The organism is Novosphingobium sp. 1529, from assembly GCF_040544855.1.
GTDB lineage: Bacteria > Pseudomonadota > Alphaproteobacteria > Sphingomonadales > Sphingomonadaceae > Novosphingobium > Novosphingobium capsulatum.
In genome coordinates this window covers 56,424-283,127 of sequence record NZ_JBEPKW010000001.1, presented here as the reverse complement: position 1 = coordinate 283,127, position 226,704 = coordinate 56,424, and the positions used below count along the sequence as shown (strand labels likewise).

At 67.1% G+C, this 226,704-nt stretch carries 211 protein-coding genes and 3 tRNA genes (2 of these 214 running past the window's edge); 101 read left to right on the top strand and 113 right to left on the bottom strand.

Annotation, left to right across the window (positions count from 1 at the left end; translation table 11 throughout):
• The 3 genes from ABIC78_RS01325 to ABIC78_RS01315 form a co-directional block, all read right to left on the bottom strand.
• Nucleotides 1-154 carry the start of an efflux RND transporter periplasmic adaptor subunit gene (locus tag ABIC78_RS01325; protein WP_107716434.1) on the bottom strand. It extends 998 nt beyond the left edge of the window, so the window shows 154 of its 1,152 coding nt (coding positions 1-154); it begins with the start codon at nt 152-154; its stop codon lies beyond the left edge, outside the window.
• A 532-nt stretch (nt 155-686) separates the two neighbouring features.
• On the bottom strand, nt 687-986 hold the full coding sequence (gene sciP / locus ABIC78_RS01320; protein ID WP_022677617.1) for a CtrA inhibitor SciP: 300 nt from the start codon (nt 984-986) through the stop codon (nt 687-689).
• Complete coding sequence (locus ABIC78_RS01315; protein WP_133726783.1) at nt 983-1,333, bottom strand: hypothetical protein; 351 nt, start codon at nt 1,331-1,333, stop codon at nt 983-985. Before ABIC78_RS01315 ends, sciP begins: the two co-directional genes overlap by 4 nt.
• A 139-nt stretch (nt 1,334-1,472) precedes the next feature.
• Here ABIC78_RS01315 and mnmA point away from each other — a divergent pair, with 139 nt between their 5' ends.
• A complete protein-coding gene (mnmA, locus tag ABIC78_RS01310; RefSeq protein WP_354487378.1) occupies nt 1,473-2,678 on the top strand; it encodes a tRNA 2-thiouridine(34) synthase MnmA in 1,206 nt (401 codons plus the stop codon).
• Nucleotides 2,679-2,714: 36 nt separating this feature from the next.
• Here mnmA and ABIC78_RS01305 read toward each other — a convergent pair whose 3' ends face one another.
• Nucleotides 2,715-3,134 carry a hypothetical protein gene (locus tag ABIC78_RS01305; RefSeq protein WP_354487376.1) on the bottom strand — a complete coding sequence of 140 codons (420 nt, stop codon included), beginning with the start codon at nt 3,132-3,134 and terminating at the stop codon, nt 2,715-2,717.
• Between the two features lie 90 nt (nt 3,135-3,224).
• Here ABIC78_RS01305 and ABIC78_RS01300 point away from each other — a divergent pair, with 90 nt between their 5' ends.
• Nucleotides 3,225-4,313 (top strand): serine hydrolase domain-containing protein, encoded by a 1,089-nt coding sequence (locus tag ABIC78_RS01300; RefSeq protein ID WP_354487375.1) that lies wholly within the window; start codon nt 3,225-3,227, stop codon nt 4,311-4,313.
• 30 nt (nt 4,314-4,343) lie between these two features.
• On the opposite strand, the gene ABIC78_RS01295 is transcribed toward ABIC78_RS01300, so the two are convergent.
• Together ABIC78_RS01295 and ABIC78_RS01290 are read right to left on the bottom strand one after the other, a co-directional pair.
• Complete coding sequence (locus ABIC78_RS01295; RefSeq protein ID WP_354487373.1) at nt 4,344-4,763, bottom strand: bactofilin family protein; 420 nt, start codon at nt 4,761-4,763, stop codon at nt 4,344-4,346.
• The gene (locus tag ABIC78_RS01290) at nt 4,729-5,931 is read right to left on the bottom strand and encodes a M23 family metallopeptidase (RefSeq protein ID WP_354487371.1); all 1,203 of its coding nucleotides are present in this window, start codon (nt 5,929-5,931) and stop codon (nt 4,729-4,731) included. The genes ABIC78_RS01295 and ABIC78_RS01290 overlap by 35 nt, the downstream gene beginning before the upstream one ends.
• Before the next feature lie 192 nt (nt 5,932-6,123).
• Here ABIC78_RS01290 and ABIC78_RS01285 point away from each other — a divergent pair, with 192 nt between their 5' ends.
• The 9 genes from ABIC78_RS01285 (at nt 6,124) to ABIC78_RS01245 (ending at nt 13,770) form a co-directional block, all read left to right on the top strand.
• Nucleotides 6,124-7,404, top strand: a complete 1,281-nt coding sequence (locus ABIC78_RS01285; RefSeq protein WP_354487369.1) for a glutamate-5-semialdehyde dehydrogenase — start codon at nt 6,124-6,126, stop codon at nt 7,402-7,404.
• On the top strand, nt 7,368-8,135 hold the full coding sequence (locus ABIC78_RS01280; protein WP_354487367.1) for a nicotinate-nucleotide adenylyltransferase: 768 nt from the start codon (nt 7,368-7,370) through the stop codon (nt 8,133-8,135). Before ABIC78_RS01285 ends, ABIC78_RS01280 begins: the two co-directional genes overlap by 37 nt.
• 157 nt (nt 8,136-8,292) lie before the next feature.
• On the top strand, nt 8,293-8,691 hold the full coding sequence (gene rsfS, locus ABIC78_RS01275) for a ribosome silencing factor (RefSeq protein WP_022675756.1): 399 nt from the start codon (nt 8,293-8,295) through the stop codon (nt 8,689-8,691).
• An 81-nt stretch (nt 8,692-8,772) separates the two neighbouring features.
• Nucleotides 8,773-9,198, top strand: a complete 426-nt coding sequence (locus ABIC78_RS01270) for a 23S rRNA (pseudouridine(1915)-N(3))-methyltransferase RlmH (protein ID WP_054131744.1) — start codon at nt 8,773-8,775, stop codon at nt 9,196-9,198.
• The gene (locus ABIC78_RS01265; RefSeq protein ID WP_233252668.1) at nt 9,198-10,412 is read left to right on the top strand and encodes a murein hydrolase activator EnvC family protein; all 1,215 of its coding nucleotides are present in this window, start codon (nt 9,198-9,200) and stop codon (nt 10,410-10,412) included. Before ABIC78_RS01270 ends, ABIC78_RS01265 begins: the two co-directional genes overlap by 1 nt.
• A 157-nt stretch (nt 10,413-10,569) precedes the next feature.
• Nucleotides 10,570-11,904, top strand: a complete 1,335-nt coding sequence (locus ABIC78_RS01260) for a S41 family peptidase (protein WP_043609469.1) — start codon at nt 10,570-10,572, stop codon at nt 11,902-11,904.
• Nucleotides 11,905-11,926: 22 nt separating this feature from the next.
• On the top strand, nt 11,927-12,424 hold the full coding sequence (locus tag ABIC78_RS01255; RefSeq protein ID WP_022676694.1) for a disulfide bond formation protein B: 498 nt from the start codon (nt 11,927-11,929) through the stop codon (nt 12,422-12,424).
• A 4-nt stretch (nt 12,425-12,428) separates the two neighbouring features.
• Entirely contained in the window at nt 12,429-12,959 is a 531-nt protein-coding gene (locus ABIC78_RS01250; RefSeq protein ID WP_054131742.1) for a demethoxyubiquinone hydroxylase family protein, read from the top strand.
• Nucleotides 12,960-13,131: 172 nt separating this feature from the next.
• Nucleotides 13,132-13,770, top strand: a complete 639-nt coding sequence (locus tag ABIC78_RS01245) for a hypothetical protein (protein ID WP_309804819.1) — start codon at nt 13,132-13,134, stop codon at nt 13,768-13,770.
• A 107-nt stretch (nt 13,771-13,877) separates the two neighbouring features.
• Here ABIC78_RS01245 and fabI read toward each other — a convergent pair whose 3' ends face one another.
• From fabI to ABIC78_RS01230, 3 genes are all read right to left on the bottom strand, one after another.
• Nucleotides 13,878-14,681 carry an enoyl-ACP reductase FabI gene (gene fabI, locus ABIC78_RS01240; RefSeq protein ID WP_022676699.1) on the bottom strand — a complete coding sequence of 268 codons (804 nt, stop codon included), beginning with the start codon at nt 14,679-14,681 and terminating at the stop codon, nt 13,878-13,880.
• Between the two features lie 91 nt (nt 14,682-14,772).
• Nucleotides 14,773-15,828, bottom strand: a complete 1,056-nt coding sequence (locus ABIC78_RS01235) for a YihY/virulence factor BrkB family protein (RefSeq protein ID WP_354487362.1) — start codon at nt 15,826-15,828, stop codon at nt 14,773-14,775.
• 68 nt (nt 15,829-15,896) lie between these two features.
• Nucleotides 15,897-16,856: a DnaJ C-terminal domain-containing protein gene (locus ABIC78_RS01230; RefSeq protein ID WP_062783450.1), complete on the bottom strand. Its 960-nt coding sequence runs from the start codon at nt 16,854-16,856 to the stop codon at nt 15,897-15,899.
• Between the two features lie 153 nt (nt 16,857-17,009).
• On the opposite strand from ABIC78_RS01230, the gene pdxH reads away from it, so the two are divergent.
• The 4 genes from pdxH (at nt 17,010) to thrS (ending at nt 22,366) form a co-directional block, all read left to right on the top strand.
• Nucleotides 17,010-17,660, top strand: a complete 651-nt coding sequence (gene pdxH / locus ABIC78_RS01225) for a pyridoxamine 5'-phosphate oxidase (RefSeq protein ID WP_022676702.1) — start codon at nt 17,010-17,012, stop codon at nt 17,658-17,660.
• A gap of 9 nt (nt 17,661-17,669) precedes the next feature.
• Entirely contained in the window at nt 17,670-18,680 is a 1,011-nt protein-coding gene (locus ABIC78_RS01220; protein WP_171797179.1) for a cation diffusion facilitator family transporter, read from the top strand.
• 168 nt (nt 18,681-18,848) lie between these two features.
• On the top strand, nt 18,849-20,144 hold the full coding sequence (locus ABIC78_RS01215; RefSeq protein WP_354487360.1) for an ArnT family glycosyltransferase: 1,296 nt from the start codon (nt 18,849-18,851) through the stop codon (nt 20,142-20,144).
• A gap of 230 nt (nt 20,145-20,374) precedes the next feature.
• On the top strand, nt 20,375-22,366 hold the full coding sequence (gene thrS / locus ABIC78_RS01210; protein WP_062783435.1) for a threonine--tRNA ligase: 1,992 nt from the start codon (nt 20,375-20,377) through the stop codon (nt 22,364-22,366).
• A gap of 84 nt (nt 22,367-22,450) precedes the next feature.
• Here thrS and ABIC78_RS01205 read toward each other — a convergent pair whose 3' ends face one another.
• Nucleotides 22,451-23,077 carry an LON peptidase substrate-binding domain-containing protein gene (locus ABIC78_RS01205; RefSeq protein WP_028657962.1) on the bottom strand — a complete coding sequence of 209 codons (627 nt, stop codon included), beginning with the start codon at nt 23,075-23,077 and terminating at the stop codon, nt 22,451-22,453.
• Between the two features lie 5 nt (nt 23,078-23,082).
• Complete coding sequence (locus ABIC78_RS01200; RefSeq protein ID WP_084390773.1) at nt 23,083-24,000, bottom strand: tetratricopeptide repeat protein; 918 nt, start codon at nt 23,998-24,000, stop codon at nt 23,083-23,085.
• 284 nt (nt 24,001-24,284) lie between these two features.
• On the opposite strand from ABIC78_RS01200, the gene ABIC78_RS01195 reads away from it, so the two are divergent.
• From ABIC78_RS01195 to ABIC78_RS01145, 11 genes are all read left to right on the top strand, one after another.
• Nucleotides 24,285-24,359: transfer RNA gene (locus tag ABIC78_RS01195), tRNA-Gly, on the top strand.
• 46 nt (nt 24,360-24,405) lie between these two features.
• A tRNA-Gly gene (locus ABIC78_RS01190) sits at nt 24,406-24,480 on the top strand.
• A 345-nt stretch (nt 24,481-24,825) separates the two neighbouring features.
• The gene (locus tag ABIC78_RS01185) at nt 24,826-25,743 is read left to right on the top strand and encodes a LysR family transcriptional regulator (protein ID WP_168351979.1); all 918 of its coding nucleotides are present in this window, start codon (nt 24,826-24,828) and stop codon (nt 25,741-25,743) included.
• 103 nt (nt 25,744-25,846) lie between these two features.
• Nucleotides 25,847-27,079: an amidohydrolase family protein gene (locus ABIC78_RS01180; protein WP_354487357.1), complete on the top strand. Its 1,233-nt coding sequence runs from the start codon at nt 25,847-25,849 to the stop codon at nt 27,077-27,079.
• Nucleotides 27,080-28,606 carry a bifunctional 3-(3-hydroxy-phenyl)propionate/3-hydroxycinnamic acid hydroxylase gene (locus tag ABIC78_RS01175; RefSeq protein WP_354487355.1) on the top strand — a complete coding sequence of 509 codons (1,527 nt, stop codon included), beginning with the start codon at nt 27,080-27,082 and terminating at the stop codon, nt 28,604-28,606.
• Complete coding sequence (locus ABIC78_RS01170) at nt 28,606-29,040, top strand: GlcG/HbpS family heme-binding protein (protein WP_354488100.1); 435 nt, start codon at nt 28,606-28,608, stop codon at nt 29,038-29,040. Before ABIC78_RS01175 ends, ABIC78_RS01170 begins: the two co-directional genes overlap by 1 nt.
• On the top strand, nt 29,037-29,930 hold the full coding sequence (locus tag ABIC78_RS01165; RefSeq protein ID WP_168351982.1) for a VOC family protein: 894 nt from the start codon (nt 29,037-29,039) through the stop codon (nt 29,928-29,930). Before ABIC78_RS01170 ends, ABIC78_RS01165 begins: the two co-directional genes overlap by 4 nt.
• Nucleotides 29,931-29,965: 35 nt before the next feature.
• Entirely contained in the window at nt 29,966-30,799 is an 834-nt protein-coding gene (locus ABIC78_RS01160) for a fumarylacetoacetate hydrolase family protein (protein ID WP_354487353.1), read from the top strand.
• 89 nt (nt 30,800-30,888) lie between these two features.
• Nucleotides 30,889-33,162: a TonB-dependent receptor gene (locus ABIC78_RS01155; RefSeq protein WP_354487351.1), complete on the top strand. Its 2,274-nt coding sequence runs from the start codon at nt 30,889-30,891 to the stop codon at nt 33,160-33,162.
• 81 nt (nt 33,163-33,243) lie between these two features.
• Complete coding sequence (locus ABIC78_RS01150) at nt 33,244-34,104, top strand: alpha/beta hydrolase (RefSeq protein WP_354487349.1); 861 nt, start codon at nt 33,244-33,246, stop codon at nt 34,102-34,104.
• A gap of 28 nt (nt 34,105-34,132) precedes the next feature.
• Nucleotides 34,133-35,452: a family 1 glycosylhydrolase gene (locus tag ABIC78_RS01145; protein WP_354487347.1), complete on the top strand. Its 1,320-nt coding sequence runs from the start codon at nt 34,133-34,135 to the stop codon at nt 35,450-35,452.
• On the opposite strand, the gene ABIC78_RS01140 is transcribed toward ABIC78_RS01145, so the two are convergent.
• A complete protein-coding gene (locus ABIC78_RS01140; RefSeq protein ID WP_211183233.1) occupies nt 35,453-35,911 on the bottom strand; it encodes a nucleoside deaminase in 459 nt (152 codons plus the stop codon).
• A 132-nt stretch (nt 35,912-36,043) separates the two neighbouring features.
• Between ABIC78_RS01140 and rpmB the strand changes: the two genes are divergently transcribed.
• The gene (gene rpmB / locus ABIC78_RS01135; RefSeq protein ID WP_022676718.1) at nt 36,044-36,334 is read left to right on the top strand and encodes a 50S ribosomal protein L28; all 291 of its coding nucleotides are present in this window, start codon (nt 36,044-36,046) and stop codon (nt 36,332-36,334) included.
• A gap of 96 nt (nt 36,335-36,430) precedes the next feature.
• Here the strand turns inward: rpmB and ABIC78_RS01130 are convergent, their stop codons facing one another.
• The 4 genes from ABIC78_RS01130 to ABIC78_RS01115 all read right to left on the bottom strand — a co-directional run bounded on the left by ABIC78_RS01130 (nt 36,431) and on the right by ABIC78_RS01115 (nt 40,336).
• Complete coding sequence (locus tag ABIC78_RS01130; protein WP_354487345.1) at nt 36,431-37,417, bottom strand: esterase-like activity of phytase family protein; 987 nt, start codon at nt 37,415-37,417, stop codon at nt 36,431-36,433.
• A 49-nt stretch (nt 37,418-37,466) separates the two neighbouring features.
• Nucleotides 37,467-37,982 carry a peptide-methionine (R)-S-oxide reductase MsrB gene (gene msrB / locus ABIC78_RS01125; protein ID WP_082209159.1) on the bottom strand — a complete coding sequence of 172 codons (516 nt, stop codon included), beginning with the start codon at nt 37,980-37,982 and terminating at the stop codon, nt 37,467-37,469.
• 105 nt (nt 37,983-38,087) lie between these two features.
• Nucleotides 38,088-39,380 (bottom strand): ABC transporter permease, encoded by a 1,293-nt coding sequence (locus ABIC78_RS01120; protein WP_107716415.1) that lies wholly within the window; start codon nt 39,378-39,380, stop codon nt 38,088-38,090.
• Nucleotides 39,377-40,336 (bottom strand): ABC transporter ATP-binding protein, encoded by a 960-nt coding sequence (locus ABIC78_RS01115; RefSeq protein WP_043609486.1) that lies wholly within the window; start codon nt 40,334-40,336, stop codon nt 39,377-39,379. Before ABIC78_RS01115 ends, ABIC78_RS01120 begins: the two co-directional genes overlap by 4 nt.
• Before the next feature lie 61 nt (nt 40,337-40,397).
• On the opposite strand from ABIC78_RS01115, the gene queG reads away from it, so the two are divergent.
• Entirely contained in the window at nt 40,398-41,459 is a 1,062-nt protein-coding gene (gene queG, locus ABIC78_RS01110; RefSeq protein ID WP_354487342.1) for a tRNA epoxyqueuosine(34) reductase QueG, read from the top strand.
• On the opposite strand, the gene ABIC78_RS01105 is transcribed toward queG, so the two are convergent.
• Genes ABIC78_RS01105 through ABIC78_RS01070 form a run of 8 tightly spaced genes read right to left on the bottom strand, consistent with a single transcriptional unit; the run spans nt 41,449 to nt 47,360 of the window.
• On the bottom strand, nt 41,449-41,811 hold the full coding sequence (locus ABIC78_RS01105; protein ID WP_354487340.1) for a HesB/IscA family protein: 363 nt from the start codon (nt 41,809-41,811) through the stop codon (nt 41,449-41,451). The two genes, queG and ABIC78_RS01105, sit on opposite strands and share 11 nt — an antisense overlap.
• A gap of 3 nt (nt 41,812-41,814) precedes the next feature.
• A complete protein-coding gene (locus ABIC78_RS01100) occupies nt 41,815-42,312 on the bottom strand; it encodes an SUF system Fe-S cluster assembly protein (protein ID WP_022676725.1) in 498 nt (165 codons plus the stop codon).
• On the bottom strand, nt 42,309-43,529 hold the full coding sequence (locus ABIC78_RS01095; protein WP_354487338.1) for a cysteine desulfurase: 1,221 nt from the start codon (nt 43,527-43,529) through the stop codon (nt 42,309-42,311). The genes ABIC78_RS01100 and ABIC78_RS01095 overlap by 4 nt, the downstream gene beginning before the upstream one ends.
• Entirely contained in the window at nt 43,526-44,263 is a 738-nt protein-coding gene (locus tag ABIC78_RS01090) for a SufD family Fe-S cluster assembly protein (RefSeq protein WP_354487336.1), read from the bottom strand. The genes ABIC78_RS01095 and ABIC78_RS01090 overlap by 4 nt, the downstream gene beginning before the upstream one ends.
• Nucleotides 44,260-45,000 (bottom strand): Fe-S cluster assembly ATPase SufC, encoded by a 741-nt coding sequence (gene sufC / locus ABIC78_RS01085; protein WP_054131721.1) that lies wholly within the window; start codon nt 44,998-45,000, stop codon nt 44,260-44,262. Before sufC ends, ABIC78_RS01090 begins: the two co-directional genes overlap by 4 nt.
• The gene (locus ABIC78_RS01080) at nt 44,984-45,376 is read right to left on the bottom strand and encodes a hypothetical protein (protein WP_022676728.1); all 393 of its coding nucleotides are present in this window, start codon (nt 45,374-45,376) and stop codon (nt 44,984-44,986) included. The genes sufC and ABIC78_RS01080 overlap by 17 nt, the downstream gene beginning before the upstream one ends.
• Nucleotides 45,373-46,866 carry a Fe-S cluster assembly protein SufB gene (sufB, locus tag ABIC78_RS01075; protein ID WP_354487334.1) on the bottom strand — a complete coding sequence of 498 codons (1,494 nt, stop codon included), beginning with the start codon at nt 46,864-46,866 and terminating at the stop codon, nt 45,373-45,375. The genes ABIC78_RS01080 and sufB overlap by 4 nt, the downstream gene beginning before the upstream one ends.
• Nucleotides 46,863-47,360, bottom strand: coding sequence for an RrF2 family transcriptional regulator (locus tag ABIC78_RS01070; protein WP_354487332.1), 498 nt, complete (start codon nt 47,358-47,360; stop codon nt 46,863-46,865). Before ABIC78_RS01070 ends, sufB begins: the two co-directional genes overlap by 4 nt.
• Nucleotides 47,361-47,575: 215 nt before the next feature.
• Here ABIC78_RS01070 and ABIC78_RS01065 point away from each other — a divergent pair, with 215 nt between their 5' ends.
• From ABIC78_RS01065 to ABIC78_RS01045, 5 genes are all read left to right on the top strand, one after another.
• Complete coding sequence (locus ABIC78_RS01065; protein WP_022676216.1) at nt 47,576-48,319, top strand: sterol desaturase family protein; 744 nt, start codon at nt 47,576-47,578, stop codon at nt 48,317-48,319.
• Nucleotides 48,316-48,777 (top strand): DUF2141 domain-containing protein, encoded by a 462-nt coding sequence (locus tag ABIC78_RS01060; protein ID WP_354487330.1) that lies wholly within the window; start codon nt 48,316-48,318, stop codon nt 48,775-48,777. The genes ABIC78_RS01065 and ABIC78_RS01060 overlap by 4 nt, the downstream gene beginning before the upstream one ends.
• On the top strand, nt 48,774-50,078 hold the full coding sequence (locus ABIC78_RS01055) for an MFS transporter (protein ID WP_354487328.1): 1,305 nt from the start codon (nt 48,774-48,776) through the stop codon (nt 50,076-50,078). The genes ABIC78_RS01060 and ABIC78_RS01055 overlap by 4 nt, the downstream gene beginning before the upstream one ends.
• 4 nt (nt 50,079-50,082) lie before the next feature.
• The gene (locus ABIC78_RS01050; RefSeq protein WP_354487326.1) at nt 50,083-50,958 is read left to right on the top strand and encodes an HpcH/HpaI aldolase/citrate lyase family protein; all 876 of its coding nucleotides are present in this window, start codon (nt 50,083-50,085) and stop codon (nt 50,956-50,958) included.
• Nucleotides 50,959-51,071: 113 nt separating this feature from the next.
• On the top strand, nt 51,072-52,640 hold the full coding sequence (locus ABIC78_RS01045; protein ID WP_354487324.1) for a hypothetical protein: 1,569 nt from the start codon (nt 51,072-51,074) through the stop codon (nt 52,638-52,640).
• A 36-nt stretch (nt 52,641-52,676) separates the two neighbouring features.
• Here ABIC78_RS01045 and metK read toward each other — a convergent pair whose 3' ends face one another.
• From metK to hisS, 6 genes are all read right to left on the bottom strand, one after another.
• On the bottom strand, nt 52,677-53,894 hold the full coding sequence (gene metK, locus ABIC78_RS01040; RefSeq protein ID WP_062783381.1) for a methionine adenosyltransferase: 1,218 nt from the start codon (nt 53,892-53,894) through the stop codon (nt 52,677-52,679).
• Between the two features lie 41 nt (nt 53,895-53,935).
• Nucleotides 53,936-55,570 (bottom strand): apolipoprotein N-acyltransferase, encoded by a 1,635-nt coding sequence (gene lnt, locus ABIC78_RS01035; protein ID WP_354487321.1) that lies wholly within the window; start codon nt 55,568-55,570, stop codon nt 53,936-53,938.
• 130 nt (nt 55,571-55,700) lie between these two features.
• Nucleotides 55,701-56,705, bottom strand: coding sequence for a DUF4167 domain-containing protein (locus ABIC78_RS01030; RefSeq protein WP_502915601.1), 1,005 nt, complete (start codon nt 56,703-56,705; stop codon nt 55,701-55,703).
• A 200-nt stretch (nt 56,706-56,905) separates the two neighbouring features.
• Nucleotides 56,906-57,757: a peptide chain release factor N(5)-glutamine methyltransferase gene (prmC, locus tag ABIC78_RS01025; RefSeq protein WP_354488097.1), complete on the bottom strand. Its 852-nt coding sequence runs from the start codon at nt 57,755-57,757 to the stop codon at nt 56,906-56,908.
• A gap of 136 nt (nt 57,758-57,893) precedes the next feature.
• Nucleotides 57,894-58,964: a peptide chain release factor 1 gene (gene prfA, locus ABIC78_RS01020; RefSeq protein ID WP_107716406.1), complete on the bottom strand. Its 1,071-nt coding sequence runs from the start codon at nt 58,962-58,964 to the stop codon at nt 57,894-57,896.
• Nucleotides 58,964-60,226, bottom strand: a complete 1,263-nt coding sequence (gene hisS / locus ABIC78_RS01015) for a histidine--tRNA ligase (protein ID WP_354487317.1) — start codon at nt 60,224-60,226, stop codon at nt 58,964-58,966. Before hisS ends, prfA begins: the two co-directional genes overlap by 1 nt.
• Nucleotides 60,227-60,340: 114 nt before the next feature.
• Here hisS and ABIC78_RS01010 point away from each other — a divergent pair, with 114 nt between their 5' ends.
• From ABIC78_RS01010 to ppa, 3 genes are all read left to right on the top strand, one after another.
• Nucleotides 60,341-62,371, top strand: a complete 2,031-nt coding sequence (locus ABIC78_RS01010) for a M61 family metallopeptidase (RefSeq protein ID WP_354487315.1) — start codon at nt 60,341-60,343, stop codon at nt 62,369-62,371.
• Nucleotides 62,371-63,048, top strand: coding sequence for a DUF1345 domain-containing protein (locus ABIC78_RS01005; protein WP_354487313.1), 678 nt, complete (start codon nt 62,371-62,373; stop codon nt 63,046-63,048). Before ABIC78_RS01010 ends, ABIC78_RS01005 begins: the two co-directional genes overlap by 1 nt.
• A gap of 121 nt (nt 63,049-63,169) precedes the next feature.
• Entirely contained in the window at nt 63,170-63,724 is a 555-nt protein-coding gene (gene ppa, locus ABIC78_RS01000) for an inorganic diphosphatase (RefSeq protein WP_062783366.1), read from the top strand.
• 207 nt (nt 63,725-63,931) lie between these two features.
• Here the strand turns inward: ppa and ABIC78_RS00995 are convergent, their stop codons facing one another.
• The 5 genes from ABIC78_RS00995 to erpA all read right to left on the bottom strand — a co-directional run bounded on the left by ABIC78_RS00995 (nt 63,932) and on the right by erpA (nt 66,576).
• Nucleotides 63,932-64,396 carry a Fur family transcriptional regulator gene (locus ABIC78_RS00995; protein ID WP_022674521.1) on the bottom strand — a complete coding sequence of 155 codons (465 nt, stop codon included), beginning with the start codon at nt 64,394-64,396 and terminating at the stop codon, nt 63,932-63,934.
• Between the two features lie 36 nt (nt 64,397-64,432).
• Complete coding sequence (gene msrA, locus ABIC78_RS00990; protein ID WP_233250985.1) at nt 64,433-65,128, bottom strand: peptide-methionine (S)-S-oxide reductase MsrA; 696 nt, start codon at nt 65,126-65,128, stop codon at nt 64,433-64,435.
• Nucleotides 65,125-65,277: a hypothetical protein gene (locus tag ABIC78_RS00985; RefSeq protein WP_022674523.1), complete on the bottom strand. Its 153-nt coding sequence runs from the start codon at nt 65,275-65,277 to the stop codon at nt 65,125-65,127. Before ABIC78_RS00985 ends, msrA begins: the two co-directional genes overlap by 4 nt.
• 142 nt (nt 65,278-65,419) lie before the next feature.
• Nucleotides 65,420-66,220, bottom strand: a complete 801-nt coding sequence (gene xth / locus ABIC78_RS00980; protein WP_062783363.1) for an exodeoxyribonuclease III — start codon at nt 66,218-66,220, stop codon at nt 65,420-65,422.
• The gene (erpA, locus tag ABIC78_RS00975) at nt 66,217-66,576 is read right to left on the bottom strand and encodes a HesB/IscA family protein (protein ID WP_502915598.1); all 360 of its coding nucleotides are present in this window, start codon (nt 66,574-66,576) and stop codon (nt 66,217-66,219) included. Before erpA ends, xth begins: the two co-directional genes overlap by 4 nt.
• A 53-nt stretch (nt 66,577-66,629) precedes the next feature.
• Between erpA and ABIC78_RS00970 the strand changes: the two genes are divergently transcribed.
• The 5 genes from ABIC78_RS00970 to ABIC78_RS00950 all read left to right on the top strand — a co-directional run bounded on the left by ABIC78_RS00970 (nt 66,630) and on the right by ABIC78_RS00950 (nt 75,530).
• Nucleotides 66,630-67,376 (top strand): alpha/beta fold hydrolase, encoded by a 747-nt coding sequence (locus tag ABIC78_RS00970; protein ID WP_169041528.1) that lies wholly within the window; start codon nt 66,630-66,632, stop codon nt 67,374-67,376.
• A 16-nt stretch (nt 67,377-67,392) separates the two neighbouring features.
• Complete coding sequence (locus ABIC78_RS00965) at nt 67,393-68,307, top strand: tetratricopeptide repeat protein (protein ID WP_169049339.1); 915 nt, start codon at nt 67,393-67,395, stop codon at nt 68,305-68,307.
• On the top strand, nt 68,304-69,299 hold the full coding sequence (locus ABIC78_RS00960; protein ID WP_168351994.1) for an LLM class flavin-dependent oxidoreductase: 996 nt from the start codon (nt 68,304-68,306) through the stop codon (nt 69,297-69,299). The genes ABIC78_RS00965 and ABIC78_RS00960 overlap by 4 nt, the downstream gene beginning before the upstream one ends.
• Before the next feature lie 172 nt (nt 69,300-69,471).
• Nucleotides 69,472-74,205: an NAD-glutamate dehydrogenase domain-containing protein gene (locus ABIC78_RS00955; RefSeq protein WP_354487308.1), complete on the top strand. Its 4,734-nt coding sequence runs from the start codon at nt 69,472-69,474 to the stop codon at nt 74,203-74,205.
• An 83-nt stretch (nt 74,206-74,288) separates the two neighbouring features.
• Nucleotides 74,289-75,530, top strand: a complete 1,242-nt coding sequence (locus ABIC78_RS00950; RefSeq protein ID WP_354487306.1) for an NAD(P)/FAD-dependent oxidoreductase — start codon at nt 74,289-74,291, stop codon at nt 75,528-75,530.
• An 88-nt stretch (nt 75,531-75,618) separates the two neighbouring features.
• On the opposite strand, the gene ABIC78_RS00945 is transcribed toward ABIC78_RS00950, so the two are convergent.
• Nucleotides 75,619-76,635 (bottom strand): adenosine kinase, encoded by a 1,017-nt coding sequence (locus ABIC78_RS00945; protein WP_022674531.1) that lies wholly within the window; start codon nt 76,633-76,635, stop codon nt 75,619-75,621.
• A 197-nt stretch (nt 76,636-76,832) separates the two neighbouring features.
• Here ABIC78_RS00945 and ABIC78_RS00940 point away from each other — a divergent pair, with 197 nt between their 5' ends.
• A complete protein-coding gene (locus ABIC78_RS00940; RefSeq protein ID WP_062783348.1) occupies nt 76,833-77,249 on the top strand; it encodes a hypothetical protein in 417 nt (138 codons plus the stop codon).
• Nucleotides 77,250-77,306: 57 nt separating this feature from the next.
• Here ABIC78_RS00940 and ABIC78_RS00935 read toward each other — a convergent pair whose 3' ends face one another.
• Both ABIC78_RS00935 and ABIC78_RS00930 read right to left on the bottom strand, forming a co-directional pair.
• The gene (locus ABIC78_RS00935) at nt 77,307-77,867 is read right to left on the bottom strand and encodes a DoxX family protein (protein WP_354487304.1); all 561 of its coding nucleotides are present in this window, start codon (nt 77,865-77,867) and stop codon (nt 77,307-77,309) included.
• 93 nt (nt 77,868-77,960) lie between these two features.
• Entirely contained in the window at nt 77,961-78,434 is a 474-nt protein-coding gene (locus tag ABIC78_RS00930; protein ID WP_354487302.1) for an Rrf2 family transcriptional regulator, read from the bottom strand.
• An 82-nt stretch (nt 78,435-78,516) separates the two neighbouring features.
• On the opposite strand from ABIC78_RS00930, the gene ABIC78_RS00925 reads away from it, so the two are divergent.
• Nucleotides 78,517-78,957, top strand: a complete 441-nt coding sequence (locus ABIC78_RS00925; protein WP_054131704.1) for a globin domain-containing protein — start codon at nt 78,517-78,519, stop codon at nt 78,955-78,957.
• Between the two features lie 22 nt (nt 78,958-78,979).
• Here ABIC78_RS00925 and dcd read toward each other — a convergent pair whose 3' ends face one another.
• From dcd to ABIC78_RS00905, 4 genes are all read right to left on the bottom strand, one after another.
• Entirely contained in the window at nt 78,980-79,534 is a 555-nt protein-coding gene (gene dcd, locus ABIC78_RS00920) for a dCTP deaminase (RefSeq protein WP_022677659.1), read from the bottom strand.
• 34 nt (nt 79,535-79,568) lie between these two features.
• Nucleotides 79,569-80,015, bottom strand: a complete 447-nt coding sequence (locus ABIC78_RS00915; RefSeq protein WP_054131852.1) for a cytidine deaminase — start codon at nt 80,013-80,015, stop codon at nt 79,569-79,571.
• Nucleotides 80,016-80,026: 11 nt separating this feature from the next.
• On the bottom strand, nt 80,027-80,722 hold the full coding sequence (locus ABIC78_RS00910) for a glycoside hydrolase family 25 protein (RefSeq protein ID WP_054131703.1): 696 nt from the start codon (nt 80,720-80,722) through the stop codon (nt 80,027-80,029).
• 209 nt (nt 80,723-80,931) lie between these two features.
• Entirely contained in the window at nt 80,932-81,414 is a 483-nt protein-coding gene (locus ABIC78_RS00905; RefSeq protein ID WP_022677662.1) for a UPF0262 family protein, read from the bottom strand.
• 175 nt (nt 81,415-81,589) lie between these two features.
• Here ABIC78_RS00905 and ABIC78_RS00900 point away from each other — a divergent pair, with 175 nt between their 5' ends.
• Both ABIC78_RS00900 and ABIC78_RS00895 read left to right on the top strand, forming a co-directional pair.
• Entirely contained in the window at nt 81,590-83,095 is a 1,506-nt protein-coding gene (locus ABIC78_RS00900; protein ID WP_054131702.1) for a replicative DNA helicase, read from the top strand.
• A 219-nt stretch (nt 83,096-83,314) separates the two neighbouring features.
• Entirely contained in the window at nt 83,315-84,277 is a 963-nt protein-coding gene (locus ABIC78_RS00895) for a class A beta-lactamase (protein WP_022677664.1), read from the top strand.
• A gap of 324 nt (nt 84,278-84,601) precedes the next feature.
• Here ABIC78_RS00895 and ABIC78_RS00890 read toward each other — a convergent pair whose 3' ends face one another.
• Nucleotides 84,602-84,799 (bottom strand): hypothetical protein, encoded by a 198-nt coding sequence (locus tag ABIC78_RS00890; RefSeq protein ID WP_022677666.1) that lies wholly within the window; start codon nt 84,797-84,799, stop codon nt 84,602-84,604.
• 441 nt (nt 84,800-85,240) lie between these two features.
• On the opposite strand from ABIC78_RS00890, the gene polA reads away from it, so the two are divergent.
• Together polA and ABIC78_RS00880 are read left to right on the top strand one after the other, a co-directional pair.
• Nucleotides 85,241-88,081, top strand: a complete 2,841-nt coding sequence (gene polA / locus ABIC78_RS00885; protein WP_354487299.1) for a DNA polymerase I — start codon at nt 85,241-85,243, stop codon at nt 88,079-88,081.
• Nucleotides 88,082-88,300: 219 nt separating this feature from the next.
• A complete protein-coding gene (locus tag ABIC78_RS00880; protein ID WP_169041519.1) occupies nt 88,301-89,809 on the top strand; it encodes a YifB family Mg chelatase-like AAA ATPase in 1,509 nt (502 codons plus the stop codon).
• Between the two features lie 4 nt (nt 89,810-89,813).
• Here ABIC78_RS00880 and ABIC78_RS00875 read toward each other — a convergent pair whose 3' ends face one another.
• From ABIC78_RS00875 to ABIC78_RS00865, 3 genes are all read right to left on the bottom strand, one after another.
• Entirely contained in the window at nt 89,814-90,590 is a 777-nt protein-coding gene (locus ABIC78_RS00875) for a LytR/AlgR family response regulator transcription factor (protein ID WP_054131699.1), read from the bottom strand.
• Between the two features lie 7 nt (nt 90,591-90,597).
• Nucleotides 90,598-92,073 (bottom strand): sensor histidine kinase, encoded by a 1,476-nt coding sequence (locus ABIC78_RS00870; protein WP_354487296.1) that lies wholly within the window; start codon nt 92,071-92,073, stop codon nt 90,598-90,600.
• A gap of 210 nt (nt 92,074-92,283) precedes the next feature.
• Nucleotides 92,284-93,807, bottom strand: coding sequence for a fumarate hydratase (locus ABIC78_RS00865; RefSeq protein WP_354487294.1), 1,524 nt, complete (start codon nt 93,805-93,807; stop codon nt 92,284-92,286).
• A 167-nt stretch (nt 93,808-93,974) separates the two neighbouring features.
• On the opposite strand from ABIC78_RS00865, the gene ABIC78_RS00860 reads away from it, so the two are divergent.
• From ABIC78_RS00860 to ABIC78_RS00845, 4 genes are all read left to right on the top strand, one after another.
• Nucleotides 93,975-94,574 carry a protein-L-isoaspartate O-methyltransferase family protein gene (locus ABIC78_RS00860; RefSeq protein ID WP_062783328.1) on the top strand — a complete coding sequence of 200 codons (600 nt, stop codon included), beginning with the start codon at nt 93,975-93,977 and terminating at the stop codon, nt 94,572-94,574.
• Between the two features lie 5 nt (nt 94,575-94,579).
• Entirely contained in the window at nt 94,580-96,046 is a 1,467-nt protein-coding gene (locus tag ABIC78_RS00855; RefSeq protein WP_354487291.1) for a TolC family outer membrane protein, read from the top strand.
• Nucleotides 96,047-96,120: 74 nt separating this feature from the next.
• Nucleotides 96,121-96,711, top strand: coding sequence for a DUF2497 domain-containing protein (locus ABIC78_RS00850; protein WP_354487288.1), 591 nt, complete (start codon nt 96,121-96,123; stop codon nt 96,709-96,711).
• Entirely contained in the window at nt 96,711-97,088 is a 378-nt protein-coding gene (locus ABIC78_RS00845; RefSeq protein WP_354487286.1) for a (2Fe-2S) ferredoxin domain-containing protein, read from the top strand. Before ABIC78_RS00850 ends, ABIC78_RS00845 begins: the two co-directional genes overlap by 1 nt.
• 97 nt (nt 97,089-97,185) lie before the next feature.
• Here the strand turns inward: ABIC78_RS00845 and ABIC78_RS00840 are convergent, their stop codons facing one another.
• The 4 genes from ABIC78_RS00840 to ABIC78_RS00825 form a co-directional block, all read right to left on the bottom strand.
• Nucleotides 97,186-98,571: a sodium:solute symporter family protein gene (locus tag ABIC78_RS00840; protein WP_354487284.1), complete on the bottom strand. Its 1,386-nt coding sequence runs from the start codon at nt 98,569-98,571 to the stop codon at nt 97,186-97,188.
• Nucleotides 98,568-98,756, bottom strand: coding sequence for a hypothetical protein (locus tag ABIC78_RS00835; RefSeq protein WP_062783313.1), 189 nt, complete (start codon nt 98,754-98,756; stop codon nt 98,568-98,570). The genes ABIC78_RS00840 and ABIC78_RS00835 overlap by 4 nt, the downstream gene beginning before the upstream one ends.
• Nucleotides 98,753-99,883 (bottom strand): P1 family peptidase, encoded by a 1,131-nt coding sequence (locus ABIC78_RS00830; protein ID WP_169049349.1) that lies wholly within the window; start codon nt 99,881-99,883, stop codon nt 98,753-98,755. Before ABIC78_RS00830 ends, ABIC78_RS00835 begins: the two co-directional genes overlap by 4 nt.
• Before the next feature lie 67 nt (nt 99,884-99,950).
• Entirely contained in the window at nt 99,951-100,250 is a 300-nt protein-coding gene (locus tag ABIC78_RS00825) for a hypothetical protein (RefSeq protein WP_028657579.1), read from the bottom strand.
• A gap of 113 nt (nt 100,251-100,363) precedes the next feature.
• Here ABIC78_RS00825 and ABIC78_RS00820 point away from each other — a divergent pair, with 113 nt between their 5' ends.
• Entirely contained in the window at nt 100,364-100,795 is a 432-nt protein-coding gene (locus ABIC78_RS00820; protein WP_022675247.1) for a CBS domain-containing protein, read from the top strand.
• Nucleotides 100,796-100,941: 146 nt separating this feature from the next.
• On the opposite strand, the gene ABIC78_RS00815 is transcribed toward ABIC78_RS00820, so the two are convergent.
• Both ABIC78_RS00815 and ABIC78_RS00810 read right to left on the bottom strand, forming a co-directional pair.
• Nucleotides 100,942-101,652, bottom strand: coding sequence for a DUF1013 domain-containing protein (locus tag ABIC78_RS00815; protein ID WP_022675246.1), 711 nt, complete (start codon nt 101,650-101,652; stop codon nt 100,942-100,944).
• A gap of 183 nt (nt 101,653-101,835) precedes the next feature.
• The gene (locus tag ABIC78_RS00810) at nt 101,836-102,837 is read right to left on the bottom strand and encodes an NAD(P)H-quinone oxidoreductase (RefSeq protein WP_169041513.1); all 1,002 of its coding nucleotides are present in this window, start codon (nt 102,835-102,837) and stop codon (nt 101,836-101,838) included.
• A 100-nt stretch (nt 102,838-102,937) separates the two neighbouring features.
• On the opposite strand from ABIC78_RS00810, the gene ABIC78_RS00805 reads away from it, so the two are divergent.
• Both ABIC78_RS00805 and clpA read left to right on the top strand, forming a co-directional pair.
• On the top strand, nt 102,938-103,177 hold the full coding sequence (locus ABIC78_RS00805) for a DUF1192 family protein (protein ID WP_354487280.1): 240 nt from the start codon (nt 102,938-102,940) through the stop codon (nt 103,175-103,177).
• Between the two features lie 266 nt (nt 103,178-103,443).
• A complete protein-coding gene (gene clpA, locus ABIC78_RS00800) occupies nt 103,444-105,801 on the top strand; it encodes an ATP-dependent Clp protease ATP-binding subunit ClpA (RefSeq protein WP_354487278.1) in 2,358 nt (785 codons plus the stop codon).
• Nucleotides 105,802-105,889: 88 nt separating this feature from the next.
• Here clpA and ABIC78_RS00795 read toward each other — a convergent pair whose 3' ends face one another.
• From ABIC78_RS00795 to ABIC78_RS00775, 5 genes are all read right to left on the bottom strand, one after another.
• Nucleotides 105,890-106,222 carry a hypothetical protein gene (locus ABIC78_RS00795; protein ID WP_354487276.1) on the bottom strand — a complete coding sequence of 111 codons (333 nt, stop codon included), beginning with the start codon at nt 106,220-106,222 and terminating at the stop codon, nt 105,890-105,892.
• A gap of 10 nt (nt 106,223-106,232) precedes the next feature.
• Entirely contained in the window at nt 106,233-107,609 is a 1,377-nt protein-coding gene (locus tag ABIC78_RS00790) for an MBOAT family O-acyltransferase (protein WP_179562082.1), read from the bottom strand.
• Nucleotides 107,610-107,625: 16 nt separating this feature from the next.
• Nucleotides 107,626-108,963, bottom strand: a complete 1,338-nt coding sequence (locus tag ABIC78_RS00785; protein WP_354487273.1) for a GDSL-type esterase/lipase family protein — start codon at nt 108,961-108,963, stop codon at nt 107,626-107,628.
• Nucleotides 108,960-110,192, bottom strand: coding sequence for a DUF459 domain-containing protein (locus ABIC78_RS00780; protein ID WP_354487271.1), 1,233 nt, complete (start codon nt 110,190-110,192; stop codon nt 108,960-108,962). Before ABIC78_RS00780 ends, ABIC78_RS00785 begins: the two co-directional genes overlap by 4 nt.
• A 91-nt stretch (nt 110,193-110,283) precedes the next feature.
• Nucleotides 110,284-111,933 (bottom strand): peptidoglycan DD-metalloendopeptidase family protein, encoded by a 1,650-nt coding sequence (locus tag ABIC78_RS00775; protein WP_354487269.1) that lies wholly within the window; start codon nt 111,931-111,933, stop codon nt 110,284-110,286.
• A gap of 152 nt (nt 111,934-112,085) precedes the next feature.
• Between ABIC78_RS00775 and ABIC78_RS00770 the strand changes: the two genes are divergently transcribed.
• From ABIC78_RS00770 to ABIC78_RS00760, 3 genes are read left to right on the top strand one after another with little or no spacing between them, the layout of a single operon-like run.
• Nucleotides 112,086-113,078, top strand: coding sequence for a DUF3667 domain-containing protein (locus ABIC78_RS00770; RefSeq protein ID WP_354487267.1), 993 nt, complete (start codon nt 112,086-112,088; stop codon nt 113,076-113,078).
• A 39-nt stretch (nt 113,079-113,117) separates the two neighbouring features.
• On the top strand, nt 113,118-114,077 hold the full coding sequence (locus ABIC78_RS00765; protein ID WP_354487265.1) for a 2-hydroxyacid dehydrogenase: 960 nt from the start codon (nt 113,118-113,120) through the stop codon (nt 114,075-114,077).
• Nucleotides 114,078-114,090: 13 nt separating this feature from the next.
• Nucleotides 114,091-114,732: a YoaK family protein gene (locus tag ABIC78_RS00760; RefSeq protein WP_054131682.1), complete on the top strand. Its 642-nt coding sequence runs from the start codon at nt 114,091-114,093 to the stop codon at nt 114,730-114,732.
• Here the strand turns inward: ABIC78_RS00760 and ABIC78_RS00755 are convergent.
• The 4 genes from ABIC78_RS00755 to ABIC78_RS00740 are packed head-to-tail and all read right to left on the bottom strand — an operon-like array spanning nt 114,710 to nt 117,155.
• Nucleotides 114,710-114,997, bottom strand: coding sequence for a DUF167 domain-containing protein (locus ABIC78_RS00755; RefSeq protein WP_054131681.1), 288 nt, complete (start codon nt 114,995-114,997; stop codon nt 114,710-114,712). The genes ABIC78_RS00760 and ABIC78_RS00755 overlap by 23 nt on opposite strands.
• Nucleotides 114,978-115,559 carry a gamma carbonic anhydrase family protein gene (locus ABIC78_RS00750; protein WP_171797457.1) on the bottom strand — a complete coding sequence of 194 codons (582 nt, stop codon included), beginning with the start codon at nt 115,557-115,559 and terminating at the stop codon, nt 114,978-114,980. The genes ABIC78_RS00755 and ABIC78_RS00750 overlap by 20 nt, the downstream gene beginning before the upstream one ends.
• A 5-nt stretch (nt 115,560-115,564) precedes the next feature.
• Entirely contained in the window at nt 115,565-116,560 is a 996-nt protein-coding gene (gene hemB, locus ABIC78_RS00745) for a porphobilinogen synthase (RefSeq protein ID WP_107716381.1), read from the bottom strand.
• Between the two features lie 55 nt (nt 116,561-116,615).
• Complete coding sequence (locus ABIC78_RS00740; protein WP_354487261.1) at nt 116,616-117,155, bottom strand: TIGR02594 family protein; 540 nt, start codon at nt 117,153-117,155, stop codon at nt 116,616-116,618.
• Nucleotides 117,156-117,542: 387 nt separating this feature from the next.
• Between ABIC78_RS00740 and ABIC78_RS00735 the strand changes: the two genes are divergently transcribed.
• Nucleotides 117,543-118,064 carry a cell wall hydrolase gene (locus ABIC78_RS00735; RefSeq protein WP_354487259.1) on the top strand — a complete coding sequence of 174 codons (522 nt, stop codon included), beginning with the start codon at nt 117,543-117,545 and terminating at the stop codon, nt 118,062-118,064.
• A gap of 75 nt (nt 118,065-118,139) precedes the next feature.
• Here the strand turns inward: ABIC78_RS00735 and ABIC78_RS00730 are convergent, their stop codons facing one another.
• From ABIC78_RS00730 to xseA, 8 genes are all read right to left on the bottom strand, one after another.
• Nucleotides 118,140-118,457: a hypothetical protein gene (locus tag ABIC78_RS00730; RefSeq protein WP_022678449.1), complete on the bottom strand. Its 318-nt coding sequence runs from the start codon at nt 118,455-118,457 to the stop codon at nt 118,140-118,142.
• A 106-nt stretch (nt 118,458-118,563) separates the two neighbouring features.
• Nucleotides 118,564-119,604, bottom strand: a complete 1,041-nt coding sequence (locus tag ABIC78_RS00725; protein ID WP_354487256.1) for an aspartyl/asparaginyl beta-hydroxylase domain-containing protein — start codon at nt 119,602-119,604, stop codon at nt 118,564-118,566.
• Nucleotides 119,605-119,773: 169 nt separating this feature from the next.
• A complete protein-coding gene (locus ABIC78_RS00720) occupies nt 119,774-121,810 on the bottom strand; it encodes a tetratricopeptide repeat-containing sulfotransferase family protein (RefSeq protein WP_354487254.1) in 2,037 nt (678 codons plus the stop codon).
• 133 nt (nt 121,811-121,943) lie between these two features.
• Nucleotides 121,944-125,018, bottom strand: a complete 3,075-nt coding sequence (locus ABIC78_RS00715) for a TonB-dependent receptor domain-containing protein (protein WP_354487252.1) — start codon at nt 125,016-125,018, stop codon at nt 121,944-121,946.
• Between the two features lie 457 nt (nt 125,019-125,475).
• Nucleotides 125,476-128,328: a TonB-dependent receptor domain-containing protein gene (locus ABIC78_RS00710; protein ID WP_354487250.1), complete on the bottom strand. Its 2,853-nt coding sequence runs from the start codon at nt 128,326-128,328 to the stop codon at nt 125,476-125,478.
• A 357-nt stretch (nt 128,329-128,685) separates the two neighbouring features.
• Nucleotides 128,686-129,552 carry a M23 family metallopeptidase gene (locus ABIC78_RS00705; protein ID WP_354487248.1) on the bottom strand — a complete coding sequence of 289 codons (867 nt, stop codon included), beginning with the start codon at nt 129,550-129,552 and terminating at the stop codon, nt 128,686-128,688.
• A gap of 1 nt (nt 129,553) precedes the next feature.
• Nucleotides 129,554-129,760 carry a DUF2093 domain-containing protein gene (locus ABIC78_RS00700; RefSeq protein WP_107716377.1) on the bottom strand — a complete coding sequence of 69 codons (207 nt, stop codon included), beginning with the start codon at nt 129,758-129,760 and terminating at the stop codon, nt 129,554-129,556.
• Nucleotides 129,761-129,797: 37 nt separating this feature from the next.
• Nucleotides 129,798-131,285: an exodeoxyribonuclease VII large subunit gene (gene xseA / locus ABIC78_RS00695; protein ID WP_354487245.1), complete on the bottom strand. Its 1,488-nt coding sequence runs from the start codon at nt 131,283-131,285 to the stop codon at nt 129,798-129,800.
• On the opposite strand from xseA, the gene purD reads away from it, so the two are divergent.
• Nucleotides 131,284-132,564, top strand: a complete 1,281-nt coding sequence (gene purD / locus ABIC78_RS00690; RefSeq protein ID WP_054131672.1) for a phosphoribosylamine--glycine ligase — start codon at nt 131,284-131,286, stop codon at nt 132,562-132,564. The genes xseA and purD overlap by 2 nt on opposite strands.
• 29 nt (nt 132,565-132,593) lie before the next feature.
• Here purD and ABIC78_RS00685 read toward each other — a convergent pair whose 3' ends face one another.
• The 4 genes from ABIC78_RS00685 to ABIC78_RS00670 form a co-directional block, all read right to left on the bottom strand.
• A complete protein-coding gene (locus tag ABIC78_RS00685; protein WP_054131671.1) occupies nt 132,594-134,465 on the bottom strand; it encodes a hypothetical protein in 1,872 nt (623 codons plus the stop codon).
• Nucleotides 134,465-134,878: a GtrA family protein gene (locus ABIC78_RS00680; protein WP_171793173.1), complete on the bottom strand. Its 414-nt coding sequence runs from the start codon at nt 134,876-134,878 to the stop codon at nt 134,465-134,467. The genes ABIC78_RS00685 and ABIC78_RS00680 overlap by 1 nt, the downstream gene beginning before the upstream one ends.
• 53 nt (nt 134,879-134,931) lie before the next feature.
• The gene (locus ABIC78_RS00675; RefSeq protein WP_062783259.1) at nt 134,932-136,530 is read right to left on the bottom strand and encodes an NAD(P)/FAD-dependent oxidoreductase; all 1,599 of its coding nucleotides are present in this window, start codon (nt 136,528-136,530) and stop codon (nt 134,932-134,934) included.
• Between the two features lie 144 nt (nt 136,531-136,674).
• Nucleotides 136,675-137,361: a PilZ domain-containing protein gene (locus ABIC78_RS00670; protein ID WP_309804876.1), complete on the bottom strand. Its 687-nt coding sequence runs from the start codon at nt 137,359-137,361 to the stop codon at nt 136,675-136,677.
• Nucleotides 137,362-137,618: 257 nt separating this feature from the next.
• Here ABIC78_RS00670 and rpoZ point away from each other — a divergent pair, with 257 nt between their 5' ends.
• The 6 genes from rpoZ to ABIC78_RS00640 all read left to right on the top strand — a co-directional run bounded on the left by rpoZ (nt 137,619) and on the right by ABIC78_RS00640 (nt 142,749).
• Complete coding sequence (gene rpoZ, locus ABIC78_RS00665; protein WP_022677787.1) at nt 137,619-137,963, top strand: DNA-directed RNA polymerase subunit omega; 345 nt, start codon at nt 137,619-137,621, stop codon at nt 137,961-137,963.
• A 111-nt stretch (nt 137,964-138,074) separates the two neighbouring features.
• Nucleotides 138,075-140,669: a helicase-related protein gene (locus ABIC78_RS00660; protein WP_354487241.1), complete on the top strand. Its 2,595-nt coding sequence runs from the start codon at nt 138,075-138,077 to the stop codon at nt 140,667-140,669.
• Between the two features lie 27 nt (nt 140,670-140,696).
• The gene (locus ABIC78_RS00655; RefSeq protein ID WP_022675319.1) at nt 140,697-140,987 is read left to right on the top strand and encodes an RNA-binding S4 domain-containing protein; all 291 of its coding nucleotides are present in this window, start codon (nt 140,697-140,699) and stop codon (nt 140,985-140,987) included.
• 15 nt (nt 140,988-141,002) lie between these two features.
• Entirely contained in the window at nt 141,003-141,341 is a 339-nt protein-coding gene (gene fdxA / locus ABIC78_RS00650; protein WP_022675318.1) for a ferredoxin FdxA, read from the top strand.
• 494 nt (nt 141,342-141,835) lie between these two features.
• Nucleotides 141,836-142,360 carry a CarD family transcriptional regulator gene (locus tag ABIC78_RS00645; protein WP_022675317.1) on the top strand — a complete coding sequence of 175 codons (525 nt, stop codon included), beginning with the start codon at nt 141,836-141,838 and terminating at the stop codon, nt 142,358-142,360.
• Nucleotides 142,361-142,491: 131 nt separating this feature from the next.
• Nucleotides 142,492-142,749 (top strand): hypothetical protein, encoded by a 258-nt coding sequence (locus tag ABIC78_RS00640; protein ID WP_169049364.1) that lies wholly within the window; start codon nt 142,492-142,494, stop codon nt 142,747-142,749.
• A 5-nt stretch (nt 142,750-142,754) separates the two neighbouring features.
• On the opposite strand, the gene ABIC78_RS00635 is transcribed toward ABIC78_RS00640, so the two are convergent.
• Entirely contained in the window at nt 142,755-143,717 is a 963-nt protein-coding gene (locus tag ABIC78_RS00635; protein WP_354487237.1) for an L-threonylcarbamoyladenylate synthase, read from the bottom strand.
• Nucleotides 143,718-143,786: 69 nt separating this feature from the next.
• Here ABIC78_RS00635 and ABIC78_RS00630 point away from each other — a divergent pair, with 69 nt between their 5' ends.
• Nucleotides 143,787-144,623, top strand: a complete 837-nt coding sequence (locus ABIC78_RS00630) for a DUF815 domain-containing protein (RefSeq protein WP_169049366.1) — start codon at nt 143,787-143,789, stop codon at nt 144,621-144,623.
• A gap of 19 nt (nt 144,624-144,642) precedes the next feature.
• On the opposite strand, the gene ABIC78_RS00625 is transcribed toward ABIC78_RS00630, so the two are convergent.
• The 9 genes from ABIC78_RS00625 to ABIC78_RS00585 all read right to left on the bottom strand — a co-directional run bounded on the left by ABIC78_RS00625 (nt 144,643) and on the right by ABIC78_RS00585 (nt 150,851).
• Nucleotides 144,643-145,335: a cell wall hydrolase gene (locus ABIC78_RS00625; RefSeq protein WP_354487235.1), complete on the bottom strand. Its 693-nt coding sequence runs from the start codon at nt 145,333-145,335 to the stop codon at nt 144,643-144,645.
• 193 nt (nt 145,336-145,528) lie between these two features.
• Complete coding sequence (locus tag ABIC78_RS00620) at nt 145,529-145,882, bottom strand: DUF1491 family protein (RefSeq protein ID WP_107716511.1); 354 nt, start codon at nt 145,880-145,882, stop codon at nt 145,529-145,531.
• 19 nt (nt 145,883-145,901) lie between these two features.
• Nucleotides 145,902-146,363 (bottom strand): PTS sugar transporter subunit IIA, encoded by a 462-nt coding sequence (locus ABIC78_RS00615; protein ID WP_354487232.1) that lies wholly within the window; start codon nt 146,361-146,363, stop codon nt 145,902-145,904.
• A gap of 166 nt (nt 146,364-146,529) precedes the next feature.
• Complete coding sequence (gene hpf / locus ABIC78_RS00610) at nt 146,530-147,111, bottom strand: ribosome hibernation-promoting factor, HPF/YfiA family (RefSeq protein ID WP_107716368.1); 582 nt, start codon at nt 147,109-147,111, stop codon at nt 146,530-146,532.
• 75 nt (nt 147,112-147,186) lie between these two features.
• Nucleotides 147,187-147,903 carry a DNA polymerase III subunit epsilon gene (gene dnaQ, locus ABIC78_RS00605; RefSeq protein ID WP_168352023.1) on the bottom strand — a complete coding sequence of 239 codons (717 nt, stop codon included), beginning with the start codon at nt 147,901-147,903 and terminating at the stop codon, nt 147,187-147,189.
• A gap of 47 nt (nt 147,904-147,950) precedes the next feature.
• Nucleotides 147,951-148,556: a dephospho-CoA kinase gene (gene coaE, locus ABIC78_RS00600; RefSeq protein ID WP_354487230.1), complete on the bottom strand. Its 606-nt coding sequence runs from the start codon at nt 148,554-148,556 to the stop codon at nt 147,951-147,953.
• Nucleotides 148,553-149,431: a shikimate dehydrogenase family protein gene (locus ABIC78_RS00595; protein ID WP_354487228.1), complete on the bottom strand. Its 879-nt coding sequence runs from the start codon at nt 149,429-149,431 to the stop codon at nt 148,553-148,555. The genes coaE and ABIC78_RS00595 overlap by 4 nt, the downstream gene beginning before the upstream one ends.
• On the bottom strand, nt 149,428-150,012 hold the full coding sequence (locus ABIC78_RS00590) for a nucleoside triphosphate pyrophosphatase (protein ID WP_107716364.1): 585 nt from the start codon (nt 150,010-150,012) through the stop codon (nt 149,428-149,430). Before ABIC78_RS00590 ends, ABIC78_RS00595 begins: the two co-directional genes overlap by 4 nt.
• Complete coding sequence (locus ABIC78_RS00585) at nt 150,009-150,851, bottom strand: pyruvate, water dikinase regulatory protein (RefSeq protein WP_354487225.1); 843 nt, start codon at nt 150,849-150,851, stop codon at nt 150,009-150,011. The genes ABIC78_RS00590 and ABIC78_RS00585 overlap by 4 nt, the downstream gene beginning before the upstream one ends.
• 366 nt (nt 150,852-151,217) lie before the next feature.
• On the opposite strand from ABIC78_RS00585, the gene hemE reads away from it, so the two are divergent.
• The 3 genes from hemE to ABIC78_RS00570 all read left to right on the top strand — a co-directional run bounded on the left by hemE (nt 151,218) and on the right by ABIC78_RS00570 (nt 154,975).
• A complete protein-coding gene (gene hemE, locus ABIC78_RS00580) occupies nt 151,218-152,246 on the top strand; it encodes a uroporphyrinogen decarboxylase (protein ID WP_054131659.1) in 1,029 nt (342 codons plus the stop codon).
• Nucleotides 152,243-152,740: a TlpA family protein disulfide reductase gene (locus ABIC78_RS00575; protein WP_354487223.1), complete on the top strand. Its 498-nt coding sequence runs from the start codon at nt 152,243-152,245 to the stop codon at nt 152,738-152,740. The genes hemE and ABIC78_RS00575 overlap by 4 nt, the downstream gene beginning before the upstream one ends.
• A gap of 72 nt (nt 152,741-152,812) precedes the next feature.
• A complete protein-coding gene (locus tag ABIC78_RS00570) occupies nt 152,813-154,975 on the top strand; it encodes a S9 family peptidase (RefSeq protein ID WP_354487221.1) in 2,163 nt (720 codons plus the stop codon).
• 46 nt (nt 154,976-155,021) lie between these two features.
• Here the strand turns inward: ABIC78_RS00570 and ABIC78_RS00565 are convergent, their stop codons facing one another.
• From ABIC78_RS00565 to ABIC78_RS00555, 3 genes are all read right to left on the bottom strand, one after another.
• Nucleotides 155,022-155,450, bottom strand: a complete 429-nt coding sequence (locus ABIC78_RS00565) for a hypothetical protein (RefSeq protein WP_354487219.1) — start codon at nt 155,448-155,450, stop codon at nt 155,022-155,024.
• Between the two features lie 63 nt (nt 155,451-155,513).
• A complete protein-coding gene (locus ABIC78_RS00560) occupies nt 155,514-155,987 on the bottom strand; it encodes a hypothetical protein (protein ID WP_354487217.1) in 474 nt (157 codons plus the stop codon).
• Nucleotides 155,988-156,065: 78 nt separating this feature from the next.
• Nucleotides 156,066-156,497, bottom strand: coding sequence for a hypothetical protein (locus tag ABIC78_RS00555; protein WP_354487215.1), 432 nt, complete (start codon nt 156,495-156,497; stop codon nt 156,066-156,068).
• A 170-nt stretch (nt 156,498-156,667) separates the two neighbouring features.
• Between ABIC78_RS00555 and ABIC78_RS00550 the strand changes: the two genes are divergently transcribed.
• Nucleotides 156,668-157,111 (top strand): CopD family protein, encoded by a 444-nt coding sequence (locus ABIC78_RS00550; RefSeq protein ID WP_107716358.1) that lies wholly within the window; start codon nt 156,668-156,670, stop codon nt 157,109-157,111.
• Between the two features lie 215 nt (nt 157,112-157,326).
• Entirely contained in the window at nt 157,327-158,583 is a 1,257-nt protein-coding gene (gene rho / locus ABIC78_RS00545; protein ID WP_022676461.1) for a transcription termination factor Rho, read from the top strand.
• 193 nt (nt 158,584-158,776) lie between these two features.
• Here rho and ABIC78_RS00540 read toward each other — a convergent pair whose 3' ends face one another.
• Nucleotides 158,777-159,163, bottom strand: a complete 387-nt coding sequence (locus ABIC78_RS00540) for a nuclear transport factor 2 family protein (RefSeq protein WP_354487212.1) — start codon at nt 159,161-159,163, stop codon at nt 158,777-158,779.
• A gap of 221 nt (nt 159,164-159,384) precedes the next feature.
• Here ABIC78_RS00540 and ABIC78_RS00535 point away from each other — a divergent pair, with 221 nt between their 5' ends.
• The 6 genes from ABIC78_RS00535 to ABIC78_RS00510 all read left to right on the top strand — a co-directional run bounded on the left by ABIC78_RS00535 (nt 159,385) and on the right by ABIC78_RS00510 (nt 165,390).
• Nucleotides 159,385-159,654: a DUF6489 family protein gene (locus tag ABIC78_RS00535; RefSeq protein ID WP_022676459.1), complete on the top strand. Its 270-nt coding sequence runs from the start codon at nt 159,385-159,387 to the stop codon at nt 159,652-159,654.
• Nucleotides 159,655-159,704: 50 nt separating this feature from the next.
• Nucleotides 159,705-161,015, top strand: coding sequence for a tRNA uridine-5-carboxymethylaminomethyl(34) synthesis GTPase MnmE (gene mnmE / locus ABIC78_RS00530; protein ID WP_354487210.1), 1,311 nt, complete (start codon nt 159,705-159,707; stop codon nt 161,013-161,015).
• 97 nt (nt 161,016-161,112) lie between these two features.
• Nucleotides 161,113-162,966 carry a tRNA uridine-5-carboxymethylaminomethyl(34) synthesis enzyme MnmG gene (gene mnmG, locus ABIC78_RS00525; RefSeq protein WP_354487208.1) on the top strand — a complete coding sequence of 618 codons (1,854 nt, stop codon included), beginning with the start codon at nt 161,113-161,115 and terminating at the stop codon, nt 162,964-162,966.
• The gene (rsmG, locus tag ABIC78_RS00520) at nt 162,963-163,661 is read left to right on the top strand and encodes a 16S rRNA (guanine(527)-N(7))-methyltransferase RsmG (protein ID WP_354487206.1); all 699 of its coding nucleotides are present in this window, start codon (nt 162,963-162,965) and stop codon (nt 163,659-163,661) included. Before mnmG ends, rsmG begins: the two co-directional genes overlap by 4 nt.
• Nucleotides 163,658-164,434, top strand: a complete 777-nt coding sequence (locus tag ABIC78_RS00515; protein WP_022676455.1) for a ParA family protein — start codon at nt 163,658-163,660, stop codon at nt 164,432-164,434. Before rsmG ends, ABIC78_RS00515 begins: the two co-directional genes overlap by 4 nt.
• Nucleotides 164,431-165,390 (top strand): ParB/RepB/Spo0J family partition protein, encoded by a 960-nt coding sequence (locus ABIC78_RS00510; RefSeq protein WP_062783219.1) that lies wholly within the window; start codon nt 164,431-164,433, stop codon nt 165,388-165,390. The genes ABIC78_RS00515 and ABIC78_RS00510 overlap by 4 nt, the downstream gene beginning before the upstream one ends.
• Here ABIC78_RS00510 and msrC read toward each other — a convergent pair.
• Nucleotides 165,387-165,866 carry a free L-methionine (R)-S-oxide reductase MsrC gene (gene msrC / locus ABIC78_RS00505; RefSeq protein WP_169041485.1) on the bottom strand — a complete coding sequence of 160 codons (480 nt, stop codon included), beginning with the start codon at nt 165,864-165,866 and terminating at the stop codon, nt 165,387-165,389. The two genes, ABIC78_RS00510 and msrC, sit on opposite strands and share 4 nt — an antisense overlap.
• 72 nt (nt 165,867-165,938) lie before the next feature.
• Between msrC and ABIC78_RS00500 the strand changes: the two genes are divergently transcribed.
• Nucleotides 165,939-167,399 carry a PQQ-dependent sugar dehydrogenase gene (locus tag ABIC78_RS00500; RefSeq protein WP_354487202.1) on the top strand — a complete coding sequence of 487 codons (1,461 nt, stop codon included), beginning with the start codon at nt 165,939-165,941 and terminating at the stop codon, nt 167,397-167,399.
• A gap of 180 nt (nt 167,400-167,579) precedes the next feature.
• On the opposite strand, the gene purH is transcribed toward ABIC78_RS00500, so the two are convergent.
• Genes purH through rpe form a run of 3 tightly spaced genes read right to left on the bottom strand, consistent with a single transcriptional unit; the run spans nt 167,580 to nt 171,791 of the window.
• Nucleotides 167,580-169,169: a bifunctional phosphoribosylaminoimidazolecarboxamide formyltransferase/IMP cyclohydrolase gene (gene purH, locus ABIC78_RS00495; protein ID WP_354487200.1), complete on the bottom strand. Its 1,590-nt coding sequence runs from the start codon at nt 169,167-169,169 to the stop codon at nt 167,580-167,582.
• A gap of 11 nt (nt 169,170-169,180) precedes the next feature.
• Nucleotides 169,181-171,121: a heparinase II/III family protein gene (locus tag ABIC78_RS00490; protein ID WP_354487198.1), complete on the bottom strand. Its 1,941-nt coding sequence runs from the start codon at nt 171,119-171,121 to the stop codon at nt 169,181-169,183.
• A 4-nt stretch (nt 171,122-171,125) separates the two neighbouring features.
• Nucleotides 171,126-171,791 (bottom strand): ribulose-phosphate 3-epimerase, encoded by a 666-nt coding sequence (gene rpe, locus ABIC78_RS00485; RefSeq protein WP_022676450.1) that lies wholly within the window; start codon nt 171,789-171,791, stop codon nt 171,126-171,128.
• A gap of 296 nt (nt 171,792-172,087) precedes the next feature.
• Between rpe and ABIC78_RS00480 the strand changes: the two genes are divergently transcribed.
• From ABIC78_RS00480 to ABIC78_RS00470, 3 genes are all read left to right on the top strand, one after another.
• Nucleotides 172,088-172,603, top strand: a complete 516-nt coding sequence (locus ABIC78_RS00480) for a DUF2141 domain-containing protein (RefSeq protein ID WP_233250975.1) — start codon at nt 172,088-172,090, stop codon at nt 172,601-172,603.
• 57 nt (nt 172,604-172,660) lie between these two features.
• Complete coding sequence (locus ABIC78_RS00475) at nt 172,661-173,611, top strand: 2-hydroxyacid dehydrogenase (protein ID WP_354487195.1); 951 nt, start codon at nt 172,661-172,663, stop codon at nt 173,609-173,611.
• 135 nt (nt 173,612-173,746) lie between these two features.
• A complete protein-coding gene (locus tag ABIC78_RS00470) occupies nt 173,747-174,373 on the top strand; it encodes a class I SAM-dependent methyltransferase (protein WP_022676447.1) in 627 nt (208 codons plus the stop codon).
• A 51-nt stretch (nt 174,374-174,424) separates the two neighbouring features.
• Here ABIC78_RS00470 and ABIC78_RS00465 read toward each other — a convergent pair whose 3' ends face one another.
• The gene (locus ABIC78_RS00465) at nt 174,425-175,246 is read right to left on the bottom strand and encodes a hypothetical protein (protein WP_133726781.1); all 822 of its coding nucleotides are present in this window, start codon (nt 175,244-175,246) and stop codon (nt 174,425-174,427) included.
• 121 nt (nt 175,247-175,367) lie between these two features.
• Between ABIC78_RS00465 and lipB the strand changes: the two genes are divergently transcribed.
• Nucleotides 175,368-176,042: a lipoyl(octanoyl) transferase LipB gene (lipB, locus tag ABIC78_RS00460; protein WP_022676445.1), complete on the top strand. Its 675-nt coding sequence runs from the start codon at nt 175,368-175,370 to the stop codon at nt 176,040-176,042.
• A complete protein-coding gene (locus ABIC78_RS00455; RefSeq protein ID WP_354487192.1) occupies nt 176,039-176,371 on the top strand; it encodes a hypothetical protein in 333 nt (110 codons plus the stop codon). The genes lipB and ABIC78_RS00455 overlap by 4 nt, the downstream gene beginning before the upstream one ends.
• Before the next feature lie 33 nt (nt 176,372-176,404).
• Here ABIC78_RS00455 and ABIC78_RS00450 read toward each other — a convergent pair whose 3' ends face one another.
• The 6 genes from ABIC78_RS00450 to ABIC78_RS00425 all read right to left on the bottom strand — a co-directional run bounded on the left by ABIC78_RS00450 (nt 176,405) and on the right by ABIC78_RS00425 (nt 181,455).
• Entirely contained in the window at nt 176,405-177,526 is a 1,122-nt protein-coding gene (locus tag ABIC78_RS00450) for an alkene reductase (protein ID WP_354487190.1), read from the bottom strand.
• Nucleotides 177,527-177,730: 204 nt separating this feature from the next.
• The gene (gene nadA / locus ABIC78_RS00445) at nt 177,731-178,717 is read right to left on the bottom strand and encodes a quinolinate synthase NadA (protein WP_354487188.1); all 987 of its coding nucleotides are present in this window, start codon (nt 178,715-178,717) and stop codon (nt 177,731-177,733) included.
• Nucleotides 178,718-178,881: 164 nt separating this feature from the next.
• On the bottom strand, nt 178,882-179,559 hold the full coding sequence (locus tag ABIC78_RS00440) for a DUF4230 domain-containing protein (RefSeq protein WP_028657897.1): 678 nt from the start codon (nt 179,557-179,559) through the stop codon (nt 178,882-178,884).
• Nucleotides 179,541-180,461, bottom strand: coding sequence for an MBL fold metallo-hydrolase (locus ABIC78_RS00435; RefSeq protein WP_043609201.1), 921 nt, complete (start codon nt 180,459-180,461; stop codon nt 179,541-179,543). The genes ABIC78_RS00440 and ABIC78_RS00435 overlap by 19 nt, the downstream gene beginning before the upstream one ends.
• A gap of 57 nt (nt 180,462-180,518) precedes the next feature.
• Nucleotides 180,519-181,052 (bottom strand): DUF1465 family protein, encoded by a 534-nt coding sequence (locus ABIC78_RS00430; protein ID WP_062783652.1) that lies wholly within the window; start codon nt 181,050-181,052, stop codon nt 180,519-180,521.
• Between the two features lie 205 nt (nt 181,053-181,257).
• Nucleotides 181,258-181,455, bottom strand: coding sequence for a YdcH family protein (locus tag ABIC78_RS00425; protein ID WP_022676439.1), 198 nt, complete (start codon nt 181,453-181,455; stop codon nt 181,258-181,260).
• A gap of 389 nt (nt 181,456-181,844) precedes the next feature.
• Here ABIC78_RS00425 and ABIC78_RS00420 point away from each other — a divergent pair, with 389 nt between their 5' ends.
• The 9 genes from ABIC78_RS00420 to ABIC78_RS00380 all read left to right on the top strand — a co-directional run bounded on the left by ABIC78_RS00420 (nt 181,845) and on the right by ABIC78_RS00380 (nt 193,277).
• On the top strand, nt 181,845-182,003 hold the full coding sequence (locus ABIC78_RS00420; RefSeq protein ID WP_022676438.1) for a YdcH family protein: 159 nt from the start codon (nt 181,845-181,847) through the stop codon (nt 182,001-182,003).
• A 246-nt stretch (nt 182,004-182,249) separates the two neighbouring features.
• Nucleotides 182,250-184,523, top strand: a complete 2,274-nt coding sequence (gene ptsP / locus ABIC78_RS00415; RefSeq protein ID WP_253941799.1) for a phosphoenolpyruvate--protein phosphotransferase — start codon at nt 182,250-182,252, stop codon at nt 184,521-184,523.
• A gap of 137 nt (nt 184,524-184,660) precedes the next feature.
• Nucleotides 184,661-185,668 carry a helix-turn-helix domain-containing protein gene (locus ABIC78_RS00410; protein ID WP_354487184.1) on the top strand — a complete coding sequence of 336 codons (1,008 nt, stop codon included), beginning with the start codon at nt 184,661-184,663 and terminating at the stop codon, nt 185,666-185,668.
• A 175-nt stretch (nt 185,669-185,843) separates the two neighbouring features.
• Nucleotides 185,844-186,890, top strand: coding sequence for a tetratricopeptide repeat protein (locus ABIC78_RS00405; protein WP_354487182.1), 1,047 nt, complete (start codon nt 185,844-185,846; stop codon nt 186,888-186,890).
• Nucleotides 186,886-187,863 carry a tRNA lysidine(34) synthetase TilS gene (gene tilS, locus ABIC78_RS00400; RefSeq protein ID WP_502915632.1) on the top strand — a complete coding sequence of 326 codons (978 nt, stop codon included), beginning with the start codon at nt 186,886-186,888 and terminating at the stop codon, nt 187,861-187,863. Before ABIC78_RS00405 ends, tilS begins: the two co-directional genes overlap by 5 nt.
• Nucleotides 187,864-187,978: 115 nt before the next feature.
• Nucleotides 187,979-189,931, top strand: a complete 1,953-nt coding sequence (gene ftsH, locus ABIC78_RS00395) for an ATP-dependent zinc metalloprotease FtsH (RefSeq protein WP_354487178.1) — start codon at nt 187,979-187,981, stop codon at nt 189,929-189,931.
• Nucleotides 189,932-190,200: 269 nt separating this feature from the next.
• Nucleotides 190,201-191,208, top strand: coding sequence for a ligase-associated DNA damage response exonuclease (locus ABIC78_RS00390; RefSeq protein WP_054131640.1), 1,008 nt, complete (start codon nt 190,201-190,203; stop codon nt 191,206-191,208).
• 3 nt (nt 191,209-191,211) lie between these two features.
• On the top strand, nt 191,212-192,807 hold the full coding sequence (locus ABIC78_RS00385; RefSeq protein WP_354487175.1) for a cisplatin damage response ATP-dependent DNA ligase: 1,596 nt from the start codon (nt 191,212-191,214) through the stop codon (nt 192,805-192,807).
• 71 nt (nt 192,808-192,878) lie between these two features.
• Entirely contained in the window at nt 192,879-193,277 is a 399-nt protein-coding gene (locus ABIC78_RS00380) for a group II truncated hemoglobin (RefSeq protein WP_309804903.1), read from the top strand.
• A gap of 98 nt (nt 193,278-193,375) precedes the next feature.
• Here ABIC78_RS00380 and ABIC78_RS00375 read toward each other — a convergent pair whose 3' ends face one another.
• Nucleotides 193,376-194,722: a TldD/PmbA family protein gene (locus ABIC78_RS00375; RefSeq protein WP_354487173.1), complete on the bottom strand. Its 1,347-nt coding sequence runs from the start codon at nt 194,720-194,722 to the stop codon at nt 193,376-193,378.
• A gap of 112 nt (nt 194,723-194,834) precedes the next feature.
• Nucleotides 194,835-195,230 (bottom strand): hypothetical protein, encoded by a 396-nt coding sequence (locus tag ABIC78_RS00370; protein ID WP_133726780.1) that lies wholly within the window; start codon nt 195,228-195,230, stop codon nt 194,835-194,837.
• Between the two features lie 151 nt (nt 195,231-195,381).
• Here ABIC78_RS00370 and lptB point away from each other — a divergent pair, with 151 nt between their 5' ends.
• The 4 genes from lptB to ctrA all read left to right on the top strand — a co-directional run bounded on the left by lptB (nt 195,382) and on the right by ctrA (nt 200,068).
• Nucleotides 195,382-196,167, top strand: coding sequence for an LPS export ABC transporter ATP-binding protein (gene lptB / locus ABIC78_RS00365; RefSeq protein WP_022675897.1), 786 nt, complete (start codon nt 195,382-195,384; stop codon nt 196,165-196,167).
• 52 nt (nt 196,168-196,219) lie between these two features.
• Entirely contained in the window at nt 196,220-197,785 is a 1,566-nt protein-coding gene (gene rpoN, locus ABIC78_RS00360) for an RNA polymerase factor sigma-54 (RefSeq protein ID WP_354487170.1), read from the top strand.
• 86 nt (nt 197,786-197,871) lie between these two features.
• Complete coding sequence (locus ABIC78_RS00355) at nt 197,872-199,050, top strand: tetratricopeptide repeat protein (RefSeq protein ID WP_354487168.1); 1,179 nt, start codon at nt 197,872-197,874, stop codon at nt 199,048-199,050.
• Nucleotides 199,051-199,366: 316 nt separating this feature from the next.
• Entirely contained in the window at nt 199,367-200,068 is a 702-nt protein-coding gene (gene ctrA, locus ABIC78_RS00350; RefSeq protein WP_022675302.1) for a response regulator transcription factor CtrA, read from the top strand.
• 410 nt (nt 200,069-200,478) lie between these two features.
• Here ctrA and ABIC78_RS00345 read toward each other — a convergent pair whose 3' ends face one another.
• Nucleotides 200,479-201,777: an NAD(P)/FAD-dependent oxidoreductase gene (locus tag ABIC78_RS00345; protein WP_354487166.1), complete on the bottom strand. Its 1,299-nt coding sequence runs from the start codon at nt 201,775-201,777 to the stop codon at nt 200,479-200,481.
• Between the two features lie 100 nt (nt 201,778-201,877).
• Between ABIC78_RS00345 and trmB the strand changes: the two genes are divergently transcribed.
• On the top strand, nt 201,878-202,591 hold the full coding sequence (gene trmB, locus ABIC78_RS00340) for a tRNA (guanine(46)-N(7))-methyltransferase TrmB (protein ID WP_054131631.1): 714 nt from the start codon (nt 201,878-201,880) through the stop codon (nt 202,589-202,591).
• Nucleotides 202,592-202,747: 156 nt separating this feature from the next.
• On the top strand, nt 202,748-203,278 hold the full coding sequence (locus ABIC78_RS00335) for a hypothetical protein (RefSeq protein ID WP_022675298.1): 531 nt from the start codon (nt 202,748-202,750) through the stop codon (nt 203,276-203,278).
• On the opposite strand, the gene ABIC78_RS00330 is transcribed toward ABIC78_RS00335, so the two are convergent.
• The 4 genes from ABIC78_RS00330 to ABIC78_RS00315 all read right to left on the bottom strand — a co-directional run bounded on the left by ABIC78_RS00330 (nt 203,242) and on the right by ABIC78_RS00315 (nt 208,976).
• A complete protein-coding gene (locus ABIC78_RS00330) occupies nt 203,242-204,147 on the bottom strand; it encodes an EamA family transporter (RefSeq protein WP_062783160.1) in 906 nt (301 codons plus the stop codon). The two genes, ABIC78_RS00335 and ABIC78_RS00330, sit on opposite strands and share 37 nt — an antisense overlap.
• A 37-nt stretch (nt 204,148-204,184) precedes the next feature.
• Nucleotides 204,185-205,966, bottom strand: coding sequence for an AMP-dependent synthetase/ligase (locus tag ABIC78_RS00325; protein WP_107716506.1), 1,782 nt, complete (start codon nt 205,964-205,966; stop codon nt 204,185-204,187).
• A gap of 182 nt (nt 205,967-206,148) precedes the next feature.
• Entirely contained in the window at nt 206,149-207,930 is a 1,782-nt protein-coding gene (gene ggt, locus ABIC78_RS00320) for a gamma-glutamyltransferase (protein ID WP_354487163.1), read from the bottom strand.
• 11 nt (nt 207,931-207,941) lie between these two features.
• Entirely contained in the window at nt 207,942-208,976 is a 1,035-nt protein-coding gene (locus ABIC78_RS00315) for a quinone-dependent dihydroorotate dehydrogenase (protein WP_022677612.1), read from the bottom strand.
• A gap of 396 nt (nt 208,977-209,372) precedes the next feature.
• Between ABIC78_RS00315 and ABIC78_RS00310 the strand changes: the two genes are divergently transcribed.
• Nucleotides 209,373-210,353: a helix-turn-helix domain-containing protein gene (locus ABIC78_RS00310; RefSeq protein ID WP_354487160.1), complete on the top strand. Its 981-nt coding sequence runs from the start codon at nt 209,373-209,375 to the stop codon at nt 210,351-210,353.
• A gap of 25 nt (nt 210,354-210,378) precedes the next feature.
• Here the strand turns inward: ABIC78_RS00310 and lldD are convergent, their stop codons facing one another.
• The 3 genes from lldD to ABIC78_RS00295 all read right to left on the bottom strand — a co-directional run bounded on the left by lldD (nt 210,379) and on the right by ABIC78_RS00295 (nt 220,493).
• On the bottom strand, nt 210,379-211,512 hold the full coding sequence (lldD, locus tag ABIC78_RS00305; protein ID WP_354487158.1) for an FMN-dependent L-lactate dehydrogenase LldD: 1,134 nt from the start codon (nt 211,510-211,512) through the stop codon (nt 210,379-210,381).
• Between the two features lie 188 nt (nt 211,513-211,700).
• Nucleotides 211,701-220,037, bottom strand: a complete 8,337-nt coding sequence (locus tag ABIC78_RS00300; RefSeq protein WP_354487156.1) for a beta strand repeat-containing protein — start codon at nt 220,035-220,037, stop codon at nt 211,701-211,703.
• A 379-nt stretch (nt 220,038-220,416) separates the two neighbouring features.
• A tRNA-Arg gene (locus ABIC78_RS00295) sits at nt 220,417-220,493 on the bottom strand.
• A 124-nt stretch (nt 220,494-220,617) separates the two neighbouring features.
• On the opposite strand from ABIC78_RS00295, the gene ABIC78_RS00290 reads away from it, so the two are divergent.
• Entirely contained in the window at nt 220,618-221,136 is a 519-nt protein-coding gene (locus ABIC78_RS00290; RefSeq protein WP_082350073.1) for a hypothetical protein, read from the top strand.
• A 70-nt stretch (nt 221,137-221,206) separates the two neighbouring features.
• Nucleotides 221,207-221,707, top strand: a complete 501-nt coding sequence (locus ABIC78_RS00285; RefSeq protein ID WP_062783146.1) for an MmcB family DNA repair protein — start codon at nt 221,207-221,209, stop codon at nt 221,705-221,707.
• Between the two features lie 7 nt (nt 221,708-221,714).
• Here the strand turns inward: ABIC78_RS00285 and ABIC78_RS00280 are convergent, their stop codons facing one another.
• From ABIC78_RS00280 to ABIC78_RS00260, 5 genes are all read right to left on the bottom strand, one after another.
• A complete protein-coding gene (locus ABIC78_RS00280; protein ID WP_054131623.1) occupies nt 221,715-222,146 on the bottom strand; it encodes a hypothetical protein in 432 nt (143 codons plus the stop codon).
• Nucleotides 222,147-222,230: 84 nt separating this feature from the next.
• The gene (locus ABIC78_RS00275) at nt 222,231-223,316 is read right to left on the bottom strand and encodes a sensor histidine kinase (RefSeq protein WP_255352196.1); all 1,086 of its coding nucleotides are present in this window, start codon (nt 223,314-223,316) and stop codon (nt 222,231-222,233) included.
• 26 nt (nt 223,317-223,342) lie between these two features.
• Entirely contained in the window at nt 223,343-223,789 is a 447-nt protein-coding gene (locus ABIC78_RS00270) for a response regulator (RefSeq protein ID WP_062783143.1), read from the bottom strand.
• Complete coding sequence (locus tag ABIC78_RS00265; protein WP_354487153.1) at nt 223,782-225,287, bottom strand: sensor histidine kinase; 1,506 nt, start codon at nt 225,285-225,287, stop codon at nt 223,782-223,784. The genes ABIC78_RS00270 and ABIC78_RS00265 overlap by 8 nt, the downstream gene beginning before the upstream one ends.
• Before the next feature lie 218 nt (nt 225,288-225,505).
• Nucleotides 225,506-226,704, bottom strand: the 3' portion of a protein-coding gene (locus ABIC78_RS00260; protein ID WP_062783137.1) for a DEAD/DEAH box helicase. It continues 367 nt past the right edge of the window; only the last 1,199 of its 1,566 coding nucleotides appear in the window; its start codon lies beyond the right edge, outside the window — the gene reads right to left on this strand; it ends in the stop codon at nt 225,506-225,508.

Genomic DNA, 226,704 nt, shown 5'->3' with positions numbered 1-226,704 from the left:
GAGCCTGGGTGGCGGCATCGGGCGCCTTGGGCCCGCCGGCATCGCGGTGCATCAGCCACCAGGCGAGAGCCAGCAGCACGACCAGCCCCGCGCCGATGGCAAAGGCACGCCGCCGATTGCCACCGGTTGCCGGCACATCGGCCAGGCTGCTCATGTCTTGCGTCTTGTCCAGCAGAATTGCCTCCCCAGCCCAACCGGCAAACGCGTGCCATACGGCACCACGCAGCCCGGGCCACGATCCCCTTTGCCCGCCCCATCCTTGCGCCATGCGCAGCGACAGGCCGGGCGATGTGTTCCCAACGTCGGTCTAACGTAGCGGCCGGTTGCCCGGCTGCCTGTCATCGCGGCCGGCCACCGGCATGGGCCAGCCGCCGGCAACGCCGGTCGCCGGCATGGCCCCCGCCTTCGCCAAGCGCCGCGCATCAAGCGCCACGTTCCGAAGGTTCCTTACCTTGCCAGCATTTACGCAGCTTTTAGCGGGCGCAACGACCAGTTGCAATCACGGCTCGACAAACAACGTCATAACCGAAGTATTTGCGTTTCGCCTCGGCAACGAACCCACCGCTGCGGGGCCGAGACGCCAAAACGGCCGCCCGGGTTGCCCCGGACGGCCGCACCGTGGATGGCGGTGTGGCGCGGGCTGCCAGCCCCGGCGCAAAGCACCGGGCCGGCAAGCCAGCGCGTGATCAATACTTGAGCTGGCGCTCGTAAAGGTCGCGATAGTGCTGGATACGCGTGACCCGCAGGCCCTGCATCCCCGAGCGATCCACCGCGCGTTGCCACGAGGCGAATTCTTCGAGGGTGAGGCCATAGCGTTCGCACGCCTCGTCAATGGTCAGCAACCCACCGTTGACCGCCGCGACCACTTCGGCCTTGCGGCGCACCACCCAGCGGGTGGTGTTGGCGGGGGGCAGGTTATCCAGCGTCAGCGGTTCACCCAAGGGACCAATAACCTGCGCCGGCCTGATTTTCTGATTTTCGATCATGGCACTTCTCGTCGGTCAGCTGAGCCTTTCGGCGGGGGGGACGGCCTGTTTGGCTTCATCACCGTTGTGCTTCCCTCCATTTTGCCATTCACTGAAGAGTTTGGGTTAACGAGATCTTCATGACCTGCCGTGTGTTCACCTGCCTTGTGCAACATCCAGGCTGCGACCCGATGGAAGCTGCCAAGGCCCGTTCCGCCCGGCATCGCCAGTACGGAATCCTGCGACACCCGCCGCAGGTCCTGTGCGGCTTCCAGCCGGGCACAGAATTCGGCCCAGTGCAGCTGGCGCAGCACTCCTGCCGATTCGGCGCCCACCAGGCCGCGCAGATCTTCAAAACCCAAATCCATGGGGCTGACAGTAGCCCGATAGGGATAAGGGAGTGTAAAACCGCCCTTTACAAAAAATTAACCACATGGCCAGCGCACGCCGCCCGTTCCGTGCCATTTTTGCGCTGAAAACCGTGGGAAAAGCGCCTATGGGCGGGCCATGTCGCATTGCATCCCCCCTTCCGCGATCCCCAAACTGGTGCCTGATTTTACCGGCCTGGCCGATCCATTGCCCCTGTTCGATCTGGCCGCCCCGGCCAGCGCGCGGCGCATCGTGGTGGCCATGTCGGGCGGGGTGGACAGCTCGGTAGTGGCCGGGCTGGCGGCTGCCAGCGGCGCCGAAGTCATTGGTATCACGCTGCAACTTTACGATTACGGCGCCGCCACTGGGCGCAAGGGCGCCTGTTGCGCCGGCGATGATATCCGCGATGCCCGCGCCGTGGCCGATCGCCTGGGTATTGCCCACTATGTGTTCGATCACGAATCGCGTTTCCGCGAAGACGTGGTCGAGCGCTTTGCCGACGATTACCTCGCCGGCCGCACGCCGATCCCGTGTATCCGCTGCAACATGGGGCCCAAGTTCACCGATCTTCTGGACATGGCGCGCGAACTGGGCGCCGATTGCCTGGCGACCGGGCACTATGTTCGCCGAGTGGCGACGCCCGATGGTGCGCAGTTGCACCGCGCCGCCGATCCCGCTCGCGACCAGAGCTATTTTCTTTATGGCACGACGCAGGAACAGCTCGATTTCCTGCGCTTTCCGCTGGGCGGCCTGCCCAAGCCGCAGGTGCGCGCCCTGGCCCAGGCGATGGGCCTGGCGGTTGCCGCCAAGCCCGACAGCCAGGACATCTGCTTCGTGCCCGATGGCGATTACGCCAAGATCGTGCGCAGCGTTCGCCCCGAAGGCGGGCGCCCCGGCACGATCGTCCATGCCCAGAGCGGCGCCGTGCTGGGCCAGCACCAGGGCGTGATCCACTATACCGTGGGCCAGCGGCGTGGCCTGGAAATCGGTGGCCAGCCTGAGCCGCTCTATGTCGTGGGGCTGGACGCGGCCAACGCCCGCGTGCTGGTGGGGCCGCGCCAGTTGCTGGGCGTGGCCGCGGCGCGCGTCATTGAAACCAACCGCATCGGCGCCCTGCCGACCCATGGCACGCCGCTGACCGCCAAGGTGCGCTCGCTGGCCAAGCCGGTGCCGGTCACGCTGGACGGCCCGTTCGGCGATGGCGCCGCCACGACCTTGCGCTTTGCCACACCCGAATATGGCGTGGCGCCGGGCCAGGCGGCGGTGCTCTATGCCGGGGAACGGGTGATCGGCGGCGGCTGGATCGACGGCACCGAAGCGGCCGAGCCGCTGGCTGCGCTGTAACCACGACGGTGCAGGGGTGATCCCCCTGCCCGCGCCTCAATCGCGCCAAGCCTGCAACTGGCAGCCCCAGCCTTCGCGATAGGTGGCGGTCTGCGCGGCGGCGAGCGGAACCGTAGCGGTCACGCTGTGGGTAGTGGCATCCTCCGCCAGCGAGACCGGGAAGCGGCCCTTGGGATTGTCCTTTTCGCAGTCCCCCAGCGCCCTGCCGCCAATATAGCGGCACGAGCAGGCCAGGCGAGCCGCGCGCGCCGCCTCGATTCGCGCGTTGTCGTGCGCCGGGCGCCAGACAAAGGCGACGAATACCGCGCCCACGACAAGGCCGATGATGACGATTGCTGCCAGCCCGCGCCAGGCCCAATGCCCCGCCCGGCGTGGCCCTGGAGACGGAGACGCAGGCGGTTGGCCACCAAAACGGAGCGGATCATTCGGGGATGAAGAAGGCTTGGTGGTTGCCATGTGCATTCGATCTGGTGGAAAGACCGGGCAACCATGCAGAGCGCCCCGCGATTCCGTTTACCCTGTGCCCGCCGGTGGCTGGCCCTTATCGTGCCGGCGGCGCTTGCACCAGTCCTGTTCGCCTGCTCGGCCAGCCAGCCGGCGCAGCAGCCGCTCTCGCCCCAGGCGCTGGCAGCGGTGATCGATGACCCGGGGGTGGAACGCGAAGGCCTGGCCCGCGCGATCGACGCGCTGTTCACCGCCGATGATAGTGCCGGCGCCCAGGGCGCGGGGGAAACCCGCGCGGTGATCGTGATGCGCGCCGGACGCATCGTGGCCGAACGCTATGGCCCCGGCTATCATGAGAATACGCGCTTTGCCGGGGGCGGCATCGCCCGTTCGATCACCGCAGTGATGGTCGGCATGCTGGTTTCCGACGGGCGGCTGCGCCTCAATGAGACGGCGCCGGTGCCGGCCTGGCAGCGGCCGGGCGATCCACGCGGCGAAATCACCCTGCGCCACCTGTTGCAGATGCGATCGGGCCTGCGCGAGGAACCGGGTGACGAGGCCCGCATGCTGTTCGGCCCCGGCCGCGATGACATGGCCGGCGCGGCCGAGGACCAGCCCCTGGCCGCAGAACCGGGCGCGCGGTTCCAGGACGATGCCGCCAGCGGAATCATCCTGGCTGATCTGGCCGCACGCGTCCTTGCCCCGGGTGGAGACGCCGATGCCCGGCGCCGGGCCGTGGCCGATTACCTGCGCACCCGCCTGTTCGAACCGGTGCAGATGCGCGGCATCGTGCCTTCGTACGACGCGCATGGCACGATGAACGGCGGCGCGATGATCGATGCCACGGCACGCGATTTCGCCCGGTTTGGCGAGTTCCTGCGCAACCGTGGCGCGGTGCACGGGGCGCAACTGGTGCCCCGGCAATGGATCGAGTTCATGGCCAGCCCCTCCCCTCGCGAAAAGCAGTATGGGGCCGGAGTCTGGCTCAACCGCACGCCCACCGACAGCGAGCCGCGCCTGTTTCCCGCGCGTGGCCCGCGCGACATGATGGCCGCGCTGGGCGATGGCGGCCAGGCGGTGCTGGTGTCACCCGCGCGCAAGCTGGTGGTGGTGCGGCTGGGCGCCACGCCACGCGACGGCGATGCCGCGCTGATGGGCAAGCTGGGCGATATCGTCGCCCTGTTCCGCTAACGCCCGCCGAGGCCCACCAATTGGCGCGCGTCAGACCCTGGTGCTGATCGCGATCAGGCTGTCTGGCACAGCCGCGGCGGCATTGGCGCCGCGCGGGGTGAAGCGCCCTTGCACCTGGGCGCCCTGCTCGATGGTCAGCGTGTCATAGGTCACATCGCCGTCGATGCGCGCGGTCTTGCCCACGACCAGGTCGGCCACGGTGACCGCACCGTTGACCGTGCCAGCAAGGCGCGCGCTGCGGGCGGTGATCGCGCCGGTGATCACGCTGCTTTCACCCTGGACCAGCGCGGCGCAGGCCACATCGCCATCGACGCGGCCTTCCACATGCAGATCGGCCGCTGCGGTGATATCGCCCCGCACCGCCACGTCTGCACCCAGCACGGAAAACGTGGCTGCACCGAGCGGTGCAGCGCGTTCAGTGCCCACCGTGGCCAGCTTCTTTGAAAACATCGGGCAGGGTCTCCAGGAACGGGCGCGGATCGACCGGGCGATCGTTGATCCGCACTTCGAAGTGCAGGTGCGGGCCGGTGGAGCGGCCCGTGCTGCCGATCCGGCCGATTTCCACGCCGGGCGCCACTCGCTCGCCGGGCCGTGCCTCGATCCGCGACATATGGGCATAGCGGGTGACCAGGCCATGGCCATGATCGACTTCCACGCAATTGCCATAGCCCGAGCGCACCCCGGCAAAGCTGACCACGCCTTGGGCAGCAGCAAAGATCGGCGCGCCGGTCGGGCCCTTGAAATCGAGGCCGGGATGGAAGGCGCCACCGCCGGTGAACGGATCGGCGCGATAGCCAAACCCGCTGGAAATGAAATCGGCGCTGGCCGGCAGGGCATGGGGCAGGCGCGCCAGGCCCTGTTCCAGCGCGGTAAGCCGCGCCATGCTCTGCCCCAGGCGCGCCAGCGCGGGATCGTTGCCGCCCAGCGCGATCAGCGGACCACCCATGGCGCGCCGGCTGGCCGCTGTTCCGCGCAGCGGCGCCACTTGCGCGGGATTGAGGCCGACCCGGCGGATCGCCGTTTCGGCCTGCATCGCGCGCGCATCGGCATACTGCGTGAGCCTGGCCACGAAGGCCGCCTGGCGCATCGCCAGGCGATCGATGCCGGCTGCCATCGGATTGCCCGCCGGCGGCATGTTGAACGACAGCGGCTTGGCCTCCGGCGCAGCAGAAGCATCAGCAGCAGGCAGATCGCCCAACTGGCCCTTGACCAGCGTTTCGATCATCTCTTGCCGGCGTTCCAGATCCTGCAGCGTGCCAGCCACGCCATTGCGCGTGGCAGTGATATGGCGTTCGGCCTCGCTCACGGCCATTTCGCGCTGGCGCAAGGCAGCGGCATGACGCGCGGCGAGGATTTGCCCGGTCAGCATCGTGGCCATCGCCGCCAGCCACAGCAGCAGCGCCAGCACCACCACGCCGGCCACGCCCATCTGCACGCGGCCCGATACGCGGATGAAGCGCACCTGCCCCTGCGCCCGCATGAAGAATTCGCGATCGGGAAACCAGCCGCGCACCCGCGCCGGCAGTACGGTCAGCCAGGCGGTGGCACGGCGCCAGGGTGCGCGCGGCGCAGGCGGCGTGGCCGTGGCGCGCACGGTGTGAATCTCAGCAGGCGGCAAGATGTGTGATTATCCCAAGGCAAGACAGGTGATGAACGATCCTTGGGGCCGGGCGCTTATCGGCGGGAACCGCAGGAGTCGAATCCGGGGGCCGCAGCACGGGGCGGGCCGTGGCGCAAGGACGATGAATCGATTGCAGCCCCTCTCGCGCCCGTGACAGCGCCTGTCACCGATGGTAAGCCCCGCGCCACTATGTCGACCAAGCCCCAGGAAATCGCCATCGAGTCCCCCCAGTTGCTGGTAGAGCAACTGGCCCGGGCCGGCCGTGCCGCGCAAGCCGAACTCGCGCGCATGCCGGCGCCGGCCAAGGAAGCCGCGCTCAAGCTGGCTGCCGCCGCCCTGCGCCGTGCTGCGCCGGAAATCCTGGCGGCCAATGCGATCGACATGGCCAATGGCGCCGCGCGCGGGCTGACCCCGGCGCTGCTCGACCGCCTGCGGCTGGACGAAGCGCGCGTTGCCGGCATTGCCGATGCCGTGGAACAGGTGGCCAGCCTGGCCGATCCGGTCGGGCAGGAGATCGATTCCGCCACGCGCCCCAACGGCATGGTCCTGCGCCGCGTGCGCGTGCCGATCGGCCTCATCGGCATCATCTATGAAAGCCGCCCCAATGTGACGGCCGATGCCGCCGCGCTGTGCGTGCGCTCGGGCAATGCCGCCCTGCTGCGCGGGGGGAGCGAGGCGGTGCATTCCAACCGCGCGATCCACGCCGCATTGGTGGCCGGCCTGGTGGAAGGCGGCGTGCCGGCAGCGGCGGTGCAACTGATGCCCACCCAAGACCGCGCCGCCGTGGGCGCGATGCTTACGGCGGCCGGCCTGATCGACATGATCGTGCCGCGCGGCGGCAAGAGCCTGGTCGCCCGCGTCCAGGCCGATGCCCGCGTGCCGGTGCTGGCCCACCTCGATGGCATCTGCCACACCTTTGTTCACGCGGCAGCCGATCCGGCCATGGCCCAGGCCATCGTGCTCAACGCCAAAATGCGCCGCACCGGCATCTGCGGGGCGATGGAAACCCTGCTGATCGATGCCACCTATCCGGCGGCAGCGGCGCTGATCACCCCGCTGATCGAAGCCGGCTGCGAAGTGCGCGGCGATGCCCGCGCCCGCGCCATCGATCCGCGTATCGTGCCGGCGGCCGACAACGATTGGGATACCGAATACCTCGATGCCGTGCTCTCGGTGGCGGTGGTTGACGGGCTCGACGCGGCGCTCGCGCATATCGCGCGGCATTCCTCGGGCCATACCGATGCGATCATCACTGCCGATGCCGCAGCCGCCGCGCAGTTCCTGGCCCAGGTCGACAGCGCGATCGTCATGCACAATGCCTCCAGCCAGTTTGCCGATGGCGGCGAATTTGGCCTGGGCGCGGAAATCGGCATTGCCACCGGCCGCCTGCACGCGCGCGGCCCGGTCGCGCTGGAAGGGCTGACCACCTACAAGTGGCTGGTCCACGGCAGCGGGCAGGTTCGCCCCTGACACGCGGCGCTCCCCGGCTGACCGGCCTTCTGGGCGGCAGCTTCAATCCGGCACACGGCGGGCACCGCCGGGTGAGCCTGTTTGCGCAGGCCGCATTGGGCCTGGACGAGGTGTGGTGGCTGGTTTCGCCGGGCAATGTCCTCAAGCCTGCCAAGGGCATGGCACCGCTGCCCGCACGCCTTGCCTCGGCGCGGGCAATGGCCCGCCGCGCCCCGATTCGAGTGACCGCGATCGAGCGCGAACTGGGCACCCGTTTTACCATCGACAGCCTGCGCGCCCTGGTGCGGCGATACCCACGCCGGCGCTTTATCTGGTTGATGGGAAGCGATAATCTGGCCCAGTTCCACCGCTGGAAAGACTGGCGCGGCATTGCCCGCACCATGCCGATTGCGGTTATCGCCCGTCCGGGCTATGATGCAGCTGCGATGGCGAGCCCCGCCATGGTATGGCTGCGCCGATGGCGCCGGCGGTGCAGGCAGGAATGTGATGGCGCTCTTTGGTCCGATACGGGGCCAACCGGGGGTGCCGCCCTGATCGCCAGTTTCCCGCATGATCCGATGCAGGGCGTCCCAGCGCTCTCCATCCTGCGGTTCGATCCCGATCGCCGTTCCGCCACGGCCCAGCGCCTGGCAGAGCCTGATTGGGCGGACCGTATTTCCGTGACCGGCCTGCGCGATGGTGTCACCCACCGCCGCATTGTACCGGACCTGCGCGGAAGGAGCGGACGCTGAGCGTCTTGGCCGCCATCCCTGCTTCCCGGCACGCTTTTCCGGTTTTTCGGCTCTCCCGCCGTGCGCCCTGGCGCAAGGCGGCTTTGCCGTTGGATCGGGATGCGCGACCGGGCGTTGCGACCTTAGCCATCTTTCGATCGGAGTTTACCGCAAGCCAATGACCAGTGCCCAACCCCAGCCGGCAGATGCCGGCGCCGCTACCCCGGCCCCTTCTGCCGGCGCTCCTGCCAGCCTGTTCGAACTCGTCCTGCAATCGCTCGATGATGACCAGGCCCAGGACGTGGTGTCGATCCCCCTGGAAGGCAAAAGCTCGATCGCCGATTACATGGTGATCGGCTCGGGCCGCTCCACCCGCCAGGTCGCTGCCATGGCGCAGAAGCTGGCCGAGCGCGTCAAGCAGGCCGGTTATGGCCATGTGCGCATCGAAGGCCTGCCCGCGGCCGACTGGGTGCTGATCGATGCCGGCGACGTGGTCGTCCATCTGTTCCGCCCGGAAGTGCGCAGCTTCTACAACCTGGAACGCATGTGGGGCTTCGGCGACGCCGGCTCTGCCTGACATCGTCCTTCCCCTCCTCTCCAGAGGAGGGGTGAGGAGGGTGGCGGACGCCACCACCACCAACGCCTGAACCGGACGCTCATGCTCCTCCACATCATCGCCCGGGGAAAGATCGGCCGCTCGCCCGAGGCAGAGCTGGTCGATCGCTATGGCAAGCGGGTGACGTGGGGTTTCAAGGTGACCGAGCTTCCCGATCGGGGCGGCGCCTTGCCGCCGGTCACGGCCAATCCCACCCGCACCGTGGTCATGGACGAGCGCGGCAAGCAGCTGACCTCGGCCGAATTTGCCAAGGTGCTGGGCCGCTGGCGCGACGATGGCGTGCGCGAGGCACGCTTCCTGATCGGCGCGGCCGATGGCCATGACGATAGCCTGCGCGACGGGGCCGATCTGCTGATCGCCTTTGGCGCGGCCACCTGGCCACACATGATGGCCCGCGCCATGCTGGCCGAACAGCTGTGGCGCGCCACCAGCATCATTGCCGGCCACCCCTATCACCGCGAGGGATGATGGACGCGCGCCGCTCCCTGCTGCTGGCCACCGCCTTGCTGCTGCCGCTGGCTGCCTGGCAGATCGCCGGGGCCGGCGCCGCGCCCACCTATCAGACCGCCGGCGAAGCCGCTGCCGCCCTCGCCCAGGCGCAGACCGCCCTGGCCCAGGCCCGTGCCCGCGGTGAAAAGCTCGAAGCCCAGGCCCAGGCCGCCACGGCCGCTGCCGACAAGACCGCGCAGGAAGCCGCCGCGATCGCCGCGCGCATCCAGCAATCCGAGGCCGAGATCCGCATCGGCGAGGCGCGCATCGCCCTGATCGACAAGGAACGCGCCGACTTGCGCCTGCGCATGGCCGCGCGGCAGGAGCCGCTAGTGCGGCTGACCGCCGCGCTGCAGTTGTTTGCCCGCCGGCCGCTGGCCTTCAGCCTGCTGCGCGCCGAATCCCTGCGCGATACGGTCTATCTGCGCGCCGTGCTGGAAACCATGGTGCCCGAAGTGCGCCGCCGCACCGCCAGCCTGCGCAGCGCGATCGTGCGTGGCCGGCTGTTGCAGGAACAAGCACGCAGCGAGGCCGCCCGCCTGCGCGCCAGCCAATCGGGCCTGGCCGAGCGGCGCCAGCAACTGGCCGCGCTGGAAAGCCGCCAGCGCATTGCCAGCCGCGCCGCCAACGGCACCGCCGGGCGCGAGGCCGACCATGCCTTGGCCCTGGCCGAACAGACGCGTGACCTTGCCGCCCTGATGCAGCAACTGGGCCGCGACGGGCAGATGCGCGATGTCCTGGCCGGGCTGCCCGGCCCGCTGCAACGCCCCGATCGCCCCGGCGCCGTGCTGATGGTCGAAGATGTCGACCCGCTGCTGCGCACCAGCAGCACGCTGATGTGGATCATGCCCGTTTCCGGGCGGGTGGTCTCGGGCTTTGGCGAAGCGGGGCAGACCGGGCCCAACCAGGGGCTGACCATCGCGCCCGTTCCCTCGGCCCAGATCGTGGCGCCGGCAGCCGGGCGCGTGGCCTTTGCCGGTTCCTATCGCGGCTATGGCCAGATCGTGATCGTCGAGCACGCTGGCGGGTGGACCTCGCTGATCACCGGCCTGGGCCGGATCGACGCGGCCGTGGGCGATCGCGTGGTGCAGGGTTCGCCGCTGGGCATCGCTGCCCCGGCCAGCCCGGTGGTGAGCGTGGAACTGCGCAAGGACGGCGTGCCGGTCAACCCCTTGGCGGCCTTGCGCAATTGATCGCTTGGTGCGGCCCACGCGGCCTGTAACACGCCGCCCACGCACAAACGGGAATCGGGTGCGCTCCATCTGGCATTCAGGCTTGCGGGGCTATACAAGCGGGCGGTCCGGCCCGCGCCGCGGCGCTTGGTTCTTTATCGAAGGTTCGATTGCAAACATGGCAAAACCGCTTGCTTCCCTGCTGCGTGCAACGGCCCTGGTCACGGCCGTAGCGGTTCTGCCCGTGGCCACGGCCGGCCTGGCAGCGGTGGATTCCCGCACCGCGCCGCAGTTCCAGAAGCTCGAGATGATCTATGCCAAGATCAAGGAGAACTATGTCGAGCCGGTGAACGACGACACGCTGATCAAGGGCGCGATCGACGGCATGCTGGCCACGCTCGATCCGCACAGCGCCTATCTCGAAGCGCGCGATTTCGAAAATCTGCGCACCCAGACCGAAGGCGCCTATGGCGGCCTGGGCCTGTCGGTCACGCTCGATGATGGCGCGGTCAAGGTGATCGCCCCGATGAAGGGCACGCCGGGCGACCTCGGCGGGATCAAGGCCGGCGACTATATCACCCACCTCGATGGCAAGCTGATCTATGGCGGCTCGCTTGACGATGCCGTGGACCAGATGCGCGGCGCACCAGGCACCAAGATCAAGCTTACCGTCTATCGCCCCGGCCGCGACGAGCCGCTGGACTTCACGCTGACCCGCGAGGTGATCAAGCTGCGTCCGGTGGAATGGAAGGTAAAGGACAACATCGGCGTCATCGCCGTGTCGAGCTTCAGCGAAAACGTCGGCAGCGAAGTGGCCCAGGCGGTTCAGTCGATTCGCGCCCAGCTGGGCAACAACCTGGCGGGCATCGTGCTCGATCTGCGCGGCAATCCGGGCGGCCTGCTCAACGAAGCGGTCTCGCTGTCGGACGATTTCCTCGACAAGGGCACGATCGTGTCGCAGCGCGGGCGCGATCCGCAGGACAACGACATCTATTCCGCCCATCCCGGCGACGTGGCGCGCGGCCTGCCGATGATCGTGCTGATCGACGAAGGCTCGGCGTCGGCCTCGGAAATCGTGGCAGGCGCGATGCAGGACCAGCACCGCGCGCTGATCATGGGCCAGCGCAGCTTTGGCAAGGGCAGCGTGCAGACGCTGATCCCGCTGGGCAAGGATTCCGCGCTCAAGCTGACCACCGCGCGCTATTACACGCCATCGGGCCGGTCGGTGCAGGAAGGCGGGATCGAGCCGGATATCACCGTGCCGCAGATTTCCGATCCCGACCTGCGCAAGCGCGCGCTGCGGTCCTATCGCGAAAGCGACCTGCGCCGTCACCTGATCAACGAGATCAAGGAAGACAAGGATCTCGAAAAGGACAAGATCGACGATCCGCGCTTCAAGATGACGCCCGAGGAGTTGAAGGCCAAGGGCATCGACGATTTCCAGCTCTATTATGCCGTCCAGACGCTCAAGCGCACCGCGCCCGGCGCGCTGGCTGCGCTGCGCAAGCGCTGATCCGGCCAGGAACCGCGCCATCATGACGATCGACCGCCGCTTTTCCGATGATCTTGCCCTGGCCCATGGCCTGGCCCTGGGCGTGCCGCTGGTCGCCATGGCCACGGCACTGGTGGCCCAATACGGTTTCGGCCTGCCGCCGTGCGAGATGTGCTGGTGGCAACGCTATGGCCACCTGGCGGCGATCGCGCTGGCTATCCTCGCGCTGTTGCGCCGGGGCCGCCCCGAGGCGCGCTGGCTGGTCCTGCTGGCCGCACTCGGCATCCTGTCGAGCGGCCTGATCGGCGCCTTTCACGCCGGTGTGGAATACCACTGGTGGGAAGGCCTCACCACCTGCTCGTCCAGCCATATCGAGGGCGATCCGCTGGCCGCGATCATGGCCGCGCCCCTGGTGCGCTGCGACACCCCGGCCTGGACGCTGATGGGCGTGAGCATGGCCGGTTTCAATTTCCTGTTTTCCACTCCGGCTGCGCTGGCAATCCTGGGATTGCTGGCCAAGGGCCGCGGCAAGGGAGCCTGAAGCGATGTCCCGCCCCGATATTGGTCATCCCGATACTTCCCGCATGATCCGCGTGGACCAGGCCGGCGAATTTGGCGCCACCCGCATCTATGCCGGCCAACTGGCGGTGATGGGCGATCGTGGCCCGGATTCGGCCGAGATCGTCGAAATGGCCCGGCAGGAGGAAGACCACCGCGCCAAGTTCGACGCGATGATCGCCGAGCGCGGCGTGCGCCCCACGGCGCTGCAGCCGGTGTGGTCGGTCGCGGGTTTTGCCCTGGGCGCGGCCACCGCGCTGCTCGGCCCCAAGGCAGCGATGGCCTGCACCGCCGCGATCGAGACCGAGATCGACCGCCACTATACCGAACAGTTGGAGGAACTGGGCGACAGCGATCCCGAACTGGCCGACACCATCCGCCAGTTCCGCGATGATGAGCGTGCCCATCGCGATGCCGCGCTGGCCGCTGGCGCCGAACAGACCCCGGCCTATCCGCTATTGTTCAACGCCATTCGCCTGGGCTGCCGCGCGGCGATCAAGCTATCGGAACGCATCTGACGGAAAGCTGGTGAAAATCCGCGCCTTGCCCGGTGGTGGCACAGGCGCCGGAGACCTTTTCACCGGTCTGCGCGTTGCCCCTTCATCTATCATTCACCGCCCCGTCAGCTTATGATGAGGCGACATTGGGGGCGGCCCGCCCGCCTTTCCACGCGCTGGAGACGAACCGACAATGCGCCTTGCTGCCCACCCCCTGCGCCTGCTGGCCCCGGCCCTGCTGCTGTTTCCCGCGGTCATGCTGGGCGCCACCCCGGCCCAGGCCGCCCGCGCCCGCACGGCCGTGCCCGATGCCCAGCCGGCGGACGATGGCCCGCAGCAGGGCGACGAAAAGGTCAACCAGCTGATCATTTATGGCGATGACCCCTGCCCGGTTTCCACGGCCGAGCAGATCACCGTCTGCGCCCGCAAGGACGAGGCAGAACGCTTCCGCATTCCTGCCCCACTGCGCGACAATCCCAACGATCCCAAGAACCAGACCTGGACCGACCGGGTGAAGGCCTATGAAACCGTGGGCGCGGCCGGGATCAATTCCTGTTCGCCGGTCGGCTCGGGCGGGGCCACCGGCTGCACCGCGCGCCTGATCCACGATGCCTATGCCGAAAAGAAGCAGAGCAGCGACGTGCAGTTCGGCAAGCTGATCGAGGAAGAACGCCAGCGCCGCCTGTCGACGATCGACAAGGACGCGGCCGAGGAACAGGCCCGCGTCGAAACGCTGGAAAAGGAATACGAGGCGCGCCTGGCCCGCGAACGCGATGGCACCCCGGCGCCCACCGCGCCGAAGCCGGGCGAGACCGCTCCCACACAGAACTGATCGCGGGGCAGCGCGGTTCACGCGCTGACCTGGCCTCGAAACGAAAACACCCCAGGCCTTGGCCCGGGGTGTTTTTGCAGGTGGCAGTGGCCGCCGCGAGCGGTTGATCAGCTCAGCGCGATATCGGGCGCGTCTTCCTGCTTCATGCCGACCAGGTGATAGCCGGCGTCGACATGGTGCACTTCACCGGTGACGCCGGCCGAAAGGTCCGACAGGAAATAGAGGCCTGAGCCGCCCACGTCCTCGATCGTGGAGTTGCGGCGCAGCGGCGCGTTCAACTCGTTCCACTTGAGGATATAGCGGAAATCGCCGATGCCGCTGGCAGCCAGGGTCTTGATCGGGCCGGCCGAGATGGCATTGACGCGGATGCCTTGCGGGCCGCAGTCGTTGGCGAGATAGCGCACGCTGGCTTCCAGCGCGGCCTTGGCCACGCCCATCACGTTGTAATGCGGCACGACCTTTTCCGCGCCGTAATAGGTCAGCGTGAGGATCGAGCCGCCGTTGGGCATCATTTCGACCGCGCGCTTGGTCACGGCGACCAGGCTGTAGGCCGAAATGTTCATGGTCATCAGGAAGTTGTCGAGCGTGGTATCGTAATAGCGTCCGCGCAGCTGGCTCTTGTCGGAATAGCCGATCGCGTGGACGACGAAATCGATCGTGTCCCAGCGCGCCTTGAGTTCATCGAACGCCGCATCGAGCGCGGCCATGTCCGACACGTCGCAATCGATCAGGAAATCGCTGTCCAGGCTTGCCGCCAGCGGCCGCACGCGCTTGGCCAGCGCCTCGCCCTGGTACGAGAAGGCGAGTTCGGCCCCCTGTTCGTGCAACTGGCGGGCAATGCCCCAGGCCAGAGACTTGTCATTGGCGAGGCCCATGATCAGGCCGCGCTTTCCCTTCATCAATCCGGTCATGCGCCCTCGTACGCTCCTGCACCTTCGGGCCATGATCTGTTCAGGCGTTCCATCAGGAATGGCGCTGAACGGACCTTGGCCAACCGGGTCTTCATTCTGGTTTGGTCGCGCCAGCCTGGCGAATGGCCCGCGCGCGATTATCTACCTGGCCCAGCATGTCTTGCTCCTCCGGTGTTTCGGCGAGCGCGGCATTGAGTTCGGCACCTATTACCATCCCTATGCCGACCAGCCAGAAAAAGAAAAGAGCGATCATCACCCCGGCGAGGCTGCCATAGGTCAGATCATACGAGAAAACCGAAGCGAGGAGTTTGGGCAACAGGATGGAAACGCCCAGCCACCACGAGGAGACGAACAGCGCGCCGGGCCACTTGGGATAGCGATTCGAACGATAGGCGCTGGGCGTAAGCGACAGGAACAGCAGCCACAGCGCGCCGAACAGCACCAGCGTGGGCAGGAAGCGCCCGGCTGCCAGTCCATCGACCCAGGCGCCGAACTGCGGCAGGCGCGCCACGATCACTTCCTGCGCGGCGCCGATCGCCACCTGCGCCAGGATCGAGACGAGAATCAGCACGACCGAGGCGATGATCAACCCGGTGGACATCAGGCGATAGCGCCAGAACGCATGCTCCCACTGCGTGCCATAGGCGCGGCGCAGGATATCACGGATGGTTTCGACCAGGCTGCTGACCGTCCACAGCCCGACCAGGCCGCCGATCCACAGCAGATGCCCGGTGCGCGCCTCTACGGCGGCACGGGCCACCGGTTCGATCGTGGTTGCCACCACGCGCGGCAGGGCCATCAGCACGGTGTTGATCGCGGCCGTGCGCTGGCTCGTCTCACCGATCAGCGAAAACAGCGCCGCCCCGGTGATGAAGAACGGAAACAGCGCGATCAGCACCATGTAGGCGAAATTGCCGGCATGGATGAAACCGTCGTTGATCACCCCGGTCCACACCCGCTTGAGCAGTTCATAGGCGCGGGCACCGGGGCGCAACTCGTCGCGCACCTCGTTGAATTCTGCGCGGAGGCGGTGGTGCAGGGCGGCGCGGCGCCGCGCCTCGGGCGAAAGATCGGGCACGAGCGGCTTGGCGCCCTGCGGCATGCCGGGCACCTGATCGGCGTAATCAGGATCGATTTCGTTGTTCATCAAGTGCGTAATGCACAAAGGCGCTGCCTGGCTCCCGCCCTTGGGGCCGGCAGCGCCCGCACCAGCGGTCAGACGCCCAGGCGGGCGCGGGGATTGCGCGTATCGTGCCAGCCGGCCAGCCGCGCCTTGAGATCGGCATCATCGGCCGGCAGATCGATCTGCAAGGTCACCAGTTGGTCACCCCGCTCGCCGTCCTTGCGCGAGAATCCCTTGCCCTTGAGCCGCAGGGTGCGACCGCTGCTGCTGCCCGGCGCCACGGTGAGCATGACCGCACCATCGACGGTGGGCACCTTCACCTTGGCCCCGCCAACCGCCTCTTCCAGGGTGATCGGCAGATCGAGGCGGATGTTGTCGCCATCGCGCACGAAGAACGGATGGGGCGCGATCTCGATCGTGACCAGTGCATCGCCCGCGCCGCCCGGGCCGGGTTCGCCCTTGCCGGCCAGCCGCATCTGCTGCCCGGATTCGACGCCGGCAGGCAGCTTCAGCTCGATCGTGCTGCCCGAAGACAACGTGACCCGCTGCGCCGCGCGCGCTGCCGCTTCCACGAAAGGCACCTGCAGGCGATAGCTGACATTGGCGCCCTTTGGCGGGGGAGGCCGCCGGCCCCCGCCAAACCCGCCGAAGCCGCCGCCTGCGCTGCCACCGCCCATGCCGCCGCGCCCACCGAACAGGCCCTCGAACAGGTCCGAGAGGTCTGGCCCGTCGCCGCTTTCAAAGCCGCCATCGTGGCGAAAGCCGCCTTGCCCGCCGCGAAAACCGCCCGCGCCGCCGCCGAACCCGCCGCCAAAGGGCATGGCCGGGTTGCCATCGGCATCGATCTCGCCACGGTCGAACTTGGCCCGCTTGTCCTTGTCGGACAGCAGGTCATAGGCGCGCGTCACTTCGGCAAAGCGCTCGGACGCCTTGGGATTGTCCTTGTTGTGATCGGGGTGCAGCTCCTTGGCGAGCTTGCGATAGGCCGATTTCACGTCCTTTTCGCTCGCACTGCGCGCCACACCGAGAATGGAATAAGGGTCTGCTGCCATGGTGACCTAGCTAGGGATAGGGGCGCTTGCCCGCAAGGCTCGCTTTCAAGATGATAGCTTGGCGGTTACACGGCATTGACCCAAGTCATCGCGGGAATGGATGCATGGCTTCCATACTGCCCGCCTCCGATGCCGCAGACAGGACCATTGCCCGTGACCGAACAGACCGCCTTTGAACCGGGCCAGGACGCCATTCCCCACGGCGATCCCTTTGCCATCTTCGAAGACTGGTTCGCCGCCGCCAAGGCCAGCGAACCCAACGATCCCAATGCCATGGCCCTGGCCACGGCCACGCCCGACGGCGCGCCATCGCTGCGCATGGTGCTGCTCAAGGGCCATGGCGCCGATCTGGGACCAGCCTTCGGCGGGGCCGGCGGCTTTGTGTTCTATACCAATTTCCACAGCCGCAAGGGTGGCGAACTGGCCGCCAATCGCCAGGTCGCACTGCTGTTCCACTGGAAAAGCCTGCGCCGCCAGGTGCGCATTGAAGGGCCGGTGGTGGAAGTGAGCCCGCAGGCCGCCGATGCCTATTTCGCCAGCCGCCATCCCGAATCGCGCCTGGGCTCGGCCGCGTCGGACCAGTCGCGCGTGCTGCCCTCGCGCCAGGTCTATCTCGATCGCGTGGCCGCCTTGCGGGCGCAATATCCCGACGGGAACGTGCCCCGTCCGGCGCACTGGTCGGGCTATCGGGTAGAGCCGCGCGCCATCGAGTTCTGGCAGGACCGCGATTATCGCCTGCACGAACGCCGCCGCTTCGTGGCCGATGGAAACGGCGGCTGGACCAGCAACCTGCTTTATCCGTAAAGGGGCGGGATGACCCAGACTGCCCCCGCCCCTGCCCCTACCCCTGGCCCCGCCACCGCCACCCACGCAGACCTCAATCGCCGCGCGGCCATGGCCAGCAGTGCGGTGGCGCTCCTGCTGCTCGGGCTCAAGGGCTGGGCGGTGGTGCAATCGGGCTCGCTCGCCATGCTGGGCAGCCTGGCCGATACCGCGCTCGATCTGGTGGCGAGCCTGGCCACGCTGCTGGGCGTGTGGATCGCGGCCATGCCCGACGATCACAACCACCGCTTCGGCCATGGCAAGGCCGAGGCACTGGCGGCGCTGTTCCAGGTCATCCTGATCTCGTTTTCGGCGCTCGGCCTCGCGTGGCGCGCGGTGACGCAGTTCCTGGCCGGCGCCCCGGCGATCGAGGCCGAATCGGGCATCGTCGTCTCGGTGATCGCGATGGGCGCAACGATCGCCCTGCTCGCCTACCAGCGCATGGTCATCGCGCGCACCGGCAGCCTGGCGATCAGCACCGACAACGTACACTACAAGTCAGACCTGCTGCTCAACCTGGCGGTGATCGCCGCGCTGGTGATCGAGCATTACCTGCATCTTGCCGGCACCGACGCGGTCTTTGCCTTTGGCATCGCGCTCTGGCTGGCGTGGGGTGCCTGGAACGCCTCGCAAGAGGCCGTCGATCAGCTGATGGACCACGAATGGCCGATCGAAAAGCGCGAGCGCTTTCTCGAAGTGGTTGCCCAGCATCCCGAGCTCAAGGGCCTGCACGACCTACGCACCCGCACCAGCGGCAACCGCGATTTCGTGCAGTTCCACGTCTGGGTCGATGGCACGATGACCGTGGCCCAGGCCCACCGCGTGATGGACGAGATCGAGGCGCAGCTGATGGCCGAATTCCCCGGCGTGGAAGTGCTGATCCATCCCGATCCCGAAGGCCACGTCGATGAAGCGGGTCTGGGTGCAACTGATCTGCTGGCGCCCGGTCCCAACGGCGAAAGCCCCGCCCTGGCGGTTCAAGGTGGGCCAACCGAGGGATGACGCGCTTCTCCCCCTCCTCTTCAGAGGAGGGGGCCGGGGGGTGGTGGAAATCTGGCACGGTATTTTTCGTAAAATCAAATGTTTGCCCTGTTCCTCGCACCACCCCCAACCCCCTCCTCTGAAGAGGAGGGGGCTTTTCTTTAACCATGCCGTGGTATGGCGCTTGGCATGGGGCAGACATTGCATCGGGCTTGGGCTTGGCTGGCGGAGGGGCGCCGCACGGTGATCGTGCTGTTTGCGCTGGCGCTGGGCTTGCGCGCATTGGCGATTCTGGCGGCGGTGGAGCCGACATCGGACGCCGCCTGGTATTTTTCGCGCGCGGCGATGCTGGCGCAGGGCCGTGGCTATCTGGGCGATCATGGCGCGCCCACCGCCTATTGGCCGCCGGGCTGGCCGCTGGCGCTCAGCCTGGTCTTGCGCATCTCCGGCCCGTCGATCTGGGCGGTCGGCCTATTCAATTTGGCGCTCTCGGCGGCAGCGGGCTGGTTCACGCTCGATCTCGGGCGGCGGCTGGGTGGCAGCGAGGCGGCGGGGCGCATCGCGCTGCTGCTCTGGGCGGTCTATCCCAACGCCGTGCTCTATGTGCCGCTGGCGCTGACCGAGGTGTTCTATACCACGCTGCTGCTGGCGCTGTGCTGGATCGTGGTGGCGCGCAGCGGGTGGGGCTGGACGATCCTCGCGGGTATGGTGCTGGGCCTCGCCACGCTGGTCAAGGCACAAAGCCTGATCCTGGCGCCGCTGCTGCTGGGTATCGCCTGGCTGCGCGCGCCGGCCTTGCGGCAGCGGCTGCCCGGCATTGTCGGCCAGGGCCTGGTGATCGGCGCCGCCGCCCTGCTGGTGATCACGCCATGGACCGTGCGCAACCATCGCGCGCTGGGCGCCTGGGTGTTTGTTTCCACCAACGGCGGCATCACCCTGCTGACCGGCAACAACGATAGCGCGCGCGGCACGTTCACCCCCGATGACGCGGTGGTCAAGGCGCTCGACGCCCGTACCGACCTGTCGGAACTGGCCTATGATGCGCAGGCCAAGGCACTGGGCATGGCCTGGATCAAGGCCCACCCGGCGCGCTTCATCGCGCTGATGCCGGCCAAGTTCGTGCGCCTGTGGGGCCCGGATGGCGAAGGGCAGTGGGCCTATGAAACCGGCTCCTGGGCCTTTGCCGCTGCGCCGCACGCTTTCTTGGCGCTGCGCCTGGCCAACCAGGCCTGGTACTGGGCGCTGCTCGCGCTGTTCGTGGCGGCTTTTCCGGTGATGATCCGCGCCCGCCGCCGCGCCGGCCTTGGCCTGGTCGACTGGTGGCTGCTGCCCTATGGCATTGCCGCCTATCCCAGCCTGATCGCCGTGGTCTTTTCCGGGCAATCGCGCTTTCACTATCCGGCGATGCCGTTCGTGTGCATCATGGCCGCCTGGCTGATCGCGCGCCTGCTGCTGGCGCGTGACAGAGCCGCCGCGCTGCGCTAAAGGCGCTGGCCATGCACCCGGCGGTTTGCCTTTGCACGCTCACTACCACCACCCCGGCTTGCCGGGGGTGGAATCGCCTGCGCGCCTGACCGGCGCCCGCGCGAAGCCACCGCCCCGGTTCGGGCGGAATGGCATCTTCCTCCCGGATCACGCGAAACCCCAGATGCCGCCCCTTTTTCCGCCGCGGCACTTGTGCCATGGCCCGCGCCATATCCCGTAAGAGAGATCCGATGTCAGACCTGCTCAAGATCACCCTGCCCGATGGCTCGCTGCGCGAAGTGGCGCCGGGCACCACGCCGGCCGATATTGCCGCCGCGATCGGCCCCGGCCTGGCCAAGGCCGCGATCGGTGCGCGCGTGAACGGCGAGCTGTTCGACATCACCCGCCCGTTCGAAGGCGACGCACAGCTGGCACTGGTCACCGCGCGCGACGAGGCCGACGCGCTGGAACTGGTGCGGCACGACTATGCCCACGTCCTGGCTGAAGCGGTGCAGGCGCTGTTCCCCGGCACCCAGATCACCTTCGGCCCGGCCACGGACGATGGGTTCTATTACGATTTCGCGCCGGTCCGCCCGTTCACCGAGGAAGACCTGCCGGCGATCGAGGCGCAGATGCGCAAGATCATCGCCGCCGACAAGCCGCTGCGCCGCGAGGCCTGGAGCCGCGCAGACCTGATCGCCCGCTGGACCGAGCAGGGCGAAACGTTCAAGGCGCAATGGGCCGCCGAACTGCCTGAGGGCGAGGAACTGACGGTCTACTGGTCTGGCAACGACTGGCTCGATATGTGCCGTGGCCCGCACCTGGCCTCCACCGGCAAGCTCGATCCCAATGCTTTCAAGCTGACGCGGGTTTCGGGCGCCTATTGGCGCGGCGACCAGAAGAACGCGATGCTCAGCCGCATCTATGGCACCGGCTGGCTCAACAAGAAGCAGCTTGATGCGCATCTGCATCGCCTGGAGGAAGCCGCCAAGCGCGACCACCGCAAGCTGGGCGCGGAGATGGACCTGTTCCACCTTCAGGCCGAAGCGCACGGCTCGGTGTTCTGGCACCCCAAGGGCTATCGCATCTGGCGCGAGCTGGAAGCCTATATGCGCCGCGCGATCGACGGTGCCGGCTATCGCGAGGTCAAGACCCCGCAGGTGATGGACGCGCGCCAGTGGGAACAGTCCGGCCACTGGGGCAAATATCGCGAAAACATGTTCGTGATCCCCGACGAGGTGCCCAACACCGACGATGAGGGCCCGGTGATCAGCGGCGAGGCCGACTGGATGGCCCTCAAGCCGATGAACTGCCCGGCGCACGTGCTGATCTTCCGCCAGGGCCTCAAGTCCTATCGCGAGCTGCCGCTGCGCCTTTATGAAAACGGCTGCTGCCACCGCAACGAGCCGCATGGCGCGCTGCACGGGCTGATGCGCGTGCGCCAGTTCACCCAGGACGACGCGCATATCTTCTGCCGCGAAGACCAGATCGTGGACGAAGTGCGTGCGTTCTGCGAACTGGCCGACCGCATCTACAAGGACTTCGGCTTTACTTATTCGATCAAGCTCGCCCTGCGCCCGGAAAAGCGCTTTGGCAGCGAAGAGATGTGGGACAAGGCCGAGGCCGAACTGCGCGATGCGGTCGCCACCGCCGGCCTCGCCACGCCCGAATATGGCTGGGAAGAACTACCCGGTGAAGGCGCGTTCTATGCGCCCAAGCTGGAATGGCACCTGACCGACGCGATCGGCCGCACCTGGCAGGTCGGCACGATCCAGTCTGACCGCGTGCTGCCCGAACGGCTCGACGCCGGCTACATCGCCGAAGATGGCGAGCGCCATCGCCCGGTCATGCTGCACCGCGCGATCTTCGGTTCGTATGAACGCTTCATCGGCATCTTGATCGAGCATTTCGCCGGCAAGCTGCCCACCTGGCTGGCGCCGACGCAGGCGGTGGTCGCCACCATCGTGTCGGACGCCGATGGTTATGCCGTGGAAGCGACCGAGGCGCTGCGCGCCGCCGGCATCCGCGTGGAGAGCGACACCCGCAACGAAAAGATCAACTACAAGGTGCGTGAGCACTCGCTGCAAAAGGTGCCGTACCTGCTGGTGGTGGGCAAGCGCGAGGCCGAGGAAGGCACCGTGGCAATCCGCCGCCTGGGCGAACAGGCACAGCAGGTCTTGCCGCTGGCCGAGGCCATCGCCCTGATCAAGCAGGATGCCCTGGCGCCCGACCTGCGCGGCTGACGCGCCAGCCAGGCACCAAACATAACGGAAAAAGGGCGCGTCGGCTTGGCCGGCGCGCCCTTTTTCATGGGCATGGCCAGAGCCTTATTGCAGGGTTACCGCGCCATCATCGGAATCGCGGCGGCCAAAGAACTGCATCAGCTGGATCAGCAGTTCGCACCGCGTCGCCAGGTTTGGCGCTTCGAGCAGGGCCTGCTTGGCCGCCACGTCGAACGGGGCGATCTGCGACACGCCGTTGATCAGCGACTGGTCATCCAGCCGCGCCACCGAATCCCAATCCACGGCATAGCCCTGGGCATCGGCAAACGTGCGCGCCTCGCGCTCGAAGCCGGCGCGCTCCACCGCGCTCAGCGCTTCGCCCAGGTCATCGCTGAGGAGTTCGGCCTCCACCTGGCGGAACGGGGTTTTGGCATCGAGTTCGCGCAGCACGCGAAAGCGCGCGATGCCCGAGAGGACGATGTTGTAGCGTCCGTCTTCCAGCGCCTCGACATCCTCGATCTTGCCCACGCAGCCCACCTGAAACAGCGGCGCGCCATCGTTCGCCGACTGGGGCTGGATCATGGCGATGCGGCGATCACGCGCCAGGGCATCAGACACCATGGCGCGATAGCGCGGCTCGAAGATGTGCAGCGGCAGTTGCAGGCCGGGAAAGAGCAGCGCGCCCGACAGCGGGAAGATCGAAAGCCTGACCGTGCCGATCGCGCCGCCCATCGCCATCACCCGAACAGCACGGTGGACAGCTTGCGGCGGGTGCGTGCCACCCACGGGTCTTCCAGGCCGATCGCCTCGAAGATCTGCAGCAGGCGGGCGCGCGCGGCGCCATCGTTCCAGGCGCGATCGGCCGCCACCATGGCCAGCAGCGTATCGGCCGCGCCATCGCGGTCACCAGCGGCAAACAGGCCATTGGCCAGCGCCAGTCGCGCGTCCATGTCATCAGGCGCGGCGGCCACGGCGGCACGCAGGGTGGCCAGTTCGCCTTCCTCGGGCGCGTCTTCGGCCAGGGCCAAGGCCGCGCGGGCCTGGTCCAGCGCATGATCGGCCGCCAGCGCGGGATCGAGCGATTCGAGCACCTGCACGGCTTCGTCCTTGTGCCCGGCGAGCAGCAGGGCGCGGATCAGGCCGGCGTGGGCCGCGGCATTGTCGGGCGCGATTTCCACGATCTGGGCAAACACGCTGGCGGCACGCTCACCATCACCTTCGCCCAGGATTTCCTCGCCCATCGCCAAAAGCGGCGTCACGTCCTGCGGCGCTTCCTCGCCCAGGGCGCCGGGCTGCACCGGCAGCTGCGCCAGGATCTGGTCGAGATACTGCTTGAGCTGCGATTCGCCGCGCGCCTGGGTAAGGTCGGCCACCGGCTGCCCCTGGAACATGGCATAGACCGTGGGGATCGAGCGCACCTGGAACTGGGCCGCGATGAACTGCTCTTCATCGACATTGACCTTGGCCAGCACCACCCCCTTGTCGGCATATTCGGCCGCCACCTTTTCCAGCACCGGGGTGAGCGCTTTGCACGGGCCGCACCATTCCGCCCAGAAATCGAGGATGACGAGCTTGGTCATCGAAGGTTCGACGACAGTCTTGCGGAAGCGGTCCACCGCCTTCTGTTCGTCGAGGTTGAGGCCCAGGCTTGCCACTATGCGTCTCCACTTCCATGCGGTCCGGTGCAGCGCCGCGCGGGCACTGCTGCGGTCACCATGTGGGAAAGCCTGGCGGTTCGGCAAGGGGCAGTGCAGCAAGAGCTGCGAATCTGCACCAAGGCCAGCCAGTGTAGCATCGCCATCCACAGCTGCATCCACAGGGCGCGCCGGGTTTGTCTGGAAAAATGCAACTTTGCTGTTGCGCCGCCCCCAATCCCCCGTTATTGGCCCGCCTCACCCCAGCGGGATGGCCCTTGCGGCCCCCCACTGAAAACGCCAGAGCGGGCGTAGCTCAGGGGTAGAGCACAACCTTGCCAAGGTTGGGGTCGAGGGTTCGAATCCCTTCGCCCGCTCCAGTTTTCAAGACCTGCACGGCCGGCTTCCGGCCCGCGCAAACGCCGAGCGGGCGTAGCTCAGGGGTAGAGCACAACCTTGCCAAGGTTGGGGTCGAGGGTTCGAATCCCTTCGCCCGCTCCAGTTTGCCCATGCGTGGCATATTCCAACAGCGATGGCCCAAGATTTCGGGGAACCCTCGAGTCTTCTTGTTGGCCCTACGCGCAACAGCGCTTCGGGCGGGGTTCGAATCCCTTCGCCTGCTCCAGTTTGCCTTTTCCACCACAGCATTGGCCGCCGCGCTTTGGTCGCGGTTCCCGCGCCGGCCATCAAGCGGGACCCCGGGTCGAGCCCGGGGTGACGATGTGCTGGAATGTCCTAACCCAGCGCCACCCACCACTTATTCGTCACCCCGGGCTTGACCCGGGGTCCCGCTGCCTTTGAGGCACCTCTTGCCGGTCCAGGCGATCGCGCCCATAGCTTGGCGCTATGGACAAGCGCCCCAGCATCGATCCGCGTGCCTTGCTCACATTTCGCACGGTATGCCGCGAAGGCTCGATCTCGGCAGCGGCGCGCGTGCTCAACATTGCCCAGCCGTCGGTATCGGCCGCCATCGCCCAGTTGGAAGCGCGGCTGGGGGTGCAATTGTTCGAACGCCGCCAGACGGGGGTGCGCCCCACCGCGCAAGGTGCCCTGCTGGCCGAGCGGGCCGAGGCGATGCACCATGTGCTGATCGGCGCACAGGAGGAACTGGACAATCTGTCGCGCGGGCTGGCTGGCCCCTTGCGCATCGGCGGCACGCCCGGCGCGCTGGTCAGCCTGCTGCCCTTCGTGATCGGCCGGCTGGAAGCGCGCATCGGCCCTTGCGCGCTGAGCGTGGTGGAACGGCCTGACGGCGTGCTGATCGACCTATTGCGCCAGCGCCAGATCGATCTGGCCTTCGTCACCACCGAGATGGAGGCCCCGCCACCCGACATTGCCGAGCGCACCTTTGCCCGTGATCCCTTTGCCCTGATCGTCGGGCGACGCCACGACGCCCTGCCCTCGGCCGTGTCGCTGCGCGAGGTGGCCGGCCTGCCCTGGGTGCTGCCGGAGGCACAAGGCGCGTTCCGCCGCCAGGTCGATGCCCTGTTCATCGCCGCGCAGGCGCCAGTACCCGCCAACGTGGTGCGCTGCGATTCGCTGCTGACCACCAAGGCGATCGTGCGGATGAGCGACCGCATCACCGTGCTGCCGCGCCAAGTGGCCGCTTCAGAGCTGTCGATCGGGGTGCTACGTGGCATCGAGATTCGCGAGGCAGCGTTCCAGCGCAGCATCGGCGTGCGCCTGCGCCAGGGTGAGCAACCTTCCATCGCCGCCCAGGCCCTGCTCGACGTAATGGCATCCAAGTATAGTCCTGAGCTATAGCAGGATAGAGAGATAGTATTTTCCACCGATAGGCATCGCGCGCACATAGGCGTCCAGCGTGCCCAGGCCACCCCGGAGCCAGGCCAGCGCGGGAGAGCAAGCGATGCGGACCCTTATCCGCGATGTCAGGATTTTCGATGGGAGTGGCAGCGCTCCTTATGCCGGCAGCGTGCTGGTGGATGGCGAACACATCGCCCACGTGGCCCAAGGTGCCGATGCGCTGGATGGCGCAGCCCATGACCAGCGGATCGAGGGCGCTGGCCGCACGCTGATGCCCGGCATGGTCGACGCGCATACCCATCTGACCTGGGGCTCCTCGATCGAGAAGATCTATCACCAGTTCATCCTGCCGCCCGAGGAACTGAAAGTGGCAGCCTGGCGCAACGCGCGCGTGCTGCTCGACCAGGGCTTTACCAGCCTCTATTCGGCCGGCGCGCTGGTCGACGGGATCGAGCCGGAACTGGCCGCGGCCATCGCCGCGGGGGAAACCCCTGGCCCGCGCTATGTGCCCTCCACCATCGAGCGCAGCCCCGAAGGCGACGAAGGCGTCGACACCGGCAACGTGTTCAACGGCCGCGGCCCCGACGCGATGCGCGCCTTCGTGGCCTATTGCGCTGACCAAGGCGTCAAGTCGATCAAGCTGGTGGTGTCGGGCGAAGACGCGCTCAAGCCGGGCACCGCGCAACACGTGCTCTATACCGAAGCGGAAATGGTCGCCGCTGGCGAGGCCTGCCGCGAAGCCGGCCTGTGGATCGCAGCCCATGCCTATTATCCCGAGGCGATCGGCCTGGCGCTCGATGCCGGGGCGCGGGTGATCTATCACGCCTCTTACGCCGATGACGCAGCCGTGGCGCGCATGATCGCGGCCAAGGACACCACGTTCTATGCCCCGGGTCCGGGTGTTTCGGTGGGTGCGCTGGAAGCCAGCCCGCCCCCGCATATCGACATGAGCGCGATGAAAGCCAGCGCTGCCGAGCGGCTGGAGCGTGAACGGGCCCTGGTGCCCGCGCTCAAGGCGGCAGGGGTCAAGGTGCTGATCGGCGGGGACTATGGCTTCCCGTTCAATCCCAACGGCCGCAATGCCCGCGATCTGGCGCATTTCGTGGAATACTATGGCTATACCCCGGCCGAGGCGCTGGTGGCAGCCACGCGTCTGGGTGGTGAGCTGATGGGCCTGGCCGTGGGCGAGGTGCGCGAAGGCTTTCTGGCCGATCTGCTGCTGGTCGATGGCGATCCCACGCAGGACGTGGCGATCATGCAGGACGCCGCCCGCCTGGCCATGATCATGAAGGGCGGCGCCGTGTACAAGGCGCCCGCCGCTGCCGAGGCCGCGTAAATGACCGAGCGTTGCGATGTGGCGGTGATCGGCTGCGGACCGGTGGGGGCACTCGCGGCCAACCTGCTGGGCCGCGCGGGGCTGCGCGTGGTGGTTCTGGAAAAGGAACTGGACCACTATCCGCTGCCGCGCGCGGTGCATCTCGACCACGAGATGATGCGCCTGTTCCAGACCGCCGGGGTGATCGATCGGGTGCTGCCCGACATGGTCGCCACCGATGGCCACCTGCACGTGGGCGCCGATCACGGCGTGATCCGCTACATGGGCACGGTGGGCAAGCCCAAGCCGTTTGGCTGGTCCAACGACTATTTCTTCTATCAGCCCGAACTGGAAGCGCACCTGCGCGCCGCCTTTGCCGAAAACGGCGCGATCACACTGCGCCTGGGCGCCACGTTCACCGCGCTGGACCAGCACGATGACAGCGTGACCGTGCAGTTCGAAACCGATGGCGCCCCGCAGGCGCTGACTGCGCGCTGGGTCATCGCCGCCGATGGCGCGCGCAGCCCGGTGCGCAAGGCGCTGCGCATCGCGCTGGATGATCTTCAGTTCGAGGAGCCCTGGCTCGTCGTCGATGCCGAGGTCGAAGGCCCGGTCACGTTCCCGGCGATCAGCGGGGTGCCGGCCGATGCCGATCTGCAGCGCCTGTCGGTGATGATGTGCGATCCGGCGCGCCCCGCCACGGTGGTGCCCGGCCGCGGCAACCACCGCCGCTGGGAATTCATGCTGCTGCCCGGCGAAGACGACCAGGCAATGATGCAGCCCGAACAGGTTGGCGCGCTGGTCGGCGCGTGGATGAAGGACGTGCCGCACACCATCGTGCGCGCCGCCACCTATCGCTTTCATGGCCTGGTGGCCGAGCGCTGGCAGGCCGGCAACGTGTTCCTGGCAGGTGATGCCGCGCACCAGACGCCGCCGTTCTTTGGCCAGGGCATGTGCCATGGCCTGCGCGATGTGGCCAATCTGGCGTGGAAGATGGACGCGATCGTCAACCATGGTGCCGATCCCGCGATCCTGGCCAGCTATCAGCCCGAACGCGATCCCCACGTACGCGGGGTGATCGGCGCGGCCGTGGCGGCCGGCCGCTATATCTGCGAACTGGATCCGGCCAAGGCGGCCGCGCGCGATGCCGACATCCGTACCGCCGCCGCGCAAAAGGCGGGCGAAACCGCGCACGACCTGATCCCCGCGATTTCCGCCGGTATCGTGCTGGCCGGCACGGCCGGCGCCGGCATCCGCTTCATCCAGCCGATCCTGGCCGATGGGCGCAAGCTGGATGACGCGGTTGGCCAGGGTTGGCGTCTGTTCGTGCGGGATGACAGCGTGACGGGATCCTCTCCCCGCGTCACGCGCACGGTGGCCGCGTCGCTTGACGATGCCGGCGCGGTCACCGCCTGGCTCGATGATCACGGCGTCGATGCCGTGCTGCTGCGCCCCGATCACTGTGTGTTCGGCACGGCCAGTGGCACCGCCATCGACCTGATCGAGGCCCGCGCCCGCGCGCTGGGCCTGGCCCTGGAGACCGCATGATGACCACACTCGATCTGACCGCGGCCCAGGCCGTGATCGCCGCCGCGCTGGCCAGCGCCCGCGCCCGCGCGGCCCAGCCGCTGGCGGTGATCGTACTCGATGCCGGCGGCCATCCCATCGCCTTTGCCCGCGAAGACGGCGCCACCTTTGCCCGGCTGGAGATTGCCCGGGCCAAGGCCAAGGGCGCGCTGGGCATGGGCGCCGATACGCGCATCCTGGCCGAGCGTGCCAAGGGCAACCCGGTATTCTTTCAAAGCGTGGCCGTGGCGCTGGGGGGCGACATGGCCTTTTCGCCCGGCGGTGTGCTGGTGCGTGGTCCGCAGGGTCTGGTGCTGGGATCGGTGGGCGCCAGTGGCGATACCGGCGATTGCGACGAGGAATGCGTGACTGCCGGCCTGCACGCCGCCGGCTTCAACCAGGAGCAAACCCGATGAAACTGCGCAGTATCGAACTGGCGCTGCCCGATCCGGCCGCCGCGGCCCGCTTCATGCTCGATATCTGGGGCATGGCGCCTGGCGAGGTGCGCGGCGATACCCATTACCTGCGCGGCTCCGGCTCCTATCCCTACCTCGTTGCCTTCGAAAAGGCCGACGCGGAATTCGTGCGGTCCACTACGTTTGTCTGCACCGCGGCCGAGCTTGCCGACATCCGCAGCCGTGCCGCCGCGCGCGGCTGGCCGCTGATCGATACGGTTTCGGCCGATCCGGGCGCAGGCGAAGGCGTGATCGTGGAACTGCCCGAGGGCGAGCTGCTGCGCTTTCTGGTCAACACGACCGAGGTGGAACCGATCACCGGGCGCGACCTGCCGGTCAAGCTGACGCACATCGTGTTCAATTCCGCCGATGCCGAAGCGTCGGGCCATGCCGTGGAAGACGTGCTGGGCTTTCGCGTGTCGGACCGCACCAAGGGCATGGTCTTCGTGCGCTGCAACGACAGCCACCATTCGACCGCCTTTGCGCGTGCCGGCTTTTCCAGCCTCAACCACATCGCGTTCGAGATGGAAGACCTCGACGCGGTGATGCGCGGCATCGGCCGCATGCGCGACCACGGCTTTGCCCCGGCCTGGGGGCCGGGCCGCCATGGGCCGGGTGCCAATGTCTATGCCTATTACATCGCGCCGTTCGGCCCGGTGATCGAATATTCCACTGCCGTCGAAAAGGTGCCCGAGGATTATCAGGCGGGTAGTCCCGAAGACTGGACCTGGCCGCCAAACCGCATCGACCAGTGGGGCATTTCCGACAAGGATTTCGACGGCTTGCGCCAGGCCGAAGAGCGCTTCCGCTTTCGCCGCGCCTGGCAGCCGGCCGATCCCGCCCAGGCCTGAACGCCCCGCTTTCGTTTTTCGGAGTTTTCGATCCCATGACCCGTCTCATCAGCTTCCGCCGCCCAGATGGCCTGCCCAGCTTTGGCCGTCTCGATGGCGATACCGTGCACGACCTCGGCACGGCTGGCAGCGCCGCCTTTCTCAAGGACGTGGCCGACCAGGGTCTGGCTGCGCTGCCTGCCACGGGCCAGTTTGCCCTGGCCGATGTGCGCCTGCTGCCGGTCGTGCCCAATCCCGGCAAGATCCTGTGCGTCGGCCTCAACTATGCCACGCACGTGGCCGAGACCGGGCGCGAGCAGAAGGAATTTCCGGCGATCTTTACCCGCTGGGCCGATACCCTGATCGCCGCTGACGAGCCGCTGGTGCGCCCGCGCGAGACCGAACGGTTCGACTATGAAGGCGAACTGGCGGTGGTGATCGGCAAGGGCGGACGCCGCATCGCCCGCGCCGATGCCATGGCCCATGTCGCCGGTTTCTCCATCTTCAACGACGGTTCGGCGCGCGATTGGCAGCGCCACAATATCCAGTTCACCCCGGGCAAGAACTATCCGGCCACCGGCGCGTTCGGCCCGGCGCTGGTCCTGCCCGATGAAGTGGCGGACCTTGGCAGCCAGCGCGTGCAGACGCGTCTCAATGGCGAACTGGTCCAGGACCAGCCGATCAGCGACATGATCTGGGATATCCCGTTCGTGATCGAATATTGCAGCACCTTCACCCCGCTCGCCCCTGGTGACGTGATCGTCACCGGCACGCCGGGCGGTGTGGGCGATAAGCGCAAGCCGCCGCTCTACATGAAGGCCGGCGATGTCTGCGAAATTTCCATCGGCGTGATCGGCACGCTGACCAACCCGGTCATCGACGAAATCTGACTCGCCGTTTCATTCCAATCCAGCCCACCGCGCCCGCATAACGGCGGGCGCGGACCGATAAACGCACGATTTTTGGGGAGAGAACCATCATGATCTGCCACACCCGCACCGCGCTGCTTGCCGGTCTTTCGCTTTCCGTCCTGGCCACGCCAGCCCTGGCGCAATCAGCCCCGGCCGCCGCGCCGCAGGCTGTCGACAACGGCCCCGACGCCGCCATCGTGGTGACTGCGCAGCGCCGCGTGGAAAAGGTGACGGAAGTTCCGATCTCGATCACCGTGGCCGATGCTGGCCAGCTGGAGCGGCAGCAGGTCAACACCGTCAACGATCTCAACCGCATCGCCCCAAGCCTGGAAATCCAGTCGGCACCCGGCCAGAACACCGGCGGCGGCGGCGCGATCCGCGGCATCGGCACGCAGACCTTCTCGGCCGGCGCGGTGGCATCGGTGGGCGTGGTGGTTGACCAGGTCAGCCAGGGCAACGCCAACATTTCCGATCTGTTCGACGTGGCCCGGATCGAAGTGCTCAAGGGCCCGCAGGGCACGCTATTCGGCCTCACCACCTCGGCCGGCGTGATCAACATCACCACCAACAAGCCCGAATTCGACAAGGTATCGGTGCGCGTGCGCAGCGAGCTTTCTGCCGCCGGCTTTGCCGGTTCCAAGTCTGGCAACCAGATCCTGCAGGGCGTGGCCAACGTGCCGATCGCCAGCAATGCCGCGATCCGCGTGGCCGCCTATGGCAACATGCGCCAGGGGCCGGACTACAACGTGACCACCGGCCAGTATGACAAGAACGAAACCATGGGCGGCCGCGCGCGCCTGCTGTGGGAGCCGACCGACAAGCTGACGGTCAACCTGATCGGTGACTATACCGACACCCGCACCACCAACGGCGGCAACTTCTTCACATTCGTGAAGACCAGCGGCGCTGGCATCCTGCCGCTGCCCACGCCCTTCCCGATCCCCGACAACGTCACCGCCAACCTGGCAAGCTGCGGCGTGACGGCGGGCGAAGGCAACCGCAACTATTGCACCAGCGAGCAGTACACCGACCGCATCAAGACCGGCGGCGCCTCGCTCCAGCTGGATTACCAGTTCGCGCCCTTCACGCTCACCTCGATCACCGCCTACCGCAGTACCCATGAAAAGGGCTATGGCGCGGCATCCAACGTGTTCCGCGCCGATCCGCTGGAACTGCAGGTGCACAATTCGCCGGTCGATCGCCCGATCGACCTGTTCACCCAGGAAGTGCGACTGTCGTCGCCGGCCAACCAGACCGTGGAATACACGTTGGGCGGGTTCTATTCGCGCCAGGTGATGACGCGCACGCCCGAAACCGTGTCGGTCGCCATCCACCCGGCACCGGGCGTCTACATCCCGGCCTTCTCCAGCACGGTGAACGCCTATCGCGTGGTCGACGAATCGATCGCCGCGTTCGGGCAGATGACGATCCACGCCGGCGACAAGCTGCGCCTGATCGCGGGCGGCCGCTATACTGATGATGTGCTCTCGCTCGGCATGCAGAACGCGGCCGGCACGGCGCTGGACAGCTTTACCCGCCTGCACGTCGGCAAGGTTTCGTGGAAGGGTGGCCTGCAGTATGACGTCGATCCGCGCACGATGGCCTATGCCACCGTGGCACGCGGCTTCAAGGGTGGCCAGATCGCCACGCCGTCGGGCGCAGCGCCCTATGTCGTCCTGCCCGAAGTGCCGACCTCGTACGAAGTGGGCTTCAAGACCACGCTGCTGCGCAGCTGGGTGCTCGATGCCAACCTGTTCTACCAGAAGATCGAGAACTTCCAGGCGCAGCAGTGCACGGTCGACCAGAACGCGGTGATCTCGTGCGTGCAGACCAACATCAACGGGGTCAAGTCGCGCGGGGCGGAAATCAACCTGTTCGGCAAGGTGACGCGCAATCTCTCGCTCAACACCGGGTTCATCTATGCCAAGGCCACCTATCCCAAGGGCTTCCTCGGCACCGATGGCAGCGATATCGGCAATACCCAGCTGGCTTATGCGCCGAAGTACAAGTTCACCGTCTCGGGTGAATATGCCCATGACCTGGGCGAAAACCTCAAGGGCTTCCTCGCGGCCGACGCGGTGTGGAAATCGCGCATCCGCTATGAAGCCAATTCGGTGGCCGATACCACGTTCCGTCCGCACTGGACGGTGGGTGGCCGCATCGGCGTGCGCACGGCCGATGAGCGCTTCACCCTGGCCGTATTTGCCCGCAACCTGTTCAACGTGAACGAACCCTCGCTCTATCAGTCGAGCTTCCCCTATGGCGGTGCGGCCAACATCGGCGCCATCTATGGCCCGCAGTCGTTCCGCACGGTTGGGCTGTCGCTCGACGGCAAGTTCTGATCCGATACCCGCCGCCCCTGTCTCACGATGGGGGCGGCCAACACGTTCTCAGGCGATCCGCTCCCTTGAAGGAAAGCATCGATGCCGTTTGACGCCACCCGCGCCGCAATCGCCGCCATGGGCACCACGCTGACGCCCGATCTGCTAGGCCAGGTGCGCGCCCTGTTCGATGCCGAGCAGGCGGCGCTGACCCAAGCGGTTCCGGCTGCAGCGGTGGACCTCGCCTATGGCCCGCACGAACGCCACCGGCTCGATCTTTATGGCACGCCCGGCGATGCGCCCAAGCCGGTGCTGGTCTTCGTGCATGGCGGCGGCTTCCTGCGCGGTGACAAGGGTGGCAGCGGGGCAGAAACCTGGCCCAACGCTGCGGTGGGCCGGATGGCGGCGCAGGCCGGTATGATCGGCGCCGTGATCAACTATCGCCTGGCGCCCGATCATATATGGCCCGCCGGATCGCAAGATGTGCTGGCCGCGCTCTACTGGCTGGTGGCCCATGTCGCCGATCATGGCGGCGATCCGCAGCGCATCGTGCTGGTCGGCACGTCTGCCGGCGCCGTGCATGTGGCCGGCGCGATCCGCCTGCGTCCCGATCTGGCGGCGCGCGGCGCGGTGCTGCTGTCGGGCCTCTATGGCCATACCCCGCTCGATGAACGCGACCAGCTCTATTACGGCAACGCGCAGGACTATGCCGGGCGTGCCCCGCGCGAGGCGATGGCCGCAACCACGCTGCCGCTGCTGGTAGCGATTGCCGAATTCGATCCGCCGCGCTTCCAGGCAGAGTTCCTGGGCCTGATGGCCGATCGGCTGGCGCGCCACGGCACCATGCCGCGTGGATACATCGCCTCGGGCCACAATCACTATTCCATGGCCATGCACCTGGGCACGTCAGACCGCCGCCTGGCGGATGAGATCATCGCCTTCGTGCACGCCATCTGCGCCTGACATTTCGATCTACCTGAAAGGCAGTTCCATGCTCGATCGCCGTACCATGCTCGCGGCCGGCGCCGCGCTGGCCGCGAGTGCCACGCCCGCCCTGGCCAAGGCCGCCAAGGCCGCCGTTTCGTCGCAGTTTCCCCAGGGCTTCCTGTGGGGCGCATCCACTGCGCCGCACCAGATCGAAGGGAACAATACCAGCAGCGACCTGTGGTTTCTGGAAAACCAGCAGCCCACGGTCTTTGCCGCGCCATCGGGCGATGCCGCCAACAGTTTCCTGCTGTGGGAACAGGATCTCGACCTGGCCAAGGCGATCGGCCTCAATACCTATCGCTTTGGCATCGAATGGGCGCGGATCGAGCCGGAAAAGGGCCTGTTTTCGCAGGCGATGCTCGATCACTATGCCCGCGTGATCGATGGCTGCCGCGCCCGTGGCCTGGCGCCGGTCGTCACGTTCAGCCACTTTACCGCGCCACGTTGGTTTTCCGCGCAGGGCGGCTGGGCCAACCCGGAAAGCGCTGCGCTGTTTGCCCGCTTTGCCGACAAGGCCACGCGCCACTTTGGCGATCGCATCCATGCCGCGATCACTTTCAACGAGCCCAATATCCTGTTGCTGCTGCAAAATGCCAATGTGCCGCCAGAACTGTGGGCGATCCAGAAGCTGACGCTGGAAACCGCGGCCAAGCGGCTGGGCGTGCCGCGCTTCCTCTGCGCCAATGTGGCCGGCCTGGCCGATCTGCCCGATCTGCAGGCTGGCCTGCTGGCCGCGCACAAGGCGGGCAAGGCAGCGATCAAGGCTGCCGCGCCGCGCCTGCCGGTGGGGCTTTCGCTGGCGATGATGGACGATCAGGCGGTGGGCAAGGGCTCGCTGCGCGATGCCAAGCGCCACGAGATGTACGGCACATGGCTCGACGTGGCCAAGGCCGACGATTTCCTGGGCGTGCAGAACTATGAACGCGCGCTGTGGGGGCCGCAGGGCCGCCTGCCGGCACCGGCCGATGCGGTACGCAACTGGTCAGGCAGCGAAGTCTGGGCGCCGTCCCTGGCGGGCGCGGTTCGCTATGCCCACCAGGCCACCGGCGTGCCGATCCTGGTATCGGAACATGGCGTGGGCACCGATGACGATACCATCCGCGCCGCCTTCATCCCGGCCGCGCTCACCCACTTGAAGGCCGCGATCGACGATGGCGTGCCGGTGCTGGGCTATTGCCACTGGAGCCTGATCGACAATTTCGAATGGGTCTTTGGCTACAAGCCCAAGTTCGGCCTGGCCAGCTATGACCCGGTCACGTTTGCCCGCACGGCCAAGCCCAGTGCCGCCGTGCTGGGCGCGATCGCCCGCGCCAACCGGGTCTGATCACCCCCGGCGGGCGCGGAAGAAGTCGCGCAGCAGCGCGGCGCTTTCCGCTTCGCCCAGGCCGGCATAGACTTCGGGGCGGTGGAGGCAGGTGGGCTGGTCGAACAGGCGCCCACCGTGCTCCACCGCGCCGCCCTTGGGATCGGGCGCGGCGTAATAGACCCGCGCCAGCCGGGCGTGGGCAATCGCCCCGGCACACATCGGGCAGGGTTCCAGCGTGACCCACAGGTCGCACCCCTCCAGCCGTTCCTGGCCCAGGGCAGCGGCAGCGGCGCGAATCGCCAGCACTTCGGCGTGGGCGGTGGGATCGCACAGCGCACGCGGCCGATTGTGCGCAGCGGCAATCACCTGCCCCCCCTTGACGATCACCGCGCCGATCGGCACTTCGCCCGCAGCAGCGGCGTCATGCGCCTGTTGCAGCGCCAGTTTCATCGGTTCGGGCAGGGGCCAGCGGGTCATCTCTCCTGCCGGTAACACAGAATCGGCAGGCAGCAAGGCATTCGGGCAAGCGAATCCTTGACTTCCCCGGTTGATTCGATCATGGCGCCACCTTCCAGATAGATCATCAGAACACGAAGCGAGTTTTTAGCCATGTCGCGCATTTGCGAACTGACCGGTAAGGGCCGCCAGATCGGTCACAACGTGAGCCACGCCAACAACAAGACCAAGCGCGTGTTCCTCCCCAACCTGCAGAACGTCACCCTGATGTCGGAGAAGCTCGATCGCAGCTTCAAGTTCCGCGTCTCGACGCACGGCCTGCGCTCGGTGGAGCACAACGGCGGTCTCGACAACTGGCTGCTCAAGCAGGACAACACCAAGCTCAGCACGCGCGCCCTGAAGGTCAAGCGTGAACTGGTCAAGGCTGTCGCCACCGCCGCCTGAACGGCTGCGGCACGCTGATGCCTACAAAGAGGCCGGGGTTCTCCCCCGGCCTTTTTTGTTGCCTGCCATCCGCGCGCATAGCGCAGGACTGGCGGATCAGGCGCCGCGCGCCAGCCGCAGTTTGAGCAGCAGCGTGCGCTGCAGCCAGACCATCTCGTTGCTGTCGGAAATCAGCCAGATCGCGGTGCTACCATCGGCCTCGGGCGTGGCGACCATGCCTTCATAGTTATCGCGAATGCGCGGATCGGCGATCCACGCGATCGGGCGCGGCTCCACCTGCGCACCGGGGCGAATCGCCGCCGGATCGTCGATCATGGTGACCACGGTGCGAAACCCGCCCAGCGTGAACTTGCGCCCCAGCACCAGCAGGCGGCCATCGGGCGCCTGGGCCAGCTCCACCGGGCGATAGCCTTCGGGCATGACCAGCTCGAACCGCGCCGGCGCCTGGCCACTACGCGGCAGGCCCGGCCAGATCAGCCCAGGATGGCGGCGGCGCGACCACCAGTGGGCAAAGACTTCGCCGATTACCACGGTGCGCCCGTCGGCCAGCTGGCGCATCGCCTCCGGCCCCTGGTTGTTGGGCCATTCCAGCAGCACGGGCGCGGCGATCGAGCGATCGCGGCTGAAATCCGGGCTGAACAGGTGGAACTCGCCCGCCCCTTCATAGCCGATCAGCACCTGGCCATTGCGCGGATCGACCGAGACCGATTCGCTGTCGGTGTCGATTTCCTGGCCCGACCATGCCGGATGAATGGTTTCGCGCTGCCAGGTGCGCCAGGGCAGCGGCTGATCGGGCCGGGTGAACACCATCACCGCATTACGATCGCTCACCGCCAGCAGATCATGCGTGTTGCGCACCGCCAGTGCCGAAAAATTGCCGAATTCGCGATCGGGGCTTGTCAGTTGCCACGCCCCCACCAGCGTCAGGGCGCCATAGCGCGGCGGTGCGCCACCGGCGCGCAGGCCGGGCAGCAGATCGTGATAGAATACCCGGTCGTCGGGATTGGGCGGGGGAAACGGCTGGCGCACATAGATCGTGGGCACCAGGGCCAGCACGAGCAGGAAAAGGGCGATACGGCGCATCGCCTGCGGCCTTGGCACGGATGGCCGGGGCGGGAAAGCCCTGCGGCGCTCAGGCCGGCAGGAAAATCATGCCCTTGCCGTTCATGCAATAACGCTTGCCGGTGGGCGGCGGGCCATCATCAAAGACATGGCCAAGATGCCCACCACAGCGGCGGCAATAGACCTCGGTGCGGTCCATGCCGAACGAGCTGTCGCTGCGCAGGCCCACGGCATTGGGCAAAGGTTTCCAGAAGCTGGGCCAGCCCGTGCCGCTGTCAAACTTGGTGGTTGAGGAAAACAGCAGCTGGCGATCAGCCGCGCAGGCAAAAGTGCCCTTGCGATGCTCGTTCAGCAGGGGTGAGCTGAACGGACGCTCGGTGCCCGCCTCGCGCAGGATGAAGAACTGTTCGGGGGTGAGCAGGCGGCGCCATTCCGCCTCGCTGTGCTGCACCGGAAAGACTTCCTTGGGGGCAGCCGGGCGGGCGCGGCAGGCGCTGGCCATGGGCAAGGCAAGCCCGGCGCCCAGCCAGCCCAACAGGCGGCGGCGCGACGGATGGGCGGAAGGGGGGGCTGAGCCGTTCGTCATCACCATGAACGCCTTGTCGGGCTGGCAGGCAGCCGGGGCAAGATGGCCTCGCGGGCAGGGCGGGGGGGCGTGCCATGATGGCAACCTGCCCGCGAGACTTGATCGTCATGCTTCACCCTGGCTGAACCGATCCTGAGCGGTGCGGTCAGGCTTCAGCAAGCCAAGCAGCCCGCCCTTGCGCACCTTGCGCCCCCTGGCCGGGCCAGACTTCATCACAGTGCGGCGGAACAGCTGTGCGCCGGTGCGCACGATCAGCATCACGCACAATGCCTGCCAGCCCAGCGCCAGCAGGTGCGGCCAAATCACCGGATCGCGCGCCGCGCGCGCCAGCATGGCAAAGGGCGAGGACAGCGGAAACACCCGCGCTGCCCAATCCACCCAGCTGCCCGGCCGCGCCAGGGCATAGCTGGCAAAGAAGAACACCATCAGCTGCAGCATGGTGACCGGCATCGACAGCGTCTGCACCTCGCGCACGGTGGTGGCCATGCCGCCGATCGACAGGAACAGCGAACCCAGCAGCAGATAGGCCATGGCGAAATAGAGGAAGCCCAGCAGGATGAACACCGGCCAGCCCACCGCCGGCGCGGCCAGCAGCGGCAGCGATTTCATGCCCATGACCATCAGCCCGCCCCAGGCCGCGCCCCACACCGCCATACCCACCAGGCTCACGCCGAGCATGGCAAAGAGCTTGCCCAGGAACAACGCGTCCATCGGGATCGAGGCAGCCAAGACCTCGATGATCTTGTTGGCCTTTTCCTCCACCAGGTTGGACAGCACCATGCCCGCCAGCAGCATGGTGAGCAGGAACAGCGCCACCTGCCCCGCCTGCGCGGTGCTGACCTGGCCGGTCTGTACCGAGGCGACGCTGCTGGCCACCTCATCCACCGCCACGGGTGGCAGGGCGGCCGGCGCCACGCTTTGCGCATGGGCGGCAAACAGCGCGATCATGCCCTGCCACATCCGCGCCCGCTCGGGCGTGGCAGTCAAGACCGGGTGGGCGAGACTGCCCGACACCACGGCGGCCAGCTGGCCCACTGGCCGGTCATGCTCGGCAGTGCCGGCGCGATGGCTGCCGGCAAGCGCGGCACGCGCATCATAGGTGCGCCCACCCCATGGCGCATCGAGCACGACGAAATCGGGCACATCGCCGGGCATGGCATCGGCCAGGGCGCGATGCGCCGCCATCATCCGCGCCGCCTCGTCTGCCGGCAGGGCAATGCCGATCTGCGGGTTGTCCAGATCGCGCTGCACCTTGGCGCCGATCGCGCCGGCCATGCCGCCCACGATGATCGGAAACAGCGGCCCGAGCAGGAAGAAGACAAAGCTCTTGGAAAAGATCACCGCAACGAAATCGCGGCGGGCAATCACCCAGGCGGCGCGCAGTTTTTCAGGGATCATGCCGCTTTCTCCTGGCCGGATGCGTTTTCTTCCAGCGCACGCGCGGCGGCCTCCCCGGCGATGGCCACGAAGGCGTCATGCAGGCCGGGCCGCTCGATCGACAGCGAAAGAATGCCCGCATCCCCTTCGATCAGGGCGCGCAGCAGGGGCTCAACCCCGCTTTCGGGCAGGGTGAAATGCCAGAAGGCGCCCTCGCCCCGCGCATCGGCCGGCAGCGCCGCGCGCCAGGCGCCATCGCGCGCGCGGGTTTCCAGCCGCACCTGCGGGCGCAACCGGTCGCGGGCATCGTCCACCAGCCCGGCAAACGGCACCTTGCCCCCCGCGATGATCGCCACCTGGTCGCACAGGCGTTCGGCATGGGCGATGACATGGGTGGAAAAGATCACCGTGGTGCCACCTTGCGCCAGGGCGCGGATCATCTTTTCCAGCTTGCCCTGGTTGAGCGCGTCGAGCCCTGAAAACGGTTCATCGAACACCACCAGCTCAGGCTGATGAACCAGCGTGCCGAGCAGTTGCACCTGCTGCGCCATGCCCTTGGACAGCTGGCGGATCTGGCGATCGGCGGCATAGCCCAGGCCATGCTCTTCCAGCAGTTCGCGCGCCCGCGCCCGCCCGGTCTTGAGCGGCACCCCGCGCAGCGCGGCTAGAAACGCGATCGCCTCGGTCGCTTTCATCGCCGGATAGAGCCCGCGCTCTTCGGGCAGATAGCCGATTCGCCGCGCCACGTCGGTCGGGCGTTCATGGCCTAGCACCCGGCGCATGCCCGCATCGGGATCGATAATGCCCAGCAGCATGCGCAGCGTGGTGGTCTTGCCTGCGCCGTTGGGGCCAAGAATGCCGTAGATGGCGCCGCGCGGCACGCGGATGTCCACCCCGTCCACGGCGGTGAAACCATCGAACCGCTTGACCAGCCCGCGGGCCTCGATCGCCCAATCGCCGTCTTGCCCAATCGTCATCGCCACGCCATGCCCCTTTTGATTGGTCCACATAGCCCCATGAACGCAAGAGACGGAAGACTTGGTTAAAACCCCGCCCGCCCCCCTGGAACAACGTCTGCGCGAAGAGGCGCTGCGCCTGGGCTTTGCTACTTGCGGCATTGCCCCGGCCGCAGACGATCCGCAGCGCAGCGCGCACCTGCACCAGTGGCTGGCCGATGGGCGCCATGGCAGCATGGAATGGATGGAAACCCGCAAGGAACAGCGCCAGGGGCCGCAATCACTGTGGCCGCAGGCGCAAAGCGTGATCGCCCTGGGCATGAGCTATGCCCCGGCGCACGATCCACTGGCCCTGGCCGAGGTGCCGACCCTCGGCCGGATTTCCGTCTATGCCCAGGGCGTGGATTATCACGACGTGATCAAGCGCGCGCTAAAGGCGCTGGCCCGCTGGCTGGTGGCGACCGAACCGGGCGCCGAGGTCAAGGTCTTCGTCGATACCGCGCCAGTGATGGAAAAGCCGCTGGGCCAGGCCGCCGGGCTGGGCTGGCAGGGCAAGCACACCAACCTGGTCAGCCGCCGCCACGGTTCATGGCTGTTCCTGGGCGCGATCTATACCACGCTGCGCCTCACGCCCGATGCGCCCCATGCCGATCGCTGCGGCAGTTGCACCGCCTGCCAGGATGCCTGCCCCACCGGCGCCTTTCCCGCGCCCTATCAACTCGATGCGCGGGCGTGCGTGTCGTATCTCACCATCGAGCACAAGGGGCCGGTGGACGAACGCTATCGCGCCGCGCTGGGCAACCGCATCTATGGCTGTGATGATTGCCTGGCGGTGTGCCCGTGGAACCGCTTTGCCCAGGCGGCGGCCGACAACCGCGCGTTCCTGCCCCGCGCCGAACTGGTGGCGCCGCGCCTCGCTGAACTGCTCGCGCTGGACGATGCCACGTTCCGCCAGGTCTTTGCCGGCTCTCCGATCAAGCGGATCGGGCGCGATCGCATGGTGCGCAACTGCCTCTATGCCGCAGGCAACAGCGGCGATCCGGCACTGGTGGCGCCGGTGCGCGCGCTATTGGACGATCCCGATCCGGCCGTGACCGATGCCGCGCGCTGGGCCCTCGCGCGGCTCGCCCCTATCAGATCGTGAAGCTTTCCCCGCAGCCGCAGGTGCCCTTGGCGTTGGGATTGGCAAAGACGAAGCCGGCCTGGAAATCGTCTTCGACCCAATCCATCGTGCTGCCGATCAGGTAGAGCACCGAGGCGCCATCGATGAACAAGGTGCCGCCGGGCGTATCGATGCGCTCGTCCATCGGGTTGGCGACGTTCACATAGTCCACCGAATAGGCGAGGCCCGAACAGCCCCGGCGCGGGGTGGACAGCTTGACGCCAATGGCATCGGCCGGCGCGCTGGCCATCAAGGTGGCGATGCGGGCATGGGCAGACGGGGTCAGATTGACCGCCGCAGGGCGCTGGCGGGTGCGGGTGGGGGCATCGGTCATGGCTTAGAGCATCCCGAGTTCGAGCTTGGCATCATCGCTCATCTTCTGCGGGTCCCACGGCGGATCCCACACCAGGTTCACTTCGGCATCGCGCACGCCGGGCACCGCGCTGACGCGCAGTTCCACTTCGCCGGGCATCGATTCGGCCACCGGGCAATGCGGCGTGGTCAGCGTCATGGTCACGGCCACGTGCCCGTCTTCGGCCACGTCCACGCCATAGATCAGCCCCAGGTCATAGATATTGACCGGGATTTCCGGGTCGAAGATGTCGCGCAGCGCGGCAACCACGCCTTCATAGATCTCGCCGCCCGGCTCGCCAGGGTTCACCCCTTGCGGCTTTTCCGCCAGGAAGCCCGACAGATAGTCGCGCTTGCGCTCGCCGGCCGTTTCAACCGGGGCAGCTTCTGGTGCCGGCTCGGGGATATCGTCCACATGGGCCCGGCGCGGCGGGTTCACCGCATCGACTTCCTCGACCGTGAAGCGGGGGGTATCGGCGCTCATCCGAAGATCCTCAAGGTTCGCGCAATGCCGCGCACGAGCGCTGCGACATCGCTTTCGTCGTTATAGACGCCAAAGCTGGCGCGGGCCGTGGCCGGCACGCCCAGATGCTCCATCAGCGGCTGGGCGCAGTGGTGGCCGGCGCGGATCGCCACGCCTTCCTCGTCCAATATGGTGCCAAGGTCGTGCGGATGCACCCCCTCGATCATGAAACTGACGATCCCAGCGGCATCATCCGGGCCAAACAGGCGCACGGCGTTGAATTCGCGCAGCGCCTCGCGCGCGGTGCGCACCAGCGCGGTTTCGTGGGCATGGATGGCATCCAGCCCCAGTCCCTGGACGAAATCGACCGCCACGCCCAGGCCAATCGCCTCGACGATGGCAGGCGTGCCCGCCTCGAACCGCTGCGGCGCCGGGGCAAACGTGGTACCGGCAAACGACACGCGATCAATCATCGCCCCGCCGCCCTGCCACGGCGGCATGGCATCGAGCAGCTCGGCCTTGGCATAGAGTGCGCCGATGCCGGTCGGGCCATAGAGCTTGTGCCCGGAAAACACATAGAAATCGACGTCGAGCGCCTTCACGTCCACGGTCAGGCGCGGCACTGCCTGGCAGCCGTCGATCAGGATCTTCGCGCCCACGCCGTGGGCCAGCGCCACCGCGCGTGGCACATCGAGCACACTGCCCAGCACGTTGGACACATGGCCCAGCGCCACCAGCTTGTGCGCGCCGGTCAGCATGCGTTCGGCCGCGTCCAGATCGATCTGGCCATCGGCGGTTAGCGGGCAGACATCGATGGCAATGCCGGTGCGCTGCGCCAGCAATTGCCAGGGCACGATGTTGGAATGGTGCTCCAGCATCGACAGCAGCACGCGGTCCCCGGCCTTGAGATTGGCCAGGCCCCAGGTCTGCGCCACCAGGTTGATCGCCTCGGTCGCGCCGCGCGTGAACACGATCTCGCCCTCGTGCGCGCCGAGCAGGCCTGCCACCTTGCGCCGCGCCGCTTCAAAGCCCAGCGTCATCTCGGCCGAGCGGGTATAGACCCCGCGATGCACCGTGGCATAGTCCACGCCGATGGCGCGGGTTACCGCATCGATCACCACCTGCGGCTTTTGCGCGGTGGCGCCGGTATCGAGATAGTGCCAGCGCGTGCCATCGGGATTGGTCAGGCCCGGCCAATCGGACGCCTGCGTCAGCGTGGTGGCGGCAAGCGTGGTCATAGCAACCCTCCCAGCGCGGCGAGTGCGGCCTGCGTCAGCACCTCTTCTTCGGGCGCATCGACAAAGGCTTCGGCGATGAAGGCCTGCAGCATCAGCTTCTTGGCCTCTGCCGGCGGCAGCCCGCGCGATTGCAGGTAGAACAGGCCCTGCGCATCCAGTTCGCCCACGGCGCAGCCGTGCGCGCACTTCACGTCGTCGGCATAGATTTCCAGTTCCGGCCGGGCATTGGCCGTGGCGGTGCGATCAAGCAGCATGGCGCGGATCGACTGTTCGCCATCGGTGCCCACCGCCCCACGATCGACGACTACGCGGCCGAGATAGGTGCCGGTCGCGTGGCCCGCCAGAACGGAGCGAACGACCTGGCTCGACACGGCGTCAGGCTCGGCGTGGACCACCTCGGTAACGATTTCCACCGTCTGGTTGCCACCGCCCAGCTGCGCCGCGCCCAGGTGGAACCGCGCGCCCTTGGCCAGGCGCACTTTCACCGCGATGCGGCCATAGGCGCTGCCGGCATTGAGCAGGCGCAGATCGTATTGTGCGCCCTCGCCCAGGGTGATCACCAGATCGCGCGCCTCGGGCGCGCGGCCGGCCAGGACCACCGACAGGCTGCCGCTTTCACCTGCCGCCACGTCCACCGCCTGCGTCGGCAGCGGCCACAGCGTGGCGAGCGCCGCTAGATCGGCATAGCGGAATGCCTCGTCCGCCCGGGTTGGCACAAGCGTGGCGGTGGTCACGCCACCGCCTCGTAACCGTGCTGTTCCAGTTCCAGCGCGAGTTCGGCCCCGCCCGAGCGCACGATGCGACCGCCGGCCAGGACGTGGACGAAATCGGGCTTCACATAGTCGAGCAGGCGCTGATAGTGCGTGATCAGCAGCACGGCCTTGTCGGCCTTGCGCATGATCGCGTTGATGCCTTCGCCGCAGATGCGCAGCGCATCGATGTCCAGGCCCGAATCGGTTTCATCCAGGATCGCCAGCTTGGGATCGAGAATGCCCATCTGGACCATCTCGGCGCGCTTCTTCTCGCCGCCGGAAAAGCCCACGTTCACCGGGCGCTTGAGCATGTCCATGTCCATGCGCAGCAGGTCGGCCTTTTCGCGCGCCAGCTTGAGGAAGGCGCCGCCCGACAGCGGCTCTTCCCCACGCTGCTTGCGCTGCGCATTGAGCGCCTCGCGCAGGAACTGCACGTTGGAAACGCCGGGGATTTCCACCGGATATTGGAAGCCCAGGAACAGCCCGGCCGCGGCGCGCTCGTGCGGGTCCATGGCAAGCAGGTCCTGGCCCTCGAAATCCACGCTGCCGCCGGTCACGTCATAGCCGGGGCGGCCGCCCAGGGTATAGGCCAGCGTCGATTTGCCCGCGCCGTTGGGGCCCATGATCGCGTGGATCTCGCCCGCCTTGATGGTGAGCGAAAGCCCCTTGAGAATGGCCTTGCCGGCGATTTCGTTGGAGAGGTCACTTATCGTCAGCATTGCGTTTTCCGCTCGAGCAATTGGCTAGGAAGTCGGCGCGAACCTCGTCGAACAGGTCGCGCCACGATTTTTCGATGGCTTTCACGTCGTCCAGCTCCTTCTGCCGGGCGTCGATCTGGCCAAGGGCAGTGGCCGCCGTGGCCGCGCCGCTGGGGCTGGGCGTGCCAGCGATCTGCGCATCGAGCAGCGCGGCGCGTTCCTGCGCGATCGCGCGCTGCTCGGCATAGACGGCCGCGGCAAATTCGGTGCGGCGGTGCGGCTCGCCCGTGGCCATGGCGCGCATGGCCTGCTTGTCGCACTTCTGCACCGCTGCCAGCGCCGGGGCGCTGTCAGGCGCGGTGACCGTGGCCAGCGCCATGATCAAAAGCGCGCTCATCCCACGCTGCCTTCCAGGCTGATGCCCAGAAGCTTTTGCGCTTCCACGGCAAATTCCATCGGCAGCTGCTGCAGGACTTCCTTGGCAAAGCCGTTGACGATCAGTGCCACGGCCTGTTCCTGGTCCAGCCCGCGCTGCATCGCGTAGAACAGCTGGTCATCACTGATCTTGCTGGTCGTCGCCTCGTGCTCGATCGTGGCCGAAGGGTTCTTCACCTCGATATAGGGCACAGTATGCGCGCCGCATTCCGCCCCCAGCAAAAGGCTGTCGCACTGGGTGAAGTTGCGCACGCCCTCGGCCTGCGGCGCCACGCGCACCAACCCGCGATAGGTGTTGTTGGATTTGCCCGCGCTGATCCCCTTGGACACGATGGTCGAGCGGCTGCGCTTGCCGTTGTGGATCATCTTGGTGCCGGTATCGGCCTGCTGATAGTTGTTGGTGACCGCAACCGAATAGAATTCGCCGACCGAATCCTCGCCGTTCAAGACGCAGCTGGGATACTTCCACGTGACGGCCGAGCCGGTTTCCACCTGGGTCCATGAGACCTTGGACCGCGCGCCCTGGCACAGCGCGCGCTTGGTCACGAAGTTGTAGATGCCGCCCTTGCCTTGGGCGTCGCCGGGATACCAGTTCTGCACCGTGGAATACTTGATCTCGGCATCGTCGAGCGCGACGAGTTCGACCACCGCAGCATGCAGCTGGTTCTCGTCACGCTGGGGGGCGGTGCAGCCTTCCAGGTACGAGACATAGGCGCCCTTGTCGGCCACGATCAGGGTGCGTTCGAACTGCCCGGTGTTTTCCGCATTGATGCGGAAATAGGTCGACAGCTCCATCGGGCAGCGCACGCCTTCGGGAATGTAGACGAAAGTGCCATCGGAAAAGACCGCGCAGTTCAAGGCCGCAAAATAGTTGTCGTGCATCGGCACGACCTTGCCCAGCCAGCGGCGCACCAGATCGGGAAACTCGCGGATCGCCTCGCTGATCGAGCGGAAGATGACGCCGGCCGCTTCCAGCTCCTTGCGGAACGTGGTCGCCACCGAGACGCTGTCGAACACCGCGTCCACGGCGATCTTGCGCGCGCCTTCCACGCCGGCGAGCACTTCCTGCTCGGCCAGCGGGATGCCCAGCTTTTCATAGACCCGCAGGATTTCGGGATCGACCTCGTCCAGGGACTTGGGGCCGTCCTTCTTCTTGGGCGCGGCCCAGTAATAGGCTTCCTGATAATCGATCGGCGGAATGTTCAGCTTGGCCCAGTCGGGCATCGGCATGGTCAGCCAGTGGCGATAGGCCTTGAGCCGCCATTCCAGCATCCACTCCGGCTCGTCCTTCTTGGCCGAGATGAAGCGCACGGTGTCTTCCGACAGGCCCTTGGGGCCATATTCCTGCTCGATGTCCGAAGCCCAGCCGTGCTCGTATTCCGCCACGCGGGCGGCCGCGTCGCGCGCGGCCTGGTCCTTAACCGGCGTGTCGTTCAGGGTTTCTTCGGTCATGCGGGCAACTCGGCAGGAATGGGGGATGCGGCAGACATCATGGCCGCCGCAGGGGTGGCCAGATGGCCGGTTTGGGCCGGGCGGGCAAGCTGCACCAGCGACACACTCGAAAGCGCGGCGCGCAGCGCAGCATCCACCGCCGGCCAGTGCGGGCGCACCATGCAGGCGCCTTCCAGCGTGCAATCGCCGCGCCCATGCCCGCTGCACGCAGCCATGGCAATCGGCCCTTCGACCGCCTCGATCACATCGGCCAGGCTGATCGCCGCGGCCGGGCGCGCCAGCTTGAGCCCGCCGCGCGCGCCCCGCACCGACTTGAGCAGGCCGGCTGCCGACATCTTGCTGACCAGCTTCTGCACGGTGGGCGCGGGCAAGCCGGTTTCGGCAGCGAGCTGCTGGGCCGAGAGCAGGGGGCGATCGGCCGCGTGGCAGCCGCAATGGCGCGCGGCAGCGCACATCATGACAACGGCATAGTCAGCCATGCTCGACAATCGCATCGCACCTGCTCGCAACCGTGGGTGGGGTCGGCCCGATTCCGCCGTTTCGACAGGCGTGCGCAAATCAGACCGAATCGCTCCGGTTATCTAGGCGCGCCGCCCCGCGCTGGCAAGGGCACCTTGTCTATGCTGCATGGGCGAAAATCGGGCTGGGCAGCGCCGGCCCGGCTTGGCATAGGGGCAGCCAGGCGCATCGTGCGCCGATCAGGAAAAGCATGACCAGTCCAACGCTTGCCGCGCTGCTGCTGTCGGCGCTCGCCATGACCGCGATCGTCGCGGTGCGCTATGTGGCGGCCAGTGGGCTGTTTGCCTGGCTTACCCAGCGGCGCCTGCCTGGCCATTATGCCGGGCTCGAGGCGCAGATCCGCCGCGAGATCGGCTGGAGCCTGGCCTCTGCGGCGATCTATGGCGTGCCTGCCGGAATCATCGCCTGGGGCTGGCAGCAGCACGGGTGGACCCGCATCTATGCCGATCCCCACGCCTATCCGCTGTGGTGGATGCCGGTGTCGCTGCTGGTCTATCTGTTTGCCCACGATACCTGGTTCTATTGGACGCACCGCTGGATGCACCGGCCGCGCGTATTTCGCAGCGTGCATGCCATCCACCATGCCAGCCGCCCGCCCACCGCCTGGGCGGCGATGAATTTCCACCCGATCGAGGCCGCCGTGGTCGGCCTGTTCATCCCCGCGCTGGTCTTCGTGGTGCCGATCCAGGCCGGGGTACTGGCCTGCGTTCTGGTGGTGATGACGGTGATGGGCGTGACCAACCACATGGGCTGGGAGATCTTTCCGGCCGGGCTGGTTCATTCCCGGGCAGGGAAGTGGCTGATAACGGCCAGCCATCATCATCAGCATCACGAGCGGTATCGGTGCAACTACGGCCTCTATTTTCGCGTATGGGATCGCCTTTGCGGCACGGACGCCGGCCTGGCCGGCTGGCAGGAAAGGAAAGTTCGGTGAAGGCACAGGCGATTCGCCGGGCCACGACACGCGGCCTGGTGCTGGGCGCACTCGCGCTCAGCCAGGGCGGCGCCGTGCTGCCCGATCGCACCACGGTGCTGGTCGATGTGGTCGGTCTGCGCTCGCACAAGGGGCTGATCCAGGCCTGCCTCACCGCCGATCCGGGCACCTTTCCCGATTGCGAAAAAGACCCGCAGGCGCTGCACCAGACCGTGCCCGCCGCCGGAAACGATGTGATCGCGTTCCAGCACGTGCTGCCCGGCCGCTATGCCGTGGCGCTGTTCCACGATGAAAACGCCAATGGCCGGCTCGACAAGATGTTCATGATGCCGCGCGAAGGCTTTGGCTTTTCGCGCGATGCGCCGATCCGGTTTGGCCCGCCGCGCTTTTCCGCCGCCGCCTTTACCCTGGGCGAAGCGCAGATGACCACGTCGATCCGCATGCGCTATCTGCTTTGACCCAGGGCGATTCTTCTTCCCATCTGCAACCGGGTGAGGCCCAGCCCGGCGGCGCCTTGGCGCCGTTTCGCTATCCCGCGTTTCGCGCGATCTGGACGGCCAACCTGGTCTCCAACCTGGGATCGATGATCCAGTCGGCCGCGGCCGCCTGGCTGATGACCGAGTTGACGCGCAGCCATGTGCTGATCGCCCTGGTGCAGTCATCGTCCAGCCTGCCGATCCTGCTGCTGGGCCTGTTCGCCGGGGCGATTGCCGACAACTTTGACCGCCGCCGCGTGATGATCTGGGCACAGACCGCCATGCTGGTGGTTTCCGCCGTGCTGGCGGTGCTGGGCTATCGCGGCGCGCTGGGGCCGCTGTCGCTGCTGCTGCTTACCCTGATGGTCGGCATGGGCACCGCGATCAACCAGCCGGCCTGGCAGGCTTCGGTGCGGTTGCAGGTGGGCAAGGCCGATCTGCCCCAGGCGATCGCGCTCAATTCCATGTCCAACAATCTGGCGCGCAGCGTCGGCCCGGCGCTGGGCGGGGTGCTGATCTCGATCCTGAGCGTGAGCGCGGCCTTCGCCGCCAATGCGATCAGCTATGTCGGGATGCTGGTGGTGCTGGCGCGCTGGCGGCCAGAGGCGCGCGCGCCGCAGCGCCAGCCCATGCTGCAATCGATCAAGGTGGGCCTGGTGTTCTGCGCCGGCTCCGTCCCGATCCGCAAGGTGCTGTTGCGCGGGGCGGCCTTCGGCTTTGGGGCCAGCGCTTTCCAGGCGTTGATCCCCGCCGTGGCGCACGATACCCTGGCCGGGACCGAGTTGGACTATGGCCTGATTCTCGGATCGTTCGGCGTGGGGTCGATCGTCAACGCGCTGTGGATCACCAAGGCGCGCCGCCGCTTTGGCGCAGAAGTGATCATCACCGGCGCGACGGTCGGCTTCATCGGCGCGCTGCTCCTGCTGGCCCAGGCCCACAGCCTGCCAATCGCCATGGTCGCCGGCTTTGTCGGCGGATCGGGCTGGGTCGCGGCGCTCACCAGCCTCAACGTGGCCATGCAGTTGCGCTCGCCCGAGGCCATCCTGGGGCGCTGCCTGTCGCTCTACCAGGCGATCACGTTCGGCTCGATGGCGGTCGGCGCGTGGGTCTGGGGCTGGGTCGCCGATCAGCGTGGCCTGACCTTCGCACTCCATGCCGCCGCGCTGTGGCTGGTCGGCAATCTCGTGCTGCGCCTGTTCGTGCCGATGCCCGCGCGCGAGGAAGGCCGCGTCGATACCGTCAAGGAACCCGCGCCGCGTGGCGCCGCCCCCCGCAAAGGTTGATGCCGTGACCGATACCCGCCCCTTGCGCTCTGCGCTCTATATGCCCGCCAGCAATGCCCGTGCCCTCGCCAAGGCGCGCAGCCTCGATTGCGATGCGGTGGTGCTCGATCTGGAAGACGCGGTCGCGCCCGATCACAAGGCGCAGGCCCGTGCCGCCCTGGTGGCCGAGGCGCAGGCCGGCGGCTTTGGCCATCGCCGCCTGATCGCGCGGTGCAACGGGCTCAATGGCCCATGGGGACACGATGACCTCGCCGCCCTCGCCGCCGCGCCGCTTGAGGCCGTGCTGGCACCCAAGGTGGCAGACGCTGCCGATATCGTGACGCTGTCGGCAGCGATGGACCGCGCCGGCTTTGCCGCCGAGGTGCGGCTGTGGGTGATGATCGAAACCCCGCGCGCCGCCCTGGCGCTGGAACGGATCGCCGATTGCGCCGCCACCACGCGCCTGGCTGGCCTGGTGCTGGGCCTCAACGATCTGGCCAAGGACACCGGCATGGCCCAGGCGCCGGGCCGCGCCGCGTTCGTGCCGCTACTGGCGCAGGCCGTGCTGGCCGCCCGCGCCAATGGCCTGATCGTGCTGGATGGGGTGTGCAACGCGATCGATGATCTTGCCCTGCTTGAGGCCGAATGCACCCAGGCACGCGCCTTTGGCTTTGACGGCAAGACCCTAATCCATCCCGCGCAACTGCCCGTGGCCAACCGCGTGTTCGCGCCGGGCGAAGCCGAACTGGCCGAGGCAGAAGCGATCGTCGCGGCCTTTGCCGATCCCGCCAATGCCGGCCTTGGCGCGCTGCGAGTCAACGGCAAGATGGCCGAACTGCTGCACCGTGACATGGCCGAGCGGCTGCTGGCCAAGGCCCGCGCCATCGCCGCGCGGGGTTAGGCCAAGCCCCGGCAACACCTTCCAAACACCCGGAAATCCCATCGGCGCAACTTAATCGCTTCTTCACCATGTTGCGCCAGACTGGGGCAAGGAGCGTGACGAAGGGCTTGGTAATGGACAGCATGCGCGGATTTGCCGACGAACCCGGCCCCTTGGGCCTGTTTGCCGGCAGCGATCCGGACGATGACCTGCTCGACGGCGATCTGGTCGATCAGCCGCTGCCGCCGCTGATGGGCGCGGACGAGCGGCGCATGCAGGTGCGCGCCTACAATTTCTGGGCCGGGATGCTGGGCGACAGCCGCCTGCCGCTGGTCGGCCCGCTGCTGGCCGGGCAATGGCCTGACTTTGCCGATCATGCAGTGCTGCTGCAGTTCGACGCCGGGCTTGATGATCCCGCCATCGCCTATGTCGGGGATGCCTTGCTGGCCGATTGCGCGGGCGAAGGCCCACTGGCGCGGTTGAGCCAGGTGCCGGGCCGCTCGATCCTGTCGCGCATCACCGATCACTACATGCAGATCGTGGCCAACGAGGCGCCGATCGGCTTCGAGGCGGAATTTGCCAACCAGCGCGGGCGCACGATCCTCTATCGCGGCATCCTGCTGCCGTTCTCGTCCAGCGGTGACACGCTCGACTACATCTTTGGCGTGATCAACTGGAAGGAACTGGCCGACCAGGCGACCACCAACGAGCTGATGGCCGAAATCGGCCTGGTGCTGGGCGAGAAGAAGCCGCGCCGCAAGGCAGTGACCGCTTTGCGCGGGGGCGATGGCGCAGACAGTGCCGCCACGCACGCCCGCCCCGATCTGCCGCTACCCGCCTTTGCCGATCCCGCCCCGGCCGGTGCCGAACCGGGCGAGCCCTGGGGCAGCCTGGCCGATTCGCTGGGCCAGTGGGCCGATGGCCCCGTGCGCCCGCGCGATCCGCGCAACCTGGCGCCGCAAGACGCCGGGCCAGACGCCGATGAACTCGATCTCGGCAAAGTGGCGCTGGAAATCCTGCCCGCGCTTGATCTGGCCCCGCTCGATCCCTTTGCGCAAGACGCGTTTCCAACGGCCGCCTTTGCCGAAGGGCTGGACCAGCCCGAGCCCGACAGCCTGGCCGATTGGCTGGCCAGCGCCCGCGCCATGGCCGCACTCGCCCTGGGCAGCGAGGACCGCACCCGTCACGCGCTCTATGCCGCGATCGGCCGCGCCTGGGACTTTGCCCTGGCGGCAGAGGCGGAACCCGATGATCTGGCCGCGCTGATGGCCGATGCCGGGCTGACGATGCAGGCGCGCGCCCCGCTGATCCCGGTGGTCAAGCTGGTGTTTGGCGCGCAGTACGACAAAACGCGGCTGACCGAATATGCCACGGCCTTGGCCCATGCCCATCGCCTGGGCCTGTCACGCGGGGAACTGGCCGGGTTCCTGGCCAATACGCCGGGCGGCCTCAAGGGCGTGGTCGCGGCCGAGCGCCGCCTGCGCCGCAGCGAGGAAGGCCAGGCGCGCAGCGATCCGCGTGCCGCGCTCGAAGCCTCGCTGCGCACCCTGCTGGCACGCAGCCTGGCCGACATTCCTGCCGATGGCCGCGAATTTTCACTGGTGATGGTGCGGCGCATGCCCGACGGTACGCTGGCCGTGCTGGGCGAAGTGCTGGACGATGAACCGCTGCTGGAGCGTGCTGCCCGCCGCCTGATGAACTGACGGCTATCGAACTGACGGCGGGCGCAGTGCTCGGTATCAGGCCAGTGCGGCCTTGAGATCGTCCACCAGGTCGGTGCGTTCCCACGGGAACAGGTCGCCTTCGGGCGTGCGGCCAAAGTGGCCATAGGCCGCCGTCACGCCATAGATCGGCTTGTTGAGCGACAGGCCCACGCGAATGCCGCGCGGCGTCAAGCCGCCCAGGCGCTGCTTGGCGACGAGTTCCACCGCGCGTTCCAGCGTGGCATCGTCCACCGTGCCGGTGCCGTGGGTATCGACATAGAGCGACAGCGGCTGCGACACGCCGATGGCATAGGCCACCTGGATCGTGCAGCGCTTGGCCAGGCCCGCCGCCACGATGTTCTTGGCGATATAGCGCGTGACATAGGCGGCCGAACGGTCAACCTTGGTCGGGTCCTTGCCCGAAAACGCGCCGCCGCCATGGGGCGCTGCGCCGCCATAGGTATCGACGATGATCTTGCGCCCGGTCAGGCCAGCATCGCCATCGGGGCCACCGATTTCAAAGCTGCCGGTGGGGTTGATGTGATAGACCGTCTGGTCAGACAGCAGCTCGGCCGGGATTACCGCGGCCACGGCCTGCTTCACCCAGGCTTTGAGTTCGGCATCCTTGGCGCCTTCGTCATAACCCGGCTTGTGCTGGGTGGAGACGACGATCGCGGTGCAGGCCGCCGGGCTGCCGTCCTTGAAGCGCAGGGTCACCTGGCTCTTGGCATCGGGCTCCAGGAACGGTGCGGCGCCGGAATGGCGATCGGCGGCCAGGCGCTGCAGGATCTTGTGGCTGTAATCCAGCGTCGCCGGCATGAGATCGGGCGTCTCGTCGCAGGCAAAGCCGAACATGATACCCTGGTCGCCAGCGCCTTCGTCCTTGTTCTCGCCAGCATCCACGCCTTGGGCAATGTGCGCCGACTGGGCGTGAAGGTTGTTTTCAAAGCGGAAGTTTTCCCAATGGAAACCGTCCTGCTCATAGCCGATGCGCCGCACGGTGGCACGCACCACGGCTTCCACTTCCTCGCGCACGCCGGGCGCCCATTCGCCCTTGGCATCCATGATGCCGCGCCCGCGAATTTCGCCGGCCAGCACCACCAGATTGGTCGTCGTCAAGGTTTCGCAGGCAATGCGCGCCTCGGGATCCTTGCTCAGGAACAGGTCGACGATGGCGTCGCTGATCTGGTCCGCCACCTTGTCGGGATGGCCTTCGGAGACGCTTTCGGAAGTGAACAGGTAATCGCTGCGCATGGGCAAATGGTCCGATATAAAGCAATCTTTATGTGCCGCCTCTAGCGCGGGCGACGGCGGGAGGCAACCAGCGCGGCCAAAAGAAGCGCTGCAGCCCACAAAAGCGGCAATATGTTGCCCATTCGCGCAAACGGCGTAGGGGGCAGCGCGGGTGGCACCAGCCCTTCGATGCGGCTCGCCACGTGCTGCGGGGCAAAGGCGCGCACGCCGCCACGGGCATCGATCACGGCCGAAATGCCGTTGGTGGTGGAGCGCAGCACCGGCAGCCCTTCCTCGATCGCGCGCAGCCGGGCCTGGGCCAGATGCTGCGGCGGGCCCCAGGCACCGAACCAGCCATCGTTGGTCGGGTTGAACAGCACATCCGGGCGGTGGGCGCGGTCGATCACCTGGCCCGAAAAGATGATTTCATAGCACACCTGCACGCCCACGCGCGGCAGGCCCAGCGCCGAAAAATCCAGCGTGCGCGGCCCTGGCCCCGACCAGTAATCGAAATCGCCCGCCACCAGGCGCGACAGACCCAGCGGCGTGAGCAGCCCGCGCATCGGCAGGTATTCGCCATAAGGCACAAGGTGCGCCTTGGCATAATGGCCCTGGATCACGCCCTGGCTGTCGATCGCGGTCACCACGTTCCACGCGCCGACCGGCATGGCGGCCGGGGCCGGATTGGGCGGAAACACCAGGTCGACCGCGCCGGTCAGCAGCAGCGCGCCTGGCCCGATCACGCGGCCCATGCGCGCCCGCGCCAGCAGCGGATCGCCGCCATAGGTGGTGCCGGCATACCAGGCGCGGGGATAGCCTTCCTGCAGATAATCGGGCACGCCGCTTTCGGGCCACAGCACCAGGCGCCGCTGCCCCGGCTGGCGCGGCAGGCTGAGCGCGGCGGCCCGCTGGAACTGTTCCTCATACCGGCTGGCGTCGTTGATCTCGTCCTGGCCGATGTTGGGCTGGACCAGGGTGAACGGCACGCTGCCAGTGGCCTTTTGCCCGCCCAGCGGCAGCAGGAACAGAGCGGCCGGCAGCGCAAAGTGGGCCGCCGCCAGGCCCCAGCGGCGCTGCGCCCCGGCGCGCAGGGCAAACAGCCATTGCCCGGCAAGCAGCACGACCAGGCCCGACAGTGCATAAGTGCCCAGCCACGGCAGCACGCGCGCCAGGCCGGGTCGATCGAACCCGCCCAGCGCGGTGGCGGCCAGCGGGTTCCACGGGAAACCGGTGCAGACCCAGCCGCGCGCCCATTCGGTCACGATCCACAGCGCGGCCAGCGCCGGCACCGGCGCCAGACGCCAGCGCCGCCCCAGCCACCATGCCGCCAACGTGGCCACGGCGGGAAACAGCGCAAGATAGACCGCCAGCAGCAGCACCGCGATCCAGCCCAGCCAGGCCGGCATCTGCGCCTGATAGGTAAAGGCCGTGGCGATCCAGCCATTGCCCACCGAAAAATGGCCCCAGCCCCACAGCTCGCCCACCAGCAGGGCATGAACGGGAACGCGCGCCCGCTGCATCCGCGCCGCCAGCACGGCCAGCGCCAGCAGCGTCAGCGGCCACCAGTTGAGCGGGGCGAAGCCCAGCGCCCCCAGGCCGCCGGCCATGATGAGCACGGCCGCTTCGCTGCGGCGGGACAAACGATCATCGCCCAGCGCAACCAGCGCGGCGAAACGGGAACGGAGCCAGGCCTTCATTGCCCGGTTCTATGCGGCGGCGGCCCAGCGAGGGCAAGCGCGGTTGCGCCAGGGCGTGTGCCGCAACGAAAAAGGCGCCCGGAATGCGGGCGCCTTTATCATATTACCAGGCCTGGATTGGCCAAAGGGTTCAGCCTTCGGCGCTTTCGGGCAAGGGGTTCTTGCGCGGGCGGCCACGGCGCTTGGGCGCCGGTGCGGCTTCGGCCGAAGCGTCGCTCGCCGGCTCGGCCGCAGGGGCAGGCGCCGGAGTAACGGCCGGAGCGGGCGCGGGCGCCGGGGCTTCGGCGGCCGGCTCGCTGCGCACGCCGATCGCGGGCGGCAGGCTGGCCGGATCGAGCCCTTCGGAGGCTACTGCGCTGCGGCGCGGGCGGCGTTCGGTGCGCTGCGGACGCGGCCCACGCGGGCTGCGGCTTTCGCGGATGAACGGGTTGTCGCTCACATCGGTGACCGGCTCGCCTTCATCGGCCCGCACGCCTTCGAGCGGCACGGGCTGATCGGCATCAGCGGCGTTGGCAACAGCGGCCGAGGGGCGGCGATCTTCAAAGCGGCGACGGCTGCCCGAGCGGTCCGAAGCGCGATCAGAACCACGGTCGGAACCGCGATCGTTGCCGGTTTCACCCTGGCGTTCGGTGCGGTCTGCCCGCTCCTGGCGTTCCGGGCGATCCTGGCGGTCAGACCGTTCGGGTCGCTCCTGGCGATCCTGACGGTCTTGGCGTTCGGGCCGATCCTGACGATCGGCGGTGCGCACTTCGCGTTCCTCGCGGCGGACATAAGGACGATCGAACGCGGGGAAATCCCCTTCGATCGAGAAGTCCATGCCGTCGTCTTCGGGCTCGCCCTCGCTCCAGCGCTCGCCATTGCCGCTGTGGCGCTGGCGGGCTTCTTCCTGGCGCAGCCGGGTATCGGCGATCACGCGGAAATAATGATCGGCAAATTGCAGATAGTATTCGGCCTGGACACGATCCCCGTTGAGGTGGGCATCCTGCGCCATCTTGCGATACTTTTCGAGCAGCTGGGGGGCATTGCCCCGCGCGCGGCTGTCGATGCGATTGAGCTGCTGGCCGCCACCTTGCGGACGATTGTTACCGCGGCCGCGCCGGCGGTTGTTCCCACGATTGTTGTTCAACTCAGGCACGTCCTTGTTTGGGGCGGCTGTCGGTAGCTTTTGCCGATCCTGTCGCCGCGCAACCCTCCGCCACGCGCCCGCAACGCGCGGGTGCGCAGATTCCCAGCATCTGCCAGCCGAAAGCCCCTGGTGAGAGGCCGATGCGGGCGCAAATGGTGGAGTTGGCCGGGACGGGAAGCCTTCATCCGTCGCCCTGCCAGATGGGACAATTAGTGATCGCCGGGCAGCTTGCCAAGCGAAATATTGTGGCAAAGCGTCATTTCCACAGCCCTGTCGCGCCCGGCGAGATCGGGATGGACGCGCGCCACCATGCCATGGTCCTGCGCCAGGGCCATCACGGCGTCGCCCTGCTGCCAACCGATTTCGACCACGGCCATGCCGCCCGGCGCCAGCAGATCAGGCAGTTGCGGCACCAGCACGGCATAATCGGCCATGCCGTCTGCCCCGGCAAACAGCGCGCTGGCCGGCTCGAAATCGCGCACGCCGGGATCGAGTGCGGCATCGCTTTCCACATAGGGCGGGTTGGCCAGGATCAGGTCGAACCGCCCCAGCGCGGCGGCCCAGTTGGGCTTGGTCCAATCGCCCGGCTGCATGCGCGCCCGCGCATCCAGGCCAAGCCGCAAGGCATTGCCCGCCGCCACCACCCGCGCCGCATCCGACCGTTCGATGCCGGTGCCCATTGCCTGCGGCCAGATCGACAGCGCCGCCAGCAGCAGCGCGCCCGAACCCGTGCCCAGATCGAGAATGCGCGCCGGCGGCCGCCCGGCCAGGGCCTGCCGCGCCACCTCGATCAGCGTCTCGCTATCCCCGCGCGGGATCAGCACCGCCGGGCTCACCGCCAGGTCCAGCCCATAGAACTCCTGGCTGCCAACGATATACGCCACCGGCTCATGCCCCTGCCGGCGCGCCACCAGCCGGGCAAATCCGCCCGGCACCGGCGCGTCCATGTGGCGCAGCAGCACATCGGTGCGCGTGCAGCCCAGCGCATGAGCCATCAAGACCTCGGCATCGAGCCGCGCGGTATCGCTGGTGGGGGCGAGCATCTGCGCCGCCTGGAACAGCGCCTGGCGGACGGTTTGCGCGTGGTTTCCACCACCCCCAACCCTCTCCTCTAAAGAGGATGGGGCTTTGCCGTTGTTCTCCCCCTCCTCTTCAGAGGAGGGGGTCGGGGGGTGGTGGCGGCCTGAACCGCGCTTCTCAGTCATCCATCGCGGCCAGGCGCTTGGCCTGGTCTTCGGCGGTGAGCGCGTCGATCAGTTCGCCCAGCCCCGGCCCGGCCAGCACTTCGGGCAGGCGGTGGAGCGTCAGGTTGATGCGGTGGTCGGTCACCCGGCCTTGCGGGAAGTTGTAGGTGCGGATGCGTTCCGAGCGGTCGCCCGAGCCGACCAGGGCGCGGCGGGCCTCGGCCTCGGCGCCCTGGGCCTGTTCGCGGCGCAGGTCATAGAGCCGCGTGCGCAGCACCTGCATCGCCTTGGCGCGGTTCTTGTGCTGGCTGCGTTCGTCCTGCTGGGTCACCACCAGGCCGGTGGGCAGGTGGGTGATGCGCACGGCCGAATCCGTGGTGTTGACGTGCTGGCCGCCAGCGCCGCTGGCGCGATAGATGTCGATCTTGAGGTCCTTGTCCTCGATCGCCACGTCCACTTCGTCTGCCTCGGGCAGCACCGCCACGGTGGCGGCGCTGGTATGGATGCGGCCGCCGCTTTCCGTCACGGGCACGCGCTGCACGCGGTGCACCCCGCTTTCGAACTTCAGCCGCGCGAACACGCCCTGGCCGGCGACATGGGCGATCACTTCCTTGAAGCCGCCCAGCTCGCTGGCGTTGGCGCTGATAACCTCGACCTTCCAGCCCTGTTCGGCGGCAAAGCGTTCGTACATGCGAAACAGGTCGGCGGCGAACAGCGCGGCTTCATCGCCACCGGTGCCGGCGCGGATTTCCAGCATGGCCGGGCGCACGTCGGCCGAATCGCGTGGCAGCATGGCGATGGCCAGCGCGCGTTCGGCCTCGGGCAAGGCGCCGCGCAGCTGCTGCATTTCCTCTTCGGCCAGGGCGCGCATCTCGGCATCGGGTTCGTTGAGCGCGGCCAGGCTGGCCAGCTCGTCGCGCATCACCTGCACCGCGCGGGCGGCGCGGGCGACCGGCTCCAGCTCGGCATAATCGCGGCTGGCGGCCACGAATGCCTCCCCTTCCAGCGTGCCCGAAGCCAGGCGCGCTTCCAGTTCGGCAAAGCGCGCGCCGATCTGGCCCAGACGTGCGTCGGAAACGGCCATCAGGCGGCGATGTGCGCCGGAATCGCGTGCAGCGCCATGCGCTCCTGCGTGCCGGTCACAAGGTTCTTGACCGTCGCTTCACCGGCGGCCAGTTCCTCGTCACCCACGATCAGGGCAAAGCGCGCGCCGCTTTCGTTGGCGCGGCTCATCCGCTTCTTCATGTTGCCGCGATAGCCCATGTCCACCGTCAGCCCGCCGCGCCGCAGCGTAGCCGCCAGGCCCAGGCAGGCGGCCTCGGCCGCCGCGCCCATCGGCACGATCGCCACGTCCGCCGCCGGCTCGGTGATGGTGCGCGCATCTGCCACAAGCATGGCCAGGCGTTCGATCCCCGCGGCCCAGCCCACGGCCGGGGTGGCCGGGCCACCCAGCGCTTCGAGCAGGCCGTCATAGCGCCCGCCGCCCAGCACGGTGCCCTGCGCGCCCAGCCGGTCGGTGATGAATTCGAACGCGGTGTGGCGATAGTAATCCAGCCCGCGCACCAGCGCAGGCGCGCGCACCCAAGCAACGCCGGCGGCATCGAGGCCGGCCGTCACCTTGCCAAAGAAATCCTGCGCCTCATCAGTAAGATATTCGTCAATCTGGGGCGCAGTCTGAGTAAGTGCCTTGTCGCGCGGGTCCTTGGAATCGAGAATTCGGAGCGGGTTTTTCTCAAGCCGCTCCTTCGATTCGTCGGAAAGATCTGCTTCATAACGCCGGAAATAACGGATCAGGGCCTCACGCCAGGCTTCGCGGCTCGGCGCATCGCCCAGGGTATTGAGGTTGAGCGTCACGCCATCGGCAATGCCCAGTTCGCGCAGCAACTGATCGGCCATGACCAGCAGTTCCACGTCGGCCTGCGGTTCGGCCGCGCCGATCACTTCGGCATCGATCTGGTGAAACTGGCGATAGCGGCCCTTTTGCGGGCGCTCATAGCGGAACAGGGCCCCGTGCGTCGCGATCTTGAGCGGGGCGTGCTGCTGCCAGCCATTGGTGAGATAGGCGCGGGCGAGGCCGGCGGTGAATTCGGGCCGCAGCGTCAGCGATTCGCCGCCGCGATCCTCGAACGAATACATTTCCTTCGATACCACGTCGGTGGTTTCGCCCAGCGAGCGCGAGAACACCGTGGTCTTTTCGAAGACCGGCATTTCCACCCGGCGAAAGCGATAGAGCTTGCGCACGCGCTCGAACGTTTCCACGACATGGCCGAACGCTTCCGCCTCGGCGCCGAAAATGTCCTGGGTGCCACGAATGGCCTGAGGGGTGGGAATGGTTTGCTTGCTCATGGCGCGCGCGGATAGCGGCTTTCGCGCGGTGGGGGAAGCATCCGTGGCGATCCGCCGCGTATTGTGCCCATCTGGCCGTTGCAGATGAGACCGCTTGGCGGCATGAAAGGCGCCATGCGCAAAACCCCCCAAGGCATTGGCCTGCTTTCCGCCCTTTCCACGTCCACCCTGGCACTTGCCACCCTGATCCTGGCGCAGCCCGCGCTGGCGCAGGTGCAGCCGGCGAGCAACAGCCGCCCCATGGCCGTGCCGATCGCCCATGGGGTGCCCGATGCGCAGGACGTGCCCTATCCCGGCACGATCGGACTGCAGATCGACGCCACCGACCTGGCCACCGGGGCGTTCCGGGTGGTGGAAACCGTGCCGGTGGCGGCCGATGCCAAGGAACTGATCCTGCAACTGCCGGCCTGGCTGCCCGGTGAGCATGGCAATCGCGGCCCCGTGGCCGAGCTGGCCGGCATCACCTTTGAAGCCAAGGGCCAGAAGCTGGCCTGGACCCGCGACCCGGTGGAAGTGAACGCGTTCCACATCCCCCTGCCCGCCGGCACCAGCGAAGTGGTGGCCCGCTTCATCCACACCTCGCCGCTGCGCGACAGCGAAGGCCGCATCACCGTTACGCGCGAAATGCTCAACGTGCAGTGGGAGAAGATGAGCCTCTATCCCGCCGGTCACTATGTGCGGCAGATCAAGGTGCGTCCCACTGTCAGCTTCCCGCAGGGCTGGACCGTGTTCACCGCGCTGGATGGCAAGACGCAGAGCGGCAGCGGCAATACCGTGACCTGGGCCGAAACCGACTATGAAACCCTGGTCGATTCGCCGATCTTTGCCGGTCTCTATGCCGCGCGCCACGATCTGGGCCACAACGTCTATTTCGACCTGGTCGCCGACAAGCCCGAGCTGCTGGCGATCAAGCCGGAAAACCTCGCCGCCTATCGCAACCTGGCCGACGAAGCCGTGGGCGCATTCGGCGCGCGCCATTTCGATCACTACGATTTCCTGCTCGCGCTGACCGATCGCATGGGCAGCATCGGCCTGGAACACCACCGTTCCAGCGAGAACCAGCAGGAACCCAAGAGCCTGACCGACTGGGCCGCCTATGACTGGGACCGCAACGTGATCGCCCACGAATTCAGCCACAGCTGGGATGGCAAGTTTCGCCGCTCGGCCAAGCTGTGGACGCCCGACTATCGCCAGCCGATGCAGGACAACCTGCTGTGGGTCTATGAAGGGCAGACGCAGTTCTGGGGCCTGGTCCTGGCCGCGCGCTCGGGCGTGCAGAGCAAGGACGTGGTGCTGGGCAGCCTCGCCAACTATGCCGGCACGTTCACCCAGACCGCCGGGCGCGACTGGCGCTCGGTGGAAGACACGACGATGGATCCCATCTTCGCCGCCCGCAAGCCCAAGCCCTATTCCTCGCTTACCCGCAACGAGGACTATTACACCGAAGGCGCGCTGGTGTGGCTGGAAGCGGACCAGATCATCCGCGATGGCACCGCCGGCAAGAAGGGCCTGGATGATTTCGCCAAGGCGTTCTTTGGCGTGCGCGACGGCGATTGGGGCGTGCTGACCTATGAATTCGATGACGTGGTCAAGACCCTCAACGGCGTCTATCCCTATGACTGGGCCACGTTCCTCAAGACCCGCCTGCAGACGCCGGGCCAGCCGGTGCCGCTCGGCGGGATCGAGCGCGGTGGCTACAAGCTGGAATTCAAGGACGAGCCCAATCCCTATGACAAGGCGCGCATGGCCGATGCCAAGGTGCTCAGCCTGTTCAACTCGCTGGGCGTGACGCTCGACAAGGACGGCAAGGTTACCGCCTCGCGCTGGGATGGCCCGGCGTTCAAGGCGGGGCTGGTTTCGGGCATGCAGGTGATGGCCGTGAACGGCGACGCCTATGACGCCGACAAGCTCAAGGCCGCGATCACCAATGCCAAGACCGGCAACCCCGGCGCCGGCCGCCCGATCGAACTGCTGGTCAAGCGTGACGATCGCTTTGTCACGCTGCCGATCACCTATGCCGATGGCCTGCGCTGGCCCTGGCTGGTGCGCGCTGCGCCCGGAACGGCACCGACCGGTCTGGACAAGCTGCTGGCGCCCCATGCCAGCAAGCTGCCCGTCGGCAAGTCCGGCAAGGCGGCCAAGTGATGTCAGGGGCCAGGCCAAGCCTGCATCTGGGCCGCCTGGCCCCACCTCGCTTCATCCTGTTCCTGGTGCTGCTGATGGGCGGCACCGGGGCGTGGTGGTTGTGGCATCCCCTCACCCGCAACAGTGGCGAACTGGCCGATTCGCTGGCCATGGGCTTTGATTTTGCGGCGCTGGCGTTCCTGTTGTCGCTGGTGCCACTGCTGCGCTGTGCCGATGCCGATACGATGCGGCAAAGCGCGGTGGACAACGATGCCAACCGCGTGCTGGTGCTGTGCATCACCACGGTCCTGACCGCAGTGGTGATGGCATCGATCGCCGGCGAACTGCCCCGCGCCGCCCATGGCGATTCGCTGGCCAAGCTGCGGCTGATCGGTACGCTGATGCTGACCTGGCTTTTTGCCAACACGGTCTATGGGCTGCACTACGCCCATCTTTACTATACCCGCGATGAGAGCAACGGGCGCGATCGCGGCGGGCTGGACTTTCCCGGCACCGACACGCCCGACTACTTCGATTTCGCCTATTTTTCCTTCACCTTGGGCATGACGTTCCAGACTTCGGACACCGGGATCACGTCGGGCCGGATCCGCCGCATCGTCACGCTGCATTCGTTTGCCGCGTTCGTTTTCAACATCGGCGTGATCGCTTTCACCATCAACGCGCTGGGCGCGGGTTAACCAAAGCGGCGGGCTATCGATCACAAGTATTGTTGCGGCGCAACAGCCACGGCGCTAGAGCCCCTCGTACTGCGAACAACAACCGGCCCGCGCGGGCCTGAACCAAGGCAAGACAGAACCGATGCGCATCGACCTTATCCCCACCGGGGACAATCCGCCCGAAAGCCTCAACGTGGTCATCGAAGTGCCGGTTGGCGGCGAGCCGGTGAAGTATGAATTCGACAAGGATTCGGGCGCGCTGTTCGTCGATCGCATCCTGCACACGCCGATGCGCTATCCGGCCAACTACGGCTTCGTGCCGCACACCCTCTCGCCCGATGGTGACCCGCTCGATGCGCTGGTGATCGCGCGTTCGCCGTTCATTCCGGGTTGCGTCGTGCGCGCCCGCCCGATCGCGGTGCTGAACCTGGAAGACGAACAGGGCGGCGACGAAAAGCTGGTCTGCGTGCCGGTGGATTCGACCTTCCCGTACTACACCGAAGTGCTGGAAAAGGATCACCTGCCCGAGATCGTGCTCAAGCAGATCGAGCACTTCTTTACCCACTACAAGGATCTGGAAAAGGAAAAGTGGGTGCGCGTGGGCACCTGGGGCGGCGCCGACGATGCCCGCCGCATCACCACCGAAGCCATTGTCCGCTACAACGAAGCCAAGGCCGCCAAGGCCGCAGCCGAATAAGCCGCGCTTCCGCGCCAGCGGCATGAACAAGAGGCCAGGGTCAGCACCGACCCTGGCCTCTTTTCGTTTTCGGCTGCGCGACATTTTCCGCCCATCAGCGGGACCCCGGATCAAGTCCGGGGTGACGATAAGTTTTTACGCCAACTATATTTTCGTCACCCCGGGCTTGACCCGGGGTCCCACGCCAGCCGTCGAATTACCGATGCCTCAAGCCGCAGCGCAGGCCTGGCAGCGGCCGCGGATTTCCACCACCGGGCGCACGTCAGCAAAGCCGGCGTCGCGGGCGGCTTCGCGCAAGTGGCCGGTGAGGCTGTCGTTGTCGATGTGGGTCACCTGGCCACAGGCATCGCAGATCAGGAAGATGCAATCGTGACGGCAGCCGGGGTGGCTGTTGGCGACGTAGGCATTGGCGCTTTCCACCCGGCGCGCCAGGTTGGTGCGCACGAACAGGTCGAGGATGCGATAGACGCTGTTGGCGGCCACGCGCTTGCCCCGGCGCTGCCCCACGCTTTCGGCAATGTCATAGGCCGAGGCCGGGCGTTCCTGTGCGGCGAGCGCGGCAAAGACATCGGCGCGCATGTCGGTCCACTGCTCGCCAGAAACGGTCAGCGCCTCGCGCGCGGCAGAAACCAGGCCTTCGCCGGCATAGTCATGATGAAGGTGGGAACCCATATCCCAGAGATAGGCATTTGCCCACGCAGTTGCAAATCAGTGCTGCGTGAAATCGGGCTTCCACCACTGCGGGAACGTGCGGTGCAATGCATCCACCCGCGCCACGTCCCAGCGCAGGATATAGGGATGGCGCGGATTGCGGAAGGCAAAGTCCTGATGCTCGGCGGGGCCGGGATAGAAGCCGCGCCACGGCTCGATGCGCGTCACGATCGGCTGGCGCCACAGCTTGAGCGCCTTGAGCTGCGCCACATAGGCACGCGCCACGCGGGCCTGTTCCGGCCCGATCGGCACCAGCGCGTTGCGGTATTGCGGGCCGACATCCGGTTCCTGCCGGTCAAGCTGGGTGGGATCGCTCGCCACGCCGAAAAAGACCTGGAGCAGCTGGTCATAGCGGATGCGCGCTGGGTCATAGGTCACGCGGATCGATTCGGCATGGCCGGTCGTGCCGGTGCTCACCGTCTCGTAATCGGCATCGGCAGCGCGGCCGCCCTCGAAGCCTGACACCACGCTGGTCACGCCGACCAGGTGGCTGAACACTGCCTCCATCCCCCAGTAGCAGCCACCCGCAAAGACCGCGGTCTTGAGGCCGGGGGTTTCATGGGCAGGGATCACCGCAGCCGGCGCCTTGACCGGCGCATCGGCGTGGGCGGGTTGCAGGCAGGCCGACAGGGCCAGCGCCAGCAGTGCGGGAAATGCCGCCCCCGGCCATGCCAGAAAGCGGCGCGCGCTCACTGCTCAGACCCCACGGTCGGCGCGGCAGATGCCGCCGCAACCGGTGCGAAAACATGGGCCGCGTTGAACACCGTAAAGCCCATGCCGACGGCGCCGATAGCGAAGCCAACTAGGAGCGAACGGAAGAAGTCTTTGCGAAGCAAACCCATGTTGAAGTTCCGGCAATAATCAGTTTCAAAATGCTACTTAGCACAGAAGCGACGTTTGCCCTAGTGCCAAATCGGCCATAGGGCAGAAAATCACTGCCCAACCGTGCATATTGTTCGACGAACGGCGTGAACCCAGCGCGGATCAGGGCCGCAGGGTCACCCACACCGGGGCGTGGTCGCTGGCCTTTTCCCGCCCGCGATAGGCCTTGTCGACGCCGGCCGACACCAGCCGATCGGCCAGTTCAGGGCTGAGCAGGGCGTGATCGATGCGAAAGCCGTGGTCGCGCTGCCAGGCACCGGCCTGATAGTCCCAGAACGTCCACACGCCGCCCTGCGGATGGTGCAGGCCGATCGCGTCGGTCCAGCCGGCGCCGAGCAGGCGGTGATAGGCATCGCGCGATTGCGGCTGCATCAGCGCGTCATCGGCCATGGCGCGCGTGTCCCAGATATCGTTCTCACGCGGGATCACGTTGTAATCGCCCAGGATCGCGGCGGGCACTTCCTCGGCCCAGATCTGGTCCATGCGCGCGTGCAGGCGGTCCATCCAGCGCAGCTTGTAATCGAACTTGGGGCCAGGCTGGGGATTGCCGTTGGGCAGGTAGATGCACACCACGCGCACGCCGAACACATCGGCCTCGAGATAGCGGGAATGCTCGTCCTCCGGCTCTCCGGCCAGGCCGCGCTGCACTTCCACCGGCTTTTGCCCGTCGGCCAGGATCGCCACGCCATTGAAGCCCTTCTGGCCGTGCCAGATGGCGTGATAGCCGATCTTCTCGAACTCGGCCGCCGGAAAGCCTTCGTCCTGCGTCTTGATTTCCTGCAGGCAGGCCACGTGCGGCCGGGTTTCCTCCAGCCATTCGAGCAGGCGCGGCAGGCGCGCCTTGATGCCGTTGATGTTGAAGCTGGCCAGCTTGAGCGGGGTATGCGCGGGCGCGGTGCTCACACCGAGAAACTCGCGCCGCAGCCACAGCCCGATGCGGCATTGGGATTGGTCACACGAAAAGCCGCGCCACCCAGCGATTCGACATAATCGACTGTCGCCCCGCCAACCAGATCGAGGCTCATCGCATCGACCACCAGGCGCACGCCATCGGTTTCCACCACGGTATCGTCTGCCTCCACCGCCTCGGCCAGGCCAAAGCGATACTGAAAGCCCGAACAGCCGCCCCCTTCCACGGCCAGGCGCAGGATCGCGGGCTTGGCCTGCTTGGCGGCGATCGTGGCCACGCGCGCGGCGGCCGAGGGGGCGAGGATGATGGAGGGCTGGCTCATGCCTTGCGAGATAGGCGCGGCAGGCATGCCGCTCAAGTGCCTGTGGACATATGCCGCCCGCTATCGGTAGCACGAGGCCCATGACCACACCGCTGCCCCCTCGCTTCATCCCCGGCCCGCACGGCCTGCGCCTGGCCACCCGCTTCGTGCCTGGCACAGGCCCGACGCTGGTGTTCCTGCCCGGCTACATGTCCGACATGGCCGGGGGAAAGGCCCAGGCCGTGATGGACTGGGCGGTGGCGCAGGGGCGTGCCTGCCTGCTGCTCGATTATTCCGGCTGTGGCCTGTCGGAAGGCGAATTTGCCCAAGGCACGCTGTCGCGCTGGCGTGACGAGGTCGTGGCGCTGATCGCGGCGCACGACCTGGATGCGGTCGTGCTGATCGGCTCGAGCATGGGCGGCTGGCTCATGCTGCTGGTGGCGCAGGCACTCGGCACCAAGGCGCGCGCGTTGGTGGGCCTGGCCGCTGCCCCCGATTTCACCACCTGGGGCTATGATGCCGATCAGCAGGCCGCGCTGGCGGCGGGCGAGACGATCCTTGAAGACAATCCCTATGGCCCAGAACCCACGCCCACCCATGCCGCGTTCTGGGCCGATGGGCAGGCCTTGCTGCAATTGAACGACACCGTTCCATTCGATGGCGCGGTGCGCCTGATCCATGGCCAGGCCGATGCCGATGTGCCGTGGAACATCTCGCTGCGCCTCGCCGCGGCGCTGCGTTCAGCCGATGTGCAGGTGCACCTGATCAAGGACGGCGACCACCGCCTGTCGCGGCCGCAGGACATTGCCGTGCTGCTCGCCACGCTGACCCAGCTTCTGTCCGAATAGAGCGATACCCCCCCCCATGCTCCTGGCCGCTGCCGCCCTGCTTGTCTCTCCCGCCCTGCCCGCGCCGGTGGCGCATCAGGTTGGGCCCAATCCCCGGCCGATGGAGTTCGGCGCACTGCCCACGCCCGGCCGCCGCCGCAATGCCGCCAGCGGGAATGAGGCCGAGCCGGCCCCGGAAAAGCACGATCGCCTGGCCGACTGCCTGACCGTGGGGCGCAGCAATCCCGACCTGGCGATCAGCCTGGCGCGGCATTGGCTGGACGAGGTGAAGCTGCCGTCGGAACGCGTGCGCGCCAACCAGTGCCTGGGCATGATGCTGAGCCAGCAGGGCGATTTCGATGGCGCCGTGGCGGCGTTTGGCGATGCCGTGGGCCTGATCCCCGAAGCCCAGGCGGTGGGCGCGGTGCCGCTGATGGCGATGGCCGGCAATGCTGCGCTGGCCGCTGGCAAGCCACAGGATGCCTTGACCTGGCTGGACCGCGCCACCGTGGTGCACGGCTTTGCCGACAACCTGGCCCTGGCCGCGATCCAGGATGACCGTGCCCGCGCCCTGGTGGCGCTCAACCGCAATGCCGACGCCATGGCCGCGCTCACGAAGTCGCACGAACTGGCGCCGCAGAATGCCGAAGGCTGGCTGCTGTCGGCCACGCTCTATCGTCGCGACAAGAACCTGGCTGCCGCCCAGCACGATATCGAAGAGGCCGCGCGCCTGTCCCCGCGCGATCCCGCCGTGGGCGTGGAAGCCGGCGTGATCGCCATGCTGGGCAACCGCGAGGATGCCGCAAAGCAATCATGGCAATCGGTAGTGGCGATGTCTCCCGCCAGCGACGAGGCCCGCGTGGCGCGTGGCTACCTTGAACAGATCGGCGCGGCCCCCACATCCAGTCCCGTTCCGCCCAAGCCGGGCCAGGATGAGGAAATTACCCGATGAAGCTGTCCGTTCTCGATCTGGTGCCGGTGATCGAGGGCGGCACCATCCCCCAGGCCATGGCCGATGCCGCGCTGCTGGCCAAGGCCGCCGAAGAGGCCGGCTATCACCGTTATTGGGTGGCCGAACACCATGGCATGCCCGGCATTGCCGGGGCAGCGGTCTCGGTCGTGCTGGCCCATGTGGGGCACCACACCCAGACCATCCGGCTGGGCGCCGGCGGCATCATGCTGCCCAACCACAACCCGCTGGTGATTGCCGAACAGTTCGGCGCGCTCGATGCGCTCTATCCCGGCCGCATCGATCTGGGGCTGGGCCGCGCGCCCGGTGCCGACCAGCGCATCGTGCGCGCGCTGCGCAAGGATGTGAACCGCGCGGCCGAGGATTTCCCGGCCGACGTGGTGGAACTCCAGGCCCAGTTTGCCGGCGATGCGCGCCTGCCACTGGCTGCCACGCCCGGCCATGGCGCCCCGGTCGATCTGTGGATCCTGGGGTCGAGCCTGTTCGGCGCGCAACTGGCCGCCATGCTGGGCCTGCCCTATGCCTTTGCCAGCCACTTTGCGCCCGATCATCTCGACGGTGCGATCAAGCTCTATCGCGAGCGGTTCCAGCCTTCTGCCAGCCTCGAACAGCCCTATGTCATGGCGGCCATCAACGTGCTCTGCGCGCCCAGCGATGAAGAGGCGCAGTTCCTGGCGAGCAGCCAGGACCAGTCGTTCGTGCGGCTGCGCAGCGGCGATCCCGGGCGCCTGCCGCCGCCAATCGCCGGCTATCGCGAGACGCTGGCCGGCCCGCAACTGGCGACGCTCGACCATTTCCGGCAGGTGAGCGCGATCGGCAGCCCCGCCACGGTGCGCGCCGGGCTGGAAGCCTTTCAACACCGCACCGGCGCCGATGAGCTGATCGTGGCCGGGGCCACGTTCGATCCGGCCTTGCGCCGCCGCTCGCTCAGGCTCACCATGGATGCGCTGACGCCGGCTGCGGCGAACACCTAAGGGGCAGATGAGGGCGATGGTGAGGCTTTCATGCCATCACCAGCGGTTTCCGACCCCGCGACGTCAGAGCGGCGGTTTTCAATTCAGGTTTCATTCGTTACCACCCAGCCAACGATAACGAAACGGCGGGCATATGAACCCGACCCGCCCGGGAATGCAGGAAGCGAACGCCATGGCGAGCACGATTGATCCCAATGCCCCAGTCACGCCCTCAGCCGGGGCAGGCGGGGGCGGGCCCGATGCCGAGCATCTGGTTTCAGCCCTGGCTGCGCGCCTGGCCGGCGCCCTGCTACCCGGCGACGAGGCGGACTTTACTGGGGAGCGCCTGACCGAGGCGGCTCGCTTCACCCTGGCCACCGCCGCCCTGCGCCAGGGGCCTGATGCCGCCGTGGCGATCGAATCGATGGGCGGGCAGCGCGCACTGCGCATTGCCGTGATCAACGACGACATGCCGTTCCTGGTGGATTCGATCGCGGCGACGATCACCGCGCAGGGCTTGACCATCGAAAAGCTGCTGCACCCCGTGCTGGCGGTGCGGCGCGATCCGCATGGCGCGCTGATCGACCTGCCGAGCGGCGAGGCGATCGGCGAGCTGCGCGAATCGATGATCTACCTGGAAACCGAGCGGGCCGATGCCAAGGCCCGCCGCGAGCTGGCCGCCGCGCTGAGCGCGACGCTGGCCGATGTCCACGCCGCGGTGGCCGATTGGCCGCAGATGCAGGGCCTGATGCAACACGATGCGCGCGGCCTGCCCGATTCCGAAGGCGCCGCGCTGCTGCGCTGGCTGGCCGATGGCATGTTGACCCAGCTGGGCCACGTCACCCGCCACCGCGATGGCACGGTGACCGAGGCGCTGGGCATCTGCCGCGCCACCGATGCGCCGCTGTTGTCCGACGCATCCTATGCCCGTGCCTTTGCCTGGTTCGACAAGATCGGCACGCGCGGCGAAGACGCGGTACGCATCCCGCTGATCGTCAAGGCCAACCGCATTGCCCTGGTGCACCGCCAGGTGCCGCTCGACCTGTTCCTGGTGCCGGTGAGCGAAGGTGGCAGGATCACCGCGCTGTCGGTTCACGCCGGGGTATGGACCAGCTCTGCCCTGGCCGCCACGCCCGATCGCGTGCCGCGCATGCGCAGCCAGCTCGATACGCTGATGAAGAAGCTGGGCTTCGATCCGGCCGGCCACGCCGGCAAGGCGCTGGTCCATGCGCTGACGGCGCTGCCGCACGATCTGCTGATCAGCTTTTCCGATGCCGATCTGGAACGCATCGCCACCACCATGATGGTGCTGGTCGATCGCCCGCGCCCACGCCTGGCGCTGGTGCGCGCGCCGCTGGAGCGGCATCTCTATGCATTCGTCTGGCAGCCGCGTGACAGCCAATCGACGCAAGTGCGTGAACAGGTCGCGCAGATGCTGGAGCAGGCCACCGGCGGCCAGGTGCTCGACTGGAGCCTGCAGGTGGAAGGGAGCACCCTGGCGCTGACCCGCTTTGCCATCGACATGCGCGGCGAGGAAGACACCCTTGCCGACGACGGCGAAGGGATCGACGAAGCAGCGCTCGACGCCGCATTCCAGACCCTGGTGCGCGGCTGGGAAGCGGCGGTGGAAGCCGAACTGGCCAAGACCGAGGAACCGACCCGCGCCGCCGCGATCGCCTCGCGCTATGCCACGGCGTTCCCGGTGGGCTATCGCGCCGGCTATGGCGCGGCAGAGGCCGCCGGCGATATCCGCGTGCTACGCGCGCTGACCGCTGACGACGCGCCACGTCGCGCCGTGCGGTTGCACCGGCTGAGCGGCGAATCGGCCCTGCGGCTCAAGCTCTATCAGCGCGAAGGCGCGATCGTGCTGTCCGATGCCGTGCCGGTGCTGGAAAACTTCGGCTTTCGCGCGCTGGAAGAAGTGCCCACCGCGCTCGACCATGGCAAGCTGGGCTTCATCCACGATTTCCTGGTTGCCCACCCCGCCGATACCACGCCCGAGGCGCTGCTGGCGCGCGCGACGGCGATCGAGGAATCGCTGGCCGCCGTGCTCAACGGCGTGGCCGAGGACGATGCGTTCAATCGCCTGATCGTGGCCGTGGGCCTGACCGCGACCGAGGCCAACTGGCTGCGCGCCTGGTATCGCTATCTGCGTCAGGCCGGCATGACCTTTGGCATCGCCACCGTGGTCGATGCGCTCAAGAACGCGCCTGACGTGACGCGCGGCCTCATCGGCTTCTTCCGCGCCCGCCATGATCCCGCCTTTGCCGGTGACCGCAAGCACGGCGGCGAAGCTGCGGCCGAGCAGATCCGCACTGGCCTGGGCCAGGTCGCCGCGATCAACGACGACCGCCTGCTGCGCAGCTTCCGCGCGCTGGTCGAGGCGATCCTGCGCACCAACGCCTTTGCCCCGGCAGCGGCCGAGGCCGTGGCTTTCAAGATCGATTCGGCGCTGGTGCCCGGCCTGCCCAAGCCGGTGCCGTGGCGCGAAATCTTTGTCTATTCGCCGCGGGTGGAAGGCATTCACCTGCGCGCCGGGCCAGTGGCGCGCGGTGGCCTGCGCTGGTCTGACCGCCGCGATGATTTCCGCACCGAAATCCTCGGCCTGATGAAGGCGCAGCGCGTGAAGAACGCGGTGATCGTGCCGACCGGGGCCAAAGGCGGCTTTTATCCCAAGCAGTTGCCCGATCCCGTGCGCGAGCGCGAAGCCTGGCTGGCCGAGGGCAAGACGAGCTATCAGGTGTTCATCCGCACGCTGCTGTCGATCACCGACAACATCGTCGATGGCGCCGTGGTCCATCCCGAAGGCGTGCTGATCCGCGACGGCGAAGACCCCTATTTCGTGGTCGCCGCAGACAAGGGCACGGCGACGTTTTCCGACGTGGCCAATGCGATCGCGGCCGAGCGCAACTTCTGGCTGGACGACGCCTTCGCCAGCGGCGGTTCCAAGGGCTATGACCACAAGGCGATGGGCATTACCGCCAAGGGTGCCTGGCTGTCGGTTCAGCGCCACTTCCTGGAACTGGGCGTCGATGTGCAGACCGACCCGGTGCGCGTGGTGGGCGTGGGCGACATGTCGGGCGACGTGTTCGGCAACGGCATGCTCTTGTCCAAGTCGCTCAAGATCGTGGCGGCGTTCGATCATCGCCACGTGTTCCTCGATCCCGATCCCAATCCGGCCAAGAGCTGGGAAGAGCGCGCGCGCATGTTCGCGCTGCCCCGGTCCAGCTGGGACGATTATGACAAGAGTCTGATCTCGGAAGGCGGCGGCGTGTTTCCGCGCAGCCTCAAGGCGATCCCGCTCAGCCCGCAGGTCCAGACGATCCTGGGCGTGGCGGTGGATGAACTCGATCCCGACACGCTGATCGCGCTGATCCTCCAGGCGCCGGTGGACCTGCTGTGGTTTGGCGGCATCGGCACCTATCTCAAGGCATCGAGCGAGGCCAACGTCAACGTCGGCGATCCGGCCAACGATGCCTATCGCATTTCGGCCAACGAAGTGCGCGCGCGCGTGATCGGCGAAGGCGCCAACCTGGGCATGACCCAGGCCGCGCGCATCGAATATGCCCTGCATGGTGGCCGCGTGAACACCGACTTCATCGACAATTCGGCCGGCGTCGATTGTTCGGACAACGAGGTCAACATCAAGATCGCGCTGGCCAGTGCCAAGCGCGCCGGCCGCCTGGACGAGGATGGCCGCGTCGCCCTGCTTTCCAGCATGACCGACGCGGTGGCGCACCTGGTGCTGGAGGACAACCGCCTGCAGGCGCTGGGCCTGTCCATCGCCGAGCGGGGCGGCACGCAGGCCGTGCCGGCGCTGACCCGGCTGATCGACGTGCTGGAGGAAAGCGGCGACCTTGATCGCAAGACCGAAGGGCTGGCGCCGTCCGATGACTATGCCCGCCGCGCGGCGGCCGGCATGGGTCTGACCCGGCCCGAACTGGCCGTGCTGGTCTCGTCGACCAAGCTGGTCTTGCAGCGCGCGCTGGAAGAAAGCCCGGTGGTAGATGATCCGGTGCTGGAAGAAGAACTGCTCGGCGCCTTCCCCGCCGCGATGCGCGAGACCTTCGAGACCGATATCGTGCACCACCGCCTGCGCCGCGAAATCATCGCGACCAAGCTGGCCAACCGCATCGTCAATCGGCTTGGCCCGGTGCACCCGTTCGAGCTGGCCGAAGAAGAAGGGATGACCCTGGCCCAGGTGGCGGCCGCATTCGTGGCGGCAGAGCGCCTGCTCGGCCTGGCGGAAACCTGGGCCCTGCTCGATACCGCGCCGATGGGCGAGGCGCTGCGCCTGTCGCTGTTCGAACGCACAGCGCAGGCCCTGCGTGGCCACATCGCCGATGTGCTGCGCTCGTGCCATGGCACGCTCAAGCCCGACGCCTTGATCGAGGATCTGTGTGGCGGGGTGGGCCGGCTTTCGCATACCACGGCCGAGCTGCTGCGCGGCGAAGCGCAGGCGCAGGCGCGGCGGCTAGGCCAGGAACTGACCGATGCGGGCACGCCGCAGGACGTGGCCGAACGCGTGGTGCATCTGTTCGATCTGGATGGCGCCATCGGCCTGGCGCATCTGGCCGACGAGCTGGATGTGGATGCCGTGGTGCTGACCGGCGCCTTTGCCGATCTGGGGGCCAACCTCGGGATCGACTGGGCCCAGCAGACGGCCGCGCGGATGAACCCGTCCGATCCGTGGGAGCGCCTGCTGGTGGCTGGCCTTGCCCGCGATTTCCAGCAGATGCGCATGGAATTCCTGCGCCGCATGGGCGGCAGCAATCCCGACGCCAGCGCGCATCAGTGGCTCAAGGCCAAGGCCGATCCGGTGCGCCAGCTGCGCAGCCTGATCGCCCGCGCCCAGGCAACCGCAGCGGTAACCCCGGCCATGCTGGCCCAGATCGCCAGCCAGGCGCGCAGCCTGCTGCTGCGTTGAATGACGTAAATTAATGGTGCGGCGCGCTTGACGCGCCGCACCATTTGTCCACAACCCTCCTCCCCACGCGAGAGGAGGACTTCATGGGTACATTCGAGGCCGGTTTTGCAGATGTGGTGATCGTCGGCGCAGGCCATGGCGGCGCGCAGGCGGCCATTGCCCTGCGGCAGAACGGCTTTGAGGGATCGATCCTGGTGATCGGTCGCGAGCCCGAATTGCCCTATGAACGCCCGCCGCTGTCCAAGGAATACCTGGCCCGCGACAAGACGTTCGAGCGGATCATGATCCGCCCTGGCGCTTTTTGGCAGGACAAGGGCGTGGAAATGGCGCTGGGCCACGAAGTGGTCGCAGTCGATCCCGAGGCGCGCAGCCTGCGCACCGCCGATGGCGCCACGCTCAGCTATGGCAACCTGATCTGGGCCACCGGCGGCGACGCGCGGCGCCTGTCCTGCGCCGGGCACGATCTGGCCGGCGTGCACGGCGTGCGCACCCGCGCCGATGCCGATCGCCTGATGGCCGAGCTCGACGCCGGGGCCAAGCGTGCGGTGGTGATCGGCGGCGGCTATATCGGGCTGGAAGCAGCCGCGGTGCTGACCAAGCTGGGCTGCCATGTCACCCTGCTGGAAGCCTTGCCCCGCGTGCTGGCGCGCGTGGCCGGAGAGGCGCTGTCCACCTTTTACCAGGACGAGCACCGCGCCCATGGCGTTGACCTGCGCACCGAAGTGGCGGTCGATTGCCTGGAAGGCGATGGCACCAAGGTGACCAGCGTGCGCCTGGCCGATGGCCATGTGCTGCCGGCCGATCTGGTGATCGTGGGTATCGGCATCATTCCCCAGGTTGGCCCGCTGCTGGCCGCTGGCGCCGCCGGTGGCAACGGGGTGGACGTGGACGAATATTGCCGCACGTCGCTGCCGCATATCTATGCGATCGGCGATTGCGCCGCCCATGCCAACGATTTTGCCGATGGCGCGGTGATCCGCCTGGAATCGGTGCAGAATGCCAACGACCAGGCGACCACGGCCGCCAAGGCGATCTGTGGCACGCTGGTGCCGTACAAGGCCACGCCGTGGTTCTGGTCCAACCAGTATGACTTGCGCCTGCAGACCGTGGGCCTGTCGACCGGCCATGATCTCGCCGTGCTGCGCGGCGATCCGGCCACGCGCAGCTTTTCGGTGGTCTATCTCAAGCAGGGCAAGGTGATCGCGCTCGATTGCGTGAACATGGTCAAGGACTATGTCCAGGGCAAGAAACTGGTGGAAGCGCGTTCGCCGATCGCGGCAGAGCGCCTGGCCGATGCCAGCGTGCCGCTCAAGGACATGCTATAAGAACGTCATTCACACGAAGCCACGAAGGCACAAAGAGAAACTGTGGTTTCCTTGGTGGCTTCGTGGCTTTGGGTAAAAGATTTTACGGTCAGGCCAGCCCGGTCAGCGCCTTGAGATCGGCTTCGGGGCGGGCGCCATAGTGCGAGATGATCTCGGCTGCGCAGACCGCGCCCAGGCGCAGGCTTTCAGCGAGCGGCAGCCCGCGCACGTGGCCATAGAGGAACCCGGCGGCAAACAGATCGCCAGCGCCTGTGGTATCGACCACCTTGTCGATCGGCTGGGCCGAAACATGGGCTTCCTCGCCGGCGTGGCAGGCATGGGCGCCCTGCGCCCCGCGCGTGACGACCAGCGTGGGCACCTTGCCGCTGAGCGCGGCCATGCCATCGTGAAAGTCGTCATGCCCGGTCAGCGCGGCCAGTTCGTGCTCGTTGGCGAACAGGATATCGATCATGCCATCGGCGATCAGGGCGCGGAAATCATCGCCATGGCGCGAGATAACAAAGGCATCGGACAGGGTGAAGGCCACCTGCGTACCCGCAGCGCGCGCGGCGGCAATCGCCTTGCGCATGGCGGCGCGGGGCTCTTCCGGGTCCCACAGATAGCCTTCGAGATAGAGCACGCCCGATGCAGCGATGACGCCTTCATCCAGCGCGGCCGCCGGCAGGAACTGCGAGGCGCCCAGGAACGTGTTCATCGTGCGCTGGCCATCGGGCGTCACGAAAATCAGGCACTGCGCCGTGGGCGGATCACCCGCGCGTGCAGCCGTATCGAAGGCAATCTTGCCAGCGCGGATATCGTGGGCAAAGACCCGGCCGAACTGGTCATCGGCAACCTGGCCGATGAATGCGCACGACGCGCCGAGCGCGGCGAGGCCGGCCAGCGTATTGGCAGCCGAACCGCCAGAGATTTCGCGCGCCGGGCCCATCGCGGCATAGAGCGCGGCAGCGCGTTCGGCGTCGACCAGCGTCATCCCGCCCTTGGCCAGGCCCAGTTCGGCAATCGCATCGTCGGTGGCAGGGGCCATGACGTCGACGATGGCATTGCCGATGGCAATGACGTCAAAACGGCGCGCTACGGCGGGTTGGGCGGCGGAAGTGTCGGCCATGGTCTCTTTCGCAACGAATGGGGAAGGCAATAACCCTGCCGCCTACCCGCAGCGTCGGCCGGCCGCAAGGCTGCATGCGTTGGCTTGCATCCGCGCCCGCGCCGCGCCATCACCGCGCCATGTTACGCCCTGTTCCGGTCGCCGCCCTGCCCAGCCCTTTCGCGAACGCTTCCGCCCGCCCTGCGTGGCGGGCATGGATGGCCGCCGCCATCGGCGCGGCGCTGTTGGCCGGGTGTAGCGGCGCCGTGCCGAGCAGCAAGGGTCCCGGGCGCTTGCCCGCGCCAGGCCGCACGCCGGGCGGCCGGCCGTCCACGCATCTGCCCGCGCCGCAGCCGCGCCCTGCCCCCACCATCCAGATCGCCCCGGGGTTGCAGGGCGTGATCGGCAGCGATGCAGAAGGCCTGGTGCGCCAGTTCGGCCAGCCCCGGCTGGACATCAAGGAAGAAGACGCGCGCAAACTGCAATGGAGCGGAACCGCGTGCATCCTCGACGCTTATCTCTACCCGCCACAGGGCGGTGGTCGGCCCATTGCCACTTATGTCGATGCGCGGCGGGGCGATGGGCGCGAGGTGGACCGCGCCGCCTGCGTCGCGGCCCTGCGCCAGCGCCCCTGAGCCGCGGGGCTCTACCGGCCGCGGCATCGTGCCGGGCCGGTATGCCGCGCGATCAGGTCAGACCTGCCACCACTTGCGGCGGGCCACGGCCACGGTGCCGGTGGGATGGCCATCGACATCGGTAATGGTTTCCACGCGCGTGGCTGGCGTTTCCGCCACGGGCATTTCAGACAGCGCCTCGGCCCGGCCTTCCGCCCGCGCCGCGCGCATTTCCGCGTCACGTGCAGCGCTCTCGCGATCACGACGGTTCCGCAGCCCGTCATAGCTCCACGCCACCTGGCGGTGGGCGAACAGCGCCAGCAGGCCGCCGGCAATCGCCAGGTTCTTGAGCGCTTCGACCACCTGCGTATGATCGAGCAGGTTGTGGTGGAAGAACAGTATGGTCAGCAGGGTAAAGCCGGCCAGCAGCACGGCAAAGATCCGCGTGGCCACGCCAAACATCAGCGCCAACCCGCCGATCAGCTCGAACAGCCCGACGGGCAGCGCCAGATCGGGCGTCAGGCCGACACCGGCGAGCGCCACTTGCGTGCCGCTGACGTCAAACAGCTTTCCCATGCCAGATATAATGAAAAGAAGCGACAGCAGGATTCGCCCTGCCAAGGCCGCGATGGTGTTCATGGGCGTACCTTTCCATGCCAGTGTCCACCCCCGTCCTCCGATGAGGTTACGGGGCAACAATGGTGGCAAGGCCGGTTAGGTTCCTTGGCCCGCTCAACAGGGCACACCATCACCCCCCAACGGCAGGGCTGATTGCGGGCGCGAATCGCTGCTGACCAGCCATGGGGCAAAGGCCGACACACCGGGGCGCGCGGCCTGTTCCAGCGTGACCTCGTCCAGCACCGCCAGGAATGCCTCCAGTGCGCGGGCGAGGGCGCCGCTCAGCGCGCAATCCCCATTCATGCGGCAATTTGCGCAATCGACCAGGCGCAGGCCCTTTTCCAGCGCGCGCACGACCTGGCCAACGCGCAGCGCTGCCGGCGGCTGGGCCAGGCACAGCCCGCCGTTGCGGCCCCGCACGCTGATGGCAAAGCCTTCGTGGACCAGCGCCTGCGCCACCTTGGCGACGTGATGGTAGGACAGCCCCTGTTCTGCGGCAAAGCCGGGCAGTGCCAGCGGCGCATCCGGGCGCCGCGCCATGGCGATCAGCAGGCGCAGGCCATAGTCGGTGTGCTGGGTCAATTGCATCGGCCCAGCCTGCGGCAAAGCGCTTGCACGAATCAAGTAAAACAAATACCGGTATTTTGAATACCACATTAGGAGAACGTCGATGCGAACCGCTTCCGCCCAAGCCATCGCCACGGTCAAGGCTACTGCCCCGGCGCTGGAAAAGCATGGGCTCGCCATCACCACCGCCATGTACAAGCGCTTGTTCGAAAACGCGGAAGTGGCGGCGATGTTTGATCGTGCGGCGCAGGACAGCGGCGAACAGCCACGCCGGCTGGCGGCCGCGATCCTGGCCTATGCGCGCAATATCGACAAACTCGGCGCGCTCACCGGTCCGGTACAGCGCATGGTGGCGCGCCACGTGGAAACCGGCGTGAAGGCGGAACACTATCCGCTGGTGGCAGAGGCGCTGCTGCCGGCGATTCGCGATGTGCTGGGCGCCGAGGTGGCGACCGATGCCGTGCTGGCCGCCTGGGGCGAAGCCTATTGGATGCTAGCCGACATTCTCATCGCCGCCGAAGCGGAAGCCTATGCCACGGCATGAGGCGCGCTGAACTGCCGCGCCATTACAGGCGCGGCAGAGTTACCCCGCGCTGGCCCATGTATTTGCCGGCGCGATCGGCATAGCTGACCTCGCACGGCTCGTTGCCCTGCAGGAACAGGAACTGGCACGCCCCCTCGTTGGCATAGATGCGCGCGGGCAGCGGCGTGGTGTTGGAAAACTCCAGCGTCACGTGTCCTTCCCAGCCGGGTTCGAGCGGGGTGACATTCACGATGATGCCACAGCGGGCATAGGTGGACTTGCCGAGGCAGATCACCAGCACATCGCGCGGCACGCGGAAATATTCGACGGTCCGCGCCAGCGCGAACGAGTTGGGCGGGATCACGCAGACATCGGTCTTGCGATCGACGAACGAGTTGGCGGCAAAATCCTTGGGATCGACCACGGCCGAATCGACATTGGTGAAGATCTTGAATTCATCGGCCACGCGCGCGTCATAGCCATAGGATGACAGGCCATAGCTGATGCAGCCATCGCGGCGCTGATTTTCCACGAAAGGCTCGATCATGCCCTCGGTCAGCGCCTTGTTGCGAATCCACTTGTCGGAAAGAATGGACAAGGCCGGTCCTTTGCGTGTGCAGCCAGAAAAAAGCTCAACCCAGGTAGGCCGGGCCGAACGCGCGCGGTAGCAGGAATGACAGGCGTTCTTCAACCACGACCCCGTCGCCCCCGGCACTGAGCACCAGCGGGTCGGTGCCGCCGAGCGCAGCCTGTTCATACAACACCTGGCGGCAGCGGCCGCATGGGGTGATCGGCTCGCCATCCACCCCCTCGGGCCCGCCGGCCACGGCCACGGCAACCAGCCCGCCGCGCTGACCGGCATGCCCACCGGCGGCGGTGGCCGTGGCACTGGCCACGGTCTCGGCGCAGAGCGACAGGCCATAGCTGGCGTTTTCGACGTTGCAGCCGGTCACCACGCTGCCATCGCCGAACAGCAGCGCAGCGCCCACGGTGAAATGCGAATAGGGCGCATAGGCGGTTTCGCGCGCGGCGCGGGCAGCGGCGATCAGCGCGGTGCGGGTGGCGTCATCAGGCATCATCTTCAAATCCATCAGGGTTGCACCACCACCCAGCGCAGCGGGCCAGGCGCGGCCTTGCCGTGGTAGCGATCGGTGGCGGTCCACATCACGAAAGGCCGGCCGGCATAGCCAGGCTCGATATAGTCCTGGCGCACCCAGATGTTGCGATCGATCACCGCGGCCAGGTGATAGCGGCTTTCGATCCCGCGCGAGAGCATCAGGATCGCCGGCTTGCCAGCATGCATTTCCACCTGGTTGAGGAACGTCGTCAACTCGCTTTGCAGCGCGGCTTCGGTTGGCGGGGTGGGGCAGCTGCGCTGGTTGATATCGAGCGCGACCGCCGGGGGCAGCAGCGCATCCTCGCGCGGGACCATGGTGACGAAATTGGCCGCCTGCGCATCGCCCGGCGCGCACAGATCATAGACATGCACCGCGCCCACCTGCAGCCCGGCGGTGCGCGCCTGGTCGAGGCTGTCGGTAAAGGCATCGTCGCGCCGCTGCGGGCCTTCGCTGGCCGTCAGATAGACGAAATCGGCGCCATCGCCCTTGAGGAGGCGCCAATCGATCGGGGCATCATGCACATCGGCCCAGGCGCCCTGCACCGGAAAATGCTGCCGATCAGGCCGCCACACACGCGATTGCCACCACAGCAGGCCCGCGCCCACCAGCACGGCCAGCAGCAATGCCGCCAGCGCGCGCCGCAACGCCGAATTCCTGCGCTTTGCCATGAAAGAGATTCGCCCAAGCCCTGGTGTGAAAGCGCGGCCCATAGGGCATGGGCAGGATGACGTCAAAATTGACGGCGTCCGGACTCGCGCAGATTTCCACCACCCCCAAACCCCCTCCTCTAAAGAGGATGGGGCTTTTGATCCTCCCTCCGCTCGCGGGGGGAGGTGGCGGCCGCAGGCCGTCGGAGGGGGGCCATGCCCCTGCGTACCTACCCCCGGATATGCAGCACGCAGATCAGGGTGAACAGGCGGCGCGCCGTGGCGAAATCGGTTTCCACCTTGCCGTCGAGCCGTTCGAGCAGCATTTCGGCCGCTTCGTTGTGGACCCCGCGCCGGGCCATGTCGATCGTTTCGATCTCTTGCGCGGTGGCGCGGCGGATCGCCTGGTAATAGCTGTCGCAGATCGCGAAGTATTCGCGGATCGGGCGGCGGAACCGCCCCAGGCCCAGCACGATGCTTTCCAGCAGGCTGCCGCTCTCGTCGGCAATGTCGAGCGTGAGGCGGCCATCGAGCACCGAGAGGCGCAGGCGATAGGGGCCTTCATGACCGGCGGCGCAGGAGCGCAAGGGGCGGAACGTGTTTTCCTCGATCAGGTCGAAGATCGCCACGCGGCGCTCCTGCTCCACATCGGCGTTGCGCCAGACGATCGTCGTTTCGTCCAGCTCGATATGCGAGATGCGCGGGTCCGCCATAAGATCTCGAGTGTTGCAACATGGCGGGCCGCGCAGCAAGCGCCTTGCCGGGCGCAGAGCATGCTACCTTGGTGGAAGAGGGGGCCAAACCGTCCACAGCCTGTGGAAAACGCCTGCGCGGATCGCGCACGTCGCCGCCTTGCCACACCCTTGAGACTGGTTCATTTTGACAGGCATGTCCGCCAGCGAAGCCATTCTCGCGCGTCCGGCCAGTGAGGTCCGTGCGCTTCCCGCCAATGTCGAGGCAGAGGCCGCCTTTCTGGGCGCCGTGCTGATCGACAACCGCATCATGGAAGAAATGACCGTGCCGCTGCGGCCCGATCACTTCTTTGCCCCGGTGCACGGGCGCGTGTTCGAGCGGATCCTGGCGCTGATCGATCGCAAGGCCGTGGTCACCCCGGTCACGCTCAAGCCCTATTTCGAAAGCGACGAGGAACTCAAGGAACTGGGCGGCACCGCCTACCTTGCCCGCCTCACCGCCGATGGCCAGGGCCTGCTGGCACCGCGCGAGCTGGCGCAACAGATCTATGACCTGGCGCTGCTGCGCGAATTGATCAGCGTGGGCCGCAACCTGGTCGAAGGCGCGATGGACACCAGCGAGACGGTCGAGCCGTTGAAGCAGGTGGAGCAGGCCGAAGCCGCGCTGTTTTCCGTGGCCGAAGGCGCGCAGACCGGCAACGAGGCGCAGACCTTTGGCCAGGCCACCCGCGCCAGCCTGGAAATGATCGAGAAGGCGCTGCTGTCGGGCGGCCACATCTCGGGCACGACCACCGGCCTTACCTCGGTCAACGAAAAGATCGGCGGCCTGCACGATTCCGACCTTATCATCCTGGCCGGCCGCCCCGGCATGGGCAAGACCTCGCTGGTCACCAATATCGCGTTCAACTGCGCCGACCGGCTGCGCGATGACATGGCGCGCGGCATACCGGCCAAGGATTCGGTCGGTGCGGCGGTCGCTTTCTTCAGTCTGGAAATGAGCGCGGACCAGCTCGCCACGCGTATTCTGGCCGAACAATCGGGCATCAGTTCCGAATCGCTGCGCATGGGCCGGATCAGCCGCGAGGATTTCCAGCAGCTTTCGTTCGCCAGCCAGCGCCTGGCTGAACTGCCGCTGTTCATCGACGATACCCCCGGCCTTTCGATCGGCGCCTTGCGCACCCGCGCCCGCCGGCTTAAGCGCCGGCACGATATCGGCCTGATCGTGGTGGACTATCTTCAGTTGCTGTCCGGCTCGGGCAAATCCGACAACCGCGTCAACGAAATCTCGGAAATCTCGCGCGGGCTCAAGACTCTGGCCAAGGAACTGGCGGTTCCGGTGATCGCGCTGTCGCAGCTGTCGCGTGCGGTGGAACAGCGTGACGACAAGCGGCCGATGCTGTCGGACCTGCGCGAATCGGGCTCGATCGAGCAGGACGCCGACATGGTCTGGTTCGTGTTCCGCGAAGACTATTACGTTGCCTCGCGCGAGCCCAAGCGCCCGGTCGAAAGCGATGACGCCAAGACCCACGAAGCCCATGCCGCGTGGATGGCAGAGATGGAGCGCGTGTTCGGCCTGGCCGAGCTGATCGTGGCCAAGCAGCGCCATGGCTCCACCGGCAAGGTGCGCCTGCGTTTCGAGGCGCGGATCACCCGATTCAGCGATCTGGCGCCCGACCAGATGATGCACGACATGGACGATTGATGCCCTTGGCGGGCCGCGCAATTTGCCCGCCGCCGCCCTTTCAACCGGCCACCGGTTTTACAGTTGCGACGAAACGCAGCGCGCATGCGCCGGGCGGCGTCGAATCAGGGAACCACCCGCCTTTGCGCCAGAGTCACAATGGCTTATCGTGGCGCAACGAAATAATAAGGCGGGTTGGGTTAATCCCTCATAATGGTCGGGCTTCCATCAAAGCGTAAATTGCGCATCCTGGCTGCTGCACTGGCAGCCTTTCCGGCCCTGGCGGCCACATCGCCTGCGGTGCAAAGCCGCCCGCCGGCCGCGGTGCAAAGCGCGCGTGACCTTGCCATTCAGCAACGCGTCGCCTCCATTGCTGCTGCCGCGCGCGGCCGCGTGGGCGTTGCCGCGATGGACCTGGACGGCGGCGGGCAAGTGCTGATCAACGGCGACATGCCCTTTCCCATGGCGAGCACGGCCAAAGTGGCCGTGTCCGCCACGTTCCTGCAGATGGTGGAGCAGGGCCGGTTCCGGCTGGACCAGCCCCTGCCGATGATGATGCCGGTGCCCGAGGCGGCCGGACGCCGCAATCTCGTGGCGATGGTTCGCCCCGGCCCGGTCTATACCGCACAGACCCTGATCGAAAAATCCATCACGCGCAGCGACAACCACGCCACCGATGGCCTGATCGCCGCGGTGGGTGGCATCGGCGCGGTCAACCGCTTCCTGACGCAGACCGGCATTTCCGGCCAGCACCTCGATCACACCATGGCCACGCTGGTGCGTGACGATGGGCGAATCAACCCGGCCCGTGCCATCGACACCGGCACGTCGAGCACGCCGCGGGCGATGATCGCGCTGCTTTCGGCGATCGACCGTGGCGGTGCGCTCGGCCCGCAGGCCCGCGCCGTGCTGCTCGATACGATGACCCGCACCAGCACCGGCCGCAACCGCATCCGCGCCGGCTTGCCCGAGGGCGTGCTGCTGGCCCACAAGACCGGCACGCTGGCCGGGGTGACCGATGACGTGGGCATCGTGCGCATGCCCGATGGCCGCCACCTGGCCATGGCGATCTTCGTGGCCGGGCCGGAAAACCACACGGCCCAGGCCGGGATGATCGCGCGCATTGCCAGTGCGCTCTATACCGGATTCCTCCAGCCGTCGGACGGACCTAACCTGACGGGCGAAGTTTCGCGCCGGCGGTAACGCCGCGTTACGCTAGCGCCCTTCGACAGGGTCAGGGCGGACGGGACCGTTGATAGTCCAGGACGAGCGCCGTTCGGGCTGAGCTTGTCGAAGCCCGTTAGCGCAAGGCCCAGCACCACCCCCAAACCCCCTCCTCTAAAGAAGAGGGGGCTTTTTGCGTTCTGCTCCTCCTCTTCCGAGGGGAGCGGGGGTGGTGATGGACGCCACTGACATCGCTGCGCCGCACAAGCCGTTTTATCGCGATTCGCGCCGCACACGCGAAAAAGGGCGCGACCACGAAGGTCACGCCCTTTTCTATCTGTAACCTGCCCTTGCGGGCGGGGATTACATCTTCGCGGCAGCGCTCGCGTCAGCGGCGGCTTCCGAAGCCGAAGCGCTGGCGTCAGCAGCAGCAGCCGAAGCGTCGGCCGAAGCGTCAGCAGCTTCGCTGGCAGCTTCAGTGGCGGTGTCAGCCGGCTTTTCCGAGCAGCCGGCGAGGGCGAAGGCGGTGCCGGCGACGGCGGCGAGGATGAGCTTGCGCATGCGTTACAATCCCTGGATTGAAGTGAACCGCGCCGGGCAAAGCCCGCCGCAAAGCCTACTCCCACGGTAGACTTCGACGTCCCAATTAATCGGCAATTCATCGGCTTGCAAGCACAAGACGACAGCATTGCGACGGGCCGTCGCTATCGCCCTTAGCGGCAAGGGTTTTTTGCGCGAGCGCTGCTGCGCCAAAGCGCCCTGTCAAAGCGATGAGCCGTTAAATCCGCGTCATTCCCTTACGCAACTGCACACATTCATAAGGGTGCAACCGCAAACGGCGCGGCCTGTTCCAGATTCAGCACCAGACCTGTGCGAATATGATCCAACATACTGCCTGCATGGGCGGATTTGCCTGACCCGCGCGTGATCGGCCATGCCGGGCAACGCCCGGCCCCACGCCCGGCGTTGTGGAATTTGTCCACCCCGCCTAGGACACTGGCCATGGATTCCCGCAACCACCTCTATCTCGTCGATGGCTCGGCCTATATTTTTCGGGCCTATCACCGCCTACCGCCGCTGACCAACCCGCAAGGCGTGCCGGTGGGCGCGGTCTATGGCTATACCACCATGCTGTGGCGCCTGGCCGAAGACCTGCACAAGGCCGATGGCCCCACCCACCTGGCGGTGATCCTCGACAAAAGCTCGATCACGTTCCGCAACGCCCTGTACGATCAGTACAAGGCCAACCGGCCGCCGCCGCCTGAAGACCTCAAGCCGCAGTTCCCGCTGATCCGCGATGCGACGCGCGCGTTCAGCCTGGCCTGCATCGAGGAAGAAGGCCTGGAGGCGGACGACCTGATCGCCAGCTATGCCCGCGCCGCCACGGCCCAGGGCTGGGACGTGACGATCGTGTCGTCCGACAAGGACCTGATGCAGCTGGTGGGCAAATGCGCCCAGGGCGGCACGGGCTGCGTCGACATGCTCGACACGATGAAGAACCAGCGCATCGGCATTCCCGAAGTGGTGGAAAAGTTTGGCGTTCCGCCCGAACTGGTGGGCGATGTGCTGGCGCTGATGGGCGATGCGGTGGACAACGTACCCGGCATTCGCGGCATCGGCCCCAAGACCGCGACCAAGCTGATCGTGGAACACGGCGGCCTGGAAGGCGCGCTCGCCGCCGCGCCGACGATGAAGGCGGGCAAGCTGCGCGACAGCCTGATCGAGCAGGCCGACATGGCGCGCCTGTCGCGCCAGCTGGTGGCGCTCAAGGAAGACTGCCCGCTGCCCGTGCCGCTGGAAGACTTTGCCTTGGGCCCCATCCCGCCCGATCCGCTGGCAGCCTTCCTGACCACCCATGGTTTCACCAGCCTGCTGCGCAAGCTGGGCACCCCCGCGCCTGCCGTTGCGGCCGCGGCGGCGGGCGATTCGCCGGCAGCGGGCACGGCTGCCACGCCCGCCCCGGCCGAATCGACGCGCCAGCCGCTGCCGACCTGGCCGGCGATCGACCGCGACGCCTATCCTTGCGTGCAGACGCTGGAAGCTTTGCAGGAATGGATCGACCGCGCCTTTGCCGCGCGGCTGGCGGCGATCGATACCGAAACCTCTGCGCTCGATTCGATGCGCGCCGATCTGGTCGGCGTAAGCCTGGCGGTGGGCGCGGGCCAGGCCTGCTATATCCCGCTGGGCCATCGCGGCACCGACATGTTCAGCGAGGTGCCCAGGCAGATCCCGCGCGAGGCGGCGCTGGCCGCGCTCAAGCCGCTGCTCGAAAGCGCGGCGGTGATCAAGGTGGGCCAGAACATCAAGTATGACCTGACCGTGCTGGCCCGGCACGGCATTGCCGTGGCGCCGATCGACGATACCATGGTGATGAGCTTCTGCCTCGATGCCGGGCGCAGCGAAACCGGCTTGGCCGGCCATGGCATGGATGAACTGGCCGGGCGCCATCTCCAGCACACCACCATGCTGTTCAAGGACGTGTGCGGCAGCGGCAAGAAGCAGATCTCGTTTGCCGAAGTGCCGCTGCCCGACGCCACGCGCTATGCCGCCGAGGATGCCGACGTGACCTGGCGGCTGCACCAGCTGTTTGCCCCGCGCCTGGCCGACGAGTGCGGCACGCGAATCTATCAGCGGGTCGATCGTCCGCTGGTGCCGGTGGTGGCGCAGATGGAGCGCCACGGCATTCGCGTCGATCGCGAGCAGCTGGCCAACCTGTCCACCCGCTTTGCCGCCGAGATCGCGCGGCTGGAAGGCGTGATCCATGAAAAGGCCGGCGGCCCGTTCACCATCGGCAGCCCCAAGCAGCTGGGCGACGTGTTGTTCGACAAGCTGGGCTACAAGGGCGGCAAGAAGGGCAAGAGCGGGCAGTATTCCACCGACCAGTCGGTGCTGGAAACGCTGGCCGGCCAGGGCGCGGAAGTGGCCACGCTGGTGCTGGAATGGCGCCAGCTATCCAAGCTCAAAAGCACCTACACCGATGCCCTGCAGGCCGCGATCAACCCCGATACCGGCCGCGTCCACACCAGCTATAGCCTGGTCGGCGCGCAGACCGGGCGGCTTTCGTCCAACGATCCCAACCTGCAGAACATTCCGATCCGCACCGAGATCGGGCGCGAGATTCGCGAGGCCTTCGTGGCCGAACCCGGCCACGTACTGCTAAGCGCCGACTATTCGCAGATCGAGCTGCGCCTGGCCGCGCATATCGCTGACGTTGCGCCGTTGCGCGAAGCGTTCGAGCAGGGCGAGGACATCCACGCCCGCACCGCGCGCGAGCTGTTCGGCGAGGTGAACCGCGACACTCGCGGCCGTGCCAAGACGATCAACTTCGCCATCCTCTATGGCATCAGCCGCTGGGGCCTGGCCACGCGGCTGGGCACCACGGCCGACGAAGCCCAGGCGATGATCGACCGCTATTTCGAGCGGTTCCCCGGCATCCAGCGCTATATCCACGAAACCCTAGAAAGCGTGCGCGCCAACGGCTTTTCCGAAACGCTGTTTGGCCGCAAGACCTGGTTCCCGCGCATCAATTCGGGCACCCAGGCCGAGCGCCAGGGCAGCGAGCGTGCCGCGATCAATGCGCCGATCCAGGGCACCAGCGCCGATATCATCAAGCGCGCCATGGCCCGCATGCTGCCCGCGCTGGCAGAAGCCGGGCTGCCGCGCGTGAAGATGCTGCTGCAGGTGCACGACGAACTGGTGTTCGAACTGCCCGAGGAAGACGTGGCCGCCGCGAGCGAGGTGATTCGCGCCGTGATGGCGGGGGCGGCGGCGCCATCGGTGCAATTGACCGTGCCGCTGGGCGTGGAAATCGGCACCGGGCGGAGCTGGGGCGCGGCGCACTAAACGCGCAACACGCCCTCCCCCAGCCCCTCCCGCAGGCGGGAGGGGAGCTAACCCTTCTCCCCCTCCCGGACGCAGGAGGGGATCATCCTGCTTCTCCCCCTCCCGCTTGCGGGAGGGGGTCGGGGGGAGGGCATGTGACACCAACAACTGCCACCGATTTGGCAGCACCCCCCACCCGCCCCCTTGTGACCCCGCGCCGCCATCGGCCACCGTGCCGGCATGGTTTCGCTTGTCTCGACCGTGGCCTATCTCGGCCTGGAAGCCCGCGCGGTGGAAGTGCAGTGCCAGGTGGCGCCGGGGCTGCCCTCGTTCCGTGTGGTCGGCCTGCCCGACAAGGCCGTGGGCGAGAGCCGCGAACGCGTGCATTCCGCGCTGGCGGCGCTGGGCCTGAGCCTGCCGCCCAAGCGCATCACCATCAACCTGTCGCCGGCCGACCTGCCCAAGGAAGGATCGCATTACGACCTGCCGATCGCGCTGGCCCTGCTGGCAGCGATGGGCGTGGTCGATCGCGAGACGATTGCCGATTACGTGGCAGTGGGCGAACTGGCGCTGGATGGGCGGATCATCCCCAGCCCTGGCGTACTCCTGGCCGCGCTACATGCCAGCGGCGCCGAAAAGGGCCTGATCTGCCCCGCCGCGCAAGGCACCGAGGCGCGCTGGGCCAGCGGCATCGACGTGATTGCCGCGCCCGATCTGATCGCGCTGCTCAACCACCTGAAAGGCACGCAACGCCTGGCCCCACCCGAGGTGGGCGAGGCGCTGCCGCCGGTGCGGCTGGCCGATCTCAAGCAGGTGAAGGGCCAGGAAACCGCCAAGCGCGCCCTGGAAATCGCCGCTGCCGGTGGGCACAACCTGCTGCTGATCGGCCCGCCCGGCGCTGGCAAATCGTTGATGGCCTCGTGCCTGCCCGGCATCCTGCCCGAACTCACGCCTAGCGAGGCACTCGAAACCTCGCTGGTCGCCTCGGTGGCCGGCACCCTGGAAGAGGGGCGGATCAGCCGCGCACGGCCGTTTCGCAGTCCCCATCATTCCGCCTCGATGGCGGCGCTGACCGGTGGCGGCTTGCGCGTGCGGCCGGGCGAGGTCAGCCTGGCGCACTTGGGCGTGCTGTTCCTGGACGAACTGCCCGAGTTCCAGCGCGCGGTGCTCGATTCGCTGCGCCAGCCGCTGGAAACCGGGGAAGTGACAGTGGCGCGCGCCAATGCCCACGTGACGTTCCCGGCGCGGGTGCAGTTGATCGCGGCAATGAACCCCTGCCGCTGCGGCCACTTGGGTGATCCGGCGCTGGGCTGCAGCCGCGCGCCCAAATGCGCCGCCGATTACCAGTCAAAGGTATCCGGTCCGCTGCTCGACCGCATCGACCTGCATGTAGAAGTCGATCCGGTATCGGCGGCGGATCTGGCCCTGCCGCCACCGGCCGAAGGATCGGCGCAAGTGGCTGCGCGGGTGGGCGCCGCGCGGGCACGCCAGACCGCGCGGCTGGAAGGCAGCGGCCGGCGCAACAATGCCGAGCTGGACGGCGACCTGCTCGACCGCTTTGCCACGCCGGACGAGGCCGGGCGCCAGCTGCTGTTCAAGGCGGCCGAGGCGATGCGCCTTTCCGCGCGCGGCTATACCCGCATCCTGCGCGTGGCGCGCACCATTGCCGATCTGGCCGGTGCCGAAGGCGTTGGCCGGGTGCATGTGGCCGAGGCGCTCAGCTATCGCCGGACAGCGCCCCGGGCCTGACCCCCTACCGTCCGGCCATGGCCTTGGCCTTGGCCAGATAGGTCCGGCCGATGCGCAGCATGGTGCCATCGGCCAGTTCGGCCGACCACACGCCCAGGCCATCGTGACGCAGCCCCAGGATGCGGTTGCGCCGTACGATGGTGGAGCGGTGCAGGCGAATGAAGTGCGCCGGGTCGAGCCGGTCTTCCAGCCGCTGGATGGTGTGCAGCATGAGATAGCTGCGCTGGCCCACGTGCAGCCGCACATAGTCGCGCTCGGCATCGATGCGATCGATATCGCCGGCGGCCACGCGCACCAGTTCGCTGCGGTGGGGCACCCAGAATTCCTCGATCCACTGCGCGGCCGAGGCCGTGGCATCGTCATGAGCAGGGGCAGCCGCAGGCACGGTGGGCGCCGGGGCAAGGGCCGGATCGGCCAAGGCAGCCTGGCGCGACAGGGCACGCTCCACCGCGCGTTCCAGCCGCTCTTGCGCCACGGGCTTGAGCACATAGTCGACCGCCTCGCAATCGAACGCCTCGACCGCGAAGTGATCGTGCGCAGTCACGAAGATCACCATCGGCTTGGGATTCTGCCGCACGAGGGCGCGCGCCACGCTCAGGCCGTCGAGTTCGGGCATCGTCATGTCGAGCAGCACGAGCGCCGGCGAAAGCGCCTCTACCAGCCGCAGGGCGGCCGCCCCATCGGCGGCGGTGCCCACGATCTGCAACGCGGGAATGCGCGCACACAGGATCTGCATGCGTTCGATGGCCAGGGGTTCGTCGTCCACGATCAGGGTGCGCATGGGGGCCTCAAGCAAGGTTGGATACGATGGGCAGAGTCAGCACGGTGGCATAGCCGCCGGCCGGCAAAGGCGCGCTTTCCACCCGCGCCTGGGCGCCAAAGCGCGCGGCCAGGCGGCTGCGCACGTTGGCAAGGCCAATGCCGGTGCCGCCCGTGGGCAGGCTGGCATGATCGGCGCCAGGGCCATCATCGGCCACGGTCAGCACCAGCAGCCCGGCCGAAATGCGCGCGCGGATGCTGATCGTCACCGGCCGGGTGGTGGCCGACACGGCATACTTGATCGAATTTTCCACCAGCGGTTGCAGGATCATGCCCGGCACGCAGGCCTCGCTCACATCCTCGGGCACATCGAATTCCACGCGCAGCCGATCGGGAAAGCGCACGCCTTCGATCGCCAGGTAGTGCCGCTGCAGCGCGATCTCGTCGGCCAGGGTGACATCGGCGGTGGGATCGCCGGCCAGGCTGTGGCGATAGAAGCTGGAAATCGTCTGGATCATCCGCTCGGCTTCTTCGGTGCGGCCGACCATGACCAGCGCCGAGAGCGAATTCAAGGTGTTGAACAGGAAGTGCGGATTGACCTGATAGCGCAAGGAGCGCAGTTCCGCCGCCTTGGCCGCGCGGCGATATTCGCCTTCGCGCCATTCGGCGGCGCGGCGCTGTTCGGCATTGCCCAGCGCCAGATAGAGCGCTGCCCAGGCGATCAGCAGAAAATAGCGGCCCAGCGCGATATCGGTCAGTTCCTGCCAGCCCTCGTCCTTGTTGATGTCCTGGTTGATCTCCTGCGCCGTGGTGGCCGGCGTGGCTGGTTCACGCGTGATGATATGCACGCCTGGCGCGGTGATTTCGGTGGTGCCATCGGCATGATGGCGCACGCTGACGTTATCGCGTTTCGGTGCCGCCTTGGGTGCTCGCGGTGCAGGGGGCTCTGGCGGCACATCGCCGGCAGCAGGCGGCGCGGGCGGTTCGGGTGGCTCGGGCGGGATCGCCGGCGCTGACGGCGCGGGTGGGGCAATATCGATCAGCATGTTGCCGCCGGTATTGCGCTGCGAGGCTTCCTTGCGCGTGGCGGCATCCTGGCCGGCATCCTGCTTTTGCGCCTCCTGGTCCCAGCGGGCCTCGACCGGGGCAAACGCCTGCTGGTTGATCAGCGCCAGCAACAGGGCTGCCGGCAACATGATCACCAGCGCCAGCGCCACGCGCCAGCCCAGCCGGCGATGATCCCAGCGGCGCAGCAGCGGCCAGGCCAGCACGGTCACGGCAATCCCGGCCATGGTCACCAGCGCGCGGCGCCACAGCAGCTCGATCCAGATCGACAGATCGGTATCGGGTGGCCCGACCAGGGCCCAGCGGATCGAGACCAGCACGAAATAGCACAGCCACAGCGCCGCCGCCGACAGGACCACCTGCCGTGCGGTGACGTGGCCCATGCCGGGCGGGGTATCGTCGAATGATGAAGGCGGATCAGTCCGCGCGTGAGAGGCCATGCCCCTTGCTAGGCTAGGCACCGGCGACGCGCCAGTGCGGCGGTCGAGCCAAATGTGTGGTTAATCGACAAAGATGTTTCGCCCGGTTTCCACCACCCCCCGACCCCCTCCTCTAAAGAGGATGGGGTGGTTAAGTTACTGAAATAAAAGCCCTCTCCTCTTCAGAGGAGGGGGTTGGGGGTGGTGCGAGACCTAACGCTAGGCCAACGTTCAGGCCGGCAGCAGGCCCTCGTCGGCGATCTTCTTCTTCCACACCAGCGGGGCGAGCTGGTGCACGTTCTGGCCTTCGCTATCGACGGCCACGGTCACCGGCATGTCTTCCACGGTGAATTCGTAGATCGCCTCCATGCCCAGGTCTTCAAAGCCGACGACCTTGGCTTCCTTGATCGCGCGGGCAACGAGATAGGCCGCGCCGCCCACCGCCATGAGATAGGCCGACTTGTGCTCGGCGATCGACTGGGTGGCCGCCGGGCCGCGCTCGGCCTTGCCGACGCAAGACAGCAGGCCCTGGTCCAGCATCATGTCCATGAACTTGTCCATGCGCGTGGCGGTGGTGGGGCCAGCCGGGCCAACCACTTCCTCGCGCACCGGATCGACCGGGCCGACGTAATAGATCACGCGCCCCTTGAAATCGACCGGCAGCGGCTCGCCCTTGGCCAGCATGTCCTGGATGCGCTTGTGCGCGGCGTCGCGGCCGGTCAGCATCTTGCCGTTGAGCAGCAGGCGATCGCCCTGCTTCCAGCCCTGCACTTCTTCTGCCGTCAGCGTATCGAGGTTGACGCGCTTGGCCGCGGCATCGGGTGCCCAGTGCACCTGCGGCCATTCATCCAGCGTGGGCCGTTCGAGATAGCTTGGCCCGCTGCCATCGAGCGTGAAGTGGGCGTGGCGGGTGGCGGCGCAGTTGGGGATCATCGCCACCGGCTTGCCGGCGGCATGGCACGGCGCATCCATGATCTTGACGTCAAGGATGGTGGAAAGCCCGCCCAGCCCCTGCGCGCCGATGCCCAGCGCGTTGACCTTGTCGAAAATTTCGATGCGCAGGCGCTCGATATCGGTCTGGGGCCCGCGCAGCTTGAGCTGGGCCATGTCGATCGGCTCCATCAGCGCTTTCTTGGCCAAGAGCACGCAGTGTTCGGCGGTGCCGCCGATGCCGATGCCGAGCATGCCCGGCGGGCACCAGCCGGCGCCCATCTGGGGCAGCATTTCGAGCACCCAGTCGACGATCGAATCGCTGGGATTCATCATCTTGAACTTGGACTTGTTCTCGCTGCCGCCGCCCTTGGCGGCGACATCGACGGTCACCTTGCTGCCCTTGACCATTTCCACGTGGAGCACGCAGGGCGTGTTGTCGCGCGTGTTGCGGCGGGTAAAGGCGGGGTCAGCCAGGACCGAGGCGCGCAGCTTGTTGTCGGCGTTCAGGTAGGCGCCGCGCACGCCTTCATCGACCACGTCCTGCAAGGACTTGTCGGATTCCAGGCGGCAATCCTGGCCCCATTCGATGAATACGTTGACGATGCCGGTATCCTGGCAGATCGGCCGGTGGCCTTCGGCGCACATGCGGCTGTTGGTCAGGATCTGGGCGATGGCATCCTTGGCGGCGGGGCCCTGTTCGGCCTCATAGGCATCGCCCAGCGCGCGGATGTAATCCATCGGGTGGAAGTAGCTGATGTATTGCAGCGCATCGGCCACGCTTTCGACCAGATCCGCTTCCCGGATCGTCACCATTTCCGCCATCGCAATTTCGCTCCTGCTACAGCATTCTGCCAATGCCCCTTACGCGCCGACAGACAGCATGCAAGACGCTTGGCGCAGCGCGGGCAATATTCTAGAGACGCTGGCGATCAAAGGCGTGTGCGACTGCGAAAGCGGCCCACGCATCCCGAACCTGATGAGGAATACCGATGAGCGTGGCAGTAGCTGAGGCAGCCGAGACGGGAATGGTGCGCGAACGCAAGGCCATGATCGAAAGCCAGCTGCGCGTGAGCGGGGTAAACGATCCGGCCGTGCTGGCCGCCTTTGCCGCCGTTGCGCGCGAGGATTTCGTGCCGGCAGACCGCCGCGCCCTGGCCTATATGGACCGCGCCGTGCCGCTGGGCGATGGCGCAGTGCTGGCTCCTGCCCTCACCCATGGGCAGATGCTGATCGCCGCCGCACCGGTGGCGGGCGAACGCGCGCTGGTGGTGGGCAAGCCCGGCACCTATCTTGCCGCGCTGCTGCGCGAGCTGGGCCTGGTAGTGACGCTGGCCAGCCCGGCCGACGATCTTGCCGCGCTGGGCCAGTTCGCGCTGGTTCTGGTCGATGGCGCGATCGAAGTGGTGACCCCTGCCCTGGAAGCCGCCGTGGCCGACGATGGCCGCCTGGTTACCGGCCTAATCGAGCGCCGCGTGGCGCGCCTCGCCCTGGGCCGCAAGGCTGCTGGCCAGGTGGCGCTGGGCGCCCTGGGCGAGGCAGACTTTGCCGTGCTGCCCGAATTTGCCGCCCCCAAGGGCTGGAGCTTCTGAACCCCATGTCGCGACTGAGCCGGTGGCGCGCGGCGGTGGCGGCAGGCCCCTTGCTGGTCGCCGCGATCGCCACGAGCAGCGCCCCGGCCCAGGCGGATGACCTGCGCAGCGCGCTGACCGCCGCCTACCAGACCAACCCCGATCTGCAGGCCGCGCGCGATTCGCTGCGCGCGACCGACGAAAACGTGCCAATCGCACGGGCGGCGGCCCTGCCCTCGCTTTCAGGCAGCGCCAGCTACAGCGAATACGTCGACAAGGGCGGCTCCTACTTTTCCACCAGCTATCCCGACCGCGTGCTCAACCTGGGCGCCAATGCCGGGGTGCCGCTGTACAACGGCGGCGCGGTGAAGAACGGCATTCGCGCCGCCAAAACGCGAGTCGAGGCTGGGCGCGCTTCGCTGCGCGGCACCGAATCGAGCGTGTTCACCAGCACTGTCACGGCCTATATGGACGTGATCCGCGATGCCGCGATCGTCGGCCTGCAAAAGAACAACGTGCAGGTTCTTGAGGTCAACCTTCAGGCGACCAGCGACCGCTTCGAGATCGGCGACGTGACCCGTACCGACGTGGCGCAGTCGCGCTCGCGCCTGGCCCTGGCCCGCGCCAGCCTGCGTTCGGCCGAAGCCAATCTGGTGGCCAGCCGCGAAACCTATGTGCGGATCATCGGCCATGCACCGGGCACGCTGGAAGCGCCGCCGGCGCTGGCCGGCATGCCAGGTGGCGTCGAGGATGCGGTCGACTATGCGCTGGACAACAACCCCGACCTGCTGGCCGCGCGCGAAGCGAGCAAGGCCGCCGGGTTTGACGTGAAGGTGGCCGGCGCCAGCCGCCTGCCCACCATTGCGGCCAACGCATCGACCAATAACACCAACTATCTCAGCAGCTATCAGCCCGGCGTGCCCAATGCCTCGCGCAACATGGTAGCGGGGCTGACCGCATCGATCCCACTGTTCCAGGGCGGCGCGCCAGCGGCCCGCGTGCGCCAGGCGCAGGCCACCCAGGGCGCGACGATGGAACAGGAAATCGGCACCGAGCGTGCGGTGATCGCCACGGTGCGTTCGGCCTGGTCGGCCTGGCTGGCAGCCAAGGAAGTCATCGGCCTCAACCAGACGGCGGTGGATGCGGCGGCGCTCAGCCTTGAAGGCGTGCGCGCGGAAAACACCGTGGGCAACCGCACCATCCTCAACATCCTCGATGCCGAGCAGGAACTCCTCAACGCCCAGGTGCAATTGGTCACCGCCAAGCGCAACGAATACGTCGCCGGCTTTGCGCTGCTTTCGGCCATGGGCAAGGCGCAGGCGCGCGATCTCGGGCTCGACGGCGGCACGCTGTATGATCCCGTGGCCAACTATGAGCGGGTGCACCATCGCATCTGGGATTGGGACAGCGATCCCGCGCCGGTGGCCCGTGCCACCGCCACGGTTGACACCCCGGCCCAGGATGCGACAATCCCCGATCAGCCACTGCCCTGACCGCCGGCGCCAGCCGCCGGTGATCGGGCACGGATATCTGTACAGCGTGGGCAATAGGAACGTGGGGGACAACAATGCGCCAGGCCGGTGAACCTTCGGTCGAGGAAATTCTCGAATCGATCAAGAAGGTGATCGCGCGCGATGTGCGCGGCGAAGCGGCGGCCACCCCGGCCCCGCGTGCGCCGATGTCTGCCGCGGCCGCTGCCGCCGCGATTGCCCCCGCGCTTCAGGCCCAGGCCGGGCGCGAGGGTACCGCTGCCCCGCGCGCCGCCGCCAGCAACCCGGCAATCAGCATGACTCGTGCTGCCAGCCCGGCCGACGTGCTTGACCTGACTGACGTGGCCGCGCAGATCATGGGCGAATATGGCAAGCCGGCGGCCGACGCCGGCGCTGCGCCCGGTACCTGCGCCGAGGACGACGAGGACGAAGCCCTGGTGCCCCAGGAAGCGGCTGCATCGATGCGTGATTCGCTGGCGGCGCTGGCCATGCTGGCCCAGCCCGGCGCCCAGCCGCAGATCGTGCGTTCGGGCGAAACCTCGCTGGAAGGCATGGTGCGCGACATGCTGCGCCCGATGCTGGCGCAGTGGCTGGAACGCAACCTGCCGGTCATGGTGGAAAAGATGGTGGCGGCCGAAATCGCCCGCATCGCTGGCAAGCGCGGCTGATGGGCAAATCGGCCGAAAAGGAAATTGCCGAGGCGGAAAGCACGCTGGCCAAGCTCGGCGGCTTTGCCCCGCAGCGCCACATTTTCCTCTGCGCCGATTCCGACAAGGACAAGTGCTGCTCTGCCAAGGAAAGCGATGCGGCCTGGTCTTTCCTGAAAAAGCGGCTGGGCGAATTGAAGCTGGGGGGCAAGCAGGGCGTGCTGCGCAGCAAGGTTGGCTGCCTGCGCGTGTGTGCGGCAGGGCCGGTCGCGGTCGTCTATCCCGATGGCGTATGGTATCATTCCTGCGCCCCGCCGGTGCTGGAGCGGATCATCCAGGAGCACGTGATCGGCGGCGTGCCGGTGGCCGATTACCGGCTCAACCCACCGGCTTCCTAAGCAGACACGTCAGGCTTGTTGCCCTTCGACAGGCTCAGGGCGAACGGCCTTGCGAGAGGTTTCCGTTCGGGCTGAGCTTGTCGAAGCCCATGCGCTTCTATCGAAGCATGGCCATCACGCTATGCCCGTCGCGGCGGGGAAACATCAGGGTCACCAGCGTAAGCACCACGCTGTTGAGGATCAGACCAACCAGCCCGGGATTGATCCCGCCCGCTGAAATCCCCGCCAGCCGCATGCCAATGATCGCCAGCGCGGCCACGGCCATGCCGGCCAGCACGCCCCCGGCTCTCACCCGTCCGGTCCACAGCGCCGCGAGAAAGCCCGGCAGGGTCTGCACGATGCCGAAGTAGAACACGGTATTGAGCATGGCGAGCAGCGGCACCTGCGCCATGGCGCCGGCGGCCGACAGCGCGATGAACAATGCCGTTACCCCTTGCGCCCAGCGCTGCTGCGCGCGGCCGTCCAGGCCGGGCAACACGTTGCGGGTGAGCAGCGGCGCAATCGCCAGGCACACGCTGGACAGGATCACCATGCCCGCCAGCACCACGGCCGCCATGACCACGCCCAGCGCCCAGCCGGGCAGCAGATGCTGCGCCGCAGCCAGGAACACGAAATCGGGCTTGTCCACCGGCAGGCCCAGGCGCCGGGCAAACACCGCCACGGCCATCAGCAAGGGAAACATCACCATGTAGAGCGGCGCGGCGGCCTGGGCACGGACGATCGCCTGCGGCCCGCGCGCGGCAAACAGAAACGCCCAGTTCTGCGGGATCATTGCAAAGCCCAGCGCCTGCACCGCGATGGTGCTGAGCGCGAAGGGCAGGGTGACGGGCACTTGCGCAGCCACTGTGGCGGTTGCCACTGGCGCGGCGGCGCCCGGCCAGTGGCGCAGCGCCAATGCGCCGACCAGCAGGATCGCGCCGAGCATCAGCGCATCCTTGAGCACGGCAACGAATGCCGCCGCGCGCAGCCCTGCCAGCGCCACATAGGCCATCACCACCAGCCCCGCGCCAGCCAGCAGCAGTGGCATCGGCAGGCCCGGCGCCATGGCGCCCAGCACCAGGCGGATGCCGGCAAACTGCATCGTGCCGATCGGCACCAGCAGGGCAATCGCGCCCAGTGCGATCACGCGTTCCAGCAAGCGGCTGTTGAAATGGGCGGCAAAGAAATCGGGAATGGTCACCGCGCCATAGAGGTTGCCAGCGCGCCAGATCCACGGCCCCAGCACGGCCAGCACCGGCGCTGCCAGCAGGATATAGCCAAAGAACCACACCACGAAGCCTTCGCCACCGGCATAGACCCCGCCGGGAAAGCCCAGCATCGTGGCGATCGAATAGGTTTCCCCGACGCTCAGGAAAAAGAACAGGATCGCGCCCAGTTGCCCACCGGCCACGAAAAAGGCGCGCGGCCCCTGCCCTGCCCCGCGCCGCGCCCACAGCGCGATCAGCAGCGACAGCGCCATGACCGCCACGAAAGCGGCAATCATGCCGGCACCGCGCGCTGGCGCCACCACAGCCAGGCACTGGTCGCCGGCGCACAGGCAAACAGCGCCCAGATGCGCAGGCCGATGCCAAGGCAGGTGGGGCCATCGGCCGGCACCGCCAGAACCGCAAGCAACACCAGCAGCACCGGAACCGCCAGGGTGATCAGCGCGCGGGCCAAGGCCGTCATTCCGGCTTGAGGGCTGACCAGGTGGGCACGGCCCAGCCGGCCGGCGCCGTGGCGGCATGAACCCCGCGCGCAATGGCGCGGGCCAGGGTATCGGCCGCCACCGCGCCCACGCCCAGCACCGCCAGATCGCGCGGGCCGGTCACCGGGCGGCGCGCGGTGCACAGGGCAAAGACCACATCGCCATCAAACGGGGTGTGCACCGGGCGAATCGCCCGGGCGAGGCCATCCTGCGCCATGATCGCCACGCGCTTCATCTCGTCTGCCGTCAGATCAAGGTCAGTGGCGACGCAGGCGATCGTGGTGTTCTCGCGCGGGGCGGGCAGCTTGGTACCGCCCCATTCCTCTGGCCCGACACGCGCGGCGATCGGGCCAAGACCGCCGAATTCATCACCCATTTCAAAGGCGCCAGCCCAGAAATGGCGGGTACCCGGCACCACCGTGGCGCCCAGCGCATTGACCGCCACGATCGCCCCCACCGTGGTGCCATCACGCATCAGGGTGGAGGCCGAACCCAACCCGCCCTTGAGCGCGCCAGCCATCGCGCCATAGCCGGCGCCGCTGGTGCCCAGCGCGAAATCGGCGCCAGCAGCGGCCAGCGCGGCGATACCCAAGTTACGATAGGGTGGCTCGGTCCCCCAGCCCTTGGCCCCGCCGTTGCCCAGGTCATAGAGAATGGCAGCCGGCACGATCGGCGACACCGGCACGCCCTGTTGCGCCAGGCCGCCATAGCCGATGCCGCGCGCGCCCAGGTGCGCCGCCACGCCATCGGCGGCGGCCAGGCCCCACGACGATCCGCCCGACAGCACCACGGCATTGGCGGCGTGGACCAGGTTGTGGCTTTCCAGCGCGTCGCTTTCCCGCGTGCCCGGCCCGCCGCCGCGCACGTCGATCGCGGCGGTCACCAGCCCTTCGGCCAGGATGACCGTGGTGCCGGTGCGCACCGCCGCATCCTGGGCACAGCCCACAGTGATACCGGCCACATCGGTGATCAGGTTGCGCGGGCCCGTGCGGCCAGGCCGACGCGGGGCGGCACCAGCAGATGGCGGCGCCGCCTTTGCCCCAGCCCCGGCGCCCAGCGCGGCACCGGCGGCCATTCCCGTGGAAGCAAGCACTTGGCGGCGGTTCATGGTCGGCACTCCGGTCTGGGCAGGCGCGTCCAGTTGCCGCCTGTGCCGGCGGGCGGCAAGATGAATTTCAGGATTCGTCCCAGTGCGAGGTATCGAGCCGATCCTCGATGCTTTCATCGTGACCCGTGCCGCTCGACAGGAACACCAGCCCCATGAGCGCGGCCATCAGCATCATGGTCATGCCGATGCCGAGCGAGGTGGCGATGTAGAGATGGATCGAAACCAGGCCCACGCCCATGTAGAGCCAGGCATCGACCGCCACGATGACCAGCAGCGTAGCCAGGCCCATCCAGCGCAGCAGCCAGCGATAGCGCGCCCAGGCGTGCGCCGCATTGTGCGGATCATCCAGTGGAGACTGGTTGGCCATCGTGTTTCTCCCGATGTCATTGCCTACAGGAAGGGCCTTGCCGCGCAACCGGAACATGTCATGATTGCCGTGGAGGCGGGACCAACTGCCCCAAGGGGAAGAGGAGCCAACCCATGACGATTGCGCGGTTGATTGCCGGGCGTTCCGGCGAAGTCTGGTCCATTCACGCACAGGATACGGTGGCTGACGCCATCGAGGTTCTGACCAGCCACAAGATCGGTGCCCTGCCGGTGCACGATGGCGAAAATGCCGTAGCCGGCATCTTTTCAGAAAGAGACGTGATTCGCGCGCTCACCGCCCATGGCGAGGATGCGCTGCGTCTGCCGGTCAGCGCGGTGATGACCGCACCGGTGGTCACCATCAGCCCGGAAACATCGGTGATGGAAGCCCTGGCGCTGATGACGCGGCGCCGGTTCCGCCACCTGCCCGTGCTGGAAGACGGGCGCATGGTGGGCTTCATCTCGATCGGCGACCTGGTGAAATACCGGCTCGACCGGATCGAAGCCGAAGCCGACGCGATGCGCGTTTATATCCAGTCGGTCTGATCGGCCGAAAGCCCCTCCCGCCTGCGGGAGGGGTTTGGGGAGGGCGTGTTCGCCCGGTCCCGTGATGTGACATCCCCTCCCCCGGCCCCTCCCGCAAGCGGGAGGGGGGATTTGGGAAGTGCCCTCCCGCGAACGGGAGGCAGTGCTCAGCTGTCGGAAATGCCTTCGGCGCGGCGCGCTTCGAGCCAGGCCATGGCTTCGGCGTGCTGGGCCGCTTCGGAGGCCGCCTTGGACTGCGCTTCACGCTGGGCGCGCAGTTCCTCGATCAGGGCATCGCGATCCGAACCCAGGCGATCGGTAACCGCGCCTTCGTCTTCGGCCGGAACGCCGGCGCGCTTGGACGCCTTGCTCACCAGCATGTCCAGCTCGCGCTGCGAGCACAGGCCCAGGGTCACCGGATCCTTGGGATTGATGTTGGCGATGTTCCAGTGGCTGCGATCGCGAATCGCCGCGATAGTCGTGCGCGTGGTGCCGATCAGCTTGCCGATCTGCGCGTCGGAAATTTCCGGATGGTGACGCAGGATCCAGGCGATGCCGTCGGGCTTGTCCTGGCGCTTGGACACCGGGGTGTAGCGCGGGCCCTTGGTGCGGCTGACGGCGAGCGGGGCGCGCTGCATCTTGAGGCGGTATTCGGGATTTTCCTGGCCGCGATCGATTTCGGTCTGGCTCAGTTCGCCCGAATGGAGCGGGTTGCGCCCGGTGTACTTGGCACCGGCCAGATCGTCGGCCATGGCCTGCACTTCAAGGATATGCAGCCCGCAGAATTCGGCGATCTGTTCAAACGTCAGGGCCGTATTGTCGACAAGCCACGAAGCAGTGGCATGCGGCATCAGCGGATACGTGGGCTGGTTGCTCACGGCATGGTCCTCTTTTTATCGTGCGCGATTGGCTGGTGAAATAACAGGTCTGTGCGGCGCGGAAACAATAAGGGCCGCCCCTTCACGGAGCGGCCACTTGCCGGCAAAGATGTAAGCGAGCCCGGCCCAAACGGCAAGAGCAATCCGCGCCAGGCCCGATTTGCCTGGGTTGCGGGGCCGGAATCACCCCATCTTGAGCACGATCTTGCCGATATGGTGGCCCGCTTCCATGCGCGTGTGGGCAGCGGCCGCCTGCTCCATCGGAAAAGCCTGGTCCATGATCGGGCGCAGCTTGCCGGCTTCGACCAGGGGCCACACCGTCTGGGCGATTTCCTGCGTCAGCAGCGCCTTGAACGTGGCCGAGCGCGCCCGCAGGGTAGAGCCGGTGAGCGTGAGGCGCCGGGACATGACCTGGGCCATGTTGATCTGGGCCTTGGCCCCGCCCTGCACGGCGATGGTCACATGCCGGCCGTCTTCGGCCAGGCATTGCAGATTGCGCGCCACATAATCGCCGGCCACCATGTCGAGCACCAGGTTGACGCCCTTGCCACCGGTAATGTCCTTTACCGCCTCGACAAAATCACTGGCCTTGTAGTCGATCGCATGATCGGCGCCGATTTCCAGCGCGGCGCGACACTTGTCCGGCCCGCCGCACGTCACGATCACGGTCAAGCCGAACAGCTTGCCCAGCATGATCGCCATGCTGCCGATGCCGCTGGTGCCGCCATGGACCAGGATCGTCTCACCTTCGCAGGCCCAGCCGCGCTCGAACACGTTGTGCCACACGGTGAGCAGGGTTTCGGGCAGGGCCGCAGCGCAATCGAGCGGCAGGCCATCGGGCACCGGCAGGCACTGCGCGGCCGGGGCCAGGCAATATTGGGCATAGCCGCCGCCCGACACCAGCGCGCAGACGGCCTGGCCCAGAAGCGGCGCCGTCACGCCTTCGCCCAGGGCGACGACCTGGCCGGAAATTTCAAGGCCGGGAAGCGGCGAAGCACCCGGCGGCGGTGGATAGAGACCCTGGCGCTGGATCACATCGGGGCGGTTGACCCCGGCATAGGCCACCTTGACCAACACCTCGCCCGGGCCGGGACGGGGCACCGGCAAGGTTTCAGGCCGCAGCACCTCGGGCCCACCGTGCTCTGCAAATCCCACTGCCGTCATCGTCACCGGAAGATCCAGCATGCGCCGCCCCATGTTTTGACGTCATATCTGCGTCAACCGCATCCCCTAGCCATGGGACAGGTTGACAGCAAGCGTTTGCCGTCCAACATTGTGCACTGCGATGGACGTCGAAGACCTTCTGCGCCGCAAGGGCGACCTGGCCAGCCAACTGGCCGCAGAACCGCTCGATGCGCTGTCGGTGGACGAACTGACGGCGCGCATCGCGCTGCTGGAGGACGAGATCGTCCGCACCACCCGCCATCGTGATCGCGCCGGCCATACCCGGGCAGCGGCCGAGGCGCTGTTCGGCGCGGCCCGGCCCCCGGCGCCACCGCCCAATTCCGGCGAAACCGGACGATGACCGCCGCCGCCCTTCACCTTGCCGGGCGGCATCCCCATATAGGGTTTCATACCCCTCCAACGCGCCCGGGTATCGGTCGCCGGCTTCCCCTCGTGCGGCGCCGGGCCGCTTGCCCGGCAACGATATCGACGATTGAAGCATCCGTGGCGACCGCCCAACCTGGTTCGGCGGCGGTTAACCACCCCCATGCTTTCCTCCCGCAAGGGAACCATCCCGTGGCGGAATACTTCCGTCATGGCCAAGAGTGAGCCCCAGAAAGCGAGCCTATGCCCAGTTTCGCCCAGAGCCTCGAAAAGACGTTGCACAGCGCCCTGGCCAATGCCTCGGAGCGCAGCCATGAATACGCGACGCTCGAACATCTCCTGCTTGCCCTGATCGACGATGCAGACGCGGCGCAGGTGATGCAGGCCTGCGGCGTGGATCTTGGCGATCTGGGCGACGTGGTACGCCAGTACCTCGACCAGGAATACCAGTCGCTCAAGACCGCGGAAAAGGCCGATCCCCAGCCGACCGCCGGGTTCCAGCGCGTGATCCAGCGCGCCATCCTGCATGTCCAGTCTTCGGGCAAGGATACCGTCACCGGCGCCAACGTGCTGGTGGCGCTGTTCTCCGAACGCGATTCCTATGCCGTCTATTTCCTCCAGCAGCAGGACATGAGCCGCCTGGATGCCGTCAGCTATATCAGCCACGGCATCGGCAAGGGCGGCCGCCAGGTCAATTCCGGTTCGGCCAAGCCGAACGAGGAAGAGGCCCCCAAGCAGGAAGAAAAGGCCGAGGCCAAGGGCGGCAACAAGAAGGATTCCGCGCTCGACCAGTTCTGCGTCAACCTCAACGACAAGGCGCTGCTGGGCAAGGTCGATCCGCTGATCGGCCGTGGCCCGGAAGTGGACCGCACGATCCAGATCCTGTGCCGCCGGTCCAAGAACAACCCGCTCTACGTGGGTGATCCGGGTGTGGGCAAGACGGCCATCGCCGAAGGCCTGGCGCGCAAGATCGTCGAAGGCGAAGTGCCCGAAGTGCTGACCAAGGCGGTGATCTATTCGCTCGACATGGGCAGCCTGCTGGCCGGTACGCGCTATCGCGGTGACTTCGAGGAACGCCTCAAGCAAGTGGTTTCCGAACTGGAAAAGATGCCGCACGCGATCCTGTTCATCGACGAGATCCACACCGTGATCGGCGCTGGTGCCACCAGCGGCGGCGCGATGGATGCGTCGAACCTGTTGAAGCCCGCGCTGTCGGGCGGGACGATCCGCTGCATCGGCTCGACCACCTACAAGGAGTTCCGCAACCACTTCGAAAAGGACCGCGCCCTGCTGCGCCGGTTCCAGAAGATCGACGTGAACGAACCGAGCGTGGAAGACACGATCAAGATCCTGAAAGGTCTGCGCACCGCGTTCGAGGAACACCACAAGGTCAAGTACACGCCCGAGGCGATCAAGACCGCGGTGGAACTTTCGGCGCGCTACATCAACGACCGCAAGCTGCCCGACAAGGCGATCGACGTGATCGACGAAGTGGGCGCGATGCAGATGCTGGTGCCGCCGTCCAAGCGCAAGAAGACGATCACCGCGCGCGAGATCGAGGCCGTGATCGCGACGATGGCGCGCATCCCGCCCAAGTCGGTCAGCAGTGACGACAAGAAGGTGCTGGAACACCTGGAACGTGACCTCAAGCGCCTGGTGTTCGGCCAGGACAAGGCGATCGAAGTGCTGTCGAGCGCCATGAAGCTGAGCCGCGCCGGCCTGCGCGATCCCGACAAGCCGATCGGTTCGTTCCTGTTCTCCGGCCCCACCGGCGTGGGCAAGACCGAAGTGGCCCGCAGCCTGGCCCAGATCATGGGCATTCCGCTGCAGCGCTTCGACATGTCGGAATACATGGAACGCCATTCGGTCAGCCGCCTGATCGGTGCCCCTCCGGGCTATGTCGGGTTCGACCAGGGTGGCCTGCTGACCGATGCCATCGACCAGCAGCCGCATTGCGTGCTGCTGCTCGACGAAATCGAAAAGGCGCACCCCGACCTGTTCAACATCCTGTTGCAGGTGATGGACAATGGCCGCCTGACCGATCACCACGGCAAGACCGTCGATTTCCGCAACGTGGTCCTGATCATGACCACCAATGCGGGCGCATCGGACATGGCCAAGCAGGGCATCGGGTTCGGCGACGTGTCAAAGCAGGACGCCGGCGACGAAGCGGTGAAGAACCTGTTCACGCCGGAATTCCGCAACCGCCTCGATGCCATCGTGCCGTTCGGCTATCTGCCGCCCGAAGTTGTCAGCCGCGTGGTCGACAAGTTCGTGCTGCAGCTGGAACTCCAGCTGGCCGAGCAGAACGTGCACATCCAGTTCGACAGCGACGCGCGCGCCTGGCTGGCCAAGCGCGGCTATGACCGGCTCTATGGTGCCCGGCCCATGGCCCGCCTGATCCAGGAAAAGGTCAAGAAGCCGCTGGCCGAGGAGCTGCTGTTCGGCAAGCTGGCCAATGGCGGGGAAGTGCATGTCAGCCTCAAGGACGATGCGCTGAACTTTGAACTGACCCCGGCCGCGCCCAAGCTGGTCAAGAAGAAGGCCAGCAAGCGCAAGGCGAGCGACACCGCGAGCGAGCCCAACGCCGACGAGGCCTGAGCCGGGTTAAACCGACAATGACAGAAAGGGCGGGAAGCACAGCGCTTCCCGCCCTTTTTTCATGCGTGCCTGGGGTTGGCTGGCCGGCTCAATCCCGCCCGGCAGCAGGCGGCGCCTCGCCCCGCGCGGCATCGGCCCAGCGCTCCACGGCGTCGACCACGGTGTTGAGGCCCAGTTGGCCGGCCTTGTCGTGCCAGGCATCGGCCGCCATCACGATCGGCGCGGTGATGTCGTTGGGGGGCAGCTGATCGGCCCAATTGGCGATGGCGTGGGAATTGAACAGGGCCAGCGCCAGACTGCTGCTGATCAGCACGCCCCAGGCCCAGCGCCAGCCGTCCTGCAGCGTGGCATCGTGTTCCTGCGCCAGATCGATGGGGGATTCGCCCCAGGGCAGGCCATCTTCCGTGCTGCTCTTGTCCATCAGGCCACCTTCAGAACTGGAAATAGATGAACGGGGCAATGCCCCCGCCGCGCAAGCCTTCGATGACCAGCAGCACCAGCGTGCCGATCAGCCCCACTGCCCAGCCCGGCATGACCGCCAGCGCCCGGGCCGAGCGCTGCACCCCGTCGCGCGGGCCGAAATGGCAAGCCATGCCCAGCGCCATGAGCGCCAGAATCCAGCCGCTGGCGAGCGGCGCACCGCCGGCATGCCCCGCTGCCATCCCACGTAGAAAGGCAAGGGCACCGGAAAACTCGCTGCAGCGGAAGAATATCCAGCCCAGCGCCACGATATGGAAGGTGATCACCGTGCCAGCCCAGGCCGGCAGCACGGGCCAGGTTGCGGGCCGCGCGCGCTGCCACAGCCGCTCTGCCACCAGCACGCCGCCGTGCAGCGCGCCCCAGATCACGAAATTCCAGCTGGCCCCGTGCCACAGCCCGCCCAGCACCATGGTGCCGAACAGCGCCAGGCAGGTGCGCCACAGCGCCTGGCGCGAGCCGCCAAACGCGCCGATATAGAGGTAGTCACGCAGCCAGCTCGACAGGCTGATATGCCAGCGGCGCCAGAAATCCTGCAACGAGACGGCGCGGTAGGGCTGATCGAAATTGCGCGGGAAGCGGAAGCCGAGCAAGCCAGCGAGGCCAATCGCCATATCCGTATAGGCCGAAAAATCGCAATATATCTGAACGGCATAGCCATAGGCGGCGAGCACCAATTCCAAACTGGAATGGCCCGCCGGATCAGTAAAGACCGGATCGACCAGGTGCACCGAGATATCGTTGGCGATCACCGCCTTCTTGACCGTACCCCACAGGATCAGGATCAGGCAGGCCATCGCCTCTTGCCGGCCCAGGCGCGGCGGATGGCGCAGTTGCGGCAGCAGATGGCTGGGCCGCACGATCGGGCCTGCCACCAGGTGAGGAAAGAAGCTCATCAGCAGGGTAAGATCGAGCAGCCGCGCCGGCCGGGTGCGGCCGTTGTAGACGTCGATCACATAGCTCAACCCCTGGAAGGTGAAGAACGAGATGCCCACCGGCAGGATGATCGCCTGCGCCAGCGGCATGCCCGCCAGATCGGCCAGGAAGCCGGCATACTTGAACCAGCCCAGCACGCCCAGGTTGCCCAGGATCGCCAGCCACAGCCACGCCAGCCGTGGCCCGTGTCCTGCCGCGATGATCCGCGCAAACAGCCAGTTCCACCCCGAACTGGCAATCAGCAGCGCCACGAACCGCGCATCCCACAGGCCATAGAACAGCCAGGACGCCAGCAGCAGCATGATCACGCGCCAATCGCGCGCGCGGGCCATCAGGCGGTTGAGCGCAAAGACCGCCAGGAAGAAGACGTGAAACCCAAGCGTGGGAAAGAGCATGGCCGCGCCGCAGTCGTCAGCGTGGACGCGGCGGCGGGGGCAGGGTGCTGGCCGCAGCAAATAGGTCTGCCGCGAGGCCCCCGCCGATCAGGCGCCCGCCGTCGCGTGTGAAATGCACGTGATCGCCGCGTTGCAGCCCCTGCGCCACCCAGGCCATGGTCGTGCACGGGCCGCCCATGGCGCCCTGCCAATCCCAAAAGCCCAGGCCCAGCGCCGTGGCCAGCCGCTTTTCCAGCGTGCGCATCTGCGCCAGGTGGCCGGGCACGGCCCAGCCAGCGCCGCAATCGCGGGTTTCGGGCAGGGAGGGCAGGGCCACGATCGCCCGGCTGCTGGCGGCATCGGGCGGCCCGACCAGCAGGATCGGCACATCGGCCCCGGCCATGCGCCGCACCCGCGCCACCGCGCTGCGCAGCACTGCTTCGGTTTCGGCCAGGCCCAGCGCCGGATCGAACCCTTCGTTGGTGCCGAATGCCAGGATCACCAGATCGGGCCGGGCCGCGGCGAGTTCGGCCCCGGCAACGGTATCGTCTGCCCGCGCCAGATGCATCGCCCGCGCGCCGACCACGCCGAGGTTGGCCACGATCGCGCCGGGCGTGCCGGTGCGGGTTTCCCACGCCGTCAGGCTGACCGGGCGGGTATCGAGCGTGGCCACGGTGGCCTGGGTGACCGGCACTGCAGAGGTGCGCACGAAGCACACCGCGCCCCGCGCCTGCGCAGAAAAGCTGATCGGTTCGGCCGGCACGCCATCGAACGTGACCGTCACCGCGCCTGCTTCCGGCCCGGTCAACCCGCACAGGGTAAAGCGGGTGAACCGCGTGGCCGGGCTATCGGCGGTCAGGCTCATCGTCGCGGCGGGCATGGTGGTGGTCTGGGTAAAACCGGAAAAGCCGAGCAGCGCGCCCATGGCGGTGCGTTGCGGGCCGAACAGGGCATTGCCCTGCCAATCGGCGCTTTGCCGCGCGGTGACGCCCCAGGTGAGATAGCCCTGATAGGGCTTGCCCGCCGGCATCATGCCGCGCCCGCCATTGCCCAGCCGCGCCTGCAGCGCAGCGCGCAGGCCCTGGCTGATCATGTCGCCCGCAGTATGGCTGTCACCAATCTGCACGACGGACAGCACCCCGCCCGGCGCACCAGTGGCCAGCTTGGCCAGAAACGGCGACAGCGCGGCGGCATTGGAGAGTTGCCCGGGCACCGCCGCAGTGATCGCCGGCACGGCAGGGGCAGGCACCGGGGCACCCGGCAGCGTGAGATCGACCGGCGCACCGGTCTGCGCAACAGCGGCCGCTGGCAACAGCGCCGCCGTGCCCCAGGCCGCAAGCGCCAACTGCGTGCGGGCAAACGCGCGAGCGATCATGAACGTTTTCCGCTGGCTAGTGAGGTGCCGGCACTCGATTTCGACGGGCTGGCCGAGGGTGTCGGCGCGGGCGAGGCCGGTTTGGCATCAGCCGGCGCCTTGGCTGGGGCTGTGGACAAATCTGTGGGTGATGCGGTGGACTTGTGTGTGGGCAAGTCTGTTGGCAACCCTGTGGGCTTGCTGGGGACATCTGCCCCCACTGCATCGGCAGCGGGCCGCTTGGGGCGCTTGGGCGCCGTGGCATGGCTGGCGGATGCTGCCGGCGCGGTACCGGGGTTTGCGGCATGGACTGCCGGTGCGGCATTTTCTGGCTTGGCCGCTGGCGGCGCCAGCAGGGTCAGGATCGGCTGCACCACCGGCCGGCTGATCACTTCATATCCATGAAACGTCATGTGCTTGCCGTCGTTGGCGCGGGCCAGATAGTCCTTGCCGGTGGCCGGATCGATCAGGCGCAGGGCAAAATGCCCCTGGCGATCCTGGCTCACTGGCACGGCATTGGCAAAAGGCACGCCCAAGCGGCAGGTGACCTTGGCGTAGAAGCGGTTCATCGCCTGGATATCGCGATCGTATGTGGCATCGCGCATGCGCGGCAGGCCCACCCAGCCCACCGCCACGCCGCGCTGCTGCAGCATCCGCACCAGCGCGGTCATCCGGCCTTCGATGGTTTCCTGCCAGGCCGGGGTCATATAGGCGGCCGCGTGGCCATTGACGAACAGGCCCTGGGTATCGTTGGCGCCGATGCTGATCAGCGCCACGTCGATCGGCTGGCCTGCCACGCGATCCTTGGCGTCCCGCAACAGATCGCGCGTGCGATAGCGGGTAAAGCCGGTGCCTTCGTGGCTGAATTGGTGAACCTTTACATCGGGATACTTGCGAAACGCCTGGTCGGTCGCGGCCCACAGGCCATCACCGAACGAATCGCCGAACACGCCGATGTGCAGCGGCCGGTGCGCCGCCAGCGCTTCGGCCACGCGCGCGCTCTTGGGAAACGTGCCGCTGCAACCCGGGGCCAGGCTGGGGGCAGGGGCCGACCCGGCGGGGGCGAGGGGGGCAGGCGTGCCATCGGCCGGCGCCGTATCGACCAGCGGCGCGCCACCATCCCAGCCCGGCAGCGACTGCCACGGCTTGCCCCCGGTGCGGAACGAGAGGCCCAGCACAGTGCCCACGGCAATGCCGATGAACAGGACCGCCCCACGGTCCAGCACCATGATCCATCTGCGCTTGCCCAAGAAAACCGTCCTGCCTTTCTACCGCCCGCTCCCTATGGAGGGCAGCCAAGGGCGTCAACGGCTTCGCGGTAATCAGACTGCTGCCTTGCGATCACCGAACCTCGGATGAATGAAGGGCAGCGGGCGCCACCGGCCGCAGCGTCATCAGCGCATTGAGCCGGGCACGATAGGCGGCCAGTTGCGCCGGATCGACCGTGCGCGGGCGCATGATCATGCTGAACGAGCCGGGATCGACCACCTGGCCGCCGCGATAGAGTTCATAGTGCAGGTGCGGGCCGGTCGACAGGCCGGTGGAGCCGACATAGCCGATCACCTGCCCCCGCACGACATGGGTGCCAGGCGCCACGGCAATGCGGCTCATGTGGCCATAGCCGGTGCCGATGCCACCCCCGTGATCGAGGCGCACATATTCGCCATGCCCGCCATGCCAGCCGGCAAAGGTGACCGTACCGTCGCTGACCGCATGGATCGGCGCGCCCCAGGCCGCCCCGAAATCGATGCCGGCGTGCAGGCGCACGTACCCCAGGATGGGATGGCGGCGCCAGCCAAAGCCCGAGGTGATATGTCCATCCACCGGCGCGGCCAGCGCGCCGGCCGATGTGCTGCCGGCCATCGTGCCCTTCATTGCCTCGGGGCTCATGAATTCGCCCTGGTTGCCCCAGCGCAGCAATTGCGCGCGTTGCTGCGATCCCCGGCGCACCCCGGCATAGAGCAGATCACCCATCTGCCCCTGGCCATCGGCGGCGCGCTTGTAGGCCACCACCAGGTCGAATTCGTCCGTGGGAGCGATGTCTTCGAACAGCAGCACGGTATCGATCGTGCGCAGATAGTCCTGCACCGCCTGCGGGCTGGCCCCGGCGGCGCGGGCAGAACGATAGAGACTGCTGCCGACGATCCCGGTCAAACGCATCGGGGTGGTATCGACCGGAATCGCGCGCTGGTGCAGCGCCAGGCCGCCGCCCTGGCGCACGATATCGATGGCAAGGTCAAACCGCGCCCGCACGCTGAGCTTTTCCAGCGGGCGCGGATCGAACGGGCTGGCATGGGCGCCCAGCGTCATCGCAAAACGCGTGCCGGGAAGCAGTTGTTCGGGCGGCAGGGCGCGGGTGATCAGGCCCGCCACTTGCGCAGCATCGCTGCCGGCCAGGCCCGAGCGCTGCAGCATGCGGGCCAGACTGTCATTTTCGCCCAGCGTGGCGGTCAGCGCAATGGTCGGGCGTTCGGGCGCGGCGGCGAGGTGGACCACCCGCGCGGTGGCGGCAAAGTGGCGGCCGTTGCTGGCGCCCTGGGCCAACGGACGAATGCCTTGCGCGGCAAATTCCTGCGCCATGCCATCATCGAGCGCTTGCAGCGGCGCAGCCTGGAGCGGGGCGAAACTGGGCCATAGCGCCAGCGCGGCAGCGGCCAGCGTGGCACAAGTGGCCGCACCATGCAGCCAGCGGCGGCTGCCAATATCCTGGGCCAGATCGTGCACATGCAGCCAGCGCGCAGCCGCGCGCTCGATGCGCAGGCACGCACCCAGCCAGCGGCGGGCAAACGGGTGGGGCGACTGGCGCCAATCAGGCGCACCGGGCAGGGGCGTACCGGGCAGGGGCGTACCGGGCAGGGCAGGGGTAACGATCGGGGCGCGGCGCGTGCCAAAGCCGCCAGGCACGGTGCTGCGCGCAAAGCCGCCGCCACCCAGGCCAGCGGCGCCGATGCCCTTGCCAAAGCTGCCGAAACTGTCGCTGGGCCCGTGCACGCCCGTGTGATTCCCTTGTCCAGGCCCATCCGGGCAAAACCCCTGCCTTCTCCCTGCCTCACCAGGGTTAACAGCCCGTAAAGTGGTGGGGCGGGGCTTGCGGATAGGCGCGGAACGCCGCAATCTGGAGCAACGAAGGGGGAAATCGAGCAATGTCGGAACCGGCCCTTGCGGTTGGCCAGGATGGCCACACGCATGAAACTGCCTGCCTCAACTGCGCCACGCCGCTGCTGGGCAGCCACTGCCATGCCTGCGGCCAGGCGGCGCATGTCCACCGCACGCTGGGGGCGTTTTTCCACGACCTTCTCCACGGAGTTTTCCACTTCGAAGGGCGCATCTGGCACACCCTGCCCATGCTCGCATGGCGCCCGGGCGAACTGACCCGGCGCTATATCGACGGGCAGCGGGTGCGCTTCGTCTCGCCCCTGGCGCTCTTCCTGTTCAGCGTGTTCCTGATGTTTGCGGTGTTTCACCAGATCAGTGGCGAATGGCACTGGAACCCCAGCGCGGCCGACAATGGCAAGAGCCTGGCCCAGGGCAAGGCCGAAACGCAAAGCAAGCTGGCCAAGCTGGAGGCGCAGCGCGCGCAGTTGCAGGCGCAGCATAAAAGCACCGCGGTGATCGACGACCAGATCGATACGCAGAAAACCTCGCTCGATATCCTGGAAAACATGGCGCCCTCGGCACCTGGCAGCGCCACCCCGCGCGTGAGCAGCGACATTCCCGTGCTGGCCCACGTGCTCGAGGCATTTCGCACCAATCCGGGCCTGGCGCTCTACAAGCTGCAATCCTACGCCTATAAATACAGCTGGGCGCTGATCCCGATATCGGTGCCGATGCTGTGGCTGCTGTTCCCGTTCAGCCGGCGCTTCCAGCTTTACGACCACACCGTGTTCGTCACCTTTTCGCTGGCGTTCATGACGCTGTTTTCGGTGGTGCTGATGATCGCCAACCGCATCGGCCTGCCCGGTGTGGCGCTGGCCACGCTGATCGTGCCGCCGCTGCATATCTATCGCCAGGTGCGCGGCACCTATGGCTGCGGCCGAGCAGGGGCGCTATGGCGCACCGCAGCGCTGCTGGTCTTTGCAATGATCGCCCTGCTACTATTTGCCGGGGTTATTCTGGCGCAGACCAGCGCAGAGTAACGCTGTTCCACGTGAAACGCCTGGGGAGACTGCTTGCCCGTGCCGATCCTGTTCCGGGCCGATCTGCCAGCCTCGGCCATGGCCACCTGGACGCGGGCGCTTGCCGCCGCGCTGCCCGAGGACACTATCGTGGCCTGGACCGGCGCTGATGACACCCAGCCGCCATCAGCGCTACTGGCCGATATCAGCGTGGCCGTGGTCGCCAATCCGCCACCTGGGCTGCTGGCGCGTCTGCCGGCGCTGCGCCTGGTGCAAAGCGCCTGGGCCGGCGTCGATGGCCTGCTGGCCGATCCGACGCTGCCACCGGTCACGCTCGCCCGGCTGATCGATCCACAGCTGGCGGCCGACATGGCCGAGGCGGTGCTCGGCCACGTACTGATGCTGCATCGCCAGGTGCCCGCCTATCGCGCGCAACAGGCCGCCGCGTGCTGGCAACCGCTGCCCCAGCCGCGCCTGGCAGAACGCCGCGTGACCATCCTGGGCATGGGGGAAATGGGCCAGGCCAGCGCGGCCCTGCTGGCGCGCACCGGCTTTCCCGTGACGGGATGGAGCCGCAGTGGGCGCGGCGCTGCCGATGGCACGATCCCCATGCTGGCAGGAGATGCTGGCCTGGCCGTGGCGTTGGCGCAGGCCGATATCCTGGTCAACCTGCTGCCGTTGACAACGCAGACCCACGGCCTGCTCGATCGCAAGGCACTCGCCCGCCTGCCGCGCGGGGCCGGGCTGATCAACGCCGGCCGCGGCGCCCACGTGGTAACGGCCGATCTTATCGCCGCGCTCGACAGCGGGCAGGTGGGCCATGCCGTGCTCGACGTGTTCCCGCACGAGCCGCTGCCGCAGCACGATCCGCTGTGGCAGCATCCCGGCGTGACCATCACGCCCCACGTGGCCGCACCCACTGATCCCCATTCGGCCGCGCGCGCGATTGCCGCCAACATCGCGCGCTGGCGCGCCGGGCAGCCGCTGGCCGGGGTGGTGGACCGCGCGGCTGGATACTAATAGGCTGCGCCCCATGGATCGGATGGATCATGCACGCCGCCGTTTTGCCGTGGCCCTGGCAGCGATGGCCGGCTTTGTCGATGCCGTGGGCTTTCTCTCGGCCGATGGTTATTTCGTCTCGTTCATGTCGGGCAACACTACCCGGCTGGGCGTGGCGCTGGGCACCGATGTGCCCCGCGCGCTGGTGCCGGCGCTGCTGATCACCGGGTTCGTGGTGGGGGTAACCCTGGGCGCACTGGTGGCGCTCAAGGCCGGGGCCAGGCGCAAGCCGGCGGTGCTGGGCCTGGTCACGCTGTGTTTGCTCGAAGCGGCGCTGGCGCGGGTGCTGGGCCAGCATGGCGCCATGCTGGCCGGGCTGGTGCTGGCGATGGGCGCGCTCAACAACACGTTCCTGCGCGATGGCGAAGTGGCCGTGGGATTGACGTACATGACTGGCGCCCTGGTCAAGCTGGGCCAGGGCCTGGCGCGCCAGCTTGCCGGCGTGAGCGGGGGCGGCGAATGGCGGCCGTGGGCGCTGCTCTGGTCAGGGCTGCTCGCCGGGGCCGTGGTCGGGGCCTTTTTGCAGGACCGCCTGCCGCTCGGCTGCCTGTGGATCAGCGCCAGCTGGGCCGCGATCATGGCCGGCGTGGCATTCAGGCTTCCGGCGGAATCCTGAGCAGCTTTTCGCGCGAAGTTGCGCCGCGCAACAGATCGACGTGGCTCGCCGCCACGCCCAGCGCCTGGGCCACCAAGCCGATCACGGCAGCGGTCGCCTTGCCATCCTCGGGCTTGGCCCGCACTTTCACCAGCACGCGCCCATCTTCGATCGCCACGCCTTCGGCCCGTGCGCCGGGCGTGACGCGCACCGCCAGGCGGTGTTCGCCATCGGCCAGCGCGCGCAGGGCTGCGGCGGGCGGCAGATCAGGCTTGGGCCGTGCCATGCAGCGCCTCGGCCACGGCAGCGGCATGGGCCTGGCCGTTTTCGACATAGTGCGCCACGCCGTGCTGCATGTCGGCCAGCGCTTCGTCGGTCAGCTCGCGCATGAAGGCAGCAGGCCGCCCGCTCCACAGCTGGCGCGCGGGGATGCGCTTGCCCGGCGTCAGCATGGCGCCGGCCGCCAGCATGGCATCGCTTTCGATCACCGCGCCATCCATCACGATGGTGCCCAGGCCCACGAACGCGCGGTCGTGCAGCGTGCAGCCGTGGACCATCGCCATGTGGCCAATCAGCACGTCCTCGCCAATCAGTGTGGGAAAGCCTTCCGGGCGCCCCGGCTTGGGGCTGTCGCAATGGATCACCGTGCCATCCTGCACATTGCTGCGCGCGCCGATCACCACGCGGTTGACGTCAGCCCGGATCACGCAGTTGTACCAGATCGATACCCCTTCCGCGATGGTGACGTCACCCACGATGCGGCACCCCGGCGCAATGAATGCGCTGGGGTGGATCTGCGGCGTCTTGCCATGCAGCGGCAGGATGGTGACATCGGCGCGGCTGGTCATGCTGCTCACCGGTTGAGCAGCCGCGCGGCATGCGCGGCATGATAGGTCAGCACGCCGGAACAGCCCGCCCGCTTGAACGCCAGCAGGGTTTCGAGCACCAGCGCATCGCGTTCCCCCGCGCCGGCGGCCACGGCTGCCTCGATCATCGCGTATTCGCCACTCACCTGATAGGCAAAGACCGGCACGCCGAACGCCTCTTTCACGCGCACGGCAATGTCGAGATAGGGCAGCCCGGGCTTGACCATCACGCTGTCCGCGCCTTCTGCCAGGTCCAGCTCCACCTCGCGCAGGGCTTCCTCGGCGTTGCCCGGGTCCATCTGGTAGGTCTTCTTGTCCCCCTTTAGCAGCCCACGCGAGCCCACGGCATCGCGGAACGGGCCGTAAAAGGCCGAAGCATATTTGGCGGCATAGGACATGATCTGCACATTGGCGTGGCCGGCGCCTTCCAGTGCATCGCGGATCGCGCCGATGCGGCCGTCCATCATGTCGGACGGAGCGATGATATCGGCGCCGGCCGCCGCCTGGTTGAGGCTTTGCCCCACCAGCACTTCGACCGTGGCGTCATTCTCGACATAGCCGGCATGGTTCACCAGGCCGTCCTGGCCATGGGTGGTATAGGGATCGAGTGCCACGTCGGTGAGAATGCCGATGGCATCGCCGCAGGCATCGCGGATCGCACGGATCGCGCGGCACATCAGGTTGTCGGGGTTGAGCGCCTCGCGCCCGTCGTCGCTGCGCCGCTCGGCCTGGGTATTGGGAAACAAGGCCAGGCAGGGAATGCCCAGGTCCACCGCTTCACGCGCCCGCGCCACCATGCCGTCGACCGACCAGCGCGACACGCCCGGCAGCGAGGCGATCGGCTGTTCCACGCCGGTGCCTTCAGTCACGAACAGCGGCCAGATCAGATCGGCCGGGGTGATCAGCACCTCGCGGTGCAGGGCGCGGCTCCAGGCGGTGGCACGGGTGCGGCGCAGGCGGGCTTGGGGATAGCTGGCGATCATGTGCCTTTGCTAGGCCCAAGGGCCGGCCCGGGCAACGGGGCAGTTTGTCCTGCCCTCAGGCTTCGTTAGTGGAAAGCGTGCCACATTCTGCCACGCCATAGGCACGCACGGTGGCAGGCATAATGCGATAATCCGGCCGGCGCGCGGCATGGAGACGATGACGCGCGATGCGGGCAATGCTGACCCGATCGCCCTGGTTGCCGCCCAGCACGTGATAGGCGGCCTCGTCCTGCGCCACGCACAGGCCGACATGGCCACCACCCGACCGCTGGAACACCAGCACGTCACCCAGCATCGGCTGCGCCACGGCGCTGCCAAACCGCGCCCAGTTGAGCGCCCATAGCGGATTGGCCGGCAATGGCTTGCCCGCTCGCTGCGCCACCAGGGCCATGAACAGGCCGCACCAGGCCGTGCTGTCGGCACGATAGGCGCGGGCCACGTCACCGCCGAGTTCGGCGGCCCACGCCAGGATGACAGGATTGCTGGCCGGGCCCGCCTGCTCGGCCGTATCGATCAGCGCCAGGCCTTCGCGCAGCATGCGGGGCAGGGGTTGCAGGGTGGCAAGCCAGCGATAGGCAGGGGGCAGGACGGGCATAGGGAAACCTCGCATCGGCGTGGCTCCCACTGGCCCGCCACGCGTTTTCCTGCGCCCGCCCCGGCACCAGTTGAATCGTTACAGGTGGCCTTGCGCCTTGGCGCAAGCACCCGGCACATGAACGCAACATGATTGACACAGAGCGCCGCAGCGGCCAACGGGGGCGCCTTCGTTCAGCCGACCAGCCGGGGGGAGGGGCCATTTCGGGTCCGGGGCCTTGGCTGGTGGCGAGACGTGGGGAAGCCCGCACGCGCTTTTCGATTTGGGTTTTTATTGCGCGTGTGACTTGGCGACCTTGCGCCCGTGTGATGCCTTGGAATGTCTAAAAGTGCCTTCGGCAAAATAGCTTGTGTCTTTTCCGCAGTGGCCGTTCTGGCTGCCCTGCAAATGTCCGCACCCGCCGTTGCGGCCAACCAGCCTCTTTCCCAGCCCGCGATTACGCTGCCCGCCCTGGCGCCTGACACCGCCCAGCCGGCCGAGGCCGAATCGCCCGCTGATGCCGCCGCCGCAGCGCCGGCAAGCCTGCAATCCGCCATCGACGCGCCGTCCACCGTGGATCAGGCCCAGGTGGAATGCATGGCCAAGGTCATCATCCACGAAGCTGGCAACCAGCCCCGTCTCGGCCGTGCCGCCGTCGCTCAGGTGATCCGTGCGCGAACCCAGGATCCGCGCTTTGCCACCAAGCCATGCGCCGTGGTGCGCCAGCCTGGCCAGTTCTTCAACGTCGACGCCTATAACCCGCCGCGCGATACCGACCAGTGGCGCGAAGCCGTCGCCATCGCCACGCAGGTATTGAACGGCGAAGGCGACAATCCGGTTCCCGGCGCGCTGTTCTTTCATGCCGCCAGCAGCCCGATGAAGGGCCGCACCAAGGTTGGCCGCATCGAAGGGCATGTGTTCTACCGCTAAGGCGGCTGACCCGGAACGCAAAAAAGGCCGGCGTGGTTGCGCCGGCCTTTTTTGTGCGTCGCTGCAATGGCGCCGTCAGCCGCCCGAATTCATCGGCATCTGCGTCTGCGAGCGTTCGATCAGGCGCTGGTTCTGCTGGCGCTGCTCTTCCCAATCGCTTTTGCGCATGCAGACCTTCTTGGACCGCAGCAGCGATCCGGTCTCGGCAAAGCGTTCGCAGATCATCGGATCGGCGTCCTTGGCCGGCTTTGCCGCAGCAGCAGGCGTGACCGCCGGCGCAGCAGCGGCAGCCGGAACGGGGGCGGCCGGGGCCGATTGCGGAGCAGACGTCGTGCTGGACTGCGCAGCGCTGGCCAGCAACAGCGGCGCGGCAAGGGCAATAGACAGGAACATGGGCCAAATCCCTCAGTTACGGGGCATTTATTGCATGGCGTGACAATGCCCCCAACCGGGCAGCGCAGCAAGCCCCCTTGCGCGATGCCCAGCCTGCCAACGGCACTTACACGGCCCCATCGCTGGCGATAATCCGCGCCACCGCCTCCTGCTCCACGCTGTCGAGGTCGGGATGCCACAGGTCGAAGATCAGCACGACCCGCAGCCGATCGCTGGGATTGGCGGCCTCATGCTCGATCGTATCGTCGAACACGAACCCCTCCCCCTCTCGCCAGGGCCGCGTCTCCGCCCCCACGCGGAACCAGCAGCCCGGCGGCACGACCAGCGGCAGGTGGCACAGCAGCCGCGTATTGTTCACGCCGACATGCGGCGGAATGGTCGTGCCCGGCGCCAGGAGAGAGAACATCGCATTGGGCGATGCGCCGGGAATGCGGGGCTGGGCCACGGTTTCCAGCAAGGCCATCGTCGCGGGGCAGGCCGCGGCGTTGACATCGATGCGGTTGCCCTGGCGCAGCAGGTGAATGGCCGACCAATCGGGATTGCGATTGAGATCGCGCCACTGCGCCAGCGCTTCGTGATCCTCGTATTGCAGATAGGGCAGCAGTTCTGCCCGGCCCGAGGCCAGCAGCGCTTCCATCTCTGCCCGGATGATGGGCGTGGCGCGTTCGAACTCAGGCAGCCAGGGAAAGCGGGCGCGGGGATGGAACTCGCGCTCGACCAGGCCGGGATAGTGAAAATGCGTCGGGCAGCTGCGGAATGGCTTGGTGCGCCGCAAGACATTGTTGCGCATGCGGGTGATCCGCCAGTCACGATCGCTGTTTTCGCCATTGCACAGCGCGCCGATCGCGGCATCGAGCCGCGCCTCGCGTTTCGCGCTCCATTCCGCATGCCAGCGTTCTCCCGCTGCCACGGCCATGGCCAGCGGCGCGGGCAACTCGCCCGACGGACGCTGCGCCAGCGCCTCGTGCCAGGCACGGCCAGCCTCATCGGGCGCGAGGCGCTCCAGCAGGCTGGCGCGCAAGGCCAGCGCCATGAAATCCAGCGGCGCCAGGGCCAAGGCTTGGTGCACGGCATCCAGCGCGCGCTGCGGCTGGCGCAAGGCGCGGCGCAACCCCGCCAGGCGCAGCCACGCCTGGTCCAACGCCACCTGTCCGGGTGGCGCCTGCGCAATGATGTTTTCCAGCGCTTGCGCCGCGCTGGCCAGATCCCCCCGGTTTACATGATTGTCTACGTCTTGCCTTATCCTGTCTTGCCATGCCCCCTGCATGATCTTCCCCGTCCAAACACCAGGCCCCCCCGGGCCTGTTCAACGCGTATCAGTCTGGCACCGGCCAATCCGGCAGGCGCTCGTCCTCAATCCCATAGCCAAAGTGATCTGCCCAAGGACGCAGCACGTCCATGATCGGCGCCAGGTGGCGTTCGTACCGGCGCCAGCGCCCGCTGGCGCGGCGATAGAGCGGTTCGGTCACCTGGGAATAGCTGGCGCTCGACACCAGCCCGCGATCGCGCGCGGCGCGGGTATGATCGATGCGGTCGGCCGGATAGGCCAGCCCGGCCCAGTCGAACAACGGACGCAGCACGTGTTCGGAATCCTCAACCAACCGCTCATAGACGACCGTTGCCACCGGCAGATCGAACAGCGCGCGGGCCTTTTCCCAATGCGCGAACGTCAGGTCATACAGCGCAGCGGCATCGTCCAGATCTAGGAAGTTGGCCATCGCGCTGTTGGTACGGAAGTGGGTGAGGTAACAGCTGAGCACCACATCGCAGGGATGGCGCAACGACAGCACAAACCGCGCATCGGGAAACAGGCGGCGGATGATCGCCACCTTGTTGAGATGCAGCGGCTGCTTGTCGACCACGATGCGGCCCGAGCAATCACCGCACAGTGCATCGACCTTGGCAAAATAGGCATCGCGGGCCGCGGCCACCTGTACCGGGCTCGCCTGGTCGAGCGCGGCCACGCCGCCCAGCGCGGCCTCTGCCTCGACGATGAACGGCTCTTCCTCCAGCACCGCCACATCGGGATCGGCCATCAGCAGCGTATCGAGCAGGGTAGTGCCCGATCGCGGAAAGCCCACCAGAAATAGCGGGCTAGCGCGCGGCGAGGGCGGCGGCGGCGGGGTCCAGCCCGCCAGCCATGCTGGTGATAGTTGATCGGCGGCCTGGGAGATGGCCTCGCGATAGGCGCGTGCCCGCTCGCGCGGCCCGGTTGGATCGTTCTGCCAATGCGCGTTCATCGCGGTGAACGCGGCAAAGGCCTCACCGTGGCGACCGAGACGATCGAGCAGCAGGCCGCGCAAATGCAGCGTGCGTTCGGGAGCCATCGCATCGCCGACGCGGTCGAGTGCTGCGAGGGCTCCCATGGCGTCCCCGGCCCGCTTGCGATGGAGCGCCTCGATAAAGGCGCGCGAGCCGTCGTCAGCGCCCACCTCCGCCGCAATCCGGGCCAAATCGGCGATTTCATCCTCGCGGTTGATGCGTTCCAGCACGGCGGCGAGCCCGGCATAGGCGCTGCCCATCGCCGGATCGAGCGTCATCGCACGGCGATAGGCGGCTTCTGCTTCGGCAAAACGATTGGTGCGGCTGCCTTCGGCGCCAAGATCGTGATGCAACGCGGCATCGTCCGGGCTCAACCGCGCTGCTTCGGCCAGTGCCGCAAAAGCGGCCGCATCATCACCGCGGACACGGTGAATGGTATGTTCGGCGATCAGCAGCTTGGCATCATCGGGCCACAGTTGCCGGGCCTGCGCCACTTCGCGCTCTGCCGCGTCCAGTTCGCCCGCGGCAACCAGCACATTGACGAGATTGACGCGGATCGGCGGCGAATCCGGAGCCAGCTGCACGGCGCGGCGCAGCGCGCTGATCGCCCCGGCCATGTCGTCCGCCGCTTCCAGGGCATTGCCCAGATTGTTCCAGGCGCTCCAGTCTTGTTCGGCCGCCGCGACGATGATGCGGTAATAGGCGATGGCAGCCGCGGCATCGCCCAGTTCCAATGCGACGGCACCACCCAGCCGCGCCAGGCGCAGGCTGCGGTCGGCCCGCGCCAGCGCCGGGGTGATCAGTGCCAGGGCACGCGCCATGTCGCCCGTGCGATAGAGGGATTCGGCCAGGTTGGTCCTGACGGTCATATCGTCAGGGCGCTGGCCATGCGCCGTTTCCAGATAGGGAATGGCCCGTAGCGGCTGCCCGCGCATCGCCTCGATCGCGCCAGCCAGCGCCGCCAGCACTGGATCGCGCGGCGCGGCGGCCACGGCCCGTGCCGCCAGCAGCGCGGCCTCGTCCAGCCGGCCACGCCGCGCGGTGTCGGCAATGGCCTGGAGCGAGGGCGGGGGAAGCTGGGTCTGCATCATCTATCCTGTGGTCGGCAATCGGGCGCATCGCGCCCGGCCTGCCAGTGTGGCAGCGCTGGCGCCGGGCTCAAGGCAAAAAAAGTGGCGACGCACTTTCGCGCGCCGCCACTTTGGTCAGGTCACGTGAGGACTATCAGAAGTCGAGCGTGATGCTCGAGTAGAGATAGCGGCCCAGCGAGTCGTAGGTGCCCGGATAGGTGTTGCCGTTGCAATACACCGAAGCGCAGGCGTTGCCGGTCGGGCCCGACGTCACCAGCGGCGGGTCACGATCGAAGATGTTGTTCACACCAAAGCGCAGCGTAGCCTTGCCCTGGATGCGGGTGGAAACAGCCAGATCGAAGTAGCTCTGGGTCGGGATATGCGAGTTGAAGTCGCGATAGTTGCCGGCCAGCGTGCTCGACGGGTTCTTGTATTCCACGTCGACGCTGTCGAAGTAACGCCACTGCACCGAGACGTTGAAGCCAGCCTTGGTGTCGAGGCCAACGCGCAGCTTGTGACGCCACACCGGACGCGGGCTGCCGCAGGTCACGCCATAGTAGCCGGCGCAATCGTAGAGAGCGGTCAGACCGTTATCGACCTGGTACTTGTCGAGGTAGGTCGCAACGAAGCTGATCGTGCCACGGCCCAGGCCGCCCAGCGCGTGGGCGTAGTTGCCGTTGAACTCGAAGCCCTTGGTCGTCACGCCACCAACGTTCACCGGGGTGTCGGTCACGTAGCCGTCCGAGGTCAGCCACAGCGAACCAGCCGCGTTGCGGTGGATAAGGCCGCAAGCCGTCGGGTTGAGGTCGGTGGTGCACGCCGCGAGGATCGCGTCGGCGCCGTAACCCTGGATCGCCTTCTTCAGCTTGATGTCGAAGTAGTCGACGCTGAAGCTGAAGCCCGGGACGAACGAGGGCTGCAGGATCACACCCACGGTCTTGGTGGTCGCGACTTCAGGACGCAGCAAGCCGTTGCCGCCCAGGTAGCCGTTGTACTGGCCAGCCGGGTTGGAAACGACCTTCTGGCCGACCTTCAGGCCCTGCAGCAAGCAGCCCTGATCGGCCGCCGTCAGCACCTTGTCCGCGCACGGATCGGTCGAACCATCGAGGCCGACGTAGTTGGGCGAGAACAGTTCCTGGATGTTGGGAGCGCGAACCGCACGGTTGACCGAGCCACGGATACGCAGATCGCGAACCGGAGCGAAGTCGGCGCCGATCTTCCAGGTGTTGGTGTTGAACACCTGGCCGTTCGACACGCTGTAGTGCGAGTAGCGATAGCCCAGGTTCAGGCTGAGGTTGTAGATGAAGCCATCCTGGACCAGCGGCACTTCGGCTTCGCTGATGAACTCGGTAACCTTGTACGAACCGCTGACCGAAAGGGTCGGCGCGCCCTGGCCGGTGAGATCGCCGGTCTGGAATTCGTTGTCGGTCTTGAGGTCAAGCGATTCACGACGGTGTTCCACGCCCAGCGCGATGCTGATGCCGTCCGAAGCAAGCGGGCTCTTGATGCCCATCTGGCCAAGGTCGCCGGTCAGCTGGCCGCTGAGCACCTGCTCGGTGGTGTGGCCACGCTGGAAGCCCGAAGCGTTGAGGTAGTTGAGCGCAGCAGGCGAGACCTGGCCGCTGAACACGTTGTAGGGAACGCAGTTCGGATCGCCACCGGTGAGGACCGAGCGGCACACCGTCTGGCCATTGGCCGGATTGGTGACAGCGTCGAGCGCATTGGTCAGGCGCGCAGCCGAGAACTCGTTGGTGTAGATCTGCGAGTAGTTGACGCGGCCGTACTGGTAATAGGCGTCATAGCTCCAGCCCTTGCCGAGTTCGCCGCGCGAACCGATCAGGGTGCGGAATGCCTGGTGCTCCAGATCGCTCTGGCGCGGACCGCCTTCGACGTTGCGGCGCAGCAGCTGCATGTAAGCCAAGTTGTAGGGCGCGCCGGTGGTCGGATCGATCTTGTTGATCGCGGCCGGGGCGGGCGTGCCGTAAACGTTGGTATAGGCAGCCGGGGTCAGCGGATAGTTGCCGACGTAACCGACGATGAGGTTGCTTGGGTTGCAGATCTGAGCCTTCTGCGAAGCCGACATCATCGGGTTGTCGCAGTTGATGGTCAGCGTGTTGCCGAAGTCGCCCGACGGCGCGATCTGCGCCACGGTGCGGTCATCCATGAACATGAATTCCATGTACGGATGGATCGCCGAATTGACTTCGTAATCGACGAAGGCGCCAGCGGTGTAGCGTTCATCGGGGCGCTGGAAGTAGTTCAGCGGCGCGAAGTTGTAGCGCGTGCTGCTGTTGGGCGTCAGCGTGCCCGGGCCAAGCGCGCCGAACGTCGACGACGACGAACCGGCCGGCGTGAACAGGATGTTGCCGGTGGCCGAGGTGGCCGAACCGCCGCACTGCAGCGTGGTCTTGTTGGCGTTCTGCACGGTGCAGGCGCTGTAGTCGCGCTTGGACTGCAGGATCGGGTTCACCTTGCGGTAGCCGAAATAGGCCATCGCATGGCCCTGGCCGTCCGCAAACTTGGTACCGAACGAGATCGTGGTGTCGAAGTTGCCACCGTCGGCAACGCTGCCGCGCGGATAGCCATAGCCCGACAGGCCCTGGTTGGTGCGCTTGTCGAGCAGGGACGGGGTGACCGAGTTGCGGTTGTTGTGCTGGTAGAAGCCGTAGTTCGCATCGACGCGCAGGCCGGTGAACTCGGTATCGAGCACGAAGTTGACAACGCCGGCGACAGCGTCGGCACCGTAGGTGGCCGAAGCACCACCGGTCAGCACGTCAACGCGCTTGACCAGCGAAGCCGGCACGAAGTTCAAGTCGGCAGCCGAGCTGGTCACGTCACCAGGCATCAGGCGGCGGCCGTTGACCAGCACCAGGGTGCGCGAGGCGCCGAGACCGCGAAGGTCGACCGTGGCGGTACCAGTTGCACCGTTGGCCAGCGTCGAAGACTGCGCCGCGAACACCTGCGGCAGCGAATTGAGCAGGTCTTCGGTCTTGGTCGTGCCCTGCAGCTTGATGTCTTCCGACGTCAGGCTGGTGATCGGCGCGGTCGAGGTGAGGTTCGGCGAAGCGATGCGCGAACCGGTGACGACGATGGTCTGGCCCGCATCGGCGGGCGCGGCATCGGCCGGGGCGGCGGCGTCTTGCGCAAAGGCAGGCGCAGCCAGCGAAGCGATGGCAAGCGCAAGGCCTGCTGCACCGACGCGATAGGCGGTGGTGTTGATCTTGGTCACTGTTCAGTCCCTTCTGGAGGCAGCCGACCAGTTTGGCTGCCAGGAGCGACAATCCCGGCTTTCCAAAGCAGGCCCGGCCCTTTTGCGAGGGCAGGACGATGCAGCGTTCCACGAAAGCCGGGACCGATGCCGTCTTGTGCGAGATTTTTCGTCGCAAATGAAAGCAGCTTCTCACCGCCCCCCACAAAACGTTTCACTCATGTTGCAACGAAGCAACATGAGTAGCCACCAACCGCAAACATCGCGAAATTTATGCAAATCGCAGAGGCATCAAAGCCACATTTCGTTTCAACTGTGTCGGAAATTTGCCCAAGGCCACCGTCGCGGACCACGTTGTGCAGACGCAAAAAAGGCCGGGTCTGGATGACCCGGCCTGATCAAGACCACAGCGATATGGCCCTGCGGCAAAGAATGGCCCGGCGCGCCCTCCCCGGGGGAAGACGCGCCGGGCCTGCTATCAGAAGTTGGCCGTGACGCGCGCGAAGAAGCTGCGGCCCATCACGTCATAGACGGTCGGGAACGTGCTGCCTGCCACCGAGGTGGCGCCGCTGGTGTCACCCACGATCGGGGGCTGCTTGTCGAACACGTTGAGCACGCCGAGCGAGAAGGTGTACTTGTCGTTCACGCGGATCGTGGCGGTTTCGTCAAAGTAGCTGACGGCCGGGATGCGGTTGGTCTGGATCTGCGTGTCGGCATCCTCGCTGACCTGGCCGATCAGGCGCCAGCGGGTGGAGAAATCGACGTTCTTCCAGCCCAGGCCCAGCGTTGCCACGTGCTTCCACTTGGGCGTAGGAATGTCGCAATCCGCGCCAAAGCGGCCGGCGCACTGGATTACGCTGCCACCCACCACCTGGTAATTGGTGATGACATAGGTGCCGGCGAAATCGAGGCCATAGTGGAAGCCACTGCGGCGACCACGATGGAAGTTCACGCCAAAGTCCAGGCCACGCGTGCGCAGCGCGGCAACGTTGGCGTAGAGCGTGTCGACGCCCGCCGTCAGGCCACCCGACAGCGAACCATCGACCGTGCTGCGGTGAATGCCCTGGCAATAGGGATTGGTCGGATCACCCGAGGCAAAGCACTGCGCCACGACCACCGAGGTGGAGTTGGTCACGATCGCATTGGCGATCTTGATGTCGTAATAGTCGGCGGTCAGCGACAGGCCAGGAATCTGGGCCGGTTCGATCACCACACCGGCCGTGATGGTGTTCGACTTTTCCGGCTTGAGGTTGGTGTTGCCGCCGTAGAAGGCATTGACCTGGCCCGAGATCGGACCGGAAATCAAGCCGTTGGTCAGCTGCGCCTGGGTGGCGCCCTGGGCGAGACACAGTGCCGCCGTGGTGCCCGTCACGCCCGAACCGGCGCAGGGATCGGTGCCGAGGTTGCCGGTGCCCAGGGTCTTGGGCAGGTAGAGTTCATAGAGGTTGGGCGCACGCACCGACCGCTGGAAGTTGGCGCGGAACTTGAGGCCCTGCACCGGCGCATAGTCTGCCCCGAACTTGTAGGCCGAAACCCCGCCCGAGATCGAGTAGTCAGAATAGCGATAGCCGGTTTCAACATCGAGGGCCTGGATGCCGGGCTTGTCCTGGACCAGCGGCATCTTGAATTCGGCGTAGGCTTCCTTGACGTTGTAGCTCTTGTTCGGGATGTTGAAGCCCTGGCCGTAATAGATCAGGTCACCCGAGGCGTAATCGTCGCTGACCTCGATATCGGCGGTTTCGCGGCGATAGGTCACGCCCAGCGAGATGGCGGCCGGGTTGGCGGCAAACGGGCTGCGCAGGAATTTGACGTCGCCCGACACGTTGCCTTCGGCCACGAACTGGCTGGTGCGATCGTCTTCGGTCGCGTTGCGCAGCACATAGGACAGCGCATTCTGCGTGATGCCGTTGGCTGAGAACAGGTCGATCGGCACGCAGCCCTGCGCGCGTGCATCGGCACTGCGGCACATCGCGCCGCCGTTGCCGTCAGACACTGCATCGAGCGCATTGGTCAGCGCCGAATACGACAGGTCGTTTTCCAGCAGGGTGTGCTTGTGCACCTGGGCATACTGCACCGAGGCATCGAACTTCAGGCCGGTATCGAAGAAATCGCCGCGCAGACCAGCAAGGGCCTGCCAGGTTTCGTTGGTGTGGGTTTCGATGCGGCCACCAGCCTCGGTGATGCGGCGGCGGATGCTGATGGTGGAGCTGCCATCGGAATTGATCTGCAACTGCGGATTGGCCGCCTTGTCGAAGAAGGCTTCCTGCTCGGCCGCGTTGAGATACGGATTGTCGGAATAGACATTGAACGGATAGCCCGCCGTGGCCGTCGGCGCGAGGGTCTGGACCGTCTTGGTGTGCTGGTACGAGGCCCAGCCATAGAGCTCGACCTTGTCGCTGACGTCGTAGTTCCACATCGCCATGCCGCCATAGCGTTCGAACGGCGTCTGCGCGTAGTTGATCGGGTTGTAGTTATAGGTGCCGTAGTTGCTGGTCAGGCCGCCAGCGGCAGTCACCTGCTGCAATCCGCCGCCCGGAATCGAAAACAGCGTGGGCGTGGTGTTGGACGAGCCGCAGCTTTGCGACAGGTCTTCCGAGCACAGCGTGCGGCTGGAAAAGTCGCGCGCGGCAAACTTGACGCCATCGCGCTTGGAATAGTTGGTCGACAGGATCAGGTGGCCGCGATCGCCGATGTTGAACCCGCCGGTCAGGCTGGCATCATACTGCGCGCCATCGCCATAGCCGGTGACCTGGCTGCCGGCGTCAAGCTTGAGGCCGGTGAACTTGTCGTCCAGCACGAAGTTGACCACGCCGGAAACGGCGTCGGAACCATAGACCGCCGAGGCACCGCCGGTCAGAACCTGAACGTTCTTGATCAGCGCGGTGGGGATCTGGTTGACGTCGACCGAGCCGGTGGCGTCATAGACCGGCAGGCGCTTGCCATTGAGCAAGACCAGCGTGCGCTGCGAACCCAGGCCACGCAGATCGAGCGTGGCCGAGCCATCGCCCGGATTGTTGCTGGCGCCGTTGAGGCCGGCAGAAAACTGCGGATTGACGCTGAGGATCTGCTCGACCGTGACGGTGTTGACCGTCTTGATCGAATCCGCGCTGATCACCGAAACCGGGCTCGACGCGGTCAGGTCAGGCCGCTCAATGCGCGAGCCCGTAACGATGATTTCGCTGCCGGGGGCATCCGTGGCATCCGCCGCGGCGGTGGCGGGCAGGGCCGTTGGGGCAGCATCCTGGGCGAAGGCGGGGCTGGCCAGCGAGGCCAGCGCCATGGCCAGGCTGGCAACGCCAGCATAGTGCAAGGACGAGGGGGTCTTGATCACGATCTATGTCCCTTGTGGGGGCCGGCGCCCCGCAAAAGAGATCGCGAGACACCGGCCGAGAGCGACAATCCCGACATTCCAGTGCAGCGGTTTGAAAGTTCCAAACCGCTGCCCAGTTCCACGAAGGCCGGGACCGATGGCGCGGTTTGTTGTGAGATTTCGGCTGGCTTGAAAGCCGATTGTGCGGAGCCAAAATAAATGGCTTCACTTGTGTGACAATGCGACAACAGTATTCGCAAATACATGAAATTTAATGGTTTAATGTCGAAATATTACGTGTATATCGGCAACAGTCATTTTCTAATGAAACCATATTACCTGTTGGAGAGCACCACCGCAGCCGGCGCCGCGATACTGTCAGCCAAGGAACAGCAGCGGGTCCAGCCGGCGCATCACCGTGCCCATTTGCCACGCCAGGGCCCAGTGCAGATGCGGGCCGGTGGCGCGCCCGGTCATGCCCACCGTGCCGATCGGCTGGCCACGCGACACGCTGTCTCCCACGCGCACCAGATGCGCGCTGCAATGCAGGAACGCGCTGCCCAGGCCCATGCCGTGATCCAGCATCAGCAGGCGCCCTTCCAGCGTGAACGGCGTTTCTGCCGCGAGCACGACGACGCCATCGGCTGGCGCCACGAACGGGGTGCCGGTGGGCGAAGCCATGTCCAACCCGCCATGATAGGCGCCTGCCTGTCCACGATAGATTCGCTGCGCGCCAAACCGGCCGGAGAACCGCCCGGGCGCCGGGCGCAGCATGGTCTGCCGCCAGCCCTGGGCCGTGGTGCGCAGCGCCCGCGCTGCATCTATCTGCGCGCGTTCGGTGGCGCGGCGGGCGAGGAATTCGGCATCAGGCACGCCGGGCGGGCGCAGCGGCGCATCGACCCGTTCGATCTGCCAATCGCGCGGCGCCACGGAGAGCGGCACCTGGCTAACCGCGCCGGCACTGTCGGTGATTGCCAGCATGCTCGTGGCCGGCGCATCGCGATCAAACCCGATCAGGAACCCGCGATCGCTGGCCAGCGGCAGTGGCACGCCGTCAAGCGCCAGCGCCGCCGCGCCGGCCGGGGCCACGCCGCGCAGCCAGCCACCCTGCGACAGGCGCGCGGCCCAATCGGGCGGCAGCGCGGCGCCAACCTGGGCCAAGGCGCGCACGGGCGTGGCCAGCCCCGGCAGCGCCAAGGCCGCCATCCCGCCCGCCATCACGGCGCGGCGGGTGAACCCGGTCATCTCAGCCAGCCTGGCCCAGCAAACGCCGCGTGGCGATTTCCGGGGTGGCATAGGCTTCCTGCAGTTCCGCACTCCAATAGCGCAGTGCATCAAGCGGGATCGGCACGCCGCTGACGGCGCAGATCACATGATCGCCGGCCGAAAGCTGGCGAAACGTTCCGGGCAGGTAGTGCAGGCGGGCCAGGCGGCCGGTGGGAGTCATCAACATGACAGCGGTTTTACGCCCTGCCGCCGGCCTTGGCAAATCACAGCAGCTTGGGCTGGGCGCTTTCCGCCGTGCCGCGCGGGCGGCTGGCGGGGCGGGCGGCGGCCGGGGGCTGGGCCGGGGGCACCTCGCCCGCCGTCACGTCCAGCGTGCCATCGGCAAACTTGAGCGTCAGCGCCGCACGCGCCGCTGCCGTGGCGCGGTCCTTCACGACATGGCCATCGCGGTCGGTCACCAGGACATAGCCGCGCTGCAACGGCGCTTCGGGATCGAGCGAGCGACGCAGGCGGTCGAGCGCCTCCACCCGGCCGCGCGCGTGCTCGATCCGCTGCAATAGCGCCTCGGGCCGCAGGCGGTGCGCTGCCAATCGTTCGCGTTCGCGCCCCAGGCGCTGGGTGAGCAGAGCAGGGCGCAGCGCACCACCGTGGCGGGCGAGCACCCCGGCAGCAATCTCGGTGCGATGCACCAGCGCGCGGCGCAGCCGGTCCGACAGGTCGTCCAGCCGCTGGCTCTGCGGGCTGAGCAGGGCCTGGGCGGTGGGCAGGCGCTGGCTGCGCACCTCCAGCCGCTCGCGCGCATGGGCCAGCAGGCGCGCCAGGGCACGGCCGCGGCGAGCCTGCAGGTCGTGGACCTGTGCAGCCAGTTCGGCGCGCACCGGCACAGCGATTTCCGCCGCCGCCGTGGGCGTGGGCGCGCGCAGATCGGCCGCGAAATCGGCCAGCGTGGTGTCGGTTTCGTGGCCCACGGCGCTGATCACGGGTATGGTGCTTGCCGCAATCGCGCGCACCACCTCTTCCTCGTTGAAGCTCCACAGGTCTTCGATCGACCCGCCGCCACGCGCCACGATGACCACGTCGGGGCGCGGCACCGGCCCGCCTGGGGCCAGATCGGAAAAGCCGCGCACGGCCGCTGCCACTTGCGCAGCCGCGCCCTGGCCCTGAACCAGCACCGGCCAGACCACGACATGGCTGGGGAAACGGTCCGACAGGCGATGCAGGATGTCGCGGATCACCGCCCCGGTAGGCGAGGTGACGACGCCGATCACGCGCGGCAGGAACGGCAGCGCCCGCTTGCGCTGCGGCGAAAACAGCCCTTCGGCTTCCAGCCGCGCCTTGGTCTTGGCCAGCAGGGCGAGCAGCGCGCCTTCGCCGGCAATTTCCATGCGATCGACCACGATCTGGTAGTTCGAGCGGCCAGGATAGGTCGTCAACTTGCCTGTGGCGATCACTTCCACGCCGTCTTCGGGCATGAAGCCCAGGCGCTGCGCATTGCCGCGCCACATCACCCCGTCGAGCCGCGCGCCTTCGTCCTTCAGCGACATGTAGAGGTGGCCCGAGGCCGCGCGCTTCACCCCGGAAAGCTCGCCCCGCACGCGCACGAAGCCGAACCGATCCTCCACCGTGCGCTTGAGCTGCGCAGAAATCTCGGAGATCGACAGGGCCGGGGCGTTGTCGCCGGCGCGTTCGCTCGCTAGGAGCCCGTCCTTGCGAAAGTCATCGTCGTCATTGGGCGCGGAAGGGAAGGCCATGCATATCCTGTTGTTGGGTTCGGGCGGGCGTGAACATGCCCTGGCCTGGAAACTGGCCCAATCCCCGCTGTGCAGCAAGCTCTATGCGGCACCCGGCAATCCCGGCATCGCCCAGGACGCGCAACTGGTGGCGCTCGATGCCAGCGATCATGCCGCCGTCATCGCGTTTTGCAGCGAGCAGCGCATTGGCCTGGTGGTGATCGGGCCGGAAGCGCCACTGGTCGATGGCCTGGCCGATTCGCTGCGCGGCGAAGGCATTGCCGTGTTCGGGCCGAGCAAGGCCGCCGCCCAGCTCGAAGGGTCCAAGGGCTTCACCAAGGACCTGTGCGCCAAGGCCGGCATTCCCACCGCCGGCTATGTCCGCGCCACCAGCGCGCAGGCCGCGCACCAGGCGCTCGACCAGTTCGGCGCGCCAGTGGTGATCAAGGCCGATGGCCTGGCCGCCGGCAAGGGCGTGGTCGTGGCGATGACCATGGACGAAGCCCGCGCCGCGGTGGACGACATGTTCGACGGCCAGTTTGGCGAAGCAGGCGCCGAAGTGGTGATCGAGGAATTCCTCGAAGGCGAGGAAGCCAGCTTCTTTGCCCTGACCGATGGCGCCACCGTGCTGCCGCTGGCCTCTGCCCAGGATCACAAGCGCGTCGGCGATGGCGATACAGGCCCCAACACCGGCGGCATGGGTGCTTATAGCCCGGCCCGCGTGCTGACCCCGGCGCTGGAAGCCCAGGCGATGGCGCAGATCATCGTGCCCACGGTCAAGGCGATGCAGGATGCCGGTACGCCCTATTCCGGGGTGCTCTATGCCGGGCTGATGCTCACGGCCAAGGGCCCGCAGCTGATCGAATACAACGCCCGCTTTGGCGATCCGGAATGCCAGGTGCTGATGCTGCGGCTGGAAACCGATCTGGTCGAACTGCTGCTCGCCTGCGCGGAAAACCGCCTGTCGTCGGTCGAGCCGCCGCGCTTCAGCAGCGATCCCGCGCTGACCGTGGTGATGGCTGCGCAGGGCTATCCCGGCACGCCGAAGAAGGGCGGCGCCATCCATGGCATCGCTGCCGCCGAAGGCACCGGGGCCAAGGTGTTTCACGCCGGTACCGCGCTGGGCGCCGATGGCCAGCTCGTGTCCAGCGGTGGCCGCGTGCTCAACGTGACGGCGCGCGGCAAGACCGTGCGCGCCGCGCGTGACGCTGCCTATGCCGCGGTCGATGCACTGAATTTCGCCGATGGCTTCTGCCGCCGCGATATCGGCTGGCGCGAGATTGCCCGCGAAGGGGCCTGATCGCCGGTTGCCTGCCCCGCGCTGATCGTTCAGCGCGGCGCCACGACCTGCCAGGCGGCGATGTTGCTGGGCGTCTTGGCCGTTGTCGGCAAGGGCAGCGGGCGCAGCCATGATGGCGGCGTGCCGGCCAGCAGCGCGGCGGCCAGGCCATGGGGCGCCTGGCGGCGATAGAGATGCATCTCGGGCGCCACGGTGCAGACCACCACCAGCGTGGCATGGCGCTTGGCCACATAGGCGCGCGCCTGTTCGGGATCGGCCAGGAAGCCGTGCATCACATCGCTGATCGCGGCAGCGGCGCGGTGATGCCCGGTGGCGACCACGCGCTGGTGCGTGCGCAGCAGGATATCGGGGCCGATGTCGACCGGGGCAAAGATATCGGTGGCAGGCATTGCCGCCAGCGCACCCACGCCACGATCGAAATCGCATCCGCGCAGGCTGCCCATGGCAAAGTCGCGATCGGCAGGCGGATGGCCCAGCTTGGCCCAGGCCGTCTCGCCCAGCGCGATCGGCAGGATTGGCAATGCCGCCAGCAGCATCAGCACATTGATGCCCATGCGGCGCGCGGAGCTGGTCTGCGCTACGGCCACCAGGCGCCATTGCCGCACCTGCCAGGCCGCCGGCAGGATGGCGATGCCCACCGCCGTGGCCATCGCCCGACTGACCATCGCCCCCACCGCCACGGCGCCGAGCAGGACCAGGCCATGCTGCACCCAGCGCAGCCGCTCCGGCATGGATGGCGCGCTCTGGATCAGGCGCCAGCAGGCCCACAGCCCCAGCGGCACCGCACCGATCAGCGCGATCGCATTGTGCAGCGTGGTTTCCCAGATCGGGCGCCCTTCGCGCACGTTGTCCAGCCAATGGCTTTTCACATAGGGATCAAGCCCACCGAAGGCGCCCGTGGCGCATTGTGGGGCGGCCAGCGCGACGATGGCGGCCGCGCCGCCGGCGGCGATAGCCAGCACGCCCAGGGCCACAAGACGTGAAGCCGGGCGCTGGGAAGGGCGCCACCACGCCAAGCCGGCGCCGCACAGCGCCACCCAGCCGAGCGCGGCGATGTGCATCGGGGAGACGGCATCGCAATGTTCGACCATGTCGCGAAGGCCACGGCAGGCCAGGAACAGGCCGGCGGTGCCCAGCGCCAGCGCCACCGCCGCATGGCCCAGCCGCTGCCACTGCCCATCGAGCAGTGCACGCACGGCAACCACGCCGATGAACAGCGCGGTGAGCGGTAGGCCTTCCAGCGAAACAGTGAGCCCGGCGGCCAGCGCCAGGCCGAGCACCCAGCCGCCACGACGCGGATCGCGCGCATGCAGCCCGACCACGGCACCCAGCGCAGAAACGATCTGCCAGCCATGGTGATCGATGCGCAGCGGCTGCATCTGGTGCAGCACGATGCCCGAAAGCCCGACGATGATGCCGGCCGCCACGGCAGTGTCGCAGCCGAACAGGCGGTTGGCCGCGTGCATCGCCAAGGCCACCGTGCACAGCACGGTCAGCGCCGGAACGATCACCGCCGCGGCAATTTCTGCGTTGGCCGTGCCCAGCAGCGGGCGCAAGGCCAGGATCACTGCCGCCAGCGGCAGATCGACCAGCCGCGACCAGTGCATCAGCACGCCTTCTGGCGCCATGATGCGGTACTGGTGCAGATCGAACCACGCCTGCCCGCTCAGCAGATCGCGCACCTGCACCAGACGCAGCACATCATCGGGATCGCCCATGCGCATGCCGGGAATATCGCGCGCAAAGATCAGGAGTTGCAGCCCCACGATCAGCGCCCAGATGCCCAGCACCATCCACCAGCGCAGCGGCGCGCTGGTCGTGGCACCGGGTGGGGGCGGGAACGAGGTATCATCGGGAGCAGGGGAAACGCGATCGGCGCGCACCGGAGCCAGCACGGTCATCAGCGAAACACCACCTGCTTACGCAGCACCCATGTAGCGGCAAAGCTCAACACGATGGCCACGATCTTGGCCGTGCGCGGATCAAGCCCCAGCTGCACCATGCCGCCCACCACCAGCGTGGTGATCGCCAGGCCGACCAGCGCCGATCCCACGAATAGCGCCTGCTGCCGCAGCCGCGCCGGGCCCGATGCGGCGACGTTCTCGGCAAAGACCGCGCGGCTCGACAGCAACCAGTGCGCGGCAATGCCCAGGGCATAGCCCAGCGCCGAGGCCGCCATGGCCGGCACGCCCAGCGCCAGCAGCGCCAGGAAACTGCCGATATCCACCGCCAGCGCCCCCACGCTGGCGAGAATATAGCGCACCAGCGTGTGCTGGCCCAATCGCTGAAACAGGGGCATGATCATCGCCGTCATTGCCGTCCATCGCCTTTCGGCCAAGAATTACCGCACGGAAAACCGTCAGACCATCAGGCGGCGCGGCGATCCGGCGCCGCGGCGATGCGTTCGGGAACCTGGCGCACCGATGCCAGCGCGGCAGCCTGGTCGGGCGTGACCGGGCGGGTGCTGGGCAGGCCCGCGTCCGCGCCTTCGGCCCCGGCCTCGTGATACTCGGCGTCTTCGTTGACGCACCAGGTGTCATAGAGGCGGCGCTCGGCCACGATGTTTTCCACCGTCAGCATCGCGGTCATCATCGCGTGATCCTGATTGTTGTAGCGGTGCATGCCGTTGCGCCCCACCAGGTGCAGCGTGGGATAGGCCGCTTCCAGTTCGGTGCGCATCGCCGCAACATTGGCGGCATAGCTATCGTCATAGACCGGATAGGCCTTTTCCTGGCGCACCACCACGCCGCCGATCACCTGGTCGGGCTGCACCAGGCCCAGGATCTGCATCTCGCGCGTGGCAAGGGCGATCAGGTCAGCATCGCTCGATGCCCACAGATCGTCGCCTTCAAAGCAGAAGTATTCCAGGCCGACGCAGGCCACGCTGTCATCGGGCACCATTTCGGGCGACCACGAGCGGAAGTTCTGAATGCGGCCAACCTTGACCTTGCTGTCGTGAATATAGATCCAGTTGTCGGGGAACAGGTCTTCCGAACGGATCTTGAGCGCCACGGTCAGGAAATCGCGGTACTTGAGGTCGTTGGCCTCGATCGTGGTCTGCGGCAGCGGATGCATCCGGGCTGCCAGCTCGCGCATCGGGGCCGAGGAAATCGCATGGCGGGCGCGGATCATGGTTTCGCCGCCTTCGGCCGGCGTGGCGCTCAGGCGCCAGCCGCCCTGGCCATCGCTGGCCAGCTGCTTCATCGCGTGGCCCATCAGGATATGGCCGCCCTTGGCGAGAATCTTGTCGCGCGCGGCTTCCCACATCATGCCCGGCCCGAGGCGCGGATAGCGGAAGGTTTCCAAGAGCGTCTTGGTTGCCATGCCGTCGTTGGGCTTCTTGTTGAGTCCCAGGCTGCGCTTGAACCCGTCGAGCACGGCCGCGCCGAGCGAGAGCCCCTTGATGCGCTGCGCGGCCCAGTCGGCGCTCATCTCGTTGCAGGGCATGCCCCAGACCTTCTCGGTATATGTCTTGAAGAAGATCGAATAGAGCTTCTGCCCGAACTGGTTGGTGGTCCAGTCCTCGAAGCTGCGCACGGTCTTCTTGGGGAAGGCCTTGGCCTTCACATAGCTGGCCATGCACAGGGTGGAGCGCATGATGCCGAGGTTGAACAGCGCCTCGAACGCGCGCAGCGGATAGGAATAGAATTTGCCCTCGTAGTAGATCCGGCTCATCCGCGGGCGCTGGATGAAGTCATCAGGCAGGATCTCGTTCCACAGATCGACCACCGCCTGCGATTTGGAAAAGAAGCGATGGCCGCCGATATCAAAGCGATAGCCTTCGTGTTCCACCGTGCGGCTGATCCCGCCGACATAGCGGGTGTCCTTCTCGATGATCGCCACCGAAAGCCCCTGCTTGGTCAGCAGGTAGCCGGCGGTCAGGCCCGCCGGGCCTGCACCGATGATCGCCACATCGACATCGTACTGACGGCCTTCATCCCCCGAAGTGCCCACTACGTTAACCATCCCATGCCCCCGTCCAAGCGGATTCGCTGATGCCCTCGGGATGAAGGAAAATGGATAAGGGACAGTTAACGTTAAGCAGTTCTTGCCGGATGTTGCAGGGGTTTCCTTGATTGGGCACAGCGCGGGACAGGCCCACGCCGGGGCTCAATCGGGCTGGCCCTTGCGACGCGCGGCATCGGCCAGCGCCTGGCTCAGCTGCAGCGGCGCGGAAATGCGCGCCAGTTCATCCAGCTTGAAGGTCTGTTCGAACACCAGGCCATAACGCGGGTGGTTGCGCCAGCGCACCTTGGCATAGATCGAGGGCATTACCCCGGTATCCAGGCGCACCAGTTCGTGCACCATCAACCACTTTTCGCATTCGATGCAGGCACCCTGCTGCGAAATGTCGTGGAATTGCACATGCACGCTTTCGCCGCCGGAATGCAGCACGGCATCAAGCATCAGGCGCAGCCGTACCTGGCGGCGCGGATAGGCGCCGTCGCGCTCGTCGATCAGGCGCTGCACGTCGATTTCCTGCAGGAACTGCAGGCCGGCGTGATCGCCCGTGGTCCACACCAGGCGCGCCGCATGGCGATCGCCGTTGCCCAGTTCGATCGCCAGGGTCTGGTGATCGGGAATGGGGGTGAACAGGCGAATCTTGACGCCGGTGGCCGAGGCATCGCGCAGGATGCACAGAAACTCGCCGCCATCGACGATCAGCTTGGCCGCGCGAATCAGCAGCGTGAAACGGGGCGCGGCGCGCATGTCGGCGCCGGCCGATGCGTCAGCACCGGCCGATGGGGCGGCGATGTCTTGCCCGGGTTCTTCGGGCAGATCGTTGCGCTGGGCCACTGCCCTGATCTCCAATTGCGTGCGTTCCCCCTTTGGCCGGGCGCACACGAACCCGGTATTGTTCATCTTATCCACCAAGTCTTGCCCGAGCGTTACCCTTATTTGCGGTATTCGTGCAAAAACACTTTCTTTTCGCAAGGCAACGCGCGCGGCCGGTGACGGTGGGAAACCGCTAGATATGCCAAGTTCCTTGACTTTTCGTCCGCGCCTACCTAGCTGCACCCTTTCCCCGATCATTTCCATTTTTCGGAGTGCCCATGGCGCGCGTTACCGTCGAAGATTGCGTCGACAAGGTTTCCAACCGTTTCGATCTGGTTCTGCTGGCCGCCGAACGCGCCCGCGCGATTTCGGGCGGTGCCGAACTGACCGTCGACCGCGACCGCGACAAGAACCCGGTCGTGGCCCTGCGTGAAATTGCCGAAGAGACGGTGCGTCCCACCATTCTCAAGGAAAACCTCATCCAGTCGCTGCAGCGCGTGCTGCCCGACGACGATGACGAAGTCGATGAAATCGGCTCGCTTTCCCAGTCGGCTGAAGCGCTGCGCATCACGGCTGCGGCGCCGGTGCGCAACACCTCGCTGGGCGCCGATTACGACGCGTAACAGGCCCTGAAATCCGGCTCAGCTGGGTTTCGGCACGATCAAGCAGGGCGCCGGGGATAATTCCACGGCGCCTTCTTGCATGTGCGCCGCACGCCCGCCACATCTGGGGCCATGGCCAACCGCGTGCCCGCCTCTCCGCGAGTGACCTCGTCGGCGAATCGCCCGTCAGGCGGCACGATCAAGGCCGTGCTCGGCCCGACCAACACCGGCAAGACCCATCTCGCGATCGAGCGGCTCTGCGCGCACTCTTCTGGCGCGATCGGCTTTCCGCTGCGCCTGCTCGCGCGCGAGGTCTATGACCGGGTCTGCGCGATCAAGGGGCCGGCGCAAGTCGCGCTGATCACCGGCGAGGAGCGAATCGAACCCAAGGGCGCGCGCTGGCTGCTGTGCACCGCCGAAGCCATGCCGGCGCGGCCCGACCTCGCTTTCGTCGCGCTCGACGAAGCGCAGCTATCCGCCGATCCCGAACGCGGCCATATTTTCACCGATCGCCTGCTCCACGCGCGCGGGCGCGAGGAAACCATGCTGCTGGGCTCCGCCACACTGGAGCCGATGGTCAAGGCCCTGGTGCCCGAGGCCGAAATCGTCACGCGGCCACGCTTTTCCACGCTCAGCCACGTCGGCGCCAAGAAGCTCAGCCGCATTCCCCCGCGCAGCGCGATCGTCGCGTTCTCGGCCGAGCAGGTCTATGTCATGGCCGAAATGCTGCGCCGGTTTCGCGGTGGCGCGGCGGTGGTCATGGGCGCGCTCAGCCCGCAGACCCGCAACGCCCAGGTGGCGATGTACCAGTCGGGCGAGGTCGATTACCTCGTGGCGACCGACGCCGTGGGCATGGGCCTCAACCTCGATGTCGAGCATGTCGCCTTTGCCGGCCTGTCGAAATACGACGGTCATCGCCATCGCCGGCTGACCACGGCGGAAATGGCCCAGATCGCCGGGCGTGCCGGGCGGCATCACAAGGACGGCACGTTCGGCACGCTGGCTGGCACGGGCGGGCGCGATCCCGAATTTACCGACGAGGAAGTCTATGCCATCGAAGAGCATCGCTTCCCCCCGCTGACCCGCCTGTTCTGGCGCGAGGCAGAGCCGCGCTTCGATACCTTGGCCACGCTCATCGCCGACCTGGAAAGCCCGCCACCGCGCCCCGAACTCGCCACCCCGCCCGAGGCGATCGACCTGGCCGTGCTGCGCCGCCTCGCCGAAGAGCCGGACGTGGCCGCCACGGTGCGGGGCGCTCGCAGCGTCGAACGCTTCTGGCATGTCTGTTCGCTACCCGATTTCCGCCAGCAGGGCGCGGAAACCCATGCGCGGTTCGTGGCGCGGCTGTGGCAGGATCTGCGCGGCGGTTACCTTGGCGCGGATTATGTCGCCCAGGCGATTGCCCAGCTCGACAATCCCTCGGGCGATATCGACACGCTGCAAGGCCGCATCGCGGCGATTCGCAGCTGGTCCTACATTGCCCAACGGCCAGACTGGGTGCTGGCCCGCGACGAGATGGCCGCGCGCGCCCGCGCCGTGGAAACGCGCCTGTCCGATGCGCTGCACGGGCGGCTGACCGAACGCTTCGTCAACCGCCGCACCACGGTGCTGATGCGCAAGGCTGGGGCCGACGCCTCGCTGCTGCCGGTGCGCCTGGGCGACGATGGCGCCGTGCTGGTCGACGATGAAGCCATTGGCCATCTCGAAGGGTTTCGCTTCGTGGTCGATCCGCTCGCCCGCGCGGCCGATCGCAAGCTGCTGCTGGCTGCGGCCGAACGGCACCTGCCGGGCCTGCTCGCCACGCGCCTGGCCGAATTGGCGAGCGACGCTGCTACCGGCAAGGATATCGCCCTCGCCGACGGGCAGGTGCAGTGGCGCGGTCTTGCCGTTGCCCGCCTCGCCAAGGGCCGCACCGTGCTTGAGCCGCGCCTCGCGCTCGAACCTGCGCTGGAGCGCGCGGGCCCGGCCGCGCGTGACAAGGTACAGGCGGCGCTGGCGCAATGGCTTGAGCAGAACCTCGCCACCGCCTTGCGACCGTTGCGCCGCCTGGCCGATGCCGCCCGCGATCCTGCGGCAGGGGCCGCGCTGCGCGCGCTGGCGCTGCACCTGGTGGAAAGCGGTGGGGTTATCGCGCGCGACCATGCCCGCCTGGAAGACCTGACACCGGCGCAGCGCGCCCTGGCGCGCCGCCTGGGCATCCAGGTTGGTGCGCTCGACGTGTTCGTGCCCGCGGCCCTGCGCGCCGCGCCGCTGGCCGCCTGGGCGGCCCTGGCCAAGGTCTGGGGCCTGGCTCCCACCGCCCCGCCGCCGGGCGGCATGACGCCAGTGCTGGCGCAAAAGGATATTCCGCTGGGCTATCGCCGCACCGGCCCGCAGGCGTTGCGCGTCGACATGGCGGAAAAGCTGCTCCATGCCGCACACGGCGTGCGCCAGGGCGCAAAAGGCCGCCGCTTCGTGCTCGATCCGGCGCTGGCCCGCTCGATGGGCCTGTCCACCGCCGGCTATGCCAATCTGCTGCGCGCTGCCGGCTTCCGCGCCGCGATGCCGCGCCCGCTGGCCGAAGGGCAGGCCGGGCCGCCCGCACCGCCGTTGTGGGACTGGCGCCCGCCACGGCCGGCCACGCCACCGGCCAGGAACAGCAAATCCAACCAGCAGGCCTCGCGCGCGCCGGTGCAACCGGCACCGGCCAGCGGCGCCTTTGCCGCGCTGGCCACGTTGCTGCGATAAAGGAAAAGCGATCACGAGGGAGGAGCAATGCGGATAGACAAGTTGCTGTGGTTCCTGCGCTTTGCCGGCAGCCGGGGGCTTGCCCAGGGCTGGGTGGAAGAAGGGCACATTCGCCTCAACGGCCGTCGCGTCGAACGCTGCAGCGCGGGCGTGAAATCGGGGGATGTCCTGGTCCTACCCTTGCGCAATTCGGTGCGCGTGATCGAGATTATCACCCTTCCGGCACGCCGCGGGCCTGCCCTTGAGGCACAAGGATGCTATCGGGTGCTTGACGCGGCGCCCCTCGCGCCTCTAGCACGGCCCGAAATCGAGCCTTGAGGAAATACCCACAGCATGACTTACGTCGTCACCGATGCCTGCATCCGCTGCAAGTACATGGACTGCGTGGAAGTGTGTCCTGTCGACTGCTTCTATGAAGGCGACAACATGCTGGTGATCAACCCCAGCGAATGCATCGACTGCGGCGTGTGCGAACCGGAATGCCCCGCCGAAGCGATCCTGCCCGACACCGAAAGCGGGCTGGAGCAGTGGCTGGAGCTGAACACCAAGTATTCTGCCGAATGGCCCAACATCACGACCAAGAAGGACGCGCCGGCCGATGCCGACGCCTGGAAGGGCGTGGAAAACAAGTTCGAAACCCAGTTCTCGCCCGAGCCGGGCGAGGGGGACTGAGCGAACCGGCAACCGCGCCAGGGGTGATTCGCGCCCCTTTGTCGCGCGGCTGATTGCGCCAGACGGGGCTTGATCCATGCCCCGATCCAGCGCCGGAAATCGGGCTGCCCCGGCTTTTTGGCCGGGCGCGGCCAAAAGGCGCATGCCTTTTGCTGTCTCGGCTCTGGTAATTTTGCCACAATGCTGCTATATGGCCATCAAGCGCCGGGCAAATCCTTTGCCGGGCGCCCTTTTTGTTACGAGAAGGCAGAAACAGGCGGCACACGGAAAACGCTGACGGATCGCGCTATCGGATCGCCTCGTCGATCGCAGGGCCTTGGCCGGGCTTAAAACGGTTCTTTGCCAGTTCACGCTCCCCGGGACCAGCCCCGCACCGGATCAACCAGACCGGGCAGGGTGGAGTGTCACAGGCATATTCGGTTCGCCGTCATGGTTTTTCCTAGCCGGGCATCCCGCCCCCGCCGTCCCGTCTGCCGGCGTCGAAAGGATAAGAAATGGCAGCCAAGGCTCTTGCCTTCGATGTTGGGGATTACGTCGTTTACCCGAAGCATGGTGTCGGCCGCGTGGTCGAGCTTCAGCAGGAAGAAATCGCGGGCATGAAGCTGGAGCTCTACGTGCTCCGCTTTGAAAAGGAGCGCATGACGCTTCGCGTTCCGGTCAACAAGGTCGAAGCGATCGGCATGCGCAAGCTGTCTTCGGACAAGACCCTGCGCGAAGCGCTCGATACGCTCAAGGGCAAGCCCAAGGTCAAGCGCACCATGTGGTCGCGCCGCGCCCAGGAATACGAAGCCAAGATCAACTCCGGCGACCTCGTCTCGATCGCCGAAGTGACTCGCGACTTGTTCCGCGCCGATGACCAGCCGGAACAGAGCTATTCCGAACGGCAGATCTTCGAAGCCGCGTCTTCGCGCCTGGCCCGCGAACTCGCCGCGATGGAAAAGACCGACGAGCCGGCCGCGCTCAAGAAGATCCTCGCGATCCTCAACGAGCATGCTCCCAAGTACTACGAAACGGTCTGATCGGCGCTACCTGCCCAACAGATGTTTCACGTGAAACGGGCCGCCGGAACCACCGGCGGCCTTTTTCGTTTGGCGGCGGGGCAGGGGCTGGTGCAAACGCCTGCAAGACCCGTCATTGGAAAGGCAAATGCATGTTGCGCAAGGTGATCGTCCTGACCCTTCCACTGGCTCTGGCCGCCTGTGCGGCGCAGAACGCCGCCCCGCGCGATCCAACCCGGCCTGATCCGGCCGCCCAGGCGCAGCGTGCTCAGGCCCATGCGCAGGCGCTGGCCAAAGCGCAGGCCCGCCTGGCAAGCGAGCAGGCCGCCTGCAAGAAGGGCAGCCGCCGCGCCTGCGCCCGTGCCACGGCCGCGCAGGCCGTGGTCAACGATCTCAACAACCCGCAATAAGGTTTTCAGGCGGCGGCCCGGCGCAGGCGATCGTTGATCGCCGCGCCGATGCCCTCATCCGGCACCGGGGCAATGGCAATACGCGGCTGACGTGCCGCTGCGCCGGCGTGTAGGCAGGCATAGAGGCGCGCGGCCGCCTCGGCCAGGTCACCCTGGGCCGAGAGCGTGACATCGCCTGAGACCGCGCCGAAACCGATCATGAACTCGTCTGCCTGCGCGTGCTCTGCGCCCAGGCGCACCGGCTTTCCCGGAGCATAGTGGCTGGCCAGCTGGCCCGGGGCCTCGATCCCGCGCGACGGGCCTTGTTCGGCCTCCTCGCCCAGCACGGCGGCGATTTCGGCGCCGGTGATCGGGCCGGGGCGCAGCAGGGCCCAACCGCCCTCGGGCCGCAGGCCAACGATCGTCGATTCGATCCCCTGGCGCGTTTCGCCACCATCAAGCACCAGATCCACCCGCCGCCCGAGCGAGGCAGCCACATGCGCGGCCGTGGTCGGGCTGATCGCGCCGCTGCGGTTGGCCGATGGCGCCGCCAAAGGCAGGCCGGATTGACGCAGCACCGCCTGCATCGCCGGATGGGCTGGGCAGCGCAGCGCCACGGTGGGCAGGCCGGCACTCACCGCCGGGGCCAGCCCACTGTCAGGCCGGCGCGGCACGACCAGGGTCAGCGCGCCCGGCCAGAACGCGGCCGCCAGGGCCTTGGCCCGGTCATCCAGCACCGCCAGACGCCCTGCCGCCGCCAGATCGGGCACATGCACGATCAGCGGGTTGAAATCGGGCCGCCCCTTGGCGCGATAGATACCCGCCACCGCCGCATCGCGATCGGCCCGCGCCGCCAGGCCATAGACGGTCTCGGTGGGCACGGCGACGGTTCCGCCCGCCGCCAGCACGGCGATGGCAGCCGCGACGCCATCATCGTCTGCGGGGCGGATTTCGGGCGGCAAGGGGTCGGAAAAGGGGTTGGACGTCATGGCTGCCGTCGCTATCGCGACTGCGCGCCTTTTGCAAAGCATCCCCTTAGCCGCAAAGTTGCCCACGTGATGATCGATCAGCCGCACAGCCTGCCCGAAACGCTGCTTACCCGCATTGCCGAAGCGCTGGAGCGGCTGGCGCCGCCGGCGCCGCCCCAGGTGAACTGGTTGACCCATCCCGCCTATGTCTGGCTGGGGCAGACCGCCCGCGCGGTGGAAAGGCTGGAAGCGCCAAGCCTGCCGCTGATGCGCGGCATCGATGCGCAAAAGGCTGCAGTGGTGGACAACGTGGCGCGGCTCGCCCGTGGCGCTGCGGCACATGACATGCTGCTGTGGGGATCGCGCGGCATGGGCAAATCGGCGGTGCTGCGCGCTGCCGTCAACGCTGCCGACGCTGCCCACCCCGGCGCCATTGCCCTGGTCCAGGCCATGCCCGATGCCAGCCTGCCGTTGCTGTTTGCGCAGCTGCGCGGGGTGCCGCGCCAATTCCTTGTCCTGCTCGACGACCTCGGCTTTGATGCCGGCGATGCCGAAGGCGCGCGCCTGCTGCGTTCGTGGCTGGAAGGCGGGGTGGAAGCGCGACCGGCGAATGTGCGCCTGGCCGTGACGTCAAACCGCCGCGCGATCGTGGAGCGCCACATGAGCGAGCAGGACGATCCGATCAACCCGCGCGATGCGGTGGACGATCGCCTGGCCCTCGCTGATCGCTTTGGCCTGTCGCTGGGCTTTCATGCCTGCAACCAGGATGATTACCTGGCAATCATCGCTGGCTATTGCACCGAACTGGCGCTGCCGTACGACGCGGGCGATGCGCTGGAATGGTCCAAGCGGCGCGGCAGCCGTTCGGGCCGCGTGGCATGGCAATATGTCAACGAACTGGCCGGTCGCGCCGGCAAGGCACTGTAAGGCCCGCGTTCATCGGCGTTCAGCGGTAGAAGATATGCCCGCCGATGGCGGCCAGGCGGGTCTTGCCCCAGGCCGGGGAAACGCGCGCGGCGTGGAAGAACAGCGCCCCTTCGACCGGGCTTTTCCAGCTGCCCTGATCGGCAATCACGGCAATGCGCGCGGCATTGGCCCAGAACCGGCTGGCGTGGTTGATCGCCGGCATCGCATGGCCGCGCACGAACGAGAACTGCGACGGCTGGAACACCACGCCGCAATAGGATGAGGGATAGCGGCCAGAACGGCTGCGCGCCACGATCACGCGGGCAACGGCAAGCTGGCCTGCCAGGCTCTCGCTCTTGGATTCGAAATAGACCGCGCCAGCCAGGCATTCCAACTCGGGCGACAGGTTGGCCGGCACTGGCGTCGCCGCCACCAGATCAGCCAGGCTGGCAGCGTTGACCGCGCCGGTGGTGGCAGAAGGTGCCGGGGCCAGGGCGAGCATGCCGCGCGCCGGCGGCAGCGTGGTGGTGGCAGGGCCGGCAGAAGGAAGCGTGATGGCCCCGTTGGCGGGGCCTTCTGCCACCACGACCTGGAGATCGTGCGGGCCAGACGGGGCGTGAACAGACAGGGCGTGAACAGGTTCCTGAGCCTGGGCAAGCGTTGCCCCAAGCAGCATTACCACGGCAAGCAGGCCGGAAAGAGCCTGGCGGGCAACGCGGAACGGATCGGTCATCAGCCATCTGCATTGGGCGGTGATCGGCCGATTGCGGCGCGCAGCACAACGCTACGGCAATCATGCCGAAAGCCATGCCCCTTGGGCCGTAACGGTAAACCCCCGTCTGCGTGCCAGCGCCTGAAGACCCCATGCCAAGCGGCGCCGCCTGCGCAATTCGATGGCGCCGGGTCTATCCACGCGCGAAAGGGAGTCAACCTTCGCCGGCAAAGTTCCCGATGAACTGTTGTGCGTCTGCGATGGTCAGTTCAAGCAGCCACAAATCAGGGTCAGCCGCAGTTCTGCGCGCTATATAGTCGTTAAAATCTTTTTTACTTTCCGGGTCTTGCGCCTTTGTCGCGGTCCACGGCCGGCTACCATCGGCGCGCGGCATGCGCTCCCACAGTTGCGCCAGCAGCCCATGCTCGGGGTGATTTTCCAATGTCACCAAGGCGATAGTGCCAGCGTCAGGATCACCCTTGTGCAGCACCATGGCAAAGCCGCCAGCGGCCTGCGCGGCCCTGATCCAGCCTTTGGCCTCGATCCCTGCGGGTAGGCGCGCTGTCATGGCTTGGGGTGCGCGCGGTTCAGGCCGCGTCGCGATCGATCACGTTGACCAGCACGGCATAGAGCGCGTCGGCATCGGGCGCGCTGGTCAGTCGCTGGTGCATGCGATCATCGCGCATCAGGCGGCTGATCGCGGCCAGTGCCTGAAGGTGCACGGCGCCGGCCTGTTCAGGAGACAGGAGACCGAACACGCAATCGACCGGCATGCCATCGGCCGACGCGAAATCGACCGGTTCTTCCAGCCGAAAAAACACCGCCACTGGGCGCGACAGGCCATCGAGCCGGGCATGGGGAATCGCCACGCCACGGCCGAAACCGGTGCTGCCCAGGCTCTCACGCTCTTCGATGCGCTCCTGCACCTGCGCCGGGTCGAGCCGATAGACGCTGGCAAAGCACGCGGCGAGCATATCCAGGATCTGCGCCTTGGATTCAGCGCGAACGACGCGGACAGCCTGAGGATCAATGGAAAAAAGTGCGGTCATGAAACGAAAAACGCCACAGCCTGTGTAAAGGCACGGTCAAGTTGGCGGCGCCATGCGCTCTATTCGTTCCCCATGCAAGCGCCGAATCGCATCACGGGTGAATTGGCCAATGCCTTCATAGCGCTGCCCGCAAACCCGAAATGGGCCTGCGGGCAGGGCTTAGAGATCAGGCGCCGGCCGGTTCAACCCAGCCGATCGAGCCATCACCACGGCGATAGACCATGTTGTGCACGCCGGTGCCGGCATTCTTGAACAGCAGCGCGTTGGTGTTGCGCAGATCGAGCATGATCACCGCGTCAGACACCGTCGCGGTGGGCACGTCGACCCGGGTTTCGGCAATCACCAGCGGCGCATCGGCGGCTTCGGCCTCGTCCTGATCGTGCGCAGGTTCTTCCACCATGAACACGGTATAGGCCGCGTCTTCACTGCGGCGGGCAAAATCCGCGCCCTCGGAATGGGCCTTGATCCGGCGCTTGTAGCGGCGCAGCTGCTTATCGATCTTTTCGGCCGACTGGTCGAGCGCCTGGTGCGCGTCCTGGGCCACGCCGCTGCCCTTGAGAATCAACCCTTGCGTCACATGGGTGATGATGTCGCAGCGGAAGCCTCCGTGCGGCGCCTTGCCCAGGGTGACCTGCGAGGAAAGCGCGCGGGAGAAGTACTTGTCGACAATGCCGGAAAGCCGATCGGCCGCGTGGGCCTCAAAGGCGGCACCGGCCTCGACCTGGTGTCCCGAAACGCGAATGTCCATGGGTCTTCTCTCCTTCTTGGGCCCGCTTTGACCGCGAGGCCGCTTGCGGCCCGCACAGTGGGCCGCAAGCGAGACCTAACGCGACCAGAGCGGGTTGCTGATGCCCGCCATGAACTCCGCATGGCGGGCCAATTCCGCTTCGCTGGCCGCATGCGGCCGGGGCTCGCGGAAGATCCGGGTGGTTTTGGCAACAGTCACTTGCGCCACGGCCGCAACCGCGGCCACAGCGCCGGTACCTGCAGAAGAGACGCTGACCTCTGCCGCAAGTTCCAGGCCGATTTGCCGGCCACCCATCAATTCGACGTAAAGTTGTGCCAGAAGCTCGGCATCGAGCAGCGCGCCGTGCTTGGTGCGATGGCTGCGATCGATGCCATAGCGGGTGCACAGCGCATCGAGGCTGAGCTTGGCGCCGGGATGCTTGCGCCGCGCGATCGCCACGGTATCGACCATGCGATCGCGGCTGACCGGCTCCATCCCGATGGCGGAAAGTTCGGCGTTGATGAAGCCGAAGTCGAACCCGGCATTGTGCGCCACCAGCGGCGCGTCACCGATGAACTCCAGGAAATCGGCGGCACACTGGGCAAAGCGCGGCTTGTCGGCCAGGAACGCGGCCGACAGGCCGTGCACGGCCTCGGCCTCGGCCGGCATGTCGCGTTCGGGGTTGAAATAGGCGTGATAGGTGGCGCCAGTGGGCACCCGATTGACCATTTCCACACAGCCGAGTTCAACCAGCCGGTCACCGCCTTGCGGATCGAGTCCCGTCGTTTCGGTGTCGAAGACGATCTCACGCATGCCCAATATGTGAACCTGCCGGCCGGGGCTGGCAAGGGGCGCGGCGATCAAGCCGACGGGTTTTTTTCCCCAAGCTGGCCGATCAGATCGTTAACCATGGCGCGGGTCTGGTCGAGCGGAAGTCCAGTGTCGATGATATGATCGGCGCGCGCACGCTTTTCCGCGTCGGGCACCTGAAGTGCCAGGATTTGCGCGAATTTTTCCGCCGTCATGCCCGACCGCGCCAGCACCCGCGCCCGCTGCACCGCCGCCGGAGCAGAAACCACCGCCACGGCATCGAGCCCGGCGCCATGGCCCTTTTCGAACAATAGCGGGATGTCGAACACCACCAGGCGCTGGCCAGCATGCTCGATCAGGAACGACTCGCGCGCGGCGGCAACCGCGGGATGCACGATTCGCTCCAGCCGGGCGAGCGCGGCGGGATCGCCAAACACCAGCGCGCCCAGCATGCCCCGGTCAACACCGTTGGGGCCGGTGGTGCCGGGAAAGGCCGCCTCGATCGCGGGAAGCAGCACTCCGCCGGGCCCCTGCAAGCGGTGCACCTGCGCATCGGCATCGAACACCGGCACGCCTGCCTCGCGCATCATCTGCGCCACGGCAGACTTGCCCATGCCGATCGAGCCGGTCAGTCCGAGTACGAAAGGCCGGCTCATGCCGGAACGGGCGTCAGCAGGCGGCGGCGCAGTTCCGCATCGGCATCCCCGCGCGGCGGCACCGCGCCGAAGAAGCGGCGGAACGCATGGTCGGCCTGGCCGATCAGCATGGCCAGGCCATCGACAGTGGCATGGCCGGCGCCCCTGGTCCGCGCCAGCAGATCAGTTTCCAGCGGGCTGGTGACGATGTCATAGAACACCGCGCCGGGCGGGGTGTGGGACAGGTCATAGGCCAGGGCCGGCTGTCCCGTCATGCCCAGCAGGGAGGCATTGACCACGAGATCGAACAGCCCCTGGCGATCATCGAACGCGAAATCGGTGGGATCGGCAAAATGTGCGATATCGACCGCGTGATGATCGCTGCCGCGCGCCAGTTCATCGAGCAGCGCCCGCGCCTTGGCCGGATCGCGCCCGGCCAGCACGATCAGGAACCCGGCATCGGACAGAGCCGCGACGATCGCCCGCGCCGCGCCGCCGGTGCCCATGACCCGCGCCATGCGCAAGAGGTGGGCATCGGCCAGCCAGGGTGCCAGCGGCTCCATGAAGCCGGGAGCGTCGGTATTGTAGCCCACCAGCAGGCCCTGTTCGGGCACTATGGTGTTCACCGCGCCGATGCGGGCGGCCAGCGGATCGAGCCGGTCGAGCAGCGGGATCACCGCCTGCTTGTGCGGCATGGTCACGTTGCAGCCGCGCCAGGCGGGATCGGCACGGCGGCTGGCAAGGTAATCGGCCAGGCCATCGCTGTGCACCTGGGCGCGGCGGTAATCGCCGGCCATGCCGAGCTGTTCCAGCCAATAGCGGTGGATCACCGGAGACTTGGACTGGGCAATCGGATCACCGATCACCTCGGCATAGGGGATTGGCGCCTGGCTCATTCCGGCAGTTCCCCGGCGGTGCGCAGCGCGGCGAGCAGCGCCAGCAGCGGCATGCCCAGCACGGTGAAGTGGCTGCCCTCGATGCTTTCGAACAGCTGCACGCCCAGCGCCTCGATCCGAAACACGCCCACGCAGCCCGAAACCGCCGGCCATTCCTTGTGGAGATAGCTGTCGATAAAGCTGTCGGAAAGCCGGCGAACCTTGAGCCTGGCCGTTTCGCAATGGCGCCAGGTCACCTGGCCATCGCGCATCAGCACGGCGGCGCTGTGCAACTGCATGGTCTGCCCGGAAAAGAACCGCAGGTGTTCGGCCGCCTGTTCACGGCTTTGCGGCTTGTCGAACGAGCGGCCGCACACCTCCACCAGCGAATCCCCGCCCAGCACCAGCCGGCCCGGCATGGCGGCAGACACCGGCATCGCCTTGGCCTCGGCCAGGATCTGCGCCACCTGGCAACCCGGCACGCCGATCAGCTCGCGCTTGATCTCGCCTTCGTCCACATCCGAACTGCGCGCTTCAAACGGCACGCCGGCAGCATCGAGCATGGCCTTGCGCGAGGCGCTTTGCGAAGCAAGTACGATCATAGAGCCTTCATTCCCGGATTGGCGTCCCCGGCAACCTTGCGCTCGTTGTAGAGCGTGATCACCGCTGCGGCCGTCTCCTCGATGGATCGGCGCGAAACGTCAATCACCGGCCAGCCATTGTCGGCAAACATCCGCCGCGCATATTGCACCTCGCGCGCCACGTGCTCGCTGTCGACATAGGCGGTTTCGGGCGCCTGGTTGAGCGAGAGCAGGCGGTTGCGGCGCACCGCGATCAGGCGTTCGGGGCTGGTCGTCAGCCCCACGATCAGCGGCCGCCGCACGTTATAGAGCGTGGGCGGCGGCGGGCTTTCCACCACGATCGGGATATTCGCCACCTTGTAACCACGGTTGGCAAGATAGATCGAGGTGGGCGTCTTGGAACTGCGCGAGACGCCAGCGAGCAGAATATCGGCCTCTTCCCAGTTTTCCCAGCCGACGCCATCGTCATGGGCGATAGTGAACTGGATGGCATCGACCCGCTGGAAATAGGCCTCGTCCATCATGTGCTGGCGGCCCGGCCGGCCCCGTGCTTCCTGGCCCAATTGCTGTTCCAGCGCATTGGTCACGGCATCGAGCGCAGCCACGCAGGGCAGGCCCAGCGTGGCGCAGCGCTGTTCCAGCCGATCGCGCGTTTCGGTGTTGACCAGCGTAAACAGCACCAGGCCAGGGTTAGCGGAAATTTCACCCAGGATGCGGTCAAGATGCTGCTGCGAACGGACCATCGGCCAGAAATGCCGCACAACATCGGCATCCTCGAACTGGGCAAGGGCCGCTTTGGCAATCATTTCAAGGGTTTCACCTGTTGAGTCGGACAGCAGGTGAAGGTGCAGACGCGGCATGGGAACCCTTTGTGAACAAGCCGGCGCACCGCGTTGCAGGGCCGCCGGGGTAACCCTGTGGAAAGCGCTAGGATAAACCACGGGATGAAACTGGCGACAAGTTTCGCCCCCGATTTCACCCCCGAAGCGAGTCATCCACGGGCCCTTTCATCCCCATGGGGACAGCCTTTCCCACAGCCTGTGGGTAACGGGCACAAGTTTGTCTTGCATCGGGAGTCATCGGGATTCGCACCACGCGAATTTTGTGGAGCATCCGGGACAAATCGGGCAGAGCTTGGCTATCCCCGATTTCCACAGGGCCAACTACCTTCATCATCCCATTTAATAAGATTCTATTTTTTTGATTGGATTGGAAAAACAAGAACGATGCCCGGTCCCATTCTCGAAACGCTCAGTGGCCAGAACCTTTCCCGCCGGCCGATCTGGCTGATGCGCCAGGCGGGGCGCTACCTGCCGGAATATCGCGCCTTGCGGGCCGAAAAGGGCGGGTTCCTGGAACTGGTCTATGATACCGAGGCTGCCGCCGAGATCACGCTGCAGCCGATCCGCCGCTTCGGGTTTGACGGGGCCATCCTGTTTTCCGACATCCTGATCGTGCCCTATGCCATGGGCCAGGATCTGACTTTCACGGCGGGCGAGGGACCGCGTCTGGCTCCCCGGCTTGTGGATACCGCGCTCAGTGCCCTCCAGGCCGTGCCAGAGCGTCTTGCGCCGATCTATGCTACCGTGGGCAGGGTCAAGGCGGCTTTGGGCCCACAGACCACCCTGCTGGGCTTTGCTGGCAGTCCGTGGACCGTGGCGACCTACATGGTTGCGGGCGAGGGCAGCCGCGATCATCACGAGACGCGCAGCTATGCCTATCGCGATCCACAGGCGTTCCAGGCGATCATCGATGCCATCGTCGAGGTGACGATCGAATACCTCGCCGGCCAGGTCGAGGCCGGCGCCGAAGGCCTGCAGCTGTTCGACAGCTGGGCCGGCAGCCTGGCACCCGCCGAATTCGAACGCTGGGTGATCGCGCCCAATGCCCGTATCGCCGCGGCGATCCAGGCGCGCTATCCCCATGTGCCGGTGATCGGTTTTCCCAAGGGCGCGGGCGAAAAGCTTGCCGCCTATGCGCGCGAAACCGGAGTCAACGCGGTGGGCGTGGATGAAACCATCGACCCGCTGTGGGCCGCGCGCGAATTGCCGGCGGGCATGCCGGTGCAGGGCAATCTCGATCCGCTGCTGCTGCTGGCCGGCGGGGCAGAGCTGGACCGCCAGGCCCGGCGCGTGCTCGATGCCTTTGCCGATCGCCCGCATGTGTTCAACCTGGGTCACGGCATTGGCCAGTTCACCCCGATCGCCCATGTCGAACAGCTGCTGGCGACGGTCAGGGGTTGGCAGCGCCCGTGAAGTGGGGGGCGCTGGTCTTGGCCTTGGCGGTGGCCGCGCTGGGTGGCGCAGCCACGGCACAGGCTGCGCCCGATCGCTTGCCACCTTTGGCCACCACCACGCTGGATGGCACGCCATTTGCCATCAATCCGGCCGCGCATGATGTGGTGGTGGTGCATTTCTGGGCCACCTGGTGCGCGCCGTGCCGGCACGATATGCCGATCCTTGATGCCGCGTGGCAGCGGTATCACGCCCAGGGCGGCAGCGGCCAAGGCCTGCGCATGGTCGGCATCGCGCTCGATACCGCCGCCAGCCGCAGCCGCATTCTGGCGGAGGGCATGGGTGTGCACTTTCCCCTGATCCGCGCCACCGATACCCATGTGCGGCCGCGCGACCTGCCCACTGCCCTGCCGGAAACCCGCATCTATGGGCGCGATGGCACGATCGTGGCGCGGTTCGGGCCGCTCGATGCCGCGCGGTTCGACCAGGCGCTGGCCAAGGCGCTGGCGGGCTAGCGCGGCCAGCTGAGGCGCCTGCTGCATCGTTCCCTCTTGCGCTGGGCGGGGGGCAGGGTACGCATGCGGCCCATGAACAAGCTCACCCACACGCTTTCGCTTGCCGCGCTGGCCCTTGGCGCGGCCCCTCTCGCCCTGGCAGCGACGCCCGCTCCGGCCGTGGCATCCGCATCGGCCGCCGCCGCACCGGCGATGACCGCGCAGGATCTCGTCACGCTGCCACGCCTGGGCAGTTTTGCCGTGTCGCCCGATGGGCGCTTGGCGGCCTACACCGTCACCACCACCGATCCGCACAGCTACAAGCGCAGCACCGCGCTGTGGCTGCTGCCGCTGGGTGGCAAGGGCGCCACGCCGGTCAAGCTGGACTGGCAGGGCAGCATCAGCGATCCCGCCTTTGCCCCCGATGGGCGGCTGTGGTTCCTGTCAGACAAGGATGGCAAGACCGCGCAGGTCTGGTCGGTCCTGCCTGGTGCCGATGGCAGTGCCGGCGGCCCGATCAGGGTTACCGATCTTGCCGCCGAGGTGGCCGGGTTCAAGCTTTCGCCCGATGGCACGCGGCTGGCAGTGTGGGGCGATGTCGCCCGCGCCTGTCCCACGTTTGGCGGTTGCGCCGATCTGCCCCATGGCGATGGCAACACCGGCCTGCCCGGGCCGGGCAGCGGGCGCCTCTATCGCGATGGCGCCGGCTTCGTGCGCCATTGGGATACCTGGGAAACGCCGGGCATCCACAGCCGCATCTTTGCCTTCGCGCTCAAGGGCGGGCAGGTCGATCCGGCATCCGGCCACGCGCTCGATGGCGATCCGGCCAAGGGCGGCCTGGTCGGCGACGCGCCCAGCAAGCCGTTCGGTGATGGCGGCGAACTGACCTGGAGCGCGGATTCCAGCGCGGTGATCTATGCCGCGCGCCAGGCCGATCGCGACGAGCCGCGCTCGACCAATCTCGATCTGTGGTGGGCACCTGTCGATGGCAGCGCGCCGCGCAACCTGACGGCCAGCAACCGTGGCACCGATACCACCCCGGCGGTATCGCCCGATGGCCACTGGCTGGCCTGGGCGGCAATGGCGCGCCCGGGGTACGAGGCCGATCGTCTGGTGATTCAGCTGATGGATCTCAAGACCGGGCGGAGCCGCGCGCTGACCCAGGGCTGGGATCGCTCCGCCGGCTCGTTGGCCTTCACGCCTGACAGCAAGGCCCTGATCGTAACGGCGCAGGACCTGCTCGATACGCCCGCCTTCCGCGTCGATCTCGCTACGGGCAAGCCCACGCGCCTGGCCTTCCAGAAGGGCCGCGAAGGCCACGTTTCGCAGATCGCCATGCTCAAGGGCGGGGCGTTCCTGCTCAAGCGCGATGCCATCGATGCCGCGCCCGAACTCTATCTGGGCAAGCCTGGCCAGCAGGCCAAGCGGCTGACCGATCTGGGCACCACGGCGCTGGCCGGCATGGCCCCGGTGGCGGTGGAGCGGTTCTCTTTTGCGGGGGCCAACGGCGATACGGTGTGGGGCCAGATCCTCAAGCCGGCGGGTGCGGTGGGCAAGCTGCCGACCGTGCTGCTTGTCCATGGCGGGCCGCAGGGCTCGTTCAGCGATGGCTGGTCCACCCGCTGGAACCCGCGCCTGTGGGCAGCGCAGGGCTATGCCGCGATCACCATCGATTTCCACGGATCGACCGGGTACGGCCAGGCCTTTACCGACAGCATCAACCAGGATTGGGGCGGCAAGCCGCTGCAGGACCTCAAGCTCGGCATGGTGGCGGCCGCGGCCAAGGATGGCGCGGTCGATCCCGGCAATGCCTGTGCGGCCGGGGGCAGCTATGGCGGCTACATGATGAACTGGATCGAGGGGCAGTGGCCCGATGGGTTCAAGTGCATCATCCAGCACGATGGCGTGTTTGATGCGCGCGCCATGGCCTATGAAACCGACGAGCTGTGGTTCGACGAATGGGAACACGGTGGGCACCCTTACTACGAGGCGCCCGAAGCCTTTGAAAAGTGGAACCCGGTCAACCACGTGGCGCAGTGGAAGACGCCGATGCTGGTGATCACCAGCGAGAACGACTTCCGCATTCCCTATACCCAGGGCCTGGCCAGCTTTGCCGCGCTGCAACGGCGGGGCATCCCGTCCGAACTGCTGGTCTTCCCCGATGAAAACCATTGGGTGCTCAAGGCCAAGAACTCGCTGCAGTGGCACCAGACCATCTTTGGCTGGATGGCCCGCTGGCTCAAGCCGGCGCAGTGACCCCGGTGTCCCGGTGGCGCCCCATGGCCCGCCACCGGAAACCCGTTCAGAACCGCGCGGTAAGCCCTGCAGCCAGGTTGACGCGGGGTGCCAGCTGCCAGCCCACCACGCGCTGGTATAGCGGCAGCTGGACATGGGCAAAGGCAGAAACCCGCGCCGCCAGGGGCATGCTCAGCCCCGGCGCAAGATAGACCTGCTCGCCTCCGCTGTTTTCGACGTCGGCATTGAGGCCGCTGTCCTGCGCGTTGATCCGCGCATTGATCTGCAACTGCGGCACCACGCGGCCCAGGCCCATCCACTGCACTGCCAGCGAGGCTTCACCGATCGTGCCGGGGCGATAGTCCTGCCGCGCATTGAGTGCGATCTGCGCCTGGGCCTGCACCATCAGCGCCCAATCCCGGCCCAACCGGCGATAGTGATAGGCGCCGATCACCGCCTGGGTGGTGCCGGTGCCCGGCTGCAATCCGCGATCCACTTCCTCGCCCTGTGCCGGGCCGCTGCGGAACGTCTGGTGAAAGCCGCCGGTGGGCAGGATCAGTCAAAACTGCAGCCCGGTCACGCCGCTGGGTGTCGACAGGCCCTGCCAGCGCGCCGTTACCCGGATATCGCCCAGGCCATGGGTGCGTGAGCGGCTTTCGCCGTCGGTATCTTCGGCAATGGTCGCATGGGGGCGGATGATCAGCGGCACGGCCACGTTGATGCCCCAATCGCTGGCAAACTGCCGGTCATAGCTGGCGGTGACGTAGACGTTGTCGGTCCAGCGTTCGATCTCGCGATCGTTGGGAACGGTCAGCTGGCTGGTATCGACCTTGCTGGTGCCGGTGCGCAACTGGCTTTGCGGCACATAATCCACCCGCAGCGTGGCGGCCTGGCCGGGCTGGGTGACCAGCCCCTGGTTGAGCCAGTCAGACGTGAACGTGCAGCCGCAGCTGGCACAGGCCAGCGCTGGGGTGGACGACAGCGCAAGGGCAAAGGGCGCAGCCGCAAGGGCGCGCGAAAACAGGCGTGGCATGGATCGGATATCCCGACAGGCGGCCCCGCCACCGATGCAGCGCGGGCCGGAAAAACAAAAATGCTCGGTGTGCTTGGCTTAGCCGAAGGCGCCTTGCGGCGGCGCCCGCGCCGGCGGCCGCGTGCGGGCAATCGCCGCCAGCATCAGGGCCGCCACCAGCGCCGGCGCGATGGGCGCAATCAGCGAGGGCGCCAGGGGCAGGGCGGGGGCCTCTCCACCCCCCATCATGGCATTGGCCAGCACGCCGAAGGCGCAGGGACCGGGATTGGCCGTGCCGTCGGTCTTGCCGGGATGGCTGGTGGGCAGAATGATCGTGCGCCGGTTCGCTTTGCTCACGTCAGCGCCAAGTGGGCCGCTGCCATCACACAGCGCCACGACGATGCCGCGCGCGCCGTTGGGCACCGGCATCATCCCCGGCGGGATCAGCACGCGCAGGCCGAGCACCAGCGCCAGGATCATCAGACCCAGGCGCGGATGGCGCATCAGCAATCGGCGGCCTGCCTGCAACACGTGGCGTCCCCCTCATTGGCTCGCCTGCTTGCGCCCCTCCTACCCGAGCGGGCAAGGTTCTTGCAATCATCGCCGCAAAGGCCGAGATGCTGTGGAGCCGTTCGGCGTGCCGCACGTTGCCCGTCGAAAGGCCCGTTCCCGTCCCCCTCGCGCAACGCTAGAAGACCCTCATGCTCCAGGTGCTCTCGATGCTCTATCTCTGGCTCAAGGCTGGCCACGTCATCTTCGTGATCTTCTGGATGGCCGGGCTGTTCATGCTGCCCCGCCTGTTCGTCTATCACCAGGAAACGCCGGTCAATTCTCCCGAAAACGCGGTGTGGACCGATCGCGAGCGCAAGCTGATGAAGATCATCATGGCGCCCAGCGTGGCGGTGGTGTGGATTCTCGGGCTTGCCATGGCGATCACCGGCGGCTGGTTCACCCAGGGCTGGCTCCATGCCAAGCTGCTGCTGGTGGTGGCGCTGACCGGCTATCACATCTGGCTCGCCCGCTATCATCGCGCCTTGGCGCGGGGCGAACGCCGTCTCACCGGCAAGCAGCTGCGCCTGCTGAACGAAGTGCCCGGCGTGCTCGGCGCGATCATCGTCATCCTGGTGATCATCAAGCCGTTCTGAGCGACGGCGTACATGGCGGCGGCCAGGCCCAGCGCTGGCCGCAAGCCCCGCACCCTTCACCAATCCTCAATTGACGCCGGGCTTTTCCCGGCATAACGCACATCTCGACCGGCACATACCCGGGCGCGCACTGGCGCGCTCACGGCCTGCTTTCTCCAAGCCCATCGGCCCGCCGGCCATTTTTCCAGCCTATTTCCGCTTACGGAACACACGCAATGCATCTGAAAGAACTCAAAAAGAAAACCCCCGCCGAGCTGGTCGAAATGGCCGAAGAGCTGGGCGTGGAAGGCGCTAGCACGATGCGCCGCCAGGATCTGATGTTCGCCATCCTCAAGGAAGTGGCCGAAGACGGGGAAGAAATCCTCGGCATCGGCACGATCGAGGTTCTGCCCGACGGCTTCGGCTTCCTGCGCAGCCCGGAAGCCAACTATCTCGCCGGCCCGGACGACATCTATGTCTCGCCCAACCAGGTCCGCAAATGGGGCCTGCGCACGGGTGATACCGTGGAAGGCGAAATCCGCGCCCCCAAGGATGGCGAGCGCTATTTCGCCATCACCCGCCTGATGAAGGTGAACTTCGACGAGCCGGAGGCCGTGCGCCACCGCGTCAACTTCGACAACCTCACCCCGCTTTATCCCAACGAGCGCCTCAAGCTCGACACGCTCGATCCCACGGTCAAGGACAAGTCTGCCCGCGTGATCGATCTGGTCAGCCCGCAGGGCAAGGGCCAGCGCGCGCTGATCGTGGCGCCGCCGCGCACCGGCAAGACCGTGCTGCTGCAGAACATGGCCAAGGCGATCACCGACAACCACCCGGAAGTGTTCCTGCTGGTCCTGCTGGTCGACGAACGCCCCGAAGAAGTGACCGACATGCAGCGCTCGGTGAAGGGCGAGGTCATCTCCTCCACCTTCGACGAACCGGCCACGCGCCACGTGCAGGTTGCCGAAATGGTCATCGAAAAGGCCAAGCGCCTGGTCGAACACAAGCGCGACGTGGTGATCCTGCTCGACTCGATCACGCGTCTTGGCCGCGCCTATAACACCGTCGTTCCCTCGTCGGGCAAGGTGCTGACCGGCGGTGTTGACGCCAACGCTCTGCAGCGCCCCAAGCGCTTCTTCGGCGCGGCGCGCAACATCGAGGAAGGTGGCTCGCTCTCGATCATCGCCACCGCGCTGATCGACACCGGCAGCCGCATGGACGAAGTGATCTTTGAAGAGTTCAAGGGCACCGGCAACTCGGAAATCGTGCTCGACCGCAAGGTCGCCGATAAGCGCATCTTCCCCGCGCTCGACGTGGGCAAGAGCGGCACGCGCAAGGAAGAACTCCTGGTGCCGCGCGACCAGCTCAGCAAGATGTGGGTGCTGCGCCGCATCCTCATGCAGATGGGCACGGTCGACGCGATGGAATTCCTGCTCGACAAGATGAAGGATTCCAAAACCAACGAAGACTTCTTCGCCACGATGAACCAGTAATCCCGCCAAGGGTTTGCTGCGCACAAAAAGGGGTGGAGGCAGCCAGGCCTTCCACCCCTTTTTGCGTCCGGTCTGGCGATGGGGTGAGGGCTTCGACAAGCTCAGCCCGAACGGAAACAGCCGTATGGACGGTCCCAGCCTCCGTTCGCCCTGAGCCTGTCGAAGGGCGCTGGCACAAACGCCCCAATCATTCTCAACCGTCTTCCAGCGCCTCGGCCATCTTGCGCCACAGCAGGTCTGCCGCAGCAAACGGGCGCACCATCACTTTGGCATCGACGATCCGCCCTTCGAGATCGAAGCGCAGCAGGTGCACGCCGTTCATCGCCACACCATCGAGCGTCGCCTCGAACTCCAGCGCCGCTTCCGGGCCATCGGCCAGTTCGCGCACATAGGCAAAGCGTCCCAAGGCCAGGATGCGGCAAGCGGCCGACAGGTGCAGCGCCACCGCCTCGCGGCCCACCTGCGGGGTGTGCAGCACCGGCGAGTGAAACACGGCATCGTCAGCCAGGAGTTCGGTGAGCAGGTCTTCGGGGCATCCCGCAAGCATGGCGCGGTGCCAGGCGGCCAATCCAAGCTGCATGATACGTCTCCCCAGCCAAGGGCGCGCGACTGCCGGCACCCGGCATGTTCCACGTGAAACAACGCGTGGCCGGGCGCATTGATCCGGCGCAACGCGGCATGGGCAAGCCTGCAGCGGTTGATCGGTCGCGATACCGTTTCGGTCGATCATGGGCTTGGCGTGCCTGGCCGACTGTGACACCTTCCGTGCCGCAAGCCACGACAAATTCCCGGGAGCAGGCCATGAAAGTGAATGTCGAGATCGAATGCAGCCCGGAAGAGGCCCGCCGCTTTCTCGGCCTGCCAGACGTATCGAAAGCCAATGACGTCTATGTCGATGCCGTGGCCAAGGCGATGCAGGGCGTAAGCAGCGTGGACCAACTCCAAGGCTATGCCAAGCAACTGGCGCCGATGGGCGAAATCGGCCTCAAGCTGTTCCAGCAGTTCATGGAGCAGGGCGCCGGGGCGGCCATGGCTGGCTTCAAGGCCGGCATGGGCGGCGACAAGAAGTAGGCACCGCCGAGATGTAGGCACTGGGCACGCCGCGTGATAAGCGGCGCGGCATGAGCGACAACCCGACGATCTTCGCCCTCAGTTCCGGGGCGCCGCCGGCCGGCATTGCCGTGGTGCGGATCAGTGGCCCGGCCGCGGGCACGGCCTTGGCGGCTTTGGCCGGCAGCCTGCCCATCCCGCGCCGCGCCACGTTTCGCCGGCTGGTCGATCCTGCCGATGGCGCCTTGCTCGATGCCACCATGGTGTTGTGGTTGCCCGGCCCGCACACCGCCACCGGCGAAGACAGTGCCGAGCTTCATCTCCACGGCGGGCGTGCCGTGGTTCAGGCCGTGCTTGCCGCGCTCGCTCGCTTGCCTGGCCTTCGCGCGGCCGAGGCGGGGGAGTTCACCCGCCGTGCGTTCCTCAATGGCCGCATCGATCTCAACGAGGCCGAAGGTCTCGCCGATCTGCTCAATGCCGAAACCGAATTGCAGCGGCGCAGTGCTCTGGCGATGGCCGATGGCGCGCTGTCCCGTCAGGTCGAGGATTGGCGCCAGGGTGTCTTGATGCTTTCTGCCCAGCTTGAGGCACTGCTCGACTTTTCCGATGAGGATGACGTTGGTGAAGGCGTGGCCTTGCTGCCGCCCGGCTTCAGCGATCAAGCCACAACCTTGGCGACGCAGATCGCCACTTGGCTTGCCCGCCCCCGTGCCGAGCCTTTGCGCGAAGGGTTCCGCGTGGTTCTCGCCGGCCCACCCAATGCAGGCAAATCCACCCTGTTCAACGCTCTGGTCGAGGCGGAGGCGGCGATCACCGCGGCCGAACCTGGCACGACGCGTGACGTGCTGACGCGCAGCGTGGCGATCGATGGCGTGCCGTTCACCTTTGCCGACACCGCCGGCTTGCGCGACGAGGGCGCGGGCGAGATCGAGCGGATCGGCATTGCTCGCGCCCGGGCAGAGGCGGCCCGCGCCGACCTGATCCTGTGGCTCGGGCCGGAAGGGGCAGGGCCAGCTGGCAATGCCGTGCCGCTGTGGGAATTGTCCGCCCGCGCCGATGATCCTGCCGCCCCTGCCAAGGCCGCACCGCGCCATCGTCTCTCGGCGCACACCGGTGAGGGGCTCGACGCCTTGCGCCGTGATCTTGTCGCCCATGCCCGCGCCACCCTGCCCGCACCGGGAGAGGCAGCGCTCAACGCGCGGCAGCATGCGTTTCTTTCGCAGGTGCACAATAGCTTGGCAGCGGCGGGAAGGGAGCGTGATCCGCTGCTGGCGGCCGAGCACTTGCGCCTGGCCCGCCGCGCGCTGGATGGGTTGACGGGCCGTGCTGGCACCGAAGACATGCTCGATGCGCTGTTCGGGCGCTTCTGCATCGGCAAATAGGCGAACGGGTTTTTCACGCGGCGCAAATCTCCCCTCCGCATGTTTCACGTGAAACACAAGTTTGACCCAAGGCGCGCAGAGCGATAGGGCAGAGCGCATGCATTCCTTCGACATCATTGTGGTCGGCGGCGGCCATGCCGGCGTCGAGGCGGCCTGCGTGGCGGCGCGCATGGGTGCGCGCACCGCGCTGGTCAGCTTCGATCCCGACAAGATTGGCGCGATGAGCTGCAACCCGGCGATCGGCGGCTTGGGCAAGGGACACCTCGTGCGCGAGGTTGATGCCTTTGATGGCGTCATCGCGCGGGCGGCCGACGCCGGCGCGATTCATTATCGCATGCTCAATCGCTCCAAGGGCAGCGCCGTGCAGGGGCCGCGTGTCCAGGCTGATCGCAAGCGGTTCAAGGCGGCGGTCCAGGCGGTGGTGAACAGCCAAGCCGGTCTCACCGTCGTTCCGGGCGAAGCAGCCGCGCTGCGCCTGGCCGGTGGCCGCGTAGTCGGCATCGACCTCGCCGATGGATCCATTTTGGAGGGATCGGCCGTGGTGCTGTGCACCGGCACGTTCCTGGGCGCGCGCCTGTTCCGAGGCGAAGAGCGGATGGAAGGTGGCCGCATCGGCGAAGACGCCGCCCATCGTCTGGCGGCCCAGCTGCGCGATGCCGCCCTGCCGATGGCCCGGCTCAAGACCGGCACACCGCCGCGCCTGGATGGCCGCACCATCGATTGGGCCCGGCTGGAAGAGCAGCACAGCGATACCGATCCATGGACGATGTCGCCGCTCACGCGCGCGCGCCCGCTGCCGCAGATCTTTTGCGGGATCAGCCGCACCAATGCGCAGACCCACGATATAATCCGCAGCGGCCTGGATCGCTCGCCGCTGTTCACCGGCGCGATCGGCGCGCGCGGTCCGCGCTATTGCCCGTCGATCGAAGACAAGATTCACCGCTTTGCCGATCGCGACAGCCATCAGGTCTTCCTCGAACCCGAGGGGCTGGACGATCACCTGGTCTATCCCAATGGTCTGTCGACCTCGCTGCCCGCCGATGTGCAACTGGCGATGATGCGCTCGATGGAAGGGTTGGAGCAGGTTGCTATCGTTGTGCCCGGCTATGCCGTGGAGTACGATCATATCGATCCGCGTGCGCTGCGCCCCAGCCTGGAAGTGCGCGCCATGCCTAGCCTCTATTGCGCCGGGCAGATCAACGGAACCACCGGCTATGAAGAGGCCGCTGCGCAGGGACTGGTCGCGGGCATGCACGCCGCTGCCGCCGTGCTGGGCACCGCGCCCGCAGCGCTCGATCGTGGATCGAGCTATATGGCGGTGATGATCGATGACCTGACGCTGCACGGGGTGAGCGAGCCCTATCGCATGCTTACCGCGCGGGCCGAATATCGCCTGCGCCTGCGCGCCAACAATGCCACCACGCGGCTGACGCCCTTGGCGATTGCGGCGGGCTGTGTCGGTGATGAGCGCCGCGCCTGGTTCGAACGGCGGCTCGACGCGCGGGCCAGGCTGGAAGAGGGACTGGCCCAGGAAACCACCCCGAGCGAGATGGCACGCGCCGGCCTGGCGGTTCGCGCCGATGGTGCGCGGCGCAGCCTGATGGAGTGGTTGCGCTTCCCCGAAGTGACGCTGGCGGGCCTTGCCCCTTGGCTGGCCGAGGCCATGCCCGACGACGCCTTGCTGGTCGAGGAAGTGGAAGAGGACGCTGCCTATGCGCCCTACCTCGCGCGGCAGGAAGCGGAGCTGCGCGACCTGCGCGCCAACGAGACCGTGCCGCTGGGCGAGGATTTTCCCTATGATCGCGTGCCCGGGCTTTCCGCCGAAATGGTCGAACGCCTGAGCGCGGCCCGGCCGGAAACCTTGGCAGCCGCCGGCCGTCTGGCGGGGATCACCCCGGCCGCGCTGGCCAGCCTGCTCGTCCATGCCCGTCGCCGCATGGTGGCAGCATGACCGCCATGATCGAGAGCGAGGCGCAAGCCCAGGACTGGCTGCGCCAGACGCTGGGCACCGATGACGCCACGATGGCGCGCCTGGACCGGTTGGTTGAACTGCTGGTGGCGGAGAATGAGCGGCAGAACCTGATCGCGCGCGGCACCATTCCCATGGTGTGGCAGCGCCACATCGTCGACAGCGCCCAGCTGCTGACTGTTCCACGTGAAACATTGCCCAAGGGCGCATGGCTCGATCTGGGCACCGGCGCTGGCTTTCCCGGCCTGGTGATCGCCGCCCTGCAACCGCAGCGGCCGGTGACGCTGGTCGATTCGCGCCGGTTGCGTACCGAATGGCTGGCGCGCGCGGCGGCGGAGCTTGGGCTGTCGCACGTCAACGTCGTGCTTTCACGCGTCGAAGACTTGCCCAATCAGACCTACGCCGTTCTTTCCGCGCGCGCATTTGCGCCGCTTGACAAGTTGCTGACGATTTCTTCGCGTTTTTCCACACCGGAAACGATGTGGTTGCTGCCAAAAGGGGCGAAGGCTGCGCAAGAAGTGGCTATACTGCCTGAAACCTGGCGCCATGTGTTTCACGTGGAACAATCGCTGACCGATCCCGCCGCTGGTGTGATCGCCGGTCGCTTGCTGGGTGGCCATCCCCCGAAGCCTGCCCGCCAGTCGGGCGCAGCTTCCCAACGAGGCTCCCGTCGATGATCACCATCGCCATTGCGAATCAGAAGGGCGGCGTGGGCAAGACCACCACCGCTATCAATATCGCGACCGCGCTTGCCGCCACTGGCTGGAAAGTGCTGCTGGTTGACCTTGACCCGCAAGGCAATGCCTCCACCGGGATCGGACTCAACGCCGCCGATCGCGAGCGGTCTTCCTATGACATGCTGATCGACGGGGCAGGGGTGGCGGAATGCGCTGTGCCCACCCGCATTCCCGGCCTCGATATCATCCCCGCCACGGTGGACCTGTCCGGCGCCGAGGTGGAGCTGGTCAGCGTGGATGATCGCACCGGCCGTCTGCGTGCTGCACTGCACCGTGATACGACGCACGAAATCTGCCTGATCGATTGTCCGCCCAGCCTGGGCCTGCTGACGCTTAACGCCATGGCAGCAGCCGATAGCCTGATGGTTCCGCTGCAGTGCGAATTCTTTGCGCTGGAAGGGCTTAGCCAGCTTTTGCAGACGGTGGAGCGGGTGCAGGAACGCTTCAATCCCGATCTCGGCATCCTGGGCATCGTGCTGACCATGTACGATCGCCGCAACCGGCTGACCGACCAGGTGGCCGACGATGTGCGGTCGTGCCTGCGCGATCTCGTGTTCGAATCGGTGATTCCGCGCAACGTGCGCCTGTCCGAGGCGCCCAGCCACGGGCTGCCGGCGCTGATCTATGACCATGCCTGCTCGGGATCGCAGGCCTACATGAAACTGGCGCGCGAGCTGATCGGGCGCCTGCCGGAACGGAGGAAGGCGGCATGAGCGGCGAAGACGGCGTCAAGGCACCGGTAAAGCGCGCCGCATTGGGCCGGGGGCTGGGCGCCTTGCTGGGCGAGACCCGGCGCGAGGAATCGCTGGTCCGTCCGGCGTCCGCCGCAACCGGTGGCACGCCTGCGGCCGCAGCCCCGGCGCGGGCCACCACCGGCGTCGCGCTGCTGTCGGTGGCCGAGATCGAGCCGCACCCCGATCAGCCGCGCCGCCATTTCGATGAAGAGGCGCTGGACGAACTGGCCCAGTCGATCGCCGCGCGTGGCGTGATTCAGCCGGTGATCGTGCGTCCCATGGCCGGTGGCCGCTATCAGCTGGTGGCGGGCGAACGCCGCTGGCGTGCGGCGCAGCGTGCCCGCGTGCACGAAATCCCCGCGATCGTCCGCCAGCTTGACGAGCGCGAGGTGACTGCCCTGGCGCTGATCGAAAACCTGCAGCGCGAAGACCTCAACCCCGTGGAAGAGGCCCGCGCCTATCAGCGCCTGTCCGATAACGACGGGCTGACCCAGCAGGAAATCGCCCGCTTTGTTGACAAGTCGCGCAGCCATGTCGCCAATCTCATGCGGCTGCTCTCGCTGCCTGAGGAAGTGCTGGACATGGTCCAGCGCGATGACCTGTCGATGGGCCATGCCCGTGCCTTGGCGGTCGTGCCCGATCCACTGCCGCTGGCGCAGGAAATCATCGCCAAGGGCCTTTCGGTGCGCGATGCCGAGCGCATGGCCAAGCGCGCAACCAAGCCGGAAAGTGGCCCGCGCCGCGCCCGCGCCGAACGCGATCCGTCAGACAGCGCCGATATCGCCGCCGTGCAGGCCCATGTGGAGGAATTCCTCGGCCTCAAGGTGACGATCAATGCCGATGCCGATCCACGCACCGGCAATGTCGTGATCCGCTACAAGACGCTCGACCAGCTTGACCTGATCTGCCAGCGGTTGACTGGCGGCGCGATTTAAACCGCGCCGGCCAGCACGGCCGCCAAAGCCTCGATCCCGCGCGCGTCTTCCTCGTCGAACCGGGCGAGGGTGGGGCTGTCGAGGTCGATCACCGCGATCACCACGCCGTCGCGCTTGATCGGCACGACCAGTTCAGAGGCGCTGGCCGCGTCGCAGGCGATATGGCCGGGGAAGGCGTGGACATCGCGCACCAGCTGCGTTTCGCCAGTAGCCGCGGCGGTGCCACACACGCCCTGACCCAGTGGAATGCGGATGCAGGCCGGCTTGCCGGCAAACGGGCCGAGCACCAGGGTATCGCCGATCAGGCGATAGAACCCGGTCCAGTTGCAATCGGGCAGGGCCAGCGCCAGCAGCGCGGCGACATTGGCCATGTTGGCCACGCCATCGCTTTCGCCATGGATCAGCCCGCGCGCGGCCGCGACGAGATCGGCATAGAGGGTGGGCTTGTCAGCGCTATCGAATTGAAAATCGTACATGGCGGTGGGGCTTAGCGCATTTCCCGCAAGCTGTCATTGCAGCGAAGCCCTGGCCGCCCTAGTTTGCCCGGCATGAGCACCCTCAAGAAGTTCCTCATCGCCCTTGGCCTGCTGGTGATCGCGATTGGCGCGTTCCTGGTCTGGGCCATCCGTGGCCCGGCCGGCCAATATACCACCGACGAAACCTCGGGCCCCCATCCCAAGATGGCCGAGCCTTCGCCGCAGACCATTCCCGGCGTCGGCATTGCCAAGCCGATCGGGTGGCAGGCGGGCGAAGCGCCGGTGGCCGCGCAGGGGCTGGTCGTCACCCGCTTTGCCGATGGTCTGGACCACCCGCGCACGCTGGCGGTCCTGCCCAATGGCGACGTGCTGACCGCTGAAACCAATGCGCCCGCGGGTGATCATGGTGGCGGCGGCCTCACCGGGCTGGTGGCCGGCTTCCTGTTCAGCCAGGCCGGTGCGGGCGAGCCTTCGCCCAACAAGATCGTGGTGTTGCGCGATAACGGCAGCGGCAAGGCGAGCCAGCGCTTCGTGATGGAAAATCCGGCGCTGGATTCGCCGTTCGGCATGGTGTGGCGCGACGGCCGGCTCTATGTCGCCAACCACAATGGCGTGGTGTCGTGGCCATTCCAGCCGGGGCAGACCAACCTGCCGGGCAAGCCGGAAAAGCTGATGGACCTGCCGCCAGCCGGCATGCACTGGGCACGCAACCTGGCGCTCAGCCCCGATGGCCAGCGGCTCTACATCTCGGTCGGTTCGGGCAGCAATATCGCTGAAAACGGCATCGATGCCGAGGCGCAGCGTGCCGCGATCTTCGAATATGATTTCGACAAGCACCGCGTGCGCCAGTTTGCCGGCGGGATGCGCAATCCCAACGGCATGGATTTCAATCCCTATACCGGCGAACTCTGGGCCGTGGTGAACGAGCGCGACATGCTCGGCCCCGATCTCGTGCCCGATTACCTCACCAACGTGCCGCTCGGCGCGCAGTATGGCTGGCCCTGGGTCTACTGGAAGAAGTACATCGACTGGCGCGTGAACGAGCCGATGCCCGAGTACCTGATGGAATACGTGCGCAAGCCGGAATACGGTCTGGGCGCCCATGTCGCGCCGCTCGGCCTGGCCTTTGCGCGCGGCGGCAATACCATGGGCGATCGCTTTGCCGGGGGCGCCTTCATCGCTCGTCACGGTTCGTGGAACCGCCGCCCGCTCGCTGGCTATGACGTGGTCTTCGTGCGGTTCGACAGCCACGGCAATGTGCTGCCGGCCCCGCCTGCGCCCGTGCTCACCGGCTTCCTCACCAAGGACAACAAGGCCCATGGCCGTCCCACCTGGGTGGCCTTTGCCAAGGACGGCGCCCTGCTGGTCAGCGACGATGTGGGCGGCGTGATCTGGCGCGTCACCGCGCCGGGCGCCAAGCCGGCCCCGGCGATTACCCAGATCGCCGATACCCCGCTGCCGCCCAAGCCGCCGATGGGCAAGATCCGCATCCAGGAGAACCCGGATTCGGTGCTCAACAAGCCGCAGCCGTAACAATGGGCTCCCCTCCCGCGTGCGGGAGGGGGTGGGGGAGGGCGTGTCGCTTTCTCCACCAGCGGTTCGGGAGGGGCCAAACATTCCCTCCCCCGGCCCCTCCCGCCAGCGGGAGGGGAGCAAAGAAAAGGGGGCGGTGCCGCGTGGCACCGCCCCCTTTTTGCGTTCCGAAATCCGCGATCAGTGGCGGAAGTGGCGCATCCCGGTAAAGACCATGGCCAGGCCCGCTTCATCGGCGGCCTTGATCACGTCTTCGTCGCGGATCGAGCCGCCGGGCTGGATCACCATCGTCGCGCCCGCTTCCACCGCAGCCATCAGGCCATCGGCAAAGGGGAAGAACGCGTCAGAGGCAACGGCCGAGCCCACCGTGCGGGCTTCGCTCCAGCCATGGGTCTGGGCCGCTTCCTGGGCCTTGGCGGCGGCAATGCGGCTGCTGTCGCGGCGGTTCATCTGGCCCGCGCCGATGCCGGCGGTCACGCCATCCTTGGCATAGACGATGGCGTTAGACTTCACGTGCTTGGCCACGGTCCAGGCAAACAGCGCGTCCTTGAGTTCCTGCTCGGTCGGCGCGCGCTGCGTCACGACCTTGAGGTCGTCCGCCGTGATCGCACCATTGTCGCGGTCCTGCACCAGCAGGCCGCCGGCGATCGGCACGGTCACCAGGCCGGCGCGATGCGCGTCGGGCAGTTCGTTGACCAGCAGCAGGCGCAGGTTCTTCTTGCGGGCAAACGCCTCGCGCGCGGCGGCATCGGCACCGGGGGCCACGACCACTTCGGTGAAGATTTCGCAGATCGCATTGGCGGTGGGGCCGTCGAGCGGCTGGTTGACCGCCACGATGCCGCCAAAGGCCGAGACGCTGTCGCACGCCAGGGCAGCCTGCCAGGCGTCGAGCAGCGTATCCGCGCTGGCCACGCCGCAGGGATTGGCATGCTTGACGATCACCACCGTGGGCTTGTCGGTGGCAAATTCCGCCACCAGTTCGAGCGCGGCATTGGCATCGTTATAATTGTTGTACGACAGTTCCTTGCCCTGGATCTGCTCGGCCTGGGGCAGGCCGGCAACCGTGGCGCGGCGCGGTACATAGAGCGCGGCGGACTGGTGCGGGTTTTCGCCATAGCGCAGCGTGGTCACCAGGCTGTGCGCGCTGGCCAGCGTGGCGGGGAAATGCTGCTGCTGGTCCACGGAGGCAAACCACGTGGCAATCGCCGAATCATAGGCGGCCGTGGTGGCATAGGCCTTGGCCGCCATGGCGCGGCGGAAGGGCAGGGTGGTCTTGCCGCCGGTCTGCGCCAGTTCAGCGATCACCGTGGCATAGTCAGCCGGATCGGTGAGGATCGTGACGTAATCGTGGTTCTTGGCGGCCGAGCGCACCATCGAGGGGCCGCCGATGTCGATGTTCTCGATCACTTCGTCGCGGTCCGCGCCCTTGGCCACGGTCGCTTCGAACGGATAGAGGTTCACGACGACAAGGTCGATCGCGCCGATTTCGTGTTCGGCCATGCTGGCGGCATGCTCGGCATTGTCGCGCACGGCCAGAAGGCCGCCGTGCACCTTGGGGTGCAGCGTCTTGACGCGGCCATCCATCATTTCGGGAAAGCCGGTCAGTTCCGAAATGTCCTTCACCGCCAGGCCCGCCTCGCGCAGCGCCTTGGCCGTGCCGCCGGTGGAAACCAGTTCCACGCCGTGTGCGGCCAGTGCCTGGCCCAGGTCAACCAGGCCGGTCTTGTCAGACACCGAAAGCAGCGCCCGCCGGATCGTCACATCGCTCACGTTGAAAATTCCTATCTCATCTTCTTGAGCAGCCAGGAGAAACTCTCTCCGCTGCGCGGGATCTTGGCCGTGATGACAAGCTGGCGCGTGCCCAGCGGGCGGCCCAACCCATCGGCCCAGAGCGATTCCTCGATCGTCACCGGCTCACGCCCCGAACGGAACTGCCACAGGCCGCCATCGGGCAGGGCAAGGGTAACGCCAAGGCCGTCCTGGCCCTGCGCCAGCTCGATATGCGGGCCAAGGTGGAAGCGCAAGGCAACACCGATCATGCCACGCTTGCCTTTCTTGCCGTGCGGCACCAGCAGGTCTTCACCGCGCAGTTCGGTGCCATCATCGCGCAGGATCAGGATGCGCTGATGCATCAGGCCATAGCGGCTGACATAGCCGTTGTGGCTCGCCTCGATCCGGGTGGCAGACTGGCCCATCGGGCCGGGCGCCGTGGCGGCATAGCTGCCATCGGCCTGCAGCGTGCGGCGGTCCACTTCCACTTCGGAAACGCCGCTGCCCAGCTTGCCGTTGATCAGCACGGCAGTGGAATTGAAATCGTCGATCGTCAGCGTGGAATGGGCCGCCGTGGCGCGCAGGCCCTGCGCGAGGCGCAGCGGGATCAGCCCGCCGGCAAAGGCCGCGCCGCCGCAATTGACGATCAGTCGCTCGGCGCCATGGCTGAATTCGAACGCCAGGGTAGAGGCACAGCCTTCGCGCGCGTGGCGGGCGATCGGCGGCGGCGCGGCATCGAGCAGCAGGACCGACTTGCCCGCCGTAATGCGCTGGTAGCCCCATTGCCGGGCATCGCGCAGCGGCCGGGTGCGCACGCCACTGGCCTTGATCAGCGTGGCGATATGGTCGGCTTGTACCGCGCCCGCGCCCTGCCAGCTGCCCAGCGCGCCATCGCCGTGCAGCAGCGCGAGCAGCGGCGGGACCAGCAGCGACAGGATCGTTTCGATCTGCTGCGGCGGATCGCGGCGCACGGCGGCATAGCAGGCTTTGAGCCGCACCAGGATGGTAATCGCCTCGATCTGGCCCAGCGGGCTGCGCGACAGCACGCCGCCATCATCGCCCACCATGTCACCAAGTGCGCGGATCAGCCCGGCCTCGCCAAACAGGCGGCGCGGGCCACCATCGGCCATCAGCAGCCCGGCGGCGGTGATCGCCGCCCAGCCGGCCACTTCGCCCAGCTTGTCATCCGCACGGGTGACATGGCGATCGAGCCAGCGGGCGGTTTCGGCCATGGCGTGCAGCACACGGCTGCGAAACTTCTTGTCGTTGCCCGACAGCAGCAGCGGCGCGTGGATCAGCCAGGTGAGCAGGCGGTGGCCGGTATGCCCCACATCCCACGCCGGGCTGGCATTGGGCTGGGGATTGGCATTGAGCCACATGCCCAGCACGCGTTCGGCCACGGGGGTGCATTGCGCGCGTGGTCCACTGGCCTCCAGATCGGGCAGCCAGGCAAAGCCATGCACCATCCGCTCGAACGGCGGCGGCAGGCGTGGCCCGGTGAACTCAGTATCGGCAATCGGGGTCTTCATGCCGTGGACCAGGAAATGCCCCGCGCGCAATGCCTTGCCTGCGCCGGAATCGCCCGGAAGCGGGTTGCTGACCGTCGCCGTCAGGCGCGGGCGAGAACGCTTGCGAAAGGGTTGCAGCGCGGCGGCCGGCAGCCCCAGGCGATAGGCAAAGCGCATGAAGCGCTCGCCCGCGCTGACCGGGGGCGGAGAGAAATCCGCCAGCGCCAGGGCGCGGCCGGGCTCCACCACTTCGGGGCGCAGCGGCATGTCTTCGTCGGCGGGCATCGGCGGCAGGGGGCGGACCACAGCAGCAGCGGCAGCCGCATCGCGCCGCAACGGTTCGCTTTCCAGCCCCAGGGGCAGGGCGGGGCTGGCTTCGTCCGCCGAAATGGCCTTGCCCTTGGCGGGCTGGCCGGGTGCGATGGAGAAGCCTGGTTCGCCCACGGGGTCAGTCGATCCTTTTCAGCGCGGCGATATTCGCGGCATAGTGATCGGGCCCACCCTTGAAGGTCGCGGTGCCGGCGACCAGGGCATCGGCGCCGGCGGCCACGCACAGCGGCGCGGTTTTGGCATCCACTCCGCCATCCACTTCCAGGTGGATCGGCCGGCCGGTCTTGTCGATCATCTTGCGCACCGCCTCGATCTTGCGCAGCTGGCTGGAAATAAAGCTTTGCCCACCAAACCCGGGGTTCACGCTCATGATCAGCACCAGGTCGATATCGTCGATCAGGTAATCGAGCATCTTGGCTGGCGTTGCGGGGTTGAGCGCGATCCCGGCCTTCTTGCCCAGCGCCTTGATCGCTTGCACGGTGCGGTGGATATGCGGCCCGGCTTCGGGATGCACGGTGATGATATCGGCCCCGGCGTTGGCAAACGCCTCAAGGTAGAGATCGACCGGGCTGATCATCAGGTGCACGTCGAACGGCTTGGTGGTGTGGGGGCGCAGCGCCTTGACCACGGCCGGCCCGATCGTGATGTTGGGCACGAAGTGGCCATCCATCACGTCCACATGGATCCAGTCAGCCCCGGCGGCATCGATCGCGCGGATTTCCTCGCCCAGCCGGGAAAAATCGGCGGATAGGATCGACGGGGAAATTATCGGCAAGGCAGTCATCGACAACGGGTCCGATCGCAATTCTGGGCAAGAAATAGCCCGGCCCGGCCAAATCGCCAAGCGGGCGCCGTTCGGCGCTTAACCGCGCCGAATCGGGGCCACAAGCGCTCTTTGCAGTATTTTCCACACGCGTTGTGCAGTTTCGGGCCGGTCTGGCGCGGGTTTGCTCCGAAAGCGCGCGGATTTGTCCAGGCCGGCGATCAACCCATGCAGCAATGCCACGGTCGCGCCGCGAACGCGCCCTGCGGCCTTGCGCCCCCTTGCCATTGGCGGCCGGGCTTGTCATCGAAGATGGGGTGAAGACGCTGATCGAATCCCTCAAGACCACGCTTGGCGCCTTGGCGCTGGGTGCAACGCTGGCCCTGCTGCCGGGCACCGCGATGGCGGCCAAGCATGGCGTGCATCTGCCGCCGCTCGGCTGCGCCGGCCCGCCCAGCGATACCTGGCTCAATGTCACGATCGACAAGGTGCGATCCGATCGCGGCGTGATTGCGCTCACCGTCTATCCCGATGACCAGCGCAAGTTCCTGATCGATGGTGGCTCGCTCTATGTTGCGCGCGTGCCGGCCCGTGCGGAAAAGACGCATATGTGCCTGTTCCTGCCGCAGCCGGGCATCTATGCTCTGGCCGTCTATCATGACGAGGACAATTCCGGCTCGCTCAACCGCATCGGGCCGATGGGCCTGCCGGCCGAAGGCTTTGGCTTTTCAGGCAATCCCGGCTCGATCGAAAGCCTGCTGGAATTCCGCGCGGTGCGCCTTTCCGTGCCGCGCACCAACCTGTCGACGCGCATTCGCCTGCGCTATCCTTGAGCGATTGCCGGGATGAAGGGCTGACTTTTCAACCGTTCGCGCGCTAACATGCGCGGCATGACCAAACCTGCCGTCCTCGCCGCCGCGCCCTTTCCGCCGTTCACCATGCAGCCGCTGGAAGCGGCCTTTGCCGTGCACCGCCTGTGGGACGGGCTGGACGATACCGCCGCCGGATCGATCCGTGCGCTGGCCACCAACACCCTGTTCGGCCGCCTGGGGGCAGAGGTGATGGACCGCCTGCCAGCGCTGGAAATCATCGCCAACTTCGGCGTGGGCTATGACAATATTGACGTGGCTGCGGCCGCCTCGCGCGGCGTAATGGTGACCAACACCCCCGGCGTGCTCGACGAGGAAGTCGCCGATCTGACCCTCGGCCTGCTGCTATCCACGATCCGCCGCCTGCCCCAGGCCGAGCGGCACCTGCGCGCCGGGCTGTGGGAACAGGGCGCCTTTCCGCTTTCGCCCACGCTGCGCGGGCGGCGCGTGGGCATCCTGGGGCTGGGGGCGATCGGCAAGGCGGTGGCGCGCCGCCTGGAAGGCTTTGGCGTGGCAATCGCCTATCATGGCCGCACGCGGCAGGAGGGCGTGGCCTATCCCTGGTATCCCACTGCGCTCGCCCTGGCCGAGGCGGTCGATGTGCTGGTGGTGGTGGTGCCCGGCGGTGCTGCCACGGCGGGGCTGGTCGATGCCGCCGTGCTGCGCGCGCTGGGGCCGCAGGGCGTGCTGATCAACGTATCGCGCGGCAGCGTGGTGGATGAAGCAGCGCTGATCGCGGCTCTTCAGCAAGGCACGATCCTGGCTGCCGGGCTCGATGTCTTTGCCCGCGAGCCGCATGTGCCTGCTGCCCTTGTTGCGCAGCAAAACGCCGTCTTGCTGCCGCATGTCGGCTCGGGCTCGGTCGCCACGCGCACGGCCATGGGGCAACTGATGATCGACAACCTTTCCGCATGGTTTGCCACGGGCCGGGCGTTGACGCCGGTGGCCGAAACCCGCCATCTGCAACGGTAAACACCGCGTTTCACAGGGTGTCTGTCCGATAACGGTTCGTCGCATCGCGCTGGGCCTTGCGGCGAACGCTTGCAATAGTGCCACGGATTTGCAACTTGCGCGGTTCACGCACCAAGATAGGGATGCCTGTCCACAATGAATTCGACCCAGGCGGCGCGCGCTCCTTTGCATCAGCGGGTCCGGCGCAAGGCGGAACGGATGTTCGGTCCAGCAGGCATTTTCTTCAAGGGCTTCATCAAGCACCCGGTGATGGTCGGCGCGATCGTGCCGTCCTCGCGCCGCACGATCGCGCGCGTACTGTCCAAGGTGGATTGGGAAAACTGTGACCTGTTCGTGGAATATGGCCCCGGCGTGGGCACGTTCTGCCAGCCGGTGCTCGATCGCCTGCGCCGCGATGCGCGGCTGATCGTGATCGACACCAACCCCGATTTCATCAACTACCTAGCCCGCACCATCGGCGACAGCCGCTTCATCGCGGTGCACGGCTCTGCGGCCGAGGTGGAAAGCATCGTACGCCAGCACGGTTTTGACCATGCCGACTATGTGCTGTCGGGCCTGCCGTTCACCACGCTGCCCGAAGGCGTGGGGCCGGCGATCATGGCCGCCACGCAGCGGGTGCTGCGCCCGGGCGGGGCGTTCCTGGTCTATCAATACACGGCCCGCGCGCGCGCACTGATGAGCCGCTATTTCCACCGCATCGACAAGGGTTTCGAGCCGATCAACGTGCCGCCCTGCGTGATCTCGTGGGGCTGGAAAGACTGACCACCTGGCGCGCCCCTTCCATAATGGAACGGGCGCGTTTCATTTTCTAGCTCACAGAAACGGGCGGGGCAGATCAGCGGTCAGCTGCCCGTGAATGCCGGCCAGCATCGCCACGAAATAGGTGTAGCCTACCGAATAGAGCAGCGCCGAGATCGCTTCGTTGATCAGGCGCGCGCTTTCGTTTTCGGCGCCGAGCAGCTGTGTGGTGATCAGTCCCACCACCATCATCACCACACTCATCGCCACCAGGAACACCACCATGGCCAGGCCCAGGAACGCCAGGATGCGCGCGGTATTGCCCCGCGTCAGCGCCACGCTGGCGCGGATCGCCATGATCGGGTTGTGGGTGCGCCCCACGCCCAGCACCGGGCCGACCATGATCGTGCGCAGCAGCGGATAGACCACGGCTGCCAGCCCGGCGCCGGCGGCCAGCGGCGCCGGCACGCGCAGGCCCAGCAGCACGCCGCTGACCACCATCATCAGCAAGAGCGCGAAGAGGCCGATCAGCACTTGCGCCAGGAAATAGGCGGGCACCCGCGCCGCGCAGTTGCGCAGCGCCTGGCCCACCGTGGGGCGCGAGCGATCGAGCACGCAGACCAGCATGGTGATGAAGCCGACGATCTGGAACAGCGACAGCGGCAGCAGGTAGGGCAGGTTGCGCGTGTAATAATCCTGCATCACCTGCGCGAGCTGCTGCTGCGTCACCTGCGGGGGAATCACCGGCGGCGCGATGAACACCGCGCCAACCAGCAGCGGCAGCAGGAAAAACACCCCGGCAATCGCGATCAGCAGATCGGCATTGGCCGAAACGATGCGCGTGGCGCCCTGCCAGGCGGCCATGCTGTCCAATGGGGCGATCAACGGTTTGGTCACGTATAGTCCTCGGGGCTCGTTATCTTTTGCTCCTAGCAAAGCCTGCGGCTCGGCGCACCTCCCTTCCCGGTGTCTTGCCCCCTTGCTTCGGGCGGCATTCGGGGCCAAGTCGCAAGGCATCATGACTGCGCCCGATACCATCGAGATCGTCCGTGAAACCGCCCCGGTGCCCTATCGCCCCGCGCTGGAGGCGATGGCCGCCCGCAATGCCGCGATCGCCGATGGCACGGCGTCGGACATGCTGTGGCTGCTCGAACATCCGCCGGTCTATACCGCCGGCACCAGCGCCGATCGGTCCGAATTGCTCGATCCCCGGTTCGAAGTGGTCGAGGCCGGGCGCGGTGGGCGCTATACCTATCACGGGCCGGGCCAGCGCATCGGCTATGTCATGCTCGATCTGCGCAAGCGCGCGCGCGACGTGCGCGGGTTTGTCCATGCCGTGGAAGGCTGGGTGATCGATACGCTGGGCGATTTCGGCGTCGAGGCCTGGCGCGCGGAAGGGCGCATCGGCATCTGGTGCGCCGGGGCCGATGGGCGCGAGGCCAAGATCGGCGCGATCGGCGTGCGCATTCGCCGCTGGGTGACGATGCACGGCTTTTCGGTGAACCTGTCGCCCGATCTTTCGCATTTCGGCGGGATCGTGCCGTGCGGGATCGAGGAGTTTGGCGTGACCAGCCTGAAAGACCTCGGCCGTTCGGTCAGCAGCGCGCAATGGGATGATGCATTGCTGGCGCGCCTGCCGGCGTTCCTGTCCAAGCTCGACGTGCCATGCCCTCCGGTGGAGATGGAGCCATGAAGACCCTGCTTTCCCTATCGGCGGTCGTCCTGCTGCTTGCCCTGGGCGGGTGCCAGAAGGGCAGCGAACCGGAAAAGGGCGCGGCCAAGGCCGCCGGTGGCGAGGTTCTGCCCGGCAGTGTCAGCGATGCGATGATCGATCTTGATGGCGCTACCGGCACTCCGCCGTTGCAACCCGCGCCCAAGGCCAAGGCCAGCGGCGCTGCGCCACAGGCAGCATCGAGCGATGCGGCCGAAAGCCCCACGCCCGATGCTGCAGGGGCTGCAGGCGGCACAGCCGCGCCCGCAGCACCTGCCCCCGCTGCCCAGAGCCAGGCACCGGCGCAATAACGCGCCGATCCTGGCCGCTGGGTGATTGGCGCGTCAGACGGTTTCTTCGGCCAGCGTGGGATAGTCGGCATAGCCTTCGGGCACGGGGAAGTACCACGATTCGGGCACGTTGCGGTTGGGCGCCAGCGGGGCGTCCTTGGCGATGCGCGCGGGCAGGTCCGGGTTGGAAATGAACGGGCGGCCAAAGCTGATTGCGTCGGCACGGCCCGAGGCAATGTCGGCCGCGGCAGACTGCGGAGTGTAATCGCTGTTGAGCACCAGCGGGCCGGTATAGATCTTGCGGATCAGGCCATCCTGCTGCGGCACGTCGGTGGCGCCAAAGGTGCCGTTCGGGCCGGGCTGGCGCAGTTCGACGAAGGCCGGCTTGAGCGTTTCGAGAACCTGGGCGGCCAGGCCGAACACGGCCTCGGGGTTGCTGTCATCCACCCCTTGCGAATCGCCGTTGGGCGAAAGGCGCACGCCGACGCGCTCTGCCCCCCACACGCCGATCAGGCGTTCCATCACTTCGCGCAGCAGGCGCACGCGGTTTTCCGGGCTGCCGCCATATTCGTCGGTGCGCAGGTTGGCCGAATCGCGCAGGAACTGGTCGATCAGATAGCCATTGGCGGCGTGCAGCTGCACCCCGTCGAACCCGGCCTTCTTGGCGTTTTCGGCGGCGCTGGCATAGTCATCGAGCAGGCGCGGCATTTCATCGAGGCGCAGCGGGCGCGCTTCGACCGCGTCCTTGCGGCCTTCGAAGGTGTGGACATGGCCAGGCACGCGCGTGGCCGAGGCAGAGACCGGCGGCTGGCCATCGTTGAGATCGGGATGGCTGACGCGGCCCATGTGCCACAGCTGCGCGACGATGCGCCCGCCGGCCTCGTGCACGGCCTCGGTCACCGGCTTCCACGCTTCGACTTGGGCGTCAGTCCACAGGCCGGGGGCATAGGGCCAGCCCAGGCCTTCACGGCTGATGCCGGTGGCTTCGGAAATGATCAGGCCGGCGCTGGCGCGCTGGCGATAATACGTGGCCATGATCGGCGTGGGCACGCCATCGCGCCCGGCGCGGCCGCGGGTGAGCGGGGCCATGAGAATGCGGTTCGGCGCATGGATCGCGCCCAGATCGATCGGCTGGAACAGCGCGGCGTGGTGGGGCTGGCTGGAAGTCTCGGTCATGCAGGCCTCTTGCTGGAAATGCATTATGGGTTTTTCTTTGCAACGTATATTGGCCGCGACCGTTCCGCCGCGCAAGAGGGCACGGGCAGAGCGGCGGCAGGTTTTCTTGAAACCGGCAAAGAAAAAGCCCGGAAGGCCATAAAGGCTCCCGGGCTTTTGCAATCGGCGGGCTGGGGCGTCCACCCCAAAGGCCCAATCCCCGGCTCAGGGCCGGCCAAGATCGCCCTGGCCCACGGTGCTGCTGGCCATCGCCAGCATGGCATCCAGGCTTTTCTTGGCGTCAAGCCGCAGGGTTTCCTCGATTTCCACCCGTGGCGTCAGATCGCGCAGCGCCAGGTAGAGCTTTTCCAGCGTGTTGAGTGCCATGTAGGGGCAGATGTTGCAGTTGCAGTTGCCATCGGCACCGGGCGCACCGATGAATGTCTTGCCGGGCATGGCCAACTGCATCTGGTGGATGATGTGCGGCTCGGTCGCCACGATCAGCGTATCGCCGGTCATGGCCTTGGCATAGTTCAGGATGCCGCTGGTCGACCCGACATAATCGGCATGGTCGACGATGTGCGCCGGGCATTCCGGGTGCGCGGCGATCGGCGCATCGGGATGCTGCGCCTTGAGCTTGAGCAGCTCGGTTTCGCTGAAGGCTTCGTGCACGATGCACACGCCGGGCCACAGCAGCATGTCGCGCCCGAACTTGCGGTTGAGATAGCCGCCCAGGTGCCGGTCGGGGCCGAAGATGATCTTCTGTTCGGGCGGGATCTTGGCGAGGATCGTCTCGGCGCTCGATGACGTCACGATCACGTCCGACAGGGCTTTCACCTCGGTCGAGCAGTTGATGTAGGTGAGCGCGATGTGATCGGGATGCTGCGCGCGGAAGGCGGCAAACTGATCGGGCGGGCAGGAATCCTCAAGGCTGCACCCGGCGTCCATGTCGGGCAGCACCACGATCTTTTCGGGGCTGAGGATCTTGGCGGTTTCGGCCATGAAGCGCACGCCGCAAAACGCGATGACTTCGGCATCGGTCGCTGCCGCCTTGCGCGACAGTTCCAGCGAATCGCCCACGAAATCGGCCAGGTCCTGGATTTCCGGCTTCTGGTAATAGTGCGCCAGGATCACGGCCTTGCGTTCGATGCGCAGGCGATCGATTTCCGCGCGCAGGTCAAGGCCTGACAAGTTGGTGGGCTGGGCCGTCATGGGATGCTCCTGCTTCCAGGCGATGCGGCACGCCCGGATTCCTTGGGCTGCGACTTAGGGGCGCGGGCGCGTGTTGCCAAGCCGGGATTGGGGAAATGCCCCTCCGTCAGGCCTGCGGCCTGCCACCTCCCCATCGGGGATGGGGAGGATCTTGCCGAGGGGCCTTAGCGGGCATCCCCATCGATCGTCACGTTGACGGTGACTTTGCCATAGCCGGCTACCTGCAGCGGAATGGCCAGGTTTTGGCGCACGGCATCCTTGGCGGCACTGCGGGCCAGGCCCATCAGCACGGGATTGGCGGCCTGGTTGGTGGCAAGCTGTTCGGCCAGGCGGGTGTTGTCGCGCGTCAGCTTGTCTTGCGCAGCGCGGGTGATCCACACGCCTTCGCGCAAGTATTGGGCGCGCGCCTCGTCCAGGTTGGGTCGGCTCAACCGCAGGGGTGGCAGGCGCACCGACAGCGTCTGGCTAGTGGCATCCCACGCCATGCGATCGCGGTTCATCTGCGAAAGATCGATGGTGTAATCCACGCGCGCCGGGATTACCGCCACCTGCTTTGACTGCACCAGGCCGAACAGGCGGCTGTCGTCGCTCGACACCACCGGGGCCAGTTCGGCGCTAAACACCGTCAGGCTGTTCTGCCGCTCGAACGCCACCAGGCTGGTGGCCAGCGGGTCGCCGATGTCCTGTGGTTTCCACAGGAGCCAGGCAAACAGCCCGGCCAGCGCCAGTGCCGCCACGAACAGCAGCCAAGGCAGAGCGCTGCGCCGCGCCACCACTACCGTGGGCGCGGGTTGGGGAGAGTTCCCTGACAGGGGCGGGCTATTCAGCGTGCTGTCGTCCATTGTTCCCCCGAACGAACAACCCGGCCCTGGCGTTCCAGATCGAGCAGATGCGCCAATACCGAGCGGCCCGCGGCACCGGTCAGCCGCGGGTCCAGTCCCTTGTACATCTGTGCCACCATGGCGGGAATATTGTGCAGCCCGCCTTCCAGCACGCGCAGCACCTGCCGCTCGCGCTGGCGGCGATGGCCCAGCATGCCACGCACGAACTGGTGCGGATTGTCGATCGGATCACCGTGCGCGGGATAATAGACGCGGTCCTGCGGCCGGTCATACAGCTTTTGCAGCGAGGCCATGTAGGCGGCCATGTCGCCATCGGGCGGCGAGACCACGCTGGTGGACCAGCCCATGACATGATCGCCGGTGAACAGCGCGCCGCTTTCCACCAGGGCCAGGCACAGGTGGTTGCTGGTGTGGCCGGGCGTGGCCACGGCCTGCAAGGTCCAGCCATCGCCGCGCAGTTCCTCGCCTTCGGCCAGCACGCGGGCCGGGCGATAATCCGGGTCGAACGCCGCATCGGCGCGCGGGCCATCATCTTCCAGGGCCAGCGGTGCGCAGCCGATGATCGGTGCGCCAGTCAATGCCGCCAGCGGGCGTGAAGCAGGGCTGTGGTCGCGGTGGGTATGGGTGCACACGATCGCGGCGATGCGGGCGCTGCCCACCGCCGCCACGATTGCCGCGACATGGCCTTCGCCGTTGGTATCGGCATGGCCCGCCGCGCCGGTGCCATCGGGGCCGGGATCGATCACCGCCACATCGTTTCCGGCGCCGACGATATAGGTCTGCGTGCCGGTATAGGTATAGGGCGATGGATTGGGTGCCAGCACCCGCCGCACCAGCGGTTCAAGCTGGGCGGCCATGCCGGTGTTCCACGTGGAACGATCGGGAAGGGAGGAACTGGCCATGCCCCGTGCTATGGGGACGGCCGCCCCCATGCGCAAGGCACGACGTGGCGCGTCGGTTCAGCCCGCCTCGGCCAGCGCCAGGCCCAACCGCTCGCGCAGGTGGATCAGCGCTGCGGGCAGTGGGTCGGTCAGAGGATCGTGCGGTGCGGCGTTGGCCATGCCTTGGCGCTGCCAGGCCTGTTCCAGCCGGGTGATGCGCTGATAAAGCCGTTCGCTCTCGTGCACTACCGCCTGTGCTGCCAGGGTCAGGTGGATGATGCAGGCCGGGTCGCTGGCCGGGAAATGGGCGATCAAGCGGCCGTGGCGGCGCAGTTGCAGCTCGGTCAGTTCGCCGGCGAACCAGGCGCGGTGGTTGAGCAGCCAGGCCAGGCAATGCATGATCCGCGTGGTGGTGCGCAGCGCCTCGCAGCTCGCCTGGACATGGGCGAGGTCTTCGTCTGCGCCGAGACTGCCGCCGGCTGGCGGTGCCGCATCGTTGGCCGGCTGGCGGCGCAAGGCCTCGAACGCATCGCGCGCGCGATCGGCCAGGGCCAGCGCCTCTGCATAGAGCGCTTCGATGATGCGCGGATTGGCGCTGGGCGTGACGGGCATGGTGGCGATCGGAATGGGTGGCCTGCTGGGTACGACATGCCCGAGCGGATGCGCCGGCCATGAATCAAAGCCGGCTTTAAGGCCGATCGCCCCGCCGGCTCAATGCCTCGGCAGTGGCCAAGTGCCACCGCTTTGCCGCTGTCTCGATACGGAACGCTTTGCACAGCAGGCGGAATCGGTAAATACGGTATGCAATCCTTTGAAATCAGGCGATAATATCAGGAATGAGATAGTCTTCGAGCATGCTGATCTGATCGCGCAGCAGCAATTTGCGCTTTTTCAGGCGCGCCACCTGCAGCTGGTCGGCCACGCCATTGGCGCTCAGCGCATCGATCGCCACGTCAAGGTCGCGATGCTCGAGCCGCAGCGCTTCGAGCCGCTTGCGCATTTCCTCTTCGGTCACACCAACCACTCCCCGAAACCGACCTTGCTACCCCAAGCTGCCACATCGCCTCCCATCTGCACCTGGCGTTGTTCAGGTTGCCGACTCACGCTGGCGACCACGCACCGGCCAACGGCGCGCGGGGCCGCTGGAAAACCCGTTGACCGTTGATGGTGCACATTTCGTCATCGCCCTCTACACATGAACGCGATGCCGGTGCGACCCGGCGCGGTTCCACTTGCAAGATACGGCGAATGTGGGAGCATGACAACGCACCGACTGTCAGCGACTCGCAGAACAGAAGCATCGGAGCCGCCGACACCGGAGCCAGCCGCGCGGGAATGTCTCTCGCACGGGTTTTGACCGGGCAGCGCGCCTATCCCGGCCCGCGCCCCTCAGGAGGTCAACGCATGGAAACGACGCACATCAACGCCTTGCAGACAAAGCACGCCGGCCTCGAACGCCGGATTTCCGAGGAAATGGCACGGCCAGCCCCCGACGTGGCCCTGCTCATGCAGCTCAAGCGGCGCAAGTTGCGCATCAAGGAAGAACTGGCGCTGATTCACTGATCCCTTTGCGCCGGAACCAACCAACCAAGCGAACATAACCTGGAAACGATCAATACCCCTGGATTGTGACAGGCGTGAGCGGCCGATTGCGGCGGCCACGCCTGATAAACACGGCCGGTTCCCCCACGGGGACCGGCCTTTTGCCGAGAGCGCCGCTGGCGGCCGCGGCACAGTTGCATACGAATATTTCCGCAATGGCGGCAGGCCCCGTTTGCAAACGGCATGGGCTGCGCTAGGCCTTTGGTCATGTTGACTGCCGTTGCCTCTGCCCGCGCGATCCTCACCTCGCTGCACGAGGTCATGGCCTCGCGATCCGGCGCGCAGGCCAAGCTCAACCGCATCGTCGATGTGATCGGCGAAAACCTCAACAGCGAGGTCTGCTCGATCTATTTGCTGCGCGAGGGGATGCTGGAACTGTTCGCCACGCGCGGGCTGGAACAGGCGGCGGTCCACGTCACGCGGCTGGCCGTGGGCGAGGGCCTGGTCGGCACGATCGCCCAGAACATCGAGACGCTCAACCTGGCCGAGGCGGCCGCGCATCCCGACTTTGCCTTCCGCCCGGAAACCGGGGAAGAGCGCTTCCACTCGTTTGCCGGCGTGCCGATCGTGCGCCGCCAGCGCGCCGTGGGCGTGGTGGCCGTGCAGCATGTCGATCCCCGCCGCTATGAAGAGGTGGAGATCGAGGCGCTGCAGACCGTGGCGATGGTCCTGGCCGAGCTGATCGCCAATGCCGAACTGATCGACGATGAAGACGTGGCCGGCGTGCCCGACCACCTGACCGGGCCCGATCGCCTCAAGGGCCAGACCCTGGTGAAGGGCCTGGCGGTGGGTCAGGCCGTGTTCCACCAGCCACGCGTGACGATCGAGCATGTCGTGGCCGAAGATACCGAGGCCGAGCGCCAGCGAGTCTATCGCGCGTTCGACAAGATGCGCGAGCAGATCGACCGCATGGCCAGCCAGGCCGAATTCGGCGTGGGCGGTGAGCACGAGGAGGTGCTCGAGACCTATCGCATGTTCGCCTATGACGAAGGCTGGAGCCGCCGCATCAACGAGGCGATCGATTCCGGCCTGACGGCGGAAGCGGCGATCGAGCGCGTGCAGCAGCGCACCCGCATGCGCATGCGCCAGATCGACGATCCCCTGCTGGCCGACCGGATGCACGATCTGGAAGACCTGTCGAACCGCCTGCTGCGGATCGTGTCAGGCCAGCTGGGCACCGCCGCCAGCCTGGGGCTGAAAGGCGATGCGATCCTGATCGCGCGTAACCTGGGCCCGGCCGAACTGCTGGAATACGATCGCCGCCGCTTGAAGGGCGTGATCCTGGAGGAAGGTTCGCTCACCGCGCACGTGGTGATCGTGGCGCGGGCCATGGGCATTCCCGTGGTCGGTCGCGTGCGCGCGCTGCGCGGCAAGGTGCGCGACGGCGATACCCTGCTGGTCGATGGCGATCAGGGCGTGATCGACGTGCGCCCGGCGCCCAGCCTGATCGAGGCGTTCGAGGCGCGCTTTGCCAAGAATCGCGAGCGGCAGGCCCACTATGCCACGATGCGCGACGTGGAGCCGATCACGCGCGACGGGCAGCGCATCACGGTGATGATCAACGCCGGCCTGCGCGATGACATGCCGATGCTGCCGCTGACCGGTGCTGATGGTATCGGCCTGTTCCGCACCGAGTTCCAGTTCCTGGTTTCCGCGACGATGCCCCAGCGCGAGCGGCAGCAGCGGCTCTATCGCGACGTACTCGATGCCGCCGGCGATCGCCCGGTGGTGTTCCGCACGGTGGATATCGGCGGGGACAAGGTCCTGCCCTATCTGCGCCACAACGATGGCGAGACCGAGGAAAACCCGGCGATGGGCTGGCGCGCGCTGCGCGTGGCCTTGGAACGCGACGGGCTGCTCAAGGTCCAGGCGCGCGCGCTGATCGAGGCGGCCGCAGGGCGCACGCTCAACGTGATGTTCCCGATGGTGACCGAACCGTGGGAATTCGATGCGGCCAAGGCCGTGTTCGAAAGCCAGGTGGCGTTCCTGCGCAAGCAGAAGAAAGTGCTGCCCGAGGCGATCCGCTATGGCGCCATGCTGGAAGTGCCGGCGCTGGCCGAATGCCTCGATATGCTGGCGCCGCGCCTGTCGTTCCTGTCGATCGGCACCAACGATCTTACACAGTTCCTGTTTGCCGCCGATCGTGCCCATCCCAAGCTGGCCGAACGCTATGACTGGCTCAGCCCCGCGATCCTGCGCTTCCTGGCGCGGGTGGTGCGCGATGTGGCGCCCCATGGCACGGCCTTGACGGTGTGCGGCGAAATGGGTGGCCGGCGGCTGGAAGCCCTGGCCCTGCTGGGCCTGGGCATCACCCGCCTGTCGATCACGCCGGCCGCAGTCGGCCCGATCAAGGAACTGATCCGCACGATCGATCTGGGCGAAATCCGCAACGCCATGGCCGGCTGGCTGCGCGAGCCGCATGCCGACATGCGCAGCGTGGTGGCGCAGTGGGCCAGCGCGCAGGGCATCGATTGCGACTGATCGGGTTCGCATGACCGTTTTGGCCGGTTGCGCGCCGCAAAACGGTTGACTTTCGCGCAATTGCAACGATCCCCTTCTATCGGCTTTTTACCAAGCCAAAGGGTTGCAGAACAAGCAGAGAAGACGGGAGCCGCGCCTTGGCCGACTCGATCGGGTCAGATTTTCATTCCCCCCAGCCGGACGCCGCCGCCCCGGCGGGCGTGGGCGCCACCCTGCGCGCCGCGCGCGAGGCGCAGGGCCTTTCGTTGAAAGATATTGCCGCGCGCACCCGCATCACCGCCCGCCATGTCGAGGCGCTGGAGGCGGGTGATTATGACAGCCTGCCCGGCCGCCCCTATGCCCTGGGATTTGCGCGCAGCTATGCCAAGGCGGTGGGCCTGGACGAGGCGGCGATCGCCGAAGCGGTGCGGCGCGAACTGAGCGCGCGTGCGCCGGCGCCCGAAACCCGCGTGATCCACCAGTTCGAAGCGGGCGATCCGGCCAAGACCCCCTCGCGCCTGATCAGCTGGCTGGCCGGCCTGCTGGTGGTGGCGGTGCTGGGCCTGGGGCTGGTGTTCTGGCGCAGCTATTACTGGCCCTCGGCCGAGCTGCCGGCGCTGGTCGGCCCCGAACAGCCCAAGCCGGCCGTAGCCAAGCCGGCGTCGCAGCAGCCCGGCGCGCCGGCGGCCGCGGCGCGGCCCAATGGCCCGGTGGTGTTCACCGCGCAGGAAGACCGCATCTGGGTCAAGTTCTATGACGGCAGCGGCAAGCAGCTGGTGCAAAAGCTGATGGCCAAGGGCGAAACCTATACCGTGCCCGATGGCGTGACCGATCCCAAGCTGTGGACCGGCCGGCCCGATGCGCTGACGATCACCATCGGCGGCCAGGCCGTGCCGCGCATTGCCGACAAGCAGGGCATCGTCAAGGACGTGGCGGTCAGCGGTCCGGCGCTGTGGGCGCGGGCCGATCATGCCGCCGCCCCGCCGCCAAGTAATCAGGCAGCCGATCAGGCCAGCGCCATGCCTGCTGCCGGCCCGGCCCATCGCCTGGTGCGGCGCACGGCGGCGCGCTCTGCCCCGGCGGGCGCGCCCGATGGCGGTGACGCCGCGGTGCAGCCGGCCGCGGCGCCAACGGTGGCCGCTACGGCGCCTGCCGTGGTGAACTGAGCGCGCGATTGGCGAAAGGCTTGGCGGGCAAAGGCGTGGGTGGGGCAAAGTCCTTGCAACAAGGCTCGACTTCGCGCGCGCGGTGCGGCACTTTGCGGCCATTGCACCACACGCCCTGAGACCGGACCCGAAACGCGCCGAACGGGCCGATGCATATAGCTTTTCAGGAACGGACATGCGCTGGGGGGCGGATGTTGCCGTGGGGCGGCAGATGATCGAGACGGGAGTTACCATGAAGACCTTGTTCCGCCGGGCCAGCCCCGCGTTGTTTTCCGCCCTGGGCATGGCCCTGGCCGTGGTGCCGGTGGTGCCACAGGTAGCGCATGCCCAGGCCGCTGGCGAAACCACCGAAGCCCGGCTGCGCCGGCTGGAGGCAGAAATCCGCGCCCTGCAGCGCAAGGTGTTTCCCGATGGCGCTGGCCGCGCCTTTGGCCCGGAAATCACGCCCACGGCGCCGGCCCCCACGCCGGCTGTGCCCACGGTGGCGACGACCCCGCTCACCGATGTGCTGTCCCGCCTCGATGCGGTGGAAGCGCAACTGCGCCAGGTGACCGCCGCGACCGAGGAAAACCAGAACCACCTGAGCAAGCTGGACACCCGCGTGTCTGCCCTGGAAACCGCCGCGGCCCCGCCGGCGGCGGCAACCGATCCGGCTGGCGCCAATCCTTCGGGCATCGCGCCCGCACCGGCTGCCGGCAGCGGCCTGGCGCCGCGCCCGGCCGCTGGCCCGGCACAGCCGCCGGCCAAGGCACCGGCCGCCACGCCCGCATCGGCCAAGGCCTCTGCCGACCGGGTGGCCGCCGTTGCCGCGATCGAGATGCCCTCGACCGGGGACAAGCAGGCCGATGAATATACTTATGGCTATCGGCTCTATGACGCCAAGTTCTATCCCGAGGCGCAGGTCCAGCTGAACAAGTTCGTGACGGCCTATCCCAAGGCCAAGCAGATCAGCCTGGCGCGCAATCTGCTCGGCCGTGCTTATCTGGAAGACGGCAAGCCCGGCACGGCGGCGCAGTGGTTCCTGCAGAACTACCTGGGTGACAAGAAGGGCGAACGTGCGCCCGACAGCCTGCTCTACCTCGGCGTGGCGATGACGCGCATCAATGATACCAAGCGGGCCTGCGGCGCCTTTGCCGAACTGCGGGATGCCTATCCCGACCAGATCGCCGGCCGCCTCAAGAGCCAGTATGAAGGCGCGGTCAAAGGGGTGAAGTGCGATTGAGCCGGCGCCCGGCCCAATCCCCGAAGCCGCGCTGACCCGCTTTGCCGGGGACTGGGCCGCGCTGAACCTGTCGGAGACAGACCGGGTGGGCCTGGCGGTTTCCGGCGGGCCAGACAGCTGTGCCTTGCTGTTGCTGGCCGCCGCCCATGCGCCGGGGCAGATTGCTGTGGCCACCGTCGACCATGGCTTGCGTGCGCAAGCGGCGGCAGAGGCGCGCGCGGTGGCGGCGCTGTGTGCTGATCTGGGCGTGCCGCATCACACCCTGCGCATCGATCTGGGCGGGGGCAGCGCGATCCAGGCCCGCGCCCGTGCCGCGCGCTATGCAGCGCTGGCCGGCTGGGCGCGGGGGCAGGGGCTCGCCGCGCTGGCCACTGCCCACCATATGGATGACCAGGCCGAAACCCTGGCCATGCGCCTCAACCGCGGGGCGGGGGTGCGCGGGCTGGCCGGCATGCGCGCGCGGGCCGGGGTGCCGGGCGATCCGACTTTGCCACTGCTGCGCCCGCTGCTTGGTTGGCGCCGGGCGGAACTGGCTGACGTGGTGGCAGCGGCGGGCGCTGTCGCGGCGGATGATCCCTCCAACCAGGACACCCGATTTGAACGGGTGCGCGTGCGTTTTGGGTTGGCCGGCGCCGCGTGGCTGGAGCCGGCCGGCTGGGCAGCCAGCGCGCAGCACCTGGCCCAGGCCGATGCCGCGCTGGACTGGGCCGCGCAGCGCCTGTTTGCCCAGGGCTGGGATGAGGCGCATGGCCGGCTGGCCGTGCCGGATGGCATGCCACAGGCACTGGCCCTGCGCGTGCTGGAGCTGGTGCTGAACGCGATGGGGGCCACGCCTATGCCGCGCGGCGCCGAACTGGCGCGCTGGCATGCCGCGCTGGCGGCTGGCCAGGTGGCCACGCTGGCCGGCCTGCGCGGCGAGGGGAAGGGGGCAACGTGGCAGTTTTTGCGGGTGCCACCCCATCGTGCGGGGTGAAAAGCGCTCCTTTCGTGCCGTTATTGCCTGCTTGGGCAGCCTGGGTTCGATTCGGCAACTTGCCATTCAGCGGATCGCACCTACCTTCCCTGTCTGAAAGGATTGCGTGACGCCCATGAACGATGACCAGCCGCAGGGTAATCCCTGGATCAAGAGTCTACTGGTGTGGGGAGGGATCTTCCTTGCGCTATTGCTGGTGGTCTCGATGTTCGGGGCGCGCGGCGATGCTTCGGGCACGCAGATCGGCTACTCCGATTTCCGCGCCCGCGTGGCTGAAGGCGCCGTTCGCGACGTGCAGATCGGCGCGGACAAGATCACCGGCACCCTGAAGAACGACCAGACCTTCACCACCACCCCGGTGGATGGTGACAAGGATCTGCTGCCCAAGTTGTTGCAGGACAACAACGTGCCCTACACCGGCAAGGCGCAGGAAGAACCCAACATGCTGGTCTGGGTGCTGGCGCAGTCGCTGCCGTTCTTGCTGATCCTGGGCGTGGCGTTCTTCGCCCTGCGCCAGGTGCAGAAGGGTGGCGGTTCGGGCGCGATGGGCTTTGGTAAATCCAAGGCCAAGCTTTTGACCGAACGTTCGGGCCGGGTGACGTTCGATGACGTGGCCGGCATCGATGAAGCGCGCGAGGAACTGCAGGAAATCGTGGAATTCCTGCGCGATCCCAGCCGCTTTTCCAAGCTCGGTGGGCAGATTCCCAAGGGCGCGCTGCTGGTCGGTTCGCCCGGCACCGGCAAGACCCTGCTGGCCCGCGCCATCGCGGGTGAAGCAGGCGTGCCGTTCTTCACCATTTCGGGTTCGGACTTTGTCGAAATGTTCGTGGGCGTTGGCGCCAGCCGCGTGCGCGACATGTTCGAGCAGGCCAAGAAGAACGCGCCGTGCATCGTCTTCATCGATGAAATCGACGCGGTCGGCCGCCATCGTGGCCATGGCCTGGGCAATTCGAACGACGAGCGCGAGCAGACGCTGAACCAGTTGCTGGTGGAAATGGATGGTTTTGAGGCCAACGAAGGCATCATCATCATTGCCGCCACCAACCGTCCCGACGTGCTCGATCCCGCGCTGCTGCGTCCCGGCCGGTTTGACCGCCAGGTGGTGGTGCCGGTGCCCGATATCGAGGGCCGCGAAAAGATCCTGGGCGTGCACATGAAGAAGGTGCCGCTGGCGCCCGACGTGAACCCCCGCGTGATCGCGCGCGGCACCCCCGGCTTTTCGGGTGCGGACCTGGCCAACCTGGTCAACGAAGCCGCCCTGCTGGCCGCGCGCCGCAACAAGCGCCTGGTGGCCATGCAGGAATTCGAGGACGCCAAGGACAAGGTGATGATGGGCGCGGAACGCCGCTCCATGGTCATGACCGAAGACGAAAAGAAGATGACCGCCTATCACGAGGCTGGCCACGCCATCGTCTCGGTATTCGAGCCGGCGTCTGACCCGATCCACAAGGCCACGATCATCCCGCGCGGCCGCGCGCTGGGCATGGTCATGCGCCTGCCCGAGCGGGACAGCTATTCCTATCACCGCGACAAGATGCACGCGAACCTGTCGGTGTCGATGGGCGGGCGCGTGGCCGAAGAAATCATCTTTGGCCATGACAAGGTCTCTTCGGGCGCATCGGGCGATATCCAGTATGCCACGGGACTGGCGCGTTCGATGGTGACCAAGTGGGGCATGTCGGAAAAGCTTGGGCCGCTGCAGTATGAAGACCAGCAGGAAGGCTATCTCGGCATGGGCGGTTCGGCCCGCATGATGGCCTCGGAAGAGACCAACAAGCTGATCGACAGCGAAATCCGTGCGCTGGTCGACCAGGGCTATGCCCGGGCTGTCGATATCCTGCGCGCCAATGAAGACAAGCTGCACGTGCTGGCCCAGGCGCTGCTGGAATATGAAACGCTGACCGGTGACGAGATCAAGATCCTCGTCGATGGCGGCCAGTTGGAACGCCCGGAAACCTTTGGCGGCCCGGCCCGGCCGATCGCCGCACCCGGTGCCACGGTGCCGCGCGCCGGCCGTCGCTTCCTGGGCGGTGGCAACAATGGCGGGCTGCAACCGCAGGGCGCTTGAGCGCGTATGATCCTCCCCGCCTCGCGGGGAGGTGGCGGGCCGCAAGGCCCGACGGAGGGGCTGGCTGGGCGCTAGCCCATTCTTTTGTTCCTGCCCCCCTCCACCACCCGCTGCGCGGGCGGTCCCCCTCCCCATCGGTGATGGGGAGGATTTTTTGGTCCTCCCTGCTTTGCGGGGAGGTGGCAGGCCGAAGGCCTTACGGAGGGGCCTGAACCTCGCCCCAACGCTCATCTGGAACCCAACCGGCGCGCGGGCCATTGTCACCCCGCATGCCCATCGATCTAGCCTGGATTCGCCCCGAGCCGCAGGGCATCTATCTGCCCCCCGCTGATGCGTGGATCGATCCAGCCCATGCGGTGCCGCAGGCCTTGGTCACCCATGGCCATTCTGACCACGCGCGGGGTGGCCATGGCCAGACCGTGGCCACGGCGGCGACACTGGCGATCATGGGCCTGCGCTATGGCGTGATGCCCGAAGGCGCGCAGAGTGTGGACTATGGCGAGACCATCGCGCTGCCCGGCGGCATCCGTGCCACGTTCGTGCCGGCAGGCCATGTGCTGGGATCGGCGCAGATCCTGCTGGAGCGCGACGGGCAGCGCGTGGTGGTGACCGGCGATTACAAGCGCAGCCCCGATCCCACCTGCGCCCCGTTCGAGCCGGTGCCGTGCGACGTGTTCATTACCGAGGCGACCTTTGGCCTGCCGGTGTTTCGCCACCCGCCGATCGCCGAGGAAATCGCGCGGCTGCGCGAAACGCAGGCGGCCCATCCGCAGCGCTGCGTGCTGGTGGGTGCCTATGCCCTGGGCAAGGCGCAGCGCCTAATCGCCGAACTGCGGCGCGCCGGGCACGATGCGCCGATCTTTCTGCATGGCGCGATGGAGCGGATGTGCGCGCTCTATCGCGAATGGGGCATCGATCTGGGCGAACTGCGCCCGGCCGCTGGCGTGGCCAAGGCGGAACTGGCCGGGCACATCGTGGTCTGCCCGCCATCGGCGCTCAACGACCGCTGGAGCCGGCGCCTGCCCGATCCGATCACTGCCATGGCCTCTGGTTGGATGCGGGTGCGACAACGGGCGCGGCAGCGCAATGTCGAACTGCCGCTGGTGATTTCCGACCATGCCGATTGGGACGAACTGACCACGACGATTGCTGAGGTAAATCCGGCCGAAACCTGGATCACCCATGGCCGCGAGGAAGCACTGCTGCGCTGGTGCGCGCTGCACCAGCGCAAGGCCCGCGCGCTGGCCATGGTCGGCTATGAAGACGAGGACGATTGAGCGATGGAACGCTTTGCCGCCTTGGTCGATGGCCTGGTCTATACCCGATCGCGCAATGGCAAGCTGGCGCTGTTGGCGCAGTATCTGCGCGACACGCCCGATCCCGATCGCGGCTGGGCCTTGGCGGCGCTGACCGATGGGCTGAATTTTCCAGCGGTAAAGGCGGGCACAATACGCGCGCTGCTCGATGCGCGGGTGGACGAGGTGCTGTGGCGCCTGTCGCGCGATTATGTGGGCGATACGGCGGAAACCGCCAGCCTGCTGTGGCCCGAACCCCAGACACCGCAGCTGCCCCCGCCCAGCGTGAGCGAAGCGGTGGAGGTTCTGGCCGGCGCCACCCGCGCCACAGCGGCGGAGCGGCTGGCCGGATTGCTCGACCGGCTCGATGCCAATGGCCGCTATGCCCTGCTCAAGCTGGCGACCGGGGCGATGCGCATCGGCCTGTCGACGCGGCTGGCAAAGGTGGCGTTTGCCCAGGCGTTTGGCGTGGATGTGGAGCAGGTGGAAGAGCTGTGGCACGGCCAGGCGCCGCCCTATGCCGATCTGTTTGCCTGGGCCGCCGATGGCGCGCCGCCGCCCGATGCGCAAAGCCTGCCGCTGTTCCGCCCATTCATGTTGGCCCAGCCGCTGGAAGATACGGTGGTGGACCTGGGCGCGTTTGCCGCCGAATGGAAATGGGACGGCATCCGCGTGCAACTGGTGCATGTGGCTGGGCAAACCCGGCTCTATTCGCGCGGTGGGGATGATATTTCCGCGAGTTTTCCCGAATTGATCGGCGCCTTGCAAATCCCGGCGGTGCTCGATGGCGAACTGCTCGTGCGCGGCAGCCACCAGGGCGGCGAAGCGGGCGGGGCGGCCAGCTTCAATGCGCTGCAACAGCGGCTGGGGCGCAAGAGCGTGAGCAAGGCCATGCTGGCCGATTATCCCGCATTCGTGCGATTGTATGACGTGCTGCAGTTGCAGGGCGAAGACCTGCGGCCGCTGGGCTGGGCCGCGCGGCGTGCCCGGCTGGAGGCGCTGATGCCGCAGCTCGATCCGCAGCGCTTTGACATTTCGGCGGTGATCGAGGCCGACAACCTGGATCAGCTGGCCGAAATTCGCGCCCGTGCACGCGATGATGCGATCGAGGGGGTGATGCTCAAGCGGCGCGACGCGCCCTATGTTTCCGGGCGCCGCGCCGGGCTGTGGTACAAGTGGAAGCGCGATCCGCTGCTGATCGATTGCGTGCTGATGTATGCCCAGCGCGGCAGCGGCAAGCGATCGTCTTTCTATTCCGATTTCACGTTCGGTTGCTGGGATGGCGATCCCGATGCCGGGGCCGACCTGCTGCCAGTGGGCAAGGCCTATTTCGGCTTTACCGACGAGGAACTGAAGTGGCTCGATCGCCATGTGCGGCAGCACACGGTCAACCGCTTTGGCCCGGTGCGCGAGGTTGATCGCCAGCTGGTGCTGGAGGTGGCATTCGATTCGGTGCACGCCAGCAAGCGGCACAAATCGGGCCTGGCCATGCGTTTCCCGCGCATCCACCGCATCCGCAGCGACAAGCCCGCGCACGAGGCCGACCGGCTGGACACCTTGCGGGCGATGGTGGCGGATTGATGTCGGTCAAGGTGGCTGGGGGCAGGGGCGGTTAGGGGCAAGCATCCCCTCCCTTGCGCGAAAGGCCTGCCATGGCAGCGACTGCCGAATCCGTTGAGACGCCATTTGCCCGCATCGGTGGCCATGCCACGCTGCGCGCGATCACCGACCGGTTCTATGACCTCATGGAAAGCGATCCGGCCTATGCCGCGCTGCGGGCGATGCATGCGGCAGACCTGGCACCGATGCGCGCATCGCTGCCCAGCTTCCTGGCGGGATGGTGCGGCGGCCCGCGTGACTGGTGGGAAACCAATCCCGGCAAGTGCATGATGTCGATGCACAAGCCGTTTCCCATCGACGCCACAACCGCCGGTCAGTGGGCCCAGGCGATGCGCCGCGCGATTGCCGAGGTGGCGCCGGCCGATGCCGAGGTGGCGCAAGCCATGGGCGATGTGCTGGAACGCATGGCGCTGGGCATGGCGCGCGGATAAATCGAGCCCATACGAAGCCACGAAGGCACGAAGAGAGCGGGTCTGTGCTTCTTCGTGCCTTCGTGGCTTCGTGTGAAAACAAAAAACGCTGCCGCGCCTCAGTCGCCGGCCACGCTCATGCCGTCGATGCGCAGGGTGGGCACGTCGATTCCGCGTTGGATCTTGAGATCGCTGGCAGGGATCATCGCGGCAAACATGGCCAACAGGTTGCCGGCTACGGTAAACTCCGCAATCGGGCCGACGATTTCGCCGTTGACGATGCGAAAGCCGGCGGCGCCGCGACTGTAATCGCCGGTCACGCCGTTGACGCCGCTGCCGATCAGTTCGGTGACATAGACGCCATCGGCAATATCGGCGATCAGTTGCGCGCGGGTGAGCGTGCCCGGCTCGATCACCACGTTGCCGGCGGTGACATGCGGCGCGCCCGATCCCCCGCGTGAGGCATGGCCGGTGGGCATGGCGCCCAGCTGGCGCGCGGCGGCACTGTCCATCAGCCAGCCGGTCAGGCGCCCGGCATCGACCAGCTTGCGCGGGGCGGTGGGCAGCCCTTCGCCATCGAACGGGCGCGAGCGCAGGCCACGGCGGCGCAGCGGATCGTCCGTGATGGTCACGCTGCTGTCAAAGATCTGGGCGCCGTCGTGGTCGAGCAGGAAGCTGGAACGGCGGGCGATCGACGAACCCGAGATGGCGCCGAGCAGATGGCCCACCAGCGAGCCACCCACCCGCGGATCGAACACCACCGGCATTGCGCCGCTTTTCACCCGGCCAGGGTTGAGCCGCGCCACGGCGCGTTCGCCCGCCTCGCGCCCGATCTGGCCGGGCGGGGGCAGATCGGTGGCAAAGCGGGTGCTGGCCCAGGCATAGTCGCGCTGCAACGCGCCGCCTTCGCCGGCGATCACGCTGGCCGAAACCGAATGGCTGCTCGCGGCATAGGCGCCGGCAAAGCCGTGGCTGGTGGCCAGTGCCACCACGCCGCGCCCGGTGCTGGCGCTGCCGCCCTCGCTGTTGGTCACGCCTTGGACAGCGCGCGCGGCGTCCTCGGCTTCCTCGGCAAGGCGGCGCAGCTCTTGCGGGGCGGGCTCGGCCGGATCATCGAGGTCGAGATCGGGGAAGGGGCCGCGCGCCAGAAGATGTTCGTCGGCCAGGCCGGCAAAGCGATCGGCCGGTGCGGCGCGGGCCATGGCGACGGCGCGGCTGGCCAGTTCATCGAGCGCGGCATCGGCCAGGTCGGTCGACCCGATCGAGGCCGATGCGCCGCCAACGAACACGCGCAGGCCGATATGCTCGGATTCGGAGCGTTCCACGTCTTCCAGCGCGCCCAGGCGCACGCTCACGCTTTCCGCGCCGCTGGCGAGATAGACCGCATCGCCCGCCTCTGCGCCGGCGCGCCGGGCGCGTTCGATCAGGGCGTGGCAGCGTTCCTGGGCCTGGGTGGGGGTCAACATCGGGGGCGCACTCCAAACCTGAAACACCGGGGGCCAGCCACACCGGGCTGGCGTGCGCTGCTCCTAGCCGCTGGGACGCGCAGCGGCAATCAGGGGGGCAATCAGGCGGCCATCAGTGGGCGAACAGCGCGATCAGCCCTTCGATCAGCACGGTCACCAGCAGCGGCAGCCCGATCGATACCGCCCACACCGTCAGCCGCGCGCGGTTGAGCGCGGTGGCGAGGGCCGGCGGATCATCGGCCAGGCGGGCGGCGGTGGCGTCCCAGCGCTTTTCCATGCGGCGATAGAGCGGGATGATCGCACCGACCAGCACGACCAGCGCGATCATCGGCAGCAGCGTGTTGTCGGCCTCTTCCAAAGCGCGCATCGTCAGGAAGATCTGCAGCGCGGTATAGACCATCAGGCCATAGGCAACCGCATTGCTGACCCGCTTGTGCGCGCTTTCCAGCCGGGCGGCGCGATCGGCCACGCTTGGCTCCATGGCCATGAATGGCCTGTTCGCTGTCATGATCACCTCTCCCCCGGCATAACGCCGCCAGCATAACACCATGGCCGTGCGCGTGGTGCAAGCGTGTCCACGCGGCCGTGCCATGCACCAATCGCGCCAATCCTGCCGCGTTGGGGTTTGCCGTGGCGCCGGTCCGGGCTATGAGCAGGGAATGACTGGCTCTTCCTCCGCGCTCGCGTCTGAACCCGCCACCGGTGCCGCCGTGCCGATTCCCCAAGGGGGATTGGAAGTGGTGTCCATCGCCAAGTCTTACGACAAGCGGGCAGTGCTGACCGATATCTCGCTGTCGGTGGGCAAGGGGGAAGTGCTGGGCCTGCTTGGCCCCAACGGCGCGGGCAAGACCACCTGCTTCTATTCGATCATGGGCCTGGTGCGGCCGGATTCGGGCCGCATCCTGCTCGATGGCGTGGATATCACCAAGCTGCCGATGTATCGCCGCTCGGTCTTGGGGCTGGGCTACCTGCCGCAGGAAACCTCGATCTTTCGCGGCATGACGGTGGAACAGAACATCGCCACGGTGCTGGAACTGGTGGAGCCCGACAAGGCCACGCGCGCGGCCGAACTGGATCGGCTGCTCGACGAATTCGGCCTCACCCGCTTGCGCGCCAGCCCGGCCATGGCGCTTTCGGGTGGGGAGCGGCGGCGCTGCGAAATCGCCCGCGCGCTGGCCGCGCGCCCGTCGATCGTCCTGCTCGACGAACCGTTCGCCGGGATCGATCCGCTGTCGATCAGCGACATCCGCGATCTGGTCAAGGATCTCAAGAAGCGCGGCATCGGTGTGCTGATCACCGACCACAACGTGCGCGAAACGCTCGATATCGTCGATCGCGCCTGCATCATCTATGGCGGCCAGGTGCTGTTTGCCGGCAGCCCCGAGGCGCTGGTGGCCGATCCCAACGTGCGGCGGCTCTATCTGGGCGAGGGCTTTACGTTGTGAAGCCGCACGGCTTTCGCATTCTGTTTACCATGGGCGGCTGATACCCGCCGCCATGGCTCTTGGTCCACGCCTCGATATCCGCCAGTCGCAATCGCTGGTGATGACGCCGCAGCTGCAGCAAGCGATCAAGCTGCTGGCGCTGTCCAACCTTGAGGTGGAAACCTTCATTGGCGAGGCGCTGGACGCCAACCCCCTGCTGGAAATGGGCGAGGCGGGGCCGGGCCTTGCGGGCGAAGACGCCCCGGCCGAAGACCTGCGGCGCACCCATCTCGAATCAAGCCCGGTGGACCAGCTGGTGGGCGAGGGCCGCGCCGCCGAGGATCGCCCGCTCGATATCGATTCGTCTGCGCTCGATCTTGATCGCGATACCGGCGATGGCGCCATGGCGCTGGCCGATCTGGCCAGTAGTGGGTTGCGCGAAGGGACGATCGGCGCCGACGGTGGCGGCAGCAGCGGCGGCGAAGGGCCGGATATCGATGAGCGCGGCGCGAGTGCTGCCTCGCTGGCCGAGCATCTTCATGGCCAGATCGGCGGCACGACATCCGATGCCCAACTGCTGTTCGTGGGGCGCTGGCTGATCGATCAGCTGGACGAGACCGGCTACTTGCGCATGGCTCTGCCCGAGGTGGCCGAGGCGCTGGGCCTGCCGCTGAGCCGGGTGGAAGCGGCGCTGGCGCTGGTGCAGATGCTCGATCCCACCGGCGTGGGCGCGCGCACGCTGGGCGAATGCCTGGCGCTCCAGGCGCGCGAGGCCGATCGCTATGACCCGCTGATGGCGCGGCTGCTCGACAATCTCGATCTGCTGGGCCGCGGCGAACTGGCCCGGCTGCGCCGCCTGTGCGGCGTGGACGAGGAAGACTTTGCCGACATGCTGGCCGAATTGCGCGGTTATGATCCCAAGCCAGGCCTGCGCATCGGCAGTGGCCCGGCCGAGGCGATCAGCCCGGATATCCTGGTGCAGCCAGCGCGGGGCGAGGGCGATCCGGCCGACGATGCCGGAGCGGAGGTGCCCGGCTGGGCGATCAGCCTGAACCCTGCCACGCTGCCGCGCGTGCTGGTCAACCGCAGCTATTACGTGGAAATGCGCCGCTCTTGCGTGGACAAGACGGCGCGGGCCTGGCTGGGCGAGCGGCTGGCCGATGCCAACTGGCTGGTCAAGGCGCTGGACCAGCGGCAGAAAACCATTCTCAAGGTGGCGGCCGAGATCGTGAAGCAGCAGGAAGGCTTCTTTCGTCACGGCGTGTCGCACCTGCGCCCGATGACGCTGCGCACCGTGGCCGAGGCGGTCAAGATGCACGAGAGCACGATCAGCCGCGTAACCTCGAACAAGTATCTGCACTGCCTGCGCGGCACGTTCGAACTGAAGTATTTCTTCACCTCGGGTGTGGCCGGCACCGATGGCGAGGGGGTTTCGGCCGAGGCGGTGAAAGCGGCGATCCGGCAGTTGATCGATGGCGAGGATCCCAAGGCGATCCTGTCGGACGATGCGCTGGTCGATCTGCTCAAGGCGCGCGGCTTTGACCTGGCGCGGCGCACGGTGGCCAAGTACCGCGAGGCGATCGGCCTGGGTAGCTCGGTCCAGCGGCGCCGGCAAAAGGCGCTGGCCGGGGTGCGTTGACCGCACCGGGCGGCGCGGGATAATGCGGCGCCGCACGGGTGCCGGGCCAAATCGGGCCGCCCTGGTGCGGCATGAGGGAAGATGTGATGAACGAAGCCGACCACAGTTCTGCCGCTGGCGGGCCTAAGCCCCCGGTATGGCGCGGTGTGGCGGTGGGCGTGCTGACGGTGGCGGCGATCATCGGCGGCGGCATCGGCATCTATCGCCTGGAGCGTCCGGCCGAACTGGCCGAGGCCGCCGGCCAGCCCGAGCGGCCGGAAGTGACCCCGGTGGTGCTAGACAGTGCAGTGCCCGCGCCGCTGCCCGATGCCAGTGCGCCTGCGGCCGACGCCTCGAACGCGGCGCCCGATGCCGAGCCGAGCCCGGAACCTTCGCCCGTGGTCGATGATACGATCACGCGGATGGAACAGCGCCTGAAGGACGAGCCCGAAGACGTGCAGGGCTGGCGCATGCTGGGCTGGGCCTATTTCCAGAACGCCCGCTACAAGGACGCGGCGCGTGCGCTGCGCAAGGCCACGGCGCTCGATCCTGATCATGCCGAAAGCTTTTCGTTCCTGGGCGAGGCGCTGGTCATGGCCTCGCGCCGCGAAGGGCAGATGCCGCGCGGGGCGCGAATCGCCTTTGACAAGGCCTTGGCGATCGATCCCAAGAATGCCCGGGCGCGCTATTTCAAGGCGCTGTCGCTCGATCTGGCCGGCAAGCACCGCCGTGCCCTGCGCGCCTGGTTTGCGCAGCTGAGCGAAACGCCGCCCGACGCGCCCTATGCCAGCGATATCCGCAGCGTGATCCGCAGCGTGGGCAAGCGCCACCACATCGAGGTGGAAAAGCGGCTGGCGATTGCCGATGCCCAGGCCCGCCTGCCCAAGGTGGACAAGGACAAGACCAAGGAAAAGGGCAAGGGCAAGGGCAAGGGCAAGGGCAAGGATAGGGACGGGGGCAAGGATGCCGATCGCCGCAAGGGCGCGCTGCCTGGGCCGGCCCACGCCGAGCTGAAAACCGCATCGGGCGCGCAGACCGGCGCCGTGGACAGCAGCGCGCGCGATGCCATGGCGCGCGGCATGGTCGACGGGCTGGAAGCGCGGCTGGCGCGCAACCCCGGCAATGTCGATGGCTGGATCCTGTTGATTCGCAGCCGTGTGCAGCAGGACCGGCGCGATGACGCAGCCAAGGCGCTGGCCAAGGGGCTGGCGGCGTTCAAGACCCAGCCAGCCAATGCGCAAAAGCTGCGCGATGCCGCCGCGCGCCTGGGCATTGCCGCCGATTGAGCGCTTTCGCGCGGCAAATCGTCGCCTGCCATTGCTGTTCTTCCCGATGGCGCATGGAAAGGCACGTTAACCGTGTGGGCTTACGATTGGTCTTCGCAAGCCTTGCCGTTGTCGCTTTGGGGGAAGCGGCGCGGTAAGGATTTGCGGGAATGCGACGAGGGCGGGGTTTGCAGCGATGATTGCTGGCAAATGGCTGCCGACACCGGACCTGTGCTTACGTTAAATTAACCTTTCATGTTCATAGGTCATATGGTTAATGATGGGCATGCGCCTCAGTAGGGGGCTGTGCCGGGGAATGGCAAGAAGGGGCTGATCCATGCGCGTGCTGCTGATCGAGGACGAGCCGGCAACGGCCAAGGCAATCGAATTGATGCTGACGGCCGAAGGGTTCAACGTCTACTCCACCGACCTGGGGGAGGAAGGCCTCGATCTCGGCAAGCTGTATGATTACGACATCATCCTGCTCGACCTGAACCTGCCCGACATGCACGGGTATGACGTGTTGAAAAAGCTGCGCGTCGCCAAGGTGCAGACGCCGGTGCTGATCCTTTCAGGCATTTCCGAAATGGATTCCAAGGTCCGCTCGTTCGGCTTCGGTGCCGATGACTATGTGACCAAGCCGTTCCATCGCGAAGAGCTGATCGCCCGCATCCACGCCGTGGTGCGCCGGTCCAAAGGCCATTCACAATCGGTCATCCGCACCGGCAAGCTTTCGGTCAATCTCGACGCCAAGACCGTGGAAGTGGACGCCGCGCGCGTGCATCTGACCGGCAAGGAATACGCGATGCTGGAACTGCTTTCGCTGCGCAAGGGCACCACGCTGACCAAGGAAATGTTCCTCAACCATCTCTATGGCGGGATGGACGAGCCGGAACTCAAGATCATCGACGTGTTCATCTGCAAGCTGCGCAAGAAGCTGGCCCATGCCTGCGGCGGCGAGAACTACATCGAAACCGTGTGGGGCCGCGGCTATGTGCTGCGCGACCCGGACGACATGACGGCCATCGAAGCGGCCTGATCCTCTTTTCCTGCGCACAATCCCGAAGCGGCCCGTTCCCACGACGGGCCGTTTTCGTTTGGTGTTTCACGTGTAACATTGGATTGTGCGTGCGAGAGCGGCGTGGGTGGGTCAGATCAGCAAGCGGGACCCCGGATCAAGTCCGGGGTGACGTTGAACATCTAGATCACTTATAATTCTCGTCACCCCGGACTTGATCCGGGGTCCAGCTGTCCTGCTTGCGCAAAACCCGAGAGCACCCGCGAGTCTGCGATTTCTGACATGCGCACTCTACCGCGATCTTTGGGTTTGACCGAATTTGATTCGCGCGGAGGCGCAGAGAAAATTGAATCTCTGCGCCTCCGCGCCTCTGCGCGAAATACTCTCCTTCTGAAATTCTGAGAATCTGCGATCAGTCCGCGGTCAAACGCCTAACGGAACTTCTCCAGCAGCAAATACCAGCGCATGCCCAGCATCAGCAGCGGGTTGCCCAGCCAGTCGCCCAGCGGCACGCGCACCGGCTTGAGCGCGGCGAAAATGTCGAAGCGTTCCAGGGTGCCGGCGATCGCCTCGGCCATGACTTCGGCCACGACGTGGCTGGTGGCGACGCCGTGGCCGGAATAGCCTTGGGCATACCACACGTTGCTGGCCAGCTTGCCCAGCTGCGGCGCGCGGTTGATGACGATGCCCATGGCGCAGGACCAGGCATGCTCGATCTTCACGCCCTTGAGCCGCGGAAACGTTGCTTCGATCGCCGGGCGCAATTCATCGACGAAAGAGCGTGATTCGCGGCCCGAATAGTTGGCGCCGCCGCCAAACAGCAGGCGTCCATCGGCGGTGAGGCGATAGTAATCGAGCACGAAGCGGCAATCATAGACCGCCAGATCGTGCGGGTTGATCGCGGCGGCGGCATCGCCCAGCGGTTCGGTGGTGACGATGCCGCCCACCGCTGGAAAGATCAGCCCGCCCAGCGCCTTGCGCTCCAGCTTGTGATAGACATCGCCAGCGATCATCACCTGCGCGGCGCTGATGCTGCCTTGCGCGGTGACCACGCGGGGGCGCGGCCCGTGGACGATGTCGACAACCGGCGAGCCCTCGAACAGGCGCACGCCGAGCTGGGCGGCGGCCTTGGCCTCGCCCAGGCACAGCTTGAGCGGATGCAGGTGCATGTTGCGGCTGTTGAGCAGGCCGCCGCAATAGCGCGGGCTTTCGAGGTGGTCTCGCATGCCGGCCGCATCGAGCAGCACGACATCATCGCCCATGCCGCGCGCGCAGGCCTGGGCAAAGGTTTCTTCCAACTCGGCCATGTGGGCGGGCTTCATCGCGGCGTGGATGTGGCCGTGCTTGAGGTCACACGCGATGCCGTAGCGGGCGACGCGCGCCGCGATCACGTCTTGCCCGTGCCAGCGGAGCCACCACAGGAAATCGTCAAGTTCTGCGCCCAGGCGGCGTTTCCACTGCTTGCGCAGTTCGCCTTCGCCCGAAAGGCTGCCGGTTACCTGGCCGCCGTTGCGCCCGCTTTGGCCCCAGCCGATGCGGTTGGCTTCGACCAGGATCACCGACAGCCCGCGTTCGGCCAGTTCCAAGGCGGTGTTGACGCCGGTAAAGCCGCCACCGATCACCACGACATCGGCACTGTGATCACCTTGTAGCACCGGCCAGGCAGTATCGTCGCCCAGGCTGGCGGAATAGTAAGTGTGGGGGCGATCGATCAGCGGTGCGGTGGCCATGGCCGATCATTGCCAAGATCGATCACAGATCAAGCGAAACCGTGCGGTATGTGCGCCGGGCATTGACCGCAACGCGCGCCCCTGCCATCGGCTGCGCCCCATGACGGCACACAAATCCGGCGATCCGACCACGCTCAACCGCCTCTACGGCCGCGCCAAGGGCAAGCCCCTGCGCCAGGGCCAGCAGGCCCTGGTCGATACCCTGCTGCCCCGCATCGCGGTGCCGGCGCAAGGCCCGGTCACGGCCCAGGCGCTGTTCGGGCACGATTGCCCGCTGCATTTCGAGATCGGCTTTGGCGGCGGCGAGCACATGGCCTATCGCGCCGACCTGCTGCCCGACCACGGCTTTATCGGCGCCGAGCCGTTCCTGAACGGTGTGGCGCAGGCGCTGACCCATGTGGATGGCGACAATGGCGCCCATCCGCCGCTGGGCAATGTGCGCATCCACCACGGCGATGCGCTGGAAGTGCTGGAACGCGTGCCCGATGGCACGCTGTCGTTCCTCTATCTGCTGCATCCCGATCCCTGGCCCAAGGCGCGCCACGCCAAGCGGCGCATGATGAACGATGGCCCGGTCGATCTGTTCGCGCGCAAGCTCAAGCCGGGCGGCGAATTCCGCTTTGGCACCGACCATCCGATCTATCTGCGCCACGCGCTGATGGTGATGCGCCGCCACACCGACCAGTTCCGCTGGCAGGCGCAAACCGCGCAGGATTTCCAGCAGCGCCCCAGCGGCTGGCCCGAAACCCGCTATGCCGCCAAGGCCCGCGCCCAAGGCCATGAAATCTGGTATTTCCGGTACACCCGCAGCTGAACCAGAGCGCTGCGGGCTGTGGTGCAGTTTGCCATAACCGGCGGGCGGGGCCCGTGCGCATGGGCTGATTAATGGCGCGCTAACTATCGAGGCGTAGCGTTTGCCCTATCGGCGGGACAGGTGCGAACGGCACGGACCGCCGCATCGGAGCGCGCCATGTCTCACCACCAGACTGCCACCCAGCTGCTGAACGAACTGCGCGAATTTGCCAGTTTTCCGGCGGCGACCCAGCGCTATATCCGGCGCAGCCTGGATATCGGGCTGGGCCGGCGCGATGCTTTCCAGATCTGGGCGCGCACGGCGGCCGAGACCGCGGCGATCCGCACGCAATACGTGGTCTATCAGGATCTCAAGCTGCTGCGCACGATGCTGCCCGAAGGCCCAGCGGCGGAAGGTATCGAGCGGTTCATGGGGGCGCTGATCCGCCTGAGCGCATTCGATCTGGGCCAGGACCGGCTCGACGGGTTTTCCGCCTATCGCTTTCTTTATGAGCGCCTGCTGGGCGCAGAGGTGCGGCCCTGGCTGCCGGCGGCGTTTTGCGGCGCGGCTGCCCTGCCGCAAATCCGCCCGTTGCGGCGCAAGGACCTGCTGCAATCGATCAGCGAGGCAGCGGCCACGGCACCGGGTTGGTCCACCCGCGCGCCGACGTTCTATCCCGATTTCGTGCCGCTGGAAGAAGCGGCCTGAGCCACGGCCCGCGCGCGCTGCGCACTGGTGGCGGCGGTGCCGGCCGAGGCGAGCACGATCAGGCCGATCGCCAGCCATTGATCGGGGGTGAGCCGTTCGCCCAGCAAGGCCCAGCCGGTGAGCGCGGCAACCGCCGGCGCAGCGCTGAGCAGCATGCCGAAGACACCTGCGGGCAGGCGGCGCATCGCCTCTATCTCAAGCCCATAGGGCAGCGCGCTGGACAGTATGGCGATGGCCAGGCTCGTGGCCAGGGCGTGGGGCATGAGCAGCGCCGGGCTGCCGCTCACCAGCGCCAATATCGGCACGACGACCACGGCGGCCACGGCCATGCCCCACGCCACCGCATCGGTGCCCAGTGCCGCCGCCACGTGCCGCCCTGTGACGATATAGCTGGCCCAGCACACCGCCGCGCCGCCCGCCAACAGCAGCCCGCGCGGGTCCAGCGTCTGGCCAGGATGCCAGGGCAGCAACAGCGCCAGGCCAGCTACCGCGCAGGCCAGCCACAGGAAATCATGCGGGCGGCGCGAGGCAGCCAGCACGATGGCGAGCGGCCCCATGACCTCTACCCCCACGGCAATGCCGATCGGGATGTGCGAAAACGCCTGGTAGATCAGGAGGTTCATGATCCCCAGGATCGCGCCATAGGCCGCCAGGCCCGGCCACAGCGCGCGCGGCACCGGGCGCCGCCAGGGCCGCCGCCAGGCCAGCAGCACCAGCGCCGCCAGCGCCACGCGCAGCAGCGTGGCGCCGCCCGCGCCGACCAGGGGAAACAGCTGCTTGGCAAAACCGGCGCCAAGGTTGCCCGAAACCTGCGCGGCCAGCGTGGCACAGGCGCCGGCCAGCGTGGCACGGGAAGTGGTGCGAGACATCGGCTTCCCTTAGCGCCTGCGCGCCGGTCTGCCAGCCTTATCCCTTGTACAGCGCGTCCATCCGCGCGCCATAGCGTTCGCGAATCTTGTGGCGGCGGATCTTGAGCGAGGGGGTGAGTTCCTCGTTGGCGATGGCAAAGGGTTCGTCGGCCAGGGTGAACTGGCGCACCTTTTCGATCACGGACAGATCACGGTTCACCCGGTCCACCGCCTCGCGCATCGCGCTGCGGAAGGCGGGCAGATCGGCCAGCCGCGCCAGATCGTGGGGGGCGTCGTTTTCCACCGACCACTGCATCGCCCATTCGGCATCGGGCACGATCAGGCCAACCACGTAGGGGCGCTTGTCGCCCGATACCATGGCCTGGGCGATTTCGGGCTGCAGGGTGAGCATGCCCTCGATCTTTTGCGGAGAGACATTGTCGCCCTTGTCGTTGACGATCATGTCCTTCTTGCGATCGGTGATCTTGATGCGGCCCTGGCCATCGATGTGGCCGATATCGCCGGTGTGCAGCCAGCCATCCTGGATGGCGCGGGCGGTTTCGGCATCGTTGTGCCAATAGCCGTGCATCACCAGTTCGCCGCGCACCAGGATTTCACCGTCGGGCGCGATGGCCACTTCCACGCCAGCGAGCGGCGGGCCGACGGTATCCATGCGAATGCCGGCGGCCGGGCGGTTGCACGCGATCACCGGGCCAGCCTCGGTCTGGCCATAGCCTTGCAGCATGGTCAGCCCCATGGCCTCGAAGAACAGCCCGACTTCGGGGTTGAGCGGCGCGCCGCCCGAAACCAGCGCCTTGATCCGCCCGCCAAAGCGCGCCCGCACCTTGGGGCGCAAGGTGCGTTCGATCAGCAGGTTGAGCGGCCGATCGATCAGCCGCAGATGCCCGGTCTCTTCCTGGTGGGCAGCGATCGCCAGGGCGCGGTCCATCAGCCATGTCGCCACACGCCCCTGCTTTTCGATCTGCTTGATGATCCGGGCACGCAGCACTTCGAACAGGCGCGGCACCACCACCATGATCGTGGGGCGCACTTCCTCGATGTTGCTTGCGAGCTTTTCCAGGCTTTCGGCATAGGCAATGCGCGCGCCCACGCCGATCGGCAGCCATTGCCCGCCGGTGTGTTCATAGGCGTGGCTCAGGGGCAGGAACGAGAGGAACTGGTCATCGCCCAGGTGGAAATCCTCGGCCAGGACTTGGGCTGCGCCGGCCACGTTGGCGAGGATCGCACCATGGTGCTGGCGCACCCCGCGCGGGGCGCCGCCGGTTCCGCTGGTGTAGATGATGCAGGCCAGATCCTCGCGCCGGATCGCGGCAATCCGCTGGCTCACGGCCGCGCGGGCGGCGGCGGCATCGCCCTGCAGCAGGGTTTCCCAATCATGGAAATGCAGCGTGCCGGCCTGCTGCTGGCGCAGCGGTTCGATCCCGATGACGTGTTCGGCGCAAGGCGCGTTGAGCGCGGCGGCAAGCAGCGGCTGGGCCAGCTTGGCATTCGATACGATGATCGCGCGCGCCCCGGAATTTTCCAGGATATGGAGGTGATCGCGCGCGGTATTGGTGGTGTAGGTGGGCACGGTGACCAGCCCGGCGGCCATGATCGCGATATCGGCAATGCACCATTCGGGGCGGTTTTCCGACACCAGCATGACCCGGTCACCGGGATTGAGGCCGAGGGCGCGCAGGGCCTGCGCCAGAAGGCAGACCTGATCGGCCACGCTGCGCCACGATTGCGCCACCCAGGTGCCCTGGCGTTTGGCCGAAAGGAACGGCGCATCGCCATGCTGCGCCGCGCGGGCCAGAAACAGGCTGACCAGGTTCGGCATTTCAGCCAGCTGTGCCACTTGCACGGCAGCTTGGTTTTCACCCACGGACACGCACACTCTCCCTGCTGGCCCGTATTCGGACCAGTTCCCAAAACGGATAGCTAGGCCGCGCGTTCCGTTACGGCAAGCGGGGTTTGCGGGCAGTCACCCGGCTGCCATGGGGCAGCTGGATGACCGCGGACTCACTGGGCGATGGCGGCGCCTTCGCTGCGCGGATCGGCCGCGCCCTGCCAGCGATCGCCCACGCGTTCGATCGCATTGGCCTTGAGCGGCATCTTGCATGCCTGGGTCTGGGCATGGCCCATCGCCACCAGCGTGGGGATCATCGCCTCAAGCCGGGTGCCCTGTTCGACGCAGACGCGGTCACCAGGCGCAAACAGCACGGGCAGGGCCAGCGCCTGCTGCGCGGTAAGGTGCCAATCGAGCACGCCGATCAGCGCGCGGATCACCTGGGCGGGGATCGTGGCGCCGCCTGCGGCCCCCACCACCAGGCGGATCTGGCCGTCAGGGTCGAACACCACGGTGGGCGACATCGAGCTGCGCGGCCGCTTGCCGCCTTCCACCCGGTTGGCGGTAGGCTGGCCATCGCGCAGCGGATCGAGGTTGAAATCGGTCAGTTCATTGTTGAGGAAATAGCCACCGGCCATCAGCCCCGAACCAAACGCGCTTTCCACCGTGGAGGTATAGCTGGCGGCATTGCCCCAGCGATCGACGGTAACGAAATGCGATGTGCCAAATTCGGGCTGCGGCCGTGCCGGGGCAAGTCGCGCGGTGACGCCGGCCGGAATCCCGGCGGCAACGTGGGGCAGTGCGGTCTGCGCCGAAATCAGCTGCGATCGCTGTGCCAGATAGGCCGGATCGACCAGGCCGGGCACCGGCACTTTGACGAAATCGGGATCGGCCAGGTACTGATCACGATCGGCATAGGCGAGGCGCTCGCTTTCCGCCAGCAGGTGCCAGGCCACCGGATTGTCCGGCCCCAGCGCGGAAAGATCGAAGCGTTCGAGCTGGCCCAGCGTGGCCAGCACCGTGGTGGCGCCCGACGAGGGCGGCCCCATCGAACAGATGCGATACTGGCGATAGCGGCCGCAGATCGCCGGGCGCGCCACGGCCTTGAACGCGGCCAGGTCTGCCGTGGTCATTGGCGCCGGGTTGACCGGGGCGGTGCCCACCTTGGTGGCGATGGCCTGGGCATTGGCGCCGGAATAGAACCAGTCGGCGCCATGGAGTGCCACCGCTTCCAGCGTATCGGCCAGCGCCGGGTTGCGCACGATCGTGCCCACCGGCAGCGGCTGGCCATCGGCGCCATAGAACAGCGCCTTTCCGGCCGGATCGAGGCCGGCGATATCGGGATTGTCGGCCAGGGCATGATAGAGGCGCGGGGTAATGGCAAAGCCATCGCGCGCGAGGCGGATCGCCGGGGCAAACAGCATGTGCCAGGCGAGCTTGCCATGTTCGGCATGGGCCAGCGCGGCCAGGCGCAGCGAGCCAGGCACACCCACGCTGCGCCCGCCGGGGCGCGCCTGGGGAAAGGCCATGGCCTGGCCATTCTTGAAGAACCACTGCGGCGTGGCGGCGGCAGGTGCCTTTTCCCGCCCGTCGACCGTATCGACCTGGCCGGCGGCATCGGCCATGATCAGGAAACCACCACCGCCGATGCCGGAACTTTGCGGTTCCACCACGGTCAGCGCGAGCATGGTGGCGAGCGCGGCATCGGTGGCCGAGCCGCCCTGGCGCAGCATCTGCGCCCCGGCATCGGCCGCGCGCGGATCGGCCGCAGAAACCAGACCCTGGCGGCCGACATCGGCCCCATCGGTGCGGCCCGGGGTGAGGGCGAGCGCGGGGGCCGGCGTGGTTGCCGTACCCGGTGTGGCGCCGGGCATGGTCTGGCAGGCGGCCAGGGCCAGCGTGGAAATAACCGCGAGGGAAGCGGTGGCAAGCGGGGAGAGGCTGCGCAAGGTCATGGCAGCAATGGCTATTGCGTCCCGACCGCCTCTGCAATGCTTGTCATGCCTTCGGCACGCACGCGGCGGGCGAGGCCGGTGATGATGTGCTGCGCCAGCCGGGGGCCATGATAGACCATGCCGCTGTAGATCTGGATCAGGCTGGCCCCGGCGCGGATGCGTTGCCAGGCATCTTCGGCACTGGCGATGCCGCCCACACCGATCAGCGGGATAGCCCCGCCAGTGGCGCTGCGGAACGCACGCAGCATTTCCAGCGCCAGCGGCGCGAGCGGCTTGCCGGATAGGCCGCCGGTTTCGCCGGCATGGGCCGAACGCAGGCTGGCCGGGCGAGTGATCGTGGTGTTGCTCACGATCAGGGCATCAAGCCGCTTGTCCATGGCGATGCGGCAGATCGCATCGATATCGGACCGTTGCAGATCCGGCGCCAGCTTGAGGAAGATCGGCGTCTTGTGCGGCGCGCGGGCGGCGATCACCGCATCGAGCAGATCGCCCAGCGCGCTTTCATCCTGTAACGCGCGCAGGCCCGGCGTATTGGGCGAGCTGATATTGACCGTGAGATAGGTGGCCAGTGGCGCCATGATCCGCGTCATTTCCGCGTAATCGGCCACGCGATCGACCGAATCCTTGTTGGCGCCGATATTGGCGCCCAGGATGCCGGGCTTGCCCAGGCGCTGGGTCAGGCGCCGGCTGACCACTTCGGCGCCGTGGTTGTTGAAGCCCATGCGGTTGATCACCGCTTCGTCCTCGACCAGGCGGAACAGGCGCGGGCGCGGGTTGCCGGCCTGGGGCCGCGGGGTGACCGTGCCGATTTCGACAAAGCCGAAATCCAGCCCGAACAGCGCGTCGGCCACTTCTGCGTTCTTGTCGAACCCTGGGGCCAGGCCGACCGGATTGGGGAACACGATCCCTGCCACGCGCTGCGCCAGCGCAGGCTCCGGCGCGGCGCGGCCGCCGGCCGGCGCCATGGCCAGCGCGCGCAGCGTCAGCGTGTGTGCGGTTTCTGCCGGCAAACGAAAAAGCAAAGGACGTGCAAGACGATAGAGCATTAACGGGCCATGCGTTGGGTGCGGTCGGGGAAGGGCTTCCTATTGCGGGCCGCGCGCGCGCCGCCAAGCCGCAAAACACGCTTGGCATGGTTTAGTGTCGTGAGGTGGGGCGAAAACTTTTCCGCTGTGGCGCGGATGCCACCGATTTTGTCGAATCCATACAATCAGGGAATCGACCTATCGCTTAGGTCCGCTTTGCGACCCGAAGGGCTCGGTGCAGTGATGTATCGGGTTCTCCACTTTACGGCGGCTTGGCCCTTGGCCCAGCCGCCGTTTTTTCATCCATTATCGAAGTATCGCTTTGTATTGCTTGACATGACAGTGGCTTGGATGGTCGCTGGCAGCCATGGGGCAATACGAAAGATCACAGTATCGGCAGCCGTTCCGGGTGCAGCGATGAACCATGCCACGGCGCCGCGGCACCCTTCGGGTATCGGCCTGCGTTCCTGGGGACGCACCGACACTGGCGGGGATAGCCTGACCCTTGATCACTGGCCCGCGCCGCCTGCCTTGGCGCCTTATATCGGCAGCTTTTTCCAGATATGCGGCGCCGATCCGCTGCAGGAAGACTTGCTGCCGGCCGGCCCAGCCATGCTGGCGATATTCCTGCGCGGGGAAGGGCTGCTGCGGCTGCCCGGCGGCCTGGCCGATGCGAGCGCGCCGGCCAGCGTTATCACGCCGCTGCGGGCCGCGGCGCGGATCGAGATTGCCGGGCCCTGGCACGTGTTCGGCGCGCTGCTGTCGCCGCTGGGCTGGGCGGCGCTGACTGGCGGCCTTTCCGCCTCGGAGCACGGCAACCGGCTGCGCGATGCGGGCGAACTGCTGGGCGGCGGGGTGCGCCGCCTGGCCGCAGACCTGTCCCAGGGGCACGGCGTTCGGCCCTTTACCCTGGCCGAACTGGTGGCACGCAGCGTGCCGGTACTGCAGGCGCGGCTGCATGCCCTGTCTGACGCGCACGTGCGCCTGGTGGATGAGGTGCAGGCCTGGCTGGCCCGCGCGATGTCACCGGTGGTGGACGATCTCTATCGCGATGCGTGCTATTCCCCGCGCCAGCTGCAGCGCCTGGTCGATCGCTATTTCGGCTTGCCACCCAAGCAGCTGGCGCGGCAGCATCGCGCCCTGCGCGCCGCCGCGCTGCTGGCCGATCCCGCCACCACGCCGCAGCAGGCCGCCAGCGTGGCCGATCATTTCTATGACCAGTCGCACCTGATCCGCGAAGTGCGCCTGGTGACCGGGCGTACCCCGGCCCGGCTGATCGAGCAGCGCCTGCCGCTGCTGGATGCCATGCTGGGCCTGCATGCGCCGGCGGTGCGGCGGATCGGTGCGCTGGCGGGCGCTGCACAACCCACTACGCCGCCGCCCGCCACCCCGGCGTGATCCGGGCCAATTGCGCTGGGCGGGATCAGCCGGCCAGCGTGTGCGCGCCGATATCGGCTACGGTGCGCGCGCCGGTCAGCGCCATGGTCACGCGCATGTCGCGCGCGATGAGATCGAGCAACTGGCCCACCCCCGCGCCGCCGCGCGCCGCCAGGGCATAGATGAACGCGCGGCCCAGCATCACTGCATCGGCGCCGCTGGCCAGCATGCGCACCACGTCGAGCCCGGTGCGCACGCCCGAATCCGCCAGGATGCGCAGATCGCCCTGCACCGCATCGGCAATGCGCGGCAGCGCCGCGACGGAAGACAGCGTGCCATCGAGCTGGCGCCCGCCATGGTTCGAGACGACCAGGCCATCGGCGCCAAACCGCACCGCATCGCGCGCGTCTTCCGGTTCGAGGATGCCTTTGACCACCATCGGCCCGTCCCAGAAGGCGCGGATCCATTCGAGATCCTTCCAGCCGATGCCGGGATCGAAATTGTTGCCGAGCCAGCCGATATAATCGCCCAGCGCCATGGGCTTGCCCATATAGGCCGAGACATTGCCGAGGTCGTGCGGCTTGCCGCGCAGGCCCACGTCCCAGGCCCAGGCGGGGTGGGTCATCGCCTGGATCATGCGCCGCAGCCCGGCGTAGGGGCCCGACATGCCCGAATGTGCATCGCGATAGCGCGAGCCGGGCAGCGGCATGTCGACCGTGAATACCAGGGTCTTGATGCCGGCGGCCTTGGCGCGTTCCAGCACGTTGCGCATGAAGCCGCGATCCTTGAGCACATAGAGCTGGAACCAGATCGGGCGCGGGCACTGGGCCTGTACTTCTTCGAGCGGGCAGACCGACACGGTGGAAAGCGTGAACGGCACGCCATGGGCAGCCGCGGCGCGCGCCGCCTGCACTTCACCGCGGCGGGCATACATGCCGGTCAATCCGACCGGCGCGAGCACGACCGGCAGGGCCATGTCCTCGCCAAACAGGGTGGTGGCAGTGGACAGCCCGCCCACGTTGCGCAGCACGTTCTGGCGGATGCTCAGCGCCTGGAGATCGGCCTCGTTCCGGCGCAGCGTGGTTTCCGCACCCGATCCGCCGTCGATATAATGAAACAGAAACGGCGGCAGGCGCCGCGCGGCCGCGCCACGGAAATCGGTGGGTGCGGAAATGATCATCTGCCTTGCTTCCTGCTGTGCCGTGTGCGGCGCGGCCGTTGCCGGCGGCCGTTCCTGGCGGCAGGCACTATCACGGCAGCGCCGCAATGGGGAGGGGGAGAACCTGCGGCGATGATCGATTGTGATTGCATGCAATCAAAAAGGGGCGCCGATGGCACCCCTTTCCGAAACCGCCCTTGCAGCCACGATCAAAGTTGAAAATCAGTGGCTTGCAGGTTGACGACACCATCCAGCCGGATCCAGAAATCCGACAGGCCATCGCCATTGGTATCACCCTGGACATAGGTGTTGCCGGCGGTCTGGATATAGCGCAACTCGCCCGCCACGTGATGGAATGCGCTGTTGCCGATCCAGGCAAAGGCATCATCGCCCACGGTATGGGTATTGGCATCCACCCCGATCAGCGAGATCAGGTCTTTCGAGCCGCGCGAGAAATCGGTGATGCGGTCGGCGGTGGAGGCCGTGTTGCCACCGAAATCGCCATCGCGGAAGATGAACTTGTCAGCCCCCGCGCCGCCGGTCAGCACATCGCGCCCGGCACCGCCGATGAGGCGATCGTTGCCCGCGCCGCCATCCAGCGTGTTGCGCCCGGCATTGCCGGTGATCACGTTGGCGCCGCTATTGCCGGTTACCACCAGGTTCTTGGTGCCGGTCAGCGTCACGTTGTCGACATCGGCGCCCATGGTGAAGCTGTGGTTGGAAGCCACGGTCACCACGTCGGCCAGGGCAAAGCCGATGCCGCCCAAGGCTTCATACTTGCTGGCATTGATGGTGATGCCGGTAGTGGCGTCAATCGCGGTGATGCCCGAACCGGCCAGCCCGGCCAGGGTATCAGCACTGAGCGCGGCGATCGCGGCGCCGGTGTCGACCAGCGTGATCGGGCCTGAGCCGATCAGCTGGATATTGCCGAGTTGCGCTGCCTGGGCCGCGGTGAGGCTGAAGCCGCCGCCCGAGACTTCCACGCTGTCGACCCCGTTTGCATCCATCGCTGCGAACACGGCCGGAGACAGCGTGGCAAGATCGGCGGCGCTGGCCGTGATCGTCACGTCGTCGGTAGCGGCAAGGTGCATCGTGCCCAGCGCGGTAAACTGGGCCAGCGACAGCACCAGTGCATCATCGCTGGCATCGATCGCGGTAATCCCCCGCCCGGCGAGCCAGGCCAGATCATAGGGCGAAAGGTTGGCGAGCGTCGCCCCGCTTTCGGCCAGGACCACGTCGCCGCCGGCAAAGGTGTAGTCGGCATAGCGATAGAGATCGGCCAGGCCGAGCGTGAGCGTGCCCTGGCTGATGGCGATGGCATCGATGCCATGCTGGCCCAGGATGGCGCGCGTTCCGGTGTCGAGGGCAAAGGCCTGCTGGGCAGTGAGATCGACCACGGCCAGGTCTTCACCCGCAACATACATGCCGCCCATGGCGCTCACTTGCGCAAGCGAGAGATGCACGCTGCCGTCAGTGGCATCGATCACGCCAACTCCGCGCGCGGCCAATGCGGCAAGGCCATCGGGCGAAAGCGCGGCGATATGCGCACCAGTATCAACCAGGCTGCGGCCATCATAGCCCGCCAGGACCATCGACCCGAGCGCATCGTATTGCGCCACCGACAGGGCCAGCGGGCCGTTGACCTGGATGACATCCACGCCTTGCGTCCCCAGGGCGATCAGTTCCTGCGCGTCGTGTGCCGCCAGGGCGCTGCCGCTGACCGTGAGGCGCACGGTGACATCGGGATCGATCGCCAGGCCGCCCTGCGCCAGATGGTGCAGCGTGGCCAGATCGACATAGAGCGGCTCGCCCAGCGTGCCCACCATATCGACCCCGGCGGCAACCAGCGCGGCGACATCGGCGTCATCCAGCGTGGCCAGGCTATCGCCGTTGAACCACAGCCTGACGGTGTCTGCGCCGGTCAATGCCACAGTGCCCAGTGCCAGGAATTGGCCATAGGACAAGGTGATCTGATCGTCGCTGGCATCAATCCGGGTGACCCCGCTATCGGCAAACGTGGCCAGCGTTTCTTCGCCCAGATTGGCGATCGCCGTGCTGCTGTCGCGCACCACGACCGCGTCGCCATGGGCAAAGCCGATGCCGTCCTGCACCAGGCGCGACCAGCCATCGACATCCACGATGATCGCGCCATCGGTGGCGTGGATCGTGGTGACGCCGCGCGCTGCCAGGTCATCGATCTGGCTGCGCGACAGGGCGGCCAGCGTTTCCGCGCTATCGGCCAGGGTCAGCACGTCGTCTGGTGCGATGCCCAGTGGGGCGATGGCGTGGAACTGCGCCAGCGACAGCGCCAGCACGTTGTCGGTGGCATCGATACGGTCAAACCCGGCATCGGCCAAGGCTGCCAGCGCTTGCGGCGAGAGTGCCGCCAACGCGCTGCCGCTATCGGTGATCGTGGCGGTGCTGGCGGGGTCTATCGTCATGCCCGCGATGGCCTGGGCCTGGCTGACCGTGACGGCAAAGCCATGGCCGGTGGCGGCGATGGCCGTAACGCCGGCGGCGCGCAGGGCGGCAATATCGCCCACCGACAGCGTGGCGAGATGCGCCCCGCTATCGACCAAGGTGGCGGGCAGATCTGCGGCAAAGACCATGCTGCCCAGCGCCAGGGCCTGTGCCACGGTCAACGCGGCACTCGCACCGGGCGTGCGCAGGATATCGATGCCCTGGCTGGCGAGGTCGTGCAGTTGCGTGGGTGTCAGGGCCGAAAGCTGTCCTGCCGCGATGGCCAGCGTGACGCTGTCGCCCTGGGTCAGGGTGGCTGTGCCCAGCGCATCGAACTGCGCCTTGCTCAGCACCAGGGCATCGTTGGTGGCATCGATCCGGTCCACCCCGGCGGCGGCCAGGCCAGCCAGCGCCGTGGCGGAGAGGTTGGCCAGTGCATCGCCGGTGTCGGCAAGGATCACTGTATCCCCATCAGCAAAGGTGACGCTGCCGAGGGCCAGAGCCTGCGCCACGCTCACCGTCAGCGGGCCATCGCTCGCGTGGACCTGGTCAACGCCGATGGCAGCGAGCCACGACAGGGTTTCGGGGCTGAGCGCGGCAAGTGCCGTGGCGCTGTCGGCCAGGGTCACCGGCTGCGCGCCACCAACGGCGATCTCGGCCAGATGCAGGGCCTGCGTCTGCGCCAGATCGAGCACCAGCGCGCCGCTGCTGGCGTTGAGCGTGACTGCGCCAGTGGCATCGAGCAGCGCGATCGCGGTGGGCGACAGTGTGGCAAGGTGGTCTGCGCTGTCTTCAATGATGATCCCGCCGGACGACGTGGGGTAGGCGGACAGGGCAAGCGCCTGCGCCACGCTCAACGTGGGCATGGCCATGCCCAGGTCGATCGCATCGATGCCATGGTCGGCCAAGGCGGTAATCTGCGCGGGCGAAAGGGTTTCCAGCGCGAGCCCGGCAAGCGCCAGCGTCACTGTGGCGGCCGGGGCCATGACCATGCTGCCCAAGGCATCGAACTGTGCCTGGGTCAGTGTCAGCACGCCGCCGGTGCTAGCCAGGATATCGACATGCATGCCGGCGAGGTGGGCAATGGCGGCGGCGTCGAGCGAGGCCAGCACGGCCGGGCTGAGGGTCAGCGTCACGCTGTCGCTGGCCGTCAGCGCCACGGTGCCATCGAGTGCCAGGAACTGGTCATAGCTGAGCGTCAGCGCATCGTCGGTGGCGTCGATCTGCCGCAGGCCGGCATTGCCTGCCTGGACCAGGTAGGCCGGATCGAGCGCCGCCAGCGCCGCGCCGCTATCGGCCAGGACCACGCTGGCCACGTCCAGGTCCACGCCATGGAGCGCATCGAACTGCGCGAGCGAAAAGGTGACGGCGCCTGGATCGGTGGCGGCGATATAGGCCACGCCCAGATCCTGCAGCCGGGCAATGTCTGTCAGCGAGAGGCTGGACAGCGCCGTGGCGCTGTCTTCCAGCACGATCTGGTCACCCGGCGTAAAGGCCAGCGGCGCCAGCGCGCGGAACGTGCCGAGGCCAAGCACGATCTGATCATCGCTGGAATCGATCGCATCGACGCCTTGCGCCACCAGGGCGGCCACGCCGGCGGCATCGAGCGCGGCCAGGTGGACGCCGCTATCGACCAGGACCAGCGTGGCGGCCGGACCGACCGTGACCTGGCCCAGCGCGGCGAGTTGGGCCGGCGAAAATGCCAGGACGTGGTCGGTCACGGCGATGGTATCGATGCCGTGCCCGGCGAGCGCGGCGAGCGCCGTGGCATCCAGCGCGGCCAGCGCGGCGCCGCTATCGGCCAGGGTCACGCTGTCACCCACTGCCAGCACGACCTGGCCCAGCGCGGCCAGCTGATCGGTCGTGACGGTAAGCGTGCCGGCGGCCGATGCCAGGGTATCGATGCCCTGGCCGGCAAGGCCGGCCAGCATCGGCAGGCCGGCATCGTCCAGTTCGGCCTGCGTGGTCACCAGCGTTGCACTGGTGGCGCTGGCAATGTGCCCGCCATCGAGCGCGTTGAACTGCGCCCACGTCCATTCCAGCGCGCTTTGCGTGGCGCTGACCACACTCACGCCATGGCCGGCCGCCTGCGCGATCTGGGTGGGGGAAAGCGCGTTGAGCACGCTGGCGTCATCGGCCAGGGTGAAGCCATGCTGCGTGGCAAAGGCCAGTCCCGCCGCAGCATCGAGCCGTGCCACGTCGAGCACCAGGGCATCGTCACTGACCATGACGATGACGCCACCCTTGGCCGAAAGCGTGGCGAGCTGCGCCGCAGTGAGAGCGGAAAGCGCCGCGCCGTTGTCTTCAATGGTCAGCACTTCGTTGGCGGCCAGGCCGATCCCGGCCATGGCCACGGCGCTCGCCGCGTCGAGCGTGAAATGGCCTTCGACGCTGCCGACCGTGGTGGCGCCCAGCGCGGCGAGGGTGGCCCATTGCGTTGGGCTCAACCCTTCCAGCGTGCTTTGCGCATCGTGCACGATCAGCGTGCTATCCGGCGCCACCAAGGTGCCAGCGAGAGCCAACGCCTGCGTCGCATCCAACTGCACCGTGCCGTCGCTGACAGCGATGCGGTCGACGCCCAGCGCCACCAGATCCGCGAGGGCCGTGGGCGAAAGGCCGCCAAGCGTTGCGCTGCTATCGCGCAGGGTCACGGTATCGGCGGCGGCCAGCGTCAGCCCGCCCAGCGCCTGCGCCTGGGCCACGCTCAGGGTCAGCTCATGATCGGTGGTGGCCAGGGCATCGACCCCGGCTGCGGCCAGATCGGCAAAGTCCTGCGCCGTAAGGGCGGCCAATTCGCTGCCGGTGGCCACCACGGTGACCAGGTCTGCAGCGGCGAGCGTGACGCCATGCAGCACCTGCGCCTGGGCCAGTGACAGGGTAAGGGCATTGTCGGTGGTGTCGACCGTGTCGATCCCCTGCGCTACCAAAGCGGCCAGCGCGGCGGCTGACAGGGCGGCAACATGGGTGCCGCTGTCGGCCAGGGTGAGCGTGTCAGTGGCAGAAATGGCCACGCTGGCCAGCGCGCCAAGCTGCGCCACGTTGAGATGCAGGGCATTGTCGGTGGCATCGATCGCGTCGATCCCGGCGGCGGCCAGCCCGGCCAGCGCCGTGGCAGACAGCGCAGCAATCGCCGCGCCGCCATCGGCCAGGGTGATGCTGTCGCTGCCGGTCAGCGCGATGGAGCCCAGCGCCTGCGCCTGCGCCACGGTCAGCGCCAGGGCATCGTCGGTGGCATCGAGCACATCGATTCCGGTGGCGGCCAGCGCGGCGATCTCGCTTGCGGTGAGGGCGGCAAGGTTGGCCGCGCTATCGGCCAGCGTGATCGTATCGGCGGCGGCCAGAGTTACCACGCCCAGCGCCAGGGCCTGGTCGGCAGACAGGGTAAGCGCGCCATCGGTGGCGTGGACCGTATCGATGCCAAGCGCGGCCAGACCGGCAAGGTCAGCCGGGGTCAGTGCCGCGATATGGGCGGCCGTGTCGGCCAGGGTGATCGCGTCATCGGCGGCCAGCGCCAGGCTGCCCAGCGCCTGGACCTGCGCCACGCTCAGCGCCAGGGCATGGTCGGTGGTCGCCAGGGCATCCACCCCGGCGGCAGCGAGGGCGGTAAAATCCTGTGTGGTCAACGCCGCGAATTCGGCGCCGGTGGCCAGCACGGTGACCATGTCGGCGCCGGTAAGGGCCAGGTTGCCCAGTCCCTGGACCTGGGCCAGCGACAGGGTGAGCAAGTCATCGCGCGCGTCGATGGCGGTGAACCCGCGCGCGCTCAGATCGGCCAGGTCGGCCAGCGACAGCGCGGCGATATGCGCGCCGGTATCGACCAGCGTCAGTATGTCGCTGCCCGACAGGGTCGCGCCGGCGAGCGCCTGGGCCTGTGCGACGGTGAGCGCGAAGGCATCGTTGCTAGCGTCGATCGTGTCGATGCCGGCCGTGACCAGCGCGGCCAGGGCCGTTGCCGAAAGCGCCGCGATGTGGGCGCCGGTATCGGCCAGCGTCACGCTGTCGGATGGGGTCAGGGCGATGGTGCCAAGGGCCTCGGCCTGCGCGACAGACAGCGTAAGGCTGCCGCCCGTCGTGGCGATGCGATCGATCCCGGCAGTGGCCAGGGCCGCAATGTCGGCGGCAGAGAGCGCCGCGATATGCGCGCCGCTGTCGGCCAGCACGATGGTATCGCCGCCGTGCAGCGCCACGGCGCCCAGCGCTTGGGCCTGTGCCACGCTCAGCGCCAGAGTGCCGTCGGTGGGGTGGATCGTGTCGATCCCCAGCGCCGCCAAGCCAGCGATGGTCGCGGCGGAAAGCGCGGCAAGATGAGCGCCGGTATCGGCCAGGGTGACACTGTCAGCCTGGGTCAGGGCGATGGTGTCGAGCGCGTCGAGCTGTGCCACGGTCAGCGCCAGGGCATTGTCGGTGGCATCGATGCGGTCGATCCCCAGCTGCGCCAGATCGCCGATCGTGCCGGCCGCCAGCGTGGCCAGCGTGGCGCCGGTATCGGCCAGGGTGATCACGTCTGCCCCGGTCAGGGCGGTGCCGGCCTGGTCAACCGCCAGCGCCTGGTCCACATGCAGCGTCAGGACATCGTCGATGGCGTCGATCCGCGTCACGCCATGGAGGTAAAGGTCTTCCAGGCTCGTGCCGGTCAGGGCCGCGATCGCGGCGCCACTGTCGGCCAGAACCGCGCTGTGCCCGGTGAACCACAGGTTGCCGGCGACCACGGCCTGGGCCTGCGCCACGGAGAGCATCGGCTCGCCATCGCTGGGGCCGAGCAGATCCACGCCGGCCTGCGCCAGGGCGGCGATGGCAACCGGTGACAGGGCCTCGATCTCGGCAGCCGTCGCCTGGGCGATCACGGTGTTGCCCGGCGTCAGCGCCATGGTGCCCAAGGCGCCGATCTGCGCGAGCGAAAGGGTAAGCGCCCCATCGCTGGCATCGATCGCGTCGAACCCGGCCGTGGCCAGTTGCGCCAGTTCGGCCGGGGTCAGCGCGGCCAGGTTGCTGCCGGTATCGGCCAGGGTAATGCTGTCGCTGCCGGTCAGCGCCACGCTGCCCAGCGCCAGCGCCTGCTGCACCGTCAGGCTCAACGCGTTGTCGGTGGCGTCGATGCGGTCAATGCCGATGGCGCCCAGATTGGCGATGTCGGCGGCAGAGAGCGCGGCCAGCGCCGCGCCGCTGTCCGCCAGGGTAATCACGTCGCCACGCGCCAGTTCCACCGTGCCCAGACCCTGGACCTGCGCCACGGACAGGGTGAGGGCATTGTCGGTCGCGTCGATCTTGTCGATGCCGGCGTCGGCCAGCGCGGCAAAAGCACCGGCCGAGAGCGCGGCCAGGTTGCTGCCGCTGTCGGCCAGGGTGATCACGTCGCCCGCAACCAGCTCCACCGTGCCCAGCGCCTGATACTGCGCGACCGAAAGGGTGAGCACGTTGTCGGTGGCGTTGATCTTGTCAAAGCCCGAGGCGGCCAGGCCGGCAATCTGCGCCACGCTGAGGGCGCCGATGCTGGCACCCGTGCCCGATAGCGTGAGGACGTCGTTGGCGGCCACGGTCACGCTGCCCAGCGCCTGGTATTGCGCCAGGGTCAGCGACAGGACGTTGTTGGTTGCGTCAAGCTGGTCCACCCCGGCATCGGCCAGCGCGGCGATATCGCTGGGGGTGAGGGCGGAAAGCGCAGTGCCCGTGCCGGTCAGCGTCACGGTGTCGCTGCTGGTCAGGGCCACGGTGCCGAGCGCCTGATATTGTGCGACGCTGAGGTTGAGCACATTGTCGGTGGCATCGATCCGGTCGATCCCGGCATCGGCCAGCGCGGCGATATCGCTGGCAGACAGCGCGGCGATATTGGTGCCACTGTCAGCCAGGGTGATCACGTCGCCCGCGGCCAGCGTCACCACGCCCAATGCCTGGTACTGGTCCACGGTCAGGCTCAGCACGTTGTCGGTGGCATTGATCTTGTCGATGCCGTTTGCCGCGAGGTTGCCAAAATCGCTTGCCGACAGCGCCGCGATGGCAGCGCCGGTATCGGCCAGGGTGACGGTATCGGCCGCGGAATAGGGCGCATTGGCGTTGTAGGCCGACACGGTGACGTTGATATTCGCCATTTTCTTGACACCTCAAGGCGTTGAAAAGAACATGGCGTACCGCTGCCGCTTGCGCAAAAAGTGGCCGCCAGCTGTGTTGATCCGCCCGGCCAGGGCCAGGCGGCGCATATTCACGAGGTTCGGCGGCGGTTATGCAGAATCGGCTGAATCAACACAATATTGGCTGAAATCTGCTGATTGCTAAGTATACATACCAATACTGTGCGTCTTGTTCCGCTGAACGTCATGCGCGGAACGATATGCCGTGTTCACGGTGAATTTATTGTCGGAACAACTTACGCACAATTACGCGGTAATGCCGTGAGCGGCGTCGGCGCAGCGCTGGCGCCACGCGCAGCGCGGGCCAAGGGGCCGATCAAGCATCAGATGTTGAGGGAAGTGGCGCACCCGACAGGATTCGAACCTGTGACCCCTGCCTTCGGAGGGCAGTACTCTATCCAGCTGAGCTACGGGTGCGTGAAGTGGCGCCCTAGCAGTGGCGGGCAGGGCATGCCAGCGGTTTTTGCACGGCCCCTGGCCATGGCATCGGCACGGCGGAAAATTAGGAATCGGTTAACAATCCCAGCCTAGCCTTTCCGCCATGGAACACCCCCCATTCCAGTCCTTCCGCGCTGGCCAAAGCCTTGATTCAGCGCCGCGCGATCCCTTGCGCGAGCAGGCGCGGCAAACGGTGCAGGGCGGCCCGCCGCCGCTGTTGCCCGGCGGCGCATCGGATGTGCTGGGGGCCGATCGGCTGGCGGCGCGGGCACGGCTGGCGGGCATGTCGCCGCTCGATACGGTGTGGATGGCGCTGCACGAGGCGGCGCGGTCGGTGGCGGTGCTGGCGGGGCGTCCTCCCGAACCGCTGCGGCCCGACGTGCGCAACTTTCCCGCGATCATGCGGGCCACCGGCGGCTGGCGGGCCGACCAGGCGCGCGACGGAATCGAAGACCTGGCTGCCGTGCTGCAACCGGGCTTGCGCGCCCTGATCGCCGCCCAGGGCCGCGCCACGCCCGAGGCGCTGCGCCAGGCCGCCCAGGCGCTGTGGCAGGAATTCGAGGCCGCGCGTGCTGCGCTGCTCGATCTGATCCCGCCGCTCAATCTTCGGCCGCAACGCTAGGGTGTGTGGGGATTCAGCCCATGGCGGGCTGCGGCTTTACCTGTTCGCATTATGTTCCTAATCTGGCGGCATGTCCGATTCGATTCTCGTTCCGCCCACTGCCCCCTCGCTGTCGCCCGATGCCTTGGCCGTGGCACGCGGCGTGGCGCGGCTGTTTGCCCGCAACGATATCTGGTGCCTGGCTGAAATGCCGCTGCGCAATGGCCGCCGCGCCGATCTGATGGGGATCGATGGCAAGGGGCGGGTGGTGATCGTGGAAATCAAGGTCAGCCGCGCCGATCTGTTGGGCGATAGCAAGTGGCCGGAATACCTCGATCATTGCGACCGGTTCTATTGGGGGCTGGCGCCGCATCTCGATCGCGCCGTGCTCAACGATGCGGCGTTTCTGCCGCAGGCCTGCGGCATCATCGTGGCCGATGGCTATGATGCGGAAATCGTGCGGCCGGCGCCCAGCCTGCCGTTGGCCGCCGCGCGCCGCAAGGTAGAGGTGGAGCGCCTGGCCCGCACGGCCTTGCGCCGGCAGGTGGTGGCGGCCGATCCGGCCTGCGCCACCTGGGGCATCGATCATTGAGCGTGGTTTAGCCGGCCGCGGCGGCGCGCAGCACTTTGGATACCAGCGCCTGGGAGACTGACAGCACCCGTGCGGTTTCGGTCTGGGTAAGGCCGCGTGCGGCGAGCGCCACGATCTGCGCATCGCGGGCGGCACGGGCCTGGGCACCGCTGCGCCCGCTGGTTGCTGGCAATGCGCTGGGCAATTGATCCGGTTGTTCGTCTGGCGCGTTGGTCAGCGTATCGAGCGCGAGGCCGGGGCCGACGATCTCGCGCGTGGCGGTGCGGCCGTCCGCGCCGCTCGTCGCCAGGCGGGCAAGGCCGGTGGTCTTGTCGATCGACAGGGTGCAGCGCGCCACGTCCGGCTCGGCCATGGCTTGGGCCAGCAGTGCCATGACGGCCCGCGTCAGGCCTTGGTCAGCCGCCGCCTTTTCCGCGTTGCGTTTGCGCTTCTTGCCCATGCCCACCCCCGTTGCCTGCGCTTGCCGTGATCGATGGTGTATTCGTGATATGAAAAATATCACAAACTGCCGCGACGGCAAGGTTCAGATGGTGAAATCCGCCGGCACGCTTTCGTCGCCCAGGCACAGATCATCAGCGTTGAGGGTAAGCGTCAGGCAGGCGCGCGTGCCGGGCATAGCCTCGCCGGGATGCACCGCCTCGTGTGCCAGGCGTGCCCCGCGCGAGCGGGTGAGCGCATCGATCAGCCGCGTGCCAAGGCCGGTGCCATGCACGGTGCCGTCGGGCGGCATGCCCCAGCCATCGTCTTCCACGCACAGCATCAGGCGCGCCTCGGCATCAGCCTGCTGCGTCAGGCGCAGGGTGACGCGCACCTCGCCTTCGGCATCGGCCGGATAAGCATATTTGCAGGCATTGCCGACCAGTTCGTTGGCGGCAAGGCCAATGGTGACGGCAAGGTCGGTTTTCAGCCGCGCGGGATCGGCATCGACCGTCACCGTGCGCGGCCGCTGGGCCGACCAGGCATCGCCCATGTCGCTGGCCAGAGCGGCGAGATAATCGTCGATCGCCACGAATTCGACGTCATTGGTCGTGTAAAGCCGCCGGTTGACCTGGGCGATCGTGGCAATGCGCTGGTGCGCGCGATAGAGCGCATCGCGCGCGGCCTCGTTGTCCACGCTGCGCGCCTGCATCGAGACGAACGCCATGACCATCTGGAGGTTGTTGGCAACGCGGTGGTTGACCTCGCGCAGCAGGGTTTCCAGCCGGGCGTTGCTGGCGCGCAGATCCTGTTCGGCGCGGTCGCGGGCCTGGCGCAGGGCGGTGGCTTCCAGCACCTGGGCAAAGCTTTGCGCCAGAAGATCGAAGAAATCGTCGCCCACTGCCTTGACGACATAGTCCTGCGCCCCGGCTTTCAGCGCGGCCACGGCGATGCGGCTCTCTTCCGAGCCGGTGACATAGACGATCGGCGGGCAATCGGGCAGGGCGCGCAGCCCTTCGAGCGTGGAGAGGCCGTCGCGACCCGGCATGTAATGGTCCACGGCTACCAGGTCGAAAGCCTGGCTTGCGGTCATGGCGATGCCTTCATCGCCGCTGGCCGCGGTGGTTACGTCATATCCCTTGCGCGCCAGCACACGTGCGACGAGGCGCCGCAGCCCCTCGTCGTCGTCGATATAGAGAATGCGCGCGGCGGGACGGATCAGACCTCCTCCGCACTCGGGATCTGGATCACCGACAGGAACAGGCCCAACTGACGGATCGCGTCGGCAAAGCTTTCATAGTTGACGGGCTTGGTGATGTAGACGTTGCAGCCCAGGTCATAGCAGCGCTGGATTTCCACCTTGTCATCGGTGGTGGTCAGCACGACCACCGGGGTGCGGCGCAGCGGGCCATCATCGCTCTTGATCCGGGCGAGGATATCGATGCCGCTCATGTCCGGCAGGTTGAGATCGAGCAGGACCAGCGCCGGCCCGTTGTGGCTGGGGCCGTGCTCGCTATCGAGCAGGAACGACAGCGCCGAGGTGCCATCGATGAAGTGATGGATCGTGTTGGAAATGCCGGCGCGGCGGATGTTCTTCTCGATGAGACGGGCATGACCCTCGTCGTCCTCGATCATCACGATGTTGACGGGACGTTGATTAACCATTGGCTTCTGCGCCTTTCCATTCGATCGGCAGGTTGACGCGGAACGTGGCGCCTTTGCCCAATTCCGAAACCACTTCGATCACACCGCCAAGGCGATAGGCAAGCGCACGAACATGCGCAAGACCGATGCCTTCGCCCGGCTGGTCCTGCACGCCAGAGCGGCGGAAAAGGTCGAAAATGCGTTCATGATCACGCGGATCGATGCCGCGGCCGTTGTCCGTCACCTCGATGATGGCGCGGCCGCGCACGGCCTTGCCGCTGATGTGGATTTCACCGGCGCGGCCGGGCTGAAGGTACTTCAGCGCGTTTTCCATCAGGTTGGACAGAATCTGTTCCAGCGCGGTGCGATCGCTGGTGAGCGTGGGCAACGCCGCGATGGTCAGCGTGGTGCCGGTTTCGGTCAGGCGGTGCTGCATCGTATCGGCGATCGAGCGGACCAGCGCGGTGAGATCGAGCGTCTCGGGCGCCAGGGTGCGGCGCCCTTCGCGCGACAGGCGCAGGATGGCATTGATCAGCCGGTCCATCTTCTGGGTGGAACTGCGGATGAAGCCGATCGCCTCGGGCAGGTCTTCCTCTACCGCGCGCAGCACATCGGCGGGCGAGGGCACCGCAGCGCCCGCCTGCGCCGGATCGTGCAGCGAGCGGGCGATCACGTCGGTCGCCGCTTCCAGTTCGGCGGTAAAGCCCATGACGTTGACCAGCGGAGAGCGCAGATCGTGGCTGACAATATAGGCAAAGCGCTGGATTTCGGCGTTGGCGCGCTGCAGCTCGGTGGTGCGCGAATCGACCAGGCGTTCCAGGTCGGTATTGAGCGCGCTCAGCTCCAGGCGCGAGGCGCGCAGATCGCGCAAGGTGCGGCGCACCAGCAGGATCGTGGCGCTGGCCACTGTCAGGATCAGCAGCGCGATCGCCACCAGCACCATGTTGAACGTGCGCAGGCTTTGCGCCTGCAGCGATTCGCGCTGGCGCAGCAGGGCGCGCTCTTCATCGGCCATGGCGTCGGCCACCTGGCGGATCTCGCGAATATGGACGACGACGGGATCGTGGAAGAAATCGCTGCGCAGGGCGGCCTGCGCGCTTTGGCCCTTGCTGCGTTCCGTCCTTTCGGCCTTGACGTAATCGCTCAGCAATTGCCGCATCCTGCGGATGTTGGCGGCCTGCTCGGGATTGTCTGCGGTCTTGCTCTGGACCATGTCGAGATCGGCGAGCGCGCTGGCCAATGCCTCGTCGAACAGGCCATTGAACGCGGGATCATCGCTCAGTAAGCGGCCGCGCCGGGCGGTTTCCATGCGCTCGGCCTTGCTGGCAAAGGCGCCGATGCGCGCCTGCACTTCCAGCGTATGGGCAACCCAGCGCTCGCTGTCGGTATTGCGTTGCTGCGTCCACAACGCCGCGCCGAGCCCGGCGAGCAGGGCGGCAAAACCGATGGTCAGCAGTGTCAGGATGAAGCGGTTGACCCGGGTATCCCTGCCCAGCGCGGTCAGATTCGTCGTTTGCATTGAAACCCTTCCCGCGCGGCACGATCGCAGATGGCGCCGCGCGCCCACGACAGGAATGCCGATCGGCCCGGTTGGTTCCACCTGCGTCCCCCAACAATGGCATTTTTGCGCCGGGGCGAGCGCGGCATGGCAGCGGCGGCGCGCAGGTTTGCCATGAAAAAAGGGTGCAGGCCGCGTGGCCCACACCCCTTTTTCAAGCCATCGGCGCTGCCGCTGAATCAGACCACGCGGCGCACCTTGTTGCGGTGCTGGCCGGTTGTGGCCGGGCCGCGCGGGCGAAACCGGCGCTTGGCAGCCGCTTCACCACCGGCGTCGTGCCGGGCGGCATCGCTGCGCGGGGCATCGCTGCGACGGCGATCCTGGCCCGTGCGGTCTGCGCTGCGCGGCGTGTCACTGCGGGGTGCGTCGCTGCGGCGCGTGTCGTCACGGCGGGGCTCGCCGCGATTGTCGGCGCGGGGGGCGTCCTGGCGCGGGCCACCATCACGGCGGCCATCGCGGCGTCCGCCGTCCTGGCGGCCACCGTCGCTGCGCCCGCCATCGCGACGGCCACCACCGGCGCGGCCACGCGGCTGGTCGCGGCGCATGTCGGTGTCTTCGGCCGCGCGACGCACGGGTGCGGGCAGGCGTGCCGCATCGGCCAGGAAGTTTTCCGGCAGCGGCATGACATCGGGCTTCACCTTGGTGAGGCGTTCGATATCGCGCAGGTAGGGCTTTTCATCAGGCGCGCAGAAGCTGATCGCCACGCCATCGGCACCGGCGCGCGCGGTGCGGCCAATGCGGTGCACATATTGCTCGGGCACGTTGGGCAGTTCGAAGTTGAACACGTGGCTCACCCCCGAAACGTCGATCCCGCGTGCGGCAATGTCGGTTGCCACCAGCACCGGGCACGAACCCTGGCGGAACGCTTCCAGCGCGGCTGTGCGCTGCGCCTGGCTCTTGTTGCCATGGATGGCGCGGGCATCGATGCCGGCGGCCGAAAGATTGCGCGCCACGCGATCGGCACCATGCTTGGTGCGGGTGAACACGATGCCGCGATCGAGCTGCTTTTCCGCCAGCAGGCGGCGGATCGTCAGCGACAGCAGCGCCTGCTTTTCCGGCTGGTTGAGGAAGCTGACGAACTGTTCGACGCGTTCGGCCGTGGTCGATTGCGGGGCCACTTCCACGCGCACCGGGTTCTTGATGAACTGCTTGCCCAGGTCTTCGATCGACTTGGGCATGGTGGCGGAAAAGAACAGGCTCTGGCGCTTGGCCGGCAGCAGGTTGGCGACGCGCTTGAGCGCATGGATGAAGCCCAGGTCCATCATCTGGTCGGCTTCGTCGAGCACGAAGATTTCAGTGCGGCCGATGGTCAGCGCGCGGTTGTCGATCAGGTCGAGCAGGCGGCCCGGCGTTGCCACCAGGATATCGACGCCCGGCA

Coding starts and splice junctions, on each gene's coding strand:
- ABIC78_RS00835 (WP_062783313.1), bottom strand. CDS start 98,756: ATGACGGCCTTGGCCCGCGCGCTGATCACCCTGGCGGTTCCGGTGCTG.
- ABIC78_RS00655 (WP_022675319.1), top strand. CDS start 140,697: ATGCGGATAGACAAGTTGCTGTGGTTCCTGCGCTTTGCCGGCAGCCGG.
- ABIC78_RS00625 (WP_354487235.1), bottom strand. CDS start 145,335: ATGACCGATCCGTTCCGCGTTGCCCGCCAGGCTCTTTCCGGCCTGCTT.
- ABIC78_RS00950 (WP_354487306.1), top strand. CDS start 74,289: ATGGGTACATTCGAGGCCGGTTTTGCAGATGTGGTGATCGTCGGCGCA.
- ABIC78_RS00790 (WP_179562082.1), bottom strand. CDS start 107,609: ATGCTCTTTCCCACGCTTGGGTTTCACGTCTTCTTCCTGGCGGTCTTT.
- msrC (WP_169041485.1), bottom strand. CDS start 165,866: ATGTACGATTTTCAATTCGATAGCGCTGACAAGCCCACCCTCTATGCC.
- mnmE (WP_354487210.1), top strand. CDS start 159,705: ATGAGCGACAACCCGACGATCTTCGCCCTCAGTTCCGGGGCGCCGCCG.
- fdxA (WP_022675318.1), top strand. CDS start 141,003: ATGACTTACGTCGTCACCGATGCCTGCATCCGCTGCAAGTACATGGAC.
- ABIC78_RS01115 (WP_043609486.1), bottom strand. CDS start 40,336: ATGACGATTGGGCAAGACGGCGATTGGGCGATCGAGGCCCGCGGGCTG.
- ABIC78_RS00300 (WP_354487156.1), bottom strand. CDS start 220,037: ATGGCGAATATCAACGTCACCGTGTCGGCCTACAACGCCAATGCGCCC.
- ABIC78_RS00735 (WP_354487259.1), top strand. CDS start 117,543: ATGTCCGCACCCGCCGTTGCGGCCAACCAGCCTCTTTCCCAGCCCGCG.
- ABIC78_RS00845 (WP_354487286.1), top strand. CDS start 96,711: ATGGGCAAATCGGCCGAAAAGGAAATTGCCGAGGCGGAAAGCACGCTG.
- ABIC78_RS00940 (WP_062783348.1), top strand. CDS start 76,833: ATGGCCGCCGCCATCGGCGCGGCGCTGTTGGCCGGGTGTAGCGGCGCC.
- ABIC78_RS00855 (WP_354487291.1), top strand. CDS start 94,580: ATGTCGCGACTGAGCCGGTGGCGCGCGGCGGTGGCGGCAGGCCCCTTG.
- ABIC78_RS00430 (WP_062783652.1), bottom strand. CDS start 181,052: ATGCCCGTCACGCCCAGCGCCAATCCGCGCATCATCGAAGCGCTCTAT.
- rpoZ (WP_022677787.1), top strand. CDS start 137,619: ATGGCGCGCGTTACCGTCGAAGATTGCGTCGACAAGGTTTCCAACCGT.
- ABIC78_RS00705 (WP_354487248.1), bottom strand. CDS start 129,552: ATGACCGGGTTCACCCGCCGCGCCGTGATGGCGGGCGGGATGGCGGCC.
- ABIC78_RS00290 (WP_082350073.1), top strand. CDS start 220,618: ATGGAACACCCCCCATTCCAGTCCTTCCGCGCTGGCCAAAGCCTTGAT.
- ABIC78_RS00795 (WP_354487276.1), bottom strand. CDS start 106,222: ATGGACAAGAGCAGCACGGAAGATGGCCTGCCCTGGGGCGAATCCCCC.
- hemB (WP_107716381.1), bottom strand. CDS start 116,560: ATGATCGCCAGCTATCCCCAAGCCCGCCTGCGCCGCACCCGTGCCACC.
- ABIC78_RS01070 (WP_354487332.1), bottom strand. CDS start 47,360: ATGCGATTGTCGAGCATGGCTGACTATGCCGTTGTCATGATGTGCGCT.
- ABIC78_RS01095 (WP_354487338.1), bottom strand. CDS start 43,529: ATGACCACGCTTGCCGCCACCACGCTGACGCAGGCGTCCGATTGGCCG.
- ABIC78_RS00900 (WP_054131702.1), top strand. CDS start 81,590: ATGTCCGCCAGCGAAGCCATTCTCGCGCGTCCGGCCAGTGAGGTCCGT.
- ABIC78_RS00955 (WP_354487308.1), top strand. CDS start 69,472: ATGGCGAGCACGATTGATCCCAATGCCCCAGTCACGCCCTCAGCCGGG.
- ABIC78_RS01080 (WP_022676728.1), bottom strand. CDS start 45,376: ATGAGCGCGCTTTTGATCATGGCGCTGGCCACGGTCACCGCGCCTGAC.
- ABIC78_RS00925 (WP_054131704.1), top strand. CDS start 78,517: ATGCGAACCGCTTCCGCCCAAGCCATCGCCACGGTCAAGGCTACTGCC.
- ABIC78_RS00700 (WP_107716377.1), bottom strand. CDS start 129,760: ATGTTGATGACTCCCACCGGCCGCCTGGCCCGCCTGCACTACCTGCCC.
- ABIC78_RS01260 (WP_043609469.1), top strand. CDS start 10,570: ATGGCAAAACCGCTTGCTTCCCTGCTGCGTGCAACGGCCCTGGTCACG.
- ABIC78_RS00965 (WP_169049339.1), top strand. CDS start 67,393: ATGCTCCTGGCCGCTGCCGCCCTGCTTGTCTCTCCCGCCCTGCCCGCG.
- ABIC78_RS01120 (WP_107716415.1), bottom strand. CDS start 39,380: ATGATCCCTGAAAAACTGCGCGCCGCCTGGGTGATTGCCCGCCGCGAT.
- ABIC78_RS01285 (WP_354487369.1), top strand. CDS start 6,124: ATGTCGACCAAGCCCCAGGAAATCGCCATCGAGTCCCCCCAGTTGCTG.
- ABIC78_RS01315 (WP_133726783.1), bottom strand. CDS start 1,333: ATGGATTTGGGTTTTGAAGATCTGCGCGGCCTGGTGGGCGCCGAATCG.
- ABIC78_RS01165 (WP_168351982.1), top strand. CDS start 29,037: ATGAAACTGCGCAGTATCGAACTGGCGCTGCCCGATCCGGCCGCCGCG.
- sciP (WP_022677617.1), bottom strand. CDS start 986: ATGATCGAAAATCAGAAAATCAGGCCGGCGCAGGTTATTGGTCCCTTG.
- ABIC78_RS00265 (WP_354487153.1), bottom strand. CDS start 225,287: ATGCAAACGACGAATCTGACCGCGCTGGGCAGGGATACCCGGGTCAAC.
- ABIC78_RS01010 (WP_354487315.1), top strand. CDS start 60,341: ATGCGCAAAACCCCCCAAGGCATTGGCCTGCTTTCCGCCCTTTCCACG.
- ctrA (WP_022675302.1), top strand. CDS start 199,367: ATGCGCGTGCTGCTGATCGAGGACGAGCCGGCAACGGCCAAGGCAATC.
- ABIC78_RS00870 (WP_354487296.1), bottom strand. CDS start 92,073: ATGGCCTCTCACGCGCGGACTGATCCGCCTTCATCATTCGACGATACC.
- ABIC78_RS00660 (WP_354487241.1), top strand. CDS start 138,075: ATGGCCAACCGCGTGCCCGCCTCTCCGCGAGTGACCTCGTCGGCGAAT.
- ABIC78_RS01130 (WP_354487345.1), bottom strand. CDS start 37,417: ATGCGCCGTATCGCCCTTTTCCTGCTCGTGCTGGCCCTGGTGCCCACG.
- ABIC78_RS01005 (WP_354487313.1), top strand. CDS start 62,371: ATGTCAGGGGCCAGGCCAAGCCTGCATCTGGGCCGCCTGGCCCCACCT.
- ABIC78_RS00370 (WP_133726780.1), bottom strand. CDS start 195,230: ATGACAGCGAACAGGCCATTCATGGCCATGGAGCCAAGCGTGGCCGAT.
- ABIC78_RS00325 (WP_107716506.1), bottom strand. CDS start 205,966: ATGCCGAACCTGGTCAGCCTGTTTCTGGCCCGCGCGGCGCAGCATGGC.
- ABIC78_RS01305 (WP_354487376.1), bottom strand. CDS start 3,134: ATGGCAACCACCAAGCCTTCTTCATCCCCGAATGATCCGCTCCGTTTT.
- rpoN (WP_354487170.1), top strand. CDS start 196,220: ATGGCTCTTGGTCCACGCCTCGATATCCGCCAGTCGCAATCGCTGGTG.
- ABIC78_RS01215 (WP_354487360.1), top strand. CDS start 18,849: ATGGGGCAGACATTGCATCGGGCTTGGGCTTGGCTGGCGGAGGGGCGC.
- ABIC78_RS00880 (WP_169041519.1), top strand. CDS start 88,301: ATGGTTTCGCTTGTCTCGACCGTGGCCTATCTCGGCCTGGAAGCCCGC.
- metK (WP_062783381.1), bottom strand. CDS start 53,894: ATGCGCAGCGATTACCTGTTCACTTCCGAAAGCGTCTCCGAAGGCCAT.
- ABIC78_RS00615 (WP_354487232.1), bottom strand. CDS start 146,363: ATGACCGCACTTTTTTCCATTGATCCTCAGGCTGTCCGCGTCGTTCGC.
- ABIC78_RS00375 (WP_354487173.1), bottom strand. CDS start 194,722: ATGTTGACCCCCACCCAGGCCCAGGAACGCTGCCACGCCCTGATCGAA.
- sufB (WP_354487334.1), bottom strand. CDS start 46,866: ATGACCGAAGAAACCCTGAACGACACGCCGGTTAAGGACCAGGCCGCG.
- erpA (WP_502915598.1), bottom strand. CDS start 66,576: ATGCCTGCCGCGCCTATCTCGCAAGGCATGAGCCAGCCCTCCATCATC.
- ABIC78_RS00385 (WP_354487175.1), top strand. CDS start 191,212: ATGGAACGCTTTGCCGCCTTGGTCGATGGCCTGGTCTATACCCGATCG.
- ABIC78_RS00770 (WP_354487267.1), top strand. CDS start 112,086: ATGTCGGAACCGGCCCTTGCGGTTGGCCAGGATGGCCACACGCATGAA.
- rsfS (WP_022675756.1), top strand. CDS start 8,293: ATGACCAGTGCCCAACCCCAGCCGGCAGATGCCGGCGCCGCTACCCCG.
- ABIC78_RS01250 (WP_054131742.1), top strand. CDS start 12,429: ATGTCCCGCCCCGATATTGGTCATCCCGATACTTCCCGCATGATCCGC.
- trmB (WP_054131631.1), top strand. CDS start 201,878: ATGACGGCACACAAATCCGGCGATCCGACCACGCTCAACCGCCTCTAC.
- ABIC78_RS00760 (WP_054131682.1), top strand. CDS start 114,091: ATGGATCGGATGGATCATGCACGCCGCCGTTTTGCCGTGGCCCTGGCA.
- ABIC78_RS00850 (WP_354487288.1), top strand. CDS start 96,121: ATGCGCCAGGCCGGTGAACCTTCGGTCGAGGAAATTCTCGAATCGATC.
- ABIC78_RS00810 (WP_169041513.1), bottom strand. CDS start 102,837: ATGCTGGATCTTCCGGTGACGATGACGGCAGTGGGATTTGCAGAGCAC.
- ABIC78_RS00875 (WP_054131699.1), bottom strand. CDS start 90,590: ATGCGCACCCTGATCGTGGACGACGAACCCCTGGCCATCGAACGCATG.
- ABIC78_RS00435 (WP_043609201.1), bottom strand. CDS start 180,461: ATGGCCAGTTCCTCCCTTCCCGATCGTTCCACGTGGAACACCGGCATG.
- ABIC78_RS00585 (WP_354487225.1), bottom strand. CDS start 150,851: ATGCCGCGTCTGCACCTTCACCTGCTGTCCGACTCAACAGGTGAAACC.
- ABIC78_RS00280 (WP_054131623.1), bottom strand. CDS start 222,146: ATGGGCAAGAAGCGCAAACGCAACGCGGAAAAGGCGGCGGCTGACCAA.
- ABIC78_RS00590 (WP_107716364.1), bottom strand. CDS start 150,012: ATGATCGTACTTGCTTCGCAAAGCGCCTCGCGCAAGGCCATGCTCGAT.
- ABIC78_RS00645 (WP_022675317.1), top strand. CDS start 141,836: ATGGCAGCCAAGGCTCTTGCCTTCGATGTTGGGGATTACGTCGTTTAC.
- ABIC78_RS00515 (WP_022676455.1), top strand. CDS start 163,658: ATGATCACCATCGCCATTGCGAATCAGAAGGGCGGCGTGGGCAAGACC.
- ABIC78_RS01145 (WP_354487347.1), top strand. CDS start 34,133: ATGCTCGATCGCCGTACCATGCTCGCGGCCGGCGCCGCGCTGGCCGCG.
- ABIC78_RS01255 (WP_022676694.1), top strand. CDS start 11,927: ATGACGATCGACCGCCGCTTTTCCGATGATCTTGCCCTGGCCCATGGC.
- ABIC78_RS00890 (WP_022677666.1), bottom strand. CDS start 84,799: ATGCGCAAGCTCATCCTCGCCGCCGTCGCCGGCACCGCCTTCGCCCTC.
- ABIC78_RS01150 (WP_354487349.1), top strand. CDS start 33,244: ATGCCGTTTGACGCCACCCGCGCCGCAATCGCCGCCATGGGCACCACG.
- ABIC78_RS00315 (WP_022677612.1), bottom strand. CDS start 208,976: ATGCTCTATCGTCTTGCACGTCCTTTGCTTTTTCGTTTGCCGGCAGAA.
- msrB (WP_082209159.1), bottom strand. CDS start 37,982: ATGACGAACGGCTCAGCCCCCCCTTCCGCCCATCCGTCGCGCCGCCGC.
- ABIC78_RS00570 (WP_354487221.1), top strand. CDS start 152,813: ATGAACAAGCTCACCCACACGCTTTCGCTTGCCGCGCTGGCCCTTGGC.
- ABIC78_RS00740 (WP_354487261.1), bottom strand. CDS start 117,155: ATGCCCGTCCTGCCCCCTGCCTATCGCTGGCTTGCCACCCTGCAACCC.
- ptsP (WP_253941799.1), top strand. CDS start 182,250: ATGTTGACTGCCGTTGCCTCTGCCCGCGCGATCCTCACCTCGCTGCAC.
- ABIC78_RS00805 (WP_354487280.1), top strand. CDS start 102,938: ATGGACGTCGAAGACCTTCTGCGCCGCAAGGGCGACCTGGCCAGCCAA.
- ABIC78_RS00685 (WP_054131671.1), bottom strand. CDS start 134,465: ATGACCGTGCTGGCTCCGGTGCGCGCCGATCGCGTTTCCCCTGCTCCC.
- rsmG (WP_354487206.1), top strand. CDS start 162,963: ATGACCGCCATGATCGAGAGCGAGGCGCAAGCCCAGGACTGGCTGCGC.
- ABIC78_RS00470 (WP_022676447.1), top strand. CDS start 173,747: ATGAATTCGACCCAGGCGGCGCGCGCTCCTTTGCATCAGCGGGTCCGG.
- ABIC78_RS00535 (WP_022676459.1), top strand. CDS start 159,385: ATGAAAGTGAATGTCGAGATCGAATGCAGCCCGGAAGAGGCCCGCCGC.
- ABIC78_RS01295 (WP_354487373.1), bottom strand. CDS start 4,763: ATGTTTTCAAAGAAGCTGGCCACGGTGGGCACTGAACGCGCTGCACCG.
- ABIC78_RS00475 (WP_354487195.1), top strand. CDS start 172,661: ATGACCAAACCTGCCGTCCTCGCCGCCGCGCCCTTTCCGCCGTTCACC.
- nadA (WP_354487188.1), bottom strand. CDS start 178,717: ATGACGGCCCAGCCCACCAACTTGTCAGGCCTTGACCTGCGCGCGGAA.
- ABIC78_RS00540 (WP_354487212.1), bottom strand. CDS start 159,163: ATGCAGCTTGGATTGGCCGCCTGGCACCGCGCCATGCTTGCGGGATGC.
- ppa (WP_062783366.1), top strand. CDS start 63,170: ATGCGCATCGACCTTATCCCCACCGGGGACAATCCGCCCGAAAGCCTC.
- mnmA (WP_354487378.1), top strand. CDS start 1,473: ATGTCGCATTGCATCCCCCCTTCCGCGATCCCCAAACTGGTGCCTGAT.
- ftsH (WP_354487178.1), top strand. CDS start 187,979: ATGAACGATGACCAGCCGCAGGGTAATCCCTGGATCAAGAGTCTACTG.
- ABIC78_RS00620 (WP_107716511.1), bottom strand. CDS start 145,882: ATGACAGCGCGCCTACCCGCAGGGATCGAGGCCAAAGGCTGGATCAGG.
- ABIC78_RS00440 (WP_028657897.1), bottom strand. CDS start 179,559: ATGGACGACAGCACGCTGAATAGCCCGCCCCTGTCAGGGAACTCTCCC.
- ABIC78_RS00935 (WP_354487304.1), bottom strand. CDS start 77,867: ATGAACACCATCGCGGCCTTGGCAGGGCGAATCCTGCTGTCGCTTCTT.
- ABIC78_RS00820 (WP_022675247.1), top strand. CDS start 100,364: ATGACGATTGCGCGGTTGATTGCCGGGCGTTCCGGCGAAGTCTGGTCC.
- ABIC78_RS00910 (WP_054131703.1), bottom strand. CDS start 80,722: ATGGCAAAGCGCAGGAATTCGGCGTTGCGGCGCGCGCTGGCGGCATTG.
- ABIC78_RS00510 (WP_062783219.1), top strand. CDS start 164,431: ATGAGCGGCGAAGACGGCGTCAAGGCACCGGTAAAGCGCGCCGCATTG.
- ABIC78_RS00930 (WP_354487302.1), bottom strand. CDS start 78,434: ATGCAATTGACCCAGCACACCGACTATGGCCTGCGCCTGCTGATCGCC.
- hemE (WP_054131659.1), top strand. CDS start 151,218: ATGCCCGGTCCCATTCTCGAAACGCTCAGTGGCCAGAACCTTTCCCGC.
- hpf (WP_107716368.1), bottom strand. CDS start 147,111: ATGGACATTCGCGTTTCGGGACACCAGGTCGAGGCCGGTGCCGCCTTT.
- ABIC78_RS00550 (WP_107716358.1), top strand. CDS start 156,668: ATGCTCCAGGTGCTCTCGATGCTCTATCTCTGGCTCAAGGCTGGCCAC.
- ABIC78_RS01265 (WP_233252668.1), top strand. CDS start 9,198: ATGGACGCGCGCCGCTCCCTGCTGCTGGCCACCGCCTTGCTGCTGCCG.
- ABIC78_RS00985 (WP_022674523.1), bottom strand. CDS start 65,277: ATGGGTTTGCTTCGCAAAGACTTCTTCCGTTCGCTCCTAGTTGGCTTC.
- ggt (WP_354487163.1), bottom strand. CDS start 207,930: ATGACCTTGCGCAGCCTCTCCCCGCTTGCCACCGCTTCCCTCGCGGTT.
- fabI (WP_022676699.1), bottom strand. CDS start 14,681: ATGACCGGATTGATGAAGGGAAAGCGCGGCCTGATCATGGGCCTCGCC.
- lnt (WP_354487321.1), bottom strand. CDS start 55,570: ATGAAGGCCTGGCTCCGTTCCCGTTTCGCCGCGCTGGTTGCGCTGGGC.
- ABIC78_RS01105 (WP_354487340.1), bottom strand. CDS start 41,811: ATGACCGATGCCCCCACCCGCACCCGCCAGCGCCCTGCGGCGGTCAAT.
- rho (WP_022676461.1), top strand. CDS start 157,327: ATGCATCTGAAAGAACTCAAAAAGAAAACCCCCGCCGAGCTGGTCGAA.
- ABIC78_RS00420 (WP_022676438.1), top strand. CDS start 181,845: ATGGAAACGACGCACATCAACGCCTTGCAGACAAAGCACGCCGGCCTC.
- ABIC78_RS01100 (WP_022676725.1), bottom strand. CDS start 42,312: ATGAGCGCCGATACCCCCCGCTTCACGGTCGAGGAAGTCGATGCGGTG.
- ABIC78_RS00500 (WP_354487202.1), top strand. CDS start 165,939: ATGAGCACCCTCAAGAAGTTCCTCATCGCCCTTGGCCTGCTGGTGATC.
- ABIC78_RS01205 (WP_028657962.1), bottom strand. CDS start 23,077: ATGGGCGGCGCGATCGGCACGGTCAGGCTTTCGATCTTCCCGCTGTCG.
- clpA (WP_354487278.1), top strand. CDS start 103,444: ATGCCCAGTTTCGCCCAGAGCCTCGAAAAGACGTTGCACAGCGCCCTG.
- ABIC78_RS01270 (WP_054131744.1), top strand. CDS start 8,773: ATGCTCCTCCACATCATCGCCCGGGGAAAGATCGGCCGCTCGCCCGAG.
- ABIC78_RS00730 (WP_022678449.1), bottom strand. CDS start 118,457: ATGTTCCTGTCTATTGCCCTTGCCGCGCCGCTGTTGCTGGCCAGCGCT.
- ABIC78_RS00905 (WP_022677662.1), bottom strand. CDS start 81,414: ATGGCGGACCCGCGCATCTCGCATATCGAGCTGGACGAAACGACGATC.
- ABIC78_RS00335 (WP_022675298.1), top strand. CDS start 202,748: ATGTCTCACCACCAGACTGCCACCCAGCTGCTGAACGAACTGCGCGAA.
- lldD (WP_354487158.1), bottom strand. CDS start 211,512: ATGATCATTTCCGCACCCACCGATTTCCGTGGCGCGGCCGCGCGGCGC.
- ABIC78_RS01140 (WP_211183233.1), bottom strand. CDS start 35,911: ATGACCCGCTGGCCCCTGCCCGAACCGATGAAACTGGCGCTGCAACAG.
- dnaQ (WP_168352023.1), bottom strand. CDS start 147,903: ATGCGTGAGATCGTCTTCGACACCGAAACGACGGGACTCGATCCGCAA.
- rpe (WP_022676450.1), bottom strand. CDS start 171,791: ATGACTGCCTTGCCGATAATTTCCCCGTCGATCCTATCCGCCGATTTT.
- ABIC78_RS00405 (WP_354487182.1), top strand. CDS start 185,844: ATGCGCTGGGGGGCGGATGTTGCCGTGGGGCGGCAGATGATCGAGACG.
- ABIC78_RS01160 (WP_354487353.1), top strand. CDS start 29,966: ATGACCCGTCTCATCAGCTTCCGCCGCCCAGATGGCCTGCCCAGCTTT.
- ABIC78_RS00945 (WP_022674531.1), bottom strand. CDS start 76,635: ATGGCCGACACTTCCGCCGCCCAACCCGCCGTAGCGCGCCGTTTTGAC.
- lipB (WP_022676445.1), top strand. CDS start 175,368: ATGACTGCGCCCGATACCATCGAGATCGTCCGTGAAACCGCCCCGGTG.
- rpmB (WP_022676718.1), top strand. CDS start 36,044: ATGTCGCGCATTTGCGAACTGACCGGTAAGGGCCGCCAGATCGGTCAC.
- ABIC78_RS01065 (WP_022676216.1), top strand. CDS start 47,576: ATGACCAGTCCAACGCTTGCCGCGCTGCTGCTGTCGGCGCTCGCCATG.
- ABIC78_RS01170 (WP_354488100.1), top strand. CDS start 28,606: ATGACCACACTCGATCTGACCGCGGCCCAGGCCGTGATCGCCGCCGCG.
- ABIC78_RS00270 (WP_062783143.1), bottom strand. CDS start 223,789: ATGGTTAATCAACGTCCCGTCAACATCGTGATGATCGAGGACGACGAG.
- mnmG (WP_354487208.1), top strand. CDS start 161,113: ATGCATTCCTTCGACATCATTGTGGTCGGCGGCGGCCATGCCGGCGTC.
- ABIC78_RS00970 (WP_169041528.1), top strand. CDS start 66,630: ATGACCACACCGCTGCCCCCTCGCTTCATCCCCGGCCCGCACGGCCTG.
- sufC (WP_054131721.1), bottom strand. CDS start 45,000: ATGCTGACGATAAGTGACCTCTCCAACGAAATCGCCGGCAAGGCCATT.
- coaE (WP_354487230.1), bottom strand. CDS start 148,556: ATGAGCCGGCCTTTCGTACTCGGACTGACCGGCTCGATCGGCATGGGC.
- ABIC78_RS00595 (WP_354487228.1), bottom strand. CDS start 149,431: ATGAGCCAGGCGCCAATCCCCTATGCCGAGGTGATCGGTGATCCGATT.
- ABIC78_RS00750 (WP_171797457.1), bottom strand. CDS start 115,559: ATGACCAGCCGCGCCGATGTCACCATCCTGCCGCTGCATGGCAAGACG.
- xseA (WP_354487245.1), bottom strand. CDS start 131,285: ATGGCCTTCCCTTCCGCGCCCAATGACGACGATGACTTTCGCAAGGAC.
- lptB (WP_022675897.1), top strand. CDS start 195,382: ATGACTGGCTCTTCCTCCGCGCTCGCGTCTGAACCCGCCACCGGTGCC.
- ABIC78_RS01155 (WP_354487351.1), top strand. CDS start 30,889: ATGATCTGCCACACCCGCACCGCGCTGCTTGCCGGTCTTTCGCTTTCC.
- ABIC78_RS00720 (WP_354487254.1), bottom strand. CDS start 121,810: ATGATGCAGACCCAGCTTCCCCCGCCCTCGCTCCAGGCCATTGCCGAC.
- ABIC78_RS00825 (WP_028657579.1), bottom strand. CDS start 100,250: ATGGCCAACCAGTCTCCACTGGATGATCCGCACAATGCGGCGCACGCC.
- hisS (WP_354487317.1), bottom strand. CDS start 60,226: ATGAGCAAGCAAACCATTCCCACCCCTCAGGCCATTCGTGGCACCCAG.
- ABIC78_RS00635 (WP_354487237.1), bottom strand. CDS start 143,717: ATGACGTCCAACCCCTTTTCCGACCCCTTGCCGCCCGAAATCCGCCCC.
- ABIC78_RS00630 (WP_169049366.1), top strand. CDS start 143,787: ATGATCGATCAGCCGCACAGCCTGCCCGAAACGCTGCTTACCCGCATT.
- ABIC78_RS01220 (WP_171797179.1), top strand. CDS start 17,670: ATGACCCAGACTGCCCCCGCCCCTGCCCCTACCCCTGGCCCCGCCACC.
- purD (WP_054131672.1), top strand. CDS start 131,284: ATGCATATCCTGTTGTTGGGTTCGGGCGGGCGTGAACATGCCCTGGCC.
- ABIC78_RS00450 (WP_354487190.1), bottom strand. CDS start 177,526: ATGACCGAGACTTCCAGCCAGCCCCACCACGCCGCGCTGTTCCAGCCG.
- ABIC78_RS00860 (WP_062783328.1), top strand. CDS start 93,975: ATGAGCGTGGCAGTAGCTGAGGCAGCCGAGACGGGAATGGTGCGCGAA.
- ABIC78_RS00285 (WP_062783146.1), top strand. CDS start 221,207: ATGTCCGATTCGATTCTCGTTCCGCCCACTGCCCCCTCGCTGTCGCCC.
- prfA (WP_107716406.1), bottom strand. CDS start 58,964: ATGGCCGTTTCCGACGCACGTCTGGGCCAGATCGGCGCGCGCTTTGCC.
- ABIC78_RS00915 (WP_054131852.1), bottom strand. CDS start 80,015: ATGATGCCTGATGACGCCACCCGCACCGCGCTGATCGCCGCTGCCCGC.
- thrS (WP_062783435.1), top strand. CDS start 20,375: ATGTCAGACCTGCTCAAGATCACCCTGCCCGATGGCTCGCTGCGCGAA.
- ABIC78_RS01245 (WP_309804819.1), top strand. CDS start 13,132: ATGCGCCTTGCTGCCCACCCCCTGCGCCTGCTGGCCCCGGCCCTGCTG.
- ABIC78_RS00755 (WP_054131681.1), bottom strand. CDS start 114,997: ATGGCACGGCCCAAGCCTGATCTGCCGCCCGCCGCAGCCCTGCGCGCG.
- ABIC78_RS00380 (WP_309804903.1), top strand. CDS start 192,879: ATGGCAGCGACTGCCGAATCCGTTGAGACGCCATTTGCCCGCATCGGT.
- ABIC78_RS01185 (WP_168351979.1), top strand. CDS start 24,826: ATGGACAAGCGCCCCAGCATCGATCCGCGTGCCTTGCTCACATTTCGC.
- ABIC78_RS00345 (WP_354487166.1), bottom strand. CDS start 201,777: ATGGCCACCGCACCGCTGATCGATCGCCCCCACACTTACTATTCCGCC.
- ABIC78_RS00785 (WP_354487273.1), bottom strand. CDS start 108,963: ATGATCGCTCGCGCGTTTGCCCGCACGCAGTTGGCGCTTGCGGCCTGG.
- ABIC78_RS00390 (WP_054131640.1), top strand. CDS start 190,201: ATGCCCATCGATCTAGCCTGGATTCGCCCCGAGCCGCAGGGCATCTAT.
- ABIC78_RS00680 (WP_171793173.1), bottom strand. CDS start 134,878: ATGACGGCGATGATCATGCCCCTGTTTCAGCGATTGGGCCAGCACACG.
- ABIC78_RS00995 (WP_022674521.1), bottom strand. CDS start 64,396: ATGGGTTCCCACCTTCATCATGACTATGCCGGCGAAGGCCTGGTTTCT.
- polA (WP_354487299.1), top strand. CDS start 85,241: ATGGATTCCCGCAACCACCTCTATCTCGTCGATGGCTCGGCCTATATT.
- ABIC78_RS01235 (WP_354487362.1), bottom strand. CDS start 15,828: ATGAACAACGAAATCGATCCTGATTACGCCGATCAGGTGCCCGGCATG.
- ABIC78_RS01045 (WP_354487324.1), top strand. CDS start 51,072: ATGGACAGCATGCGCGGATTTGCCGACGAACCCGGCCCCTTGGGCCTG.
- ABIC78_RS00675 (WP_062783259.1), bottom strand. CDS start 136,530: ATGGTTAACGTAGTGGGCACTTCGGGGGATGAAGGCCGTCAGTACGAT.
- ABIC78_RS00830 (WP_169049349.1), bottom strand. CDS start 99,883: ATGAACCGCCGCCAAGTGCTTGCTTCCACGGGAATGGCCGCCGGTGCC.
- ABIC78_RS00960 (WP_168351994.1), top strand. CDS start 68,304: ATGAAGCTGTCCGTTCTCGATCTGGTGCCGGTGATCGAGGGCGGCACC.
- ABIC78_RS01230 (WP_062783450.1), bottom strand. CDS start 16,856: ATGGCAGCAGACCCTTATTCCATTCTCGGTGTGGCGCGCAGTGCGAGC.
- ABIC78_RS01175 (WP_354487355.1), top strand. CDS start 27,080: ATGACCGAGCGTTGCGATGTGGCGGTGATCGGCTGCGGACCGGTGGGG.
- ABIC78_RS00310 (WP_354487160.1), top strand. CDS start 209,373: ATGAACCATGCCACGGCGCCGCGGCACCCTTCGGGTATCGGCCTGCGT.
- ABIC78_RS00640 (WP_169049364.1), top strand. CDS start 142,492: ATGTTGCGCAAGGTGATCGTCCTGACCCTTCCACTGGCTCTGGCCGCC.
- ABIC78_RS00840 (WP_354487284.1), bottom strand. CDS start 98,571: ATGATTGCCGCTTTCGTGGCGGTCATGGCGCTGTCGCTGCTGATCGCG.
- ABIC78_RS00330 (WP_062783160.1), bottom strand. CDS start 204,147: ATGTCTCGCACCACTTCCCGTGCCACGCTGGCCGGCGCCTGTGCCACG.
- ABIC78_RS00455 (WP_354487192.1), top strand. CDS start 176,039: ATGAAGACCCTGCTTTCCCTATCGGCGGTCGTCCTGCTGCTTGCCCTG.
- ABIC78_RS00355 (WP_354487168.1), top strand. CDS start 197,872: ATGAACGAAGCCGACCACAGTTCTGCCGCTGGCGGGCCTAAGCCCCCG.
- ABIC78_RS00560 (WP_354487217.1), bottom strand. CDS start 155,987: ATGCCACGCCTGTTTTCGCGCGCCCTTGCGGCTGCGCCCTTTGCCCTT.
- ABIC78_RS00865 (WP_354487294.1), bottom strand. CDS start 93,807: ATGGCGGAAATGGTGACGATCCGGGAAGCGGATCTGGTCGAAAGCGTG.
- ABIC78_RS01180 (WP_354487357.1), top strand. CDS start 25,847: ATGCGGACCCTTATCCGCGATGTCAGGATTTTCGATGGGAGTGGCAGC.